Genomic DNA, 230686 nt, shown 5'->3' on the forward strand with positions numbered 1-230686 from the left:
CTGTCTACAAAAACCCTTGCACATAAATTCGCGATCAGAGCCCCAAAATCCTGGCCAGTAAACGACTTTCCGTTTGTTCAGCAGACCCTAATTACAGTTGCAGAAAAAAACAAGAGTAGTGCGTACTGCAATAGCTTATCTCTAGCATCGAGGTGTTTCTTCACAATAAATATACAAATAAGCCCTACCGCTAGGAGGATTACCGCGTTACGAGATGTTGACACTAGCGTGTCAACACAACCAATAATGAAATAAAGGAGGTCAGATTTCCCGAGCGACCGCTTCGAAATGTAATTAGAGTAAACAACAATCGACAGAATGGCACTCGCATCACCAAACGAGAAGGGATCCGTTAGGGTGGAGTCCGGTCTTATTATTGACCCAAAATTGACCACCCACATCGAGGTGTTCTCCCCCCACGTGAGGCCGAAGGCGCTCATGAATCGTATTGGCCCCAAGATCATCTCAAACAGAGCCGCAATGAACATAGTAACCAGCGCTAATCTCGATAATTTTTCGAATGCCACACAAAGATTGAGTACGGAAGTTATATCTAATAGATGCACAATTATAAACACAAGTGTAAAGAACGCAATGATGCGTAGTTCATTAAGCGCCATGTCAAACGGAATTCCCGTAAAGTGACCAACCAGCACAGCCATGACTAAGCTGAATAGCCACATCAAAATGCCGACCATAGAGACGTTTACCATAGCATGCCGGGTCCCCGAGCGTTTTCGACTTATATACCGCACAACAGTAAGAACAAAAGCAACGCTCAATAATACGACTTTGTAACTCCTAAGAGTAGAACTTTGTCCGATCACTAAGTTTATTACTCCGGTGAAAACGCTGAGATAAAGCAACCACTTGAGGGCTTTGGAAGCTATCATCTATGGTCTCCTAATCTGGCATTGTGGTGTAGTAATTCCTTTAACACGCCGAAAAACTGTCGTGTTGCAGTCCCCGCATCAGTAACCTGCCTTACATGAGTCGCGCCTCTGGCTCTTACCTTGGCTCGTACACTTGGGTCGTTGGCCACTCGGAGCATACCACCTCGTATACTGTCAATACTCGCAGGATTGACATACACACCGAAGTCACCAACAACCTCTCTGAAAACATCTAATTCTGAAACTACCACTGGAGTTCCCGATGCAATGGCCTCTAGTGGGGGAATGCCAAAACCCTCACAATAAGATGGATAAATTAGCCCAAGGGAATGTTTATAGAGATACAAAAGCTGTTCATCAGCAACGTAATTCAAATACATGACTCTACCAGACATATTAGCACACTCATTTATAGCCTGTTCTATCAGCGGGAGTCCCCATCGTTTTGGACCAACCATAACAAGCCCCACGGATTCATCTGGGTACCGGCTAAGTGCCCTGACTATGCCGTGGATGTTTTTTCTCGGTTCAATATTCCCTACGGCCAGAAAGTACCGCGCGGGAAGTTGCGGAACATCCAGCATTTCATCCCCAAAATAAATATCCTTAATGCTTGGCGGAAACGGTATAACGAATTTCTTTCTCATGTCGAAATAGCCTTTAATCTGGTTGGCTACGGCCTTTGAAGGAACAAGTACTACGTCACTCCTCGAAATAGACAGAGGCAACAAAGCGTTCATATACCACACGTGCATCCTTTGATGCATCTCAGGGAATTCATAAAAAGAGAAATCGTGCACGGTTGACACCATAACCTTGGCAATTCGTTGGGATGGAAGTAAAAAATTAGGTGATATAAAGACATCCGGTTTAAGTTTCTTCAATTTCTGTGGCAAATACAAATTCAACCACAGCGGAGAGGAAAACTTGCTATCACCCCCATCAACTATTAGTTGTTCCAATGATAGCCCTTGTCTATCAAGCGAAACAGCATGATTGGAGCACAGAATCAGTCGAACTTCTGGAACTTGTGACAGGTGTTTCACAAGGGTGTTAACATACATCCCAATCCCCGTGAGTTGGCCTACTAGTTTCCTTGCATCTACAGCTACTGTTATCACTCGATTACCCCCTCACCTGGACCGGCAGTATTACGGAGTATGATTAGTCTTGACAACCACGAGGCGGACTGAGTCCGCCTGTGTTTCTTCAAACACCAACAGGAGATCTACCTAATAGGTATATAAAAAGGTTTCGCGTTTCCCAAGGAGCTACACACCTTCCCGTCTACCCGTCAGTATTTCTCCCCAGCTGGCTAAGGCTGTGTCGAAACTGTAAAGGGCTTCGACAAGCTGCCTGGCGGCTCTTCCGATCGCTACCCTGCGTGATTCATCTGCCAAAAGGGCCAGAACACTGTTCGCAAAGCCTTCGTCATCATCCGCAACAACATAGTGTATTCCATCCACACCGGCTATCCCTTCTACTCCAATCGAGGTTGTCACTACCGGGAGGCCAAGGGCCATTGCCTCAAGGATCTTGGTCTTTATTCCACTTCCATACCAAATAGGTGCCACAAACACCTTACTTCCCTTCAATATGGGCACGAAGTCATCCACTTCTCCAATAAAGTCTATTCGTTGATGCTGCCTTGCCCTATTTTGAAGTCGTGCGCTAGGTGATCGTCCAACAATACGTAACACAACGTCGGGATCACGTTCCATTATGCGGGGCCAGATTTCATCAATGAACCGTGTAATACCGTCCACGTTATGAGGTACGTTCAACGCACCGAGAAAAGTTATGGCATGCAATGGCGGCCCGTCGACGTCTGCGGTTAGTAATCTGTGATCAACTGCAGGAGGGATGGAATATACTTTAGTACCGGGTGGGCAGCGATCCATCAAGCGCCCGACTTCAACCGGTGAAACCAATACGGAACAATCGCATTTAGTCGCGAGGACCGTCTCGTACCTTTTGGCAGTTATCGCTTCGAGCCAAACGACAGCCTTAATCAGACCGATATTGTGCAAAATCTTACTAACCACTTGTATTGTACGAGTAGAGCCTGCCTTCCCTACGGGATTAGTACTGATCTTACTCGTAATTTGCCGGAAATACCTCGTTGATATTAAGTCGTCAAGGTCCGCAACTTTTCTGTATATACTTCCGATATTCAACAAGTATTCTCCAGTTCTAATCATGTCGCCAATTACCACATCTACATTTTCCTCCGCAATGATCTTCTGAATCACCCGTTGATTACGTGCACTCCAAAATACCGCAGATTGAAGGGGGATTATTCTGCATTTAATAATATTTACTATCCAATTAAAAAACGCGTACACTAGGGATGGTAGGGGTAATACAACCAACCGATCGATAAATGACGGTACAGCAGTAGACTGAGATGATCCGAAAGAACCGAGAGCTACCACAATCAGACGGCACCCCAATTTTTCGTGCATGTACCTGCAGTAGTGGTACAAGACTATTTTTCGCCCATCCGTGGGGGGAAAGGGGAGCCTGCTGGTTATAAAAAGCACCGTGAGCTCGGACTTGTTCCCTAACAAGCAAAATGCCCCATTCCACGAAATATTACTCTGCACTCTATGCCTCTGAGTGACGGACAACTAAGTCGCAAGCCTGTAAGAATCCCTTACGACGACTGCTCCTTTTGTGCACTGAACGGGGATCCTATACCTATCAACTTTCACCCGGAACGCCTCGCTGCCTCTTCGTCAGACCAACGATCGCGGTTCATGTAAGATAAATGCCTCGTTACTCGGTACTGGCGGCCCGTGTCTATGACGCGGACATATAACATGGTAACCGAATACGTCCTATTGTACGTTGACACACCATTGATCCGCGTTTCAGGAATTTTACCCACAATTCTACAGCTATGACTCTTACATGTACACCGAGCACACCGGAGAAGCTATTCCACCAATGTAAGGTAGCCAATTAGACCTACCCTCAGAAGGTGTCGACAACATGAAATACCAAATCGCTAACGAAGCGGGATTGGCGAGCGGCACCCGCGTCCCACGCTCAACAACACAACTCCAGCCATCTTCATTTCATCCGGTTTCAGAACATTCCGGCCATCGAACACCACCGGGCAGCGCATGAAACGAGCCACGCGTCGCCAGTCAAGGGCCACGAACTCAGGCCATTCAGTCACAACCACCGCAGCATCCGCTCCAGCTAATACCAAATACGGATCGTTACATACGTCCAGAATTTTGGACGCACCCGAAATCCAACCCCTTACACGACGCACAACCGGGTCACACATACGGACCACGGCCCCCTCAGCCATAAGCGCCACATATAGATCAATGGCCGGCGACTCGCGCACATCATCCGTACCTGGTTTAAAAGCTACGCCCAGAAGAGTGATAACCCTACCTGCTAGTGTACCAAAGCTTTCCTTGAGACGTCGGACGGGTTCAAGACGCTGGCGTTGATTCACTTCGACCACCGCACGGAGCAATTGAAAGTCGTACCCCGCCTCGCCCGCAATGTTTACTAGTGCTCGCGTATCCTTGGGGAAACATGATCCACCGTACCCTAAACCCGCACGGAGGTATGACGGTCCGATACGAGGATCCAACCCCATCCCATACGCCACCTGGGTGACGTCGGCACCGACGCGATCGCAGATATTCGCGATTTCATTGATAAACGAGATCTTCGTCGCAAGGAAGGCGTTTGACGCGTACTTGATCATCTCGGCCGTCGCGGTGTCCGTCACGACGACCGGGGCGTCCAACCCCTCGTGCACAGTACGCAGCATTTGCTCCGTGGCCTCGTCCATTACGCCAAATATCATTCTATAGGGACGGAACACGTCCTGAATCGCTTGGCCTTCGCGTAAAAACTCCGGCACCGAGGCTACACGCAGGTCCGGCCGCCCTTGCGCTGCCAGCCGTTCTTTGAGTTTGCTCGCCGTTCCCACAGGCACCGTGCTTTTGATAGCCACCACGGCACCATGTGGCAGTGCCCTAGCCAATCCGTCCACCGCCATGAACACGGACGTGAGATCCGCGCTGCCCGTTGGTGTCGGGGGCGTCCCGACGGCCACAACCGCCATGGCGGCGTCTGTGGGCTCGGGAAAGGTCGTATGGAACGAGATTCGACCTTCTTGCACCTGCTCCCCAAGCAATTCGACCAAGCCGGGTTCGTAGAAAGGAACTTGGCCCTGACGCAGAGCTTTGATCTTGCTTTCATCCACATCAACACATGCAACCGAATGGCCCAGTTTAGCGAAACACAGTCCCGTCACCAATCCCACGTATCCCGCTCCGACGACAACTACGTTGATGGTCACCACCACCTTCCGTACAGCCCACTTGATCCCGGCACACTAGTTCGAGAAGATAAACGCGAGTGTCATCAAGGCAGGTCGTTTTTCACAGAGATATTCTACCAACCCTTTTCCTTCCTTGTCCATACCTACCGAAAGTTTGGATGCAGTGTATCTCAGAAATGGCACCTGGATGGAGGATTCTGCCCACTGTCGTCGAATGTTGTTATGACTCGTCATTGACATGAACGGGAGTGTCCAACTTGGCGCTTTCCAACCGAAACCCACAACCCATTACTATCGCACAACCGAAATCACCGGTCTCGGAAGCCTACCGTAACGTCCGCACCAACATTCAATTTTCCACCGCCGTCAACGGCGCTAGGACCTTGATGTTCACCAGCTCTGTGCCGGAAGAGGGTAAGACATCAACAGCGACGAATGTCGCTGTTGTGTCTGCACAGGCCGGGAAGCGAGTCCTCTTAGTGGATGCGGATCTTCGCAAGCCTCAGGTGCATCACCGGTTTCAGGTGTCCAACCTGGACGGGCTCAGCACCGTCCTCATTCGAGAACGCAGTCTGGAAGAGTGTGTAATCGCGTCCCGGGTACCCAACCTCTTCCTTGTGCCGAGCGGCCCCATCCCGCCGAACCCGTCGGAGATGCTCAGCAGCCGGATGTTTGTGGATTTTCTCCAGCACTGCGCTGACGAATATGACCTTGTGATGATTGACACGCCGCCGGTCTTATCCGTCACGGATGCACTCATCGTGTCGCGGCAAACTGACGGCGTGGTGTTTGTGGTGAATGCGCTGAAGACCAACCGCAACCTAGCCCGCCAGGCGGTGGCTGCGCTGGAGCAAGTGAACGCCCGCGTCCTCGGTGTGGTGTTGAACCGGGTGCAGCAGCGGGATCGGCAGTACGGATACGCGTATTCGTATTACTACGCATCGGAAGAAAAGCTGTCGATGTGACTAGAAGGAGATACCATGGAAGAACTGGAACTGAGAGAGTACTGGTATATCATCCGCAAGCGTCTCACGATGGTGCTGGCCATCCCGCTCATCGCCATGATCGCTAGCGGGGCCCTGTCGTTCTTCGTCCTGAAGCCCCAGTACGAGGCGGACACGACTCTGTTGGTCAACCAGAAGGCCAGCGACAACCCCTCCCTCGAGTACCAGATGATCCTGGCCAACCAGGCCTTGGTCAACACGTACAGCGACATCATCAAGAGCGCCACGATCGAGCGGGCTGTGATCCAGAACTTGCGGCTGCCGTACACGCTGGCTGAGTTCGACAAGATGGTTCAGGTCACCGCGCCCGACAAGTCGCAGGTCATCGACGTGAAGGTGACCGACCCGAGCCAGGTGGAAGCCGTGAAAATCGCCAACGCCCTGGCCACCGAATTTCAGCAGCGCGCCCAGCAGCTGATGAACGTCGAAAACGTCCAGATTATCGATCCTGCCGTCGTCAACCCGGACGCCAAGCCGGTCAAACCGAACAAGACACTGAACATCGCCGTCGCCCTGGTGCTTGGGCTGATGGTCTCCATCGGCTTGGCATTCTTGCTTGAATACCTCGACACGCGGTTGAAAAACGAGGAGGACGTGCGCAGGTACCTGAATCTTCCAGTGCTCGGGGTGATTGGGGATTATGAGGAGAAATGATGGGGTGAATTCAAGAATAGGGCCTTGTTCGCACGCGTCCGCCTTAGGACGCGTGATGTTTTTTATTCACCCACGCGATGCCTGGTGACCTTCCCCACGACTTGCATCCCCTGCCGAAGCCATGTCAGGACCTCGCTTGGGACCGGCAGCACCCTCGGGAAGGAGGTGCCGAGCCCCTTGCGAAACCCGATGATGACCGCCACCAACCGCGTCACGGACGATCCGATGACCGACAGCCCCGCACCGGCCAGCCCATATCGGGGAACGAGCAGCGCCATCCACAGCGCACCGCTGGCCACTCCGACGAACTGTACGATGGAGACATGCCCCGGATGATTGGATGCCAGAAAGGCGACGAGCAATACGTTGATGAGCGACGTGACGAGCGCCGCGACCAACAGCGGATAAAACGCCTCCAGGGCCGGGAGGTAGGAGCGGCCATACAAGATCCGCAGCAGCGTCGGCCCGAGAAGGGCGGCGAATAGGCAACAACACCCGACCAAGACGACCGCAAACCGAACCGCCTTGCCGACGTTTCGCGTGATCTCCTCCATCGACTTGCCGGCTGAAAGCGGAAAGAACACAGAGACCAACGCCGACGAAAACACTCCCAACGTATTGGCCATACTGACGGCCACCACATACAGCCCGACAGCACGCGCTGGCAGAAACGCCGCGACGACGATGCGGTCCAGCTGCCCGGACAGCGTGCCCAAAAGATCCGCCCAGTAGGAACGGATGCCATACGACAGAAGACGTTTGAGGTTCGTGAGCACTCCTGCAATGCGCGGCGGACATGCCTTCAGGATGCAAACCAGTCCCCAGATGAGAGTCAGTATGGTGACGAGCAAATAGGCGAGAGAGACGGTCAACACCGAGGCGTGATGGGTCGTCCACAGAACGAGCAGGCCCGCCGCCGTGAGCAGCGGCGGCAACCAACGGGCGATGTTATAGATCGTGAAAAGGCCCAGCGCCTGCAGCCCAGCGTTCACCGTACTTGTGAGATGAAACACAGGAGTCAGGACCAATGCCCGCTTGGCCATAGCCACGGTCGCTGGATCGTAATGGCCCAACCACACTGGGATGATGGCCAACCCGCACAGCGCTGCAACCGAACCCAGGACCAGACTGAACAGAAGCGCGACGCCCATCACCTCGCGCTGGGACTCCGGGGACCGGCGCAGAGCGTAGACGAGCGAGTTGGGCAGGGCGAGCGTGAGAAGAGACGCCAGAAGCGATGGCGCCATGACGATGACCGACTGTGCCCCTTTCGCTTCTGGACCGAGAAGCCTGGCACTGAGGACCCCCGTCACAACAGTGGTTAACGTGATGGCCAGATTGGTCCCCATGGTCTGGATGACATGGAATCGCGTCCTTGTTGGTTTTGCCGACATGGCTAGGCCCCCATGAGCGTGTAATCGGTGGTGGTAGGGATGAGCGGTTGCCGACGTTGGAACGACGTGACCCGGGGACCGAGCTCACGCGTACCGGGAAGGGTGTTCGTCATGCACTTCCATTTCTCCTGCAGAGCGGAAAATACCGCGTATCCGTACCGCTCGGTTGTAACCGATGGGCATATCCCTTATCTCAGGGGACAGTGCGTCATTGATACATGGGATACAACCAGTATAGAATACCCATCCCCTGCTTGGAATTGCAAGATTGCGAAATGATTTCCCGCCAGTGCCCAATATGCATCCCCGCGTGATGTCCCCCCCCATCCCTCGATTTGCGTGCTAACTTCACGCCCCGCCGCTGGGACCTTCCAATACGTCCGGAACCCTTGGTTCCTCAACATCGTCTTTCGCGGAAGTTGAAAGAGAATCAGGGCCACGCCAAGTACGTCTCCGGCCGAGCAGAAGGCGTTGACAAGAGCGCATGTTAAGACCAGGGATTGGTGGTGGATGGCGAACAGTTTCAAGAGAACGAGCGGAAGAACAGAGATGACAAGAAGAGGGGCCAGAAAAACGCCGATGAATCTGCGTCGTGTCAACACGCCGTCGTAGTGGGCGTAGAAAACGAACGCCTTCGGCCAAAAGCCGAACATCACGTGGTCAGACGCCAACCGCGCTGGGAACATGACGGCGTGCAGGAACTCGTGCACAGGGATGATGGCGACCAGGGCAAGCAGGTGATACAGGTGAATCACAATCGTATCGACTAGGTTCAAAAGCGCCACCAAGAAGCCCGTCAAAAAGACCAGAAAAATACCGATGGGAATGGCCACAAACTGCAAAAACCACATGTGGCGAGGTTCTTTCAGTGGCGTCCAGCCTTCCTGAATTAGGATGAAACGCTGGACTTTCCAGCGGCATGCCGACAATGATCCTCATGGCCATCCCCCATTGCGAACCATAGTCCGACAACCATAATTGCTCCGGCTCCAGTCCACCGACGTGCCACGGCTTGCGGGAAGCGCGCGGCCGGACCGCCATCAACCACCCGGAGATCCAACGTGAGGCTGAGCGGCAACCGCTGGACGCCCACGGAAGCCGTCTCGCCCCGGTGATACGTGGATCGGCGCGGTATGGGACGACGCATGAAATGACGGGCATGAAACGACGCTGCTGCTCATTCAGCGGCCTCCTGTGCGAGACGGTTCTCATTGAATCGTGGTCCCTGTGGGTTGGATTGTTCATCCCACCCCAACCCATAACTCGTTCCTCACTGTCTACGCAACCATGGAGGATTCCCGATTTTCAGATCGAAATAAGAAACATGCGGAAGTGGAAGACATCCTCACCTACTGGAATCTAAGGGTAAAACGGGGGCAGAAACCATGGAGGGGTTTTGGAAGGCGCAGGAGTGGCAGGTCGTCCACAGGCACGTGATCCCAGGCCGAGACGGCACCTGGGTCCCGTTCGAGGATTTGCCGTTGTCCAGGGAGGTACTGCGGTATCTCAGGAGCTCGTATCCGTCTGGCGTGTACCGACATCAAAGAGCCGGGATCGAGTCATTCCTCAAAGGGCATCACACCTGTCTGACCACCGGTACGTCCTCCGGCAAGACGCTGGCCTTTGTGATCGCCGCGCTGCAGGTGTTGAGCGAAGACCCTGATGCGAAGGTCATCGCGCTGTATCCGATGAAATCCCTTGGCACGGAACAGGAACAACGGTGGCGGAAGGCCTTGGCCGAATCTGGCCTGCCGTGCACCGTCGGGAGAATCGATGGGGACGTGGACACTCACGAACGAGAGAAGATCCTGGCGAATTCGAACGTGATCGCCATGACCCCGGACGTCATGCACGCCTGGCTGTTGGCCCACGTCGGAGATGCGGCCATCGCCAAGTTCATCAGGAAGCTGCGGCTCGTCATTGTTGATGAGGTGCACACCTACACCGGCGTGTTCGGCACCAACTCTGCATTCCTGTTTCGTCGGCTGTATCACGTCAACCGACGCCTCGGCGGACAGTACCGGTACTTCTGCGCCTCGGCCACCATGCGCGATCCCGCCGGCCACCTCGCCGCGCTTTTTGGAACCTCATTCGTGATCATCGGACCAGATTTCGATTCGTCCCCTAGGTTCGATCTGGAGGTTCAGATGGTGTCACCACCGCCCCAGATGGACCTCCTCACCGCGGTGGCGGAACTGCTACGTGCTATGTCAAACGAACACCAACGGTTCATCGCATTCGCCGACAGCCGCAAACAGACCGAGCAAATCGCCGCCATCCTGGCCCGACAAGGTTCGGCCGAACGCGACGAGGAGACATCGAGCATCCGGAAAATCCTTCGAACATTGGACATCCTGCCCTACCGGGCTGGATATGAGGACCAAGATCGCGCGGCGATACAAAGACGGCTCTCTCACGGGGAACTCAAGGGTGTGGTCAGCACCAGCGCACTGGAGTTGGGATTGGATATCCCGGGCGTCGATGCCGGGGTGCTGATTGGGGTCCCCTACTCCCACACCAGCTTTCTGCAGCGCATCGGCCGGGTCGGGCGGCACCAGCCCGGAACGGTGTATGTCGTCAAGGCCGGTAGCGTATTGGACGAGGTGGTGTTTCGCGAGCCAGAACTGTTGATGAGCCGGCCTCTGTCAGAGAGCGCTCTCTACCTGGAAAACCGGCAGCTGCAGTACATCCACGCCATGTGTCTGGCCCGGCCTGGAGGCGAGCATGATCAGATCAATGTGATAGATGATTACGAATCCTCCGGCGAACAGGTGGAACTCTGCTCCGAGGTGACCTGGCCTACAGGTTTCCGGGAGATGTGCCATGACGAACGCACGGGCGAGATCTCCGTGGAATTTCAGAACCTGAAGCTGTCGGCGGGGGATCGACCAAACGCGACGTTCCCGCTGCGGGACGTAGAGATGCAGTTTGACGTCGAGATCCCAAACGGCCCAGACATGAGACGTCTCGGATCGCTCTCCTACAGCCAGGTGATGCGGGAAGCCTATCCAGGGGCGGTGTACTATTACGCGACCAGACCCCATCGGATCACGAAAGTCGATCCCGTGAGCCGTACCATCACGGCGAGGCCCGAGAGACATTACACTACCAGCCCCAACCGGTTGCCGACCCGTATCTACCCCAACCTGACGACAGGCAACGTCTTCAGCCATGAGGCGTATGGTCCGCTGGTGGTCACCGAATGTCGCCTGCAGTTGCAGGACTCGGTGGCCGGATATAGGGAACGGCGTGGGCCGACGGAAATATCCGTACACTACCCGCTTCCTCTCCACACCGGAATCCACTTCCGTTCCAGTGTGTTCACGCGATACTACTTCTCTTCCGGCATCGTCATCACACACCCGGTGCTCAACGACCTCAACGGGCACCAGATGGACCAATTGACCGAGCTGCTTTACGAAGGTTTTCTCATCACCATCCCTTTCGAGCGTCAAGACATCGGATTCGGCCATGACAAGCACCGACGCGAACACCCATATATTCCAGTGGGCAGCCGGTTCATCTCCATTTTTGATCAAACCTACGGCAGTCTCCGACTCTCCGGACGCTTGGCGGAACCGAGTATCCTGCGGGCCGTTTTGGATCAGTCCCACAATATCCTACATGGCGGAGACTGGCGTTTCGAGCCCGCGCTCGGCCGAGTTGTACAAGCATTGTTGTCGGCGGCTCAACAAGGATCGGCGCCCATCCCCCTCGATGAAGCGGCCGCCACAGTGGAGTCATCGACGGACATCGTAGCCGTGATTCGGCCGGGCAGTGTCGGTTTGGCCGTGCGTCGCAACAACGAACACGTGACGATTGAGAATGTCTTCTACCATCCGGTCAAGGGCTTGTCCTATCGAGTGCGTTATTCGGATGGCACGCCCGGCGCCCCACCAAATGCGGACATCATATGGTCCATCGAAGAGGTTGTCCCACTGGAAGGCGAGTCGGAGATCGCGCGTTACAACCCGTCGACCGGGGAGCTGGTGTGACCGGCGGTACGGCGTCAGAGGGAGTGTGGTACACCGAGGGGATGGCCGAGGGCCGGTCGCCCCCCCCCCCCCCCCCCCCCCCCCCCCCCCCCCCCCCCCCCCCCCCCCCCCCCCCCCCCCCCCCCCCCCCCCCCCCCCCCCCCCCCCCGTCAGACGTCGTTACACATCATAGTCGGCAGGACTCAGGTTCCCTCAACAACCGCTCCAAATGTTTCACCGTGGGCGTCACGAGGGCGATGAAGAAGGCCTCGCGCAAGCGGCGCGACGCCGCGCTGGATTGCAGGTAGCCTGCGCCCCCGCAGTAGAGGACGGCGGCCGTCGCCACGTCCATGGCGAGATAGGCACTCTCGAGGCGCACCCGGGCAACCTCTGGGAAGGCGACGGCCTTGGTGTGGACCTGCTCCACCAGGGCAAAGGTGCGCTCTCGCAGACGTTCGTAGCGCTCGGCGAAGCCTTCCGGCCGCGCAGGCAGGAACCGGTTTGCCCCGGCCTGCGCCAATTGGATCATGCTGGCGATGGCCGATCCGCACAGGCCAAGCGCCATCCCGACCTGGCTGAGGACAAAGCCGGTCCGGACCCGCCGCACGAGCGCGTCCGCGTCCTCGCTCAGCACGTAGTCGTCCGGCACGAAAACCCGTTCGAAGTGGCAGTGGTACGTCGCCGTGCCGTTCAGTCCCATGAGCCCCCGGCGCTCGCGCAAGGTCAGTCCGTCCGCATCGCACGGGATGAACAGCATCACGCGGTGCCGGTCGTCCACCTGTGCAATCGCCCCAAACCACTGTCCCGGCGCGAGATTGGACACAAACGGCAGGATCCCGTCACACACGTACCCGCCGGAGACCCGCTCCGCCCTCAGCTTCAGGGGCTCCAAACCCACGTAATACTTCATCGCATTGGACAACCCCGTCCCGCACAGAATCTCCCCCGATTCCAGCCGGGGCAGCAGGTGCTCGAACAGGTACCGGCTCTCGCCGTGGGCGACGTAACTGAGCCCGGTGAGGTGGCACCACACCAGAAACGCCGTCGAATTGCAGGTCCGCGATACCGTCTCGATCAACCTCAGGTTCCGCTCGGTGACCCGCCATTCTGGCAGGTTTCGCACCTGATAGTAGCCCGCGGCCCCCAACGCTTGCAGGAAGGATTGCGGGTAGTGACCTTCGAGATCGATCACGGAGACCTCCGGCACCAACTGCTCCTCTATCAACGCTTGCAGTGAAACGTCCGCCGTCTTACTCATGGGACCCCCCTCACCCTCTCCGGTGTCGCGGCCGGGTACGGAGCCGGCAGATGCAGTGCCTCGTCGTCATGGGAGGCAGCGGGATCGTCGATGGCCCAGGGATACAGCGGGTACTTGCGGTGGAACCAGCGGACGCTGAGCACGCACAGGAGGACGCCGCAGGCGAACAAGGCCCATGGCAGCGGATCGAAAACCCCGTACACGCATCATTCCTCCTTCATTCATCAAACCCAGGTTCATGAGCGAATGGAAGCCAGCTGCCGCACCTTTGTCGAAGACCGCCGGTACAGGGCCGTCACCCGCGCGGGATCGGAGATGAAATGCAAGGTGAGACCGACCAGCACGGTGCCGCCGATGAAGTTGCCCATCAATGTGAACAGTTGATTGTGCGCCCACCCGTACCGGACGAACCCCCAGTGCAGGAGTGCCGCGGGCCCGGAGGCCGCAAGGGGGGTGTGGAGGACCTGCGTGTACAGGGGTTGCTCCAGGATCGGCAGCGCCAAGAACCCGATGTTGGCGATGCAGTGCTCTGTCATGCCGGCCACAAACGCAAGCGGCCCGTAGTAGGCCATGCCGATCTTTCCGATGTCCGTCCTCGCTTTGAAAAACAGAATGACGCCGGTCTGCAGCAGCCAGGTGCAGAAGCAGCCCATGGCGAAGGTCTGCAGGTCCGTCATCCCCGTCTTCGCGGCCGCGATCTGATGCGCGCGGAGCAGCCACGGCTCGGTGATGTAGTTGCTGCCTCCAATGTACACGAGGACACAGACGCTGAAGCACCCGACGGCGTTGCCGAGATAACTGACCAGGATGAACCAGCCGTACTGCCGCCACGTCAGGCGCCTGTGAAAGATGCCGATGATGCCGATGACCATGTCCGCCGTGATCAAGCTGTTCCCAGACACCAGGATGATGACGAGGGAAAAGCCGAACATCAGACCCATCAGGAGGTTTGCGATGCCGGGCCACGGCACCCCGGCGCTGACGGACAGCGCCAGGATGGCGCCGAAGCCCACCATGGCTCCCCCGATGAACGACTGCAGGAGGAACGCCCAGGGTCGTTCCACCAGGCGGCGGTACTTGTCGGCGCACTGGTTGGCCAATGTCACAACCAATTCCTCATTGCTGTGCGGGCTCAGATCCATGGGCGTCGCTCCTCATCATTACAAAGACTTACTTCTTGGGCGAAATCTGCACCGTCTCCGTGATGGCATCCACCGGAGCCGACACCGCCTTGCGCGCCGCGTACACCGTCTCCTCGTCCGGGCTATCGTAGAAGCACAGGCACTTGGTCATATCCTCGCACACGTAGGTCCGTTGGAACGTCACCTCGGGCACCTCCGCGTAGTGCACGGAGTTTTGCTTCTTCCGCTGCAGGTACGCGTCCATGGTCAACCCTTCCGGCAGGTTCCACTCGACGACGTAACGAACCTTGGCCGCGTTGGCCTTCACCTGATCCAGATCTGCCCCGACGAGCCGGACGGGCTTCACCAAGGTCACCGGGATGGCCTGGTCCGTGAACATCTGCCGGACCGTTCCCTGATTCTCGCTCTCCACGACGAAAAACGCGCGGGTGAAGTCACTGGCGACCTGCACCTCGATGAGCTCGCTCGCGCGCTGTGCCGCCAACCCCGCCAGCGTGTTCGCCGCATCTTCCAGCGCCGCCTGATCCCGCAGGCGCTTGGGCAACACCGATTCGACCAGATACAAGCCCATTCCGACCATCTCCTAATGTTTATTTTGTAGATGATTTTTATATGAATTTAAACCCATGGTAGTCGTATCGGAGTGCGTTTGTCAATCATGGCCTCGTCCAGCTTTCCCTGCGCCACCATGGCCTGGACATCGCGGGCAGGCTGCACCGGATCCGGGTGGTGGAGTGGTTTCGCGGAGGCGGGGGCGGGAGTGTGCGGGCATGTGTGTGCGGAGGACACCGGTCAATGCTGCCTCGATTTCGTGCGCCGAGCAACCACCAGGGCGCCGTCGTCTGGCAACCTCGGTAGGTGCGCTACCTTCTGTTAAGCGGGAAAATCGGATAAGGAATGAGCTGGACACGGAGGGAGCCCAACGTGCCATCGCGCCGGGTGAAAGGCGGGCTTCACGCGAGCCCACTTTCCAGCGCCTCCCTCGCCTCCTCCAGGGCGGGCAGCCAATCCTCCTCCCGCAGTTCGATACCCAGACCCTCTGCGAGCGGACGAAGCAGGGCGCCGACCTCCGGCCGCTGAATCAGGAACGCCTCCGGACAGCGCCCGGCGCGCAAGATTTCGACGAGCTTGTCCACAGACTCCTGCGCGTACGTCTGGTGGCCGGCGGCGTGGACTTGAAGGATCATGCCGGATGCGTGATCGACACACATCAGCATCTTGGAGAACATCGGCCGCTCTCCTTCTTGGATGACGAACGGCGCGTAGAAGATGTCGACCTCCCACTCCCCCTTCCGCGACGCCTGGCGCCGGATGCGCTTCAGAGTGACCTCGTCGACGCGGACCGTCGGGACTGCGGGCGCTGGGGGTGTGATTTGCGGCGTTTCGGTCCAGACGTCGATCCACTCGAAGGCCGCGCCGTCTTGCACCCGCCTGCGAGTCAGGATTTGGTTGGGCTGGGGTGGCTCGAGCAGGTCGGGCTGCTGGCGAACGCGGGAGGCGACCGTGGTGGCTTGGGACAGCGCGATCGACAGGAATTTCGCCTCGTCCCGCGTCAGATACCAGGGCACGTACCCGGGACGGTGGCTGCGAAACACGGGCCAGGCGTTTTCGCCCCGGAAGCGGAGGCCGAGTTGTTTCATGACAGCGCGGTCCTGTTCGGTCACGTCGCGGCTGCCCTCGAATGACGCGATCAACGCGAATTGCCCGTACACCCGCTCCTCCTCGGCGGCAGGCGATGGTTCATCGTCATCCATCAGCCGATGAAGGGACCTCCAGCCGGCCTCCCCAGGAAAGACCGCGAGCCCAAAGAACTCGCCTATGGCGCCCATGACGGAGCAGTAGCCAATCTGGCCGGTGTCAGGGTCCTCGACGGCGAACAGGGCGTCGTCGTACATCCATTGCCATGGCGCCAGGTTACGGAACGCGACGGCGGCGTCGTAGAGCGCTTTCCACTCGGACAGCGAAGGTGCGTTGGAAATGGGAATCGCCTCCTTGGATGGGATGTATCCTACCTGTCTGCCTTAACCGTCCTGCCCGGCCACGAGCGCGGACAGCGAGTCAGCGAACAGGGCGTGCAGGTGAGGATAGCGAGATCGAATGCGAGCAACCTCCTCCGCCACCCTCGCAGGGTTCCCCAGGGGCTCCTCGAGGAATGGCTCCAAGAGGGACAAGAGGTCAAGGTATTCGGCGCTGACCGATTCGGGGCGCCGGTCCACATACCAAACCAACATCCGCGCCCGCACGGGTACGGGCACGCGCTGGTCCCGGGAGACCCGGACCAACTCCTCGTACTCTGCGAGGATGTCGTGCCACGCGTGGATCTCACGGATGACATCCGATCCCGGTGGTGCCGCGGTACCCGCGAGATCGAGAAAGAAACGCGTAGCGCGTTCCTCGCCCGAGGACCACGCGATCTGTGTTCGCTGCAGATAGAAGCGGCTCAGCCGCTCCCGTTCCTCCTCCCCCGCCCGCCCGGCGTACCGCTTGACGAAGCGGCGCACCTCCGCGCACTCGTTCCACTTCCCCAGCTTTACCAACAGGAAAGGCCATGCTTGGGCCATCTGGTGGTCGGCGGGCACGACCGCGGCCTTGGACACTTTCACAATCCGCCGGATCTCTGCGTACGCGGCCTCAAAATCCCCCTGCTGCAGGTACAAGGTCACATACAACGGGGACACGGCATCACTTCGATGGCAAAGGCATACCTCAACAAGGGCCTGTCCAAACGCGCAAACGAAATTCTGGATCAGATTACGGCGCCCGCAGGAGTCAACGACGCGATGGAATTGGCGTTGTTGTATAAACGCGCCGGGGATATGCAAAAGGCGCACAACGTGTTTGCGAGCAACTACGATGTGCTCATGAATGATCCGAACCCAACTCGACAGGCCTGGTGCTGGATGGACCTGGCCAACACGCTCATCTGGCTGCGTGCGCCGGATTCGGACATCCGCCGCGCGTTTGAGAAGGCCATCGAGCTACTCCCGTCCGAACCCCGGTTCAAGGATGTGTACGCGCGTTGGCAAGGGCGGGCGCAGAGGAACAACCGAAAAACCTGATAAAACCAGCCGGTTGGGAGGGTGCAGCGGACGTTCAACCCTGTCTTTAAGCCGTATTTCCGTGGAAAATCGGCCACCCGGGCCCGGCGCATGCGGTACTTTGTCAGGTATTGTGGTTGCTCCTCCTCAGGTACAGGCACCGGCTCCGCCCGGCCGTCGCCTTCTTGTAACCGCCGCCACAACCACAGGCCCCTCCAACTCCGACCGGCAAACCGCATCCACGGACACCCCTCCGGGGCCGGCCCCGCCGCGCACCGCCCCCCGCCCTACGCCCGGGCCCGTGAGAGCAGCGTGCGGAGACCTTGATCCATCGGGATCGTCGCCTCCCACCGCAGTCGCTCCCGCGCCGCCGCCACGTCGAGGCAACTGCGGCGGATGTCCCCCGGGCGCTCCGGGCCGAAGGTGAGGCGCTCCGGCGCGTCCGCCTCGCGAATCATCACCTGCGCGATCTCCAACACCGTCGTCTCGGTGCCGGTCCCGATGTTGAACGTCCCCGCGACGGGGATGGTGGCCGCCACCAGGTTGGCGCGGGCGACGTCGGCGACGTGCACAAAGTCCCGCGTCTGGCGTCCATCCCCATGGATGTGGAGCGGCTCGCCGCGCGCGATGCGGTCCGCGAAGATCGCGATCACGCCGCCCTCTCCGCTCGCATCCTGCCTCGGCCCGTACACGTTCGCGTAGCGCAGGATGACGGGCCGGAGAGCTGTGCCCTGACAGAGGACCTCGATGTAGCGCTCACAGGTGCGTTTTGCGATCCCGTAGGGGGAGATGGGCTCCGTGGGGTGCGCTTCGTCGATCGGCACGTGCTGCGGCTCCCCGTACACGGCCGCGGACGACGCGAACACGAACTTCCCGGCGCCGCAAGCGAGGCTGCACTCGAGGACGTGCAGCGTCCCGAGGATGTTGGTGCGCGCATCCTCCGCGGGGTGCGCCACCGATTGGGCCACGCTGACCTGGGCCGCCTGGTGGATGACGGCCGCCGGCTGCTCCCGCTCAAAGACGTCGCGTAACGCCGCGGGATCGGTGACATCCACCCGGTAAAACGACGCCTTCGGATTCAGGTTGCGCGCGTGCCCCGTGCTCAGATTGTCCACGACGGCGACCTCGTGTCCGTGCTCTATCAACGCATCGACAATGTGGGAGCCGATGAACCCCGCGCCCCCGGTCACGAGAACCTTCAACGTCCCGCCCCTCTCTGATGGACCTGAATCGGATTGATCGTAACAGACCCCACCCCACCGCGCAACGGCATGCTGTCGCCCGCGTCTATCCCAAGTGCGAAATGATGGAAGTGACGATGTGCAAGGAGTCCCACTCACCGTCGGAAATGTAATAAATCGGGTACTTGTTTGGGAACAGCTGTTTGTCAATTTCACTGGCGGAGAATCCTTCTTCGTGAAGACGCATCACTTCACCGCAAAGACGCTCAAGATACTCCAGCTTTTGTTGCAACATCCCCTTTCCGTCCCGGATCAACCCGGCATGGGAGCAGAACATCGACTGGAAGTCACAGCGGACGAGGGTGCGAATGGAGTCCATGATCACAGGGATGGATTCGCTGGCCATGATGACCTTCGTCTTCGGAGACAAAAACAATTCCCCGGAAAACAATATCCCGGATTGTTCATCGAGGAGCGCAACAGGATCATCCGCATGACCGGGTGTGTAGATCACTTTCCACTCCCGGCTGCGGGATTGGATCGTTTCCTGAAGCGGTAAGGCTTGAAATTCTTTTCGTATCCCTCTACCAAACGGTCGTTTTATGAAAATATTGCTTCAAGTGTGCAGCCAAGCCCCTGCTGAAACGCGACACGCGCGTGGGCGCTTGCCGTGGCGCCCGGTGGGCGATCGCGTAAGATACCCCGGTCGAGCGTCATCCGACAGAGTGAGGAGGAATGCCGATGTACAAGCCGATCAAAGCGCGACCGCTGCCGGAACGGTTGCTGAGATTGAACGGGATCTCCGCCCGTACCATACGTGAACACTACAAACTTTACGAAGGGTACGTCAACAAAGCCAACGAAACGCGGGCGAAACTGGAGCAGATCGATGTGGCTCAAGGCAACACCACGTACAGCGAAATTCGCGCCCTCAAACGCGGGGAGAGTTTTGCGCTCGACGGCGTCAAACTGCACGAGCTGTACTTCGACGAACTCGGCGGCAAGGGGCGGCCGGAGGGAGAGATTGTCATGGCGATTGAAAGACAGTACGGGAACTTCAATCGTTTCCTCGCCGAGTTTCGGGGCGCCGGATTGTCCGGCCGCGGGTGGGCCATCCTCGCCTTCGACACGGAGCAGGAAGAACTCTTCATTTATATTACGGACGACCAGCACAACGGCCATGTCATCCAGTCGATTCCCATCCTGCCGATGGACGTGTTCGAGCACGCCTACTACATCGATTACGGCACATCCCGCGGCGAGTACATCAACGCCTTCTTCCGAAACCTCGACTGGTCCGTCGTCAACCGGCGTTACTTGGAAGCCAGGAGGTCCGTGCGGCCGCGGTTTCGGTTGTTCGGAAGCCGCGAAGTCAGTTCGTGAAGTGCGCCTGCAGAATGTCCTTCAATCCCTGCAGATCGGGGATCCAGTACCAGAGCTGCTGCTTGACCACCGGGTCCATCATCATGGCGCCGCGGCCGGGCACCTGGTAGTAGTGGACTTGTCCCGCCTCGAAGTCCTTGACCCCGAGCGCTAGGCTCAGCATGTCGGACTGGCTGAGGTTGGTCGTCACCAGGTACTGGGACAGGGTCCCGACCAAGGCCGGGATCTTGGTGACGTTGCCGGGCTGCAGCACCTGCTTGGCGATCCCGACGAGGGCCGCCTCCTGAAGCCGCTGGCGATCAAACTCGCCGTCCGGCAGCGAATACCGCTCGTGCACAATCTCCGTCACCATCTTCCCATCGAGGAAGTGCTCCCCCTTCGGGATGACCTTACCTTGGTCCTCGGGGTACCACGGGTGCGTCAGCTTGACGTCGACGGGCACGTCCATCGTGATGCCGCCGACGGCGTCGACGATGTCCTGCAGGCCCCAGTAGTCGGTCTCCGCGTAGTAGTTGATGGTCAGGCCGGTCAGATCGCTCACCGCCTGCAGCGTGGCCTGGATACCGGCTGCCTCTCCGCCCTTCAGTTCGGCGAGGTAGTTGGCGTGGGTGATCTTCGTCTCGCCGTACCCGGGCAGATTCACCCGCGTGTCGCGCGGGATGCTCAGAACCTCGTAGTCGTGCTTCGGGAGGTCCACGTGCACCAGCACGATGGAATCGGTGCGTGACGCCTCATCCTGAGCCCGCGCGTCGATGCCGAGCAAGAGCAGGTTGAAGGTGCCGTCGTGGGGGACGGGGGGAGCCGGCGGGATCGATCCGCTCGTATTCGCCGGCTTCGCCACCACGGGGACCGCGCCTTTTGTGAAATGGTGCGCGGGCTGCAGGCGCACGTAGGCGTACACGCCGGCCCCGACGACGCATGCCAGGGCGGCCGCTCCGCCAATCCACCAGGCCCGGCGGCGCCGGCGGCGGGTGCCAGGGATGGCAGGGCCGGCGGGGTCGGCGGAATTCGCGGAATCCGCCGGGTCCGCGGGGCCAACCGCGCCGGCCGGTCTCGCGGAGTCGGCCTGGCTGGCGACGCGCGCCTCCGCCCCCGCGGCATCGGATGGTGGGATGGGAACCGCGTGATCGTCCGGTGTATCGGGATGGTTCTTTGAATTCGTCATATGTCGCTCCTGCGGTCAGAATGATGGGCGTCCCGCTGTCCCGCTCTGGCGGCCCGCTCGATGTTATCCGCGCGACAGCCCGTCCCACACGGCCTGGTACCACAGCCGGTACCCTTCGGCGTTTGGATGGTACGTGTCGGCGAGAATGTTCGCCACGGTCTCGTGCTTCTCCTGCAGCGCCTTTCGGATGGCGCCCTCGACGTCGATGTACAGGTGCCCCTCGGCCTGCAGGTGGGACCGCTCGCGCTGCAGATAGTCCGCGTAGGTCAGGCCGATGCGGTTCCTGCTGTCCGCCTGGATGGGATTGGACGACAGGAATACCACCCGCACGTTCGGAAGGGAGCCGCGGAGAGTGTTGGCCAGTTGATCCAGGTTCTCGAGGTGCGTCGCCATCGGGACGCTCTGGGCCCAGTCGGCCATGGCGCAGGTCTCGACGAGGATCAGATCGGGGCGCTGTTGGATGGCTTCGTCGACGACGCTGGCCTGGAGCATGGCGGCGCTCGATCCGGCGGAGATGCCGAGATCATCCCCGGTGAGGCCGTGGAGACCGGGCTGCATGCTGAGCTGTGTGACCAACTGCGGGAACCAGGCATCGGCGGGGTTGGCGACGCCCACCCCCTTGGTGCCGCTGCTCCCAAAGGCGACGATGTGGACGGCGGCGGGGGCGGTGCCGTCGCTGCCTGTGGTACCGCTTCCATCCGAGGTACCGGTGGTGTTGGTGCCTCCTGCACCGCCCGCACCGCCGGCACCGCCCTGGTTCTCCGCCCGCGCCACGAGAAATCCGATCAGCGAATTGGCGGCGTGGCCAGCAGTGCCGCCGGCGGACGCGGTGCCGCTGCCGAACGGGGAGGTCGTGGTGCCGGATGGGGCAGCCGGGGAGGTCGTGCTCCCAGATGGGATGCCGTTCGATCCGTTCCCCGCCGGGCCCCCACCCGCACCTCCCGCGTTGGTGCCGTTGGCATTGGAGGACTCCAGATACTGCTTCGCCGCGCTCAACTGGGCCTGCTGCACCTGGCGCTGATGGATCTCGCCCGCGGCCAGCACGGCCAACAACACGGCACCGAGCCCCCCGACCGCCAGCCAGTCGCCCCATTTCGCCAACCGGATCACCCCTCCGATGGTCTCTCTGTCATTCCCGCCGCCTGCCCCCCACATGAGCTGGCAAGCCGTTCCTCCCTTTCTATGCTACTGGTTTTCACCCGGATTGGACAAGGGGGAAATCAGACGATGGAGGTGTGAAAAGGGGACTGCGACGGAGTCCGCCTCCATCCCTGGATCGCCCTGGATGTGAAGCGTAAGCCAAGTTTTCGTGATAAACCCCCGGCTTTGACGGTCTTCGCCCACGCGGAGGCTGGGGTTAGGGCGGATTTTCTTACAAAACCGCCTCCCTGGACCGCCTGGACACGCGAGTTAGTAAGGGAATTCCGGTCTCGCAACCGCTCGAAGACGGCGGAACGCGTCCAATCTGCAGATTTAACCGCAAGAATCGGACAATGCGAAGGCAAACAGGGCCTCGCGATCGCCGTTCTTAGCGTCCGGGACCCTCGGTACACGCTTCACCTCCCAGAACGAGAAAGGTTGTCCGACTCGTTCGGTGCGGGCAATGGTCGGCCCCGAGGACGATGCTGAGCGGCGGATCGAGAAACGCGTAGGTGCCCCGCAGTAGCTCGCGGTCAATCCTTCTGCGGGATGTTTATATCGCGCCGTTATCTCGTAAGATGCCAACATCGTCGTCCAATGAGAGTGGGCAGTCGATCAGGCCATGCAACGATTCCGCAGACAACCGAAGCTGACGAGCCAGGCTCTTGATACCATGACTGATCTTGGTGATTACCGTCCCTGCATCAACCGTATGACTTCCCGCCCTACACACGCCGAGAACGACGAGGGTCGGCTGGAGTGAACGACCCGGATGGTTGTCCGATTTTGCGGCTTAGATGCGCGATTCAGGAGCGGCCGGCGGCTTCAACACCCTCGTGAGAGCCAAATTTTCGTACTAAGGTGGGCCACCAGGGCGGGCCAAGGCGGCGATTTTATACGGGAACCCGGCTTAACCCCCTGCCCCAGCGCGGGTGGTGGTCGTTGAAGCCGGGGTTTTTGTACGAAAACCCAGGTTAAGGGGGCGGCCGAGGTTGGTCCCCTGCGCGAGCACCCGGACGTGAAACGCGATCACGCAACTGGCCAGCGTGTGAATGGGTCGGCTGAACCGGATTCGCCCGCCTTCCGGCTCGATGAGGCCTGGTGCATCCAGTGCAGCGAGGCGGGGCGTTGACAGTCGTCGATCCGGATCTTCGGTTAAGGAGAGTTCGGCACTCATTTCCAGAGAGCTCGGCTCCACAGTCCCAGCGCTCCGGGCACTCAGTTCCGGCGCCCCCGGCGCTCAGTTCCGGCGATTCAGGCACTCACTGCCGGCGACTTCGCCCCTCAGTTCGGTCGATCCACCCCTCAGTTTCGGCGATCCAGACGCCGGTTCGGATTCAGACGGTAGAGCCGAACCCGTTGTTTGCCACCCAGGGGATCGAGCCACCGTTTGCTCGCTAAGTTACGCAGGTGGCGGGAGGCGGTGTCACTCGAGACGTGGAGCAACTCCGCGATCCGCTTGGGCCCCATGAGGTCCGGCCACTTCGAGAAGATGCGGAGGATTTCGCGATCGAGCGAATTGAGTTCATGAAACGACTCGTTCTGCGTGCTGAACAGTCGCCCAAACAGTTGTTGAATGGTCTGTTGGCAGTGGCGCGGGTTGTTCGCGAGATCGTGCGTCGGAAACCGAAGCACGTACCACCCGTCAATCACGAGGGCATTCTGCCGCATCAGTTGGTCCGAGAAGTGCATCGCCGAGATCTCGCGGGCGTGGGTGGTGTAGCCGTCGAGTTCAATCGCGACGCGAAACCGAGGGTGCACGTACGCAAAGTCGATGAACCGCATGCCGTCCTTGAAGTCCTGCACCTCGTACTCGGGATACAGGCCGTCGAAGTGGCCGAAGGCGGGCCACCAAACGGCCTCCAGGAACAGCCGTTCCGAGTGGCCCAAGCCCTTCGCGAGGCGCTGACGGCGCGCGCTGGACATCGGTGTCTTCAGGTGGCGTCTGATAAATGCGCGATACGCCGCGGAGAAGTCCAACGCATCCACCTCCGTGATCGCATTCGGTGCCCCGTTCCTGCCTGCGCAGCGCTCGCCCGCCCGGCCATAAGGCCGTGCGTGCGGTCCCGTGTGGTCTTCCGAGCGGGGTCTGCTCCAGTCGTACCATTGCGATAGGTCCCTCGTCGATGATGTAAAGGAGAGAAGGTGATCCAAAGGTGGATGGAAAGAGAGGATTGGGCCGTAGCCTTGTGCGGAGGCCTCGAGGTGAGATCACGTCGGCGGGCGGAGCAGTTTTGGCCTGCGGGCCCGCAAGGGCCCGCCTTCTGACCTATCGGATGGGGTCATTGGATTTTCCCCCGGGCGTCGACCGGCCACTGATCGATGACCTCGTCACCCCTCGTCACGTACACGTGCTCCATCAGGTTGACCACGGGGCAGACATGGTTCGGGATGATGGTGACGCGTTGGCCGATTTCGCACGCCTCGCCGTTCAATTGCACGACGCCGTGCTCTTCGTAGAGGCGCTCCAGCACCGCCTTCGGCCACTCCTTGATGTAGCCAAATCCCGCACCGCCTCGTCGTGCCGGTTCGGACGTCAGCGTCTTGCTGCCCGCGTCGATCACGGCGCGATCGATCGCCGAATGGCTGACGACCGTCGCCAGGATGGACAGCGCGCAATTTTCCAGCGGGGTGCCCCGGGACAGTTCATTCACATCGTTGAACACGTAGGTGCCCGGACGCCATTCCGTGATACCGTCGATCACGATGCCCGACTTGCAAGCGGGCGTCGACCCGACGCTGACCTGTTCCACCTCGATCCCGCTTTCTCTCAACAACGCCGCGGTCGCCACCATGTCCCGCGCGGCCGCGGCCACCGCCGCCTTCAGCTCCTCCTCGTCACGCGCACGCCCCACGTGGCCTTCGTGGGTCATGATGCCCGCGAGGCGGACGTGCGGCAGCGCGGCGACCTTCTTGGCCAGCTGCAGCGCGGGCTCACCCGGGAGCACCCCGTCCCGGCGATTGCCGGTGTCCACAATCAGATACAGCGGCAGCACCAGGCCCGCGTCCCTGGCCGCTTCGTTCAACTTCCTCGCCGCGAATTCGCTGTCGAACGCCACGGTCACCTGAACGCGCCGAGCGAGGCGGACGATCCGCTCGATCTGCCAGTCGCCCACCACCGGATACGCAATCAAAATATCCCGTGCGCCGGATGCTGCCATCACTTCCGCCTCGCTGACCTTGGCGCAGGTCAGCCCGACGGCGCCGGCTTCCAGCTGCATCCGCGCAATCGCATGCATCTTGTGCGTCTTCACGTGCGGCCGCAGACGAACGCCCGCCCTCCGGGCCGCATCCGCCATGGACTGGATGTTCCTCTGCAGGATGTCGAGATCCACCAACGCCGCGGGCGTGGGCAGATCGTAAATGCGCATGTGGGGTCACCTCCATCATCACTGGCCGGGCGTGAGCCGCATTTTCGGACAATCTGCCCCGTTTTCCGCCCCCGAACCCTATCGTCGACCGGAATTTAAGCCGACTTCTCGGACAAACAAGGCCAATGCAGCCTTCGAAACGCGGGAGATTGTCCGAATACCTGGTTTAACAGGCTCCTTTTACACACGGCGCAGGCCGAAAACCGGGACTTTAAACAGTATTTTCGGACTAACCTAGCCGCCAGCCGGGGCCGTTGGATACCGAAGCGGCCTACCGCACGGCCCCCTCCGCCTGGCTCGCTAACCTTGAACCCCACTGTCCACATCTTCCTCGTCCCAATCCGGGTACTGCGGCCAAGGGTCTCCTACCGCTTCGATCACCAACGGAAAGATCGACTCCCCGTCGTCCGGGACCGCCCGCAGAAATTGCACGATGAAACGATGTTCTGCCCCGTAATCGTACAGAAAGAGCATCTTCTGCTTGGGCTCGCGGAACACGTTGGACACCTTGGTATCGCGAACGCTTAAAGCATCGTGCTTGAACCAGGAATCGGTCACGAGGTCGTCGTCCTCAAACCACTCGTATTTCTCGGCCGACGCAGGCCAGTTCTTCAAGTTGTCGTAGAAACCGTAGAGATGATCGTGCTCGAAGTCGAAGCTGTCCAGAATCGCCTCAGCCAACTCCGCCAGGGTCTGCCGTCCCAAGATTTCGATCACGCGGTAGGGATATCCCCGCACACGCGCCAGGAGATCGCTTTGCGTGACCTTCAGTTGCAGCACTGCGGCGGATCGGGTGGGCGACGCCGATCTGTGCGACACGGCACGCGCGGTGGTCCGTTTCACCATCTTCCATCACTCACCGTTTCTCGAAAACTGTATGCGAGACTGTGGTCAATGAATTCGCGAACAGCGAAACGGATTCCTCCCCCATAGGCAAGCGCGCCGCGCGGGATGAACGACCCGCCCCGGACCCACGCCGGCTCAGGCCCGGAGCAGCTCCGGACCAGCGCCGGCTCGGCCCCCGGACAAGCCCCCGCCTACACCTCCGTGGCCGCACTCCCCGTACCTACCACGCCAACGCCCGCGCGCTCTTCCCGCTCAATCTCCTCGAGGCTCTTCTTCTTGGTCTCCAGCCCCAGCCAGAGGATGCAGGCGGCCATCACGAGATACATGGCGAACGACGTCCAGAAGACCGCATACTGGCCGCCCTGCTGGAACAGATAAGCAATCATGTAGGGCGAGACGATGGTGCCCGCCCGGCCGAACGCGTTGGCGAGGGACGATCCCGCCATGCGCACGGAGGTCGGGAACATCTCCGGGATGTAGCTGGCGAGAATGATGGCGATGAGGATATTGCCGCCCGCGACGAACAAGAACCCGAGCGTCATGATGGCGGCAGGCGTGGTCGAGTAACCGTACAGCACGCCCAAGACCGCCAGGGTGATGGAGATGATGGCGAGGGTCCACTTGCGTCCGACCCGGTCGCTCAGCCAAGCCGCCAACGCGTTGCCAGGGATGGCGCCGAGCATGATGACGAAGGAGAACGTGAACGTCTTCACCTGGGAGATGCCCTGCTGGACGAAGAACGTCGGGATCCACGCCGTGAACGTGTACCAGGTGACCAGCGTGAGGACCGAAACGATGATGGAAAGGACGGTGATCTTGCGCACGCCGGGCGACCACAAGGACACCGCACGCGCCGGATGTCCGTCCGCCGCGCCCGCGGTGCCTTCGGACCCCGACGCAGGATCCCTGGCCGCACGCGCCGCAACCGCTGCCCCGGCCGGACCATCGGCAGTCTCTCCGTCCACAGCAGCCCTCGCACCTGCAGCGGCCTCCCCGTCTACACCAGCCCCCGCGTCTCCAGCGGCCAGCGGCGTCAGTCCCTCGACGCCCCGCTCGAACTGCCGGAGCACCGCCTCCGCCTCATGATGGCGGCCCTTGATCTCCAACCAGCGGGGCGATTCCGGCAGATAGAGCACTTGCAGCAGCCAGATGATGAGCGGCGGGATGCCCGCAATCCAGAAGAGGGATCGCCACCCGTAGTGCGGGATCAACAACAGCGCGGCCAACGCCGCCGCGGGTTGGGACAGGTTGATGATGAAGGACATCATGCCCGTCCAGAAGCCGCGGGATCGTTTCGGGACAAACTCCACCCACAACCCGTAGCTGGTGACAATCACGGCGCCAAGTCCCAGCCCCGCGACAAAGCGCGCTGCCAGAAGCCCTTGCAGCGACGGAACCACCGCGCAGGCCACGGTGGCCAAACCGTAGACCAGCAGCGAATAGCGCGAGGTGAAGCGGCGCCCGAAGCGATCCCCCAGGGCCGCCGCCCCCAACGCCCCCAGCAACAGGCCGAAGAACGTGGCGGAGATGAACTGGGCGTTCTGACCGACCGTTGAAAAGTGGGTCGCCACCATCGCCGCCAGCACAGAACCGGCGAGGTAGATGTCGAACCCGTCGAAAAACCCGCCGCCCGCCAGCAAGAACATGACGGAATAATGCCGTTTTGTCATCGGCAGCCGATCCAATCGTGCACCTGCCAGGGTCCCGGAAAACTGACCCATGTGTACCTCCCCCTGTCGAACAGAATCCAATTTTGTGTCTATTTTGCGCGTGCCGGGCGGCGGGCAGCGCCCTCACCCGCCTGTTGCAGCCGGCAGCCTCATATCACCCCATCCTCCTTCAGGCGCGCCAACACCTCCTCCGAATACCCGAGCAGCCCGCGGTACACGTCGTCGTTATGCTCGCCGGGCGCGCTCCCGCCGGGGAAGCGGATCTGCCCCGGGGTTCGGCTCAACTTCGGGACGATGCCCGGCATCGGGAAGGTGCCGTAGACCGGGTGCTGGACCGGGACAATCATCTCCCGCGCCTGGTACTGCGGATCCTCCACCATGTCCTTGGCGCTGTAGATGAGCCCGGAAGGAACGCCGTGCCGCTCGAGGACGGCGAGCGCGTCCTTGGCGTCGAGCGTCCGGGTCCACGCCTCGATCCGCTGGTCCAACTCCTCCATCCGTTCCCCGCGGGCATGATGCGTCGCGTAGCGCGGGTCCTCCGCCAGCTCAGGCTCGCCCATCGCCTGGCACAGCCGCCGGAACACATTGTCGGCGTTCGCGCCGATGACGATGTACTTGTCGTCCTTCGTGAGGTAGATGTTGGACGGCGCGATGCCGGGCAGGATGTTGCCCTGCCGCTCTCGGATGTACCCCGCCAAGAGGTAGTCCGGGATGACGCTCTCCATCACCGAGAAGACGGCTTCGTACAGCGCCGTGTCCACCACCTGGCCGCGACCCGAGCGGGATCGCTCGTGGAGGGCCATGAGGCAGCCGATGGTGGCGTGCAGGGCGGCCAGCGTGTCCCCGATGCTGACGCCCACGCGCGCCGGCGGCCGGTCGGGAAAGCCGGTGACGTACCGGATGCCGCCCATCGCCTCGCCGACGCTGCCGAACCCGGCCCGCTCCCGGTACGGGCCCGTCTGCCCGAAGCCGGAGGTGCGCACCATGATGAGGCCCGGGTTGACCTCGGCCAACCGTTCGTACCCGAGGTTCCACTTCTCCATCGTCCCCGGGCGGAAGTTTTCAATCACGATGTCCGCCTTCGACACGAGATCGAGAAACACCCGCTGTCCCTCGGGCACGCGCAGGTTGAGGGTGATCAGCTTCTTGTTGCGCGCAGCGATGGGCCAGTACAAGCCTTGCCCGTCCTTGACCTGCCCCCACCCGCGCAGGGGATCCGGTTTGTCCGGCGCCTCGATTTTGATGACCTCCGCCCCGAAGTCCCCCAGGAAACGGCCTGTCAACGGCCCGGCGAGCAGGGTGCCCAGTTCGAGGACGCGGATGCCGTCCAGCGGGATGGATCCCGCGGCCACCCCCTCCCCCTCGGGCCTCACGGCCCCGGATGCCGGTGTTGCGGTCGTACGCAGATTCGTGCTGTCAGTCGTGGAAGTCCGGATGGCGTCCGACATGCCCTCACCTCATCGCCGTCGTGTTCGTTGAAAACGCTGTACTTTCTGTTGATGATATCGTATTGTATACATTAGTCAATAGGGTTTGTGAACCCGCGCGACTCCAAAGCCGATGATAAGCGGAATTTCCGCGGTTCGATGCGGATCTTGGAGGCTCGCTCCCGAATCTCTTGAGAGTGTTTGTATACAATCCGGCAAGGAGGGGGACGGACTGGACGCCTACGAGTTCATCCGCAAGGCCATCATCCAGGGCGATTACGAGCCCGGCCAGCGCCTGACCGAGGAGTTTCTCGCCGGAGCGCTGAACCTCAGCCGCACCCCCATTCGAGAGGCCATCCGGCGGCTGGAGACGGAGGGGCTCGTCACCCCCCTCAAGCGAGGGGTGATGGTGCGGGCCTACACGCGCGAGGACGTGGAGCAGATCTACGATCTCCGCGCCCTCCTCGAGGCCCACGCCGCGGGACGCGCGGCGCATCACCGGACGCAGGCAGACATCGCCGCACTGCATGAGGCCCACGCCGCCTTCGAGGCGGCCGTCGTCCGTTACCGGCCCCGGCACCGGGAGGGTCTCGAGGACGTGGTGCACTGGAACGGCGTGTTCCACAATCACGTGGTCCGCGCGGCTGCCAACCCGCACGTCGGTTTTCTGCTCGAGAAGGTGGTAGCGTTGCCGCTGGTGTTCCAATCGTTCTACTGGTACGACGAGCGCGAGGTGCAACGGTCCCTGGAGACGCACGCCGCCATCCTGAAGGCGATTGAGCGTCAGGACGCCGACTGGGCCCGCGCGGCCATGGCACAGCACATCTACCAGGGCCGTGATCACGTCCTGGCGCACATTCCGGCCGCTCGCGCCTCGGAGCAAGAGGACGCCGGACCCGCCAGGGCGGCGGAACCTGGGGCGGCCGGTACATCCATCCACAGGGGAGGGGAAACCGAATGATTCACATCACGGAGGTGGGCCCGCGCGACGGGCTGCAGAATGAGCGCAAGCATCTGACGGTCGCCGGGAAGGTGGAGATGATCCAGCGCCTGGTCGACGCCGGGCTCCGGTACATCGAGGCGGTGTCCTTCGTCAACCCGAAGGTGGTGCCGCAGATGGCGGGCGCCGAAGACGTCATGGCCGCGGTCCCGCGCCGGGAAGGCGTGACCTACGCCGGTCTGGTGCTCAGCCGATCCGGGCTCGAGCGGGCGCTTCGCAGCGGGATCGATGTGATCCACATCGCCCTCGCCACGAGCGACACCTTCAACCTGCGCAACGCCCGGCGCACGGTGGAGCAGGGCTTGGAAGAGCTCGCGGCTGTGGCCCGGGACGCGGTGGCCGCGGGAACACCGGTGGTGGGGTACCTGGCGACGGCATTCGGATGCCCCTTCGAGGGCGAGGTGCCGCTGCATCGCGTGCTCTCCGCCGCCGACGTGCTGCTGGAGGCGGGCTGCCGCGGCATGGTCCTGTGCGACACGGTCGGGGTCGCCCATCCCCGCCAGGTGCAGGCCTTCGTCGAAGCCTTTCGATCCCGCTTCGGCCCCGACGACCAGGTCCCCTTGGGGCTGCACTTCCACAACACCCGCGGCCTCGGCCTGGCGAACGTGTACGCCGGGTACCTGGCGGGCGTGCGCCGCTTCGATGCGTCCGTCGGCGGCCTCGGCGGCTGCCCGTTCGCGCCGAAGGCGGTCGGCAACGTCTGCACGGAGGACATGGTCAACCTGTTTGACCAGATGGGCGAGCCCACGGGCGTCGACCTGTCCCGGTTGGTGGAAACGGCACGGTGGGTGGAGGCGCAGGTGGAGCGGCGCCTCGATGGCATGATGATGAAGGTGGGGGTGTGACAGCGAAGACGGTTCGTCCGGGGCGGTGACATCCGCCCGCCGCGCCGGCACCCGCTGGGGTGCCGGCATTCGTTTGCGGCCGTGCCCGCCCCGGCGATCCCCGGGGATCAGACGCGGAAGCGGGACAGCAGAGACTGAAGCTGCTCCGCCATCTGCGTCAACGATTGTGCCGAGGCCGCGATTTCCTCCATGGAGGCCAACTGCTCCTCGGTGGCGGCGGAAACGGTCTGCATGCCGGCGTTAGTCTGCTCCGTGACCTCGGAGACCTTGCCCATCACGTCACGCAGCTCCGCGGCGTGATCCGCCAAGCGCTGTGCCGACTCCGACACCTGCTGGATCTGCTGGGAGACCGTCGAAACCGCCCCGGCGATGGCATGGAACGACGCACCCGCGTCCTCGGTCGCCTGCAGCCCCGACGCCACCTCCTCGGTGCTCTCCCGCATGGATGCCACCGCCGCCTGGCTCTCGTCCTGAATCCGGGCAATCAGGTCCTGGATTTGCTGCGCCGACTGCCCGGCGTGATCCGCCAGCTTGCGCACCTCGTCTGCCACCACCGCGAAACTGCGGCCGTGCTCTCCGGCGCGCGCCGCCTCGATGGCCGCGTTGAGCGCCAGCAGATTCGTCTGTTCAGCGATGTCGGTGATGACCTCCACAATCTTGCCAATCTCCTCAGACCGCTGCTCTAAGCCGAGGACGACCGCCGCCAACTGGTCCATCTTCTCCTGAATCCCGGACATCCGCTGCTGCACCAATTCCAGGCATGCGGTTCCGTCCGCCGACGCCTGGGCGGCCGTGGCGGCGGATCGGCTGGCCTCTTCCGCGCTCCCCGCAATCTGATCCATCGCCGACGCCACCTGATTGACCGTCTGATGGCCGCCGTGCACCGCCGCCACCTGCCGGTCCGCACCAGCGGCCACCTCCTGAGCGGTCTGTGTGACCTGCTCGGTGGCACGCATGTTCTCCTCCGCGCTGGCGGAGAGCTCCTCCGCGGAGGCCGCCAACTGTTCGGCCGCTTCCCCGACGCTTCGGATCAGCGTCCGCAGGGCGTCCATCATGTTCGCGAACCCGCGCTGCAGGCGGGAAATCTCATCCCGTCCCGACGAGATCTCCGGCTCGACCGTCAGGTCCCCGGCCGCGACCCGTTCCACCTGGGCGGTCAAGCGGGACACCGGTTTTGAGATGCGGTGGGCGACCCACAGGCTCACCAGGGACCCGAGGATCACTTCGGCGACGATGACCCACAGGAGCGACGTCAACACCGCGTTCGCCGGAGCTTCGAAGTCGGACAGGTACGTGCCTGCCGCCACGTTCCAGCCCCACACCGGATCCTTCTGGACGTACACAATTTTCTTCGCCTGCACCTCGGAGTTGGGAAGCGGCCACATGTACGTGAGATAACCGCCGCCGTTCTGGGCCAGCTTGACCATCTCCCGGCCCGAGTACACCCCGTCCGCGGTCTTCTGATTCCAGTTGTCCTTTCCTTCCACGGTGGGATTCATGAGGCTCAGCGCGTGATCGTTGATGGCGATCACGTAGCCGTTCTTGCCGATGGCAAACCGTGGATTGATGGGCCGGTGGCCCTTCGAATCCTTCGGCCCGAGCACCTCCTGCTTGACCTTTTCCTGGGCGGCCTCAAGCGTCATCTGGCCCGCCTTCACCTGGCCGTTCACCTCGTCGATGAGGGCCAACACGTGCTGGACCGTCTGCCGCAACTGTTCCTTGCCCGCGGCCTCCAACTGATTTCGGGTCACGGTGTAACTGACCAAGCCGAGGACCAAAGTCGGAATCACCAGCAATGCCAGCGACAGGACCAACAACCTGAAACGCAACGACGAAAACCAATCCCGAAGAACTGTGCCCATGTCTTCCTCCTGCTCGATGAGATATCCCGTTCCAGGCGCTCCGTCCGCCCCATGGCTGCAGGTCAACAAAAAAAGGCGGCCCGGCCATGACGCAGGGCAGCCTCTTTCGAACGCAGAGACATCGACACGCAGAAACCATGATGGTGCTGCATGTGGCAACCCGGCGGTCATAGACGGACGTCCGTAGACCCGTGGCTTTGCGTCCCAGCGTTTCCACTGGTTTGCCCTGAGCACACGCCAGAATTCATATGCAGTTTCGGAATGACGAAACGGACCGCCTGTCCCAAGGAATCTGTAACTCGGTTACATTTATAGTAGTCAAATTGTCCCGGCATCTGCAACCCGGTTCACGGTTGCGCGGTTCCAACCTCCGCCTTGCCCGCGGCAGGCGACAACGCATCCTCTTCAGCGTAGGTGCGTTCCACCTTTCCGAGGATGAACACGTACGCGGCCGCGCCGAGCAGCGCCACCAGTCCGGTCAGGATGAGGGGGATCCTGAAACTGTGGAAGGCCTCGTAGAGCACCCCCGTGATCAACGGCGCAAACGAAGCACCCAAGTTGCCGCCAAAGTTCTGCAGCGAACTCACCGAGGAGACCACCCGCGGCGGAGCCAGATCCATCGGCAGGGAATTCACGCTGCCGGTGACCAGTCCCATGGCGGCCATGGTGAGGACGAGAAACACGACGGTCATCGCCGGAGACGTGCTGTACGCCGCAATCAGCACGAATACGGTGCTCAGCAACAGGCCGCCTCCGATGACGGTCTTGCGCACCATCGTCTTGTCGCCACCGCGGTTCACCCAGGCGTCCGCCAACCAGCCGCCGAGCAGGGTGGTGACGATGGAGACCACGAACGGCAGGGCGCTGAGCGACCCGCTCTGCCCGATGCTCAGATGTTCCTGCAGCACCAGGATGCCGGGCAGCCAGGTCAGAAACACGTAAAGCACGTACAGGTAGCCGAACTGGCCGATGATCATCGCCCAGGTATTCCGATACTGGAACAGTTTGCGCCAGGGAATGCGCACCTCACCCGCGGCCGCAGGCTCCTGCGCAATCCCGCGATCCCGCCGGTAGATCAACAACCAGACGACCACCCACACCACGCTCATCGCACCGGTGAGATAGAAGACCTCGCGCCAGCCGAGTGCCGTCAATATGGCGGCCGACAGCGGGAGGCCGATGGTCGGTCCCAGCTTGTTCCCGGTGAAATAGATGCTGATGGCTTTGCTCCGGTCCCGCGACGGGATGTTTTCCACCACCAGTTTCGGCGCGGACGGCAACAGGGTCGCCTCGCCGAACCCGAGCAACCCGCGGAACACGGCCAGCACCGGAATCTTGAGCGTCACCGCGGACAACCAGGTCGCCACAGTCCACAAGGTGAGGCCCAACGGCAGCACGCGGCGCGGATGCAGGCGATCAATCAGGGGGCCTGCAACCAACAGGGACAGGGTTAAGCACCAACTGAAGACGGATTGCAGGAGTCCCAGCTGTCCCGGGGTCATCAGGTGATGCTTCACCCAGTAGGAGCCAACGATGGAGATGTTGACTCGGTCAATGGCGGAGATCACCAGTGCGGCCAGCAACATGAGCACGATGGCCCACTGATACCAAGACCATCCGGACGCCCTTCGCTCTCCCATACATTCCTTCCTTTCATATCTGTTTTCGGATCATGAATTCGCCGGTCGGTGGCCGCAACCCCCGGATGACTTTCATCCGTCCTGCGGCTGAAACCTCCGGAAGCCCATCGTCAGTCTGGAAGCGGCTGTCCCTTCGTTTCCCTGCAGAACAGGGTGCACACGAACCCGAGAATGTAGATGAGCCCAATCCACGTGGCGGCCATGCTGTATCCGCCCAACACGCTGATGAGGTACCCGGCGCACAGCGGACCGAGAAACGCCACGAACCGGGCGGCGTTGAACACGAGGGACACGCCGGTGGCACGGAACGCCGTCGGGAAGAACTCGGGCAGCCACACCGGCATCCACGAGTACTGACCCAAAGTGAACAGACCGTTGACCGCCGTCAGGAACAACAGCCAGTTCAGATCATGGACCCACAGGAACAAGACCGGCGTCAGGACGAGCGACATGCCGAAATACAGCAGCGCGGTCGGCTTGCGGCCCCACGCGTCCGCAAGAAACCCGAGCAGGATGTACCCCACGATGGCGCCCACGTTGTACACCATGCCCGCCAGACTGGACCAGTGCGTGGCGGACAGCCCCTCGCGGCCGGCCACCGACGCCAGATAGGCGGGAACCCACGAGGAGATGGCCCACCAACCGACCGTCGTGGTCAGCGACATCAGCAGACCGAGCAACGTCTGGCGTCTGACAGAGGGCTCCAGAAAAAGCGCTTTCAGGGTGAACGTGGCGTATTTCTCTTCGTGGTCCGCCAGCCGCTCCCCCTGCCGCAGCCGGTGGCGCACCTGGCGGCGCAGGGCATTGGCCTGCTCCCAGCGCTGCGACTCATCCACACTGCGCCGCAGCCACAGCACCAACAGCGCCGGCAGCACCCCCAGCACGTACATGACACGCCACGCGTTCGGTCCCGTGCTCCCGAGGAAGAACCACACCAAGGACGCGATGAAAAAGCCAATGCCCAGACCGCACTGCATGATGCCTGCGGCCTTCGCACGCGTGTGTCTGGGGAAGACCTCGGCGACCATGGAGGTGCCCGTTCCCCACTCCGAGCCGATGCACACCCCGACCAGAAATCTCAGCACGATGAATGACGTCCAGGACCAAGCCACCGCGCTGACGCCTGTCATCAGGGCGTACGCCAGGATCGAGAGCATCATCACTTTTTTGCGACCCAGATAATCCGCCAAAATGCCGCCGACGATTCCGCCGATGCCCCATCCCAGCAGCGTCAAGCCGATGGTCAGGCCCGCGTAGAACGGGACCATCTTCACCTGCGCCGCGGGCAAGAGCTGTTTGAGCGCCACGGCGACGGTCAGAATCATGGCGTACGTCTCGTATCCGTCGAACAGCCACCCGAGGTTGGACGCCAGCAGCGCGTACCACTGCTTCGGACGGATGGACCGGTACCATGGTCCAGATTCGACGGCCATTTCAGCATTGACCGCGTGCATGACACATTCCTCCAATTCTGAATTCAAAAGGAACGGTTTCGCCCGACATCATCGAAGGGATCCCGTCGCCTCCAGTTCGGTGGGCATCCCGCCGCTCACAGCGGCAGGATGCTGCTCCACCGGCGCCTCACCTCCTCCCGGAGTTCCGGGCTCGCCTCCGCGACCGGCGGGAAATCCTGCAGGTGGTCGAATGGCCGGCACGCGTCGATGATGGCCCGCGAACTGTACATCGCCTTCGAGGTGTACGCCACGGACATCGGGTCGTTCTTCGAGCCCATGGCGTTGCGGATGATATCGATGTCTCGCTCCGGATCGGACCGGGTCGCGACGGCCCACATCACCTCAGACAAATTGGACGGGTCGATGTCGTCGTCCACGACGATGGTGTAGCGCCCCATGTAGGCCCCGACGCCGCACTGGCTGAGGATGTGTCCGCACTGGCGGGCGTGTCCGGCGTAGCGCTGCTGAATGCTGGCGACGGTCAGCATTCGTGCGCCGCCGATCTCGTGCGCCCAAACCGAGGTGACCCCGGGGACCCCGGCCGCCTCGAGCGCATCCAGCAGCAGCGCCGACCGCATCACCGCTTTCGAGTACGAGTAGTCGTTGGGCGGCTTTGCCGGGGGGCTGCCGACGATGATGGGATTGCGCCGGTGGTACACACGCTCCACCGTCACCACCGGTGCAGGTTTTGCACCCGCCTGGTAATACCCGTGGAACTCGCCGAACGGTCCCTCCAGCCGGGTGTCGCCGGGATGAATCCACCCCTCCAGCACAATCTCGGCAGCGGCCGGGAAAGGCAGCCCGGTCAACTCGCCGCGCACCACCTGAACCGGTTCGCCGAGCACCGCACCGATGTAGTTGAATTCACAGATGCCGTACGGCACCTCGATGCCCGAGATGAGGTAACACAGCGGATCGGCACCAATCACAATGCAGACCGGGAACGGCTTGCCGGCCGCCATGTACTTTTGGTACTGGATGTGGCCGTGCTTGCCGGAGACCATGTCCAATCCGACATGGTTCGCGTCGTGCACCATCACCCGGTAGGTGCCCACGTTGATCCAGTCGGAGTCGTAATCCTTGGTCACCACCGCGCAGCCGGTGCCGATGTACCGTCCGCCGTCCGCCTCGTGCCACAAGGGCGCCGGGAACTTCAGCACGTCGACGGCGTCTCCCGCGTCCACGTGCTCGAAGACGGGGCCGGTTTCCACGGCCACCGGATCGAACGCCTTGGCCTGAGACTCCCACGCTTTCGGTTTGCCACGCAACCAGCGCACCAGCTCGTGGTGGTCGTTCGTCAGCGGCCCGCGCAGGATGGAGGCCAGCCGGTACGGGCTGCTGGTGGTGCAGGTGAGCACCCGGTAGCCCGCGGGATAGTCGGGAATTTCGTCAAACAGGAGGGCGGAATGCCCCTCCCGCTTAACGTTCAATTCGCTGATGGCGCCCAGTTCAAACCGCCAATGGGCCCCGCGGATCCCCTGCAGGTTTCCGCTCTCCTCCATCTTCGCGAGCCACGCCCGGAGGTCCAACGGATTGCCTCCTGCCATGTCCACTCGCTCCTTTCCGCCCTGATGCCAGGGCCGCTCATCCAGCGACAGTCGCCGCCTGGTCCGCTTTGGCATCCGTCTCTTTCGACGCCCTCAATTTCTCTGCCGCGCGGTGCACCGCGGCGATGATCTCCGGATAGGCGGCGCACCGGCACAGGTTGCCGGACATGTAGTGCTTGATCTCCTCGTCCGTCGGGTTCGGGTTCTCCTGCAGCAGTTGCGTCGCCATCATGATCATGCCTGGCGTGCAGAACCCGCACTGGAAGCCCTCACATTCAATGAACGCCTCTTGCACCGGCGAGAGTTGTTGCAACGTGCCCAGTCCTTCGGCAGTCTGCACGTCACAACCATCGACCAGCGCCGCGAGATACAGGCATCCGGACACCGCCTTGCCATTGACGTATACCGTGCAGCAGCCGCACAACCCCTGACCGCAGCTCTCCCGCACGCTGTACATCTGGAACCCGCGCCGCAGCGCCTCCACCAGGTTTTCGTGCGGTTGCACCGCCAATTCGACGGGCCGCCCGTTCAACCGGAAACGAATCGTCCTGTATTCCGCCATGTCACGCATCCTCCCATCCTTGTCCTTGCTTCTCCCGCAGCGCCTTCAAGACCTTTTCCGGCGTGAGCGGGGTCTCATAGATGCGAACTCCGATGGCGTCATAGATGGCGTTGGCCACCGCCGGGGAGAGCCCGAGCGATCCGGTCTCACCGATGCCTTTGGCCCCGAACGGCCCGTTCCGGTGCGGTACTTCAACGATGCTGACCTCGTTGATATCGGGCAGATCCCAGAATCCCGGAATCTTGTAGTCCGCCATGCTGGCGTTCACCACCTGCCCCTCGTCGAAAACCATCTCCTCAAACAGCGTGAAGCCCATCTGCATGAAGGAAGCTCCCGACAGCTGCCGCCGGACGATGCCTGGATTGATGGCCTTGCCGCAGTCCCCGACCGTCACCAGGCGAGTGATGTGCACCTTGCCGGTTTCCATGTCCACTTCCACCTCGACACCCGTGCCGCCGACCATCCAGTACGGCGTGATGTGTTCGGACATCCCTGTCTCCGGATTCGGCTTTTCGTAGTAGGGGAAGTAGGAACCGACCCCGAGCACATTCCCCGCCTGCATCCCGTGCCGCTTGGCCAGGATGGCGCCGAAGGTGAAGAACGAGCCGTCCGGCGTCGCCACACCGCCGTCCCGCACCACCAACGCCGCCGGGTCAAAGCCGGTCTGCTCCGCACACATCGCGACGATCTTCTGCTTCGCGTCTTCCGCCGCCAGGCGCACCGCATTGCCCATGTGGAAGGTGGAGCGCGAGCCGAGGGTCGCCATGTCGTACGGGGTCACTTCGGTATCCGGGTGGATGATGCGCACATCTTCCGCGCGCAGCCCCAGGACGTCCGCCGCAATCTGGGCCATGGCGGTGTCCGACCCCTGGCCCATGTCCACCGTGCCGCAGTACACCCCGCAGCTGCCGTCGCTGTACAGGTTGACGAACGCCACGGAGGTGGTCGGCGATACCGCCGCCTTCACGCCGATGGCGATGCCGCGCCCGCGCCGGATGGTGCCCGATCCACGGTCAAACGGCTGATCCCAGTTCATCTTGCGCGCCAGCTCTTCGAGCACCTCGACGGTACCCGCGTCCTCCAGGATGGTGCCGGTGGCGTGCGGCCGGCCGTTTCGCAAGATGTTCTTGCGTCGGAATTCCAGCGGATCCATCCCGAGTTCACGCGCGATGATGTCCGCCTGGCTCTCGTACGCCCAGACCAATTGCGGAATGCCGAACCCGCGCAGGGCCCCTGCCGGGGGCAGGTTGGTGTACACCGCGTACGAGTCGAGGCTCACGGCCTCAATGTCGTACGGACCGGCGGCGGTGAAGCCGGACTTCTGGGTGACGCGCGGGCCAATGTCCGCGTACGCACCGCCATTCCACCAGGTCTTGCAGTCGCGCGCGACAATGCGCCCGTCCTTCGTGACGCCCGTCCGGATGGTGACCGTGGCTGCGTGGCGGGTGATGGTGTAGAACTGCTCCTCCATGGTCAGGCTGAGCCGCACCGGACGCTGCGTGATCAGCGCCAACGCGGCGACGAGCGCCTCCAGCTTGATGTACAGTTTGGCGCCGAAACCGCCGCCGAGGTACGCCGTGCGCACGCGCACCTTGTTCTCCGGCCACCCGAGCAACCGGGCCACTTCAATCCGCACGAACGACGGGCTCTGGGACGAGGTGTGGATCAGCAGGTTCCCCGTGTCGGTGAGCTGGGCCACGGTGACGGTCGGCTCCAGCGGCAGATGGTTGACCTGCTGGCTGCGGAACGTGTGTTCAAACACGTAATCCGCTTTCGCGAACGCCGCGTCCACGTCCCCGTTGCGCAGGTGGTATTCCATCGCCACATTCGTCTTGTTGCGCGGTTGCAAGGACTTCAAGTCGGCGAACGTCCCGGCGGGACGAATCACGTCGTGCACGATGGCGGTCTGCGACTTGTACGCCTCCACCTCGTGGAACACCGGTTCGAGCTCCTCGTACTCGACTTCCACCAAGTCGGTCGCCTGGTCGGCCACGTGCACGTCGGTCGCGAGCACGACCGCGACGGGCTCGCCCACATGACGCACCTTGTCGATGGCGAGAATCGGCTGATCATGAAACGCCGGTCCGTAATAAGGGTCCGGGATGACCTTCAGGATGTCCTCGGCCGTGATGACGTCGTACACGCCGGGCAATGCCTTGGCTGCCGACGTGTCGATCCCGCGGATCCGCGCATGCGCCACCGTGCTCCGCACGACCTTGGCGCGCAACATTCCAGGCAATTCCAAATTGTGAATGTATTCCGCGCGGCCGGTGACTTTTGCGGCGCTCTCCAGGCGCTTGACCGGCCGCCCGACCTGGCCGCTCGGCGCCGCGCTCTGGACGCCCGGTTCCATCACCTTGCTCATTGCGTCACCCCTCCATCCCCGTTGTGATCCGTCTGGGCAATCTGTTGCAGCGAACGACGGACGCACACCTTGACAATTTCCCGCTTGTAGCCGGACGACCCGCGGATGTCGGCCAACGGATGAATCTGTGTTCCCGCCAGTTCGCCCGCGTGGTGGAGCACCTCGTCCGTCGGACGTTGTCCCCGCAGGAACGATTCCACCTCGTGAAGACGCACCGGCCGCTCTGTCGCCGCGCTCACCGCCACGCGCGCGTCGGAAATCTGCCCGTCCTCCAGCCGCACAAACGCTGCCACGCCCGCCATCGGCCAATCGTCCGCCGACAATGCCGTGAACTTGACGTACGTCCCGCGCGTACCCTGCGGAAGCGGAGGCACGACCACCTCGGTGATCAGCTCGCCCGGCGCCAGCGCCGTGCTGTAGTACCCCGTGAGAAACTCCGAGAGCGGGATGTCCCGGTGCCCGGCCTCGCTGGATACCCGCACCTGGGCGTCGAGCGCCAGCAGGATGGGGGGCAGGTCCATGTGCGGATCGCCGTGGGCCAAGTGGCCGCCCAACGTCGCCACGTTCCGGACGCGCACGTTTGAGAGGGTGCGCAAGGCCTTCGGAATGACCGGGCTGAACTGCGCCACCACCGGGGAGAGCTCCAGTTCACGCAGCGTGGCGAGCGGTCCGAGGTGCAGACGCCCCGCTTCGTCCACCTTCACCTTGTCCAAGGACGGTTTCAAACGCTGCAGGCTCACCAGCCGCTCCGGCGCGTACAGCTTCGATTTCATCATCAGCATCAACGCCGTGCCACCCGCGAGCGGGCGGACCAGCGGATCGTCCGTATTCAGCAAAGACAGCGCTTCTTCCAACGTATCCGGCTGAATCAGATCAAATGCGTTCATGAGAGTGCCTCCTGCGGGTGCGTCAGCGCCGCCTTCAGATTTTCGGCGAACAGGCTCCCCATCTCCTCACACTTCGCCCGGAAGACGGACTGGCCGATTCCCCCCAACTTCCCCGTGATGGTCTGGTCCAGCACGTAGTGAATCCGGGTGGTCTGCTCGTCCACCGCACGGACCGTCAGGTCAACCGTCCCGGAGAGCTTCCCGGCCAGGGCCTTCGGTTTCCCGTCCACCACGGCCTTCAGGGAGGACGGCGCGTTCACCTCCGTCAAGCGCACCGTCACGTCAAACTTCAATTTCAGGAAAGCCACTTCGACCTCCAGGGTGGCACCGTAGTTTCCTTCCCCCAGGTCGGTCAGCTGGCTGCAACCGGGGATGCATTTCGCCAGCCGCTCCGGCGTACTGACGAACGCGAACACCTGCTCCTGCGGGCATTTCACTTCAAATTCGCTAGATACTTGCATGTCTCCAGGTCCTCCTCATCCAGTAGAATCGCGACGGCCCGAATCGGCCCGGCGGTCCCGCCGACGATCTTCAGCGGCAGCCCCATGTACCAGAACTGCCGCCCGGCCACTTCGCGCAAGTCTCCGAGATTCTCGGTGTTGAGAATCCCGCGCTCGCGGCAGACCGAGTGGGCGGGCTTCCACTCGTCCCCCTTGTGTGGTTCCACGTCCACGCTGGCGCAGTCGATCCCGATGTTGATCACACCGCGGTCCGCCAACCATTCGGTGGCTTTCCTGTCCAATCCCGGATGCTTGTTGCCATACGCTGGCTTGGGGAAGGTGCGGACGTAGTGCCCGGTGTACAGCAGAACCACTTTCGGGGAACGGGGCCCCGAAAAGTCCACCCCGGCCCGCCGGGCCGCCTCCTCCAACATGTCGGCGGTAATGAACTCTCCCGGTTCTGCCTGGCTGACGTCCAGGCAGACCGCCAAACCTTGGAACATGTCGAGCGGCAGTTCGTGAATCGCCTTCGCCTCCGGATTGGGATCCATATGTTGAAAAGAATCCGTATGGGTCGCGCAGTGGTCCGACAGGAACAGTCCGTTGATGGCGAACGTCCACTTCCCGTCGGGCAGCCTCTCCACCGACTTCAAACGATGCACGACCGTCGGTTGATGCCCCCGGTACACGGGAGAACCACTGAAAATCTCCTGCGACAGATCGATGATGCGCATCCGGTATGCCTCCTTCACCAGATTAGGGCCAGCCGCTCGGACAACTTCGACGCCGCCCGCAGGACTCCGGACTTCACCACTTCGATGCGTTCCTCCGTGGCTTCATACATCGGAATGGTCGCCACGACGGCAGCCCGCACCTGGCCGCGCCGGTCGCGCACCGGGGCGGCCAGGCCGAACACGGTGCGGTTGACCTCCTCCCGGGAGACCGCGTATCCTTGCTGCCTGACCACCGCCAATTCCCTGAGTAACCCGTCCAGGGTGGTGATGGTGTGCTCCGTGATGGCCCGCATGCCGCGCTCCTGCATCAGCGCCGCGACTTTCTCGTCCGGCAAGCTCGCCAGCCACACTTTCCCGGCCGCCGTCGCGTGCAGCGGGGCCATTTGCCCCAACATCGATGCGACCCGTAGGGGTTTGATGCCTTCCACCTTGTCGACGTAGATCAATTGCCGGTTCTGTTCGATGGCAAACTGCACGCTCTCGCCGATTTCCTGGACGAGCTCCACCAGTACCGGGTGAACGATGTCTTCCAGCTGGGTGTGATCTTTGTAGCGGAGCGCCATGGCGACGAACTTGAACGACACCGAGTACCGTCCGGTGTCCAGGTTGCGCAGCACATATCCCGCTTCTTCGAGCGTGGAGAGGATCCGCGAGACATCCGCCTTATGGATGTCCAACGCGGTCGCCAACTCCATCACGCCCATGCCATCGGGAGCACCGACCAGCGCCTCCAGCAACTGCATCGTGCGAGTCACCGCCAGCACACGACCATCTCCATCCACATGTAGGCTCAATATGGGCTGTCCCCGTCCACTGCGGGGGCGCCCCAGGCGCGTCTCTGCAGGGGTCACCTGGATTGCAGGATCTTCGCCTCTTCGTCGGTCAGGTCGCGCAGGCGCCGACCGACCTCGGCCAAGACCTCTGGCGGCACGAAGCAGACACCGCTGTCATCCGCCACCACGACGTCGCCCGGCCGCACTTGGACACCCGCCACGCGAACCGGCACGTTGATGCCGACCCCTTCCAACCGGCCGCGGCCCGTGACGGATGTCACCCCGCGCGACCACACCGGCAGTTGAAGCGCGGAGATCTGGTCCAGGTCGCGCACGGCACCGTCCACGATCACCCCGGCGATCCCGCACTCGACCGCGCGGTGCGCCGCCAAGCCGCCGAATACGGACCACAATCCAACCCCGTCGCCTTCCACCACCAGCACGTCGCCCCGGGCCGCGATCGCCATCGCGGACTTGTGGATCAACCCGTCCTCCGCATGCTCTCTCGACCGCCGTTCCGGCAGATAGCGTACGGTCACCGCCCGGCCCACCACACACCGCCCCGGCAGCCGGCCGGGCAAGTGGGTCGCCGCGACGGCCGTCGCGTATCCCAACTCGTCGAGAATGTCAGAGATGCTGGATGACAGACCGGGAATTCGCTGCCATCCATCGACGATGGCCAAATCGACCTCCGGCATCACCCCGACCTCACGGGGTTCACGCGTGCCGATTTTCGCCCGGGAACCTCCCTCACTTGGCGCCATGACCGTTCCCTCCTGTCGCGCTCGAGATTTCCACCAACAGTCCGGAGGGAAATCGCACAAACCCAACCTCCGCTCCCCAGGGCTGACGCTGAATCGGTTGAACGACCTGCGCCCCCCGCTGCAACACAGCCTCCAACGCCCGCGGACCCACCGCGCCGAGCGTGAGAATGGGCGCCTCCGGTTGAGGCAATCCCCACCGCCGCCAGGACGAGTCGGTCACCAACGCCAACTCCACCTGTGACTGTCGGTACAGGCCATCCTTTGACAGCCGCCACGGCCCGTTCAGGCGTTGGATCCAGTCCATCTCCTCGTCCGGGACCGGGATGGACACCCACATCTCAATCCCTCCTCCGCACCATCACTCCGGCGCCTCGTCCAGTTTCCACCGTTTGGTCAGCTCCGTCTGGATGCCAAATTGGTCCAGAACCCGCGCGACGGTGTGATTGACCAAGTCATCGACAGTCGCCGGCCGGGTGTAGAACGCCGGCATCGGAGGCACGATGGACACCCCCAACTCCGCCAGCCGGAGCATGTTCTCGAGATGGATGGCACTGAGCGGCGTCTCCCGCGGGACCAGCACGAGCCGGCGCCGCTCCTTCAAGGTGACATCGGCCGCCCGCGTGATCAGATTGTCCGCAAACCCGATGCGAATACTCGCAAGCGTCTTCATGCTGCACGGCACAACGACCATGCCGTCCACCGGAAACGATCCGCTCGACACCGCGGCCGCCTGGTCGGTCGATGCGTACACACGGGAAGCCAACCGCTTCACGTCCGCCAGGGACCAGTCGGTCTCCAGGTGAATCGTCGCCTCCGCCCATTTGCTGAGGATCAGATGGGTCTCGATGCCCAACTCGCGCAGGACCTCGAGTGTGCGAATCCCCAGAATGGCGCCGGTGGCACCGGTCATTCCGACGATTAAGCGCATACAATCGCTCCAGTCCGGATGAAGTGCGTGGCCAGATCGGCCCCCATGCGCCGTTCGGTACGACCTCAGGTCAATTCCGCAATGACATCGACCTCCACCAGAATGCCGCGCAGCGCAGCCCCAATGGTCGTGCGCGCTGGATAGGGCTCGCGAAAGAACTCCGCGTACACCGAATTGAAGGCGGCAAAATCCTTCAGGTCCGCCAGGTAGACGTTGACCTTCACGACGTCGTCCAGGGTGGCGCCGGCTGCCTGCAGAATGGCCTGGACGTTCTTCAGCACCTGTCGCGCCTGTCCCACAATATCCGCAGGCATCTCCCCCGTGTTCACATCTACGGGTCGCTGCCCAGACACGTAAATGCGATTCCCTGCCTTGACCGCCTGCGAATAGGGTCCGAAGGGCTGGGGTGCTTGAGTAGTGCGTATGGATTCCTTCAAACGGGATCCCTCTTTCACCCTCGAGGGCTTTTGATGTAACTCAGTTACACGAATCATATCAAATCCTTCCCGGAAGAAGCAATAGAGAGATAAAAATGACGCACAGATGTGCGTCAAATGGCAAGGTGACGAGTGGACACAGAGGCAGTGGGAAGCGGAGATTCAGCGCAGAGCGCCCCTCATTTCACAACTTCCGGTAAACAATCGTCAGGCGATCGTCCTCCCGCCTGATATCCACGATGCGAATTTTCGATGTCTCCACCATGGATTTCAGTTCCCTCAGGACGGCTGGCCACCGGACGAGGTCGTCCCGCAGCAAGGTGACGCGCTCGAACACATGGGGCTGCTCCATGCGGCTTCCCTCCGTATTGCACTGTTGCAAAGCCGGGATCGCGCATTTGTAATAAAACATAACACATTTTTATTGTAATCCAGAGATACTGGGTGAATCAATGATTTTTTGTTATATTAATTAACATATCGCAAATGTCTCGCGAACGAGGAGTGGGATGACAGGCGGCAACCTGATATATTGACGGTGATACGGGAGAGGGGGACGGCAGACTTGTTTCAGTTGCGCGGTCATCACCTGTTGTGTCTGCTCGGCTACCGGGGAATGGGCTACTCCGCGGAATACACGGAGAACATGACGCGGCTTCACACGACCCTGCGCATGCAGCCACAGACCCAGGTGGAGTTGGTGGCGGGACCGGACGATCTGTGCCGGCACTTCCCCGAGGATCAGCCCTGCCACTGCGACGAGCGGACCGTACACGAGCGAGACGCCGCGGTGTTGGAGAGGATGGGGTTGAAGCCGGGGGATCGACTCCCGTGGCGCACGCTCGAAGAGCGGTTGGCAGCGACCTTCATCCCGGGGGATATTCCTCGTCTGTGCAGCACCTGCCCATGGCTCGGCTATGGGGTGTGTGAGGACGGTGTTCGCCGGCTGCGCCGGGGCGAGGGACTGTATCCAGTGCAGGCGAGCGGTGGAGTGGGTGATGGGCTGACCGGAGAATGAGCCCGGGCAGGACGGGACGGGGGTGGGGCGGGGATCGCCACGGACGTGGAGGCGACTTCATGAGTGCGGCGGTGACGGTACACAGGCTTAGCAGCCAAATGGATCCTAATGTTAGGTATGCGCATCGGTTTGGTGCAAATGCGTCATTATCGCAGGAGTGGAGACCCGGGATAAAATCAGATCAGTTTCTACCTCGTCCGCTTTCTGGTGGATCGGCAGCTGCCACCCTCGCCTAAATACAAATCTGTTGCTATCGCCCCCGCGACACAAGACTTTGAGTATCAAACGGTTTTCATCTTCCTTGAAAACCTCCCGCATAGATGCAGATCGGTTGCTAACGCCTCTGCCCGGACCGCCCAATCCGATTCATCCACAACTTCACCTCGACCCATCGCCGCCCCGGCCCTCCCACGCCGGCCTTCACCGGCCACCGCCTCGACCGATTCGGTCGGATTCACCGCATTCTCTCCGGCTCCACCAGCAATCGGCACAAGATCTGCACGAACGAAGCGAGCCTCAATCCCCTTCGCCGACCACGCAGAGGTCAATCGCCGGATTCAGCGCCAAGCTCCGGGCAATCCCGCAGGAACGGCCGGACGGGGAACGGGAACCATGCCTCGATCCGACCCTGATTCAGGAAGCTCACGTGATCTCCTGCACATGATGGCGAGGAAACCGCACGGATGGTAGAGTAAGAGTGTCACAAAGGATCCATCCGACAAGGAGGCCCGCGTGCGCCATTCCGGACAGAAAGGGGGGGAGTACGGACGATGGATGCCGAGTTACGTGATTTTCTCATCGGTATGGAACAGCGGCTGATGCAGGGGATGAGCCTGCAGTTTGCCGAGATGGAACGGCGCCTCGACGAGAAAATCGACGCACGTTTCGCCGACATGGAACGGCGCTTCGACGAGAAGATGGACGCCCGCTTCGACGACTTGGAGCGGCGCCTCGACGAGAAGATGGACGCTCGCTTCGCTGACATGGAGCGGTGCCTCGACGAGAAGATGGACGCTCGCTTCGCTGACATGGAGCGGCGCCTCGACGAGAAGATGGACGCCCGCTTCGACGAGTTCCGCTTGGAGATCCGAGACATGCTCGCACGGTTTTCCAGGGACATCCTGCAACAAGTCGAAAACAAGTTGGCGCCACTCCTGCAGGAGGTGAACGAGATCCATCGCATTCTGCAGCCCTACCAAAAGGATTACCATGCTGTGGAAGGCCGCCTGTCCATCTGCGAGCGTCGCATCGACCGGCACGGGCAGAAAATCGCTGCCATCGAAGAGCGGCTCGATTTGGGTCTGGACGTAGCCACGAATCCGTGACGCCATCAGCCCATCTCCTCCCTGAAGGAACCATGTGATCCCGCCGTGCCTTCAGAACGACGCACAGTGGCGATCCCGCCGTGGACCCGAACGCCACTGGGGACCATGCCGCCGACGCGCAGGTGCCGTATCACCGACCCTGCATGACCACCACGCCCCTGCGCTAGTACAACACCTGCGACCTTGCACTGAACCTGCGTCATCGCGCCGCGGCTGCGCTGCGGCTGCACACGCGAGCGTTGTGTCACCTCGAATGCTACAGATGATTCTGCACATTCTTCTCAACGGATGGCATCCGTCGGGGAACCGCTCGACCAGAAGGCGTGGCACTCGCTGCACCGGGTGGTCTGCGACGACCGCGCGGTAATCGACAACACCTGGGACCAGACAGAGACCGGAGGTACGAGGACCGGGATCGATAAGGGAACAGCTACTTCTCGCCGATGCCGGGGGTCGACTTCAACAGGGGCAGCGCGGTAGGCGGCGCGGACGGGCACTTCTGGGTGCTGGGCTAGATGGAGGATGTCATCACTGTCTCCGGACACCGCATCGGCACGATGGAGATAGAGAACGCCTTGATCCAGCATCCGGCGGGGGTGGAGGCGTGGCTGGAGGATGCCGACATCATCGACAAGCTGTTGCCGACATCACGAACCGGTAAAGCGCGAGGAGGCCGGTGCGGACCAGCGCGGGTCGCGTCAGGCCTCCACTCGTTCCGATCCTGCCGTCCGCACAGCGCGCGCCGGCAGGTTGGGCACCGCGTCTCGGCGACGGACGCCTTCAGACGCCCGCAGACGCCTTCAGTGTTCCGTGACCTGGCGTTGCTGGGCCATCACCGCGCGGTGAGAGGGCATCAGCAGCGTGGCCGCCAGGGAGATGACGGCCGCCGCGACGACCAGGGTGAACACCGCGTGCAGACCACTCTCGAGAAACGCGTGCATCATCTGCACCACCTGCGCCGGCAGGTGCGCCAGGGCGTCCGCGTTGAGCAGCCCGTTGACATTGGTCGCCTGGGCCCGGTAAGCGGGCGGAATGTGCGCGGACGCGTAGGCAGCGAGCGCGTGGTTGAAGTACGTGCCGAAGATGGCGACGCCCACAGTCTGGCCGAGGGATCGCATGAACGTGTTCGAGGCCGTGGCAGCGCCGCGCAGGTTCCACCCCACCGCCGACTGGATGAGCACCGTCGTCGGCGTGGTCACGAGCCCCATGCCGAGGCCGACGAGGATCATCACGCAGGTGAACACCCAGGCCGGCGTCGACACGCCTGCGGTGACCAGGACCAGCGTCCCGCACAGGATGGAGACGGTGCCGGCGACGGCGGTGGTCTTCGATCCGATCTTGTACATCACCCGCCCGGCGACGGTCGATCCCACCGGCCACGCCAACGACATGGGCAGCAGCGTGATGCCCGAGTTGGTGGCGCTGAACCCGAGGATCCCCTGGATCCACATGGGCAGATACGCGCTGATGCCGATGAGGACGCAGGCGGTGAAAAATCCAATGAGATTTGACACCGCGATGACGCGCATGCCGAAGAGCTTGAGGGGCAGCATGGGCTCGGGCGCCCGGACCTCCACGAAGAGGAAGGCCGCCAGGCAGACCAGCGCGATCGCAAACAGGACCATCAACGTCACGGACGTCCAGGCGTACATGGTGCCGCCGTTCAGCAGCGCATACAGGAGGGCGGACATGCCGATGGTGAACAGCACGGCACCGGCGTAGTCGATGCGCGGTTGCTTCTGGCGATGGAACGTCTCGTGCAGGAACAGCCACACCAGCGCGATCGACACGATGCCGACCGGAACATTGATGTAGAAGATCCAGCGCCAAGAGACCTGATCGACGAAGAAGCCCCCGACCAACGGGCCGATGAGGCCGGCGATCCCCCAGATGGAACTGAACAAGCCCTGCATCTTGGCGCGCTGTTCGCCGGGGAACAGATCGCCGATAATGGTGAAGGTCACGGGCATCACGGCGCCGGCGCCCACCCCCTGGAACGCGCGGAACCAGATGAGCTGGGTCATGGACTGCGCGAGGCCGGACAGGGCGGAGCCGGCCAGGAACAGGATCACGCCGACGGTGAAGACGATCCGCCGGCCGAACAGGTCGGCCAACTTCCCATAGATGGGCGTCGTCACCGACGTGGTCAGGGTGTACACGGCGAACACCCAGCTGATGAGGTTGAGCCCGCCGAGATCGGCGACGATGCGGGGCATCGCGGTGCCGACGACGGTGACATCGAGGGCGGTGAGCAAGGTGGCGACCATCATGGCGACGGTAACGGCCACTCGGTTGGTCTGATTGTGCATGGCAATCCACTCCCGGACAGGTTGACCGCCGCGCTGCGCCCTGTGACGACATCAGGGAGGTCGGTCGACAGGACGCAGGCTGACAGCCCCATGATAGCAGACGGAGGGCGGAAGCGCATCGCGGGCCTCAGTCCCTTGTCGGCGGCAGTCCGCCGAGGAGGAGAGGATGCCTCATGGCTCGAAACCGGGAAACCATGTGGAAGCCATGTGATTAAAGGAATTTCGCCGCAGGCAGGCGATAGATATGGTAGGATCAGCCTCGGGATCAATCGCGGCAGACTTGGACGGAAAGGTGAACGAGATGGCCCTCATCACGGACATTCACACCCATGTGCTCCCGGGGATCGACGACGGCCCGAATGACCTGGAGGCGGCGCAGAACCTGTTGGCGGCGTTTCACGCAAGCGGGACGGATCGGGTGTTCTGCACGTCGCACCTGCTCAGCCCCCATTTCGACAGCAACCTGGACGGCCTCCGGGCGGCCTACCACCGCCTCACAGAGGGTCTGACCCGGCATGACGGCCCCGAACTGGCACTTGGCGCGGAGCTGCGCATGACCGCGTCGCTGGCGGACCTCTTGCGGATGGGCGAAGTGCCGGCACTGGGGGACTCGCATTATGTCCTGTGTGAATTCCGGAGCGATCACGTCTCCACCCGAGCCCTGGAGTTGGTGCACGAATTGGTGGTGCGCGGGTACCAGCCCATCATGGCCCACCCGGAGCGCAACCTGGAGCTGCAGAAGCATCCCGAACGGCTGGATGAGTTGGCGGCTTGCGGCCTTCTGTTCCAGGTGACGGCTCAGTGTTTCGAAGCCGGCCCTCACGACGGCCACCCGGGGCAGCGATTGGCGTGGCGAATGCTCGAGGAAGGCCGCGTGGCGGTCATCGCTTCGGACGCGCACGATCCCGCGGTCCGGCCACCGGGCCTCCTGCCGGCCTACGAGGCCATCTCGGCGCATGCCGGAGATGCGGTGGCGGAAGTCTTGATCATGAACGCGAACGCCATCTGGGCGGACGAACCCGTCCGGGAGCTAGTGCCCGCTCGCCCGAAGCGCAGCCTGTGGCGTCGCGTCTTCGGCTAGTGCCGGCCAAGATGCCGTCCGATGCCGACGGTCGAGCCAGTTGAACCAGTGCCCCCGGCCGAGCCGGTGTTCCCCATGGAGGCAGTGCCGCCGATGGGGCCGATGCGACCGATGGAGCCGGTGTCATCCATGGAGCCGGTGAAGCCGGTGTCCCTCACCGGTCGGACATCAACGCCTTCCCCAACGCTTCCTGGGGCGGCCTTCTCCCACCGGCTGCCCGCTGTTATGGTGGCTCCACTGCGCGCGCAACTCGGCTAAGCGGGACTGCAGTTCGGCCCGCTCACCGGGATCGCTCGCGGCACCCACAAGTTGGAAGTCCTTTCGGCCTGCGCGACAATAGGGGCACACCGCGGTGTGCTCGTAACTCGCTGTATCTCCCCCGCACGACTGGCAAAAGAAATAGAACACTTTCGTCGCCATCGTGTGTTCCCCTTTCCCTGCACCACAGCGTTTTTGATGGATTCATCGCTCTCTGTTCTTCTTCTCCTATGATATGACAATTCCGCTGTCGAAAGGTGTCGATTGCGAAAGATTCGTAGGCGTTTCCTCCAGGAGTACCCCTAACGGGGAAGTGTCGTTACAAAAGAGGTATTTCAGCAAGAGCCCTACACCGTGGCGAGGAATCCGGGACATTCGAACGAAAAATGGGTTGTCAATGGGGGATAAATGGGGTATGAATGGGTTGCAAATGGGTTGCAAATGGGTGAAATGGGGGCCTGCTGGCACCACCGTCCAAGTGGTTAATGAATGAATTGTGCTAAACCGACCGGAATCGTCTGCATACAACGTCATATTTGTATTTATCTGCGCAGGCCTGGGGGTTCATAGCAACTGTTTTGTATCTAAAGCGGTAAACGAGGGGCATCCCCACTGCTGATAAAGTCGATTGACCGCCTTATTGGTGCGACGAGGGTCTGGATTACATAAAAACGGTGTCTATTCCGCCGACACCCCCGCTCGATAACACCGAACACGTTTTAAATCGCCGCCGCGTACCTGAAACACACGTCGCCGCACGCCTGCCGCACCGGCCATCGTACCATGGCGCCAGTCCATGGCCCCACACCATCGCACCCGTCCATGTCCACCATTCCTCTTGAGGAGGGGCGCCGCCATGACCATCCTGCTCCGGTCTGTGGAGCTCAAATCCGAATTGCCTGCCTCCCGGGCGTACCCCTTCTCCCTGCCTGTGGTTCGCCACCTGGGCACGCTGACCTTCAGCGCACCCGTGACCCTGTTCGTCGGCGAAAATGGCAGCGGGAAGTCGACCATCCTGGAAGCCATCGCGGCGGCCGCGGGATCCATCACCGTCGGGGCGGAGAGCGTCGGGGCGGAGAGCGTCGGGGTGGATCCCGACCTTCAACCGGCGCGCAGACTGGCGGGCGCGATGCGGTTGATCTGGAGCAAACGCACGCGACGGGGGTTCTTCCTGAGGGCGGAGGACTTTTTGGGTTACGTGCGGCGGATGCAGTCCCTGCGCCGCGATCTGGCGCAGGACGCGGCCGAGATGGAACGGCGGTACGCCGGACGGGGACTCGCGGTGTCCCTCGGGAAGATGCCGATGGAGGGATCGCTGGCGGCGATGCGGGAGAAGTACGGAGAAGGGCTGGACACGAGATCGCACGGCGAGAGCTTCCTGGACCTCTTCCACGCCCGCCTCCAACCGGGCGGCCTGTACTTGCTCGACGAGCCGGAGACCCCCCTGTCGCCGCTGAAACAACTGTCGCTCCTCCGGATGTTCCACGACGCGGTGACGTCCGGCGCCCAATTCATCATCGCCACGCACTCCCCCATCCTCATGGCCTACCCAGGGGCGTGCATCCTCAACTTCGACACCGTCCCGCCGAGCCCGGCCGCGTACGACGATCTGGAGCACGTGCGAATCCTGCGGGACTTTCTCAACCACCGCGACGCTTTTCTCAAGCCACTGTTCGATCCGCAGGCGCCCTGAACCATCACTGCCGGGATCCACAGCCACCGTGATCCGCTGGCTCCGCGATCCGCTCGCTCCCGGAGCCGCTCGCTCCCATCTTCACCGCGCGCCACCGCGGCCCGTCACGCATCCCGGGCGCCCAGGGCGACCCGGCTGCGAATCCGGCTCTTCCGGCCCTGCTGCCCCTTCGAAGGCGACAGGATGTCCGGCATTGGGCGCGTGCGCTGGATGAAAAACGACAGGAGGAATGCGACGAACAGCAATCCGGTCGCGATCCAGAACGCGTCGTCGATCCCCATCACCGTCGCCTGCCGCATCATCCGGTCGAGCACGTCAGACGCGGCGGCCCCGTGTCCGTTCAGCACGGCGGCCTGCTGCCTCATCGAGAGCACCTGGAAGTGCACCTGGGTGCGGCTGGCCATGATGCTGACCAACAGCGCCATCCCCACCGCGCCGGAGACCATTCGCAAGGTGTTGGACATGGCCGTGCCGTGCGGATAGTACCGCTTCGGCAATTGGTTCAGGCCCGCCGTCATCACCGGCATCAGCAGGATGGACATGCCGACGGCGCGGAGGGTGTAGATCACGGTGACATGGAGGAAGCTGGTGTCCAGCTCCAGCCGGGTCAGCGCGTAGTTGGTCAACGTCGTGATGGCGAGGCCGGATACCGCGAGCCAGCGGGCGCCGATGCGATCGAACAGGCGACCCGTGACAGGCGACATGATGCCCATCACCACGCCGCCGGGCAGCAGCATCAGGCCCGAGAGCAGCGGCGAGAATCCGCGCACGTCCTGCATGTAGATGGGCATCAACAGCATGCCGGCGAACAGCGCCATCGTCACGACGACGAGGATCACCGTCGTCAGGGTGAACATCGGATACCGGAAGATCCGCACCTCCAGCAGCGGCCGCTCCGCGCCCCACTGCCGAAATACGAACCACAGCAGACTCACCCCGCCAATGACGAAGGCAGCCACCACCTCGGCCGATCCCCAGCCGCTGTTCCCGGCCGTGCTGAATCCGTACAGCACACCGCCGAACCCGAGCGTCGACAGGACGACGCTCCACGTGTCCAGCCGGGGACGACGCGTCTCCGTGACATTGCGCAAAAGGAGGAAGGAGATGAGCAGGTCCAACAGCGCGATCGGCAGCACGACGAAAAACAGCACCCGCCACGAGTGGTGCTCCACCAGCCAGCCGGACAAGGTGGGGCCGATGGCGGGCGCGAAGTTCAGCGCGATCCCGAAGATCCCCATCGCCCACCCGCGCCGCTCGACGGGAAACAGGATGAAGATGACGTTGGTCACCAGCGGCATCAGCACACCTGCCCCGGCGGCCTGAATGATGCGCCCGGCGAGCAGAACCCAGAACTGCGGGGCGAAAGCGCAGATGAGCGTGCCGACGCAGAACACCCCCATGGCGGACAGGTACAACTGACGCGTCGTGAACCGCTCCATCAGGTACGCGGTGATGGGGATAACGACGCCGTTGACCAGCATGTACCCGGTGGCCAACCAATCCCCCGTGGTGGCGCTGACGTGAAGGTGTTCCATGATCTGGGGCAGGGCCACGTTGATGAGCGACTGATTGAGAAATGCAACAAAGGCGCCCGCCATCATCAGCATGAAGATGGGCCTGACGGGTACGTCGCCCCTCCCGCCCGCCGCATTCGGCCGGCGATTCGTTGAGGAACCTTCATGCACCTCTTTCACGACGTGGCCTCCCTCCTCGTTTCCCTGTATTTTTATGATACAGAATTTCCGGTGTCCGAATCACCAGGCGGTCGACGCGCAGAACGCCGGCGCAGACGCGGCCGACGCGGCGGATTCAATTGTAGAATCGTTTCGCAAAACGGGCAGTGACAACGGTGGTCCGTTCTGCTATCGTCGGATCAAGACGTCCTCCGCAGCGCCCTCCTCATCGTATACTTTCCGCCGGCCTGCCACCGGCCCCGAAGGAGGTCCCCCCTTGGACGAGCAGACGCTTCGCGCGGTTCTGGTCGATGTATTATCGGAAGTTTTGCCGATCCATCTGAATCCGATTGAGCATCGGATGGACAAGTTGGAAAAGCGGTTGGGCGAGGTCGAGCATCGGCTCGACCAAATGGAGCAGCGGCTGGATCAGCTGGAACAGCGGTTCGATCAAGTGGAGCAGCGGTTGGTTGGGCTGGAACAGCGGCTCGACCAAGTGGAGCAACAGTTGCATAACCTGGAACAGCGGCTCGACCAAGTGGAGCAGCAGTTGCATAACCTGGAACAGCGGCTCGACCAAGTGGAGCAGCAGTTGCATAACCTGGAACAGCGGCTCGACCAAGTGGAGCAGCGGTTGCATAACCTGGAACAGCGGCTCGACCAAGTGGAGCAGCGACTCCTCAAGGTCGAACAACGCATCGACGAAGTCGAGCATCGACTCGCCCACGTGGCGCACGAGTTGGACAACGTCGACCGAGAGCTGGAAACGGTGAAGCATCGGCTCACCGAAATCGAAGACCGGTTGACGCGCGTGGAAACCCTCCTGGACAGCACCCAGTCGATGGTGACGCAGCTGATCACCGACGTCGGGCGGGTGAATGAGGTGATGCGCGGGACGAACCGGCGCATCGACGTCATGGACGGGCAACATCTGCGCCATGAACGCCGGCTAAACCGACATCGGAACCAGATCGGCCAGCTGGCGGAAGAGATGGCCCTGATCCGGGAGAAAACAGTGGGCGCCGCCGCGGAGCCGTTGCATTGGGTGGAAGACGTCACAGACACCTCGTACTGACGGCCGCCGTCGCTGCGTCCCTCAAATCAACAGCGCCTCCTGCTCCAGCGTGCCGCCCGCAGCCAGCAACGCCTCGAGCAGCGGCCGCGCCCATCCGTACCGTTCCTGCTCCAGCAGACGCGCCAACTTTTCGCGGTACGCATCGTCAAACGGCTCCAGTCGATCCCGGTGGCGGCTCAGCCACTCGGCTTCCATCCGCCAGGGCCTGGCCTCTGGCCAGCAGGTGTCGCGCAGATGCTGCAGGATGAGGATGCCTCCGTAGTCCAGATCGCCCCAGTGATCGAGGGGCGGAAGCGCACGGCCTTGGCGCGCGATCCATTGGCGCAGGGACCGGAGAAAACGGCGTTGGCCCGGACTCGCGAATCCCCCGAGGTAGACGACCAACTCGTCCGGGTGTCGCTCCCGCCGGACGTAGGCGCGGTAATTCGCCTTGTTCTCGATGGTGAGAATACGCGCGCAGCGCACCTCCTGCCAGACCAGGCCGTCCACGTCGGCCGCGTCGATGGCCACCCCGTGCGGCAGCGCACCCGCATTCACAGTGCCCGCGTCCACGGCCCCCGGTGCGGACCCGGCCGCAGAAGCAGCAAACGAGAACACCACCGGCCCGCAGAAGGTGATGAGGTCGTGGGTCACCTCCAGGCCCACCTCGCGCAGCAGGTCCGCCGGGTCGGAGAAGACGTCGGGATCGTCCACGCCCCAAGCGGGGAGGGCGTACCGCTGCAACAGGCCCAGCAGGCGGCTCTGGACCTGCCGCTCGAACGCTTTGCTGTCCCCCAGATAGCGGGTGGAGAAGAGCCGCATGGGCAGCACCTCGTCCCCCTTGTCCACCAAGCCGGCGAGGGTCCGCAACAGCGCGCGCCGGTCGGCCGGGTCCTGCGGCAGCAGTGGGCTGCCCACCCGGCCCCGCGCCCGCACGGCGGCCACGACGTCGTCCGCCCACTGGAGCATCCAGGCGGGCGCACCCTTGGCGGCCTGTCGCTCGCGCCACGCCGTGACCTCCTGCGCCACCGCCGCCATCTCGTCTCGCAGCGGCGTGCGGCCCGTCAGGGCGTACGCGCGCTCAACGCCGTGCCACTCCAGGTACACGCGGTCCAGAAGGTTGCCCTCCTCGAACCGCACCCAACGCAGGGCCACCACGCCCGCGTCCACCAGGCGCGCGAGATCCTGGTGTAGGGTGCGGCGGGCATCGGGATCGAGCGATCCGCTGGCGTACCCCGGCACCACGCCGTCCACCATCCGCACCTGCGGCCGGCGCGCCAAGGGGCCACTGGTGAGGGCGCGGCTGCGCTCGTACTTGTCGAGCAACACCGACAGCACCCGCGCCGCCTCCGGCCCCGGGCGCCAACCGTCCAAGTCCGTCCCGGCCCGTCCCGCGGCGACACCGGGCCACCCGTTCTCGAAACCGGTTCGCCCGTTTCCCGGATCCAGTCGGCTCATGAGCGCGTCCTCTCCAGGGCGAGCGGTTCAAACGGCGCCACCCGGGTCTCCGACTTGATGCGCTGGACAACGATGGTGCGGTCGACGCACGGGACGATGTCGGCGATCTTCTCCGTCGGCGCCGCGAGGATCACCTGCAGGTTCAGGTCGCGCACCAACTGGATGCTGTCGCGGATGCGCTGATGGTCCATCTTGTTGTACGCCTCGTCGAACGCAATCAGGCGCAGAGTATTGTCGAACCCGGGCTGGTTCACCCGGTACACCTGGGCGAACGACGCCAGGACCGCGATGTAGAACGGGGTCTGCGTCTCGCCGCCCGATTTCTTGGCGATCACGCGGGACAACCTCGACTCCCGGCCCTCCTCGTCCTTGACCAGGAGATCGAAGTCCAGGTAGGTGCGGTAGTCGGTGAACTTCTCCAGGTTTTTCTCGAGCTCCGCCTGCACCGCCGGATCGCGCTCGTCCACGTCGACGATGTGCCGGAACAGCTCCTCAATCGTGTCGCCGTGCTTGTCGAGGAATGCCTGGGAGAAGAGGCTCTTGCCCTCCAAAAGCAGGTCGTCCATGATCATTCGGTAAAACGGCTCGTACTGCGGATTGGGCGAGACCTTGAACTGATAGCGCTCGCGCCCGCCGAAGGACACCTCGCGCAGGGCCCGGTTGATCTCGTCGATCTGCTGCTGCACCGTCTCGATGTTGTTGCGCAGCTTGTTGATGAAGTCCTCCTGGAACTGGACCTGAGCCCGCTCCTTGGCCTCGCGGATGTGCGTCTCGTATTCCGTCAACTGGGTGTCGCGCAGCCAGGCCAATTCCTGGTCGTACACCGCGTTGTCCGGGCGTTGGATGTCGAAGCCGGCGCCGAACTGCCGGTTGTACATCTCTCGCTGTTGCACCAGAGTCGTCCACGCCTCCTGGGCGCGATTGCGCTCCACGTTCAACTGACGGCCGAAATTGGCCTGGATGGTCTCCGCCGATCCCAGGCGCTTCCACTCCTGCTCGAAGCGCGGTTCGCCGGTGTCGGCGCGAAACAGCGGATCGTAGCGGGTGGAGACGAGGTGCTTCTGATCCGCCACCGCCCGTTCGGCGGCGGGAATGTCCTCCTCCGCCAGCCGATCCCGCTGGGCCAACACCCGCCCGCGCCGATCGCGCAACCCCTCGATGTCCTGATGGATCCGCCGAAGCTCCGTCTCGCAACGGTCAATCTCCTCGCCGATGCGCAACAACCGCGACAGGTCGAGGCCGCCCAGGTCGTCGAGGACCTGCCGGTAGCTGGCGCGAATCTCGTCCAATCCGGCCACCGCCTCGGCGAACTCGGCCACCGCCGCCAGTTCGGACGGAGCGGGCACCGGCTGCGCGGCCCATTCCTGCACCCGGGTGAGGCGCGGACGGAAGGCGTCGAGCCAGGCCCGCACCCGCTCCAGGCGCCGGGTCTTTTGCTCCAGCTGCTGCTGGATGGCCCGCTTGCCGATGTAGAGGGTCTCCCAGCGACGCGGGTTGAGCTGGCGGGCGACGTAGTTCTGGTACAGCATGCCGTCCCGGGTGATGGCGGTCCGGTGCTGGCGCAGTTCGTCGACGTGATCGACCTTCATCACGCGGCCGAGCAGGAAGTCGGCGTACGCCCGGGCGTACGGGTTGTCGGTGACGATCTCTTCGGCCAGCGATCCCGCCAGCCGCTCCGGCCCGTCCTGCATCACCTTGGCGATGTCCACCAGGCCCACGTCGAACAGGTGCTTCTCGCGCTTGACCTGGTCATACAGCCGCAGGGCGGGCGTGAACGCCTCCGGCGCCACCAACAGGTAGAAGCGCTGCGTGTGGAGATATCCTTCGATGGCCGCCTGCCAGGCGGGATCGCGCACATCGAGGAGGTCGGCGAAGATCTCCACCTGCGCCGACAGCCCCTGGGCCGCGAGCCCCCTGCGCAGGGTGTCGCGCAACTCAATGACCTTCCGGTCGTACTGCTTCACGCCGCGGCGCAGCTCGGCAATGGCTCGTTCCAAATCGCCCGCTTCCTCACCCCAGAGACGCACGGTGGTGCGCATCACGGTGTGGGCCTCGCCGAGCAGGCGGGCGGCCTCCTGCAGATGCGCGCTGGCCTCCGCCACCGCGGCCGCGTCGGCGACGGCGAGGGGCGGATCGAGCAACCCATGCTTCGCCCACCCGGCGGGCCGGGGCCACGCCGCAAGCCCGGCGGCGAGGGCCTCGCGCGCCTGCCTGTACAGGGGCGCGCTCTTCCACAGCCGCCCCTCGGGGGTGTCCTCCCCGTCCAGCGCCGCCGGGGCGGTTCCGGAGAACCACTCGGACGCCTCGGTCAAATCGCTGACGACGGCGTTCCATCGGCCGCCGTGGTCCGTCAAAAACCGGTCCTGCCGCTCTCCGTCGCGGCGAATCTGCTGGAACTGGGTCTCGAGCAGCTGCTTTCGCTGCTCGAGCTGCTGCTTGCGCTGGTAGACGTCCGACTTGGCGCGCTCCTCCAGCAGGTCGTCCCTGCGGGCCTGCACCCGTTCGCGCGCCTCGGTCCGCTCAGCCAGGCGGGCCTCCACTTCGGCCGCCTCCCGCTCGCAGGCCTGCAGGCGCTGCTGCAGGCTCGCCAACTCCTGCTCGCGCTGGGCCAGTTGCGCCCGGTCCAGGAGGTACTCGTACAACTGGATCTTCTGCTCGGCGGCGGCGCGGCCCTGGAACGTCTTCTCCATCTCTTCGAGCGCCTGGATGCGCGCCTGCACGACGCGCAGCTCCTCCTCCATCCGCCGGTAGTGGCGGATGTTCTCGCGCATGTCGGCGATGTCGAGGTCCTTGTTGACATCGCAGACGAACTCCGAAATGAATCCGGCAATGTCCATGATGGGCTGGAACGGCACCGCCTTGCGGAAGAGGCGGAAGAATTTGTCCCGTAGGTTGCCCATGCGGGCGAGGAATACCTCCTGGTAGCGCTTGTTGCTCTCATACATCTCGAAGCGGCTCTTCCGCTGCTGGCCCCAGGTGCGCAGGCCCTTGATGTCGAGCGGCACGCCGTCGCGGATGAAGTGAAAGTCCGGCAGGGTGTCCGCCAGGGAGAAGAAGCGCCATTCGTAGGTGGCGTCGGGCATACAGTCGAACACCACGCCGAAGCACACCGGGTTGCGCCCGCGCTCCTCCGAAAACTCCAGGACGACATAGGACGAGAACTGGCCTTCGCGCAGGGTGATGGTCCGGCCCTCCTCCTCGGCAACCTCCCCGCGCAGATACCCGCGCAGGGTCCGTTTGGCGTTGTCGTTCGCCGCTTTGTTGAAATAGTGGCCGCTGGTGTCTCCGAGGATCACCAGTTGCAGGGCGTCGAGGATGGTCGACTTGCCGGCCGCGTTCTTGCCGGTGAGGAAGGTCACCGGCGCGAACTCAATCAACTCGTGCACCATGTAGTGCCAATTGATGAGCAGCATCCGCCTCAGGAGTTTCATTCGTCTTCCTCCTCCTCCGCGTCGTCCGCCCAGTCTTCTCTCGCGTCCGCTCCGGTGTCCCCGCCGTCGTCCGCCTCCGTGTCCTCCCCGGCGCCCGCAGCCTCTCCGAGCGGGCCGAACGCACCGGCCATCAGCCGCTGGTACAGGTGGTTGATCCGCTCGTCCGGTACCGCCACCTCGATGGTGGGGTAGATCATCCAGCGGCTCTCCAGCTCGTACGCAAAGCCCTCGATGCGGGCGAGGACGTGCAGGCGCCGCAACCGGTTGAGCGCACCGGTGAGGTGGGTGGCGGCAATCCGGCGGTCCATCAGTCCCAACGCCATCAGCTTCTCCAGGATGTTCTGGAGAGTGACCACCACCTCCCGGCGCATGGAGGCCCGCTCCATCTCCTCCTCATAGATGAGGCGCAGGACGTACAGCAGGTAAGTGGTGTACTTGTCCACCTTCATGCGGTTGCGGCCGTACCGGTTGTAGACCGCCATGACACCGCGCCGCCCGTCCGCCTGCAGTTCAAACCCGCCCGCCTGAAGATACGTGTGAAACAACTCCAGGTTCCGTTCGACGAACCGGTAATCCCGGTTGGTGACCAATCGCCCCTGCTTCGGGTCCCACTCGTCCCGGACGATGAAGGTGTGCTCGAACAACAGGCTGAGCACGCGCGCGAACTCCTCCTTGTCCGCGTCCGTCAACGCCGTGTACCGGCTCTGCCAGTCCATCGGTCCGCCTCCTTTCTGAGGAACGTCAGCGCCGGGATACGGTACGCCCCGACCACCACGGTCTGGGTTTCATCATCCCATTCAATCCCGTAGGGCATCTCCGGCTCGTCCCCGCGCACCACGGCGACGATGGCGCGGATGAAGTCGTCCCACTCGGGCAGGCGCAGGGCCGAAGCGGGCAGGCGGCCGTGCTCATCCATCTGCGACAGGATGAATTCGGCGATCCGCTGCTGCGAGAAGAGCGCATTCGCCCGCTCCAACAGCTCCTTGGCCTCTTCTTGAAACGCGGCGTCGTCCACCCCGCCGGGCCGCCGCAGGGGCTGCGGCTGGCCCCGCTGCCGGCGCTTGGGTTCCGTGTAGAGGGCATCGGGATCGAAATAGCGGACCTCATACAAGGGCAGCTCGGCCATAGCCGAGAGCAACGGCGACGGAGCGCGCGCGTGCACCGGCGGCAGAGCGCGTAGCAACTGCACCAGCTTGCCCTTGATGTCCCGGTCGCTGTTGAGCAGATACTGCAGCCGCTCGACGGACGCGCGGTTGTAGGCGGCGTTGCGGTGATCAATCTCGCGCAAGAGATCGTCCAATGACTCGAACGTGTCGCCGATGAATTGGATCAGGCGCACGATCTCGCCGCGGGCCGCGAGATCGTCCAGCTCCGGGCGCTGCTGTCGCAGGGTGGCGGACATCCGGTTCAGCAGGCTCGGCGCGGCCAGCCAGTCGCGCAGGATCTGAAGGATGCGCGGCCGGAACCGGTACACGCTGTCGAACGTCTTCAGGGGATGGTAGGTGGCGATGGCCACAGACAGTTGGTAACTGTCGAAGTGCTCGGCGAGCAGGTCGCGGATGTCTTGGCGCAGGTGCAGGTTCTGATAATAGGTATGAATGTTGTGCAAAAGGGCCCGCAGGTTCTCGCGCAGCGCGACGGTGGCGTCGTACGCCGACTGCAGCGCCTGCAGCATGAACTCGTCCCGCTCCTCGTTGGCCGTCCGGAGGTTGGAATACACGGAGTAGACGAAGGCGTTGTACCGCTGCTGCACCGGCTCGACGATGGCGTGCAGGGCGTCGAGCAGGACACTGGCGTATTGGGGCACAATCAGGGTCTCGTCGAAGCCGCTGCCGTCGGTCACCGACTGCAGCCACCCGGTCTGCACCAACCTGCGCACCAGGGCGTGCGCCCGCCCGGACAAGGTGGCGTCGTCGAATCCGCCGAAGCCGTCGGAGCCATCGGAGTCGCCAAGGCCATCGGGCCCCGGCGAGGTGCCCGCCGCGTTCGATCGATGCGCAACGGCCGCTTCCCTGTCGACCGGTGACTCGGGAACCACCGGTTGCACTGGGGCCGCCTCCACCGCCTTGGGCGATGCCGACGGAGCGCCCACGGGATCGACCCCGTCCGCATCCATCATCTCGTCCTCGGGGAGATCGGTGAGGTCCCGTTCCATCTGGCTGATCAGATACGCGACGAGATCCGCCCGGCGGAACGTGATCTCACGCTGGTAGCATTCCCGCAGCACCATGAGGGCGCGGAAATAGACCGCGCGATGGCGCGCCGCCAACAGCGAGAACAGGTTGTCCGGCACGACTTCAAACAGATTCCGCATTCCCGCGCATCCACCCCCGTGTGTCCTATCTATTCTACATCAAGGACGGGAGCGGCTCTACGAAACACGGGCTGGGGGCTTGTGGGAATGACGAGAGAGCAGAGCCGGAGGGGTTGTGCCTCCGGCCCCGAATGGTCAGAATGTGCGGCATCCATCCTTGGACCGGGTGCCTTTCGGCCGTTCTAGTACACGAACGGTGCTTAACGCATCGCGGCCGGGAGCCCATAGCGACCGTTTCGTATCTATCTCGGTTGACCAGGCGATGAATAGTGACCATCGTGTACGTAAGTGTTGCGGCGAAGCACAGGGTGGGAGCGGTTAAGTGGATTGGACCGCCTTATTCCGTCAACCGCAGGAGGAATAACACAAAAAGGGTTGCTATCCACCCGGCCCGCGCACCCTGTAAGGTGGAAAATGAATTTACCCCCCTCGCAACCCCATCGTGCGTCTCCTGTCCGTCCCCACCCGTCCCCTGGCGCTGCACCCGTCCGCTTCAGGCGGCTCCGCCAGGCCTCTCTGCACCGCTTTTACTCCACTCTTATCCGATGGCGACCATCCGCTCAATGGCCAACCGCGCCCGCGACGCAATGTCCTCCGGCACCGTGATCACATATCGGTTCTCGCGCAGCGCGTCGCGCACCTTGTCGAGCGTGATCCGCTTCATGAACGGGCAGATGGCATCCGGATTGGCCGCCACAAACCGCTTGCCCGGATTCCGCTTCTGCATCTGATAGAGGATCCCCGTCTCCGTCGCCACGATGAACTCCTCCGCCTCCGAGGACGACGCGTGCTTCAGCATCCCACCGGTCGAGAGGATCTTCGTACGATCCGCCGGCAGCACGCCCTCCGCCGCCAGGTACACGCTCGACGTCGAGCAGCCGCACTCCGGGTGCACCAAAAGCTCCGCCCGCGGGTGCTCCCGCAACACCGTCTTCACCTGCGACGGCTGAATCCCCGCGTGCACATGGCACTCGCCCATCCAGATGTGCATGTTCCGCCGCCCCGTCACCCGCTGGACGTACGCCCCCAGAAACATGTCCGGCAAGAACAGGATCTCGCGGTCTTCCGGGATGGAGCGGACCACTTCGATCGCGTTGGACGACGTACAACAGTAGTCGCTCTCCGCCTTCACCTCGGCCGACGTGTTGACGTACGCCACCACCACCGCCCCCGGGTGCTCCGCCTTCCATGCCCGCAGCTGATCGGCCGTGATGCTGTCGGCCAGCGAGCAGCCCGCCTCCAGGTCCGGCAGCAGCACCGTCTTCTCCGGATTGAGCATCGCCGCCGTCTCCGCCATGAAGTGCACGCCGCAGAAGACAATCACGTCCGCATCCGTCTTCGCCGCCGCCCGGGCCAGGGCGAGCGAGTCGCCGAGCACGTCCGCCAGCTCCTGCACCTCGGGCCGCTGGTAGTTGTGCGCCAAGATGACCGCGTTTTTCTCCCGCTTCAGCCGGTGGATCTCCTCTGTCAAGCCGGCCGCGGGACCGTCCGCCATCCGAACCGCCATCCTGCATCCCTCCCCAATCTTCACAGCCGCACCTTCAGAACCGCATCTACACAGCCGCATCGTCAGATCCGCACCGGCGCCGCACCGGCCGCGACCGCCTCTGCCGCCTGCAGCCGCGGCGGCTGGCCCAGGCGGCTTACGGTGTCGCAACCCGCCAGATGCGCCGCGGGCTGCGGAAAATCGCTGCGGTAATGCGCGCCCCGGCTCTCCTCCCGGACCAGCGCGGATTCCGCCATCAGGCGGGCCACCCGCACGGCCGCCGAGCCCGGGTGGTCCTCTTCCAGTGCCGCCAGCGCCGCGATGGCCGTCCTGAGCCCATCCGCGTGGCGCACCAATCCCACGTAAGTCCAGAGGATCTGCTGCACTTGCTCCAGCTCGCGGCCCTGCCCGCAGCTGACATCGGCGCCCTGCTCGCCGCGGACATCCACGCGCGATCCCGCTTCGCCGGCTGCCTCAGCGGCCGCTGCCCCGGCGGCGTCCACCGCTGAAGCCTCCACGTCCACCGCTACAGCCTCCCTCGCCGCAGCGTCCATCGCCGCAGCGTCCACCGTCCCGGCCCAATCCGGCGCCTCCGCGGCCGTGTCCACGCCACCGGCCCTGCCCGGGATGTCCGCATCCCCGCCATACCGGACGTGCTCATACAGCTCGTACGCCATCACGAGGCACTCCAAGAGCGAGTTGCTGGCCAGGCGGTTGGCGCCGTGGCAGCCGGTGTTGGCCACCTCGCCGATCGCGTACAGGCCCGGGACGTCCGTCTCCCCGGCCAGGGTGGCCGCGACGCCGCCCATCAGAAAGTGCGCGGCCGGGGTGACCGGGACCGGTTCGGCGGCGGGATTGAACCCGTATGAGCGGCAGCCCTCGTACACCGTCGGGAACCGCTCCGCGAGCTGCGCGATCCCGGTGCAATCCAGGTACACCCGCTCGCCCCGCTGCAAACGGGCGTACACCGCCCGGGCGACCACGTCGCGCGGGGCGAGATCGCCCTGCGGATGATCCCCCATGACCGGCGCGCCGCGCTCGTCGATGAGCGTCGCCCCTGCGCCGCGCAGCGCCTCGCTGAGGAGGAACCGGGGATTCCCGTCCGACGCCAGCGCCGTCGGGTGAAACTGCATGAACTCCAGATTGCGCAGGGTCGCCCCCGCGTCGTACGCCAACACCAAGCCTTCGCCCGCCGCGCCCCGCGGGTTGGTCGTCGCAGCGAACAGCTGGCCCGCCCCGCCGGTGGCGAGGACGACGCCCCGCCGTGCGCCGACGAACCGCAAGCCGCCCGGCCGCGTCACCCAGACACCGGTCACGCGGCCCCGCCTGTCCCGCGACGGCCGCCGCGCCAGGCGCACCGCCTGCGCGTCCAAGAGCACGTCCAGCGTCGGCCGCAGCGTGAGCGCCTGCCGCACGGCTGCCAGGATGTGCCGTCCGCTGGCGTCCCCGCCCGCGTGCAGGATGCGCGGCCGCCCGTGGGCGCCCTCCAGGCCGAGGCGGAGGGAGCCGTCGGCAGCACGATCGAAGCGGGCCCCCAACTCGACCAGCCACCGCACCAGCTGCGGCGCTCGGGCCGTCAAACGGGCCACCGCCTCCGGCCGGCACAGCCCGGCGCCCGCGGCGAGGGTGTCCTTAGCGTGCCACTCCGGCGAATCCCCGGCACCGACGGCCGCCGCCAGCCCGCCCTGTGCGTGATGGGAGTTGCTGTCCTCCGGCGGCACCTTGGAGAGGAGCGCCACCTCTCCCAGATGGCTCAGCCACCAGGCGGCAGCACAACCGGCGAGGCCGGCGCCGATGACGACGAAGTCGTATCGGTCCCGGGTCATGGCGCCGTCTCCCGGGTCCGGACGTCGGTCGGCACGGCCTCGGCGAGGGGGACGGATGGGGCCGCAAGGGCGAGATCGACATCCAGACTGACGTCGACGCTCGTCGCCGCGTGCGTCAGCGCGCCCATCGAGATGAAGTCGACCCCGGTGCGGGCCACGTCGGCGAGGCGATCCAGGGTCATGTTGCCGCTGGCCTCCAACGGGACCCGGCCGGCCGTACGGGACACCGCCTCGCGCAGGGTGGCGAGATCCATGTTGTCGAGGAGGATGAGGTCGGCCCCCGCCGCCAGGGCTTCGTCCAACTGAGAGAGCGTGTCGACCTCCACCTCCACCTTGACCGAGATGCCGACGTGCTTCCGCGCCCGGGCGACCGCCTCCGCGACGCCGCCCGCCAGGGCGACGTGGTTGTCCTTGATGAGCACCATGTCGTCGAGGCCGAAGCGGTGATTCATCCCGCCGCCCATGCGCACGGCGTACTTCTCCAGGTAACGCCAGCCGGGGGTCGTCTTGCGCGTGTCGAGGAGCCGCGCGTTTGTCCCGGCCAGGCGCGCGGTGGACTGCCGGGTCAAGGTGGCGATCCCGCTGAGCCGCGCCAAAAAGTTCAACGCCGTGCGCTCAGCCGACAGGATGGACGCGGCCGGTCCCCGCACCAGGCAGACCGGCGCCGGTTCGGCGATGTCCGCGCCGTCGTGCACCAAGGGGGTGACGGTGACCTGCGGATCGAGCCGGTGAAACACCGCAGCCAGCACGGGCAGACCCACCACCCGCGCCGGCTGCTTGATGAACACCTGAGCCGTCGCCGAAAGGCCCGGCGGGAGGACGGCCGCGGTGGTCACGTCCCCCCGGCCGACGTCTTCGTCGAGGGCCAGATCAATGAGGGTGAGAACCGAACGAGGCAGCATCGCTGCATCACCTCTCGGAATCTGTGTGCGGGAAACGAAGAGATACTGTATATACACCTGAATGTACACCAAGGCAGACAAAAATGCCAGCCTGCAGGATTGCGCAGGCTGGCGAGGATTTACAGACCCGCTGGCGCGCCCCCGGATGCCGCGGTCCCCTGTGGGCCACCGCCCGAGGCCAGTTGGCGTCTGCGGACGGGCTCCGGAGTGGACTGGAGCGCCACGTACGCCAGCGTCGCGAACAGGCAGGACACGATGGACACATGCAGGAGAAACGCGGGAAGCGCCAGCCGCGTATACACCAAGAGTCCGCCACTCAACGCTTGGGCCAACACCAGTGCGACCGAGAGCGCCGCGCCCCGCCGCAGATCGGGCCGATCCACCGGAAGCCGGCGCGCCTGCACCCACAGGGCGACGCACAGGATGACGAGCCCGAGCGCGATGGACCGGTGCAGGATGTCGAAATACAGGTTGCTGCCCGCTTGCGCGAATGACTCGGTGGGGAAGGGGAATCCTTGGAACCAGGCGCCGGCGTGAATGTTGGAGATGTACGCCCCGACGTACAGGGCGATGAACGTGTACACCATCGTGAAGAACGCCCAAAAGCGGAACCGCTTCGGCGGAACGCCCGGCCGCAGCGGCGCCGCCCCGCCGTCCACGGAGATGCCGACGCGCTGCACCTGGTTTAACACCGCGGTCAACAACGTGATCCCGACGAAGGCCATCAGCGACACGCCCAGGTGGGTCGCCAGCACCGCCGGCGGATCGCCGACCAGCACCCCGACGGCCCCGAGGAATGCCTCGAGGGCGACGAATCCGCAGGCGATCCCGATGGTCGCCTTCACCTCGACCCACTGGCCGTACCTGCGCCAGGCCAAAACGGCGGTGGTGACGAGCAGGATGGTCACCACCAGCACGATGCCCCGGTGCCCGAACTCGATGAGGGTCTGCAGACTCCATGCGCTTGGAATGACCGAGCCGTTGCACAGGGGCCATTCCCGGCCGCAGCCCAGCGCGGACCCGGTCGCCGTGTCGAGAAACCCGGCCATGTTCACGATGAACAGGCCGACCCACGTCGCCGCCGACAGCCACCAGACGCCGTCCCGGCCGTGGGCGTGCCGGGATGGAAGCGTCCGCACCTCTTCCTCGACCTTGCTCATGCGTCGCCCCCCCTTTGCCTACATTCCAGACGCGGCCACAGCGAGAAACACCACCGGCAGGTAACCCAGGGAACAAGCGAAGGTCCGCCGGGCCCACAGATAGCGGCCGTCTGGCTCGCGATACATGCGATAGACCGAGTACAAGAACGCCAAGCCGGCGACCGTCGAAATCCCCAGGTACAGCGGCCCCACGGGCGCCACCAGCGGGAGCGTGGCGGAGACCGCCAACAGCAGGCCAGCGTGGATCAAACTCTGGAACCGCGCGGCCCGCTCCCCGCGAACCACCGGCATCATCGGTACCCCGGCCCGGACGTAGTCCGCGTTCTTGAACAGGGCGAGGGCCCAAAAATGCGGCGGCGTCCAGAAGAAGATGATGAGAAACAACCAGACCGCACCGAGGCTCAGTTGCCCGGTGACCGCAGCCCACCCGACCAGCGGCGGGAAAGCGCCCGCACCGCCGCCGATGACGATGTTCTGCGGTGTGCGGCGCTTGAGCCATACGGTGTACACCAGCGCATAGTAGACGTACCCGGCGGCGGACAGCAGCGCCGCCAATCCGTTCACCCAGGATGCCAACACGAGGACGGACGCCCCGAGCAGCACGAGGCTGAGCGCCAGCGCGCCTGCCGGGCTCACCTGCCCGGCGGGCAGCGGCCGGTGGCGCGTACGACTCATGACGGCGTCGATGTCGCGGTCATACCACATGTTGAAGGCGGCCCCGCCCGCCGACGACAGTGCCAGACCGGCCAACGTCCCCAGGGTCAGGCGGGTGCCCGGCCATCCCTTGGCGGCCAACAGCATGGCGCACAACGCGGTGAACAGCAGCATCAGAAGGATGCGCGGCTTGGTCAGCGCCACGTACGCCTGCACTTTCCGCCATCCCTCCAGGAGATGCGGCCACCGGTCCGCGGCCGTCCACGCCCCGGCTCTGTCCCGGAACCACACGGCCGGCCCCCGTTGCCCCAGCGGGGTATGAGACTCTTGCCCGTACACATCCTCACCTCCCGGCCGCTCCCGAGGGTCTCCGCCAGCCCGGCATGGCCGCTGCGTCGCGGCCTCTTCCGTCCTCGCGGCGCCCCGTCAGGAAATCGGCGTGTTGAACGTCAGGATCCACATGGACGACACAACGAAGACGACGAAGAAGAACATGGCGACCGAGAACAGCCACAGATGGTATCTCGGCTTGCTGTCCTGCCCCACGTGCATGAAGAACACCAGTTGGACGAGGATCTGCAGGACGGCGAGCAACAGGATTCCGGCCAGCAGCGGCTTCGTCGGGAGCGCGTGCCCGAGGACCGCCCAGAAGGCCGCCAGCGTCAATACGATGGACAGGGCGTAGCCCGCGACGTGCGACCAGGGGAAGCGGGCTTGCCCGGGGGCCCGCTCGAGGGCGGGCGGCCGTACCATCGACATGTCACATCACCCCCGTCAGATACACGACCGTGAAGATCAACACCCACACGATGTCGAGGAAGTGCCAGTACAGGCCGACGATGTAAAACTTCCGCGCCGTGACGGCGTTCAGTCCGAAACGGACGAGTTGGTACAGGATGAGCGACATCCACAGGATGCCGAGCGTCACGTGCGCGCCGTGCGTGCCGACCAGGGTGTAGAACCCGGAGAGGAAAGCGCTCGTCTGCAGGGTGGCACCCTGGCTCACGAAATCGCGAAACTCCGTGATCTCCAGTCCGAGGAACGTCAATCCCAGCAACAAGGTGATGATCATCCAGAACTTGAGCCGTCCGGCACGCCCCTGATGCATCTCCCAGGTCGCCAGGCCGCAGGTGAAGCTGCTGGTCAACAGCGCCAGGGTCTCCGCCAGGAATCCGCTGACGTCGTGACCGAACAGTTCCGAGGCCGAGGGCCCGTTCGCGGTGTGGGTGTAGATCACAACGTAGGTGGCGAACAGGCTGGCGAACAGCAGCACGTCCGAGACGAGAAACATCCAGAATCCAAAGATCTTGGTGACCCCGTCCTCCGTGGAGAGCTCCAACCGGTGGCCGGGGTGATCCGTCGAAGACGGATCCCCGGTCCGCCGGGAAAGCACCTCCTCCATCCTCACCGCCATCGTCACAACCTCCCCAGCGCCGCTTCCGTGCGCCGAATTTCATCCGCCGGAATGTCATGGTCGGGGTGCTGGTCGAGGGACCGGTGCGCAAGGCACAGCAGGACGCCGACCAAGCCGGCCGCCCCCACCGCAATCCAACCAAACGTGAAACCGAACCCCGCGATGAAGAAGCACACGCCCATCAGGAAGGGCACACCCGAGTTCTTCGGCATGTGGATGTCGCGAATGTCCTCCGGCCGCGGTTTGAGCGCGTCCTGCTCACCGCGCCGTTTGCGCTCCCACCACTCGTCGCGGTCCGAGATCTGCGGAATGACGGCGAAGTTGTAGTGCGGAGCCGGCGAAGGCAGAGACCATTCCAGCGTGCGCCCGCCCCACGGATCGCCCGTCAGGTCCTTCTCCATGTGCACCAGGCTGTGGATGATCTGCGCCGCGATGCACAAGAACCCGATGCCCATCAGGTACGCGCCGATGGTGGAGACGAAGTTGAGCGCGGTCCAGTGCATGTCGGCCGTGTACGTGTACATGCGCCGCTGCATGCCCATCAGGCCGAGGATGTACTGTGGCGTGAAACACACGTAAAATCCGATGTTGAAGAACCAGAACGCCCACTTGCCGAACTTCTCCTTGAGCTTGAAGCCGAACATCTTGGGCCACCAGTAATACATGCCCGCCAACATGCCGAACACCACGCCGCCGATGAGCGCCTGGTGGAAATGGGCCACCATGAAGTAGGTGTTGTGGTACTGGTAGTCCGTCGGCGCCTCGGCCAGCCACACCCCGGTCGCGCCGGCCACGGCGAAGGCCGGAATGAACGCCAGCGCCCACAACATCGGCAGGCTCAGCGTGATGCGGCCGCGGTACATGGTCATCAGCCAGTTGAACACCTTCACGCCCGTCGGAATGGCCACCGCCATGGTCGAGATGGAGAAGAACGTGTTCACCGCCGGGCCTGCGCCCATGGTGAAGAAGTGGTGCACCCAGGTCAGGTTGCCGATGATGCTGATGGCCATGATGGAAGCCACCATCGACTTGTAACCGAAGATCTTTTTCTGGGAAAAGGTCGCCACCACTTCGGAGTAGATGCCGAATGCCGGCAGGACGGCGATGTACACCTCGGGGTGACCCCAGATCCAGAACAGGTTGACAAACTGCATCGGGTTGCCGCCGTACATCATCGTGAAGAAATGGGCACCGAACAACCGGTCAATCAGCAGAAGCGCCAGCGCCACCGACAGCACCGGGAACACGAACAGGATGATGATGCACGTGCCCAGGACGGCCCAGGTGAACAGCGGCATCTTCATCAGCGTCATGCCAGGTGCCCGCATCTTGATGATGGTGGCGAGGAAGTTGATGCCCGTGGCGATGGTCCCGATACCCGAGATGGACAGCCCCAGCAGGTAATAGTTCTCGCCCACGCCCGGATCGAACTGCAGCTCCGTCAACGGCGGGTAGCTGGTCCAACCGCCGTCGGGCGATCCCCCGATGACGAAGGAGATGTTGAACAGAAGCGCCCCGAAGAAAAACAGCCAGAAACTGATGGCGTTCAAGTATGGGAACGCCACGTCCCGCGCGCCGATCTGCAGCGGCACCACCGCATTGAACATGGCGAAGATAAACGGCATCGCCATGAACAAAATCATGATGGTCCCGTGGGTGGTGAAGATCTGGTCATAGTGTTCCGCGCTGAGCAGCCCCAGGTTCGGCAGCGCCAACTGGGTGCGCATCAGCAGCGCGTCCACCCCGCCGCGGAACAGCATCAGGATGGCCGAGATCAGGTACATGATGGCAATCTTCTTGTGGTCGACGGTGGTCAACCATTCACGCCACAACCACTTCCACTTTTTGAAGTAGGTCAGCGTGAAGACGATGCCCAGGGACACCAGGACGATGGCCACATCCGACGCGATGATCAGCGGATCGCCCGTGACGAAAAAGTGTCCTGCGGTGTTCGTCAGGCTGTCACCCATCAGAAACCCTCCTTTTCAAGGACGTTCCGGAACACCATCACGAGTGCGGCATCATGTTCCCGAGCATGGCCCGGTCGTGCTCCATGTACATGCCGCCCTCGTCCATCACGGTCTTTTCGAAGATCCCCTCCGGATACGACGAGAAGGACAGCTCACCCAAGTGGCCCGGTTGCGTGAGTTTGTCGTAGTCCGCCTGGGTCATGTCCGGCGCGGAGTTGACCACCTGCCGCACCCACGCGTCAAAGTCGCTCTGCGGCTTCGCGACCACGCGGAACTGCATCTGCGCGAATCCTGGCCCGGTGAAATTGCCGCCGTGGCCGTAATACTCGCCCGCTTTGTCAGCCTGCAGCCACAGGGCCGTCACCATCCCCGGCATGGTGTACTGCATGCCGCCGAGATTGGGCACCCAGAACGCGTTCATCGGCGCGTTGGCCGTCAGCAAAAACTCCACCGGGCGATCCGTGGGGATCTCGGCGTAGTTGACCGTCGCGATCTTTTGATCCGGATAGAAGAACAACCATTTCCAGTTCAGGGACATCACTTCAATCTTGAGCGGTTCCTTACTCGGACTGGGCGACTGAGCCAAGGCGTATGTCTTGTGCCAAGTGACCGTGCCCAGGATGCCGACGATCACGATGGGAATCGCCCACCAGATGATCTCCAACGTCCGGCTCTCCGCGAACTCCGGCTGGTACGGCGCCGGGTTGCCCGGCTTGTTCCGGTACCGAATCACAATCCAGGCCAACAGCAGGATCACCGGGAGGATGACGACGGCGGTGAGACCCATCTGGAGCCAGATGAGTTCCAGCTCACTTCGGGCAACGGGTCCCGCCGGCTGAAACACCCGGATCTCCTCGCCGCACCCGGACGTCAGCAGGGAGATTCCCGCACCGGCCGCCAGGGTGAAGGCGAGCTTCCACCACGAAGGACGCATCCCATAACCCACTCCTTTCACGTGTTGTTTCGTCTGGACTTGCAGCAGCGACGGACTGTGTGAGGTGCATCCGGCTTCGAGGCCATCATGCCGAAATGACGGAGACTGGAAAAGGCTCGAACTTCTTATTTTTGGCGGTAGTCTGGTTGGCCCCGCCATAGTCCGTTTGGACCGTTCCAGAGGGGTCTTGCGGGCGCATCGAGGCCAAATCTAGAATTGTCCCCGAAAGGGGTGGAATGGATGGCCCGGATGACCCGGCTGTCCGTCGTTCTAGGGCGTGTCAACTGCCCAAACCGCGGCAACATCGCGGTGGATATCTGCCTGTTCTGCGACCACCTGACAGCGGTCGATCTCGATCGCCCCTCCCCCGTGATCTTCTGCCGCCCTCCGCGCCCGCCCGGGGGCCAGAGGCAGCGCCGCACGGCGACGCTCCCGGTGCGCCGTCCGTCCGCCGGCGGTCCCGTCAGATCCCCCGTTGTCCCACCGGAACTGAAACAGGCGATTCTCGACGAAAGCCTGCGGCATCCCCGGTGGGGTGCCCAACGCATTGCGAACGCCCTGCGAGACCGGGGTGTCCTGGTCAGCGTCCGAAAGGTTCTGCAGGTATTCACCCAGGAGCGCCTGAACCACGCATGGCAGCGCTTGGAACGATTGGAATGGCAGGTCGTCTGCGGGGCCGTGACGCCGAATGAGGAACAGGTGCGGGCATTGGAAGCGCACGACCCCTGTTTTCGCGAACGGCAACTGTGCGGATCGCGTCCAGGAGAGCGCGTCCTCGTCTTTTCCGCCGGCCCGGTGGGGGCGGCCGCCCGTTCGATGGCGCGCGTTCCCATGCGCGTGCCCGTCCATGTCCACTTCGCCATCGACACGTTTTCCGGGTACGCCTTCGGGTTGGTGCAGGCCGGCGAGGCGTCGGTCGGCCGGGAGTTGCTGTGGCGGGCCGGGGTGGCCCCGTTTCTCGCCGAGCACGGGTTCACGCTGCAACACGTGCATCTCCTCGACGAAGAGACACAGTCGGGCTTTGCGATCCGTTTGCTCCAGGCGGTCCTGCCGAAGTGGCTGAGCAGGGTGCCGGGCGGGGACGAGGTGACCGTGGCCGGGCTGCAGCGGCGCCTGGATGCCGTGTTGTCCGCCTACAACCGAAACCCCGTGACGGGGTTCCCCAACATGGGACAGCCCCCCATTTGCCGATTGACCGGCGGAGGCGTAGACTGAAGGCAAGTGACGGGTCAGCGCCGGTGGGATTCGGTACGGGACGCAAGCGGGCCGGCGGATCGAGGAATCCTGGAGGGGATGGCATGAGCGAGTCGTATTTTGCGACCTCCGTCGCATGGGACGGCCGGGCGGACTACGACCCTGTTTTCACGCAATTGGAACAGCTCCAAGGCTTCACAGCGGCTGAAGGGGTCAAGCTGCATCCGCTGTTCACCCAAAACATGACCCTGAGCTACGCCACGTTGACGCCGGGATCGGTGGTGCCGATGCATCAGCACCCGGAGGAACAGTTGTCCATCGTGTTGCAAGGGCGATTGGTGTTTGAAGTGGGGCATCGCCGGGAGGAAGTCGGGCCGGGCGGCGTGGTGGCCATCCCGGGCAACGTCCCCCATCAGGTGACGGCCGGGCCGGAACCCTGCACGGTGGTGGATGTGTTCGCACCGCCCAGGGAAGGCTTCCGGGTTCTCCTGGCGCAGGCCGAGGCGCAGGCGGAAGCGTCGGCCGAAGGGCGGGACTGAAGGCAGGATCGAGCAGAAGGGGGCGCCTGGCCCCCGGCCTCTCCCGCCACCGTACGTGCGGGTCCACATGCGGGCGTACATGGAGCAGGGCGGGCCTCCCGGAGAGGCCCGCCCGCGAATTACCCTTCGAGGATGTCGTCCATGGTCGCCCGGAACTGCGGGCGGATCATCGTCGTGTAGCCCTGCGATTCCAAGGACATCGCATGGGACTCCGCGAACTCCTTCGTCATCGGGCGGCTCGGGCGCCACCCGTCGCCATTCGAGTACCAGACCACATACAGTTGCTTCATCTCCGGTGTCGTCCTTTCTGATTGTGTTCGACAATTTCGTCTACTTGTACAGTATAACCACCGGACGCACCTTCAATCAAGGGAGATTTGTCGAATTCAGTCGATTTTCACCGATAATTCACGCGACGTTCACAAATGGGCGGTGCGGGCGGCGGTCCGCCTGGGCGTGGCCGTGTCGCCCTTCCCCTGCCCGGGGATGGACCCGGCCCGGCCTCCGCCGGCTCACCCCGTCAACCCGAACACCTGTGCGACCAACTCGAAGCTGCGCAGCCGGTCCTCGAACCGCTCCGTCCGCGTGGTCAGCATCACTTCGTCGACCCCATACGCCTTCGCCAGGGCTTCCAACTGCTGCTTGACGCTCTCGGGGCCGCCCACCACCATCCGCTTGCGGTTCTCCAGAACCACCGCCCGCTCGTACTTGCTGTATGGATAGTTCAGCGCCATCTCGATGGTCGGCGTCCCCGCCGTCGGCTGGCCGTTGGCCAGCATCAACAACGACAGATCGAGGCTCGACGCAATCCGCTCCGCCTCCGCGTCCGCGTCAGCGCACACGCAGAACACCGCCACCCCCGCCACCGGTTCCGGCCACAGCGAAGACGGCCGGAAGCGCTCCCGGTAGGCGTGCACCGCCTCCACCCCGCCATCGCCGTTGATGAATTGGGCGAACATGAACGCCGTGCCCAGGTGGGCCGCCGCGTGCGCGCTCCAATCACTGGATCCCAGCAGCCACACCTCGGGGACCGTGTCTGTCACCGGCGTCGCGGTCAGGCCGCGGAAGCGGTGATCCTCCGGCAGCGTGTCCGTCAGGTAATACATGACGTCCTGCACCTGCTGCAGGTAGTCCGGTTCCCGCGGCCGCCCCTCCCGCAGGGCCATGGTGGATCGCGGCATGCCGCCCGGGGCGCGGCCGAGACCGAGATCGATCCGCCGGGGATACAGCGCCTCCAGCAGGCGGAAGTTCTCCGCGACCTTGTACGCGCTGTAGTGCGGCAGCATCACCCCGCCCGATCCGATGCGGATGCGCTCGGTGCGCGCGCCCAGGTGCGCCAGGAGCACCTCCGGGGACGATCCGGCCAGCGACCGGGTATCGTGGTGCTCCGACACCCAGAACCGGGTGTACCCGAGCCGCTCCACCCATTGCGCCAACCGCGCCGTCTCCTCCAGCGCCTGGTGCGCGGTGCCGCCGAGGGACATCGGAGATTGATCGAGCACGCTCAACCGCATTCGGCATTCCACCTTTCGACGTGAATGTTCACTTTGTTTATTGTACCGCTCCTGCGCTCCGACATCTGGTATCATGAGGACAGGCGCATCCTTCATACGCCGACAACCCAAAGGTTTCCTCGACGGGGTACTCCCGCCGGTCCCGGTTGCAGATGCTTCACGCGAGGTGAATGCGGATGTACACAGGTGATCTGGGCGTGACTTTCCTCGACTTCGACGGCACCTTGCGGGTGCAGGATCTCCAATTGCCGATTCCGTCGGAATGGGTGGATTGCACGGACATCGCCGGCACGAAAGGCCTGTGCGATCCGTTCGCCGCCCGGACCATCCAAAGCCGCCTGGCGCGCCGGCGTTCGCGCGGCGTCACCTTCATCGGCAGCGGCAACTACCACTACGTCTCGTATCTGCTCCTGTCCGAGATCCGCGAGCCCTTCACCCTGATCCTGTTTGATCACCACAGCGATCTGGCACCGACGCCCAACCCGCCACTCAGCTGCGGCTCCTGGGTGACCGTCGCGCTCGACCGTTTGCCGCAGCTCCGGCGGACCGTCATCGTGGGCTGCCGGGCGGACGCGCCCCGTCACGGTTCGGAGGGGGCCGGACCCCATCCGGGCGCGCCGCGCGTCCGTGTGTTGGACGAGGCCAGTGTCCGGCAGGGGACGCCGCGGTCGATCGCCGAACGCATCGACCGAGCCGCGGGTCCGTGGCCCCTCTACATCAGCGTGGACAAAGACGTCCTGCGGCCGGCCGACGCGGCGACCGACTGGGACGCGGGCAGCCTGAACCTCTCGCGGCTGTTGTACTGGCTCGTCTGGCTGCGGCGCCGCCACCGGGTCATCGGGATCGACATCTGTGGCGAGTGGCCGGCCCATCCGCTCGCGCTCCTCTCCGCGGACGCCATGCGCCAAATCCGCAAGAACCAGGCGGCCAACCGGGCCATCGTGCACGCGTTGCGCTGTGGCTGAGGCAACCGCAGACCAAAACGCCGCCCGCTTCCGTGCGGGCGGCGCTTCATCTCTGCCGGTCACCGGCCGGGGCCAGTCGGTTTGTGCCGCTGCGCTGGCCGCTCCATCCCATGAAAGACGGCCTGGCGGCCCGTCTGCTCCAGGCACAATCCCTCGAAGGCGCAACGGTTGCAGGCATGGGTAGGGTTGACGCAATGCCCCATCCGCCCGGCCGCACTTTCCGTGAGCCGGCCCATGCGCTTGAGCTGTTCAACCCCCGCGCGCACCATCTCCACCGAGACGCCCACGTGCGCCGCCAACTCATCCATCGTCCACACCTTGCGCGCCGCAAACGCCGCCTCAATCCGGCTCAGCATCCCGGATGCCTCCCTTCGCTCATCCGAAGAGCCACAACAGCCGCTCCAGCACCAGCCCCAGGCTGAACGCCACCCCGACGTTGACCGCCATGCCGGCCGCCGTCCACTTCCAACTGCCGCTCTCCCGGTGCATCTGGATGACCGTCGAAAGGCACGGGATGTACAGCATGTACACCACCAGGTAGGTGAACGCGACCAGGGGCGTCATCGACTGCGCCAGCAGATGGGGCAGCGAAGCCCCGTCGGCACCCGCGCCGTACAGGACGCCGAGGGTGGAAAGCGTCGTCTCCTTGGCGACAAAGCCGAAGACGATGGCAATCATCAACCGCCAGTCGAACCCGTACAGCTGCCCGACGGGAGCCAAAAGGTGCCCGAGGCGAGCGGCGTACGACTGGTCCACCGGTGCGCCCACCGGAAAATAGGTCAGCGCCCAGGTGGCCAGCGTCGCCCAGAGGAGGAACTTCCAGATGCGGCTGACGAACATCCACACCCGGTGCCAGGTGGGAATGGCGAGATTCCGCAGCGACGGGACGTGGTAATCCGGCAGCTCAATGAGCAGCGGCGCCGGATCCGTGGGCAGCACCGTCTTGCGGTACAGCACCGACGCCCCCGCGACCACACCGGCCGAGATGAGCAACAGCGCCATCATGACAAAGGCGCCGCGAGTGCCTGGGAAAAAGGCGGCCGTCATCACCGCCATCACGCCGAGCCGCGCGTTGCAGGGGATGAACGGGATGACCAGACACGCCAACAGTCGATCCCGGTGGTTCTCCATCACCCGCGTCGCGGCCATGGCGGGGACGTTGCACCCGTACGCCGAGACCAGCGCGAAAAATCCCTTCCCATGCAACCCGATGCTCTGCATCCAGCGGTCCACCAGCACCGACGCCCGCGCCATGTACCCGCTGTCCTGTAGCAGTTGGTAAATGGCAAAAAAGATGGTCATGTACGGAACGAAGGACAACACCGCCCCGACGCCGGCAAACACGCCGTCGACGACGAGGCTCTGCAGGAACGCCGGCGCCCCGAGGGCGGCCATGCCCCGGGCCGCCCACTGGCCCAGCCACGTGATGCCGTTGCTGACCCAGTCCGACAGCGGGGCGCTCACCACGAACGACAGCCAGAACGCCGCGAAAAAGACCGCCGCCATCGCCGGGTACCCCCAGAAGGGGTGCAACAGCACAGCGTCCAACCGTTCGGTGATGGTCTGCTTGGCGAGGGGTTGCCGCTGCACACACTCGTCCACCAGCCGGGAGATGTGGTTGTACTTGGCGTCCGCAATCTGGAGCTCAAACGCCTCGTACTGGGCCCGCACCTTCGCCAGGAGCGCCGGGTCCAGCGCAACGGCCTCATCCCCCAATTCCACGTCGATCCCGGCGGATTGCGCACAACAGGACAAGGCCAATCGCGCAGCCCGCTGCCCCTGCGGCACCACGCGCACCTCCCGCGTGATCTCCTCGTCGCCTTGGAGGAGCCGCAGCGCGACCCATTCCGGCCGAAACCGTCCAGCGCCCGCGGGCGTGCGTCCGCCGGGCGCACCCCGGTCCGCCGGACCGCCGCCGGAGCTGGCGGCCCCTGCGGCGGCGTTGAGCGTACCCGCGTTCCGCGCCGCCTCGGCCAACGCCGCCTCGGCCAACGCCGCCGCCAGGGGCTCCAGCACTTCGCGCAACTCCGCCGGGTACGGCACCACCCAGGTGTGCAGCGGGACCACACGGCGGCGACCGATCCGCCGCACCCACGCCACCAACTCCGCCAGTCCGGTGCCGTGGGACGCCACCGTCGGCACCACCGGCACGCCGAGCCGGCGGGAGAGCTCGTCGGCGTAGACCGTGATCCCCTGCTCCCGGGCCACGTCCACCATGTTCAGCGCCACCACCACGTGGGGCGTGAGTTCTAGAACTTCCAAGGCCAAGAACAGGTTTCGCTCCAGGCTGGAGGCGTTGACGACGACAATCACGGCGTCGTACGGTTCATACAAAAGAAAATTCCGCGTCACGCGCTCGTCCCGCGCGTACGCGGTCAGGGCATAGGTCCCCGGAAGATCGACCAATTCCAGGTCTTCCCCGGCCTCGCTCGTGCGGATCTTGCCGATGACATATTCGACCGTGGTCCCAGGCCAGTTGGCGACTTCTTGATGCGCGCCCGTCAGGGCGTTGAACAGCGTGGTCTTGCCGACATTCGGGTTTCCCACCAGTGCGATTCTCACGACAGCGGCCTCCGATGTGCACGGACTCACATGGAATCGCCGACGGAGACCCAGATCTGGTCGGCATCCTTGCGGCGGATGGCCAAACGCGTCCCGCGGACCTCGACTTCCAGCGGCCCTCCCATCGGCATCCGCCGCACCAGCACAATCTGGCTGTGCGGCGTGATGCCTAGGGAGATGAGGCGGTTGCGAAACAACGGATGGCCCGTCAATCCCTTGACCTGGGCCTCCACGCCCGCCTCCAGGTTCGTCAGCTTCAGCGTCCGCACGTGCTGGCCACTTCCTCTCACCGCCGCCTCTAGGTCCCGTTCCCGTCGGCGCTCACGAATTTCGTGATGTTGCACCTAGAATCATAGCGCAAAAGATGATACACGTGGTCATGTTTTTTCGTCGCAACTGTGTCCGTTTGCTCGACCGAATCACCGGGAGATGTCATGGGGGAGCCTCATGGGGTTGGATAGAGAAACGGGCGGTGCATGAACTGCGCACCGCCCATTCATGTGGAGGACGAGGATGGACTCAGACGTGGCTCGCGCGCTGCTGCCGCCGGTACCGGTACTGCGTCCATTGATAGTGGATGAAGCAGCCGACGCAGAAGCCGAGGATGGCGACGAAGGCCGCGACGGCGACCAACGCGCTGAACACCCAGAACACCGCCGTCCAGTGCAGCACGTGGGCGATGAGGGCCACGGCCAGGCAGACAATCGCGATGGTCTGACTGAACTCCTGCTGCCGGCGGTCCTCCGGGACGTACGCCGACGGCTCCTTTTTCAGGAAAAGGGCCGCCGCGCGCATGACCGGGTTCCATCCGAACAGCCGGCCCAGCAACCCGGCCACGAGGGGTACGGCGAGCCACCACACCCAGCCGGTGGCCCATGCCGCCAATACCGCAAGGACAATCACCCACTGATTCGCCCGGACCAAGGGCCGCGGGATCGAATCCGGCTTGCTCATCGAAAATCATCACCTTCCCGATGGGGTCTATAAAAATTATAAACCGATTGGTACAATGGGACTATACCCAAATCATCCGTTCCGGCGATGTGGATGATCCCGGCCCTGGGGTATCCTAGGGGCGGGAAATGCGTTCTCCACGCCGGCAGACGAAAGGAAGAGGTTTGATGTCCATCACATTTGGCACGTCCGCTCGCCCGAAGATCGCGCGGAACATCACGGAACTCATCGGACGCACGCCACTGATCCGCCTCAACCGCATCAGCGACGCCACTGGGGCGGAGGTCCTCGCCAAGCTCGAGTACTTCAACCCGCTCGGCAGCGTGAAGGACCGCATTGGATTCGCGATGATTGAGGCCGCTGAACAACAGGGGCTGATTGGAAAGGATACGGTGATTGTCGAGCCCACCAGCGGGAACACGGGCATTGCGCTCGCGTTCGTATGCGCCGCCAAGGGGTACCGGTGCATCCTCTGCATGCCGGAGACCATGAGCATCGAGCGCCGGAAATTGTTGAAGGCGCTCGGGGCCGAACTGGTGTTGACCGAGGGCGCCCTGGGGATGAAAGGGGCTATCGCCAAGGCGGAGGAACTGTTGAAGACGATTCCCAACGCGTTCATGCCGCAGCAGTTCAAAAACCCGGCCAATCCGGAGATCCACCGCAGGACCACCGCCGAGGAGATCTGGGCAGACACGGACGGTCAGGTGGACATTGTCATCAGCGGCGTGGGGACCGGCGGAACCATCACCGGGGTCGCCGAAGTCCTCAAGGCGCGCAAGCCCTCGTTCCGGGCGGTGGCCGTCGAGCCCGTGGATTCGCCCGTGCTGTCGGGGGGCAACCCGGGACCGCACAAAATCCAGGGCATTGGCGCCGGTTTCGTGCCGGACGTGCTCAACACCCAGATCTATGACGAGGTCGTCCAAGTCGCCCATGAGGACGCGTTTGCGGCCGCCCGCACCCTGGCCCGGACGGAAGGCATCCTCGTCGGCATCTCGTCCGGCGCGGCGGTGCACGCCGCCTCCGTGGTGGCGAGCCGGCCGGAGAACCGCGGCAAGGTGATCGTCGCCATCCTGCCCGACACGGGTGAGCGGTACCTGTCGACGCCGCTGTTCGGCGAAGAGTGATCTCTTTTGCCTGATCCCCGGGCCGCCAGACCCCTGGCGGCCCGTGCTCTTCATCACGCCGTCCGGCTGTGTGCACGCCCACGGCCATGCCGTGCGCGCCGCCATGCCGTCCGGCTGCCGTGCCTTCCCACGGTCATGCCGTCCGGCTGCCGTTCCACCGCCAACGTGCGCGCCGCCACACCGCGGCCCGTGCGCTGCGGCGCCGAGGCGTTCAGCGCCGGTTCTGGGGGGCGGCGAGCTTGGACGCCATCCAATCGACGAGGGTCAGTCCGTCCTGGCTGCGCAGATCGTCGATGTCCCGCACGTCCACGACCCGGCCATCCGCCATCAGCATCGCCGTGTCCAGCAGCGGCTCAATTTCGGCCACCTCGTGGGTGGACATGACAATCGTCTGACGACCGAGATCGACAAAGGATACCAGGCCCTTGAGGATGGATTGGCGCACCAGCGGATCGAGCCCGGACAGCGGTTCATCCATGAGAATCAGCGGCGCGTTCCGCGAGAGCGCGAGCACCATCTTCAACCGGCCGAGGTTCCCCTTCGACAGCTCGCCCGCCCGCTGTCGGGGCAGCAGTTGCATAAAATCGAGCATCTCCCGGGCTTTCGCCACGTCGAAATCGGGAAACACGGCCGCGTAAAACGAGATGAGTTCATCCGCCGTGTAGAACGGATAGAGCGCATCCTGATCCGACAGGTACGAGACCACGCGGCTGATCCGCCGGGTGACCTCCTGCCCGTAGACCCACACCCGTCCGCTGGTGGGGTTCGCGAGGCCCGCCATCAATTTCAGCGTCGTCGATTTGCCGCTGCCGTTGGCGCCAATCATCCCGATGATGCGGCCCGAGGGCAGCGAGAACGTCAGATCGCGGACCGCATACCGCAGACGGTACCGCTTGGACACCTGTTCAAACCGCACGATGGGGGTTTCCGTCACGACGCGCTCCTCCTTGGGAGAACCGACCTCAATCACCGTCATTCCCGCGTGCCTCCTTCCACGAACGCCTGAACGCCTCGGACAATTTCATCGCCTGTGAAGCCCATCTCCGCCATGTCCCGGACAAACGCCTCAATTCGCTCATGCATCAGGTCTTCCCGCAGCGCGCGCAGCCGTTCGGCGTCCTCCGTGACAAAGGTGCCCTGGCCACGGCGGGTGAGGACCACCTGCATGCGCTCCAGCTCCGTGTACACGCGCTGCACCGTGTTGGGATTCACCCCCGCCTGGACCGCCATGTCCCGCACGGACGGCAGCCTGTCGCCCGGTTTCCGGTCTCCCCGGACGATCTCGCGGCAGATGCGATCCACCAGTTGCAGATAGATGGGCTGTGCCGGGTGAAAGTCATCGCCCATGGCTCACACCTCGGCGCGCCGGTCGAGGAGCCAGGCACTCACCGAAAACAGCGCCACGATCAGCAGCAGATTGAACAGGAGGTCACCCGCATACAGGGTGAACGGCGACACGGTCGCCGGCCCGCCGGGACGTCCGAACAGGTGTGCCGGCAAGGTGAATGTGATGTGCCATGCCCCCCAGTGGAACAGGGTGTCGTAGATGGCGCTTTGCTGCAGACCGTCCATTCCCCAGGTGGCGAGCAGCACCAGGGCGAGCCCAATCAGCCAGCGCCACCGTCCCAACGCGTTTCTCACCGACCGCATCACCACCGAGATGAGCCCTCCCCACACCGCCATGTACAGGGCGAACCCAAACACCGCCGCCGTGAACCACCCGGCCACCTGGAGGTCAAACCGAAGCACCTGCGGATCGCCCAGACGGCTCAACACCGTGAGGTTCGGGTTGTCGACGGCCAGCAGCCACAACGTGAACAGGCCGGTCACAACAAACGACACCAGCATCTGCACCAGGCCACACACAAATTTCGATCCCAACAGCATCCACCCCGGCTGCGGCAGGTGCAGCCACAACGGCGAGGTCTTGCGCCACTCGCGGCCCAGACTCATGTACACGTACACCGGCAGCGCGAAAGCGTGCAATCCCAGCAGGAAGACACTGAGCACCGTCGCCGCCCCGGTGTGCGTGCGGTAGGCGACGTACAAAAGCAGGCTTTCGACGATGACAATGCCGATCAGCGACACCAGATCATGGGCCCGGGTCAAGCGCAGATCCTTGCGCACGATCGCGAGCCAAGAAGACATGGACATCCTCCTCTTCCGGTTCAGGCGGATGCGCGCACCGCCAGCGAACCGGCGAATTAGTGTACTAGTAATATAGTACATTCGATCACGCGGTGTCAATCCCCGCCCCCGCCCCGCCGGGCAGGTGCGGAATGGCTGACGGCCTGCACCCGGCTGTGCCGGGGACGGTAGCCGGAAACGGTATCCGATGGCGTTTTTGTGAGACACTGCTGGAGGATGATTCGGTGGGCACTTCGCGGGTGGCGCCTTGGGCCCGGAGGATACCCTGCCACGGCCCGGCAGGACGGCCCCCACGGGGCGGCCGGCCGAGGGGACCCGGCCGGCCGAGTGACATCACGGAAGGGGGACCTTCAACCACTCCTTGTAAAAGGTTTCAATGTCGGGCTCCCAGTTGTGAATGACCGGATACCACGGCGTGGGCGCTTCGACCTCCAACAAGGTCCCGCATCCCGGACAGTAATACTCCCGGTAGACCTGCCAGTTGGGATCGGGCGCCATGAGTTTCGGGTAGATTTCGGACAGCGCCTCTTCGGTATCCCGGACGTAAATCCGGGCATGCAGCTTCCAATTGTCCCGGTAGTCGCAGAATTCATGGCCGCAGTCGCATTTGATCACGCGCTCGCCGGTATCCTTTTTCTGGACGATGTACAGATGGTATTGATACGGCAACAGGATTCGGTCATCCCAAGGCACCCGTTCCTGAAGAATCTCCAGGTAGGCCTGGAATCGCTCCTCGTCTTTGGGCTCCGAAAGCATGCGGTGTTGGGTCTCCCAGTCGATGGTCCCGTCTATCAGCTCTTCAATTTTCTTTTTGTCATGTGCCATCTCCGTCAACCTCCTTATGCCCGTCGGACATGTTTCCTCTCACTCTTCCACCAGGACGAGCCGCTTGACGTCGGGCAGTTGTTCCACGCTCATGCGGTGATGCGCGCCAAACGTGGCCGCTTCGAGTTCGTCCTCGATGAGATTCCAGTCCTCCGGCAGATTCCAGAAGCGTTTGAATTCCTCGAGGAATTTGGGGCTAAGTTGGAAACTGGTCGCAAACATGTGACGCACCTGGACCGACGCCTCCTTGCGCAAGATGCGCTCGCGCTCTTCCTGCATCCACTCCCGCGTCGGTCTGCTTTTTTGAATCCGCTCCTGCCGGATGGCTTGGCGTCGCTCGCGCGTGGCCTCCCGGTCCACGTGCCAGCGGCCCTCCTCATCCTGGTAGATGACCGCCCCGTATACCTTCTCGGCATAGCGGGGAAGCAGGTAGTTCCCGTTGAGGTCGGCTTCGATTTTCTCCGGATCGCGCTCTATCGGATCCCCGAAACCAGGCCCACCGCGGAGGTAATTGAGGTACAGGTCGTAGTTCTCAAAAATAGTCTCGGTGGTCATGGTCTGCTTGTCGCGCCGGACGGATTGCGCCTGCATCTTCTGTTCGTATCCGGGATGATCCGGATCCGCGTCGGGGCCGAGCGGCAGTGGCAGTCCCTGCTCAATCCGTTGCTTCAGATCGGTCCCATGCGCCTCAAACCGGTACCCGGTGGCCGCGGGGTACCCTCCCATCAGGCCCCAATCGCTGGACATGTATCCGTTCCCCATGAAGAACATGGTCCAGTCCTTGGCGTTGTGCACCATGCGGAGGGTCTCGTAACCGCACCCGCCGCGGTACTTGCCGTAACCCCCGGAGTTGGCCTTCACGTTCCGGCTCAGGTAGATCAGCGGTTCGGCCAACTCCCAAATCTCCATGTCGCCCATGTCGCCCTCGGGGTTCCAGATGGCCGCCGCGTGATCCAGCCCGTCCTTGACCGCGGTGGCACCGGTCCCTTCGGAGGCCGCCTCGAAGCTGTTGACCGCGTGGATTTCGTTATACTGGTTGAATCCGCCGCCTTGCAGCCAGTTGGAGGTGTTGGCATTGCCGGCGTTGACCTCTTCGAGGTAACCGCGGGCGAAGTAGGCGGTGCTGAGACTGCGCCAGAGCGCGCTCCAGGCCGAGACCAGGAAGTGCCACGAGTACGAGTGCGCCGTGCGGCGGTCATCCGGGTTCTGCCAGGTGCCTTTCGGCAGACGGAATTGCGTCGCGTAGTATGCGCCGTCGTTGATGAGTTCCGTCGGGATGAGCGTCTGGGTCATCATCACCCAGATGCCGCTCGTGAACGAGACCGGTTGCGCGTTGAAGGAATGCCATCCCCAACGGCTGGACCCGTCGAAATCCAGCTTCCACGTCCCATCCGGCCGAATGGTGACCTCGTGCGGCGCATGCATGATGGTGTCCACTTTGGCGTAGGGCGGCACGTTCACGTCGGGATGCGCGTAGCCGACGTCGACGAACGCCACACCCCGGTATGTGCCCGGCACGGTCAACGACCGAATGCGCCGGATCAGGCCGCGGCGCCCATCCTCAATGACTTCATAGGCGAACCGCATATACCGGTCGATTCCCACCTCGGCGATGAGATCGAGCACCAGATCCCGAATCATGTGGCATCCCGCGATGCGCGTACGCTCATCCAACAGCCAATACCGGGTGGTTCGAATGGAACGCTGGCTCTCGTGGATCCAGTCGCGCAGCGGCCGGTCGTTTTCCCCGGTCTTCCGGCACGTCACCTGGTACCCGTCCCCGAATCGTTGCACCGGTCCCATGGTCATCGACCCGGGCCCCACGGCGCCGGTGTCGATCACGTGGGTGACGCCCCCGACCCATCCTACCAGTTGGTCCTCCCAGAAGATCGGCACGATGGTGTGCACATCGCAAGGGTGCACATTGCCCAACAGGCAGTCGTTGTTCGTGAAGATGTCTCCCGGACGAATCCCCGGGTTCTCCTCCCATCCATTCTCAATCATGTACTTGATGGCGGCCCCCATCGTTCCCACGTGGATGATGATGCCGGTCGAGGTCATCAAGGAGTCCCCCACGGGGTTGTACAGCGTGAAGCACAGCTCCCCTTCCTGTTCGACAATCGGAGACGCGGCAATCCGTTTCGCCGTCTCACGGGCATTCACCACGCCGGCCCGCAGACGGGAAAACACCTTGTTGTACAGAATCGGTTCCTTCTCCTTCAGATCCATTCGGATGAGGCCAGCGTAGTGACCGGTCTCACGCGAGGTATGGAGGACAGCGTCGCGATGCTGCTTCAGCACCTGTCCCCCGAGCTTGAGCGGACGGAAGTCCACACCACTGGCGACCTTGGCCATTTGTCGTGCCTCCTTTGATTACGAAACTTTTCATTCCACCCGCTTCAGGTGGAAGAGCCGGTGGGCATCCAGCGTGGTGACCCATCCGGGCGGGACCACAAACGTGGTCGCGGGCGCCTCGATGATGGCGGGACCCTGAATCTGATTGCCGGCGCGGAGCGTGTCCATGTCCCACACATCCGCTTTCACCCAACCCTTGCGAAAATAGAACGGCCTCTGCCCGCGATGCGCCTGCGGTGGCGGCGTGATTCCCCCGTACGCTTCCTCCGGGATGCGCGGCTTGACGCTGTCCACCAGACCGCGCATGATGGCGCCCGTGATGGTGAATCCGAGCTCCGGACTGCGGGCGGCCTTCGCGTACACACGCGCGTAGGTGTTCTCAAACGCGTCCGTCAGCACATTCCAATCCTCTGCCGTCTCCAACCGGCCGAGCGGCGATTCAATTTCGAGATCGTTGAGCTGTCCGCGGTACATCATCCGGTACCCCGGCAGAAGCGTCACCTGATCTGCCGCATAACCGTTCAGCCGAAACTCCTCTATCACCTTTTCCGCCAGCTCCATCCAGGCACTTTGCAGTTCTTCCACCGCCTCAAGCCGTTCGGCGGCATCCGCGTCCGGAGCCACATTGATATCCAGGCTCTTGTCGTAGCGGTACTCGAACTCCGCGGCGGCGCAGCCGAAGGCGGAAAATCCCGCGGCCCATGCCGGGACGATGATCTCCTGGAAGCCCAACCCGTCCGTGTACCCGTACGTGTGCACCGGACCCGCCCCGCCGTAGGAGAAACACACGAACTCGGAGGGGTGATACCCTTTTCCGCTGATCATGGCGCGCAGGTGATCCCGCAGCCGCGTGTCGAGCAATTCAATCACGCCAGCCGCCGCCTCCTCCACGCTGAGCCCCAGCGGACGCGCGATCTGCTCCTCAATCGCCGCTCGCGCCCGTTCGACGTCCAGCCGAATTTGCCCGCCCAAGAAATTGTCCGGATTGATGTACCCCAGCACCACGTGGCAATCCGATACGGTGACCGTCTCGACACCGCTTTCCCGCCAGCACACGCCGACGCGGTACCCTGCGCTGTCCGGACCGATGCGGATGGCGCGGGTGTAAGGATCGATCCGCACGTAACTCCCGGCACCGGATCCCACGCTGTCCATCTGCACGAGCGGCAACGACAAGACCAACCGGGCCATGTCCGGGTCGTGTTGGATGGTGAATTGCCCCTGCACGACCAGCGCCATATCAAAGCTGGTCCCGCCGATGTCGGTGGCGGCGATGTTGCGGTAACCCAGCTGTTCACCCAAGTATCGCGTCCCGATGACCCCTCCGATGGGACCCGATACGGCCGTCCGGGCCAATTCCTTGGCGGTCCAGCTGATGGTGCCGCCGTGGCTGGCCATCACCCGCAGGTCGAAGCGGGCCCCGTACTGCTTGAACCGTTCGTTGATCCGGACCAGCGTTTTGCGCGACGGCTCCGCCGCGTACGCCTCCAGAATGGTGGTGTTGGTCCGGTGGGACTCCTTGCGGACCGGATAGTAGTCCGAGGAAGCGAACACAGGGATGTTTTTCCCCGACGCGCGGACCACCTCGAGCACAATGTCCCGGACCCGCCGTTCATGTGCCGGGTTTTTGTACGCGTGCAGAAAACTGATGACAATCCCTTCCACATCGTGGGACACCAATTGCCGGGCCGCCTCGTATGCCTCCTGTTCCCGCAACGGAATGACCACTTGGCCGAACATGTCCACCCGTTCGGTCACACCGAAGGTCAGCTCGCGGGGCACGAGCGGCGGATCGTACCGGTGGGTATTGAGGTGAAGGCGGTCTTCATAGGAGTATCCGAGGTACGACTGAACGGACCGCCCCATCCGGTGGAAATCCTCCATTCCCCGGTTCACGATGAGCCCGACCCGCATGCCTTTTCTCTGGACGATGCGATTGAGCATCGCGGTGCCGGAGTAGACCGCGGTGACCAGTTGCGGAAAGACGTCTTCCACGGTGAGATGCCACTGCGCCAGCGCATCGACAGACGAATTGACCAGCCCGACCGACTCGTCCTGGGGTGTGCTCTGTGCCTTGCCGACGACGAAGTTCCCGTCTGTGTCCACAAAAAAGGTGTCCGTCATCGTCCCGCCAGCATCAATCCCGAGCACCTGAATGCGGCTCGTCATCTGCGAGGAACCTCCTTTGCCTTTGTGGGATACGCAAACGGCGTTCGTACACAGGGCGAGGCAAATTGCGTGCCAATCCGAAGGGCCGCCGCCAAAGCGGAAACGGCCGGTTCCGCGAGGCCGGCTCCCACGCACGGTGTCCGATTGTGATACACAGGTGTCGCATTTCTGATACAATATTCGATGGATTCCGATATTGATGTTTCCCCGAAATCGTGCGTATAATGGCATCCAAAGCTGCTCGCATCCTGAATCCACGACGGGAGATGTGGGAATATGGGAGAAGAGCTGGCGATTTTATCCCCCCAGGAGGTCTTCGAAAAGAAGCGGGTGCTCAAGAACGCGTGGGAGGCTTATGTAAGCGATCACAAGGTCGTCACCGGCGTGAGAGGGTCCGTGCTGGAATCGTGGAAACGAAGCCAATCGTTCGGGATTCAGCCAGGACAGCGGCAGGCGCGTTACGCACAAGGCGTGGATGAGGTCATCGAGTGGCGGAAGGAGTCGGAGTTTTTTGCCACCGCCATTCCAATCCTGGAACAGGTCTACAGCCAGATTGAAGAGACGAGGCACATCCTGACCTTGACGGAGGCTCACGGCCGCATCATCTACCTTCGCGGAAACCATCACATCCTCGAAAAAGCGGAGGCCATGCGCTTCACACTGGGCGCCGACTGGAGTGAACAGTCCGCCGGTACCAATGCCATCGGAACATCCGTGTACCTGAAGAAGCCGATTCAGATTTTTTCCTATGAACACTTTGCTCAGGGCGCGCATGACTGGGTGTGTTCAGCCTCACCGGTGTATGATGAACACTCCGGTAAGCTGCTCGGCATCGTCGACTTGACCGCTCCCCACGAATACGCCCAACCGCACACGCTCAGCATGGCGAAGATGATTGCGACGCAGATTCAGGCGGAGTATCTCCGGATATCCAACGACATCCGGCGCTGTCTGCATGAGGAGTACGTCAAGGCTCGAAACCGCTGGCCGCATGAACCGATGTTGCTGTTCGATGGCGTCTTTCAAGTCATCGCCGAAAACGCGGAAGCCCAGGCCTGGCTGCGCACGGTACAACCGTCGCTCCCGGATCAATCCGTGTACGCCGTCATTCGCGACGCCCTGCTGACGTGTGCCGGGTCCGAGTGCACCTTCGAGTTGCTGCAGACCGGGTACAAGGTGACGGCCACCGCAATCGTCCGAAGGAACGAGCGCATTGGTTTTCTCGTCTTGCTTCACCCGAGGTCCCGCCCGCGGCTGGGTGTCTCCCGCGGTTCGTTCGAGGGAGCCGCAACCGGCCCATGGGTGCAGATCACCGGCAGGTCGCCCGCCATTCAAACCGCCATCCAGCGGGCGAAAGTGGTGGCGGCCACCAATGTGCCCATTCTCATCACCGGGGAGAGCGGCACCGGGAAAGAGCTGTTCGCCCGCGCCGTGCATGAGGCCAGCCCGCGGCGTCACCACCCGTTCATCGCAGTCAACATCGCCGCACTGCCCCGCGAACTGATGGCCAGTGAACTGTTCGGATATGAACCCGGAGCCTTCACGGGCGCGCATCCAAGAGGGAAGAAAGGAAAGTTCGAGGAAGCGCACGGAGGCACCCTGTTTCTGGACGAGATTGGCGACATGCCGTTGGATCTCCAGGTCTACCTGCTCCGCGTACTGCAGGAAAAGAAGGTCACCCGGTTGGGCGCGTCTCACGCGGAACCCGTCGACGTGCGCATCATTGCCGCCACCCACCAACACCTCGCCGAACGAATCGTCCGCGGAGCGTTCCGTCAAGACCTGTTCTATCGGATCAACGTCGTGGAATTGGCCTTGCCGCCTTTGCGGGAGCGCGCAGGGGACATCGTCCTCATCGCCAACCACTTCTTGGCGAAGTTTGCAAGGCAATACGGGCGTCCTGTGACTTCCTTTGCGGAAGAGACACTCCGATTGTTCACCCAGTACGACTGGCCAGGCAACGTCCGGGAACTGCAAAACGCCGTGGAACATGCCGTCATCTTCTCCCAGACGGACACCATCACGCGGAAGGACCTGCCCTCGTACCTGCAGGTCATGGATGAAAGGGCCAAGGCGCCACACCATGCGGGCGCCCCGGTGGAGCATCCGGACCCGTGGGCGGAGGAAGAGAGGAAACTGATTGCCTACTGGCTCGAAAAACTGGATGGCAACGTCAGTGAGGTGGCGCGCCGGCTCCGCCGTTCGCGATCGACCATCTACCGGAAGATGAAACAATACGGGATCGACAGCGTCCGGTTTCCCCTCATCGATTGACCCAACCCGCCACACCGAGCCCAGCGCCCGCAGGGCCTTTCGTCGCCGACCAGCCGCTCAACAATGTCGGCAACGATCCACCGCGGACCTCCACCACGCGACGGCAGAGGTCCAGTTCATGCCGCCGGCCTGCCTGTCCAGATGGTGTTTCATCGCTCTGAAGACCGCACCGGCCGCCGCGCTTCGCTGAAGGACGACGATATTCCTGTTGGTTTGTGCACGTCTCAACCCGTCCACCATCAGCGGGCTGTTGACGAGCACCCCGCCTGACACCACCACGTTTGGCGCGATGCGATCCGCAAGTTGCGCGAACACGGCATCCACCATCGCGGACAGGTCTCGAATCGCGTCGTAAATGATGGCCCGTGCCACGTCATCGGCGGGCGCACACTGAAGAACCCACTTGGAAAAGCTGGCAATCACGCTGACCGGGTGTGGCGATCGGTAGACGCGTGGAATCAAGTCGGCAGGATGCGAGACGCCGAAGGCCTCTTGGGCCGCCTCCCACAATTGGGTAGACGGTCCCCGTCCCTCACACGACTGAATGGCTGCCGTCAGGCCGCGCTGCCCGATGGCGAATCCGCTCCCCTCGTCACCGAGCAAGTAGCCGAATCCGCCAGCGCGGGCAATTCTGCCGTCCTCGTCTTCTCCGACGGCGATGGACCCGGTTCCTGCAATCAACGCGACGCCTGAGCGGCCCTCCGTACCCGCGGAGAGGACCGGAAGGGCGTCGTTCACCACCTCAATCGCCGCGGAGGGAAAGCCGTCGCGCAACGCCAGGGACCATTGTTCCCTGTCGTTCGGGCGGTCGACGCCGGCCATTCCCGCACAGATGGCGACGAGGTCCTTCGGAGCCGCCTGCATTTCGCGCAGTCCCGTTTGGAGGAGTTCCAGCACCGTCTCGACCGCCCGCTGCCAACCGACCGTGTTGGGGTTTGCAGGGGGCCCGCTCAACGTGACACCCTGAGCGGAATCGGCGTCCACCATCATCAACTGCGTCTTCGTCCCGCCACCGTCGACGCCCGCGTAGATCCGCACGTTGTCCTCCCCCTCACCGCCACGGTACGTCTCGAATCGCTGCAGCGACCAGATTGTGAAGCCGGGGACGCAGGCGTCTGATCCCCCTGCGGTCTCTGCCATAGTGGACGTCATTCGTGAGCAGGACGAACCACAAACGCGACATCGGATCGAAGGCGACGCTGGTCCCCGTGAACCCGGTGTGCCCGACGGCGGTGGTTGGCCACAAATCGCCCATATGATCGAAACCGTCTCCGCGACCAACCCATCCCAGCCCGCGTACCCCGTTCAAGCCCCGGGTCTGACAGCGGACGGCTACAACCCGAACGGATGGCGACAGCACGCCGGCGTTCGGATCCAACCACGCTTGCACGTATCGCACGACATCCGACAGTGTGCTGAACAGGCCGGCGTGGCCCGAGACGCCGCCCATCGCCTCGGCATTCTCGTCGTGGACAATCCCCACTTTGGGACCACGGCCATCCTGAGCTTCCGTGGCGGCAATTCGGTCATGCCACGAAGCGTCCGGAAGATAGGTCGTTTGGCACATTCCGATAGGGGAAAATATCCGTCGCCTCGCATAGGCGTCCAACCGCTCCCCAGTGACCACGCGGACCAATTCTCCCAGCAAGATGAACCCGAGGTCGCTGTACGTCACGCGGCTTCCCGGTTCCGCTTCCAGGGGTTCGTTCAATACGGCCGAAACCACGTCAGACGGGGTTTGGCACATCCGATAGTATGGCCGATGAGCGGGAAGTCCCGACGTGTGGGTGAGTAGATGGAAGACGGTGACGCGCTCCTTCCTCGGGTCCCCTGCGGCGAAGTCCGGAAGAAACTCAACCAGTGGTTGAGACAGGTGAATCACCCCGTCATCCACCAGGCTGAGAACGCTCGGCAACGTCGCCACCACCTTCGTCAACGACGCCAGGTCAAACAGCGTCCCGTGCTCCACGAGCCGGACCACACCCTGGTGATGTTCCGCGTATCCCATGGCGTCCTGAAGCACCATGTCCTGTCCGATCCCGACCGCGAACGCGGCTCCCGGGAGATGTCCTTCCTCCACCTCGCGCCGTACCGTCTGACGGATGACATCCAATTTGTCGGTGTCAAACTTCATGGCCGTTGCCCTCCGGGTGATCTGCCAGATCCACCGGACTCGACTGCGCACCGTCCATCTGCGCACTGTCCATCCGCGGGCTGTCCAGTTGCGCAAGCCCCTCCAAGGCGGTGCGAAGGAAGCCCCTCGACCTCTCCAACAACGCCTCCGCGGAGGCCCGGTCCACCTGCCCGGCGGCCATCAGAATGGCGACCTTGACCTGCCCGTCCGATTTCGCCAACAGCTCCTCCGCCCTCTCATACGATACACCGGTGGCCAGCATGATGATGCGCTTGGAACGTTCCACCAGCTTCTCATTCGTGGCTCGGAGATCGACCATCAGGTTGCGATAGACCTTTCCCAGACGGACCATGGTGGCCGTACTGATCATGTTGAGGACAAGTTTTTGAGCCGTACCGGCCTTGAGCCTCGTCGAACCCATCACGATCTCGTTGCCCGTCGGCACCTCGATGGGCAAGTCCGCGTACTGGCTGACCATCGCGGGCGTGTTGCAACTGATGGATATCGTGAACGCTCCAATCCCGCGCGCATACGAGATGGCCCCCAGCACGTACGGCGTTCGTCCGCTGGCGGTGATCCCAATCAGCACATCCTTCGCGGAGAACCCTCGGCGCCGGAGGTCGTCCTCTGCAAAATCCCAGTGGTCTTCGGCCTCCTCAACCGCTTCAAACATCGCTTTCGATCCGCCCGCAATCACCGCCTGCACCAGATCGGGCGGCGTGTTGAAGGTGGGCGGGCATTCGGCCGCGTCCAACACGCCCAGCCGGCCGCTCGTGCCCGCGCCGGCGTAAAAGAGGCGCCCGCCATCCCGCAGTCGCTGGACGACCACCTCCACCGCCCGGGTGATCTGAGGGATCGCCGATGCCACGAGATCAGGCACCAATTTGTCCGCAGCGTTCATGGCGACGAGAATCTCTCTCACAGACCATGTATCCAGATGATCGTACTCGGCGTTTGGCTGTTCCGTGGTGAGCTGGGTCCAAATCGAATCCAATGCCTTCAGCACGTCCTTTCACTCGCGTCGGAGGGATCGCCGCTATCCAGACCTCACGAATAGAGGAGTACATCCCTCACCTGTTGATGGAAGACCTCCACTTCAGACGCGGCCTCTTCCAAATACCGGTCGGCCTCCCCCGTCAGGATCCATCGCCGGAGTCGGTCGGTGCCCGCCAACAGGTCGAACGCGAGCCGACCGTCTTTGTGCCGTGCCTGGAACGCGAACGATTCCGGGTACATCTCCGCGATCAATTGCAAGAGCAAGATCCCCGTGCGCACCGGCTGCAACGATTGCCTGTCCACCACGTGGAGTTGCACACCCTGACACAGTTCACCGTTGTATTTTTGATAGGTGGGGACAAAGTAGACCGGGCGGGCCACCACACCAGGAAGGCGGAGCGCGTTGAAACGCGCGGCGACCCGATGTCCGTCGATGAACGGAGCCCCGATGAATTCGAACGGATGCGCCGTGCCGCGCCCCTCGCTGAGATTGGTCCCTTCAAACAAACACGTCCCCGGATACAGCAGGGCCATGTCCAGACGGGTCGTGTTCATGGAAACCGGAATAAACGGCAACCCTGTGTCCGGGAGCAAGTCGCGTCGCCGCCATCCTTCCATCCGGACGACGGTCAAGGGACACGATGGCGTGAGCGTCGAGTGGTAGAGAACGGCGAGCTCTCCCATGGTGAGGCCGTGCCGGTTCGGCAACGGAAAACAACCGACGAACGACAGATAGCCGGGCTCCTGCAAGTTCCCCTCCCGGACCATGCCGCCGATGGGATTTGGGCGATCCAGCACCACACACGGGATGCCCACCTCCGCACAAGCCTCCAAGCAGTACACCATCGTGCTGATGTTTGTGTAGTAGCGCGACCCGATGTCCGGGAGATCGATGACCAGCACATCGATGCCCTCCAACATGTCGGCCGTCGGCTTGTACTGGGGCCCGTACAGGCTGTACGCGACCAAGCCCGTATGCTCGTCGATCTGTGTGAAGATCTCCTCGCCCTCTCTGCCGCAGTTGAGCAGGCCGTGCTCAGGGCCGAACAACTTCACGACCGTCCATGCCGGATCGTTGACGAGAATGTCCACGGTGCACCGGAAGTTTCGGTCCACCATGGCGTAGTGCGTGACGAGCCCCACCCGTTTTCCGGACAATATATGCCTTTCCTCGGTCACCAAGCGTTCAATGCCAAGCCTCACCATGCGATGGCGCACCTCTCTCATGACACGGTGTGTCACGTCAGATCAAATGCAGGACGAGTGCCGTCTTGTCGTCCGGCCGGATGCCCAGGTCGCGTTCCTGAGACACCACGTGCGCAATGTAAGACGCCATTCCGTGCTGTCGGATGAATCGTGCCGTCGAGTTCCAGTCCGCCCTCGGACCGCGACGTGCCGGGTAAAACAGGCCATCCGAGACGATGCCGAGTTGTTCCAGTCCAACGGGATCGATCACGCCGACCTGCACCCCCTCCTTCACCTCGGGCGTGCCGTTGGCGACCGTGTAGCCATGCGGCGTGTTGGCCAGGGTGCGGTTGTACAGGGCGGCCCGCACAGGATCGACGTAGGCCTCCAGGTCCATCGCCTCTCCTGCCTTGACGCGTTCCAACCTGTGACGACGCGCCCGCTCCGATATCCCTTCCACCGTGTCCTTCGTGTAGACTTGGTGCGATCCGTCGTCTCTCAAGCCGAGGATCATACAGTCCCCCAACTGCGCGAACGCCAACTGTCCCGGTTGGACGCACACCACCGCTGCACACGTGCACCACAGCTTCGTCTTGTCCGCGACATCCACCTGAGCGGCGACCATCGCTTGGCGCAGCGCATCGTTCGCGGTCAGGATTTCACACCTGAGGTCTGCCGGTTGCGTCAGTTCCTCGAAGTGTTTGCGAAAGAGATGGGCAGCCAAATATCCACCGGTTCTGCCCTGTGCGTCATGCCAGTCCGTGACGGAAGTCGCGCCATCAAACACCCCGTAGATGCGCGCCACCGGGTTCACGGCAAAGGCATCCTCGTTGAGCGGCTTGGCCCCCTGGAGGCTGTATACCTCCACGCGGCGGACCTGTACCATCGGGTTCATCTCCAACCACGTTCTATGTCCTGGAAGTTGGGGAGTGGCGCCCTCCTCCACTCCCCGTGCTGCAAGCGCTCATTTCTTGAAATACCAGGACACCAGATCCTGCAGCTTCTTGGCCGTCTGTTCAGGGGTGAGTTCCTTCGTGAGCATCTGAACGATGACTTGTTGCTTTGCACTGTAGATGCCCATGTCCGTATTCGCTGCATTGGTGGTCTGGTTGATGGGCGTCGGCGGTGGAATGTCCAGCGGACTGCGGATCCCGATGGGCGGATTGATGGGAACCGTCTGGTACCACTGATAGGCCTGAAGGGACAGCGGGAACTTGGAGGGGATTTCCACCCCGGCAATCGGCGAGATCTCGCCCGCGATGTTGGAGAACGCCTGCCCGAATTCCTTTGTGGCGGTGTACTTGATAATCTCCTGGGCCGCTTTTTGCACCTTCGGATCCGATATTTTGCTGTTCACCGAAATCGCGCCGTCGTCGTACCACTCAATCTGGGCATGCTGTTTCGACGGATCCACCGGCGGGATGAGGAAGGCCCCGATATTCAGGTTGGGATTGAACTTCAACATTTTCGGCACGTTGAAAATCCCGTCGAGGACCATCGCCGCCTTGCCGAGCGCAAACATCTGATCCGCTTCATCACCGGAAGAACCGACGGCTTTGAAGTTCGGCTCGAAGTAATCGGCGAGCTGCTGGAAGTGGGCCAGGGCATCGATGTACTCTGGCGATTCCAGCGTCACCTGTTTCTGAACGAGTTTTTGTGCAAAGTCGTTGCCGAGCAGGGTGGCCGTCACTTCATCAGACGCCAGCGCCAACGTCCACGGCTGAATGCCCATCGCAGCGATTGGCGTCACACCGTTCGACTTGAGCGTCTGACAGATCTTGATGAAATCGTCCCACGTCTTGGGCTCCGACAGGTGGTATTTCGCAAAGATGTCCTTGTTATAGAACACCTCCATGGTCTGAATGGCGAACGGGACGCCATATGTCTTCCCCTGATACTGCGCTTCCGACAGAGCCCCTTTGTTCACCTGTGAAAAGTCCACGAGACCATCCAATGGCATCAACATGTTGGCCGCGGCATACTGTTGAACGCCCAGGCCAGCGCGCATATACATGAGGTCAGGCCCCTTGCCGCCGTCCATGGCCGTTTGCAGAACCGAGTTGTAACTGGTCGGCTGTATCGCGCGGAAATCGATCTTCACGTTTGCCCCGTTCTTATTCAGCGCATCTTGGACTTGCTGCCACAGCGGGGCATCCTGGGAACGCCACGACCAGATGGTGACCGTCGTCTGCGAGCCCGAATTCGAATTCGAACCGTTGTCCGTGGCATTGGAGTTGCCACCACACCCAGCGAGCACAAAAACACTCATACAGACGCTCGCGATGGAAGCCATCCACTTCTTCAGCTTCGACATTCGACTCCCCTCCTGTTCTGACGACTGCATGCGGAATCACGGATGACCATCCGGTTACAAGCCCCTCACCTCCCGTAGCCGCAACACGGAGAGCGGTGGCCCCGCGGTTTGAAAGCCATGTCCGCCCTCCACCCCGGTGTTCCGTCCTCCACCACGGTCGGCGGCCTCAAATTTTTATCGCACCGGCAGTCATGTTTCGAATGAACTGTCGGGAAGCGATGACAAAGACGATGATCGTCGGCAACATGACAATCACCAGTGCGGGGAGCAGGAGATTCCACTGTGTCGCGTATTCCCCGATGAAAGACAGGACCCCGACGGCCACGGTCATGTGTTCAGGGTTGGACAGAAGGATCAGCGGGAAGAAGAAGCCGTTCCACGAGTGAATGAAGTTGAGCAGTCCCACCGTGGTGAGCGATGGGCGAATCAAGGGCAGGATCACGCGGATGTATACCTGCCAGTGATTGGCGCCATCCAGAAAGGCGGCCTCTTCCAAATCCCTCGGAACGCTGCGAATGAAATTGACCAGCAGAAACACGCTGAAGGACAGTCCGCTCGCTGAATAGACCAAGACCACGGAAAGCAGGTGATCCAACAGATTCAAATGCTTCATCAAGATGAACAGCGGGATCGCAATCATCTGAATCGGCAACGCAAGCCCAGCCAGGAACGTGAGATAAATGAGTTGGTTGCCGCGAAACTCAAAACGGGCAAGGACGTACGCCGCCGCCGATGAAAACAGGAGGATGATGAACACGGACAACACGGATACAATCGCCGTATTGACCAGGTACGTGAGCAGGTTCCCGTCCGTCCAGGCCTGCGCGTAATTGGACCAGTGCCATGTGGCGGGCGGACCGAACGGATGCTGCGCGATGCCCGCCAAATCTTTGAATGAGAGGAAGACCAGGTTGAGCAGTGGAAGAATGACGATGAGTGCGTAGATGACGAGTATGACGTACTGAATCCATGGCCGCTTTGCCTGCATCCATATCCCTTCTTCTTACAGGTTGACCGCTGCACGCTTTTGCAGAAACACGAGGATCGCGGAAGCGATCATCACGATGAGGAAACCCAGCACCGCCAGCGCTGTCGCCAAACCCACCCCTTGCGCGGTGGTCCCAAACCCCCCGAAGGCGGTCCGGTAGAACAGGGTACCGAGCACATCCGTGGCGTAGTCCGGTCCCGCTTGTGTGCCTTCCATGATGTAGATGTAGTCAAACGTCCCGAATGCGCCGACGAAATTCAGTGTCATCACGGAGAGAAATGTCGGCCGAATGACGGGGAACACCACGGAGAAGAAGGTGCGCCACCGCCCGGCGCCATCGACCTTGGCGGCGTCAAACAACTCTTCCGGCACGCTGATGAATGCTGCCAAGAAGATTAGGATGGGGAATCCCATGCCCGCCCACGCGCTGATCACCGCGATGGTCGGCAACGCCAAGGCGTGACTGCCCAAGTACGGGACATCCAAAGCGTTTAGGTGCAAGGCCCTGAGGATGGTGGGAATCGCTCCGAAGTTCGGTTCCAGGTACATGCTCCACAAATAGGCGATCACGATGGGCGGCACGACCATTGGAATAAAATAGATCACCTGAAACCAACGCGATGGGCGTTCATGAATGGACATCAGTACGTAAGCGAGCCCCAGACCCGCGATGGTCGTGAGAACCATGGACAGCACGAAGAAATAGAGATTGTGGACCACCGCGTTCCAAAACTGGGGTGAGAAGTCGCGAGAAAACAGGATATACGAAAAGTTCTTCAGACCAATGAAATTGGTTAAGGGGCCTACCCCGTTCCAGTTGTACAAGCTGTATCGCAGACTGGATAAAAAGGGGTAGACGATGAATGTGACATACAGGATAACCGCCGGGCCGAGGAACCCAATCATGACCAGCCGGTTACGCCGCTTCACCCGCCACCACTCCCGTCCACAACAACTCGAGCCTGAAAACGGTTACTGCGTGCGCCGAAATACGACTCGATGAAACCATCCCTCAGTTAAGACGATTGTATCATGATCGACATGTATTTTCGATATAGATCCGAGTTAATATGAAAAAAATTTTTACCCGTGTTGCGCTATTCCATGGTATGACGAGAACTTGTACGTCTCACGGGTCTGGAAGCCGGCGGTTGGCGAAATTCTTCGTTTCATATACTATGTTTAAAACGCGAAAAAAATTATCGAATCCCTCGTTCTGGAAAGGGTGCGGTACATGACATACATGCCTGGCGGCGGGCTGGTGCGCCTGCGCGAAGTCATCGCCGAACTGTCAGATTCGGAAGCGAGAATCGGGAATTACATCCTCCAACATCCCGCAGAGTTCGTGCATTTGACCGTAAAGGAGTTGGCGGAACGCAGTGGCGGCAGTCCGGCAGCCGTCGTTCGGTTATGGCGATCGCTCGGATTCGACAGCTACCAAGACTTCAAACTCCGGGTGGCGAGTGACCTTCAATCCGACATCAACGGGCAATATACGGAACTTCAGTTTGGAAGCTCATTCGGGGACATTCTCCGGTCCGTGGAGGAAAGCAACCAGAAGTCGATTCAAAATACGCTCCGGTTGTTAAAGAAAGCGGACGTCCAAGAAGCGGTGTCGGTGCTCCGGAACGCAAAGAGGACATTGACGTTTGGCGTGGGTGCCTCCGCCATCGTCGCGGAAGATTTTGCGCAGAAGCTGCTCCGCATCGGCTTTCCTGTGTACCATGCGAGCGATTTTCACCAGGGGGCGGTCATCGCAACCCAACTCGAACCCGAGGACGTGCTCGTGGCGGTTTCCTACTCTGGAACGACCTCCGAGGTCTATGAGGTCGCGGACATCGCAAAGAGGAACAACGCCCACGTGATTGCCATCACGCGGTTCAGTGACTCCCCCCTCAGCCGTCTTGCGACCATTCGGCTGTATGTGAGTGCCGTGGAACCGCAGGTTCGGGTGGCTGCGACTGCGTCGCGCGTGGCCGCGCTCGTCATTGTCGACGCGTTGTTCATCTACCTCGCCAGCCAAGACAAAACAGTTTACGAAACCCTGGATGCGACCCGGCGAGTGGTCCAAAGCCACAAACTCGGGGAGTAGCGCCAGGCGGACATCTCCCCGCGGTAGGTTGTGGGTTGCCCGCGGCTCTGGACGACATCATGTAGGAAGGAGCACCCAGCCTCTATTCCTACAAACCTTCTAGACTAACCAAACTCAGTATTCTCTCGGCGGAGGTTACTATATCGGTATTCTTCTCTCCCTTTTGACGGTCATGTGATGAACAGGCTCCCGCATATCATGCGACCTGTCATACAGAACTTGCTCGGCCATCAATTTGTCAAGGCACCATTCTTGAACCGACATCAGCCCCCGTCTTGAAACCATATTTTACGATGTCCTCATTCGACCTCCACCTCACCCGGGACGGTTGAAGGAACTACATTTGCCCATTTCATGTGCCGGTCGTTCTCCAAGGAGTTCTTTCCCATTTCTCTCATCACGGCTACTTGATTGGTGGCATCAGTATGTGCTGAGCAAACTGTTCAGCATTCGGCGCACCAGTCTGACGGATGCGTTCTGCTGCTTCCTCAAAGTCATACATCGTCTGGCGCAGGCGCACATCAGGTCCAAGCAGTGCCCAACACGCTCCTCGGGCACCAATCTGCAACCCGACACTCCCCGGATTCACAATACGTTTGCCACAAACCGTACGGTCAAACTGAACATGGGTGTGCCCGCAAACAACCAAATCCTCCACAACACCCTCGAGCATCGGAACAAGCTCCAATTCCGGTGTGTCTTGACGAATGGCCCCGTCGTCTCTCCTTGGTGAACCATGAACGAACAGCGTTGGCCCCAATCCGTAAATTTCAATAGATATGCTATCAGAAAAATTTTTTATAAACTCACGCTGTGTGTCGTCAATCTCATCAGCGCACCACCGGTTGATTTTTGCATCCCATGGATCAAGCCCTTCCACGACACCGTATCTCTCGGCCACATAACGATCTGTATTGCCCCGAATAAATCAAACATCCCCCGATAAATTCATAAGACAAGTGAGCACACCAACCGGATCGGGTCCCCATGCCACGTCACCGCCAACAACAATACAGTCAACATGTTCTCGTTCAATTTCGCTAAGTACCGCTTCGAGCGCTGGTAAGTTTCCATGGATGTCATAGATGGCCGCCACTTTCCACATGGGTTGCACCTACCTATTCACTTCAAAATATCTGCGATAACTTTTCACACAGGAGATCCTGAGTCGCAACTCAGTTCATGGGGCGATTCTCCCATGAATTTAGAGTCCCTACAGTCCCTACGACCGAACGCTCTCAATCGTTCTGTATCGCTGTGATCACTCCGCCAGATATCACCTCGTGCGGCAACCAACGGGTAGCGCTCCTATTTCGTAATATAACCCAGAATTATTTAACGATATAGACGGTCGCCGGCACCTTGTGGCGACTTAGAGTGCAAATGCGCCGTACTCGCAAGGTATATGGAGCAGGCTCCACGTTTTCCTAGACCGTCTGGAGATTTCGTCCGCTTTCCGGCAAGTCGTTGATACCGAGCACCATGACCGAGAAATTCGCACAATCGAATGGTCGACTTGAGGGACAACTGCTAAATCGCTTTCTTGAATGATGGAGATGCCTTCAACCATCATCTCCGCCACTTCACCTCCGCATCGTCCAACTCGAATTAATGGAGACGTCTGATCCAGTTCCTGTTATGCATGGTACAGAAGCCGTGTGCAAAAACGCCTTTCGCCAGTAAGGCGGCATCCGATCTTCGTTGCCGCGTGCTTTACTTTCGTACTAAACTGAGTTCAAGGCAAAGGAAACCACCATGAAGGAGAGCGTCTGGTGACACTGACCTTTCGGTTGGCCACCCCGTCAGAGGCCGAACTCATCCACGCGATCACTCAGGACGCCTGGGAAGAATATCGACACGTGGCGGGTTCATCCAGCGCTTTTGACGAAACGCCCGAACAGATTGAAAAGGCATTGACGAATGGAACATTCATGGCCGTTCTCGGCCTTCTTGACGGGGAGACACCGGTCCTTTCCGTGCGTTTTACACTCACGGATCATCTCTACTTCTCACGCCTCGGCGTCCGTTCCGCACATCAAGGCCGGGGCTACGCCCGGATGGCGCTCGCGTGGATGGAGGATTTCGCACAGAAACGTGGGGTTCGTGAGATCCATTGCACCGTTCGAGCGTCGGTTCCGCGAAATGTTTACTTATATGAATCCATGGGTTATCGGAAAATCGACGAGCAGACCGTGGTCAAGAGTCCGGATGTACAGTTGATTGTCTGGACGATGGCGAAGTCCATATGAGGCCGTTTTGAACCAAAGCAAACGGGTTCGATGAGCTGTATGAGTTCGGGATTGCATGAACGTCACGTGGGTGACCCGACGATGATAGTCAGGTGCCCAGATATGCGCCGTCGGCGTATCCTCCTGCCTGCCAGCAACCCACCAGAGGCTTGTCGTTGAATTCGATTCGGTTCACCTCCAACAACTACAGTGGAAGACGGTCGCCTATGGGTTAATTGGCTTCGCGATCGCGTTTGCGCTCATCAACGTCCTCCTCTTTGGCCTGTTGGTGAGAAAATCCATCGTTGTTGCCGTGATTGAGCACTGCAAGAACCACACACAGACGTGGCATGTCGACGATGTGTCCAGGGTCCGGACCGCGGTCGTGTTGGCCATCAAGAACCTGTTGGTCATCCCCATCAGTGTCATCCACCTGTTCCACATCCTGAACCTGATCGGATCATCGTGACAGGACCGGTCCCTCTACATCTTCCACATACAGGATGCTCGTTTCCGTCCATCGTTCCCCCGGGCTCAACATCAGCAGCCCCGATGCATCGGGAGGAACCGGTGCGTTCGGCGCATTGACCAGGTTCGTTTGCGGTTCAGGGCAAAAAAACCGCCCTTCCGCGTTGTTGTTCCAGATCATCCAGTGGCGATACCGGAGACCTGCATCGTATACCAGGCGCAGGTTGAATCGCTTATCCGTCACGGTCACGTAGTTCCTTCCGTTTTGCGGGGACGCTGTGTAGTGGTTGTCCATCGGTTCAAAGAATGGATAGATTCCCTCCCCCGAAATACGAGCTTCACCTCCATTCAACGTCTGACAGGCTCCCGTAGGAAGCATCCGGTGGTTCAGCTCCCAACGTCGTCCGATGGTTGCCGTAAACACGTAATCCCGTTCCGTGCTCAACGGAGAAAACGGTATCCGAATTGCGGTGTGGAAACCCAGCATGAAGGGCATGGGCCAGTGTCCGAGGTTCACCACGTCGGCCGTTTGCCGAAGCCCCGTACAGGTCACGCGATACTCCAGCGTAAATTGAAACGGATGCGGAAAGATCTGATAGGCTGGATGTGTTTCGTCGACATGCACGGCCAATCGCACAAATGCTTCTCCCTCGAGCCGTCCGCTGTCTTCCACCGTCCAGGGGGTATTGTGCAGGAAACCGTGCAGGTGATTTTGACGCGACTCCTCGTTGATTGGAAAATGATAGGTCATGTTTCCTATGGTGAACGTCCCGTCTTCTATGCGGTTTGGGGGAAACAGCACAGGAATTCCCCACGTGGTTGGTGTTGTCAGAAAAACAGGCATCTCGTCCGGAGTGGGTTCCCTGAGAAAGGAAAGCCCCCGGTCGATGTCCCGGAAAGAGATCAAATTGGCTCCTATGTCCGGGAGCACGACGGCCTGATAGGATCCTGCTGTCAGACGAATGGCACGCAGGCCAAGATATCCGCACTCTTCCACATTGGCCATCATCCTCGCTCCTCGATGACTGTGCTCAGGAAGACCATGATGATGAAAGCGAAGACTCCATTCAACCGGCCTGCCAACCGGTCTCCCAACCGCCTCCCGACCGGACCTCCCGGTCCGGTGGAATGGGCCTCAATCCAATCGCGTGATCGTAACCGGTGTGGAGAAGACTTTCTCACGCTCCACATCGGCAATGCTGCCATGAATGCGAAATGCTCCGGTGAGTCGAATGTCCTCCGACGAACTGCCCACCAACACCTGAATGGTGCCCGGCTCTACCACAAAGCGTAAGTCCCGGTCGTAGAAGGCCAACTGATGCGCCGATAGACGGAACGTCACCCGCGCCCGCTCGCCGGGGGCCAGAGAAACCCGCGCGAATCCCTTCAGCTCCTTGACCGGTCTGGTCACGCTGGCCTCCCCGTCGCGGATGTACAGTTGCACGACCTCGTCGCCGGGATAGCGCCCGGCGTTTTCAATCACACAGGAAATCTGTACTGTCCCGTGGACTTCGATCTCCTCCGGCGCAATGGCGAGATCGGTATAAACGAATTTCGTATAGGACAGACCGTGGCCAAAGGGATACAGCGGAGTGGTCAGCTCGTCGACGTAGTTGCCCTTCCAATGTGACCGGCCTCCGGACGGCTTGTGACGGTAGTAGACGGGCAACTGTCCGACCGAACGTGGCATGCTGATGGGCAGTTTGCCGCCAGGCACCGCGTCCCCAAAGAGGACGTCGGCGACGGCATCGGCCCCTTCTTCTCCGGGCAGCCACGCCATGAGCACGCCGGGAACGTGCTGTGCAATCCAAGGTAAGGCCAGCGGCCGTCCGCTGACGACCACGACGACGGTCGGAGTGCCGGTTTCCACGACAGCGCGCACCAACGCTTCCTGGTGCCCGAGCAATCCCAGGGTTGCCCGATCCCTCGCTTCACCCGTCGTGCATTCGTCCGTAACGCCGGCCCGATCTCCCACCACCACGACGGCCACATCCGCCCGGCGGGCAGCGTCCGTCGCAGCTTCGAAGTCGGCACGCTGACCCAGAATGTCACACCCCTCGGCATAGACAATCCGGTCCGCTCCAAGCCGCTCTCGCATCGCTGACAGGATGGATCGCATGGGCACAAACTGCTCCACCGCCTCGACGTCCTCAGGAAGCGGCGTGTCAAAGACATTGGCTTGCCGGCGCATTTCGACAAGGGACTCGATGTGGCACGGATACGCGTAGTCGCCGACGAGATTGCGTGTGCTGTCCGCGTTGGGTCCGATGACGGCCACCCGGAGGTCCTTCCGAAGGGGAAGCAGGTCATCTTCATTTTTCAGAAGCACCAACGACTTCCGAGCTGCCTCGCGGGCCAGCGCACGCTGTTCGGCATTGTCAAAGACCATCTCGATCTGCTCGACGTCCACATATGGATGTTCAAATAATCCGAGCCGGAACTTGGCGAGCAGAATGCGCGTGACCAGCGCATCGATTTCTTCCATGCGAATGCGTCCCGCACGCACGGCTTCCAGAAGCGGGCCTCCATACACGTCTCGGCTCGGCAACTCCACGTCCACACCGGCCTGTACGGCAAACACCGCCGCATCCACCTTGCTTTGAGCCACGCGATGATATTCGAAGAGCTGATTGACCGCGAAGTAATCGGAGACCACAATGCCGTCAAATCCCCAGCGTTCCCGGAGCGTTCTTTGCAGCAACTCACTGGACCAATGACACGGGACGCCGTCCAACTCGTGATACCCGGGCATGATGGCAGCGAGCCGGGCTTCCTTGATGGCTGCTTCGAAGGGATACATGTAGACCTCGCGCAATTCACGCTCGGGGAGATGTGCCGGTGCCCAGTTCATTCCACCTTCTGACGCACCGTAACCCACGAAATGCTTGCCCGTCGCCAGGACACCCCTGGCCCCATCCTCCCCTTGCAGACCCTTGATATAGGCGATCCCGAGCTCTGCCACGAGCTGAGGGTCCTCCCCGAATGTCTCTTCGACACGCCCCCAGCGGGGGTCACGCGTGACATCCAGCAGCGGTGCCAGCGCCTGGTGCCCGCCGGCAGCACGAATTTGCGTTCGAATCACCTCAGCGATACGCTGAATCAGGTGTCTGTCCCACGTGCTCGCCAATCCAATCGCTTGCGGAAAACAGGTCGCCCCCCGCGCCATGAAGCCACTGCACGATTCCTCATGGACGATGGCCGGGATACCGAGGCGAGTCCGGGTAATGAGATACCTCTGCAACGCGTTGGCGAACTGCGCGACTCCCCTGGGTGGCAAGTTGGTAGCCCCAGCGATACGCGTGACCTGGCCAATGCCGTCAGACAACACGTGAGCAGCGCGTTGCTCGTCAAATCCGCCGTTCGCGAGCACCTCGTAAGCCCAAATGGAGGAGAGTTGTGCCACCTTCTCCTCCAAGCTCATCCGTGGAAGCAAATCCGCAACCCGCTCATGCTCCGGCCGATAGGCATCCCGGTACGTTTCCGTCATGTCGGACCCTCCTGCCTGTCTTTCTCACTGTCCCGAACACGATTCACTTGCTGAATCCAGCCAGCATGCCTTGCAGCAGATATCTCCGGCCAAACACGTAGGCGAGAATCAGTGGCAGCGCAGAAAGCGTGACAGCTGCCATGATGACAGGTACGTTGATGGTGTATTGACCCCGGAAATTCACCAGCGCCAGCGGCAACACGCGTACCGAATCTTGTTGCGTCAAAACGAGCGGGAAAAGGAAATTATTCCACGACTGCACAAAGTTGTAGATCCCAACCGACAAAAGGGCCGGCTTCGACAACGGCAGCACGAGCCGCAGCAGAACCGCCCGGTCCCCCGCCCCTTCGATGGCCATGGCCTCGTACAGGTCTTTGGGAATGTCCCGCACAAAGTTCACCAAGATGAGGACGGTGAGGGGCAGTCCGAACGCGACTCCAGGCAAGATCAGTCCGGCCAAGGTATCGTACAGGTGGAACTTCGACACCAGAATATAGACGGGAATGATGGCCGCCTGAATGGGGAGAGCCAGTCCCACCAACAGAACGTTGAACAGTCCCTGGACCCACAGCCGCCGCGTACGCACGACGGCATACGCAAAGGGAAGCGCACACACGAGAATCAGGAGAACGGTGATCACGGAGACGATCACGCTGTTCAAGAAGTAGCGCGCAAACCCGGCGTTCCACACCGTCGCGTAATTGGACAGTGTCGGGGTCTGCGTTGGCAGCCAGGGATTGCCCATCAAGAAGCCCTGTTGCGAGCGAAGGCTCGTCAAGAGGATGTACAGGATGGGGTAAAACGCGATGAACAACCACACGACCCCGGCGATGATGCCGATCCATCGCCAAACGGACTGAGCCGCTGTTGCACGTGTCATGCCCGGCATCCGCTCACACCCCCTCCAACTGGCTGTCCATGCGGTTGTAGCCGGTCAACCGCAACATCACCAGGGACAGCCCCACACCGACCACGGCCAAGATGACGGCCAACACGCTGCCGTAACCGACGTTTTGGTTCACAAATGCTTGCTTGTACATGTCCATGGCGAGAACGTTCGTGGCATCACCGGGTCCGCCGCCGGTCAAGACGTAGATGAGATCGAAATACGTCAACGACCCCGTCAGGATGAGCACCGTCGATGTAATCACCGTGTATTTCAGTTGAGGCAAGGTAATGGAGAAGAACATCCGCCACGGACCCGCCCCGTCGATTTTCGCAGCCTCGTAAAGCGTCTCCGGAATCTGCCGGGAACCCGACTGATAGAGCAAGGAATGAAACGGAATGAACTGCCAGGACACGACGCAGGCGACCGTGAAAAGCGCCCAGCGTGGATTGCCGAGGATGTTGGCGGAGTCCGCCGGGAAGCCCAGTGCCTTGAGCAAACTCAGGACCAGGCCAAAATTCGGGTTCAAGATGTACGACCACGTGATACCGATGGCGGCAGCAGAAAACAGCAGCGGCGTGAAGTACAAGATCCCGAACACATTCTTGTAGCGTTGCCTGCCGGCGAGGAAGACACCAATCCAGAGACTCAACGGCGTCTGAATGACCCACGACAGCACCGTGATCGCCAGCGTCAACCACATCGCGTGCAGTGCCTGCGGATCATGAAAGACCATGGCCCAATTCGCACCGCCGGTCCACTGCGGCTGCCCGATGCCATTCCAACGCAAGAAACTGTAATAGACAGCCATTGCCATCGGGATGACGACGAAAGCCGCAAAAAACACGAGCGTGGGTAACATCATCACCGTTCGCGGCCAAGGTGTGCGCCTCTCCATCGATTCGTCACTCCCTGCGCGCCGCCCGCCCCCGAACAGCAGTTCAGGGGCGGGCAGCGGGGGCTGCATGGCCAGCCCCCGTCGTTCTCACTGCTTCTGCAGGTATTTGTTCATATCGTCCGAGAACTGTTGCGGCGTCATTTGCTTCAGGAACACTTTGTCGAGGTCCGTCAACAATTGCTGCGCCTCTGCCGGCGGCAACGCCTGGTCCCACGAAAGCTGGAAGTGCGGCGCGTTCTTCACCAGATCGTACTGGAACGTCATGTAGTCCCCGTACTTGGCTTGCTTGAGCTGGTCTTCAATCCCCTGAACCGGCGGAACCTGCCCCAGATCAATCAGCCGTTTGACCGTGTTGTCAGACAGAACGGCGTCGTGCAGGAAAGTCAGCGCCGCATCCTTGTTCTTGGAGTCCATCGAGATGGAATAGAAGTTCGACGGATTGCCCGCTACGTCGGCTGGATTTCCGGCACCGCTGGGCACGGACGGGAACGGGAACCAGCCCAACTGCCCGTTGTCGACCATGGACTTCGCGTTGGTGAGCACGCTGGAGAAATCCCAGCTCCCCATCAGTTGCATCGCGGCCTTGTCCGTATAGACGAGCGCTGTCGCTTCACCGTCGCCATAGCCGACGGACGCGTAGCCAGGCTCAAAGGCCCCCATGTCGACGAGTTGCTGGATCATCTCGTTGGCCTTCAGCACGGCAGGATCAGACCACGCATCGGGCTTGCCAGCGACGATATTGTCGAACACCTGCGGCCCGCCGATCCGATCCACGAGGTACTCCTCATACATCAGATCCGGCCACTTGTCCTTGCCAGCGAGCGCGATCGGGATCACCCCGTGCTGCTTCAACACCTGAACGCAGTGGAGCAGATCATCCCAGGTCTTCGGCGGTTGTAACCCGTACTGGTCGAAGAGCTTCTTGTTGTAGAAGAAGAACACCGGTTGCACGTAGTTGTTGGGGATTCCGTAAATGTGACCGTCAAACGTCACGGCGCTCATGACGGACGGCAGAAACTTGTTTTTCCACTGCGGGTCCTTGTTCAGAGCGTCGGTCAAGTCGTAGACGTCTCTCGCATCGATGTAGGACTTCAGGATTCCGCCGCCCCAACCGAAGAAGATATCGGGCGCGCTGTGCGACCCCATCGCGACTTGCAGCTTCTGCTTGTACGGGTCGTTCTCGAAGAATTGTACCGTCGCATGAATGTTGGACTGCGATTGGTTGAAATCGTCCACCATGCTCTGGATCGCTTTCTGCAGATCACCCGTCTGAATGTCCCAGAGCGTGATGTTTTGCTGTCCGGCCGCAGTACCGTTCCCGCTCGTGCCGGCGTTCCCGGTCTGCCCGCCGTTCCCGCATCCGGCCACCCCTGCAGCAAGCCCCCCCAGCGTGATGGCTGCCGCCGCTGCCTTGCGCAACCTGTGCTGCATCGAACCCCCTCCTTGGCATCCTCCGTCGGTCGGAGTGCAGATACCTTCGGCTGTTGTTGCGGCGGTGGTTCGCGACCGCCGCGGTCTGCTGTCAACGCACGCCCAGCAACAACTCCACGACCAGTTGATCCAGCTTTTCGTACGGATAGGCCTTCTCGCCGAGTGACACGCGGTCAAACGTGCGGTCCTTCAACGCTGCCGCAGCATCGGCCGAGTACACCAGCGGCTCATCCCCTCCTTCCGCGCGAAGCTCTTGCAGTATCGCCTGGATCTCCGGATCCTCGTTGAACTGGTGCACCTTCTCGCGCAGGATGAGGTAGTTCCGGATGCATCCTTCAGCGAACGCCTTCACGCCTTCCTCGTCCTCCGTTCGGTACGCGTGCGCGTCGAAGTGGCGCATGCCTTGCCACCCCGCGTCTTCCAGCAGCTTGACGAGGAAGAATGCGCCCTTGAGGCTCTCGGACCCGAACCGCAGGTCCTGGTCAAAGCGGCCGATTTTCTGGTCATTCAGGTCGATGTGAAAGAGTTTGCCGGCCTCCAGGGCCTGGGCCACCTGATGGTACATGTTCAAACCGGCCATGGTTTCATGTGCGAATTCCGGGTTCACGCCGACCATGTCCGGGTGTGCAAGCGTTTCAATGAACGCCAGCATCGAGCCGGTCGTCGGGAGATACAAGTCGCCCCGCGGCTCGTTCGGTTTGGCCTCTAACGCAAACTTGAGCGGATACTGATGGTCAATCACGTATTCGCAGAGAAAGTCGATGCACTCGCGGTAACGCTTCAGCGCGTCGCGGGGGTCCTTGGACGCGTCCACTTCCGTCCCCTCGCGGCCGCCCCACAGGACGAAGATTTCGGCGCCGAGTTCGGCCGCGAGATCGATGGACTCAATCGTCTTGCGCAACGCGTACTCGCGGATGCTTCGTACATTCGAGGTGAATGCGCCGTCGCGGAACACCGGGTCCGAGAACAGATTGACCGTGACCATCGGCACCCGCATGTTGCAGTCATTCACCGCCTGCTTGAATTCCGCGACGATGGCGTCGCGTTCCTGCGGCGTCGCATCGATGGGAATCAAGTCGTTGTCGTGGAAGTTGACCCCGTAGGCGCCGACCTCCGACAGCAGTTGCACCAAGCGCACCGGCGGCACGGCCGGCCGAACCTCATGACCGAACGGATCGCGCCCCCGGTTGCCGACCGTCCAGAGACCAAATGTGAAGTGATCTTCAGGTTTCGGAACAAAGCGGCTCATTCCTCAGACCTCCTCTCGAATATGGACCCGCATCACGCGCGTCGCCGCCTGCTGACGCCGCATGCAGGCCGCGAGTCGCGGCACGCGGTCCTTGTCGCCGATCCCCTGCGGCGGATCACGGCGCGTCATCGGCGAGTGCGGGAAACAGGTCGCGCAGACGGCGATACGTCTCGGCATACAATGCGTGACGCTTGGCGTAAACCGTCTCCCAATCTTTCACGGGAGAAACCGACGTCCCGCCGCCCCACCACGCATCGTCGATCGTCTGGCCTGTGCCCAGTGCGGCCAGGACTGCCGCACCGAAGGCCGGTCCGTGCGAGGCATGCACGACCTCCAGAGAACGCCCCAACACCGATGCAAAGATCCGCATCCACAACTCGCTCCTGGCCCCTCCGCCGGATACGCGAAAGACACGGGCCGGCACGCCCAGCGTCTCCATGACCCGCCAGGCGTCGTACAGGCTGAAGGCCACGCCCTCGATCACGGATCGGGCCAAATGCCCCGGCCCGTGACGCCAATCCATTCCAATCCACACCCCGCGTGCGTAAGGGTCCAAATGCGGCGTTCGTTCCCCCATCAGATACGGGAGAAACGTCAACCCCTCGGCGCCGGGTGAAACGCCTGCAGCGCGCTCCATCAGGCTGTCGTACGACTCGTCCGGAAACAGTCGATCCCGCAACCACTGCAAAGACCCGCCGGCGGACTGCGTCACGCCCATGACGAACCAACGATTCGGGAGACCGTGGCAGAACGTGTGCAGACATCCGGCGGCATCGCGTACCGGAACATCGGTCGGCGCGAGCACGACACCGGAAGTGCCGAATATGACCGACACGACCCCCGGGTCATGCACGCCCAGCCCGACCGCGCCGGCTGCTTGATCGCCCGCCCCGGCCACCACGGGCACCCCGGCCGGCAGCCCGACGGCATCCGCCGCCTCCGCCGTCAACCGGCCCACGACGTCGGTGGACTCCGTGAGCGGCGGCAACCAAGCTTCCGGGACGCCGACCGCTTTACACAGCTCGCTGGACCACCGGCGCTTCTCCACGTCGAGCAGCAATGTGCCGGAAGCATCCGAGTATTCGGCACATAAGGTGCCCGTCAATCGGAAGCGAACATAGTCTTTCGGATTCAGAATCACCTGCGTGCGACGGTACGCCTCCGGCTCGTGCGAGCGCACCCACATCAGTTTGGTCAGCGTGAAGTTGGGGAGTGGCGGGTTTTGTGTCCAACGGATGATCGCGTCTTTCCCAATCTCCCGCTCCAACTGCCGGGCTTCGTCCGCCGTCCGGACGTCGCACCACAGGATGGCCGGCCGGATGACCGCGCCGTCGGCATCCAGCAAGACCAGACCGTGCATCTGTCCGGTCAAGGCGATGCCGGTGACGTCCAGGGCCGTCCCGTCGCGTTGCAGACGTTGCAACAGATCACGCAGGGCCTGTACGGTCGCCTGCCACCAGTCCTCCGGGTCCTGCTCCGCCCAACCCGAACGGGGCGACGACAGAGGGAAGCCCACGGAAGCCGAACCGAGCACGCGTCCGTTGTACGCCACCGCGACCGTCTTGACGGCGGACGTGCCAACGTCAATGCCGATCACGGCGGATGTTGTCACCGTCATGCCACCCGCCCCCTTTCGCTCATGTGCCGCAAGTGGCTGTGAATGCGGCGGCGATCCGCCCCGTACCCCGCCCGGATGTCGGGTGCCTTCTGTCCGGTTTAGTTTATTGGTTCAACCAATATTTCTGAGACTAAGTGTAGTATAACGCTTTCAAAAGCGCAATAGCCAAGTCGGCTCAACCACCGCTAGTACAAGCATACCTGGGCGTTTTACGTTGAGGATTGCGGAATCCTGTCACCGAGGCGATAATGAGGGAGAATCTTTTGGTTTCCCAACCAAACCATGACGGAATATCAACGAGGCGAGCGATGACACGAACAGGTGATCAGGCCTTCATCAAGGCGCTCAACCGGTCCATCGTATTGAATTTGATTCGGACTCAGTCCCCTATCTCGCGTACCCAGATTGCCAAGATCACCGGTCTGAACAAAGCGACCGTGTCGGCACTGGTCGATGAGCTGATTCAGGACAACTTGGTCCAGGAAGTCGGGCACGGCCACGCCCGCGTCGGACGCCGGCCCGTTCTGCTCCTGTTCAATGCAGACGCGGGACATGTCATCGGCATGGATCTCGGCGTCAACTACATCCGCGTCCTTGCCACCGACCTTGCTGCACGGGCGCGTCATGCGTACGAGTCGCCCCTGGATCCCTCGGCGTCGGTGGAAACCAACCTGCGTCTGGTCGTGGACATGGTGCGGAAAGCGGCAGAGGCACTGCCGCCGTCCAGCCTCGGGATCGTCGGCATCGGCATTGGCGTGCCCGGCCTGGTCGACTATGACACGGGTACCGTGATCAACGCACCGAACCTGCGCTGGAGCGACCTCCCGTTACGGGAACGCCTGGAGCGAGAACTGCAGATGCCGGTCTTCGTCGACAACGAGGCGAACGCCGGCGCACTCGGTGAAAAGCTCTTCGGAAGCGGTAAAGACGTCTCGGACCTCGTCTATGTGAGCGTCGGTATCGGGATCGGCACCGGTATCATTGTCGGCGGTGAGTTGATGCGAGGCCGTCGCGGCCTCGCCGGGGAGTTCGGACACATGACGGTGGAAACTGCCGGCGCGCGTTGCTCCTGCGGCAACACCGGTTGTCTTGAACTGTACGCATCGGAAGCCGCCGTGGAACAGATGTATCTGCGCGAGTCCGGCCGGCCCGCCAAGTTGGCGGAGATCCAAGAACGGTTGGCGGAAAATGACGCCGCGGCCATCTCGGCCGTCCAAGCCGCAGGGTATTACCTGGGCGTCGGCGTCGCCAACATCATCAACGGCTTGAATCCGTCGATGGTCGTGATTGGTAACCGCGTGGCCCAGTTTGGCGATTGGCTGCTGCGACCGGTCGAACAGGCGGTGCAAAACCGGTCCTTCGTCGCACGCAATTCCGCGACCCCCATTCGCATCTCCTCGCTGGGCCGGGACGCCATCGCCGTCGGCGCCGCCGCATTGGTGTTGCACCACTACTTCAGCGGGCCGTGACGCAGAAGCCGTGCGTGGACAAGCGCAAGCGGCCCGGCGCGTCACCGTGCCTGGTGCGTCGCCGTGCGACGTGCCTTGGCGTCGATGCCCGCTTCGGGATCACCGCTGGGCGCACGCACCAGACCCGAAGTGCCGGCGGCCTCCCCTTGCACGGCCGAGAACGTCGGGAATCGAGGGGTGATTACAAAACCCCGCATCCCTGCGTTGAAGGAAGCGGGACATGAGTGAATCACGGCTCTACGCGCCAGCAACATTCTCTGCAAGAATGCAGAAAGGGTTCCCAGGCCGGTTTCCCCAGGAACCCTTGCAACACAAGGCTTGTGGTGTCGAGAGCGGGACTTGAACCCGCACGGGTTTCCCCACACGCCCCTCAAACGTGCGCGTCTGCCGATTCCGCCATCTCGACAAGTGGAGGTCGGCTGTTTTCGCTTGTTCAGCCAAAGCAACCGACGTCATGAATTATACGGACGTGCGCGGACAGTGTCAACCTGCGTCGAATCGTCACATCCTGCCATTCATCCATGGACCGCAAAATCGGCGGGATCGTTTGACTCAGCGCAGGACGGTGTGACTTCGGGATACGGCGGGTGGCTTCACCACCGGAGGGTGGGCTTGGCGTGCGGGATCGAAATCATAATATGCATTTTGAGCGAATCGGTGTCCACAGGTGTGGTGATAAAAACGATATTCACGTTATCGTCACTCAGCCGGATCAGAATAAGAAAACCTGTTGTCTTATCGAGGGCGGAGATAGGGGCCCTCAGCCCGGGTAAATTCAAATCGGTCGCTATCAGAGGGTGGGATGGTGAACAAAAGCACGAATTTGACACAAACGATGCGCCGGCCGCCTCATTAACGACGATTCGTTTGCTAGCGCCCTCGCCTTGCGTCGGGAGCCGCCTGAAACGGTGTTCGCGATACCATCGCGCTGCGTTCGCAACCCGCCCGGGGCGTTCGCGTCCCCGTGCCCTCCCGGGGCGTTCGCAGCCACCTCCGATGGCGTCCACACCCCCTCGCATTGCGCCCGCAGCCCCTCACGCGCCATCCTCGATACCCGGACGGCCTCCGCGCCCCCGCGCATCAGCATTCCCGACCGCCCTCCGGCACCCCGCCGGCAGCGTCCGCGGCCTCTCCCGGCCCGGACGGGGCAATGCCCGCGCCACCCGGTCTCACTTTACCGCTTCGCCCGCCGCTGGAGGTTTGCGCCACAGGGGATCGTTGCCGTAGATGCGTTGGTACAGGTCGTAGTTGTAGAACACGCGCCCGACGAAGTGGCGTGTCTCTCCCACAGGAATGTCGTTGAGCGTCTTCAACTGCCCGTTCCAGGTTCCGTCCGCGAGCCACTCGGAGACCCGTTTGGGACCGGAGTTGTACGCCGCGATGGCCGCCACCTGGTTGCCGTGGAACAGATCCACGAGATAGCGAATGTACCACGTGCCGAGACGGATGTTGACGTCCGGGTCCGCCAACCGCGCGGTGTCCACCGGCGATCCCGCCGCGTTCGATCCGCTCGCGGCCGCACCCCCAGCGTTCCCAGCACCTCCAACGTTCCCAGCGCTCCCCTCGGCCCCCGCATGCGCCCGTGAGCCGGACGCTCCGTTCATCTGATTGGCCAACCACTGGGCTGTATCCGGCATGAGCTGCATCAGGCCGATGGCACCGGCATGCGAGACGTCCTCGCTGTGAAACTGGCTCTCGACGCGGATGACGCTGGCGACGAGGAGCGGATCAATGTGGGCCTCCGACGCCGCCCGCCGGATCTCCGGTTGGTATCCGATGGGATACATCCAACGCCAGAACGTGTTGGAGGTGATGAGAAACACGACAGCAATCAGGAGAATGAGCGCAGCCAGTGCGCGCTTTCGGACCACCACCACCATCAGGCTGGCCCCGTCCGCCGCGCCTGCGCGCATAAGCGCTCCCACAGGGTGACCACCTGCGCCCGGGTCTCCTCCAGGCTGCCCCCGTTGTCGATCACACAGTCGGCCATCCGCCGCTTCTCCTCCATCGGCATCTGCGCCCGGATGCGTGCCATCGCCTCCGCCTCGTCGAGGCCGTTGCGCGCCATCAACCGCCGCAGCTGCGTCGCTTCGTCGCACCACACCAGCACCGTCACATCCACTAAAAACCGCGTCTCGCCCTCGAACAGCAGGGGCACGTCCCAGACGATGGGCTTGTCCGGATGCGCTGCCAGGTACCGCTCCGTCTCTTCCTTCATCCCGGCCCGCACGCGGGGGTGCGTGATGGCGTTGAGCCGCTGGCGGGCCGCCTCGTCGTGGAACACGATGGCGCCGAGCCGCCCGCGGTTCAACGTCCCGTCCGGGTTCAGCACCTCCGGCCCGAAAGCCGCCGCGATCTCGTGCAGTCCCGGCGTCCCTGGTTCCACCACGCGGCGCGCCCAAACATCCGCGTCCACCACGTACGCCCCCAGGTCCCGGAGCATCTGCGTCACCGTGCTCTTGCCTGTGGCGATCCCGCCGGTCAGTCCGACAATCACCCGGCTCACCTCCCGTACCTCATGCTCTGCGGCCGCTCCGGATCCTCCGCCGCGGCGCCGGCTGGCAGACCGGACACACATGCGTCCCCCGTCCGGCCACGCGCAGCTTCTCAATCGGCGTGCCGCACCTGCGGCAGGGCTCCCCCGCGCGGGCGTACACGTTCAACTGCATCTGGAACCCGCCGTGCCGCCCGTACCCGTTGACGTAGCTCCGCACGGACGATCCGCCCGCGTCGATGGCCCGCGTCAGAATCTCCCGGATGGCGTCGAGCAACGCCGCGCACTGGGCGCGCGTCAGGGCCGAGGCCGGCCGCTCCGGGTGGATGCCCGCGAGAAACAAGGACTCGTCCACATAGATATTCCCGAGGCCGGCGACGCATGTCTGATCGAGCAGCACCGCCTTGATGGGCGCCCGCCGATGATGCAGGCGGGCGCGGAAGGTGGTGGGATCGAGCGCGGGATCGAACGGTTCCGGCCCCAGTTCCGCCAACCCCGCGGGATACGGCCCCTCCGCCGGCACCAGGTCCATCGTCCCGAACTGGCGCACGTCCCGGTAGCGCAACTGTGTCCCGTCCGTGAAGTGAAACACCACGTGGGTGTGCGGCGCCTCCGGATCGTGTGCCGCGGCGAGGCCGTACCGTCCTTCCATCCGCAGGTGGGACACCAGGCAATAGGGCGGCACGTCGAAAAGAAGGTATTTCCCGCGCCGCCGGACCCCCGTCACCGTGCACCCGGCCAGCCGCAGCGCGAATTCCCTGGCGTCGTCCGGCGTTCGGACGATCCGCGCCAACCGCACGTCCACCCGTTCGACCGTCCGCCCCACCACCAGGGTCTCCAGGTCCCGACGCACATTCTCCACCTCAGGCAACTCCGGCACGTCCTCCCCTCCTTCCTTCTCCTGGGCAGGGCGGCGCCCCGCCGTGCGGCCGGCTGCGGGATCCGGCCGCACGGCCTGCTATTTCGCGTCATACCACGTCTTCCCTGTATGAATGTCCACCTTCAAAGGTACATTTAAGGTCAGGGCATTTTCCATGTTTTCTTGTACCAGTTCAGCCAGCCGGTCCGCCTCGGCCTCCGGGCACTCGAAAATGAGTTCATCATGCACCTGCAGAAGCATCCTCGCCTGCAGCCCGGATTCCGCAAGCGCCCGGTCTATCCGGACCATCGCCAGCTTGATGATGTCTGCCGCCGATCCCTGGATGGGCGTGTTCATCGCCGTGCGCTCGGCGAAACTGCGCTGGTTGAAGTTGCGGCTGTGGATGTCGGGCAGATAGCGGCGGCGATTGAGCAGGGTGGTCACGTACCCCTGTTTGCGCGCCGTCTCCACAATCTCCTGCATGTACCGGGCGACGCCCGGGAACTTGCGGAAATACTCCTCGATGAACTGGGCCGCCTGCTTGCGCGGGATGTTGAGGTTCTGCGACAGTCCGTAGTCGCTGATCCCGTACACGATCCCGAAGTTGACCGCCTTCGCTTGGCGGCGCTGGGCGGGTGTCACCTGATCCATCGGCACCTCAAACACCGTCGCCGCCGTGCTGGCGTGGATGTCCGCACCGCTGCGGAAGGCGTCCAGCAACGCCTCGTCCCCCGACAGATGCGCCAGGACGCGCAGCTCAATCTGCGAGTAGTCGGCCGAGAGGATCACCCAATCCTCGTACGTCGGTTCGAACGCCTTTCTCAGCTCGCGCCCTTCCTCCATGCGGATGGGGATATTCTGCAGGTTCGGCTCCGAACTCGACAGCCGCCCCGTCGCGGTCAGTGCCTGGTGGAACCGGGTGTGCACGCGCCCCGTCTCCGGCCGGATGACCTTGAGCAGACCCTCGACGTACGTCGACAACAGCTTGCCAATCATCCGGTACTCCAGGATGTCCTGGACGATCTCGTTGTACGGCGCCAGCTTCTCCAACACGTCGGCGCTGGTGGAGTACCCGGTCTTCGTCTTCTTGAGCGCCGGGAGGCCGAGCTTGTCGAACAGGACCTCGCCGAGCTGCTTTGGCGAATTGATGTTGAATTCCATCCCCGCGCGCTCATGGATCCGCTTGGTCAACTCCGCCAACTTGCGCTCCAACTCGGCCCCGAACGCACGGAGCTTGTCCTGATTGACGCGAAAGCCGATGACCTCCATGCGGGCGAGGACGAACTCCAAGGGCAGCTCGATGTCCCCGTACAGGTGGTCCACTTCCTGCGCCTCCAGCGCCGGAAACAGGTGGCTTCTCAGAGCCGGCAGACACGCGGCCAGGTGGGCCTGGGCCTCGGCGTATCCGGGTTCCCCCGGCTTGGCGGGCGCGACCTGCCGATGGGTTTCCCGCTCGACGATGTCGGACAGGCTGACCTCCCCGTCCGACGGGTTGAGCAGGTAGCTGCCGAGCATCACGTCAAACCAGGTGCCGTCGTTCTCCAGCGTGATCCCGTGGCCATCGAGCAGCACCGCCAACGACTTTAAGTCGAAAACCACCTTGTCGCGTTCCGATTGCCACAGGTCCATCAAATCGGTCGGTCCCAGCTCCGATTCGAACGATACCAACCACGCCTGATCTCCGCAGCCGACGGCCACCCCGAGGAGTCGGGCGGTCTGATAATCCTCCCGGTCATACACCGGTAGGATGCCGATGGGGCTGGTCAGGCGGCGGACCCATTGGCGGTACGCGTCGAGGGTTTCGATCCGCTGCACCTGCGGCTGGAAGCGTTTGCCGTCGGACGTCGTTGAAGGTTGTCCTGGGGTGTCGATTTCCCGGGGAATCTTGTCGAGAAGGGAACGAAAACCCAGCCGCTGAAACACACGACGTACTTCGGACGGGTTGTAGCCGGTGTAGGCGAGATCGTCCACTCCCCAATCGACGGGCGCGTCCCGGTGGATGGTGGCGAGTTGCTTCGACAACAACGCCTGATCCCGGTATGTCTCCAAGCGTTCCCGCAGTTTCACCCCCGAGACGTCGCCGGTGTGCGCCAGCACCTCTTCCACGCTGCCGTGGGCTTGGAGCAGCTTGACGGCGGTCTTCTCCCCCACCCCGGGCACGCCGGGGATGTTGTCGGAGGCGTCGCCCATCAGGCCCTTGAGATCGATGATCTGTGCCGGCGTCAGGCCGAAGCGGTCGAAGACGGCCTGGGGATCGTACCGGTCCATCTCCGTGATGCCCTTGCGGGTCAGGGCGGCGTGCACCCGCTCGCTGACCAGTTGCAGAAGGTCCTTGTCGCCCGAGACGATGAGGGTGTCCATCCCCGCCTCTTCCGCCCGTTTGGACAAGGTGCCGATGATGTCATCCGCTTCGTAATTGGGCACTTCCAGTGCCGGAATGGAGAAAGCCTGCAGCACCTCCCGCAACAAGGGAAACTGCTCGCTCAGCTCCCCCGGGGTCTTTTCCCGAGTACCCTTGTATGCCTCGTACAGGCCGTGGCGAAACGTCTCCTTCCCTGCGTCGAACGCCACCGCAATGTGGGTGGGCGATTCATCCTGCAACAGTTTCAGTAGCATCTGCGTGAAGCCGAACACGGCGTTCGTAAATTGCCCCTCCGCGTTGGAAAGCGCGGGCAAGGCGAAGAACGCGCGGTAGGCGATACTGTTTCCGTCAATCAGAATCAGCTTGGGGCGGCGGCCAGCCATATCATCCCTCGCTCTCTGTCTCTGAACCATTCCGTACCATTGTAGCACAGCGGCAGGGAGTATATCCGACCGCCCTTGCGGGAGATCCATGAACACTGAGTTCCCCATCCGCCCATGTCCGTATTGCGGATTCTATATAGAAGTCGAAATGTTATTATATGAACGATAAGGAATATCCACGTTGCGAGCAGATCGACCTCAGGAATGACTTACCGATCCTTCATCCATCCGTTTGAAATCTCCGTTTACGCCGCGGCTGTGAGATACCAGCAGATATCAGGAGAGATGTCTGATGATCGACGTTCAATCCCTGACCATGACGTATAGACGTCGAATACAGTGTGGCCAGCGATGGGGAATTCCCCGGTATCGCTGGGAGATGGTACACGCTCTCCATGAGGTCAGTTTTCAGTGCCTTCCCGGAACGGTCACAGCATACTTGGGTCACAATGGCGCGGGGAAATCGACAACCATTAAGGCGCTCTGCGGAATTCTTCGACCAACGAGCGGGCAGGTATGTGTGAATGGTTTTGTTCCTTCCCGTCGCGAACACGACTTCCTGCAATCCATCGGTGTCATGTTTGGCCAGAGGAATCAACTGATGTGGGAACTCCCGCTCATGGATTCCTTGGACGTCATTCGAGTTCAATATGGACTGAACAAGGGGGAGTTCCTTGACACCCTCGCTGAGTTGGACTCCCTTTTTCGGTTCGGAGAAATCCTGCACACGCCGGTGCGGAACCTCTCCCTCGGTCAACGGATGTTGGGCAATCTCGCCGCAACTCTTCTGCATCGCCCTCGTGTTTTGCTGCTCGATGAACCCACCATTGGGCTCGACGTTGAGTCAAAAGCAAGTTTGCGCAGGGTGATTTCCGCATTCCGTCAAAAGAGCTGTACCATCTTGCTGGCCACGCACGACCTTCAAGAAGCTGAGATGCTTGCCGACCAAATTCTCATTCTGGACCATGGGCGACTGCTGTTTGGTGGCAGTATCGCCGAGTTTCGACGGTTACACCGAAATTCGGTCGTCATACAGGCACGCTTGGAGACGCCTGTATCCGAACTGGACATGGCGGATGCAGAGCTGTCTCAAGACGGTCGCATCATCACCATACACACCGATCCCGAACGTGTCGCGACTCGAGTGGCTGAACTCTTAAGGATGTATCGTATCCGCGACTTAAAGATTGGAGAGACACCGTTGGAAACACTTCTGCGCGAAGAGTTGAAGGCCTTCGTCTCAGCCGATTGATTCAGAATGGATAGGGTGATGCGAGGACGTGATGGAGACGGTGCTTCGCATGATGAGAGTCTTCATTGTTCATATGAAGGTTGCGGCACGAAGCATGATCTTGCTTCGTGGACGTTCTTTCATGTACGTTGTCTCCCTATGGATCCAGATATTGGTCCCCCTGTCGATCTGGACAAGTGCCAGAGACTTGGCCGACCCAGGGCTCACGACCCGTGAGCTTGTGACGTACACCCTCATCGCCGGACTCGTTCAGGAGTTTCAGATGGGTGTTCTCCTGGAGGACGTCATTCGTGAGACCTTTGATGGCTCCATCTTGTGGTCCGCTATCAGACCCATCTTTGGATTGGCCTATTACTTAACTCGCGACTTGGCCTCCCTGGCCGCATACGGGATCCCTTCGGTGGTGGCCTTCTCATTCCTCGCCGTGCTGTTTCATCCACTGCCTCCGGCGAGCCCAAGCGCTCTAATCCTGGCCGTTGTTTCCTGTATGCTCGCGATCATCATTCGGCGCTGCCTCGATATCCTCTTGGCCTGCATCTTCCTGAACGGAAGGAATCTATATGGTTTTCTGGGTTTGTCCAATCTGCTGCTTTCCGCTCTCGGGGGAGGACTCGTTCCCCTCGTACTCCTGCCACCTGCCGTATATCAGTTGCTGGCATGGACGCCATTCCCGTATTTGGCTAACCTGCCGGCCGTCGTCTATCTCGGCGTGTTTCAGAGTCCGGTCAGGTTGCTTGGCCAACAGTTCGTTTGGGCTGTCCTTCTTTGCATCTTGTCTCTCTTCGTATGGCGATCGTCATATCGCAGGATGGTCATTCACGGGGGATGAGACGGGATGCACAGCTTGAAAATCTATCTATGGAAAATGTGGATATCGATCCGTGCGTCCGCCAGAAAACCCTTCGACGCAGGCGCCATTTTTCTCAGCATCGTTGTACGGGAATCTATCCCTGTACTCGTTGTTTGGGTCTTGATTTCCAAGATCGGTGTGATGGGTGGCATGTCGGGGAGGAGCGTTCTCCTCATGCTGTTCATTCGCACCTGTGCGATTGGCCTGAAGGATTCTCTGTGCTCAGGCGTCAGGAATCTCGCAAATGCCATCTGGAATGGTACCATCGACCAACACTTGACTCAGCCAGGAAATGTACTTTCCAAAAATCTGGTGGATGAGAATGTGCAAGTGTTACCAGTCATCCTGGCCTGGGGAGTCGTGACGGGAACCCTGTGGACCCTGCTGAGACCGCACGCCCCTGCATGGCTCATCGTCACGTTTGGAGTGTCGGGAGGTCTCATTCTTTTTTCCATGGAACTGATCCTCATGTCTCTGACATTCTGGAACATTCACCCTGGGCAACTGCATTGGATGCTGTTTTTCGTGGAAGAGCAATATGCGCAATATCCCTTGACCATATTTCACCCCGTCATTCAAGCTGCGTTGACCTTTCTCATCCCAATCGGATTCGTGGCCTTCTATCCCGTGGCAAGTCTGTACCCTGTGCAGGTGCCGATGGGCATCTCTCCTCCCGCATGGGTTCCGTACCTGGTGGCTGTCGTTCTGTTGACTCTTGCGCTTGTGATATGGAAGGCGGGATTGGACAGATATACCTCAACCGGAACGTGACGTGAAGCGCATGCTTGCCCCAGCATCCCTCCGGACAGGAAGATATTCGCAACCACAGGGGACTCCAAGGACATCGAAGCCCGCAGGCACATGCCTGCGGGCTCTCCATACGACATCGCTTGAACCGCAACCGTCTGGCTGCCCCAACCGTCCGGGAGTCCATCTCGACGGCAAGACACGGACGCCCGGACGACGCGTCACTTGCCGACGGCGACGCGGATGGCGTTGCGGACGGACTCCGCGGACTTGTCCAGCGCTTCCTTCTCGTCCGGCAGCAGGTCGATCTCCACGATCCGCTCGATCCCGTTGCCGCCGAGGACGCACGGCACCCCGAGGAAGAGATCGTTGTAGCCAAACTCGCCCTCCAGGTAGGCGATGGCCGGAAGCAGGCGGCGCTTGTCCTTCAGGATGGCCTCCGCCATCTGCACGAGCGACGCGGCCGGAGCGTAGTACGCCGAACCGTTGCCGAGGAGGTTGACGATCTCGCCGCCGCCCTTGCGGGTCCGTTCGACGATGGCGTCGATGCGATCCTTCGGCAGCAGCTTCTCGAGCGGAATGCCGCCGACGTAGGAATAACGGACGAGCGGCACCATGTCGTCGCCGTGCACGCCGAGCACGAAGCCGGAGACATCCTCCACGGACACGCTCAACTCCTCCGCGACGAACGTGCGGAAGCGGGCGGTGTCGAGCACGCCGGCCTGTCCGATGACCCGGTTCTTCGGGAAGCCGGACGCCTTGTAGGCGACGTACGTCATGGCGTCCACGGGATTGCTCAGCACGAGCAGGATGGCGTTCGGCGAGAACTTGACGACCTGCTCGGTGACGGAGCGGACGATGTTCGCGTTGGTGGTGACGAGATCGTCTCGGCTCATCCCGGGTTTCCGCGCCATTCCGGCGGTGATGATGACGAGATCCGAGTTGGCGGTGTCCTCGTAGCTGGAGGTGCCGATGATATGCACGTCCGATCCGACGACGGGCGTGGCCTCCAGCATGTCGAGGGCCTTGCCCTTGGTCGGGTTCTCCAACTGCGGGATGTCGAGCAACACCACGTCGCCCAGTTCCTTCAGAGCGAGCATGAACGCGGTGGTCGATCCGGTGAAACCAGCGCCGATGACCGAGATCTTCTTCCGCTTGAGCATCTTGGGTCCCTCCATCGGATTACAGGTTGGCGATGATAGCGTCTGCGAACTCAGAGGTCTTCACTTCCTTGGCGCCTTCCATGAGACGGGCGAAGTCGTATGTCACAACCTTGTCCGCGATGGTCCGCTCCAACGCGCGGGTGATGGCATCCGCCGCCTCCTGCCAGCCCATGTACTCAAACATCATGACGCCGGAGAGGATGACGGAACCGGGGTTGACCTTGTCGAGCCCGGCGTACTTCGGCGCGGTCCCGTGCGTGGCCTCGAACACGGCATGGCCGGTGACATAGTTGATGTTCGCGCCCGGCGCGATGCCGATGCCGCCCACCTGGGCTGCCAGCGCGTCGGAGATGTAGTCGCCGTTGAGGTTCATGGTGGCAATCACGTCGTACTCCGCAGGCCGCGTCAACACCTGTTGCAGGAACGCGTCGGCGATGACGTCCTTGATGATCAACTTGCCGGCCGCGACGGCCTCTTTCTGCGCGGCGTCGGCAGCCTCCTGGCCGCGCTCCGCCTTGATGCGGTCGTACTGGGCCCAGGTGAAGGTCTTGTCCGCGTACTCACGCTCAGCGAGCTCGTAGCCCCAGTTCTTGAAGGCACCCTCGGTGAACTTCATGATGTTGCCCTTGTGCACGAGGGTCACGCTCTTGCGCTTGTGGCGCAGCGCGTATTCGATCGCGGCGCGCACCAGCCGCTCCGTGCCCTCCCGCGACACCGGTTTGATGCCGATGCCGGACGTCTCCGGGAAGCGGATCTTCTTCACGCCCATTTCCTTCTGCAAGAACTCGATGACCTTCTTGACCTCCGGCGTGCCTTCAGCCCACTCGACGCCGGCGTAGATGTCCTCGGAATTCTCGCGGAAGATGACCATGTCGACCAGCTCGGGGTGTTTCACCGGGGAAGGGACGCCTTGGAAGTAGCGCACCGGGCGCTGGCACACGTACAGATCCAGCTCTTGCCGCAGGGCCACGTTGAGAGAGCGGATGCCGCCGCCCACGGGGGTCGTCAGCGGGCCCTTGATGCTCACGATGTACTCGGTCAGCGCGGTCAGGGTATCCTCAGGCAGCCACTCCTGGAAGAGATTGAACGCCTTCTCACCGGCGTACACCTCGTACCAGGCAATCTTGCGGCGCCCGCCATACACCTTCTCCACCGCGGCGTCAAACACGCGCTGCGATGCCCGCCAGATGTCCGGACCGGTCCCGTCGCCCTCGATGAACGGAATGATGGGGTGATCGGGGACATTCAATTTGCCGTCGACCAGCCGAATCGGTTCCCCCTGTGCCGGAGGGTTGAACTGTTTGAATTGCGGCATGCCACTGCCTCCCTCACGTGGTGAGTATACGGGTGAGACGGAGTCCGTATCGCGTGGAAAAGCTCCATAAAGCCCGTGCACGATCATATCACACTTGCAGAATGCAACAAAGAAGAAAAGGCTTTCACGCCGTAATCACGGAATGTTCATAAAATGTTCGCAATCTCAGCAAGAAGATACCATGAGGCCCGCCGGACGCCCCCCTTCCCCCTTCGAGGGGCACCGGAACGGGCCTCCGTCCCTGGTCACACCAGAAACCCGAACTTCTCCTTCACGGCGCGCAGGGTGGCATTCGCCCGCTCGGCTGCCGCCTCGGCGCCCCGGCGCAGGATCTCCTCCAGATGACCGGAGTCGAGCAGTTCGCGATACCGCGCCTGGATGGGGGTGAGCGCAGAGACGACGACCTCCGCCAGGTCGCGCTTGAAATCGCCGTATCCCTTGCCCTCGTACATCGCCTCCACCTCAGCCACCGTCTTGTCCGCGCACAGCGCGTAGATGGTGATGAGGTTGCTGACCGCAGGTTTGGCATCGGGATCGAACCGGACTTCCCGGCCCGAGTCGGTCACGGCGCGCATGATCTTCTTGCGGATGACGTCCGGCTCGTCCAGCATCGCGATGTAGGCGTTCGGGCTGGCGTCGCTCTTGCTCATCTTCTTCGATGGGTCTTCCAGGCTCATGATGCGCCCGCCGATCTTCGGGATGTACGGCTCGGGAAGGGTGAACGTCTCCCCGAAGCGGTGGTTGAAGCGCTCCGCGAGATCGCGAGTCAGCTCGAGATGCTGCTTCTGATCCTCGCCGACGGGGACCAGGTTGGCCTGGTAGAGCAGGATGTCGGCCGCCATCAAGGCAGGGTAGGTGAACAGCCCCGCGGTCACCACCTCGTGCCGGGCGGATTTGTCCTTGAACTGGGTCATGCGGGAAAGCTCGCCGTAGTACGCGACACACTGCAGGAGCCAGCCGAACTCGGCGTGGGCGGGGACGTGCGATTGAACGAAGAGGGTGGATTTCTCCGGATCGATCCCGCAGGCCAAATACAACGCGGCCAAGCTCAGCGTATTGCGGCGCAGGTCCGCGGGGTCCTGGGGAACGGTGACGGCATGGAGATCGACGATGCAAAACAGGCAATCGGCCTCGTCCTGCAGCCGGACGAAATTCTTCATCGCCCCGAGATAGTTTCCGATGGTCATGGTCCCGCTCGGTTGAATGCCGGACAGGACACGCGGACGGGTGCTCATGGAAATGGCCTCCTTTTTGGTTTGGTTTGGATGCGGCTTTCGATGCGGTGATGTTTTATCAAGGTGCACGAAAAAACGCCCATCCCTTGCTGGGACGGACGTATGCCGCGGTACCACCCAGGTTCGCGCCGCCACACCGCGACGCGCCCTCGCCCTGCCTGGTTCACATCACACACCAGACAGCCACCCGCTAACGGGGGTGATCCGAACCCTCCTACGGCTCCCGAATGCGGCGCCGTTCGGAAGGTTGGCTCCGAGGCCCACTCCGCGCATCGCGCTTGCCGGGCTTCCACCTCGCCCCGGCTCTCTGGAAAGGCGAACCGCGCGTACTCTCCTCTTCGCCGCCGATCTCGTGCTCAAGTTTGGGATTCATTATATCGGCCGCCTGCGGAGAACGCAAATGGATTCGCCGGAGTGAGAACAGTCGGCCGTCGGGCCGGCACGCGAACAAGGTGCGCGAACAGTTCGTGACTCCGTGCCCGCAACGGCATCGTCTGAGTTCACCGCAATCAGCCACGGGCGATCTTCCCGGCCGACACCGAGATCGGGCCCCATCTCCTTAAACGCGCGGCTGCTCAGCTCTCCCGCCGCCGAAGCGTTCCAACTGTCGCACCGACACCCAGCGTCCATCACGGCCCTACAGATGCACCCGGACGTCAAAAGGGCGGTCCCGTGTCACGCGGACCCATCCGCCCGAGGAAACCGAACCTTGTCCCGGCACGGTCAATGCGCACGGCCCACACGCATGGTTCAGGCGCCTGATCAACACGCGGCCCACCGACACAGCCAACCCTATCATCCGCGCCGCTGCCACGCCGCGTGAAGCGCCTCATAGAACGCACGCCAGGCCGGAGAGACGCCGTCCGGCATCGGGATCGCGGCCTTCACTGCCACCTCCCGCCGTGGCCGCCCGCGACGCCTCGGCTCCGCGACCCGTGTGTCCTTCGCGGCCCGCCTACCCCCTGCGACCCGCCCGCCGGCTGCATCCCCGCCGTTCCCTTGCGCCGATCCCCTCCGCCTCGGCATCCACCATCCCTCCCGTCATCGCGGCCCGACAGCCGCCCGCCGCTACTCCGTCACCCAGCTGCGCCGCAGCGCGAACAGATCGCGCAGTTCGTCCGTCGACAGCTCCGTGATCCACTGCTCACCCGCGCCGATGATCCCCTCGCCGAGGGCCAGTTTGCGTTCGATGAGCTGATCGATCCGCTCCTCCAACGTCCCCAACGTGATGAACTTGTGAACCTGCACGTGGCGATGCTGCCCGATACGGTACGCCCGGTCGGTCGCTTGGTTCTCCACCGCCGGGTTCCACCACCGGTCGAAGTGGAACACGTGGGTCGCCGCTGTCAGGTTGAGCCCCACGCCGCCCGCCCTGAGCGACAGCAGGAACACCCCCGCCCGCGACGCCGGGTCTTGGAACGTTGCGACCATGCGATCGCGATCGCCCGGCCGCACCCCACCGTGCAAAAACAGCACCGGCTCGCCCAGCGCGTCCTCCAGTGCCCGCCGCAACAGCTCGCCCGTCTCGACGAACTGCGTGAACACCAGGCACCGCTCGCCCGCCGCCCGGACCTCCTCGACCATCTCCAGCAGGCGCTCCAGCTTCTCCGAGCGGCCCCGCAGCCGCACCACCCGGCCCCCAAGCACAGAACCGGCCGCGACCGACGCACCGTCAATCGAACGCCGACCCGCACCGTCGACCGCACCATTCGTACCGTCGCCCGTACCGCCAGCCCCGCCGACCCAACGACCGCCCACACCGTCCCCCGCGCGGCCACGCCCGCCTCGAGGGCCGGCGGGATCGGCCTTCAAGAACGCCAGCGGATGGTTGCAGATCTGCTTCAGCTTCGTCAGGGTCGCCAGCACCAGCCCCCGCCGCTCCATGCCGTCCACGGCCTCCAGGCGCGCGAGCATGTCCTGCAGCACGCCCTCGTACAACGCCGCCTGCTCCTTCGTCAGCGGAACGTACACCTTCGCCTCCGCCTTCTCCGGGAGGTCGGCCGCGACCTCTGGATCGGTCTTCATCCGCCGCAGCAGGAACGGCCGCACCAGGCGCTGGAGGACGCGCGTCCGTGCCGCGTCCCCCGACTTCTCAATCGGTGCCGCAAAACGGCTGCGAAACACCCGTTCGCTGCCCAGATACCCCGGGTTGAGGAACGCGAACAGGGCCCACAGCTCCGTCAACCGGTTCTCCACCGGCGTCCCCGTCAAGGCCACGCGGTGGCGGGCCTGCAGGCGGCGCACCGCCTGTGCCTGCTTCGTGTGCGGGTTCTTGATGTTCTGCGCCTCGTCCAGGCAGACCGTGTCCCATACGACGCCTTCGAGCAGATCCTTGTCCAGGTGCGCCAACGTGTACGACGTCACCACCACGTCCGCCTCCCGGCACGCCTCCGCGAACGCCTCGTCCTTCGCGCGGCCTGCTCCGTAGTGCACGTACACGCGCAGCCCCGGCGCGAACCGTTCCAACTCCTTCTGCCAGTTGCCCACCACCGACGTCGGGCAGACGATGAGCGCTGGGCCGAGCGCCGCTCCCTCGCTCCGCACATGGAGCTGATATGCGATGAACTGCACCGTCTTCCCGAGGCCCATGTCGTCCGCCAAGCACGCGCCCAGGCCGAAACGGCGCAGGAACACGAACCAGGAGAAGCCGATCCGCTGGTACGCGCGCAGCTCCCCCCGGAACCCGGGTGGCGTGGGCAGGATCGGCATCTGCAGGATGTCCCGCAGGCCGCCCACCAACGCCCGCAACGGCTCGTTGAGCGCCACCTCAAACGGCGCTTCCGCGATGGCAGCGTCCCCGGGATCCACCGCCATCGCGCCGTCCCGGCCGGGCTCCGCGCGCTCCCTGACGGCACCGTCCCCACTGGACTCCGGGCGCTCCGCCCGGGCGTCGCCCGTACCAAGCCCCCCGGCGGGGTCCCCCTCCGTCCCCTCGGCGTCGTCGTCGCCGAGCAGGGCCCGCTCCAACACGTCCGCCAGGGTGAGCGCCTCCCCGCGCCGTTTCATCGTCGTGAGCAGGCGATGCGCCCAGACCGGATCGACGACGCGCCACGCGCCGTGGAACCAGATCAGGCGGCGCTTTTGGGCGACCAGGCGCTCGAACGCCGCCGGGTCCATCTCCTCGCCGCCCAGCGCGACGCGCCAGTCGAATTGGACCGTCTGATCGATCCCGAACATGCCATGCACGCCGCTCGCCGGACGCACCCGCGCCCGCAGGCGCGGCCGCTGCCGCATCGCCCGCTCCCACCAAGCCGGCACCATCACCCAGCATCCCGCCACCCGCAACGGCGCGATGGCCTCGGTGAGAAAGCGCCACGCGTCCGACTCAGACAAGTGGCCGCGGGGGAGCCAGCCGCCCGCGGGATCGGCCAACCACGGCACCGCCGCCAACCAACGCTCCACCGCCTGCCGCAGGCGTTCCTCGTGCACCGCCCAGTCCGATGGCGCGGGCGGCAGGTCCGGGTCGAGCGCCACCCCGGCCTCCGGGGTGCCCCCCACCGCGCGTGATCCCGGACCGGTCTCCAGCTCCGACTGCTCCGCCCGGGCCACGTCTGGCCACAGGCCGTACACCAGGTCCGGCTGGACCTTGTCGCGCAGAACCACCTCCAGCCGCCAGCCCGCCGCTCCCGCTCCGCCGGCGGCATCATCCGAACCCACCGCGCCGTCCGCGGCATCACCCGAACCCGCGCCGCCGTCAAAGCCGTCAAGGCCGACGACACCGGCGAGGCCCATCACCGGCTCACACAGCCGCAGGCCCGGTGTGAACGGGCACGGGTCCGGGCGCCAACCGATGGCCTCGTGCCACTGCGCCTCCTCCAGCCACAGGCCGCCATCCGGGTCCTCCGCCAGCACGGGGTGCGCGTCCAACACCCCCTGCCACGCCCGCGCCAGGTCCACGTCGGACACGACCAGCTCCCAGACGGCCTCATTCGCCCACTCCCGCACCCAGTCCGGGAGATCGCCCAGCGCGTCCGCGCCGTCCTCCGACAGAAGCCGCCAAGCGGGCCGCCCGGGCTTGGCGCCGTCGAGGGAGGGCGCCAGGCGGGCTTCCGCGACGGCCGCCGCCATGCGCTGGGCGGCCTGACGCCAGACCGGGAGATCGTCCGGCCAACCCCAGTCCACCATCCGGTTGGGCGCCAGTTGGGCGAAAAACGTCACCGCCTGGAGGGGGGTGAGCAGGATGCCCCACCGGTCTTCCTCCATGTCCGTCACCAGCACCACGTCCGTGCCGTAGAACGTGTCGGGATGGTGCGCCAGGACGAGGTGGGACAAGTGCTTCAGCAGGTCCGCGTCGGCGAGGGGCACGTCCGGGTCCCGGATCAACACTCCCCGCCCCGGCTGCCAGCGAAACACCAGGCGGATGGACATCACCCGGCTCATTCCACCACCCCCTTGCGCTGCAGCTCCTCCTGCAGGGCGCGCAGGCGCTGATGCCGCTGAACGAAGCGCGCGATGAACGCCTCCCAGCGGTCGGGCCGCTTCACCTTGTGATACAGCTTCCGCAGGCGGACGAGCACCCGCACGGCCTCGCGGTACGCGTCGCGCTGGCGCTGATCGACCAGGCGCTGGACCAGGTGGTGGTAGACCGGAATCAGCGCCTCCGGCTTCCTGCGCGCCACCAGGTCCACCTCGTCCTTGGCCAGGAAAGGAACGTTCCAGAGGGCCATCATGACCACGTCCGCCCATTCCTCATACCGATCCCGTTGCAGCAGATACAACCGGTATTCTCGCCCGCCAAGGCGCATGTCCGCCCGCAGCATCTCCTCGTACTCCGTGCGCGTCGCCTCGTGCCGGTCCGCCAGGATGCGCCACACCGGGGCGACGTAGTGCTCGTGCACCGCACTCTGCGTCCCCAGGGTGTCCCGCAGCCACCGCAGCCACGTGAGCAGCGCGTCCAGGTTCTGCGTGCGCATCACCGCCACCAGGGTGTGGGCCACCAGCACACCTTCCGGCACGCCCACCGGCTTGACCTCCGCCAGCGCCTCATCCGGCCGGCCCGCGGCCGCCAGCAGATAGGCCGTCATGTGGCGCAGATACGGCCTTCGATCCGCCGGACACCCCGGCTCCTGCGCCCGCAGCCAAACGATCTCGCGATCGCACAGGGCGGGCTGCCCCCGGAGCAGGCGGTCCCATACGGACTGCGCCACCAGGACCGTGTCCGCTCGGAGCAGGGATGGCAGGAGGCAACGGGCTCGAAGGAAGTTGGCCCACGCCTCGGGGGCGTCCACATGCGCGGGGAGGCGATCCTCGACCTCAGACAGCCAGGCGTGAAAATCGTTGACGGATAGGCGAGCGGCCCGCTCCGCCTCCGCGACCACGAACCAGGGGGATCCCTCGAGGCGGTGCACGTGCAGCCAGAGGGCGTGGATCACGCACAGGTGCACGACGATCCGCGCCAGCAGCCCGTTTTGGCCACCCCGGGACACGGACGCCAACAGGCGATCCTGCAGCCCCCGGATCTCCTGCGCCAACGAGTGCGCAGGCGTCCGCTGGCGCAATGACGCCAGTTGCCCGTCGACGGCACGGACCACCTGAGCCAGTTCCTCCGGCAACCGGGAGATCGGCTCTTCGAGCGTGCGCGTCCCCGGCGGCTCGGTTCGGGCGGCACCAGCCACCCACACCGCCGGGGCCGAACTCGGCGTTGCCGCCTCCCCCGTCGCCGCGGACTCGTCCGCTCCTTCCAGGCCCTCGAGGCCGGTGCCGAGGCCGTACACGAAGGCCAGCGGATCGCCTCCCACGGCATCGATCAACGTCAGGTAGACGGCGACGATGTGTTCGCAGAACGCCTGGTCAGCGGGACACGTGCAGTAGCCGCGGACACGCCCGCTGACCCAGTCCAGTTGGATGGCATACATCCGCGCCCCGGAGACGGTGGCGTGGGCGCCCGTCGCTTGGAAGGTCAATGACCGAACGCGCCCCCGCTGCCAATGATCATGGCCTCGTTGGCGCGTGAGGGAAGTGGTCGACACGCACAGCGCCTCGCCGAGGCGCGCGATCTCGCTGATTTGAAACGGCACGTCCATCCGCCCGGTCCCGCTCCTGTCCGGCAGAAATTCGGCGCGCGCACGGCGGTCCGCACGCGCACCTCCCTGTCTTTCCATCATTCTAGCGGATCACGGGTCGGAGGGACGCCAGGACGACCTCATCGCCAACCGGTCAGCCGGTACACCCTGCACTCGTATGGCCGCAGACGGAACCGGTGGGGCGGATTCTCGTCCGCGACGCCCTCCCCGTGGGGTTCGACCGGGTAATTGGCCAGCAGCAATTCCCCCCCTTGACACGGGACCGCCGGCGGCAGTTCGAACAACGGGCTGCCATCAAAGAAGTTGGCGACGACGAGCCAGCGTTCGTCCATGAAGGTACGCGTATACGCCCAGATCTCCTCATCCTCCGGCAGGAGGAGTTCGTACTTGCCGTAGACCACCACCGGATGCTGCTTGCGCAATTGAATGAGGCGCCGGTAATGGTGGAAGATGGAGTTCGGATCCGCCATGGCCTGCCGCACGTTGATCTCCGGGTAATTGGGATTGACCCGGATCCAGGGCGTCCCCGTCGTAAAACCGGCATTGGGGGAGTCATCCCATTGCATGGGGGTGCGTGCGTTATCCCTGCCCTTCAGGTGAATCACCCGCAAGATGGCGGCCGGATCCTCGCCCCCTTTGAGCACGCGTTCCTGCCAGAGGTTATGGATCTCCACGTCCCGATAGTCCTCGATGCGGTCGAACGCACAGTTGGTCATCCCGATTTCCTCGCCCTGGTAGATGTACGGCGTGCCCTGCATCATGTGCAGGACGGTCGCCAGCATTTTCGCCGACTCCACCCGGTAGGGACCGTCATTTCCAAACCGGGAGACCACCCGTGGCTGATCGTGGTTGCTCCAGTAGAGGCTGTTCCACGCCTTTCCGTACAGTTCGTCTTGCCACCGGCTCATGACGGCCTTCAACTCGGTCAGGCGCCACGGCCTCGGCCGCCACTTGTCACCGTCCGTGGCGTCGATGCTCATGTGCTCGAATTGGAACACCATGTTGAGCTCGTGCCGATCCTCGCCAGCGAACAGGAGGGCATGTTCCGTCGTGACGCCGCCCGTTTCTCCAACGGTCATGATGTCGTATTTGGAAAGGATTTTCTCGTGCATTTCCCGCAGATAATCGTGCACCTTGGGTTGGTTCAGGAAATACTGGCCCCCCCAGGCGTACCGCTGGCCAGGCTGGGCCGGTGCGTCGGGCAAGCCCTCCGCTTTGGCAATGGCATTGATGACGTCCATGCGAAATCCGTCGATCCCCTTGTCGAGCCAGAACCGCATGATATCGAAGATGGCCTCGCGCACCTTCGGGTTTTCCCAATTCAAGTCCGGTTGACGGCGGCTGAACAGGTGCAGGTAGTACTGACCGGTCCGTTCGTCCCATGTCCAGGCCGGAACGCTGAAGTGAGAGAGCCAGTTGTTGGGTTCCCGTCCGTCCTTCCCGTCCCGCCAGATGTACCAGTCGCGGTACGGATTGTCCCTGGAGGATCTTGACGCCACGAACCACGGGTGTTCGTCGGAGGTGTGGTTTGCCACCAGGTCCATCACCAGTTTCATCCCGCGCGCGTGCACCTGGCGCAACAGCTCGTCAAAATCGTCCAGGGTGCCAAACTCAGCCATAATCTTGCGGTAGTCGCGGATGTCATAGCCCATGTCGTCATTGGGCGAATCATAGATGGGGTTCAGCCACAACACGTCGACGCCAAGGGTTTGCAGGTAATCTAGCCTGGCAATGATGCCGCGGAGGTCACCGATCCCGTCGCCATTGGTGTCCATGAACGATCTCGGGTAAATCTGGTACACCACGACTTCCTTCCACCATGCCGGCCGGCAGGACTGCGGCTGAGCATTCGTCGATGTTGCCAAAGAGGTAGACACGGACTTCACGACCTCCTCAACCGTTCTTGAGACCACTTCGAGATGACCTTCAACCCTTCACTGCACCGGCGGTGAGACCGGAGACGATCCATTTCCGGAACGCCGCGACCAACACCACAATGGGCAGAATGGATAGGACAGACCCGGCAAAGATGTCCCCGTAAGGAACGTTGTACTGATCGCTGAACAACCCGATACCGACAGGGATGGTCCGCATGGTTTTCGACGCGTTGAACACCAGCGCCATGAAAAACTCGGTCCAAGCGGCGACGAACGTGAACACCGCGGTGGTGAAGATGCCCGGCGTCGTCAGGGGCAAAAAGATTCGCAGGAACGTCTGCCACACGGATGCCCCGTCCATTTTTGCCGCCTCCAACAACACCCCTGGCACCTGCAGGAAGTAGTTGCGCATGATCCAGATCGCGAAGGGCAGGTTGAACGCGGTATACGGGACAATCAGCGCCTGATACGAGTTCAGCCAGCCGAGTGCCCGCATGAACATGTACAGGGGCGTCACGATGGCGATGGCCGGGAACATGGAGATGATCAGCAGGAAGATCAGCACCGGTGTCTTTCCGCGGACGGGAAGACGGGCGATCGCAAAACCGGCCATGCTGGACAACATCACGACGAACAGCGTGGTCAAACAGGTGACAATGACGCTGTTCCGCAAGTATACGCCGAAGCCATACCGGAGGAATGCGTTTCGGTAGTGCTCAAGCGTCCAGTGCACCGGCCACGCCGTGGGCGGATACGCTGCCACTTCGCCCGTGGGCTTGAACGAGGTGACCACCATCCAATAGAAGGGCAACAAGATCAACACCAAGAACAACACCAGCACTGCGTAGCCGAGTCCTGTGCGCCAACGGCTTTCCACCATGTCACGCGCCCTCCTCGACCAATGCTCGAAATGCAGACAAGAAAATCAACGACAAGGTGAGCACCATGAGCACGGTGCTGACTGCCACCGCGGCCCCCACGCCGAAGTGCAGGTTCTGGAACAGCGCCTGCTCCCCCAATACCGCCAGGGAAGTCGTGGCGTTCCCCGGTCCACCGCCGGTCAACACAAACGGCAGGTCAAATACGCCAAAGGCCTGGAGGATGCGAAACACCGCCGCCAGCGCGATTGACGACCGGAGCAGAGGAAAGGTGACCTTCCAAAAAACTGTCCATGGCCCTGCGCCGTCCATGACCGCCGCCTCATGGTACTCGGCGGGGATCATCTGCAGGCCTCCCAGCAGGATGATGACGACGAAAGGCGTGGTCTTCCAGATGTCCGCCACCATCATCGACAAGACGGCGCCTGTCGAGGTCCCCGGCCAAGTCACCGGAGCCTGTATCAGATGCAAGGCCTGGAGAATCGCATTGAGCACACCATAGACGCCGTTGTAGATGTACGACCACATCTGGGCCGAAACGACCGTGATCAACGACCAAGGGATGAGCATGACCACCAGCGACAGGTTCTTCAGCCGCTGTACCCGGTAAATGGCCAGAGCGATGAGCATTCCCAGAATCAATTCGGCAAAAACGGTCACCACCGCGTAATAGGTCGTGAACCATGCACTGTGCCAGAATGCGCTGCTGTGCACCAGCGTCCCGTAGTTCGCCAGCCCTGTGAAACGCATGTCGTAACCGTTGACCGTCAGATGGACGTCATGGAAGCTCATCCAAACCGAGTAGAGGATGGGGAACACGGTCACTCCGGCCACCACCACAGCGGAGGGCAGCAGCATGAGATAACCCGCCCTGCGGTCCCCGTCCTGGTGTGTCCGGTGCCGTCGAACCCTGATCCTTCCAGAAACATCTGGTTGTCCCTCCGCCCCGGCCGCGTACGGCATGATCCTCACCTCCAAAACAGGACGGCGGAGTCCATGGATCTCCGCCGCTCCTCCTGCCTGCCTCCCCGAGTGCAACGGACGGGATGGTTTGACTTACAATCCACTGCCGCTGACCGCGGACTGCACCTGCTGCTGAGCCTTCTTCAAGGCGTCGTCCACAGACACACTGCCCGTCAGGGCCTGGTTGACGTTCGTGTAAATTGCCTGCGACACCTGCGGATAATTGGGCGTCTGTGCTGGACGCGGTACGAATTTCACCTTCGGAATCACGGAGAACACCGGGCTCAGCTGTGCGAGGGACGGATCCTGGGCCACCTGTTTGTTGGTTGGGATCTCACCGAAACGTTTCGCCAGGATGGACTGGGCGTCTGGACCGGTCATCCAGTCCACGAAGGCCAACGCCGCCGCAAGGTTCTTGGTGTGCGGATTGACCATCAGGTCCCATCCTCCGACACAACTGTAACCTTCGCTGCCGCCGAATGTCGGCAAGGCGACGACCCCCACCTTGCCGACGACCTTGGACTGCCCTGGTGTCTGCGAATTGTTCCACGCATACGTCCAGTTGCGAAGGAACGCCGCGTCCCCCTGATTGAACGCGTCCATCGTATCGTTCTCTTTGAAGGTGACCTCGCTCTTGGGGGAAACCCCCGATTGCACCAAATCCCTCAAAAACGACAGGGCCTTTTTCGCCGCGTCGGAGTCCAGGACAGGCTTGCCGCTGTCGTCCAACACACGGCCGCCCGCGTCCGCCAGGAACTCCGTGAAGTCACAGGTGAGTCCCTCGTAAGATGCTCCCTGCCAGACAAACCCGTATTTGACCAAGCCCTTTTGCTGCAGCGTCTTTGCCTCCTGTTCCACCTGCTCCCAACTTGTAGGAACCGGGAGATTGGCCTTTTCCAGCAGGTCCTTGCGGTAGAACAGGAATGCGGTATCCGCAAAGAAAGGCGCCGCGTAAATGTGGCCTTGGTACGTCGCACCTTCTACCAACCCGTCGGAGAATCGATCCCAGAAGTCCTTTGGCAATTTGTCATCCAACGGGAGTGCCAATTGCGCGTTTGCGAATTGCGCCGGCCAGATGACATCCGCCAGGTAAACGTCCGGTGTGGCCGAACCTCCGCCGATGGTGGTGGTCAAACTCGCCCGGTTCGTATCCGTGTCGCTGTTCTGGTCCTGCAATTCAACGTGGATATTCGGGTGAGATTTTTCAAACGCGTCAATGAGTGCCTTCCGCAAACCCGTGTGCGTGATCGGGGGAGCTGCCCATACCACGGTTCCGCTCGCGTGACTCAGGTCGATGCTCCCGGCAGGGTTGGCATTCGTCGAATTCCCCGGCGTGTTCGCCGTCGTCTGCGCACTCCCGCAACCGGCCAGCAACATGCCTGCTGCAGCGGCCGACGACACCAATGCCAAGACAGGTTTCATAGGTCACCCTCCTCATGGTCGACTGTCCAGACCATCCAGAATGGGCCGCACCGACTCCCGTTCCACGATGTGGTGCGGCAGGTAGTGCACCCCGTGCTCCGCGCTGCTCAGATGGGGATGTTCGGTCAATTCGACCAAACGTTCCACCGCCCGGGCACCGATCTCCCGAAACGGCTGCGCCACGGTGGTCAAGCGCGGTGTCAGCATCGAGGCGATCTGAAGATTGTCGAATCCCATGACGGACATGTCGTCCGGCACTCGGAAACCGCGGTCGTTCAGGCAGCGAATCGCACCCAGGGCCATTTCGTCGCTCGCTGCCGCAACCGCCGTCAAACGAAGCTCACTCTGCCGTTCCAACAACCGCTGCATCGAGGTATAACCGCTTTCCATCCTGTAATCGCCAAACTCCACACAGGCCTCTCCGCTTTCGAGTCCGAAATGGCGCACAGCCTGCAGGAACCCTTCGTAGCGCTGCTGGCCGGTGATATCGTGCGGCATCTGCCCACCCAAAAATCCGATCCGCCGGTGTCCGCGTGTGACCAGGTAGGCCACCGCGTCGAAGACGGCTCTCCGCTCATCCACCTTGTAAGCGGACAGCGGCGTTTTCGCGAGGGACTCGGTGAGCGCCAGAACCACCGGGATGCCGATGCGTTGCAGCAACGGATCGGCATTTTCATCCAAGGTTTCACTGGTGTAGAGAATGCCGTCCACCTCGTGTTGCCGCATGAATGAAAACGCATCCAGAACGCGGTGTGCCGAATTTTCGGTGTTGAACATGAGAACCTTCCGACCGTGACGGGATGCCGCTTGTTCAATCCCGGCGTACAGTTCATTGAAGAACAGGTTGGTGATGCCGGGCACAATCAACCCAATCGTGTCCGTCCTCCGCACGCTCAGGCCGCGCGCGGCCGCACTCGGTTGAAAGTCCAACTCGTCCATCGACCGCCGAACCTTCTCGCGCGTGGCTGGATCCACCAATTCGGGTCGATTGAGGACGCGCGACACGGTTGCCGGTGACACCCCGGCATGCTTTGCCACGTCACGGATGGTCACCCGCATTCCGCTCTCACCCCCATTTTGGCGATCTGCGTGCCGCCCCTCCGCCCCTGGCCGTCTCTTCACCGAAAAGCCACATCGTCCAGCGGAAACCCATGAAACGCGGCACTGAAACCACGGATGAAACAGTTTCATAAATCGGTTTCATCCCGATTTCGATTTCATGGTATAGCGCTTTCATGGCGTCGTCAAGAGATGGGAGAAACCAAAAAGCCTTGGCCGAAGAGGCCAAGGCGGAGTGGGGGCGGAGGCCATTGACAGCCAGTGCCTTTTGAATTACCGCTTGATGTACTGCGACAGGTTCAAGAGATCGACCACGATGATCAACAGTGCGGCCAGGTAGTACCAAATCAGGATCAAGAAGTGCGTCGGGTCGAGGGTCGTCAACCCGGCCAGCAGGATGAGCGGCAAGATGTGGTACAGCAGCGGATGGGTCGCGGCGTTCGCCATCTCCTGCCAGCTACCCCGGCCCGTGAGCCCCTTGATGACCTGAACCACCAGGTTCACGCCCGTGAGGATGAGAACGCTCCAGAGGGCCACCAGCATCCCCAGATGGTGTGCAATCAGGGTCAACATGCGGCATGCCTCCTTCGCATGAACGTGGAAGATGAATTCACTTCCACCCTATGCACAGGCTCCGGACATGCCACGGCGTTCCCCCATGTTCCACCGCGGGGCAGGCTGGGGCCGGCAGGGACAGCCTGCGGTCAGCAAGCCAATGGCTCCCCCCCGCGCGGCCGACCGCCTCACAACACCTGGGCCCGGCCTTTGTACACCAGCCCGCGCTGCGGATCGACCGTGATGAGCGCCCCATCTTCCACCTTCGCCAAGGCCCCTTGCGCCGACACGATGACCGGCTTGCCCAGGTTCAGGCCGACGATGGCCGCGTGAGAGGTCAGCCCGCCCTCCTCGGTGATGATGGCGGCCGCCCGCTCCATCGCCGGCACCAGATCCGCGTCGGTGCTGGTCGTGACGAGGATGCTCCCTTCCTTCGTCCGGGCCAGGATGTCCTCCGCGTTTCGCGAGACGACAGCCCGGCCGCTGACCGCCCTTTGGCCGATCCCGATGCCTTGTACCAACACCTCGCCGATGGTGTGGACCTTGATGAGGTTCGTCGTGCCGCGCTGACCGACGGGCACCCCGGCGATGATCAACACCAGGTCGCCGTGCTGGACCAGGCCTGCGTCGAGCGCGCCGTCGACGGCCGTCTCCAGGACCTCGTCGGTGGTCGACGCCTCCCGCACCACCACCGGGTACACGCCCCAGGTCACCGTCAGCCGTCGGGCCACCTCCGGCCGCGGCGTCGCCGCGACGATGGGCGCAGCGGGCCGGTGTTTGGCCATCATCCGGGCGCTGTAGCCGGAGGTCGTCGCCGTCAGGATGGCTTTCACGCCCAGATCGGATGCCATCGTCTGCGCCGCGTGGCCGATGACATCCGTGATGGCCCGCTCCACGCCCGTCTTGTGCCGGCCGGCGACCTCGTGCTCGGCGAGCGCCCGCTCGGCCCGCTCCGCAATCTGCGCCATCGTCCGGACCGCCTCCAGCGGGTAGCGGCCCGCCGCCGTCTCGCCGCTGAGCATGATGGCGTCCGTGCCGTCGAAGATGGCGTTCGCCACGTCGCTTGCCTCCGCCCGCGTCGGCCGCGGGTTGCGCTGCATCGAGTCGAGCATCTGCGTCGCCGTGATGACCGGCTTGCCCGCCGCATTGCACAGGGCAATCATCCGCTTTTGCGCCAGCGGCACCTCTTCCGTCGGGACCTCCACGCCGAGATCGCCGCGGGCCACCATGATGCCGTCCGCCACCTCGACAATCTCCGCGAGGCGGTCGAGGCCCTCCTGCGTCTCAATCTTCGCGATGATGTCCGCGTGGTAGTCCTGCTCCTCCAGCAGGCGCCGGACCTCGAGCACGTCAGCCGCCTTGCGCACGAACGAGGCCGCGATGAAATCCACGCCCTGCTCAATGCCAAATCGGATGTCCGCCGCGTCCTTCTCCGTCACACCAGGGATGCGAAGCGTCACGCCGGGGACGTTGATGCCCTTTCGGTCGCGCAGGATCCCGCCGTTGGTCACGCGGCAGACGATGTCCCGGCCCTCGACCCGCTCCACCACCAGGCCAATCAGGCCGTCGTCGATGCGGATGGGCGCGCCGGGGTACACATCTTCGACGAGCCCCTCGTACGAGATGGACACCCGCTCGGCCGTCCCATACTCCAGCGGATCGACCGTCAGGACGATGGTCGCTCCGTCCTTCAGCTCGGCCTGCCCGCCCTGGATCTTGCCGGTGCGGATCTTCGGCCCCTTGATGTCGAGCATGATGCCCACGTGCTTGCCCACCCGCCGGGCCGCCTCGCGAATGCGGTCGATGCGCTGCTTATGCTCGTCATACGTGCCATGCGAAAAGTTCAGGCGCGCCACGTCCATGCCGGCGCGGATGAGCGCCTCCAACATCTCGGGCGACTCGCTGGCCGGCCCGATGGTGCATACGATCTTCGTTCTCCTCATGCCCATTCACCCTTCATCCAAAGTCCAACGCGCGAGCGCCGCCAAGACCCTTGCCCCGCCCGGGCACAACCTGCCGTCCGCGCGGCCACCCGCGCCGCCGCGTCTCAGATGGACAGCATGTTCACCAGCTCGTACAGCCGCATGTCCGGCTTCCTGGCCGTCGTGAACACCGTCTCAAAGTCCACCGCGGCCAGCGCCCCGTTTTGCGTCGCCGCCATTTTACCGCTCGCCCCCTGGCGCAGCAAATCCACCGCGTAGGCGCCCAGTTGGCTGGCCAGCACGCGATCCCGCGCGGACGGCGCCCCGCCGCGCTGAATGTGGCCGAGCACCGTCACGCGCACCTCGAAACCGGTGTGCGTCGCCAGGTGTTTGCCGATCTCAATCCCGCTGCCCGCCCCCTCCGCGACGAGGATGATGGAGTGCTTTTTGCCGCGCGCGACACCGCGCTCCAAGCGGCGGATCACCTCGTCCAGCGAAAAGGGCGCCTCCGGGATCAGCACCGATTCGGCCCCGCCCGCCAAGGCCACGTGCAGCGCGATGTCGCCGGCGTTGCGGCCCATCACCTCGACCACGTAGGTGCGCTCGTGGGAAGTCGCCGTGTCGCGGATCTTGTCGATGGCCTCGATGGCCGTGTTGACCGCCGTGTCGAATCCGATGGTGGCGTCGCAGCAGGGGATGTCATTGTCGATGGTGCCCGGGATGCCGATGGTCGGCATGCCGAGCTCCGCCAGTTTCTGAGCCCCGCGAAAGGAGCCGTCTCCGCCGATGACGACCAGCCCGTCGATGCCGTGCTTGCGCAACACCTCGTACCCCTGCCGCTGGCCCTCGGGCGATTTGAACGGCTCGCACCGCGCCGTGTACAGCACGGTGCCGCCGCGCTGAATCACATCGGCTACCGAGCCAAGGGTCATCGGCATCAGCTCTTCGTGCAACAACCCGCTGTACCCGCGCTGAATGCCGATGACCTCCAGGCCGTGATAAATGCCTGTCCGCACCACCGCACGCACCGCCGCGTTCATTCCCGGCGCATCGCCGCCGCTGGTCAACACCGCGATCCGCTTCACACCCGTTTCCTCCCCTCTGGCCTCCTCTCCGCCCGGTCAGCGGATGTCGCGGAGGCTTCTGCTGGGTCTTGGTATACAGTTTGTACCCTTCTTCCGGCCTGGCCTCGCGGGAACACATTTTGCCCGCCTGGACATTTTTTGTCCCGTTTGATCCAGAAGGGGGTGCCCGCCGTCAGACGGGCACCAAATCCGTTCACCGTTCCGCAAAACTTCCCATAGCCCTGTACTTATCGTAACGCGCCTGCAGCAGTTGGGCAATAGGGACCCGGGAGAGCTCCTCGAGCGCTTGGACAGCCTTCTCCTTGACCCGCGCCACCATCGCCGCGGGGTCCTTTTGGGCGCCTCCGGGCGGCTCCGGCAGGACCTCGTCGGCGATGCCGAAAGCCAGGAGATCGGACGCGGTGATGCGCATCGTCTCAGCGGCCCGGGGGGCCTGGCTGGCGTCCTTCCACAGGATGGCCGCCGCCGACTCGGGGGCAATGACCGAGTACCAGGCGTATTCAAGCACGTAGACGCGGTCCGTCACCCCGAGTCCCAGGGCACCGCCGCTGCCCCCTTCGCCAGTGACGAAGCACACCGTCGGCGTGCGAAGGCCGGCCATCTCGCGCAGGTTGCGGGCGATGGCCTCGCTCTGGCCGCGCTCCTCCGCGGACATGCCCGGATACGCGCCGGCCGTGTCGATGAACAGGATCACCGGCCGCCCGAATTTCTCCGCCTGTTTCATCAGCCGCAGGGCCTTCCGGTAGCCCTCCGGATGGGCCATGCCGAAGTTGCGGTAGATGTTCTCCTTGGTGTCGCGGCCTTTCTGCGTCCCGATGACCGTCACCGGCCGCCCCTCGAGGAGGCCGATCCCGCCGACGACGGCGGGATCGTCCCGGAAATTCCGGTCCCCGTGCAATTCGACAAAATCGGTGCACAGGCCGCGTATGTAATCCAGCGTCGTGGGCCGGCCCGGCTGGCGCGCCAACTGCACCCGCTGCCAGGCGGTGAGCCCCTGGTAGACGCTCTGCGAGAGCTCCGCCAGCCGCTCCTCCAGCTTGGCGACCTCCTCGGTGAGGTCGATGCCGGTGGTCTCCATCAGCTGGCGCAGTTCGTCGACCTTTTGCCGCAGCTCCAGGATGGGCTTCTCGAACTCCAGCTCATTGGGCATTCGCCCACCCCCTCGCCGCGTGGATGCGCAGGATGGCCGCCAGGGTGTCGCGCATCTGCTTGCGGTCCACCACTTTGTCCACCATCCCGTGCTTCAGGTTGAACTCGGCGGTCTGAAAGTCGTCCGGCAGCTTCTGGCGGATGGTCTGCTCAATCACCCGCCGGCCGGCGAACCCGAAGAGAGCGCCGGGCTCGGCGAGGATGATGTCGCCGAGGCTCGCGAAGCTGGCGCTGACACCCCCGGTGGTCGGGTGGGTGATGACGGACACGAACAGCACACCCTTCTCGTGCAACTGCTCCAGGGCGACGCTGGTCTTCGCCATCTGCATCAGCGACAGGATGCCCTCTTGCATGCGCGCCCCGCCCGAGGCCGTGAACAGGATGAGCGGATAGCGTTTTTGCGCCGCGCGTTCCATGGCGCGCGCCAGCTTCTCGCCCATCGCGGAGCCCATGCTGCCCATGATGAATCGGGAATCCATGACGCCGATGACCACCGGGTGCCCGTCGAGGGTCCCTTCGCCGGTGACCGCCCCCTCCAGCAGGCCCGTGGCCTCCTGTGCCTTGCGCAGCTTCTCGGGATAGCCGGGGAACGACAGTGGATCGACGGAGGTGATCCCGGGGTCGTATTCAAAGAAGCTGTCGGGGTCGAGGGTAATGTCGATCCGCATGCGGGCGTCGACTGGAAAATGGTAACCGCAGTGGGGGCAGGTGTTGAGATGCTTTTGCAGTTCCTTCGAGATCAAGAGCGCACCGCAGGACTGGCACTTGTTCACCAGGCCCTGCGGGATGTTGTCCCTCGGCGCCGCGGCAGGCCCCTTCGCCCGATCCTCCGCCTTCGTGGCGAGGGTCGCGTACTGGCGCTTTTTATGAAACAGGTCCTTGAGCACCTTGTCACCTCGCGTGCACGCCGCGTGCTTATTCGTACGACGAGTGCAGCACGTCGTTCAACACTTCCTGGACCTCGTCCAACTCGCTCTCCGGGACGAGGATCTCGTATTGCTGTTTGGAGACGTGCGTCTTCCGAACCTTGACCAAGAACCCTTCGTCCGCCAGCCGGCGTCGAATCTGCTCCGCCTGCTTGTCCGACTGCGCGATGTAGATGACGGTCCACATGGCAGGTGATTCTCCCCTGTCCGGGAACCCGCGGCCCCGCCCCGGGCCTGCCCGGGCCACCCCTGGTCACGGATATGATGACGTGTCGTCCATGATTCTATCACACGCGCCGGAGGACTCACAAACCAAAGGGGTGCCGCGCGGCGCGCCCATCCCCTGGCGCGCCGTCCCCGGGCACCCCCTCGCCGCGGACCGGCAGCGTCACCTGTCGGTCAATGAATGCTCGCCATGCGCCGCGTGCGCTCGGCCACCTCCGCGGGATCCACCTTCACGCGGGCGACCCCGCCCTCGATGGCCGCCTGCGCCACCGCCGCCGCGACGGCTGGGGCGACGCGCGGATCGAACGGCTTCGGGATGACATAGTCCGGCCGCAATTCCTCGTCGCTGACCAAACCCGCGATGGCATAGGCGGCCGCCATCTTCATCTCCTCAGTGATGTGCTTGGCCCGGGTGTCGAGCGCACCGCGGAACAGGCCCGGGAAGGCGAGCACGTTGTTGATCTGGTTCGGATAGTCGCTGCGCCCCGTGCCGACCACCCGCGCCCCCAGCGCCAGCGCCTCCTCCGGGTGGATCTCCGGTACCGGATTGGCCATCGCGAAAATGACGGGATCCTCGTTCATGGTCCGCATCATTTCGCCGGTCAACGCCCCCGCGACGGAGACGCCGATGAACACGTCCGCCCCGGCGATCACGTCGGCCAGCGTCCCCTGTCTCCCCTCGGGGTTGGTGTTCTCCGCCACCAACCGCTTGACCTCGTTCATGCCGGCGGTCCGCCCGCGGTAGATGGCGCCCTTCGTGTCGCACAGGATGATGTGCCGGACCCCGGCGGACAACAGGAGCTTCACGGTGGCGATGCCCGCCGCCCCGGCGCCGTTGACGACGACGCGGATGTCCTGCATCCGCTTCCCGACCACCTTCAGGGCGTTGATGAGGCCGGCGAGGGTGACAATCGCAGTGCCGTGTTGATCATCGTGGAAGATGGGGATGTCCGTCTCCCGCTTCAAGCGCTCCTCAATCTCAAAGCAGGCCGGCGCCGCGATATCCTCCAGGTTGACCCCGCCGAACTGGGGTTCCAGCATCTTCACCGCCCGCACCAACTCGTCGGTATCCTCTGTGTCCAGGCAGATGGGGAAGGCGTCGACGCCTGCGAAAGCCTTGAACAGCACGGCCTTGCCTTCCATGACCGGCAAGGCGGCCGCCGCGCCGATGTTCCCAAGCCCCAGCACCGCCGTCCCGTTGGTGACGATGGCCACCGTGTTGCCCTTCGCAGTGTACTCGTACGCTTTCGACTTGTCGAGGTGAATCTCCTTGCAGGGCTCCGCGACCCCCGGCGAGTATGCCAGGCTCAGGTCGCGCGCGTTCTCCACCTGCACCTTCGGCTGCACCGCCAGCTTGCCGCGGTTGAGCCGGTGCAACTCCAGCGCGTCCTCCCGCAACGCCACGCAAAACATCCCCTTTGCGGATTGGTGCCACTTCTCAGACGGCTTGCTCCATGATGCGACGCCGGCGTGCGGCGCCAGCGTGCGATGCCCGCGTCGCATGCCGGCGGCCCGCTCCCCGGTTCCGCAGCGAATGCGCGCAGCCGCCGTTGTCAGACATTATAGCACGTTTCGAACATTGATCATCCCCGGAGATCCCGGGCGTGTCCCCAAGATGTCAGCGGCGCGCCACTTGTGGCGCCCCGGCGTTTCACGCGTGCGTCCCCGGCGAGTCGCCCGGATCCCCGGATCCCCGGATCCCCGGATCCCCGGATCCCCGGATCCCCGGATCCCCGGGTCCCCGGCGCATCACCGGCGCGGCATCCAACCGACCTTCGCGTTCCCGATGCCCACCACTTCTTCCAGGGCCCCGATGAGCTCCGGCGTCAGCGCCACCGACCAGCGCGGCTGCAGCAGCCGCGCGCGGCGCCGCGCCTGGTCGTAGAGGGCGACCCGGACCGGGCCCGGCTGTCGGACCAACAGTTCTTTCACCCGCTCGAGCACGTCCTCGGGCCCCCGCCGCGGGTCGTAACGGATGTACAGCACCCGCTCCTGGACTGGACGCCCCTCGTCCCACGACAGGCCGAGGCCCTGCGACTGGCGGCCCTCCTCCGCCAGTTGATACGCCTCCTCGAGGATGTCCAGGGCGGCCTGGCGGCCCGCGCCCTTCGGCAGAAACGAGGACAGGGCCCCCGCCGCGAGGAGGCTCTCGACCGCCTTCCGGTTGCACGCCCTCGGATTGACCCGCTGCAAAAAGTCCACCAGCGACCGAAACGGCCCTTGCGCCCGCGCCTCCAGGATGGCCTCGACCGCACCGCGTCCGACGTTGCGGATGGCGAGCAGCCCGGTGCGGATGGCGTCGTCCGCCTCCACCGTGTACCCGGCGCCGCTCTCGAGGACGCTCGGCGGCAGGACGCGGATGCCGTGCTGCCGCGCGTCGCGCACATACTCCCGCGTCTTGGTTTCGTCCCCCATCGCCATCGTCAGGAGCGCCGCCAGGAAATCGGCCGTGTGGTGCGCCCGCAGGTAGGCGGTGCGAAACGCGAGCACCGCATATGCCGCCGCGTGGCTGCGGTTGAAACCGTAATCGGCGAAGCGGACGATGAGGTCGTAGACGCTGTGGGCCAGGGCCTCGTCATACCCCGACCGGACGCACCCCTCGACGAAGCGCGACCGCTCCGCGTCGAGCACCTCCCGCTTCTTCTTGCCCACCGCCCGCCGCAACAGGTCGGCCTGGCCGAGCGAAAACCCGGCCATCCGCGAGGCAATTTGCATGATCTGCTCCTGGTACACGATGACCCCGTAGGTGTCCCGCAGGATGGGCTCCAGGTCCGGATGCGGATAGGTCACCGGCGCCCGGCCGTGTTTGCCGTCGATGAAGGCCGGGATGTTCTCCATCGGCCCCGGCCGGTACAGCGAGATGACGGCGATGAGGTCCTCCAGCCCCGTCGGGCGCAGATCGCGCAGCACCCGCCGCACCCCCGCCGACTCCAACTGGAAGCAGCCGTTGGTCTCGCCGCGGGAGAGCATCGCGTACGTCCGCGGATCGTCCTCCGGGATCCGGCGCCAGTCCAGCTTCTGTCCGGTGCGCGCCTCAACGCTGGCGGTGCAGCGGTCTATCAACGTGAGCGTGCGCAGCCCGAGAAAGTCCATCTTGATGAGTCCTAGGGCCTCGATGTCCTCCATCGCGTACTGCGTCACCGGCACGCCGTCGGCCCCGGGCTGCACCGGGACCAGATCGCTCAAGGGCACCGGCGAGATCACCACCCCGGCGGCGTGGACGGAGGTGTGGCGCGGAAAGCCCTCGATGCCCCGGGCCGTCTCCCAGACCCTGCGCGCCTCGGGGTTCTCCGCCAGCATCTGGCCGATGGCCGGCGCCTCCTCCAGCGCCTTGGCCAGGGTCATGCCGGGGTGGGACGGAATCAACCGGGCCAGCCGGTCGATGACCCCGGCATCCGCCTGCAGCGCCCGCCCGGCATCCCGGATGGCCGCCCGCGCCGCGAGGGTGCCGAAGGTGCCGATCTGGGCCACGTGATCGACCCCGTACCGTTCCACCACATACCGGATGACCTCGTTGCGGCGCTCATACTCGAAGTCGGTGTCGATGTCCGGCCACGACACGCGTTCCGGATTGAGGAAGCGTTCGAACAGCAGCTTGTGCCGTAGCGGGTCCACGTCGGTGATGCGCAGCGCGTACGCCACCAGGCTCCCCGCGGCCGACCCGCGCCCGGGGCCGGTGGAGATGCCGTTCTTGTGAGCGAAGCGGATAAAATCCGCCACCACCAGAAAGTAATCGGAAAACCCCATCCGCTCAATGACGCCCAGCTCGTAGTCCAGGCGATCCCGCACCGCGTCCGTCAGCTCGCCGTACCGCTGGCGCGCCCCGGCCTCCGCCGCCCGCCGCAGCACCACGGCCGCAGGCTCCCCTTGCGTCGGATAGCGGGGCAACAGCGTCTGTCCGACGGGCAGCGTGAGCTCGCACCGTTCGGCGATGGCCAGGGTGCCCGCGAGCGCCTCCGGCAGCTTGGCGAACCGGCGCGCCATCTCCTCCGGGCTCGCGAAGTGGTAGAGATCTCCCTGCAGCATCTGCGCCCCGGGACCGGCCTCAATCTGGGCCAGCACCCGCTGCACGGGGGCGTCCTCGCGGCGGGCGTAGTGGACATCGTTGGTCGCCACCAGCGGCAGGCCGAGTTGGCGCGCCGCCCGCACCAGGCCCGGCAAGCCGCGGCGCTCCTCGGGCAACTGGTGGTCCTGCACATCGATGTACAGGTCACCCGCTGGCCACACGTCCGCCCACCGCTGCAACCAGGCCATCGCCTCCTCCTCGCGCCCGGCCGAAAACCAGCGCAAAGGCAGCGACTCCCCCCCGCCCACCAGGGCGATGAGGCCCGCCGAATGGGAGGCCAACTCCGAGAACGTCACAAACGGCTGACGATCCCGCCGGTGCGCCCGCGTGACGAGCCGCACGAGGTTTTGGTAGCCCTCGTAGCCGGTGGCGAGGAGGACGGCGTGATCGAGCGGCGGACCGTTCGGCCGGCCTTCCGCCAACGTCTCCGCGTCCTGGTCGGCGCCCACGGCCAACTGCGCGCCCACGATGGGCTTCACGCCCGCCTGTTTCGCCATCTGGTAGAAAGCGACGGCGCCGTACAGGGCATTGGTGTCCGTCACCGCCACCGCGGGCATTTCCATCTCGGCCGCCAGACGCACCAGGTCCGCCAGGCGAAGGGCCCCTTCGCGCAGCGAATACTCGCTGTGCACGTGCAGGTGAACGAATTCCATCCTCCATCCCTCCTCCCGGCGCTTATCGCTCCAACACCTGGGTCGTCAGCATGGCCTTCGCGCTGAAGTCCTGCCCCGCGTACACTTCGACGTCCACCTTGGCGAAGCGGCGCCCGAAGTCGAGGATGCGGGCGCGCACCTCCAGCCGCGCGTCCACAGGGACTGGTTTCATGAAGTACAGCGTGACATTCTCCACCACCATGTCCACCTTGCGGTTGCGCTGCAGGCAGGCGAGCGCGCAGTTCTCAATCAGCACCATCAGCGGCCCCGTCGCCAGGGTCCCCGTGGCGCCCGTCATCTGCGCCGTGACTTCGCCCACCACGGAGAGGGTCCGGTCGTCGTGGTGAACCTCCTCGAACCCGCGCAGGACGATGCCTTCCACCGTCTCGCTCATCTGCGGCTGCCGGCTGGTCAGCTGCAGCGCGCGGATGACGTCCTGGCGGCTCAGCACGCCGACCAGGCGCTTGTTCTGCACCACCGGCATTAGCTCGATGTCCTCCCACACCATCTGGTGCGCGGCCGACGCGATGGGGGTCTTCAAGGAAACGGTGTGCGGGTTGCGCGACATCACCTGCTCCACCGGCGTGTCCGGCGCGGACTCCGCCACGTCGCGGGCGGTGACGATACCGACCACCCGGCCCGCGTCGTCCACCACCGGGAAACGGCTGTGCCCGCTCTTCTCGGCGATGTCCAGGTAATCGCGCACCGTGGCGCGCCGGGGCAGGACCGCCAACTGCTGGTTGCTAAGGACGTCCTCGACGAAGACGATGTCTTTTTTGATGAGCCGGTCATAGATGGCGCGGTTGATGAGCGTGGCCGTGGTGAAGGTGTCGTAGGTACAGGAGATGATCGGCAGTTGCCGCTCGTTGGCGAGCCGCTGCACCTCCTCCGACGCGGTGAAGCCACCCGTGATGAGCACCGCCGCACCGTGTTCCAGCGACATGCGCTGCACCTGTTCCCGGTTGCCAACAATCATCAGGCTCCCCGGTTCGATGTAACGCACCGCCGCCTCGAGCTGCATGGCGCCGATGACGAACTTGTTCAGCGTTTTGTACAACCCGTCGCGCCCGCCGAGCACCGTGCCGTCGACGATGCCGACCACCTCGGCAAACGTCAGGCGCTCGATGTGCTTCTTCTGCGGCCGCTCGATGCGCACCGTTCCGATCCGATCGATGGCGCTGACCAACCCTTGCAGCTCGGCCTCCTTGATGGCCCGGTACGCGGTGCCCTCGCTAACCCGCAGGGTGCGCGCGACCCCGCGCACGCTGATGCGCGCGCCAATCGGCAAGGATTCGATGTAGGACAAGATCTGCTCGTGTTTGGTGCCCATGCCGTCCTCCGTCCCCGCGCCGTACGCGGCCGGCGCGGCGGAAGTGTCCACTTCCCTTCCCATTATACATCGCACCCGCGGCGCCCGCCGAACGGGGCACAGACGGAGCACCGGAGAGGTAACCGTGAATTTGATGTGATTGGAACAGATAGGCAGGACAATACGAAACCATTTCAACGTATTTTCGTTCATGACATCAGAATACAGTGAAAAATTTCATTTATTGCCGGCCGTCGAAAGCCAATCAGCGCCTCCGTGGGCCCCGATAAGTCGAAAACCGTTCCTACATGTGTCCCGAGGCGTTCGCATAAGTGCGAATCGGTTGCAAATCTCTGTGAGCCTGGTCAATTGAACACCATTTTGTTCACAACCGCGTTGGGCGCGGCGCCCGCGGGCCCGTCCACACGCCCCATGACACCCAGAAAACACCGTGCGAACGCGACATGCGTCCGGCCCCTGTTCCTGTTACACTAAGGTCGATCCCGGGGTCTCCCCGGACTGCTGTCAAGGAGGGAAACGGGTGCAGTCGCCTCGCCTGCCGCGCATCGACGTCAATGACGTGTTCCACCCGAAAGGGCACTGGTTGTTCGTCTATTCCGTGCGCATCGTGATCATCCTCGCCGGTTGCCTCATCGGCGCCGTCGCGGTCAACAGCTTCCTCGCCCCCGCCCGCATCTTGCCCGGCGGCGTGACGGGCATCGCGCAGCTGCTGTATTATTTCCTGCACGTGCCCATCGGGGCCGTCTACTTTCTGCTCAACATCCCGCTGTTCGTCCTGGGGTACCGGTTTCTCGGGAAGCGGTTCGTGCTGCTCACCGGGATCGCGGTGGTGGCCTTCTCGGCCTTCACCGACCTGGTGCACCTCGGGTTCCATCTGCCCACCACCGATCCGCTGCTCATCAGCCTTTACGGCGGCGTCCTGCTCGGCATCTCGTCCGGGCTCATCATCCGGGTCGGGGGATCGTCCGGGGGCACGGATATCCTCAGCCTCGCCATCAACCGGGTGACGGGCCGCAGCGTCGGCGGCGTGTCGTTTGGCATCAATCTGCTGATTGTGCTCGCGTCGATGTCCGTCTTCGGCGTCCAGGCGGGCCTGTATTCCCTGGTGTCGATGTTCGCCACCTCGCGCGTCATCAACACCCTGATGAACTTCCAGAACCGCAAGACCGCGCTGATTGTCAGCCCGCGCGCCCCGGAGATCGCCCGCGCCATCGGCACGCGGCTGGGGCGGGGCAGCACGCTCATCCAGGCGTCCGGCACCTACACCAACGCCGCCACCGGCGTGCTGATGTGCGCCCTGACCCACTTCGAGCTGTCGGAGCTGCGGGCCATCTGCACCGAGATCGATCCGCACGTCTTCATCTCCGTCCTCGAGACGACGGAGATTGTGGGTCACTTCCGCCGCCTGCCGGATTGAGCGCCCCCGTCCCCGTCCCCGTCCCCGTCCCCGCCTCCGTCTCGCGGCCCGCCGCCCGCGGGACGCCGCACAGAGCCACGGCCGCTACGGCCACCACGCCCGCCGGAAGGGGCTGCTGGACCGCCTCGTCCGGCCGGTTGGCGGGCGTTTAACGCCTCTCATTTTTGTCTATAACGAGACTGTAAAGACCAACCAGAACTCGTACTGGAATGCGAAGGAGGGTCTCGCGATGAGGCAGATCCCGTCGACCGTCGTGGCGTGCGCACTGCTCATCATCTTCGCGTCCTGGCCGACCGTGCGGACGTGGGCGGAATTAGGAATGATTCAACACTACCTGACCCACGCCCTGTACGGTCTGGCCGGGGTGCTGTTCGGTCTGCAGACGGCATGGTGGGCCCACGCCAGCGACGTGATCGCCCAACCCGAGGAGAGGGGGATCAGCTCGTGAAGCGAACGGTGGGACAGGCCACCCTGTGTGCCTACATCGGGGTGGTGCTGCTGTTGGCCGGTTTCTTCCCGGGGCTGCCGGACACGCTGCCCGACTACCGGTTGGTGCACGCCGTCTGGCACGTGATGGTGTTCGTCGGCGCCGCGCTGTTGGTGTACGGGCTGGAAACCCTGCGCCTGCTGGCGCGCCGCCACCGCCGGATGACGTCGTGACCTCCGGCGCAGGACCCGCAGGGCCGGACGGGGGACACCCCGGCCGGCAGCCCTTGACTCGTGCCCTCTCTTCCCTCGCTCCCGCGCGGGTGTCGCACACGCGACCCCGCGCATTTGCTTTTCTCCCCCAGGCCCCCACCCTCACAACGCCCCGTGCCCTGGCGAAGCTATGAGTGTCTCGCGCGAGACGGACGAAATTCAGGAGGATATAACCGTGAAGCGATGGAAGCCAAACTCAGCCGCCAAGGGCTGGACCCTGGCCATCGCCGCGGTGATGGCAGCCACCCTCTGGGGCTGCGGAGGATCCCACACGGGAGCGGGCAAGGCGGACGCGCCCGGTTCGGGGACGGCGCCGGCCAGCAACGCCGCCGGAGCTGCGGCGAACGCCGCCGCGTCCACCACCATCACCCAGGCGGAGAGCAACCTGGCGGCGGGCGGATCAGGCAAAGTCCCCGCTCAGCAGCAGCAAAAGGCCCAAAATTCTATCAACCAGTTGGTGTCTGCCATCAATCAGATTCACGATTAAGGTCTGAAGGAGGAGAATGCAAAGCATGAAATCCCGGTTGACCCTGACCGCGACGGCCTTGATGGCCCTGTCCAGCGCCGCTGCCTTCACGGTGCCCGGCGTCGCCTTCGCGAACGAGCGCACCGCCCACTACACGACTACGGACGGCAATGTGACCCTGTACAGCCTTCTCGACGGCCACCTGTCCTCTGGTTCGGCGCAGGGTTGCGATCAGGATCACCAGAACACCAGCGGCAAACACGACAAGACGGACGCCTCGTCGGCGAAAGCCGCCAAGACGTCCGACGCCCACGGCAAGGATGCGAACAAACAGAAGGACGAGAAGGCCCCGGTTCACCAGGATCACGGATGGCACCTGGGCGCGCTGTGGGGCGGGCTCCTGGGCGCCGCCGCAGGCGCGCACGGAAACGTCACGGTCAGCGTGAGCAACACCGTGAGCAATACCGCCGGCAACGACGCGGGCAACACGGAAGGCAACACGCAGAACGCGAGCACGGGGACGTCCAACCAGACCGGTACGGATTCGTCCGACGCCACCCGCCGGGCGGCGGTCCAGGCGCTGCAACAGGCGCTGGCGGCCCTGCACCGGGATCAAAAGGCGGAACAGGCGGCGCATCAACAGTTGGTCGCGTCCGCGCGCCAGTTCATCCAGGCGATGCAGCTCGCCGTGGCCGCCGGCGACACGAACGCCGTGGACACGGGCATGAACCAGATGACGTCCATCCTGAAAAGCCTCAACGATGCGCTCAAAGCCCAATCGGACGCTGACGCGAACGCCCAGACGGGCGACCAGGCGCAGGCCAAAGGCGACCTGCAGAAGGCGCTCGCGGCCATCGCCGCCGCCGATCAACGCGTGCAAGCCAAGACCAAGGCCATGCAGCAAGCGGCGCAGCAGCTCGCCGCGTTGGCGCAACAGGTCCGCCAGTCGGCCTGGAATACCCTGCAAGCGAGCGGTACCGCCGCTGGCAACACGTCGGCCAGCGTGAGCACTTCTGCGGGCGGCAACACGGTCTCCGGCAACACGTCTGCGAGCGGGAGCGCCGCGGGCAACGGCACTGGCGGCAACGTGACCATCACGGCGGTCGGATCCACCTCGTCCGGGAGCTGACCCGGGCGTTAGGGAGCCACGCGGAAACGCACAAAAATCCCCGGTCTATGCCGGGGATTTTTGTGTGCAAAGCCGCTCGTCAGCTTCTCTCGGCGTCCACGCGGGATCGCAGGGCCCGCGCCGCTGCCTCCGGATCGGGGGCGCTCATCACGGCCGACACCACCGCGATCCCGCTGGCGCCACAGCGCATCGGCTCCCCAGCATTGGCCAGGCCGATGCCCCCGATGGCCACCACCGGGATGCGGACGCTGCGCACGATCTCCGTCAGGCCGTCCAGGCCGGTGAATCCCGCATCCGGCTTCGACTGGGTCGGATACACCGCGCCCACGCCCAGGTAATCGGCCCCGTCCAGCTCGGCGGCGACGGCCTCTTCCACCGTCTCCGCCGATACGCCGATGACCTTCTCCGGACCCAACAATCGCCGTGCGTCCCGGCAGGAGATGTCGTCCTGGCCGACGTGCACCCCGTCGGCGTCGACGATGGCCGCGACGTCCACGCGATCGTTGATGAAAAACAACACCCCCGCCCGGCGCGTCAGCTCGCGCAGCGCCCGGCCCAGTTCCACGAACCGGCGCCCCAGCTCCTGCTTCCGTCGCAGCTGCACCGCCGTCGCGCCGCCTGCGATGGCCCGTTCCACGATGGGCAACAGCGCCTCCCCGTCCGGGCGCTCATCCGTCACCACGTACAGCTTGAGCGCCTGCTGAAGCCGGGCCGGGTCGCGCCACCCCGCACCCACGGTGCCGGCACGCCCCGTCATGCCGGGAGCACCTCGATCTTCGCCACCTCGCTAACGTACGCGCCGTCCAGGTGGTACAGGGCATCGAACAAAGCCGCCTGGAAGGTGCCCGGCCCCTGTGCCTTGTCGGCCGCCAGTTCGCCGGCGACGTTGTAGCACGTCAGCGCGGCCACCGCCGCCTCCGCGTACGCCGCCGCGTCCTGCCCGCGGCCGGCCGCCGCCGCGAAGGCGCCGAGAATGGCCGTGGCCACGCACCCGGAACCCGTGATGGCCGCCATCAGCGGGTGGCCGTTGGAGAGGGCCCACACCCGCTCGCCGTCCGTGACGTAATCCGTCGGCCCTGTGGCGATCACGCAGCACCCGTGCGCGCTGGCGTACCGGCGCATGGCCTCCGGCAACCCGGACGCCGCCCCCTGGCTGTCGACCCCTTTGACCTCGCCGCCCGCGCCGAGGAGCACCCCGATCTCCCCCGCGTTGCCGCGCAGGATCGCGAGCTGCAGCTCCCCGGTGAGGCGTTCGGCCACCTCGTTGCGGTAAGGCGTGGCGCCGACGCCGACCGGATCGAACACCACCGGCACCCCGGCCGCATTGGCCGCCTGGCCAGCGATCCGCATTGCCTCCACCACATCCTCGTCGAGGGTGCCCATGTTCAGCGCAAGCGCCCCGGCGATGCGCGCCATGTCGGCCACCTCCTGCTTGGCGTACGCCATCACCGGCGACGCCCCGATGGCCAGCAGGCCGTTGGCCGCCACGTTGGTCACCACCAGGTTGGTGATGTTGTGCACCAGCGGGCGCTCCCGGCGCACTTTGTCCAGCCACGCCGCCACATCCACGGTCGTCATTTAACATCCTCCCTCCAGGCGTTCCCACTGCCCGTCCACCAGGCGATAGGCGCCGCCCGCTTGAATGCCCGCGGCCAGCGTGGGCCGTACGGAGTGATCCGTGGGCCCGTGCCCGGCGCCCACATCCCAATCGGCGGCCGACGCGATGGCCGCGTAGATAAACGCTTTCGCGGAGGCGATGGCCTCGGCGTCGCTCCACCCCAACGCCAGGCCCGCCGCCGTGGCCGAACTGAACGTGCAGCCCGTGCCGTGGGTCTTGCGGCTGGAGACCCGCGGAGTCGCCAGGTACGTGAATCGGTCGCCGTCGTATACGATGTCCACCGCGTGCCCCTGAGTTTCCAGGCTGTCCCACGGCGCGTCTTTGAGCCAAGCGGCCTGGCTGTGGCCGCCCTTGATGACGACCACCTTTGGCCCGAGCCGGTGCAACGCCTCCGCCGCCCGGTGACACGCCGACCACGAATCCACGGGGAACCCGGCCAGCACCTCCGCTTCCGGGATGTTCGGCGTCACCACGCGCGCCAGCGGCAGGAGCCGCTGCCGCAGGGTCGCCACCGCGTCGCCGTCGATGAGCGCCTCGCCGCCTTTGGCGACCATCACCGGATCGACGACCAACCGATCCACGCCAGCCACCGCCAGACGGCCCGCGACGACGGAGATGATCTCGGCGCTGCCGAGCATGCCCGTCTTGACGGCGTCCGCCCCGATGTCGCCGAGGACGCTGTCCAACTGCTGTTGGACGAACGCGGGATCGACGTACTGCACGCCCTGCACCCCGAGCGTGTTCTGCGCCGTGAGCCCGGCGATGACCGACGCCCCGTACACCTCATACGCGGCGAAGGTCTTCAGGTCCGCTTGGATGCCGGCGCCCCCGCCGGAGTCCGACCCCGCGATGGTCAACGCCCGCACCACATGCCCCGATGCGGTGATCCGCATGTCTGCCCCTCCTGTCCCTGACACCTGTGCACAGCCGAAATGTACCGCACCCACCGCGCGGTTGCAATGACGTGCGGGTGGGGTGCATCGCTCCGCTTCTGCTCCGCAAGCCGCTGCGCGATGCACCCCACCCCCTTAGCCGTTGCGTGGGCGGTTCATCACCGCTTCGCGCTGTGCCCCACTCCCTCGCAGGCGGCGTGGGCGTTTCGCTTCGTTTGTGCTGCGCAAGACACTTCGCGAAACGCCCACGCAGCACAGATGGAGTCGCCTTCGCCGCCTCAGCAGACGCCATCCCCTTCGGCAAGGGTGGGGCGCGGCGCTCCGCTTGTGCTGCGCAAGCCGCTCCGCGCCGCGCCCCATCCGCAGAAAAAAAATCACCTACCACACGGTAGGTGTGCGAAAGACACGCAATACAGGGGTTAGGTACAGTGCTACGAGAGACAGTATAGCGAGGACGCCCGCCATGCGCATGGGACCTTGGGCCCATCTTTCCTTAAGTTTCGATTGATTGTACTGGACTTGATAAAGTAATTTTCTTCCTCACCGAACCACAACCCGCGTCGTCCCCGCCATCCCAGACGGGCTTTGCGCGCGGCGCAGCCCGGCACGGTGCCGACGCGGCCGGTTGCCGCGCCGGTGCCGCAAGGAGAAAGCGGAGCAGGGGTTAGGCACTCGGGAACAGGTCCGAGGACAGGTACCGCTCGCCGGTATCGGGCGCCAGCCACAGCACGCGCTTGTCGCGCGGGAGCCCGGCCGCGATGCGCACTGCGTGGAACGCCGCCGCGGCCGCCGACGCGCCGACCAGGATGCCCTCTTCCGCCGCCAGGCGGCGCGCCATCCGCTGGGCGTCGTCGTCCTCAATCAACAGGACCTCGTCGTAGATCTCCCGGTTCAAGATGGCCGGGATGAATCCCGGGCCCGTCCCCGGGATTTTGTGCGGTCCCGGCTGACCCCCGGACAATACGGGCGATCCCGCCGGCTCCACCACGTAGATCTTGAGCCCGGGGATCTTCTCCTTCAACACCTCGCCGGTGCCCGTGACCGTCCCGCCGGTGCCCGCCGTCAAGACGAACACGTCCAGTTTCCCGTCAAACGCCTTGAGGATCTCGAGGGCGGTGGTGTTCCGGTGCGCATCCGGGTTGGCCGGGTTCTCGAACTGCATCGGGATGAAACTGTCCGGGATCTCGGCGGCCAGGCGGTTGGCCTCCTCGATGGCGCCCGTCATCCGCTTCGACGCGGGCGTCAGCACCACCTTCGCCCCGTAGGCCTTGAGCAGTTTCACCCGTTCCTCGGTGGCGTTGTCGGGCATCGTGATGATGCACGGATAGCCTTTGGCGGCGCACACCATCGCCAGGCCGATGCCGGTGTTGCCGGATGTCGGCTCGACGATGGTCGTCTTGCCCGGGGTGATCTTGCCCTCCTGCTCGGCGCGCAGGATCATGTTGAGCGCCGCCCGATCCTTCACGCTCCCGCCCGGGTTGAACGACTCCAGTTTGGCGAACACCTGGGCGCCGTTCGGATCCGGGATCCGATTCAGCCGGACGACGGGCGTGTTGCCCACGAGATCGAGCACGGAATCGTACAGTTTTTGTTCCATCGATACACGCTCCCATCCAATGACGGTGACGGGGCTATCATACCACTTCCTGCCTCGGCGAATCACACCGGTCCCCCGGCGGACGCCGGACAGATCCCAGCGCTCACGAACCGAATCGTTTGCCAGGAGAAGTCCGAAGATTCCCCCTTGCCAACCGTCTTGATTCATTGTAGATTATACCTGTAAGTCCACCCGGAAAATAGATTATTCTCACGGGCATCCTGCGAAACGCAAGGAGGGGATTCTCTTGTCCAACACCTTCCAGGACGCACTCGTCTCCACCGACTGGGTCGCGGCCCACAAGGACGACCCGAATGTCCGCCTCGTCGAGGTCGACGTGGACACCAGCGCCTACGACTCCGGCCATATCGAAGGCGCCATCGCGTGGAACTGGACGACGCAATTGAACGACCAGGTGCGCCGCGACATCCTCAGCCGCGACCAACTGGAGGCGTTGCTCGGCCAGTCGGGCATCACGCGCGACACGCTCATCGTGCTGTACGGGGACAACAACAACTGGTTCGCCGCGTACGCTTACTGGCAATTGAAGATCTTCGGCCACGAACCGGTCAAACTGATGAACGGCGGCCGCAAGAAGTGGGAACTGGAAGGCCGGCCGTTCGTCAAGGACGTCCCCCAGGTGCAGCCCGTCACCTACCAGGCCAAGGAGCCCGACTTCGCCATCCGGGCGAAACAGCCGGACGTGGCCGCGACCATCGGCCAGAGCGGGTACGCGCTGGTCGACGTGCGCAGCCCGCAGGAATTCACCGGCGAGGTCATCGCCCCGCCGGGCATGACGGAGACGGCCCAGCGCGGCGGCCACATCCCCGGCGCCATCAACATCCCGTGGGCGCAGGCGGTCAACGAGGACGGTACCTTCAAGTCTCCGGATGAACTGCGCGCGCTCTACGAGAGCAAGGGCGTCACGCCGGACAAGGATGTCATCACCTACTGCCGCATCGGCGAGCGGTCGGCGCACACCTGGTTCGTTTTGCGGGAGCTGCTCGGGTATCCGAAGGTGCGCAACTACGACGGGTCCTGGACCGAGTGGGGCAGCATGGTCGGCACGCCTATTGAGAAGTGAGCGGTATGCCAAATTACGCACGCGTCTCGGACCTCCCCATCGCAGCGCAGTTGTACGCGCAGGTCGCATCCGGGGAGAAACCGGAGAAGGCGCAGGTCTTCTTCGACGCCGCGGTCTTGAACAAGTACCGCGAGGCCGGCGGATACCGCATCATCCGCACGAACACCTCAGGGCGCATCAGCAAACCCGGCGGCTGGAGCCTGGATTTCGGCATCAGCGGTGAAGGAGACAGCATCCTGCACATCCCGGTGGAGTCGCTGGTTCACCGCATTCCGGAGGCGGAGAAATCCCACTGGTTGGCGCACCTCATCACGCTGCCCGTCAGCGCCAACTTCCTCAAAGGGCTCATCCGCCCCGGCTGCCTGGACGACGGTGACATCCGGACGTGGTGATCCCACGCCGGCCGCCCCTGCCCGCATCGCGCGCAGGGGCGAGCCCGGCAGCGGATCGATGGCATCCATCGTGGAACTGCCGGATGACAGCGGATCGTTGGCGTCCATTGTGGAGCTGCCGAAATGCGGCCGGCCCTGTGATGTGCGCAGTGAAGGATGAAGGACCCCAACGCGTGAAATGGATGTAGACAGGCCAGCCCCTCCCCAATGGGGCGGGCTGGCCTCTTTGTCTTCCGGCCGTTTCCCTTTGGCGTGATCCACTCGCCGCCGATCCAGTCGCGGGTCTGCGTCATGTGTCCCTCGACGATATACGTCATGCTCGCGCGATCTCACGTCAACGGTGCGGGATTGAACAGGCACAAGTCATTCTGCAAGCCCCATCGCTCCGCCCATGTCCGCCTCTTCCCACTCGCGACTTCCAAAATGAAGTTGAAAATCTCCCACCCGACGTCCTCTATGGATCGTTCGCCCGTGGCGATGGTCCCCGCATTCACATCAATCAAATCGCTCCAGTGATCGGCCAACGCGGTGCGCGTAGAGACCTTCACGACTGGGGCCATCGCCAAACCGTACGGTGTACCCCTGCCGGTGGTGAATACGTGCACATTCATGCCGGCTGCCAACTGCAGTGTGCCACAGACGAAATCGCTCGCCGGAGTGGCCGCGAAGATGAGTCCGCTTCGCGTCGCTTTTTCCCCTGGCGCAAGCACGTCCACGATAGCCGTCGTTCCCGACTTCGCAATCGATCCGAGCGACTTCTCCACGACGTTCACCAGTCCGCCCCGTTTGTTCCCGGGCGATGGATTTGCACTGCGGTCGGCACCGCCTTGGCGCAGATACTCGTCATACCATTTCATTTCTCGAATCAACTTTCGTCCGACTTCCACATTCGCCACCCGCGGCGTGAGCAAGTGGACCGCGTCCCGTACCTCCGTGACCTCGGAAAAGAGCACGGTCGCTCCGGCACGTACCAACAGGTCGGCCGCGTAGCCCACCGCAGGATTCGCCGTGACACCCGAAAATGCGTCACTTCCCCCGCACTGGAGTCCGACCACCAACCCCGACGCTGGACAGGCCACACGGCGTCTGCGATTGAGGCGCGTCAGCCGTTCTTCGGCCATGTTCATGATCTGCTCTATCATGCCTGAAAAACCCTTGTGATCCTGAAGCGACACGATATTGGATGGAACGCCGGGTGTCACCCGTTCGGGCAACAGTTTCTCGCACCCCAGACCAACTGTCATGATCTCTCCGCCGAAATTTGGGTGAGTCGCGAGGTTCGCAAGCGTCCGTATGGGAATGATGGCATCTGGCGCATCGATGGCGACACCGCATCCGTACGCATGGGTGATCGCCACCACGTCGTCCACATTCGGGTACTTTGGCAACAGTTCCTGTCGAATCCGTCGGACGGCGTACTCCAAGACCCCCGTGACGCATTGCACACTTGTGATGATCCCCAAGAGATTCCGGGTGCCGACACGCCCGTCCGGGTTCCTGTATCCTTCGAACGTGTACCCCTCCAACGGAGGCATTGGTTCGGGCACACGCGTGGCCAACGGTAACTCATCCAGCTCGGGAGGCATCGGTGTCCTCACCGCGGATACGTCAACCCAGCTGCCCCGTGGAAGCGAACGCGTTGCGTATCCAATGATCTCACCGTAGCGGACAATCGGCTCATGCTCTTCGATGTCGGTCAAAGCCACCTTATGCCCTTGAGGTACGTGGCTGAGCAACCGCAACCCGGAGGGGAACACCGTTCCCTCCGGCAATCCACCCGTATTGACGACAATGGCGACGTTGTCGCTCGGATGCACCTGAATATATCTGGGTTCATCTATTGCTGATGGAACGCGGATTGTCACTGAGGTACACTCCCTCTAGTCGGAACGAGGCTGCTGAAGCAGCTTTTGACGAACGAAATTGAGATGTCGGTACATCTGCCGGAAGGACTCGTACGGGTCGTGCTTGCACAACGCCTCGTAAATCGCCTCGTGGTGCTGTACCGTGCGCTCCCGTTCGCGAATCCGGATCAAGCTGTCCGTTTTTGCATGCGCGATCAACAGCGAATCAATCATTCCCTGCACAACGGGATTGTCAGCGCTCTGCGCAATGATCCGATGGAACTCCCGGTCATACTCTCCATAGTTGTTGTCTTTGCTGTCCGCGATCTTTTGAATCGTCTCCTTCAATCGATTCAACTCTTCATCACTGATCTTCTCCGCGGCAATGGTAATCAACCCCAACTCGAGGGCCATGCGCGCCTCCACGAGCGCCGGAAGATTGTCAACAGACAACGCCAACATCACCGAGAAAGGGTGACTACCAATCTTGTCGTTAAAATAGGTGCCTCCACGAGGTCTGCGGGTGATAATGCCGAGTGTCTCGAGCGCACTCAAAGCCTCTCGGAGCACCGGACGGCTGACCTCCAGCTTCTCCATCAGTTCCATCTCGGTCGGCAATTTGTCACCCGGTTTCAACTGGCCGCTGCTCAGCAGCTGAATGATGCGATCCACCACTTGCCTGGATAGGGTGCGTCGGTGAACGGACTTGACCACAATATCAGCAGCGTCCCCCAATGAGATCCCTCATTCCGGTCGCGATATTCGGTTTTAATGTAAGACAAATCCCGACCGGTTACAAGTTACCGCACGAGAGCGGGTCTCTTGGGGTCAAAACGCCAGTTCGGAATGAGATACTGCATGGCCACTGAGTCATCCCTTGAACCAAGTCCCGCTTTCCTGTACAACTGGTGCGCTTTTTCAACCTGTTGCATATCCATCTCGATGCCCAGTCCCGGCCGATCGGGGACAGTCACAAATCCGTTCACAATCTGCAGCGGCTCCTTGGTCAAGCGCTGCCCGTCCTGCCAAATCCAGTGCGTGTCGATCGCCGTGATGGAGCCGGGGGCCGCTGCGGCCACGTGGGTAAACATTGCCAACGAAACGTCAAAGTGATTATTCGAATGCGATCCCCAAGTCAACCGCCACGCCTGACACAGCTGCGCGACACGCACAGAACCCTGCATGGTCCAGAAGTGCGGATCCGCGAGCGGAATGTCAATTGCACTCAATTGCACGGCGTGGCCGAGTTGCCGCCAGTCGGTCGCCACCATGTTCGTGGCTGTGGGCAACCCCGTGGCACGTTTGAATTCGGCCATCATTTCCCGCGCTGAGTATCCGTCTTCGGCACCACACGGGTCCTCCACGTAGGCCAAAATATCGTGCCGGTTGCGGCAGAGTTCAATCGCTTCCTGCAAGGACCAGGCACCGTTCGGGTCCAGCGTAATACGCGCATGGGGAAAGCGCCTGGCGAGCGACTCGATTGCTTCCATCTCACGATGACCTTCAAACACGCCCCCTTTCAACTTGAAGTGACGGAACCCGTATCGCGCCGCCGCCGCTTCCGCCAGGCGGACAATGTCCTCCGCCGTCAGAGCGGGTTCACGTCGCAAACGGAACCATTCGTCTTGTGCGTCCTGTTCGCTCAGATAAGGTAGATCCGTCTTGTTGCGATCGCCGACGTAAAACAGGTATCCCAAGACCTCGACCTGATCACGTTGTTTGCCCTCGCCCAACAGCGACGCGACCGGAACCTCCAGATACTGCCCCAATAAGTCGAGCATCGCCGCCTCGACCGCGGTCATGGCGTGGATGGTGGCGCGTTGATCAAACGTCTGTAGCCCGCGTCCCGCGGAGTCACGATGGCCAAAACGACGCTGGATTTCCTTCAAAACCTCAAGATACTTTCCGACAGACTGACCGATGACCAGTGGTTTTGCGTCCTCCAATGTCTGTCGGATGTGCTCCCCACCGGGAACTTCTCCAACGCCAGTGTGTCCAGCGGAATCCTTTAAAAGGACAAGATTACGTGTAAAGAACGGACCATGCGCACCGCTTAAATTCAGGAGCATGCTGTCATAGCCCGCCACCGGGATCACGTTCATGAGTGTGATGACGGGTGTCCGTTCCTTGTGTGTGTCGACTTCATGAAAGTCCGTCCGTTCCAACAACCTTATCCCCACCCAATCGTGTAGAATTTAACTTGATGTCAAGTAGGGTACTGTAAGGATGTGAGGGGACGCTTGTCAGCTCCCCACGTGCACAGGATTCGAACCGAGAGGCGACTCTTCGGGAACTTCCAATCGTTCCACAGGACGCACGACGAACAGGTAACACAGCGCGGCGACAATGACGACCACCGCGATGAAGATAAACACCCCGTTGAAAGAGTGCGTCGTGTTCAGGATATACCCGACCAACAACGGGATGACGATCCCGGCGAGGTTCCCGGCGGTGTTAAACAGACCCCCGCTAAAGCCGATGAGTTTCTTCGGAGCCATGTCACCCACCAAGCTCCAGGTCAACCCCGCCATACCTTTGGCAAACACTGACGTCGCCATAATCAACACGACTGCGATCGTAGAGTTGACGAAGTTTGCCAGAACGATGACGCTGGACAGCAGAAAGCCGATGATGATCGGGGTTTTGCGCGCAACACCGAGGGATTTTCCGCTTTTCAGCAGCAGGTCGGAGATATAACCACCCACAATTCCACCCACGAATGCGGCCAAGTACGTAATGGACGTCATAAATCCGGCCTTCAGGATGGACATATGACGTGTTTGTACCAGATAAGTCGGGAACCAGGTTAAAAAGAAGTAGACGATTGTATTCAGCGCGAATTGCGCGATATAGATGCCGATCATCTGTCGATTAGTCAACAGGAACCGCACGTGCGCCCATGTCACCTTTTCCTGCCCTTGAACATTGGCCAGGCCGCCGCCTTCCACGATATGATCAATCTCCGCTTGATTCACTCGCGGGTGATCCTGTGGATCTCGAACGAAGATGAACCAAATCACGGCCAGCACGATACCCGCAATCCCGGCGACACTGAACATCGAGTGCCAACCGAACTTTGTGAGAATCCAAGCCATCACGGGTGTGAACAGCGCCAATCCAAAATATTGGGCCGAGTTATAGATCATCACGGCGCGTCCACGTTCTTGTTGAGGGAACCACATGGTCGTCAGACGGCTGTTGCCTGGAAATGATGGCGCTTCCGCGAGGCCCAGCAAGACACGCAGAATGAGCAACACGAGAAAGCTGGTGGCAAACCCTTGGAGCAAAGTGCACACCGACCACACCAGCAATCCGACCCCGTAAACCCTGCGGGTACCGAACCTGTCCAACAACCACCCGCCCGGGATTTGCATCACCACATAGGCCCAGCTGAACCCAGACAGAATGACCCCCATCAAAACCGAGTCAATGACGAGTTCCTTTTTTAATGTGGGCACGGCCAAACTGATAATGGAACGGTCAATGTAGTTGACAGCGGTTACAATGAACAGAATCGTTAAGATCACATAACGGACATTCGTCCTCTTCTGGATCTCGCGCACCGCGGCTCCCATTTGCATACCTCCTATCGCTGAGATGCGGGTCAGATCCCGATCTCCGTCATCGCCAGAAGCAAGGCCTTGATATAACCGACCGAGTATGCGTATCCGATATTTCCGTAACTCCAGTGAACACACGTGTTTGGCCAACCAGGACGGGTGTGATATTCTACGCCCTCAAGAATCGGAACGTGGTCCGGATTGAGACAACCGTCAAATCCCACCTTGCGCAGCTCGAGCAGAACCTTGAACATGTTTAGATCGCCGTCATCCAAGAGGGCTTCCTCAAACGCTTTCGCGGTGGGCAGGCTACCCCTAATATTCCGAAAGTGGACGAGGAATATCTTCCCTTTCCGTCCAAAGTTACGAATCTCGTCGAAAACAAGAGCGCTTCCGCCTTCCTCCGCACGGGTGCCTACGCAATACACATACCCCACATGCTTGCTGGGGAAGGCATCGATCACCCGGCGGTATCCCAGACCCCCGAATAACGTTCCGGGCAAGGGGACGTCGGATGGGTGGATGCCAAGCAACACACCGTGGTCCTCTGCCTCCGGTACCAACTGAGCATAGGCCCGACAGAAACGTTCCCAATATTTCCAGTATTCCTCCAACAACAACTCGGCGGAGGCCTCTTGCGCGATCATCTCCCCTCTCGCAATCATGCCGCCGCGTTGAACGGCGCGGTATTGTACAACGCGCTGCGGATGGGTATCCCCCGCAAAACGTTGCCTGGCAATCGGTATGCCCGCTTCCCCAAAGACCTTTAGAGCCATCACCGAGTTTTCGAGCTCGCGCTCAGACTCTGGTTCATTCTGCATATAGCCGAGAGACAAGTCCGGCAAGGTCACACGGTTGATGTCCATCCCGAAGGAGCGGATCCGGCGTTTCAACCGCAGCAGAGCATCTAGATCCGGATACCCCTGTTCCTTTACCCCCGGAAATGCGGAGCCATCCCCAAAATCAATGCAATCGACACCCAATTGACTCAGTTGCCTCAGATCCTTATCGGGCAAATCCGTGCTGTAACAAGTGATGGATACTTTCATGGCATGCGTCACCTCAAATCAGTCGAAGATGCTGTCCCTGGGATACTTCGTCATCGCATGTTCAATGATGCGAGCCAATTCCCGGTAATGCTCCTCCTCCACGGACGTTAACGGTGCTCGCACACTCCGCCCCACCGGCAGGCCCACAATCTCCATGCCCGCCTTAATGAGCGCCACCGCATACCCTTTGCGTTGCTTCCGAATTCTGTGGATCGGCAAGATCACCTCCCGGTAAAGTTCATCCAACAAGTTTTGGTTCCCTGTCGACAAAGATTGATAGAACAACCTAGATATATGTGGTAAATAGTTTGACAGGGCAGATGAGTAAGAACGGTAGCCAATGGCATAATAGAAGGGCATCGTGACCTCCGCGAACGGCATCCCGTTGAACCACTCAAACCGATCCCCAACGACCTTGGTAAACTCAATATTTAGTTCCATATTTCCGTACCCGTCTTTGAACCCGACAATCTGCGGAATCTTCGCCAGTTCACATACGGTATTGAGTGTAAAAATGGCATTATCCCTCTGGTAAATGATTGCGTTCAAATCCGTACTTTCCGCTATCGTTCGATAATAATGGGCCAGCCCAGGTTGTTCGGCCTGAACAAGATAGGGAGGAAGAATAAGGTAACCATCCACCCCGACCTGTTCGGCAATTGCAGTCAGCTCAAGTGCATGGGAGATATTTCCCCCTACTCCGGCATAAACGGGAACCCTTCCTGCAGCAACCGATACAGCAGTTTCCAACATGACCCGGTACTCGTCCCGGCTCAACGCGTGAAACTCACCAGAGCCGCAGGCGATAAAAATCGATTTTAATCGATGGTCAATCAGAAACTGGATGTTGGATGCCAAAGCGTCGATGTCCAATTTCCCCGTGGCATCAAAGGGGGCGACGGGAAAGCCGTGAATGCCCTGCGGAAATGCACGTCGCTTTTCTATCACTCCGGTCCTCTCCTTTGAGCATTTCCATCAAGCGAGAATCTGCCAACCACTATGAGCATATGTTTCTTGTCATATTGTAATACAATATTCTTGTCTGCACAATATGAGCGAAGTAACCTTCCGCCAATTCAATCACAGGATTCCAGTCAATGGGACACCTATCGGCCATGCTGCGCCATTGGACTCGATGAAATGAAGGGGCAGGATTCCAAGATGCATGAATGGGGAATGAGAGGAGCATCTGATCAGTAAAGCCCGCGCGATCGACTGCCATGATGTACAACCGCACGCCTGATATTCCAACAGTACCCTTTCATCACTCCGTATAACGGACGGCCGCACCCTCTTTCCTTCTGAAACTAACCGCCATCCAAGGGCCAGATAGCCCGAACCATGCGGCCTATCCCCGAATCATTGGCCGCAGAATTTGGCCCATCGCCGTCCACGCTGTCGATCCCGCCGGGGCCCCCGGGCCCCAGCCAGCCGGGGCCACCCGCCCACACTCGCGCCAACCTCCCGCGTCCGCACCTCCACCACGCACGCCTGCCGCTCAACCGCCCGACAGCAGGCGTTCAATCTCCTTCGCCGCCGGCTCGTCTGCCGCGATCAGCAGCAACGTGTCGTCCCCCGCGATGGTGCCGAGGAGCCCCTCGACTTCCAGCCCGTCAATCAGACTGGCGACGGAGTGGGCGTTGCCCGGCAGAACCTTGAGCACGAGCAGGTTGCCCGCCCGGGCCAGCGAGACGAACACCTCCGTCAGCCGGCGGCGCAGGGTGTCGAGCGAAGCTACGCTGGCGGTGATGGGGATGGCGTACTTGTAGCGCCCGTTGGCCCCGACCACCTTGATGAGCTGCAGCTCCTTGATGTCGCGCGAGATGGTCGCCTGCGTGACGGTGAACCCGGCTTCCTCCAGGGCCTGGACGAGCTCCTCCTGCGTTTCGATCTCGTTTTGGCTGACGATCTCCTTGATCTTCATGTGCCGCTTTTCTTTCAGTGAAATCCCTGCGGTCACCAAGATCCCTCCATGGCCGGCCAGGCCAGTGTCACTGAATGCGATGCGCCGCGCCGAGCGGCCAGAGCACGAATTCAGCCTTCCCGATGATGTACGACCTCGGCACGTAGGTGTTCTGCCAGTACCGGCTGTCCTCCGAGACGGTCCGGTTGTCGCCCAGCATGAAGTATTCCCCGTCCGGGACATGGTACGGTCCCCAATTGCCGCTCGTCGGCTGGTCCAGATACGGTTCCTTCAACGGTTGATTGTTCACGAACACCTTTCCGTCGTGGATGGTCACGGTATCGCCCGGCATGCCGATGATGCGTTTCACGAAGATCTTCGACGGATCGTCGGGGAAGTGGAACACCACCACCTCGCCGCGGTAGGGCTGTCCGAATTCCGTCGCCAAGTGATTGGTGAGGATCAGGCATGGGTCCATGATGGTCGGACGCATGGACGAGCTGGGGACACGGTTGAGATCCACCACCCAGTGCCGGATGCCGAGGGCGATGAGCACCCCGAGCGCGATCGGCCACACCCAGTCCCACAATTCTTTCCAGACCGAGCGTTTGGCCTGTGTTTCAGCCATGTCTCCACCTCGCCTCATTGACTTGCATCCAGGATACCGGCACACCGGCCGGCCGCGCACCGTTATGCACCCGGTGCACCCACAGCGTCTGCAGCGCGGGGGCGATGTACGAGACCGCCACCCCGAGTGCTGCCCCTGCGACGTCGTCCATCCCGTAATGGAAACGGAGGTACAGCGTCGCGAATACAATCGACACCCCGAGCGGCGCGTACAAGAGGCACCAGATCCTGCAGTGGCGCCACACGTACATGAACATGACGACGGTCAACGCCGTGTGCAGGCTCGGGAAACAATCCCGGGGGATGGCAAACCGGTCGAGGGTGAAGACAGGCGCGATGTCCCCCACCGGGATTGAAAAATGCAGGGTGTATCCCGGCCCGATGACCGGGACCAGCAGATAGCAGGCGTACCCGGAGTAAAACGCCAGCAGCGACGCCAGCAGATACTCGGAAGCCGCCTCCCGGCTGCGCCACACCAACAGGAGGATGGTGAAAAACAACAGCCAGAACCAGGAGATGTACGCCCCGGTCAGCAGGTGGGTCAACCACGGCCGCACCAAGGGCTCGAGCCAGTCGGCGACCTGCCGTCCGAACAGGGTGGCGTCCATGCGCTGAATCGCCGGGTCGCGCAGGCCGGAGTGAATCACCGGTACGTAAAAGTTTACCACACGAAACACCAGCAACAAGGCACAGTAGGAAAGAAACACGCGGACGGCGAAACCAAAACGGTGCCATCCCGCCCGGCGACGGTCGCGCATCCACCGCACGGCACCGGCGAACACCAGCAATCCAAACAAGAGGGCAACGGGGATGAACCGCCCGTAGATGCCGGCGATGATCCCCACGACCCGCCAGTGATAGCCAGGGATGCCGGACGCCTCATCGAGGCGATGGGCGAAGGCGAAAAATATCCACAGGGCGGCACCGGTCGCGGCCAGGCCCAGCCATTCGAACGGTTCAAGGCGCGAGAGCGCCTGTCGGAACGAATCCATGGCTCCCTCCCATCGGGTCGTGCGAACCGGGCCGAGCCCTGACGACCCGGCTCATGTCCATGATACCATGACGAGTGGAAAGGAGGCCAAAACGGTGGAGTTCCTCAACGGCGCGCTCAATCCGGTGGTCACCATCGCCCTGTGCGCCCTCTTCGCGTGGCGCATCGTGCGGCGGGAAGATGGCGGATCGAATGGCGGAGCGAAGTGAAAAACGCACTCCGCCTCAGCCCAGGCTGCGGCGGAGGCCCTGCCGGGCAGGTTCGTCCGGAGCGGGCAAGATCTCCATCTCCTCCAGCATGCGGCTGCGTTCCTTGTCCGCGCCGACCAAGAAGTACAGGTTGGCCGACAGGACGAGCGCGGTGACGAGGATCCACAGCACCGTGAAGGTGCCGCCGAGCCCCGGCCGCAACGCCGGCAGGCGCGGCAACGCATACACGGCCAACCCCACCAGCGCGCAACTGTACACCATCGCCCGGTGTTTCGTGTACGGGACCTCTTTCATTTTCCGTTTCACGATCATCCCTCCCCAGTGCATCCCTGTACATGCTATGCCCGGCCACGGCTGGCCATACCTATGTATATCCCCATCCCCGCTGCGGCACCTTAGTGACCGGAGGCCAACTTTCGTGAGGAGGGAAACGCATGAGCGTTTTGGAGAACTGGGAACGGTGGCAAGAGTTCCTGGGCGAACAGGTGGACAAGGCCCAGGCGATGGGCGTATCCAACGACAAGATCACCGAGGTCGCGCACCGGATGGGTTCGTTCTTGGCCGAAAAGGTCGACCCGAAAAACCCGCAGGAGCGCCTGTTGAAACAGATGTGGGACGCCAGCAACGAGGACGAACAACACACGTTGGCTTCCATCATGGTCAAAATGGCGGATCGGGCGCACTGAGCGGTCTTGCGCGGACATGCCGGCGCGTTTCGCGGATGGCCGGCTTTGTGCCACAGGGGTTGGCCACTGGCTAACCCCTGTCGTCTTTCATCATCGGGTGCGGGAACAGGCCATCTTCGAGGCCTTTGCCCAACAGTTGATAGATGTCCATCAGCACCGCCATCACGTGACGTTCCAGTGCCAGGTACTCGGCGATGTCCCGATTGAGCGACACCACCTGGCCCAATTGCTCGAACCGGCGGCGCTCCTCTTCCGACGGCGTCTTCCCCTCCATCGCCTGGGCCTGCATCTCCCATTCGCGCGCGCGAAAGTCCTGGAGCATGCGCAGGGTGGCCTCATCGGCAGCGATGCGGTCGTGCACCTCTTTCAGTCGCTGAAACTCCGGCGTGGACCGGATGTCCTTCAACAGCGCGTTCGCCGTGTCGTAAGGATTCATCGCCCCACCTCCCGAATCATCCGGCTCGTTTTATCTGGACTTCAGTATATCAAACCGTCAGCCTCCGTTTGCCGATGTCCGTCTGAAAACCGGTATAATGAGGGATTGAGGAGGATTTGGTATGGCTGACGTTCGAACGCTGTACGACTGGGCGGGCGGGGATGAGACCATCCGCCGGCTGGTCGAGGTGTTTTACAGCAAGGTCCCGCAGGACGAGGACCTCGCCCCCTTGTTCCCCGAAGACTTGTCGGAGGTCCGCCACAAGCAGCATCTGTTTCTGACCCAGTTTTTCGGCGGACCGCCTCTTTTCTCGCAAGCGTATGGCGCCCCGATGCTGCGCGCCCGCCATCTCAAGGTGCGCATCACCCGCCGGCACGCCCGCGCCTGGCTGCGCCGCATGGGCGAATCGCTGCAAGAAGTGGGCATTCAAGGCCCGCTGTACGATGTCATGATGGAGCGCCTGACGCGCACGGCCATACACATGGTCAATTCGGAGGAAGACGAGCATCCGGCCGCTCCCTGAGGAGGGATGGTATGTCCACTGGATCGCGCATCGCGCACCTGCGCCGGGCGCGCGGCCTGACCCAGGCGCAACTGGCGTCGGCCGCTGGCGTGAGCGCAAGCACCATCGCCATGTATGAAACCGGCCGGCGAACCCCGGATCCGGAGCATTTGGACAAGCTGGCCGCTGCCCTCGGCGTGCCGCCGGACCAGCTCAAGCCCGGCCCGGCAGACGCGGAGGAGGCCCGGCCCGTGCACGACGGCCCCGCGTCCGCCGGTCCAGTGCCGGCGGGTACCGCATATGCAGGCGAGCAGAACGCCGGCGCGGCCGGGGCAGGCCTCGGCCCCGATGCGGCGGGGGATGGACCGGAGTCGGCCGACGAGCAGCGCCAGGAGAAATCAGCGCAGGACCCGGCCGAGCCGGCTCACGACTCGCCATCCCAGGAGGGCCCCGCCGGCCAGCCAAGCCCATCGTATCCAGCCATCCCGCTCGACCGCTTCGAGGCGCGCCTGATCCTGTTTCTGCGATTGAACCCGCAGGCGCGCGCCTTCATCGAGGCCTACCTGGCGGCCGACGAGCGGCGCCGCCAGCAGATCCACAAGACCTGGCGCCTCATCCACGAACTGCAGCCCTGATCTCCGCCACGACCCATCGCGCTCGTCGTTCCGTCCCGGTCTGGAGTCACCCGGTGCCGTTCCCCGCACCGCCGGCCGGTCCGCCGCCCGGCCCCGTACCGGAACCTCCGGTCCCGGTCGATCCGCCGGCCCCGACGGTTCCGCCGGTCCCTGTTCCCTCCCCGCCGGTTCCTGTCCCGGAACCGGAACCGGACGTGCCGCCGGAGCCCGGCGTTCCGGATCCGGGGCCCGTCGTGCCCGAACCGGAACCCGATCCGGGTGCCCCGGAGGTGCCGCCCTCGCCAGGCGGCGCGGTGCCACCGGTGTCCCCGGTCGGCGTGTTGCCCGGGCCCGTATCGGTCCCGTTGCCGAAGCCACCCGTGCCCCCGCTGGTGTTCGCGCCGTCAGCAGGCGTCCCGCCCGTCGACCCGGGTCCCGCACCGGAAGCGGTGTCGAGGGTCACCGTGATGGACACCGGCGATCCCACCGGCTGCTGCGTCGTCAGATCCAGCGCCTGCACGGTGTAGGTGTACGACTCGCCCGGCTGGACCGCTGCGTCCTCGTAGAAAGGCTGTGTCGTCTGGCCGATGACGTCCGGGCTGCCGGACGTGGCCGCGGGCCCGTTGTCCTGGCGGCTGATCTGGAACACCACGCGGCCGGACAGGTCGGTCTTCCACGTGACTTGCACCGCCTGGGCGACCGGGTCCCAGGTCGCGTTCAGGCCGTACACCGCCTGGGTGCTCTGTGGCTGGGTGTCCGATGTCTGCCCGAACTGCTGCGGCGGCATCCCCTGTGTGGCGAGCTTCACGATATCGCCGAAGATCTTGGCCGCGTTGTACGACGGCGAGTGCGGAATGTCGGTCAGGTGGTGCTCCGGGCTCGGCACGTCGTAGCCGAGGTAGATGGAGCCCACCATCGTCGGCGTGTAGCCGTCGAACCAACCGGCGTTGATCCAGTTCTGATGCTCTCCCGACTGTGTTGCGTCGTACTGGACGGTACCGGTCTTTCCGGCGACCCCCCAACCGGGTACCTGTGCCGCCGTTCCGGTGCCGTACTGGACCACGCCCTGCAGCAGGTCCGTCATCACCGCGGCGGTGTGCGCAGACATCACCCGCTTGGCTGCCGGCTCGAAGGTGTACAGCGTATCCCCTGCGTCGTTGACCACCTTGTCAATCAGGTGTGCCTGCGGCTCGATGCCCTGGTTGGCGAAGGCGCTGTACGCCTGCGCCATGATGAACGGGGACACGCCCTTCTCCAGGCCGCCGAGGGCGATGTTCAGGTGCTGCCGGTCCCCGTCGGTGATGGGGATGCCCGCGTTCGCCGCGAAGTCTGCGCCCGTCTGAATGCCGATCTGCTGCAGCGTCCACACCGCGGCCACGTTCTGCGACGTCGCCAGCGCATAGCGCAACGTGACCTGGGCCGGGGCGTTCTGGTTGTCGTTGCGCGGCGCGTACCCCCCGCCGAAGTCGTGCGGCTGGTTGTTGAGCACGCTGTCCGGGCCGAATTTGCCGCTCTCAATCGCCGGCCCGTACACCACCAACGGCTTGATGGACGACCCGGGCGACCGGTACGCCTGCAGGGCCCGGTCCATCCCGAGCGGCACGAATCCTTGCTTCCTCGATCCCGCCGCCCCGAGCACCCCTCCAGTCTTCGGATCGATGAAGATGGCCGCGCCCTGCGCCACCGTGCCGCTGGTCGGCCCCGGAAAGTCGCCGTTGTAGTTGGTGCTCCAGAAGACGGTGTCGATGGCCTTCTGCACCTTCGGATCGACGGTGGTGTACACCTTCAGGCCGCCCTGCAACAGCTCCTCCTGCGGAATGCCCGCCTGTTCCGCGTAGTGGAACAGAAAATTGGTAAAGAGCGGGTGGTTGTCCCACGCGTCGTCCGGCACGTTGTGAAAGGCCACGCCCATGTCCCGGATGGTCTGGGCCTTGGCGGCGTTGGCCTCGGCCTCCGTGATGTACCCGTACTTGACCATGTTGTCGAGCACCTGGTTGCGCCGCTTGATGGCGGCGTCCGGATGCTGAATCGGATCGTACGCGCTCGGCGCCTGCAGCAAGCCGGCCAGCAGGGCGGCCTGGCTGAGGGTGAGATTCTGCTGTTTGCGCAGATCGACGCCGAAGTAGCGGTACGCGGCCTGCCCGACCCCGACGGCGTTCTCGCCGAAGAAGGAACGGTTGAGGTACATCGCCAGGATCTCCTGCTTGGTGAAGTGGCGGTTGATCTGCACCCCGAGCACAATCTGGCTGAACTTGCGCGACAGCGTCTTCTTGTCGTTCAGGTACACGATCTTCGCCAACTGCTCCTGGATGGTGCTGGCGCCCTGGGCATAGCTCTGCGTCCAGAGATCGATGAACGCGGCGCGCAGGATACCCTTGAAGTCGATGCTCGACGAGTCCCAGAAGTTGTGGTCCTCCGTCGCCACGACGGCGTTGACCAGGTCTTTCGGCAGTTGGTCGTACGTGAGGTCATATGCGCCCTGGCCCGCGATGGTCATGTACTGCTGGCCGTTCTTGTCGTACACGACCGTCGGCTCGTGATGCTCGGTCAGCTTGCTGGCGTCAAACGGATACAGCTCCACCAACGCGAAGAAGCCGACGGTGAAGGCGACGACGGCAGCGATCAGCCACGCGAAGAGGCGCGCGAAGATTCGCCCGGTGCCCCCCGGCGGGCGTCCGCCGGGAGGCCGCCCGCCCGGGGTCCTGCTGCCCGTCATCCTGCCGCCCGAGGGCCGGCTCGAAGCGCGGGCCGTGCGGCCGGCTTGGCGGCCAGAGCTGCGGCCGGTGGCGGATCGCCCGGAGATCCCCGAGCGCCCGGAGATACCGCGGTAGGAACGGCCGTCTCGGCCGAAGGATTGTCCATTCGTCACAAACGCCAAGGCCATCCCCTCTTCCCGTCTGCCGGTGGCGCCTGCCGGGTGTAGCCACCTCGGCGGGTCGCGCCGGCACATTCTTGTGGTTGGGCCATACACGCGTCGAGCTGGGGTCCACCCAGCCTATTCACAATACTACGCGTATCCTCTAGGGAGTGGTAGGGCCGTTCGGCGACAGTTTGCCGACAATTCGCCGGGCAGAGGAGGCGCAGGCCGTAGGCGCGGCGGGCGGGTGCGGGCTGGAGTGAGATAAGAGCGGTGAGAGGACCGGGAGGGGGTTCGGTGGGGCGGGCACGCGGTTGGACCGCGCAACCGGGCGGAGCGTGCAGCCGGGCAGGCCGTATCCCCGGGCAGGCCGGGGCGACGCGTGGCAAGGAACCCGGCTTAGCCCGAGGACCGGCAGACGGTCACCGGATCGACCCCGCTGTACGGCGACGGGTCGCCCGTCTCGCAGAACGGCGCTGTCTCGATCGCCGTCCTGCGGGGGCGGCGTTGGGGTGTGTCGTCCCGTCCTGGAGCACCTCGTCGATCCGCTGCCGCCACCGCAACAACTCGTCCCGCAACTGTGCGTCGCCGGTCCCGCGGATGGCCCGCTCCAGGCGAGGCCACAGGAAACGCGAGAATTCGCCCAGCACCCTGCGCTCCACGCCCCCCACCCGCTGCAGGACGTCGTCGATGGCGTCGCGGGCCGACGTCACCAGGCGGTCTTGCAAGGCCGACGATGGCGGGGATGGGGCCGACTGAGGGACTGGGTTGGCCTGAGGCGACGGGTGAGGCTGGGTCACCTGCGGAGACGGACTGAGCGGAGTAACCTGCGGGGAGGGCACCGTCGGGGAAGCCGAGGCCGCAGGTGCAGGGGCGGGCGACGGGATCGCAGAGATCGGTGCGTTCGTGTGCGCGCGGTTCACGGGGCAGACCTCCTCACGTGCAAGGTGTGCGCAGGTTGCCCCAGTCTATGCGGGCCTGGACGTATAACGGTACGGCGCCCTCCTCGATAACACAAGTTTTGCGTTTCACGCACGGCCGGTGCCGCGTACGCCCCGCCCAGCTTCCCGCCGATCCCGCCGGCGCCCGACAGCGAGGCCCAGAACCGAGCATCTCATCAGGGCGGAGTGGCCTCCTGCGGGACGTTTGCGCCACCCGCCCCGCCATGCGGCCCGACACCCGCCTGCGCGGCCCGGTACTGCCGGAAGGCAGGGAGGACCAGCCCGACCACCCCCACCGCCGCCACGCTGAACAGTCCGCCGATGACGAGCGCCACCCCCACGGGGAGCACCGTCCCCATCAGGCCCGCCCGAAGATTGCCGAGCTGCGGCCCGGCCGCCCCGACCAGGTAGTCGATCCCGCTGACACGCCCCCGGTACGCATCGGGGGTGTTCACCTGGACGATGGTCGTGCGCAGCACCACCAGCATCGTATCCGCCGCCCCGGCGACAAACAGGCAGGCGAGGGCCAGCCACAGCGCGCCGCTCCCGCCGAGCAGTGCGATGCAACCGCCCCACAACGCGCCGACGGCCAGGACGGCCAATCCCTCCCGCGACACCCGCCGCAGCGGTCCCGAGAAGATGGAGCCGGCGAGTCCCCCGACACCCGTGGCGCCCATGAGCAGACCGAGCGTCTGCGGGTTCCCGCCAAAGCGCGCGGCGTTGAGCGCCGGCAGCAGCGCCGTCGACACCCCGAGCAGGGTGACGCTCAGGTCGGCCAAAAACGCCCCCATCAACACCGGCTGCTGAATGAGAAAACGGAGCCCTTCGGCGGCGGCGCGCAAGGTCGGGCGGGACGGCCCGCCCTCGGGCGGCATCGCCGGCAGGCGCCCGACGCCGTACAGCGCCGCGGTGAAACTGATGGCATCAAGGGTGTAACACGCCTTCAAGCCCCAAACGGACGCAATCACGCCCGCCATCGCAGGCCCGGCCATCTCGGCAAAGCGCATCACCACCATGTTCAACGTGTTGCCTGCCCGGATCTGGTCCTTCGGCAACAGCCGCGGCAAGAAAGTGCGCCGGGCCGGCGCATTGATGGCCGTGAGGAGGGATTGCAGGATGAGCAGCCCGTACAGCAACGCCGGGAGGCGTAGCCCGGCGAACGCCTGCAGGGCGAACAGGATGGAGACGCCCATCTGCCCGCTGGTGGCGAACAGCACCAGGACGCGCCGATCCACCGCGTCCCCGATGCTGCCGCCCAAGAGCACGAACGCCATCGCCGGCAGTGCGCTGCACAGCCCGGCCGCCCCCACCGCCAGGGAGCTGTGCGTCAGGTCGTACAACTGCAGGGTGACGGCGAACGTGGTCATGTAACCGCCGAGCAGGGACAGGCCCTGGCCGAGCCAGAGCCGCCGGAATGCCGGAGAGTCGCGCAACGGAGTGGTATCCAGGAACACGCCCAAGCGATTCACAGCTCCTCTACGTAACCCGACAGGTGGGCATCCAAACTCCAGATCTTGACGACGATGCCCGACACCGATGGCCCAATTCGTTCCACGTACCGTGTGAACTCGCGAATGATCGACAGATCCCCCATCCCCACCCCTCTCACGGCATAATCTGGGAAATGGGAAGCATAGAACTCCAGATCCTTGCGGTCCATCGACAGCTTGTCCATAGTCCATGGGAACTCACCGCGCGCAATCTTCTTCAACAATTCCGTAAAACGCTCGGCCGCCTGCCGCCGTTGAAAACCATCCGCGAGGTGCGCAATATGATTACCTGTTTCAATGATAGAAGAGAGTGGAAGAATGAACGTGTCTCCTTGCGATTCCGCTAGCTCTCGAAGGACGTGATCCCGGTCCTGATTGCGCCCGGGGACGTTCAACATATTCAAGACAATGGATGTATCCACATATCGAACCGTCCGCTTCTTGGCATTCTGGACACGTCTCTTGGTCATAGTGATCTCAACCACTCCAACGCTTCACGATTGACCTGTGTGTCCTCCCCAAGAACCGCACGCGTGATCTCTCCGGACTCCATCGCATCTCCAATCCGTTCATGGGCAGCAATCCGGAAATACGCATCAAGATTCACCAATGGCACAAATCGGCTGTCACCTTCCGTGCGATCCCGGTAACACACCACCACTCCAACGGCCTCTTCCCCTGTCACAGCGTTTAACAACGCAGGGTTGTGCGTGGTGACCAGTAGGTGAATGTCCCGCTCTCCACACAATTCACCCAGCAACGATAGAATGGCCCGCGCCCTGCTGGGATGAACACCGTTATCCACCTCCTCGATCACCACGAGCGAGCCCGGTTGCTCGGATAGCAGTGCCGTCACGATGGCAAGTGACCGAAGGGTGCCGTCTGATAGTCCCCTTGCGTCGATCCAATAAGTGTCGCGACCCGCTCTTTCTTGTACCCGGAGCATGACGTCACCCAGCGGTGTTCGAACCACACCAACATCCGTGATCTCTTGATCGGGGAGTTGTCGCAGGAAGTTCACGACGCGAACCTTGTGAGCCGGATCTTCCTGCATCAACTTGTCCAAGGCGGCCGACATGTTCCAGGCTGAAGGAGACAATTCTACACTAGTGTGAGGAACGTAGTCTCTCATCTCATGGGGAATCGGATCCAGGAACAGAACACTTTGAAGCTGTTCCATGACCTTGTCCGCCATTTCATGAATCCTCGTCTCCGCTGCAGTCTTTTTCGGCAAACGGCTAGCAACCTGGCTAAGGACAGATTGAAACTTCAAACATTGAAACTGCGGATTGGGTCCGCGCTTCTGATTGTTGTATTCCACCGTGATGTCGCCGGGAGATTGATTGTCTGAAACGGTTTGGTACAACATACGTTTTTGTGAATTACCCCTACGGGTCTGCACAATTTCGGACAGAGACTCGGCCTGTACATATATCCTGTCACCTACCGTCACAGATAGTTCGTAATACAACGATCTGCCCTCTTCGCCTGAGTCGACGGTCGCACCCAGGGTGAATGTATCGCTTCCGAAACGGGGGCAGGATTTGCTGCCGCCCCGGACACCGCTCGACTCCTTCCCTCTGTATCCGTCGAGCACAACGGCCAAGTCCGTTCCGGTCGAGCTTTCGGACAGGATTCGCAACCCGTCCAGTGCGTTGCTCTTGCCGCTTGCGTTCGAGCCGATCACAATGGTCAGGGGTTCAAGCTTTATCTCCGCATCGTAAAAACTCTTGAAATTCCGGAAATGAAGTGACCGAATCAAATGGCATTCACTCCTCCGGCTCCTGCGATGGTATGGATATTGTAACACGTGACCCGCCCGGGCTCCATTCAGATCCGCGCCCGGAACCGCGCCCGCTATTGAGAACGATGTCGATTTTTGCTAAACTCGATGGTACCACATCGCGCGTGAGACGCGCGGCCATAGCACGCCGAGGACGAGGACGAGTAGTCCCCGATCCCGCGTTCCAGAGAGCGGGGACACGGTGGGAGCCCCGCACGCGGCCGGAGACGAACATCCCCTCTGAGGCATCCGCTGAAACCACGGCAACGGGCAACGCGTGGGAGTAAGGCGGATCGGCACCCGCCCGTTATCCGCGGGGCAGAACCCGGACGATTCGCCGGCTGGTGAATGCACGGCCGACGGCCGGACCGGCCGCAACTCCGGTCCGTGCCACATGCGCCAGGGTTCTGGCAGATGGAGCGCCGCTGCATCGGCGATCCGCCCGGCCCGCAGCGACGAGTGCGACGCGCGGCCGGTAAGGTCACGGTCCCCGTGGCACCGTGCGGACACGGCGCTAAGTAGGGTGGTACAGCGGGAAACCCTCCCGTCCCTTCGCGGGACGGGTTTTTTATTGGTCATACCTGATTTGCCATATCGACGCACAGGAGGATGCACCATGCCACGCAAGGTCGACGCCAAGGAACCCGCCAAAGCCCGCGAGTTGCGGGTGCTGGAATTCTGGAAGCAGCACGACGTGTTCAAGGAGAGCGAACGCATCCGCGAAGGAGGGCCCGAGTGGGTCTTCTACGAAGGGCCGCCGACGGCCAACGGCCGGCCGCACCCCGGGCACGTGCTGACGCGCGTGATGAAGGACGTCTACCCGCGCTACCGGGTGATGAAAGGCTACCACGTCCTGCGCAAGGCCGGCTGGGACACGCACGGTCTGCCAGTGGAGATCGAGGTCGAGAAAAAGCACGGCATCAGCGGGAAGAAGCAGATTCAGGCGTTCGGGATCGAGCGGTTCATCCAAGAGTGCCGCAACAGTGTGTTCACCTACGAGGCCACCTGGCGCGAGATGTCCGAGCGGCTCGGCTACTGGGTGGACATGGACCACCCGTATATGACCCTGACCGACGACTACATCGAGTCGGTCTGGCACCTGCTCAAGACCATTTACGACAAAGGCCTGCTCTACCAGGGGCACCGCGTCAGCCCGTACTGCCCGCACTGCGAGACCACCCTGTCCAGCCACGAGGTGGCCCAGGGATACAAGGACGTCAAGGACCTGTCCGTGACCGCCAAGTTCCGACTCAAGCAGGACGTGGACGGGGTGCCCACGTACGTGCTCGCCTGGACGACAACGCCGTGGACCCTGCCGAGCAACGTGGCGCTGGCCGTGCACCCGGACCTGGAGTATGTGCTCATCCACGCCGCCGAGCGCAACGAGAACTACTGGGTCACCGCAGGGCTGAAGGCGCACTTTTTGCGTGAGGGCGACCGCGTCCTGGACACGAAAAAAGGAGCCGATCTCGCCGGCCTCCCGTACGAACCGCTGTTCCCGTACGTCACGCAGGAGGGGCGCAAGCACATCATCGTCACCTCGACCCACGTGACCGACGAGTCGGGCACCGGCGTCGTCCACATGGCCCCGGCACACGGCGAGGACGACTACCGCGTCTGTCAGGAGCACAGCGTGGTCTTCGTCAACTTCGTCGATCTCTCCGGCTGCTTCACGGACGCCGTGACGGATTTCGCCGGCCGCTTCGTCAAGGACGAGGATCTCAACGTCGACATCGTCAAACACCTGGCGGCGCGCGGCCTGGTGTACGACAAGCACAAGCACGAGCACGCCTATCCGCACTGCTGGCGCTGCGACACGCCGCTGATCTACTACGCCATCGACAGCTGGTTCATCCGCACCACCGCGGTGAAACAGCAGCTCATCGACAACTCCAACGGCGTCAACTGGATGCCGGAACACATTCGCGGCGGGCGGATGGGCAACTTCCTCGAGAACGTGGTCGACTGGAACCTGTCGCGCAGCCGCTACTGGGGAACGCCCCTGCCCATCTGGGTGTGCGATCACTGCGGCCAAACCCACTGCGTCGGCTCCAAGGCGGAGCTGGAGCAGCTCTCCGGCCGGCTGCCGTCCGAGTTGCACAAGCCGTACATCGACGAGATCACCTGGACCTGCTCCTGCGGCGGCACCATGACGCGCGTGCCGGAAGTGATTGACGTGTGGTTCGACTCCGGCAGCATGCCGTTCGCCCAACTGCACTACCCGTTTGAGAACCAGGAGGCCTTCCGCCGCCTGTACCCGGCCGACTACATCTGCGAGGCCATCGACCAGACGCGGGGCTGGTTCTACAGCCTCCTGGCCATCTCGACGCTCGTCACGGGCCAGGCGCCGTACAAGAACGTGCTCGTGCTGGGCCACGTAGTAGACGAGAACGGGAAGAAGATGTCGAAGTCGAAGGGCAACGTGATCGATCCGTTCGAAGCCTTCGACCTCCACGGCGCGGACGCGCTGCGCTTCTACTTCCTTTCCAACACGCAGCCGTGGAACTCCCAGCGCTTCTACCACAAGGCGGTGGCGGAAGCGAAGGCGAAGTTCATCGATCTGCTGCAGAACGTGCACGCCTTCTACGCCCTGTACGCCGGGATCGACGGCTTCAACCCGAGCCGCCATCAGGTGCCGGTGGCGGACCGGCCGCTGATGGACCGCTGGATCCTGGCGCGGCTGCACGATACCATCCAGCGGGCGGACGCGGCGTACGACCGGTACGACGCGACGGCGGCCGCACGCATGCTGCAAGACCTGGTGACGGACCTGTCGACCTGGTACGTGCGGCGCAACCGGGATCGCTTCTGGGCGTCGGGGATGGAACAGGACAAGGTGGCGGCGTTCCTCACCCTCTACGAGGTGCTGGCGGACATCAGCAAGCTGATTGCGCCGCTGACGCCGTTCATCGCGGAGGAGCTGTACCAGAACGTGGTGCGCGACGCCTTCCCGGATGCGCCGGTGAGCGTACACCTGTGCGATTTCCCGGCGGCGGATGAGGCGTTGATTGATCGCGATCTCCTGGCGGAGATGGACGAGGTGCTGGCGGTGGTGGAGGCGGGCCGGTACCTGCGCAACGAGAGCAAGATCAAGACGCGCCAGCCGCTGTCGGCCCTGTTCGTGCCGGCGTCCAAGCGGGCGGTGCTCGAGAAGTTCCAGGACGTCATTCTGGACGAGCTGAACGTCAAGCAGATGGTGTTCGTGGAACTCGGCGAGATCGCCAAGCCGGAGCTGTACCTGAACCTGCGCGAGGTCGGCCGCTCTTACGGCAAGCTGGTCCCAGTCCTGAACCAGGCGGCCAAACAGGCGACGCCGGAGCAGATTCGCCAGTTCCAGAAGACTGGCGAGGTGGTGCTGGAAGGCCAGGTCATCTCGCGCGCGGAGGGTCACGCGGAGGTGCGCTACCACGCCAACTTCCCGGGCCTCGTCACGGTCTCGCCGCGCGGGTTTGCCGGCCTGAACACGGAACTGACGCCGGAGCTGGTCGAGGAAGGGTATGTGCGCGAGCTCATCTCGAAGATGCAGATGATGCGCAAGGAAGTGAACTACAACGTCACCGACCACGTCGTCTTCAGCGCCGTCGGCGACGCCGAGGTGATGGACATCCTGCGCCGCAACGAGGACCACATCCGCAAGACGGTGTTGGTGCGGGAGTTCGTGTTCGCTCCGATGGAAGGCGACCTGACGAAGGAGTGGGACGTCAACGGCAAGCCGTTGACGTTGACGGTGAAAGGGTGACGGAGGCGCCGCCGGGGCCGGCTCGTACAGCGTGGGCGGTTGAGGCCACGGGGCCGGCCTGCTCGGCATGAGCTGTCGGGGCCGGCCCTCCGCGGTCCTTCGCCGCTGTGGTGGCAGGGAGGATGGCTGGCCGACGCGCCACCCGATGGTTCATTGCCCCTGCGGGCGGTATAATATGGACATGGAAGACGAATCCGACACTGTACCTCCGGGGAAGGAGACTCGCCATGGCAGGGAAGTTCATCGGCAACGCCATCGTACTGGTCATCGGATTCTTGATGGTCGTGTTGGTCAAGCAGCCCGCGTGGCTGAAGTTCGTCGGCCTCGTCATCATGCTGCTGCCGCTCTTGACGAGCGCGCTTCAGTCGCTGCAAGAGGGCCAGTCCGATCATCGCTGACAGACGGCAAGGGCCGCGGCAATGCGCCGCGGCCCTTGCATGTGCCGCACACACGGGATCATCTCACCGCCTGGGACCCCACGTAACAGCAAAACCTGCTTTACCGTCCCGATGCCCGATACGATAACACCGATTCGGTAGCTATCACGCGTTCGGGCACCCGCGCCCACCTGGCGCGAAAGATGGCCATCGCGGGATGCGGGCTCATCCCCCATTCAGCCGAGCTGCCGGGCAAGGTTCGCCATCTCAATGGCGCTGACCGCCGCTTCCCAGCCCTTGTTGCCCGCCTTGGTGCCGGCGCGCTCCACCGCCTGCTCGATGGTGTCGGTCGTCAGCACGCCGAAGATGGTCGGCGTGCCGGAGTGCAGGGCCACATGGGCCACGCCCTTGGCCACCTCGCTCGACACGTAGTCGAAATGCGGCGTCGCGCCGCGGATGACGGCGCCCAGGGCAATCACGGCGTCATACCGGCCCGACTCCGCCATCTTGCGCGCCGCAAACGGAATCTCGAACGCCCCCGGCACCCAGGCCACCGTGACGTCCTCCTCCGCCGTGCCATGCCGCTTCAACGCGTCCAAGGCCCCCGACAGCAGCTTCGACGTGATGAACTCGTTGAACCGGCTGACGACGATGCCGACCTTCAATCCTTGGCCAATCAGATGTCCTTCGAGATACCGCACGCTCATGTCCTCATCCTCCACTCACAGGTGCAGCAGATGCCCCATCTTCATCTTTTTGGTCTGCAGGTAGTGCTCGTTGTACGGGTTGCGGTCCACCTCCAGCGGCACCCGCTCGACGACCGTCAACCCGTGTCCCTCGATGCCCTTGACCTTGCGCGGGTTGTTGGTCAACAGGCGCATCTGGCGCACGCCGAGATCATACAGGATCTGCGCCCCGATGCCGTAGTCGCGCAGGTCGGCCGGAAACCCCAGCTTGTGGTTCGCCTCCACCGTGTCCGCGCCCTGGTCCTGCAGGGCGTAGGCCTTGATCTTGTTCAGCAGGCCAATGCCACGGCCCTCCTGGCGCAGGTACAACAGCACCCCTTTGCCCGCCTCGCTGATCTGGCGCAGCGCCGCGTGCAGTTGCGGGCCGCAGTCGCACCGCAGCGATCCGAACGCGTCCCCCGTCAGGCACTCGGAGTGCACCCGCACCAGCGTCGGCGAGCCGTCAATCTCCCCTTTGACCAGCGCGATGTGCTCCTTGTCGTCGATCCGGTTGGAATAGATGACCGCCCGAAAATCCCCGTACGCCGTCGGCAAGAACGCCTCCGCCTGCCGCTCCACCAACTTCTCCGAGCGCTTGCGGTAGGCGATGAGGTCCGCGATGGAGATGAGCTTGAGGCCGTGCCGCTTCGCAATCTCGTGCAATTGCGGCAGCCGCGCCATCGTCCCGTCCTCGTTCAGGATTTCGCAGATCACCCCGACCGGCGGCGCCCCGCACAGCCGCGCGAGATCGACCGCCGCCTCCGTGTGGCCAGCCCTTCGCAGGACGCCGCCCGACTTCGCTACGAGTGGAAACACGTGCCCCGGCTTGCGGAAATCCTCCGGGCGGCTGTCGTCGCGGACAATCGCGGCGATGGTCTGCGCCCGCTCGAAGGCCGAGATGCCGGTGTGGGTGGCCGCGTGATCGACCGAGACCGTGAAGGCCGTCCCGTACGAATCCTGGTTGCGTTCCACCATCGCCGAAAACCCGAGCCGCGCCGCCCGGTCTTCCGTCAGCGGCACGCACAGCAGCCCGCGCCCGTGCGTGATCATGAAGTTGACCACCGACGCGTCCGCGTGCACCCCGAGGGCCACGAAATCCCCCTCGTTCTCGCGGTCCTCGTCGTCCACCACAATCACGATGCGCCCCTGGCGCAGGTCCGCCAAGGCGTCCTCAATGCGATCCAACACGTTCATCGACCTCTTTTCCGTATCTCGCCGTCCATGCCCGCGACCTATCCGTCGGTCGATCACGCGCCCACCCGTCCGCGGGTCCGTCACGCAAATCCGTTCGCCCGCAGGGCATCCAGGCTCAGGCCGCCGCCGCCCAGCCCCGCGCCATGCGCCGGCCTCTCGAGGCCCGCGCCTCCGCGGCCCGCCTCCGCCGGCGCGGCGCCGCCCGGCCCCGCGCCGAGACCCCGGCGCTCCAGCAGGGCCTCCACGTACTTGGCGAGCAGGTCCGCCTCCAGGTTGACCTCGCGGCCCACGTCCGCCTGCAGCAGGGTCGTCCGCTCCCCCGTGTGCGGGATGATGGACACCCTGAAGGCGCCATCCGTCACGTCCATCACCGTCAGGCTCACCCCGTCGACACAGATGGACCCTTTTTCCACCACATACCGCATCACCTCGGGCGGCGCCGCGATGGTCAACACCGTCGCGATGCCATCGCGCGCCTTCGCCCGCACCACGCCGACCCCGTCCACATGGCCTGAGACCAGGTGGCCGCCCAGGCGGTCCCCCAGCGCCAGTGCCCGCTCCAAGTTGACCGCGTCGCCCGGCGCCAGCCGGCCCAGATTCGTCCGGCGCAAGGTCTCCGGCACCGCGTCCGCCGTGAACCCGTCCGCGGAGAACGCCACCACCGTCAGGCAGGCGCCGTTGACCGAGATGCTGTCGCCGATGCGCACCCCCTCAAGAACCCGCCGGGCGCCGATGTGGATGTGCGCGCTGTGCTGCCGGTGCTCGATGCGGCGCACCTGGCCCACCTCTTCCACCAGTCCGGTGAACACCCGGATCGCCTCCTTACCTTCATGCGTAGCGCGGATAACCGGTGATGACGAGGTCCGCCCCCGCGGCGGACACCTCCACGTCCGCCAGGGTGACGGCCTCCCCCATGTGCGCCGGCGCCAGCCCGCCGACGGCGGGGATGCCGCCGCCGAGGATCTTCGGGGCCGCGAACCACACCACCTTGTCCACCAGCCGCCGGCCGAGCAGTCCGCCCGCCAGCGCGCCGCCTCCCTCGACCAGAACGCTGTCGATCCCGCGGGTGAACAGGTCCGCCAGGGCGGCGGCGGGATCGACCCGGCCTTCCGCGTCCGCCGCCACCGCCACGACCTCCGCCCGCGCTGCCAGCGCCTCGTCCCGTCCCTCCACCGACGCGAGGCCTGCCTGGGTGGTGTAGATGACCGTCTTCCCCGGTTCACGCAGCATCGCGGCATCCGGGGACAGGCGCAGGCGGCTGTCGAACACCACCCGCAGCGGCTGGCGCACCGCCTCGGCCGGGACACCGGCCGGCCGCACCGTCAGGCGCGGATCGTCCGCCAGCGCGGTGCCGATGCCGACGGCCACGGCACTGTACCGCCGCCGGAGCGCCTGCACCTGCTCCCGCGCCGCGGGGCCCGTCACCCACTGGCTGTGGCCGGTCGCCGCGGCGATCCGGCCGTCGAGCGTCGATGCCAGCTTCAGGACGACGAACGGCCGCCGCAGCCGGGCCGCGTGCAGGAACGCCTCGTTCTGCCGCCGGGCCGCGTCCGCCAGGACACCGACCGTGACCTCGACGTCCGCCGCCCGGAGGCGCCGGATGCCCGATCCTTGCACGCGCGGATCCGGGTCCTCGACGGCCACGACCACCCGGCGCACCCCGGCCGCGAGGAGCGCCTCCGTGCAGGGCGGCGTGCGGCCGTGGTGGTTGCAGGGTTCCAGCGTCACGTACGCCGTGGCGCCGCGCGCCCGCTCCCCCGCCATCCGCAGGGCGTGGACTTCGGCGTGCGGCCCGCCCGCCTTCAGATGCGCGCCCTGCCCGACCACCTCGCCATCCCGGACAATCACCGCGCCGACCAGGGGATTCGGGGAGGTCTGGCCGCGCCCCAGTTCGGCCACCTGGATGGCCAACTGCATGTAGCGTTCGTCCTCTGTCACGCGAACCTCCAAAAACAACATGCCCCTTCACATCCGTGAAGGGGCAGGGTCGTCCGAACCAAGCGCACTCCCGCAGACGGAAACCTCCAGAGCCCGCGGCATCCACCGTGACGGCGAAAACCATGTGATGGCGAAACCATCCCGGACCCTGAAGTGGCGAACGCTACCACCGTGCACCAAAGACCCCGGCTGTTCCCGGAAGGCCTCCCACGGACGGCCTCGCGAAGGCCGCCACGCACGGTCTGCACGCCCGCCGCCGGGCGCACCTGACACGTCATCCTTCTCCCATCCGGACTGTACCGTCGGTACTGGACTCTCACCAGTTCCTGCCCAACCACGCGGTTTAGGCTCGTGGACTTCGCTTGCGCGTCACCACCGGTCGGGAATTGGCGCTCGTCACAACGCCTCACCCTGCCCCGAAGGATGTTAGGTATGTGGATTGGCTATGGGATCATCATAGGGCATGTGCGGGTGGATGATCAAGGTTTTTCCGCAATCTGTCGGCCGCCCCCGGAGACGCCCGACGGCGCCAGCGCGCGGCCGCCGGATTGCCGCTGAGCGCGGAGGTCCGCGTTCGTGCGCCAATCCTGCAGGCTGCACGTGTATGCGGTTGCATGGCGGATTTCGGGCATTGCAAGGTCCACAGGGTTGCAGTACATTCGACGCGTCCTGCAGCCGCAGGACCCGTGACCACAGACATCCGGAACGGAGAGAATCGGACTCATGATGGATACCCTCCTCACCCTCAAGCGCTGGCTCGTCGGCCGGCCGCTGAAGACGCGCGAACAGGCGCATGTGAAAATCGGGGTCCTCAAAGGCATGGCCCTGATGACCCCCGACGCCCTCTCGAGCGTCGCCTACGCCACCGACCAGATGGAGCTCATCCTGGCCGTCCTCATCGGCGCAGGCATGGCCGAGCAACGCATCACCGACGTGCTCGGCTTCTCCATGCTCGGCACCGCGCTCATCGTCTGCCTGGCGTTCCTGCTGTACCTGGCCTACCGCAACATCATCGCGCACTACCCGATGGGCGGCGGGGCGTACTCCATCGGGCTCAACGACCTGGGCCGCGTCTGGGGGCTGTCGGCGGCCGCGACGTTGATTGTCGGATACACCTTGACCGTGGCCGTGTCCGTCGCCGCCGGGGTCGACGCCGTCGCCCCCGTAATCCCGTTCGTCGGCGCGCACAAACTGTTGTTCAACGTCCTTTTGACGCTCGTCATCATGTTTGTCAACCTGCGCGGCACGGGCGAATCGGCGGCCGTGTTCGTGCCGTTCACGTACTTGTTCATCGGCTGCATCCTCCTGCTCGGGGTGGGCGCCGGGATTCAGGCCCTCCGCCACCCGGAGGAGATCCATCTTCCCACGGCCGCCGGGATGCACGCGGTGCAGGGGATGTCGCTGTTCCTGTTCCTGAAGATGTTCGCCAACGGGTGCAGCGCCCTGACCGGCGTGGAGGCGGTGTCCAATTCCGTGCCCGTCTTCAAGGACCCGTCCGTGAAACGGGCGCAGCGCACCCTTCTCGCCTTGATTGTGACCTTGTCGGGGCTCTTTTTCATCGTCTCCACCGTGGCCACCGTCCACGGCCTGCGCTACGATCCGGACGTGCCCCTCATTCACCAGGAGGCCCTTGAGGTCTTTGGCGATCACGGGATCGGGTACGCCATCACGGTGCTCATCTCGCTGGCGACCATGTGCATCCTCGTGATCGCCGCCAACACCGCCTTCACCGGGTGCCCGGCGCTGTGGTCGACCATGGCCCGCGACGGATACATGCCGCGCTGGATGCTGCACAAGGGCGACCGGTTGGTGTACAGCAACGGCATCGTGTTCCTGACGTTCATCTCGCTGCTTCTGACCATCGGATTCGAGGCCAACGTCAGCCGCCTCATCCCGCTGTACGGGGTGAGCGTGTTTTATACCTTCACCATCTCGCAACTCGGGATGCTGGCGCGCCTGCTGCGCGAGCGGGAGCGGGGATGGAAGACGCGCCTGGTGCTCACCGCCTTCGGCGTCCTGATGAGCGGGCTCGCCTGCGCGACCTTCCTGGTGACGCGGTTCCTGGACGGGGCGTGGCTGGTGTTGGTGTGCGTGCCCCTGATGGTCGTGATGTTCATCAAAATGGCGGGCCACTACAAGCAGATTCGGGAGGATCTGCGGTACGACTTCAGCCAGCCGTTCTGCGCGTCCGATACGGGCATCACCATCGTGCCCATCGCCTCGGTCAACAAGGCGTCCGTGAACGCGCTGCGGTACGCCGTCACCAACTTCAAGAACGTCATTGCCGTGCACGTGGTGACCGGGGACACCGAGGAGGAGATGGAGCACAAGACCAAGAAGATTGAGGAAGAGTGGGAACGGCTGAACTCCGGGGTGCGTCTCATCGTCATTCACTCCCAGTACCGGGCGGTGGCCAAGCGGCTGCAACGGTTCGTGGAGTTCGAGCTGCAGAAGTATTCGCCGGAGAACATCACCATCGTGCTGCCGCAGTTCATCACGCGCCGATGGTGGCACAAGCTGCTGCACAACAAGACCGGCGGAGTGCTCTTGGCCTGGCTCATCCTGAACAAGTCGGTGAAGGTTGTCACCGTCCCGTTCCGGCTGTCCAAATAAAGGAGGAGTGGGGCGTGGCACTCCGCTTCTGCTTCGCAAGCCGCTTCGTGCCGCGCCCCACTCCCTCCCCAGCTGCATGGCGGAGCGAAACTCCTATGCCGGGCGCACCAAAAAAAGGGCCACCCGGACACCGGGTGGCAAACAACCTCCGCACAGGCCAACAGTTGGCACAGGGCAGGAAACGGTACGAACCACGCATGCGCGCTGCTCGCACCAAGGGGTTAAGGGTTGATATTACAGTAGCACAACCCCGCCTGTCCGCCATGGGCCTTTTGCCCTCACCGACATGGGACTTTTGCCCCGTCCCCGGTCAGCGCGCCGGGGACGCCCCCACCTTCACGACGCTCTCCGTCTGGTACAGCACCTTCGAATACGGCGGTACGCTCTCCGTGATCCAGGCGTTGCTGCCGATCACGCTGTGATGCCCAATCACCGTCTCCCCGCCGAGGACCGTCGCGTTGGCGTAGATGACGACCCCATCCTCCACCGTCGGATGGCGCTTGGTCTTGCGCACCATGAAGCCTTCCTCGTCGCGCGGGAAGTACAGCGCGCCGATGGTGACCCCTTGGTACAGCTTCACATGGTTGCCGACCACCGCCGTCTCCCCGATGACGATGCCGGTGCCGTGGTCAATCATGATGCCCCGCCCGAGGGTCGCTCCGGGGTGGATGTCGATTCCGGTGACGCTGTGCGCATACTCGGTCATCATCCGCGGCAGCAGCGGGATCTCCAGGCGGTGCATGACGTTCGCGACCCGGTAGACCAACAGGGCGAACAGACCGGGATAGGTGAGGATCACCTCGTCGTAGCCGGTCGCCGCCGGGTCGCTGTTGTACGTCTCGACGACGTCTTCGTACAGCATCTCCTGAACCTGCGGCAGTGCCGCCAACACCTGATCCGCCTTGTCCTCAGCAAACGCCCGCGTCTCGGACGTACCATCCTGGTCAAGGCACTTTTGGAAGACGGCACGGTGAATCTGCCCAGCCATCCCCCGGTGGAGGAGGTCCATGTACGCCTCCAGGCTATGCCCCTGCGACGGCCAGAAATAATTGGGCAGCAGCACACAGCGGAGACGTTCAATCATCGCCTGAATGGCGTCCGGCTCCGGATGGCACACCCTGCCTTTGAACCACTGGCAGCTCTGTTCCTGCAACCGACGCGCGATCTCCGCTCGCTTGGACATCTCATTCCCTCCCGTCCCGCACCGTTTCCCCGCCGGCCCGCCCGGACGGACGTTCGAGAGGCCCGCCGGCGAAGTCGCCGCCGGCCCCCCGAGATTGACACCGTCCGGCCCGCGGTGTAGATTGCACTTGAGCGCCGCAAAGGGGATTTCGTCATGGAAAAACGCGATATCGTCCAACTGTTGCATCGCCAAAATTTCCGCCTGACCCGGGAACGGGAAGCCCTGCTGGAGCTGTTGATGCGCACCGAAAAGATGTTCACCGCCGCCGAGTGGCATGCGCTGGCGCAGCAGCAACACGTTCGGGTCGGATTAACCACAGTATACAGGTTGCTCGAGGTCCTGACAAAGGTGGGATTGGCCACCCCATTTCTGGTCGAGGGCAGCGTGTACTACGCGTTTTGCGCTGGCCAACACCATCACCACTTCGTCTGCCTGGCCTGCCACCATGTCGAAGACCTGTACGAATGCCCGGTCTTTCACCATCTGCCCAAGGGCTGCCAGGTGCATCACCACAAGGTCGATCTCTTCGGTATCTGTCCCGCCTGCCAAGAACAAAGCGAGGCGGGCCAGGTCACGCCCGGCCCGCCAATGTGAGTCCCAGATACACCCCGTTGAGAGTGAGCACCACCAGGGAGATGACCAACGCCACTCCCGTGACCCAGGGCCTGTTGACGAGTGGCCCCATCAGCTTTCGGTTGCGCGTGAACCACACCAAGGTCAACAGCGGCGCTGGCAGGGCGAGGCTCAACACCACCTGGCTGAGCACCAGGGCGTGCATCGGATCAATCCCCGCGCCGATGATGACCAGGGTCGGCAGCATGGTGACCACCCGCCGCACCCAGACGGGGATGTGAAACCCGACGAACCCCTGCATGATCACCTGTCCCGCCATCGTCCCCACAGCGGAACTGGACAACCCCGACGCCAACAGCGAGATGAGGAACACCCATGCCGCCGCGGGACCGAGCAGCGGCTGCAAGGTCCGGTACGCCTCGTCAATGCTGGCGATCCCGGTGTACCCCGCGCCGTGAAACGTCGCCGCGGACATGTACATCATCGCCATGTTGACCAAGCCCGCGACAATCATCGCCGACAAGACGTCGACGCGCTGGAAACGGTAGATGCGCACCGCCTCCTCCGGGTTTCTCGGCACAATGCGCCGTTGTGTCAACCCGGAATGCAGGTAGACCGCATGGGGCATGACGGTCGCGCCGATGATGCCGACCGCGAGCATGACGCTCTCCTGGTTGCCCATCCACGGGGTCACCGCATGATGGACGACGAGCCCCCAGTCCGGCCTCGAGAGCACCGTCTCGGCCAGGTAGCACAGGGCAATCACGCCGAGCAGCGCCCCGATGAACAGCTCGAGCGGCCGAAAGCCCAGGTGATCGAGCATCAAGATGAGATAGGTCACGACGCCCGTGATCAGCGCCGCCGTGAACAGCGGGATGTGGATCATCAGGTGCAGCGCCAGGCTCGCGCCGAGGAACTCCGCCACGTCGGTGGCCATGGCGGCGACTTCGGCCACGACCCACAATACCGCCGAGAGCCACGCGGGGAGGTGCTCCCGGCACAACTCCGGCAGGTTCTTGCCCGTCGCGAGCCCCAGTTTGGCCGACAGGTTTTGAATCACCATCGCCATCAGGTTGGCCGCCAGCACCACCCACAACAGGTTGTACCCAAACTCCGAACCGCTCTCGATGTTGGTGGCGAAGTTGCCGGGGTCGACGTACGCGATGGCCGCGATCATCGACGGACCCAAAAACGGCAGCACCGCCCGCAGCCCGCGCCGCTTCCCCGCCAGGGCCTGGCGTCCCGCCAAAACCGCCCGGCTGTCTCCCCGGCCGGCCTGTTGCCGCTGCGAAACCACTAATCCTTCCATCATCTCCACGTCCTCTCTGTGTCCGACCGCAGGCGCGCCGCTGGGCGCCCGCCCGAAAAAAGTTTCGTCCGCGACAAGATGTTTCCCAAGGGAAACTTTCTGACTATGATTATATGCAGTCGAGCGGGAATTGTGAAGTACCGATTCCGGGCAGCTTTGCCGCCGTTCCCCTCCCCTTGCCGGGGTGGCGTGCCTGCCGTATCATTACGAGGAGATTTGGCCATGCCGGCGCGCCTGCCTGTGCGGGGCGTCCAGGCTCTCCAGGAACCCGGGGCGGCGCGCTACACGTCCGGAGGTGGAGGATGAACGCATTCGACAAGACGGTGTTTCACGCGCTGAATCAGTATGCCGGCCATTCCGCACTGGACCCGGTGATGAAGTTCTTCGCCCAGTATTCCCTCGAGATGTACGCCATCATCTTCGTCGTGGCGTGGTTTGCGCTCCCGCGCCAGGACGAAGATCGGCGGCATGCGCTGGTGGTGGCCGCGACGGGCGGCGTGTTGGCGCTGCTGATCAACGCCGTCATCGGCGCCATCTGGTACCGGCCGAGGCCCTTCGTGGCGATGCCGGACCAGGTGCACCGCCTCATCCCGCACGCGGTGGACGCCTCCTTCCCCAGCGACCATGTGTCGGGCGGCTTCGGCTTCACCAGCGGCGCATGGGGAGCCGCCCCTTCCTGGGTGAGCGGGTCGTTTCTCGTCGTCTCGCTGATCACCATGGTGGCCCGGGTGTACGTGGGCGTCCACTGGCCCACCGACGTGTTGGGCGGCCTGGTCGTCGGCGTGATCGCCGGCCGCATCGCCCACCTGTTGTCCGGCCCGCTGCATCTGTTGACGAACGGACTGTTGCGGCTGTTCCGCATGGGCCACTACGCACGCCGCCGCTATGGCCGCTGACGCCGGAGGCGGTCGCTGCAGCCGCGCAACCAGACCACAGCGCGCCGGGGTCTTCAGACCGCCGGCCCCGTCGCATCCAGGCCGTCGGCCGCGGGAGGCATGCCCCCCGCGGCCGCGGTGCTATAATGTCCCTGACGTGTCACCGAGAAAGGAGCGCATGGGGATTGTCCAACTTTGACCAGTACCTGTCTGAACACCGCGAGCAACATCTGGAAGAGCTGCGGGAGTTCCTGCGCATTCCCAGCATCAGCACCCTCTCCACTCACAAGGCGGACGTGCGGCGAGCGGCGGAGTTCCTCGCCGAGCAGGCCAGAGCCATCGGCTTCGAGCACGTCGAGTTGCTGGAAACGCCTCGCCACCCGGTGCTGTACGCCGACTGGCTGCACGCTCCCGGGCGGCCGACCGTCCTCGTCTACGGCCATTACGACGTCCAGCCGGTCGATCCGCTCCACCTCTGGACATCTCCTCCGTTTGAACCCGAGATCCGCGACGGCAAGCTGTATGCCCGCGGCGCCAGCGACGACAAGGGCCCGGTGTTCATGCACCTGAAGTCGTTCGAGGCGCTGTTGCGCACGGCGGGATCGCTGCCCGTCAACGTCAAGCTGTGCATCGAGGGCGAGGAGGAGATCGGCAGCCCGCACCTGCCTCAGGTGCTCGCCGACCATCAGGAACGGTTCCAGGCGGACGTCATCGTCATCTCCGACACGCCGATGCTCGCCCCCGGCCGGCCCGCCGTCTGCTACGGCCTGCGCGGCCTGGCGGCCCTGGAGGTCCACGTCTACGGCGCGAACAGCGACCTGCACTCCGGCCTGTACGGCGGCATGGTGCAAAACGCGGTGCACGCCCTCGTCGAGGTCCTCGCCTCCATGCGCGGTCCCGACGGGCGCGTCCAGGTGGCCGGCTTTTATGACGGCGTCCAATCGCTCAGCGCCGAGGAGCGCCAGGCGTTCGCCGATCTTGCGTACGACGAGGTGGCCACGGCCCAGACCCTCGGCGTGGACACCCTGTTCGGGGAAGCCGGATACACCGCCCTGGAGCGGGTGTGGGCCCGGCCGACCCTCGAGGTCAACGGCATTTACGGCGGCTTCCAAGGCGAGGGGACGAAGACGGTCATCCCGAACGAGGCCCACGCCAAGATCACCTGCCGCCTGGTGCCTGATCAGGACCCGGTGCGCATCCAGCAGCTCATCCGGCAGCACGTGCTGACCCACCTGCCGCCGGGCGCCCGCGCCGAGGTGACCCTGCAGGATACCGGCCGTCCCTACGTGACGCCGTTCCACCACCCGGCCATCCAACTGGCCGCGAAGGCCTACGAGGAAGCCTACGGGGTGCCCGCGTCGTTCATCCGGATGGGCGGCTCCATCCCGGTGGTCGAGGTGTTTGACCGCCTCGTCGGCGCCCCAGTCGTCCTGATGGGCTTCGGCCTGCCGGACGAGAACTTCCACGCCCCGAACGAACACTTCTCGCTGGACAACTTCGACAAGGGGCTGCGCACCCTGTGCCGGTACTGGACGGGCCTGCCGGACGCCCTGCGCGAGTGACCCGGGAAGCGAAAAGCCCGCCTTGGCGCACCGTGCGCCGGGGCGGGCCTTTTCGTTGCACCCGTGCCTCTCTGTCGCGGCTCGTCCCGGCGGGCTGCCGGTCCGGACAGCGGGAGAAGCGAGGCGGGCGTTGAATCCGTCAGCGGTCGAACTGCCGGTTGATCTCCTCTTCCACGTACGGGTTGAGGATGCGCACGTGGGTTCCCTTCATGCCGAGAGACCGGCTCTCGATGGTCCCCGCGCTCTCCAGCTTGCGGATGCTGTTGACGATGACCGAGCGCGTCACGCCGTGCTCATCCGCGATCTGCGAGCTGACGACGATGCCGTCCGCGGACTCGTGAATCGCGTCCATCAGGTACTTGGCCGCCTGCAGCTCTGAGTAGCTGAGGGACTCCACCGCGAGGTGCGCCAGGGCGCGCTGGCGGCTCTCCTCTTCCTTGTGCTGCTGGCGCGCGTGCACAATCTCCAGGGCGACAATGGTGGCACTGTACTCGGCCAGGACCATGTCCTCGTCGTCAAACGGGCTGGAGGAAAGGGCGAACACCAGGGTGCCCTGCCGTTCACGCGCCGCGATGACCGGAGCGATGCTGATGTACTTGGAGCGGAACGACTCATTCTCCTCCTCGGAGAACACGTAAAACGGCTCCTTGTCCTGCAGGTTGGCCACGGTCTGCTCGATGCGCAGGAGATGTTTGTTGAAATCGCCGGGGAACCGCTTCTCCTCGGTCATGATGTGCACCCACTCCTCGGTGAGCGCATGCTCGTACACGCCGTACCCGAGGATCTTGCCCTTGCGCCCGACGATGTACACGTTGCAGGACATCACGCGGCTGAGAAACTCCGCGACTTCGTGAAAATCCACCTGAACACTGGAGGAACGCAACAATTGTCCGAGCTCTTGAACCTTCTGCAGCAGTTTCACACACCATTCTCCTAACCTTGCGATTTGGTGACGACGCGCGGCCGCCAGGGACCCGATGGGCACCAGGAAATACTGTACCACATAACATTCTGATTACTGGACAGCCGCTTTAAACATTTTTGGTACAGATATGCGAACAACTTGTGTCAACGACGCGACTCGCAGCCGCATGGGGGAGATACACCTCCGTCTGTTGATGGACCACCCGGGACACGACCGCGAGCCCGTCTGTCAGGAGCATCGACGACTCCACGCGACCCCCGCACGCCAGGGCCATGCGCTGGAGCGACTCCAGGTCCAGCGCCGGCCGCCTGGCCGCGGCGGTCGCCCAGGAGAGGAAGCTGTCGCGATCGAAGTCGACCAAACGATGTCGATCACAGTAGGCCTGCGCCGCCCACGGGTTCATCTGGCGGGTCGGGTTGAGCACAATCACCTGGCCGCCCGGGCGGCACACGCGGAGCATCTCCGCCAGGGCCCTCGCCGGATCGTCAAGCAGATGGAACACGTCGATGCACGTGACCCAGTCGAAGCTCGCAGCCGGCAGCGGGATGTCACGCGCGTCCCCGACGACGAAGGACACGTTGTCGAGGCGGTAGTCCTGTGCATTCAGCTCGGCACGGCGGACCATCTCCGGTGAAATGTCCAATCCCGTGACCCACTGGCAACGCGGCGACACCTGCATAGCGAACCATCCGGCCGCGCAGCCCACGTCCAGGAGGCGGTGCGAATCGTGCACCCCCATCCAGTGGATGAGCGTCCGCTGCATCGCCCGGTGCCAATCCGTCTGACCCACCATGTCGAAGAAATCGACCGGATCTTGGATCCTCCTCACAGGCTCTCCGTCCCCTTTCACCGGCGCGTACCGCGCCCCGCCCGCACACGGACATGGGAGCGGCGCCGGATCCATCGTCTTCTCGACGAGGCTCGTCCAAGTCCCGCGGCTGCGTGTGCCAATGGCGGTCAGCGGGCGACGGCGTCCTCCTGTTCCTCTCTGGTCTGGAAGCGAATTCCTAACTCATGCAGACGAGGGCATGGCAAGCCAGCCGCGTCCATCCCATGCGCCGCGGCGTCCGTGTTCTGCGTCACCCGGTGGGCCAGCTTCGCGCCGTCGTGGCTCCTGTGCCAGATCTTTGGCGAAATGGCCCGTCCCTGGCTGTTGACCTTGTTGTTCGCGACCACCTCGCTGGGCGCCATTCCGCCCGCGCTCGGCGGGGCGGATGACGAGGCGGATCTTCTCCACAGCGAATACGGTCAGGTGTTGCGTTGTGCGCCATCGCCGACTTCACCGGCGCGGAGTCCACCGTCGGCCATGGTGCCGCCGGCATCGTGGTCTCCGCACGGCCGTTCGCTCTCGAGTGCGGGAGGATTGCATCCTGCCACACCCTCGGCTACGGCTTCTCATCCCGGTGTCCTTCATCCCGGCCGGCTTGCGGTTCCAGCCTGCCGTCCTCAGCGAAGGCAACGCCTGGACTTCACTACCGGTGCTGTCGGCGATGGCGTAAGCGGTCAAGCTGATCCCAGCCTGCCAGCTGCGTGGCGCCTTCGCGCGCCGACGGGCCGTCGCCACGGGATTCCGGTGATCCGGTCATCCTCCCGGCTGAGCCTGGTGATAGCCGTCGCGCAGCCCGGTGTGCGCATCGGGGCACGGCTCGCATGCCTGTCACACGCCATCGTGCGGGTCTCCGTCACCGGTCTGTTGATCCCGGTGCAGATGCTGGCGCTGTTGCAGGCGCTCGAGCACGATGTGATAACCGTCCGCACCGTACTGCAGACAGCGTTTCACCCGGCTGATGGTCGCCGTGCTCGCCCCCGTCTCTGCCTCAATCTGGTGGTACGTGCAGCCGGTCCGCAACATCCTGGCCACCTCGAGGCGCTGTGCCAGCGACTTCACCTCGCCCACGGTGCACAGGTCGTCGAAGAACCGGTAGCACTCCTCCACCGTCTCCAAAGACAGCACGGCTTCAAACAGTTGGTCGAGCACGCGATCGCGCAATTTGTCCAACTGCAACACCGTCACCCTTTTCAAGGTGGTCCATAGCGACATGCTACCACAACAGACACGCCGCTACCACCTATGGAACGGCTGTGCCGGCGGGATCGGCAAAAAGCGAACGCTTACAAGCGCCGCCGCCGTCATTTCATCTCCAACATCAGCAGTTCCGGATGCTCCACCAAGTTCTTGATGTGGTTGAGAAAGCGGACCGCCGTGACGCCGTCAATCACCCGGTGATCGAAGGAGAGGGAAAAGCCAATCATGTCCCGGATCACCACCTCGTCCCCGCGCGCCACGGGCTTGCGCTGGATCTGGTGGATCCCGAGGATCCCCACCTCCGGATAGTGGATGATGGGCGTCGCGAACAAGCCGCCGCCGATGGGGCCCATGTTGGTGATGGTGAAGGTGCTGCCGTGCAGGTCCTGCTGGCCCAGCGTGCGCTCGCGGGCGGCCTGGCGCAGGCGGAAGATCTCCTCGCCGATCTCGCGCACTGTCAGCCGATCCGCGTGCCGGATGACGGGCACGTACAGCCCTTCCGGCGTTTCCACCGCGATGCCGATGTGGTAATTGGCGATGAGCTCAATCTCCTGGGCCGCTTCGTCGAGCCGCGCGTTCATGTAAGGGACGGCCTTGAGCGCGGACACGGTCGCCTTGACCAGGAAGGGCAGATAGCTCAGCCGCTGCCCCTCCCGTTCCAGCACGCGATTCCACCGCTGGCGAAGCGCCACCAACTCGGTGGCCTCGCATTCGTCGAACACGGTCACGTGCGGCGCCGTGAAGGCGGATCGCGTCACGTGCTCGGCGGTCGCCCGGCGAACGCCGCGGAACGGCACCCGCGTGGACGCGCGGTCCGCCTGCTCGGCGGCCTGCGGTTTCGCCGCCGGATAATACGGCCGCAGCACGGCGTCGTCCTCCGGGTTGCTCTCCCAGCGCTTGCGCTGGTGGTTCCGCTGCGCGGCGCGTTCGACGTTGCGGACCATGCGCCACAAAAGCGAGTCCGTCGGCGGCTCCACCCACGGCGCGACGGGCACGGACTCCGGCCCCCGGGGCTCCGAGGGGCGCGTCGATTCCGTCCCACGGGTCTCCGCGGCGCGCGCCGGTTCCCGCTCGGCCCCTCCTGCACCGTCGGGCGCCGCTTCCGCCTCGGGCCCGTCGCCCTCCGCCGCCTCGCCGTCCGGCGCCTGGCGGCTCGCCGCACCCGTCCGCGCCGGCCCTTCCTCGTCTGTCGGCGCCTGCGCCTGTCCGCCTTCCGCCTCCGGCACGCGTTCCGCATCCCGCGGGCGCTCCGGCGACGGCGAACCGTCTTTGGCCTCCGCCGCTTCTCCGTCCTCTTCCGCCAGGTCCACGCTGTGCGACGGCGACGGATACACCGGGCGGCCGTCCATCCATAACACGGGGGTCGCCGGCTCCAGCACCGCGAGGACGTCGCCGGTGCGCGCGATGGATCCCGCGGCCGCCACGATGTCCCGGATGCGGCCCGTGATGGGCGCAGGCAGTTCAATCACCGCCTTGTCCGTCTGCACCTCGACAATCGGCTCCATCTCCCGGACATACTCGCCTTCCTCCACCAACCACTTCACCACTTCCGCCTCATGCTCGTCATCTCCGTGACTCGGGAGCCGAAACTCGACGGTCTGCACCCGTACCCCTCCTTCACGCCGCCAAACTTCGGGCGGTGGCGACGCACCGTTTGTATGCGCTTTCATACCGGTTTATTCGCTTACGGCACCTGCGGGAACGCGCGGCGGATGCCATGGACGGCCACCACCCGCCTTCACACGGGGTTCGCGCGACAGGGCTTTACCGCCGCAGGGACTCCACCACGCGAACCATGTGCTCCACTTCCGACATGCGTACCCGAAGCTCCTCTGCCCGTTTGTCATCCGCACCATCCAACGCCTCCTGCAACGCTTTGAGGCGCCGCTCCAGACTCCGATGCACCTGGCGGATGGCGTCTCGATAGCCGATCTCCTCGCCGGTGGCCCCCATACGTTCACCTCACGCGTCCAGGATCGCGTCCACAAAGACATCCAGGATAATGAGATTATACGGGATTCTCGTCCGCCCTGCCAGAACCCGCGCCGCCTTTCGCCCGCTGCCGGGGAGATCCCCCCTGGCGGCGGAGGCGCGCCATCCGGTCCCTCCCCCGCTCGCGCCACCACCGGGCGGCCTCCTCGCGCCCGAGCCGCGCGCACACCTCCGCCTGCGCCAACGCGGCCACGGCCATGGCCCGCACCCTGTCCTGCTTCCGCCACGCCGCCTCGTGTCCGTGTTCCGGCTGCTTGGCGGGAGACCCGCCCTCCGGCGAGCCCGGCCGGGCGTAGGCGGTGCGCGCCTGGGCGATATCCGGTTGCAAGCGCCACGCTTGCCACAGCAGGCGCTCCGCGCCGTCCGCATCTCCCGCCGCCGCGCGGACCCAAGCCTCGTACACGAACCGCTCGAACGGGCTCAGCAGACTCGCGCCGCACGCCAGCGCATCCTCGGCCTGCAGCCGGTTCCCCGCCATCACGGCAGCCCACAACTGCTCCCGCGTGCGATCCCGCTGCCGCCATCCTTCCCACTCGTCCAACCAACTCGCATCGGTCACCCCCAGGCGCCCGAGCAGCGCCTCCAGCGTCCGGCGGGCAGGCACCACGCGCCCCCGCTCCAGCTGGCTGACCAGGCTCTGCGTCACGAGGCCGGCGGCCAGCGCGCGCTGGGACAGCCCGCGCGCCCGGCGAAGCCGCGCAAACCGGACCCAAGGCGGTTCACCGCTCCTCGGGACCATGCTCCGTCTCCCCCCGGGCGGAATCCTGCTCGAACTCGCCCCACAACTGGCTCAGCGGCACCCCCAGCGCGTTGGCGATGCGCTGCAGCTTGACCAGGTTGTGCCCGCGCAATCCCGCTTCAATCGCGTACACGTAGCTCACCGACACGCCCGCGCGCTCCGCCAACGCACGCACGGACAGATTGCTTTGCCGGCGCAACGCCTGCAGCCGGGTTCCGAGTCCCTCCATCTCCTGCACCCCCGCGAACAAATTCCTCTATTGTGAAATCATAGCACAAAGAGGGACGAGTTTCTGCATTCAATTTTTCAATAGGGGAAATTGTGCCGGAGAACAGCGGAGACATGCCCCCGCATGGTGTATGCTGTTCGGTGAGATGCCATGACGAAGGAGATGGGGCGATGCACATCCGTCTCGCGCGGCCCGCGGGCCCGGCGAAGCGGGCGCTGTGGCGTGCGGCCGAAGGGGATCCGGCCTGGCCGCTGGAGGACGCGTCCTGGACGGCATGGCGGCGTTTCGTGTCGGAAGGGCAGGCGATGGCCCTCCTCGACGAAGGGCGGCTGTGGCTGATCCGGGCGCGCCAGGATGTGCGCTGGGAGACGGCCGGTTTCGCCCTGGTGCACCGCATTCCTGACGACTTGCGGCCAGGTGAACCGGAGGCGTGGGAGATGGGCACCTACCTGCTGCCCGCCTGGCGGGGGACCTTCGCCAATCCCGCGGTCAAGTGGCTCGCGGCCCGCTGGGTGTTCCGCCACACCGGCGCCGCGGCCCTGCTCTTCACGGTGGCTGCCGGTCACGCGCAGGCCCGGCGAGCGCTGGACAAGCTCGGCTGGCCGCTCGATACCCCGCCCCCGGACGGCGGGCCGTACGCCCGCTACCTCCGCTGGCGATCCTGGTCCGAACGCCGGGAGATGGTCCTCTACGTGCTGCGCCGCGAACGGGCGCACGCTCTCCCGAAGCCGGTCATCGGCGCAGGTCAGACGCTTCCGAAATGAACTGCAGACCCATGCGCCCATACCGTCCGCCGGCGACTTCCGGCGGTCAAAACCCGGTGAAGCCGGTCAGGCGCTGGATCCACAGAGCGAGGACGGACAACTGCCCGGTGAGCAGGAGCACGCCCATGACTGTCAGCAGGACACCGCCGACGCGGGCCGCCGCCTCGGTGTAGCGCAGGAGGGGCCGGACGGAGGCCAGCGTGACGGCGAACACCAGGAAGGGCAGTGAGAACCCCGCCGCGTACGCGAACATGTACCCGGCGCCCGCGGCCGGATGGGCGATGATCATCGCCAGCACGGACCCGACGATGGGGCCGATGCAAGGGGTCCAACCGGCCGCGAACGCCACGCCCACCAGCACGGATCCCAGGTATCCCAGGGGCCGCCGGGCCGGGAGTTGAAACCGCCGTTCGCGCATCAACCATTCGCTCCGCAGGACCCCCGCCATGAACAGGCCGAAGAGGATGACCAACACCCCGCCGATGACGCGCACCGTCTGCTTGTACTGGATGAGGAACCGGCCGGCGGCGCTGGCCCCCCATCCCAGCATGATGAACAGCACGGACAGGCCGGCGCAGAAGCACAGGGCGTGCAAGAACGCCCGCCGCCGCAGCCCCGCCGGCCTGTCCCCGGCAGGGCCGGTGGCAGGGCCCCTGGCAGGGCCGGTGAACGAAACCCCGGTGATGTACCCGAGATAGGACGGGAACAGCGGCAGCGTGCAGGGAGAGACGAAGGACAGAAGCCCCGCCGCGAACGCCAGCCACCAGGAGATGTCCGCCGTCATACCGCTCCCTCCCCGTGCGTGACCTGCCCATCGCGCCTCGCCAGCCAGCGGACGATGGGCGGCCCGAAGAACACGATGGTGAACATCCGCACAGTCTGCAACGAGACCACCAGGGCGAGGTTCGCGCCGCCACCGATGGCCATCAGGCTCACCGAATCCAATCCGCCCGGGCTGGTCGCCAGGATCCCGGTCAACAGCGTCTCCCCGGTCCAGCGCGCCATCCCCCATCCGATGCCGGCGCACAGCAAGATCAACGCTACCGTCGACGCGAAGATGTATGGCAGCAGGAGGCCGGCGTGCTTGAGCGAAACGCGATCGAACATCAGCCCCACATAGACCCCGAGGACGGCGTAGGCTGCCGCCGAGACCCACCCGGGGATGGTCAGCGGCACCCACCCGGTCAGGTTGGCCACCGTGCCGGCCAGAATGGCGCCGAGCAGTTGTCCGGCGGGCAGGCGCGCCGTCAACCCGAGCCACGCGCCCGCCAGTCCCACCGCCAGTGTCTCCAGGCTGTGCAGCACGTAACCCCCCTGTGTGGACGCCGGCATCTGAATGTGCGCCGCTCCCGAGCCCGCCAACCAACGGGTCATGGCGGAAGCGGTGAGGACGACGGAGATCACCCGCACGTACTGCATGACCGCCACCAGCTTCGGATCCGCCTGCAGCGAGACGCTCATCGCCACCATTCCCGACGCCCCGCCCGGCATCGCCCCCAACACGGCCGTCATCCGATCCACGTGCGCAAACCGCCCGATGGCCCAGCCGATGACCAGGCTCACCACCAGCGAGCCCGCCGCGACCAGCACCACCGCCGGCAGGTGGTGGATGATCACGGGCAGGTCGGAGGCCCGGAACATGCTGGCGACAATCACCCCGACGACGGCCTGCGAGGCGGCGAACAGCGGCCGCCGCACGCGCGGCCTCCGGCCCGTGGCCAATCCAAACAGGATGGCGGCCACCATCGGCCCGACCATCCACGCGGCCGGCACCCCCAGGTGGTTGAACACCCAGCCGGCCATCGCGCTGGCCCCGGCCAGCACCCACCAATCCCTCATCGTGTCCCCACCTCCACGGGCCGCTGGCGTACGATGCGCACGCGCGCGCATCCCTCGTCCGCGGCCTCGGCCACGACCGTCACCCAGACAGGCCGCGACGCCAGCCAATCCAGCAGCGCCCGATGCACCACGTGGTGCGCATGCTGGCACAGGGCGAGCGCCTCCCCGTGCACGGTCTCATCGTCCACCTCGGTGATGATCTCCGCCGTCACGGCCTCGCCGAACCGCTCCACCGCCAGGTGGCTGCGCGTGCTCGGACGGGTGTGCCGGACGTACGTGAGCGATCCATTGGTGAGCTGGACGGGGAAACGGTCGGGCTCGAACGCGTGCCCCCAGCGGCGGAACGTCTCCAGATAGGCGGCGTTTGCCGCGGAGACCGCCGGATCGGACGCCAGGGCCGCCGTCACCGCCTCGCGGAGCGCTCCGTACGCGGCACGCCAGGCCGGGGACGCCTCGACCCCCTCATACCAGATGGTGTACATCTTCGCAATCGGCAGCCAGTACGACACCGGGAAGCGGGGCGGGCTGCCGTATCCGCTGAACGGCTGAATCCATTCGTGGGAGGGGACACCGTGATCGTCCACCAGAATGTCCGGGCACCAGCGCCGCCACACCCGCGCGTACACGCGGCTCTCCCCGAACGGGGCGTCCGGGCGGAAGTGGTCATACGCGAACTCCACGCCACAGGCGTTGTAGCGGGCCGCGTGGTGCTTCCAGCGCGGGTGCTCGGACGCCATCTGCTGGTGGAGCGCCGCACCGTCCGCGTTCTCCAACGGCACCATGACCACATTCACACGGGCCAACCAGGCGGGGTCCGCCCGGAGCGCCTCGGCGAGCTGGAGAACGGCGTTGGTGCTCGACACCTCGTTCGCGTGGTGCCGTGCGTTGATGAACAGGGTCGGCTTGTACAGCCGGTGTTTGACCGGGGAGGTGACGAGGCCGCAACGTTCAAATGCCTCCAGGACCCAGATGGGCCGGCCCTGGAACGATCGATCATACGCCCGCACCGCCCCAGGAAACCCGCCCCGGTGACGCGCCACCCAAGCGTCCACCGCCTCCGGGCCGAGCACGGTGGGCGTTCCGCCGTCCGCCGGCACCGTATGGTGCGCCAACGCCTCACGATCCGCCACCCATCCACCGTCCGCCGGAGCCGTACGGTCCGCCTGCGCCGCCGCACCCTCCTCCGGCACGGGGCCGGGCGCTTCGGCGTCCGCCGGCCCGAGTCCTGCCGCCTCCACCCAGGCCGCGACGGCCGCCGCGACAGCCGGATCCGCCACGCCTGCCAGCGTGCAGCGCATCCGACGCCGCTCGCCAGCCGTATCGCCTGCCGATGTCTCGCTCATCTCGCTCGCGACCGCCACCACCCGCGCGCCGGCGAGGGCGGTGGCATCCAGGGGCTTCACCAGCTCGGTACCACCATCCGTCCGGGTCACCCAGGCCCCTTCGCCCATCGTCATCGGGTACACGCGCACCGTCGCCGACGGCGGCGCGCCCGGCGCCCGGTGGACGAAGGGGAGGATGGCGCCCGGGGCGTCCCAAGCGGGATCGCCCGTTCGCTTCCCATACGCGTGGAACCAGTGCAGCGCGTAGAAGTAGATGTCTTCGTGCAGCGCCTCCAGTGCGGAGATCACCTCTTCCCCGACGGGCAGCGGCTCGTCTTTCGCATCCATCCAGACATCGCACGTCATGCGCAAAAACTTTGGCACGGTGCGGGCGTCCTTCGTCCACTCGGCGGTCGCGGGCAGCACCTCGCGCTGAAACCAGTCCCAAAACCGCAAGGGATCCGATGCCACCCGCGCCTCCCGGACCACCCGATCCCCCTGTCTCAGGCGGAACCCGCACATGGGCACGCAGACCGAACCCAACTCCGGATGCTCCGGCATGTACACCCGGCTCTCCCACAGGCCGTCCCACGACCACGACGCCAGCATGCGGCCCGCCTCGTCTTCCGCCACCACGCGCCACATCGGCGCGTCACCATCGGCCAGCTCGAGCGCCACGTCTTGCCGGGACAGATTCAATGCGTTCGCGACGATGGCGTCGAACGGATACAACTCCTGCAAAAAGCGATGCGCCATGTCGAGATGCGGGATGTCGGGATCGAACCGGCGCGCGCACAGCCGAACCCGGCGGACGCCAGGCAGGGCGGACAACGCAGGCAGCACGTCCGTCAGGGCCCAGTGCAGCCCCGCCTTGTGCGCGTTCCGGTAGATAGCGCGCACCGCGCCACCGTCCTGCCCGCGCGAGCGCAGCTCCGCCTGCACGCCCTGCCACCACGCCGCAAACGACGCCTCCGGGACGGTGGTGAACACCTCCAGGATGAGGCCGTCAGCCGGCTCACCCGCGCTAGCCCCTTCCCCTTGCCGCGCGCTCCCCGCCCCGTGGAGCGCATCCAAGACCAGCCGCCGCAGTTCCGCCAACTCCCCGGGATCCGACCAGGTGAACGTCCGCAAGGGGGACAGCGGCTTCTCCCGCCAGTCGATCCCGCCGGCATCCCCCTCCACCTGCCTTCTCCACCAGGCGAGCGGACGGCCCAGCGGCTCCGGCAGCTGGATGGAGGCCACACCGCCCTGGCGGACGCGGGCGTGCAGTGCGGCGGCCAGCCGGGCGCGCAAGGAGACATCCGGATGCGTCGACGTGATGGCGGCGAATCGGCTGCGCCAGTCGTCCATGGCGGGCGACGCCGGATCCTCCACCCAGTCCCGGCCGATGCGGGCCGCCAGGGCCGGCAGGCCGGCGGACGGGGCCTCGATGACCAACTCGTCTCCCTCCAGGCGCACGGCCCCGCCGGATCCCGTCGATTCGCTGGACGCTATCCAGATGGACAGCGCGCTGGAACGGCGCGGATCACCGCCGAGGTGCGTGACGGGGAAGACGACTTCCGCGGCGGCGATGGCCAGCCGGGCTGCCAATTCCACGCCCGCTCGCGCAACGGCAGGATCGGGAGACAACGTGATGGCGACGTCGAGCACCGGATGAAGGCCGTCCGGGACGGCCAGAGCGCCCTCTGTGGTGAGGACGTTGTGAAGGGAGCGAGGAGAGGTCTCATGTGCTGTCGCCATAGGCGCCGTCCCTCTGGCGCCGGATGCGAGGGCACTGTCGTCAGAACACGTCCGCGCCATTTTGAACGGCACGGGGATGACATCGCCGGGGGTGATCCCGCGGCCAAAACCGTCGCTCGCCAGGTACCGCGTGGCGACCAGCACCCCGGCCGGGGTGGTGCCGGTGATCACAAAGCGGCCGTCCGGGAGCCGGTACAGCAAGCCGGTGTCTGGAGACAGGGCGTCAAGCTGCTTGAGAAGCGGACGGACGGCGTCCCCCAGCCGGGCCGACAGCCAATCCGCATCGGCGCTGAGGTACGCGCACGGCGGGACGGGCGGCTCAGCGCCGGTGGCCGCCTCCCAGAACAGCGCGTCGAAGAGTGGCTCGTTCAAGGCCAACGCCTGCAGCCCGATGCGGGCCGCCAACTCCACCATCGCGGCCGATTCCTCCACCGGTCGCGCCGGCGGGACCGCGATGGGCCCGTTCAGCCCCGTCGGCGCCCACGCGCCCGGGCGCGGGGATGGGCATGAAAAGACCCCCTGTGGGGTCCAAAACGTCTGCCACGACAACGTCCGATCCCTCCCTCACGCCGTGCCGGACCATCCGTGCGATGGCCCCTTCGACACCGTCGCCACGATGCCTCCTATGATAAAGTTTTCGAGCCCGAATTGCAGGATTCCACATTTGTAGACATATCCACTATAATGTGGGCGGGGAGGGGACAAGCGTGGCGCCGATTGGGGAGAAGGTCGCATACCTGCGCGAGCAGCGGGGCTGGACGTTGAAGGAACTGTCCGAGCGGTCCGGCGTATCGGTGAGTCATATCAGCGCGATTGAAAACGGCACGCGGCCGAACCCGTCCATCGACCGGGTGAAGCGCCTCGCGCACGCGTTCGGGGTGTCGCTCGCCTACTTCGACGACGACGCGCCCGCCCCCGACGCGGAGGCGGACGGGCTTCCGCCGTCCGCCTCGTCCGGATCATCCTCCGTGAACGGCCACGCCGAAGCGAGTGGCCATCCCGCCGGCAGCCCGGCCGGCAACCGCCCGATCCGCGATGCTGCCGGCGGGCAGAAAGGCGACCTCACGGACGCACAAGGCGGCCATCCGGCCATCGCTCCCGATGTCATGGACCTGGCCAGGCGCATCCAGGCCTTGTATGATCACGACACCGCCCGCTTCATCGCCTCGGAATCCTCACGTCCGTACGTGGCGCTGGCCAGGCAGTTGGCGGAGCAAGACCTGCTGCACGACGCCTCCCATCTGCTCCAGGTGATTGCCCAATTCATCCGGGACCGGGCGGCGGATTACAGGTCAACGGAGGATTGACGCCACCACATCCCGTCACCCGATGGCCACGTCCGGATTCACGTCCGCCTCGTAATCGACCCCGTCCATCTCGAATCCGAACAGGCGCAGGAAGTCTCGCCGGTATCCTGCGATGTCGGTGAGCTGTGCCAGGTTGTCGGTCGTCACCTGTTCCCAGCCGGACATCACCGCGGCCTGGACGTCCTCCCGCAACTCCAGTTCATCCAACCGAATCCGGCCCTGGTCGTCCACAGGCACCTCACCGCCCGTGTACAGGCGATGGGCGAGCAGCCGGTACATCTGCTGGATGCAATCCTCGTGCAGGCCCTTTTCCTTCATCACCTTGAACAGCAAGGAGATGTACAGCGGGACCACCGGGATGGCGGAGCTGGACTGCGTGACCACCGCCTTGTTGACGGACACGAACGCCCGCCCGCCACGCGCCCGCAGCCGCTCGTTCAGCCGCAGGGCGGTCGCTTCGAGATCATCCTTCGCCTTGCCGATGGTCCCGTCGCGGTAGATGGCGCGCGTCAGTTCGGGCCCGATGTACGAGTACGCCACGGTGGTGGCCCCGTCCGCCAAGACGCCCGCCTCCTCCAGGGCATCCATCCACATCTGCCAGTCCTCCCCGCCCATGACGGCGATGGTGTCGCGGATCTCCTCCTCGGTGGCCGGCTGGACGGTGACCTCGGTGACCTTGCCGGTGTGCACGTCCACCGTCTTGCTCGTGAACGGCTGGCCGATGGTCTTCAGGACCGACGAGAAGGTCTCCCCCGTGCGCGGGTGGCGGCGGCGAGGCGAGGCCAGGCTGTACACGACGAGATCGACCTGGCCGAAGTGGGTGCGGATGAGATCGATGACCTCCTGCTTCACCTCGTCCGAGAAGGCGTCGCCATTGACCGTCTTGGCGAACCGGCCCGCCTGGCGGGCGGCCTGCTCAAACGCCGCCGTGTTATACCACCCCGCCGTCGCGGTGCGGTTGTCGGAGGCCGGCTTCTCGAAGCACACCCCGATGGTGTCGGCGCCACAGGCGAAGGCGGCGGCGATCCGCGTCGCCAGCCCGTACCCGGTGGAGCTGCCGATGATCAGCGCCTTCTTGGGCCCGTCGACACGCGGCTGCGATTGTATGTAGTCGATCTGCTCCTGCACGTGCGCGGCGCATCCCACCGGATGGGCCGTGGTGCAGATAAATCCCCTGACTTTCGGCTTGATGACCATCTGTCCCCGTCCTTTCAAAGTGCGTTGTCTCAGTCCAACACCTGGATCCCGGCGGCGCGCAAAGCGGCCACCGCCTCGTGCAATTGGCCCTCGTCCCGGCACTCCACCGTGTGCAGGTGAAACCCTTCGGTCAGCGACGACAGCAGGAGCGCCTTGGTCTCCGCGACGCGTTGCAGGAACAGGGCCACGTCACGCCGGGAAGAAAGGTGCAAGGCGCCCCGCAGCTCCCCGTAGACCGGGTGCTCCACCACCACATCCACCACGTGAAGGCCGTGATCCACCATGGTGTACAGCTCCGTCTCCGTCCGCTCCGGCGGATGGCACACGGAGAGCACGAACGGACGGCGCGCCGCCTCCCCGGGGCGCAGCCAATATCCGCGCGGCGTCGACAGGATGGGCTCGCCGGCAGCGCGCAGAAGCGCGATGTCATGCACGACCACCTGCCGCGTCACGCCGCACAGGGCGGCCAACTGCGCCCCCGGAATCGGTTCTCGGCTGGCCCGAAGCGCTTCGAGCAGCACCTGTTGACGTTCGCCGCGCTCCCTCACCGCCACGGACATCCCTCCTGCTCACATCCGCTGCACCACGCTGTCCCCATTGTAGAGAATCGCGAAGGAATTTCCCAGCGGTGCGGGCGCCGTCACGCACCCCCGGATGGCGCCCCCGCTGCCCCTGCCGTCCCGGCCGCCTCCGCCCGCAACCGGGCATCCGACGGCAGCGTCGCGCACAGGAGGGCGGCGACCAACGGCAGCACCGTGATGAGGGTGAACACCACCCCCACTCCCCAGACGTCCGAGATGTGCCCGAACAGGGTGGCGCCGATGCCGCCGGCCCCGACGCTGAACCCGATGTTGAGCCCCGATGCCAGCGCGATGTTGCGCGGCAGGAGCATCTGCGCGTACACCACGGACACGGCGAACGACCCGAGCACGGTGAAGCCGAACAAGAACAGCACGATGGCCGCCCACACGCCACTCACGCGCGGCAGGAGCCACGCGAATGGCACGGCGAGGGCGAGGGAGCCGACCAAAATGCGCTTGCGGCCCAGGCGGTCGGACAGCAGCCCGCCGACGAAGGTGCCCACAGCGCCCGCCCCGAGGAACAGAAAGGTCAGCAGCTCCGCCTTCCCCAACGCCATGTGCTGGTGCACGTAAAAGAACGGCAGGAACCCCGCGACGCCGATCTGGCACCAGGACCGCAAGATGATGGCGGCGCTGAACACCGCCAGGGCGCCGATGCGGTTGCGGCCCGCCACCTGGCGTTTGGCCAACCGCTCCTCCTCCACCCGTGCCCGGTACCAAGGCAAAAGCCGCCAGGTGAGCAGAAACGCCACCACCCCGAGGGCGAAGAACACCGTCAGCCCGCGCACCCCGGTGCCGAGGAGGAACAGGGGGACCAACAGCGGCCCCAGGGCCTGCCCCGCGTTGCCCCCCACCTGGAAGATGGCCTGGGCGAGCCCCTTCGCCCGCCCGGCCGCAAGATGGGTGCCGCGGGACGCCTCCGGGTGGAAGATCCCGGATCCTAGCCCCGACAGGGAGATGAACACAATCACCCATGCGAACGACGGAGCGATGCCGGTCATCGCCAACCCGAAGCACGTCAACGTGACCCCCGCCGGGAGGAACCACACCCGGGGGCGCCGGTCCGTGATCCAACCGAACACCGGCTGCATGACCGACGACATCAAGTAGGAGAACAGGACGATGAGACCCGTCTGCGTGTAACTCAGATGAAACGCCGACTTGTACAACGGCAAGAGGGCCGGCACCAGCCCGACCGTCATCAGGTCATTGATGAGGTGCGCCCCGCTGAAGGTCCACACTGCCTCTTTCTTGATGGCCTGCCCCGGCAACGGAGCCGGCATGGCCGCCATTTCAGCCATTCCACTCTCTCCTTTCTCCTCTCCGCAACGCTCGGCAGTCCGGTTTCATCCGGTTCCTCCGCCCATCCACCGGACAATTTCGCTGTACAACTCGCCCACCGGTGCCTGCCCGTCGGCGAGCCCCGCCTCCGCCACCACCCGTGGCATCCCGTAGACCACGGCGGACGACGCAGCCTCCGCGACCACGCGCCCGCCTTTCGACTTGACGGCCCGGCAACCGGCCAAGCCGTCCTTTCCCATGCCGGTCAGGATCACCGCGAGCACGCGACCCCCGAACACCTCAGCGGCCGAGGCCAGCGTGATGTCGATGCACGGCTTGTACAACGGGGCCAGGGCCTCGTCCGACGCATATTCCAACGGCGCGCGCTCTTCCGGCCAGACCCGCAGCGCAACCCCGCCGGCCGTGCCGGCCAGGGTGGTCTGCAGACCGGAAGGCGCGACGTAGGCCGTCCCCGGGCGGAGAATCTCGCCATCCTCCCCCTCTTTCACCATGAGGGCGCACAACCGGTTGAGCCGCTCCGCCAACGGGCGCGTGAACCCCGCCGGCATGTGCTGCAAGACCACCACCGGCACCGGAAAGTCGGCCGGAAAATCCGGCAACAGCCGGGCGAGGGCGGCGGGGCCGCCCGTCGAGCAGCCGATGACCACCACGCCGGGCGCCCACCGAGCCGGCTGGCCCCCCTGATGCACCCGATGCGCTTTGGCCTGCCGACTTGCCAATCCTTTCACCGCCCTGCACAAAGTGTCGACACATAGGCGCTGTTTCGCAAAAATTGGGGCTCCAGTGCAAAGGGGCTGTGGTATTCTGATCATATCTTCACGCCCCGCCTGCCGGGGCGGCTAGGCAAGGAAGTGTGTGCACCGTGCCGCAAACCCTGTGGAAACTGCGTGCGTTCTACTTCTTGACCGGCCTCTCCGGAGGGCTCTTCGTCCCCTACCTGTCGATGCTGCTGGTGCAAAACGGCCTGAACAGCGGCGAGGTCGGCCAGGTGATGGCCACCGGCACCGTGGTCGCCATCCTGGCGCAGCCCTTGTGGGGACTGGTGGTCGACCGCTTCCATGTGACCCGGCTCACCCTCGCCCTCAGCGCCGTGATGCCCGGCCTCGTCGCCGTCCTGTACAACATCCCGTGGCTGTGGCTGGTCGCCCTCGCGAACGCCGTCAGCAACCTGTTCTCCGCCCCGCAGGCCCCCATCGCCGACGCGTACGCGGTCGCCACCGCGAGGGCTTTGCGAACATCTTACGGCACCATCCGCTGTTTGGCCAGCCTGGGCTTCGCGGTCGGCGGCTACGCGGGCGGCCTCTTTCTCGCGCACCTGCCGCTGCAGTGGCTGTGGATCCCGTACGCCGTGACAGGCTTGTGCGGGGCGCTGATCACCCTGACATTCCCGCGGGAGACGCACGGCGTGGGCCTCGGGGGATCGTTTCAGGAAGGGTTGATGCAACTGCTGCGGGATCGGCGATTTCTGGTGTTCCTGGCGGGCGGCTTTCTGGTAAGCCAGACCCTGACCGCCTTCAACACGTATTTCGCCCTCACCTTCCGGGACATGGGCGGATCCATCGCCCTCACCGGCCTGGCGTTCCTGCTCGCCTCCGGGACCAACGTGCCGTCCATGCTGATTGCGGCCCGCCTCAACCACCGCCTCGGGCGGGAGCGGATGATGGCCATCGCCGCCATCGCCTACATCCTGCGCTGGAGCATCCAGGCCCTCGTGCCCATCCCTTGGGTGGCCATCGCCATCCAGGTGCTGCACGGCATCTCGTTCGGCTTCTACTACGTGGCCGCGGTCGATTTCGTCTTCTCCTCCGCCCCGCCGCAGCTGCAGGCCACGGCCCAGAGCATCTTCGGGATGATCTGTGGCGGCCTCGCCGGAATCGTGGGCAACCTGCTCAACGGCATCTTGCTCCACAGCGGCGGCGCGGCCGCCATGTACTGGGCCTGCACCGTCAGCTCCGCTCTCGGCGCCGCCTGCTTCTGGTACGTGGCGAAGGTCCGGCGGCCCGCCGGTCCCCGCGTCGGCCTCCGGCGTCCGGTGCTGCCCTGGGTGAGCCGCTGACGGTATACACACCCGCCTCTGTGGCCATCCTACCCATTCAGGGGGAATGTCGGATGACCTTGCAGCAGGCCAAGGAGATTGTGAACTCGCCCGAGAACGTGGTGGTCTTGTTCGAGGGCAAGCCGGTGTGGATCGACGAACTGGACGATGCCACCGGAACCGCGCTGGTGCACGTGGAGACCGACGGTAAGCCGATGCGCGTCCACGTGAACCGCTTGCACGCGCAGTGAACCCGGCGGCGTGAATCCGATGGGTTGGCTGTGTGCGCTGTACGTCGCCCATGCATTGACCTTGGTGGCCATCGCTTGGCGCCATGTGAGGCGACCGGCGGAGGCCTTGACCTGGTTGTTGTTGGGCCTCGTCCTGCCCGGGCTCGGCCCCGCCCTGTACGCATGGATGGCCCGGCCGCTGCGCACCGGCCGCGGCCCTGCCAGCGCCCAGGGGACGGGTCACGTCCCTCGCGGCAACCGCGCACCGCAGGCATCCTCCGCAGGGGCGGCCGAGCGAGGGGAAAAGCAGCCGTCGGCGGGGGCCGCGGAGACGGCGAAAAGCACGGGCTCGGCAGCCACGGACGCGCCGCCCCTGGGTCGGGCGGCCCGGGCGGTCGCGACCGCGATCGAACGCCTCACCGGCGCGCCGCCCCTGCCCGCCCAGGTGCAGGTACTCTGTAACGGGACGGAGACGTACGACCATCTCCTCCGCGCCCTGCGCAGCGCCGAACGCACCATTGATCTGGACTACTATATCTACCGGGACGATCACGTGGGCCGCCTGATCTCGGACGTTCTCATCGCCCGCGCCGAGGCGGGGGTGCGGATCCGCTTCCTCCGCGACGGCGTTGGAAGCCGCAGCTATCCGCGCGCCGCGGCCGAGCGGCTGGCGGCCGCCGGGATCGCCTGCCGCGTGTTCTTTCCGCTGCGCTTCCCATGGGTCGACGCGCGCCTGAATCACCGGGACCACTGCAAGATCGCCATCATCGACGGGCAGGAGGCGTTCGTCGGAGGCATCAATGTGGGCGACGAGTACACCGGGCGGAAGCCGGGCGTCGGGTGGTGGCGGGACACGCACCTGCGCCTGCGCGGCGAGGCCGTCTCGCAACTGCAGGCGGCCTTCGAGGCCAACTGGGCGCTCGCGGACCCGGATCGGGCCGCGCGGGCACACGGTTGGCGAAACCCCGCCGACGCCGCCGCGGAGTGCGATGGCCCTCGCGGCGCGGACTCCGCCACCGGCGGCGCAACCGGGCGGCGCGCACGCCCGCGGCCGTGGCGCCCGGCGATGAGCCCGGCGGGACGGATGTGGAACGTGGAATTCGGCCCCGATCCGCTCGACGACGCCGACGTCTCCGAACCGCCCCTGCCCGCCCGCGCGCAGACGGTCGCCGGACGCCCGGATGCGCCCGTTCAGGCGGTGCGGGACCTGTACTTTCTCTGCATCACCCAGGCGGAGCGGCGCGTCGACATCACGACGCCCTACTTCGTGCCCGACTCGGACATCCTGGCCGCATTAAAGACTGCCGCCATGCGCGGCGTCCGGGTGCGCCTCCTCGTGCCCCGGCGGTGCGATCACGTCGTCGTCGGCATGGCCAGCCGCACCTTCTACCGCGACCTGCTGCAGGCCGGCGTTGAGATCTACCTGTACGAACCCGGCGTTCTGCACGCGAAGGTGATGCAGGTGGACGACGAGATCGGCATCGTCGGCGCGGCCAACTACGACTTGCGCAGCTTCCGCCTCAGCTACGAGGTCTGCCAGGTGATGTACAGCCGTCCCGTCGCTGCGGAGCTGACGCGCCAGTTCGAGCGCGACCTCCAGCACAGCACCCGCCTGGTCATCGCCGAGCTGGACGCACAGCCCCGCTGGCAGGCGGCCCTCCATCAAGCCGCGCGCCTGCTCGCCCCGCTGCTTTGACACTCCACACGGCTAAAGCCGTGGGATTCTTGGGAGCACTCCCGCACCCGGGAGTTCTGCCTTGCGGCACCAAGCGATCTCCGTGTGTCCCACGGTTGAGTCCGCTCAAGCGGACAGAAAACGCAAGCCTTCCCGCAAGATATTCCTTGCGGCGTTGACATCTCGATCATGCGTCTCCCCGCACACCGGGCACGTCCACTGCCGGACAGATAGATCCTTCGTCCCGGTGTTTCGGTGTCCGCAGCAGGAGCAAAGCTGGCTGGACGGAAAAACTGGAGACACGATCATCACTTGCCGTCCGTACCATTTCGCTTTGTACGTGAGCTGCCGCCGGAATTCCGACCAACCGGCGTCGGCGATGCTTCCCGCCAGTTTGTGATTCTGCTGCATGTTCTGCACACGCAACTCCTCCAGGCAGATCACTTGGTTCTCGCGAATCAGCCTGGTGGATAGCTTGTGCAGGAAGTCCATCCGGGCGTTACGCACCTTCTCGTGCAGCCGGGCCACTTTCAACCGTGCCTTCTCCCGGTTCTTCCCGCCCGGTTGCCGGCGAGAAAGAATCTGCTGCCAGCGTTTCAGTTTCTCTTCGTGCTTCCGGAGGTGTCGGAGATTGGGTATTCTCTCTCCGGTACTCAGGACTGCGAAATCGATCAGCCCAAGGTCGATGCCGAGTGTGTTTGTCCTTAGTTCCAGGGGCTGAACCTCCGTGTCCACCAACACCGACACGAAAACCTTGCCCGAAGGTGCCAAACGAACTGTGGCTGAGACAATGCGCCCCTGCACTTCTCTATTTGGCGAACTTCACCCATCCCACCTTTGGGAGCCGAATCCGGCTTCCCTCGATACGGATGGTTGCCTTGTCATTCTCTTTACCGTTGCGTTTGGACGTGTAGGACTGCTTCAGGTGCTTCTTGCTCTTGAAGTGCAGATAGCCTTTTTTCTCTCGGAAGAATCGCTGGAATGCGTCATTCAACTCTTCCAACGTCCGTTGCAAAGCTGTGGAATCTACTTCCCGAAGCCAAGGATACCGCTGTTTTAACGCAGGCAGTTCCCGCATACAGGCGTATTGGTTCAAGGTGGTGCCGTCCCGCTCATAGACTTCTTTCCGACGGGCGAGGAAGTGATTGTACACAAACCGGCAGCACCCGATCGTTCGCCGAAATTGTCGCTCCTGCTTTTTGGTTGGATAGAGGCGAAAGGAATAGGCTCTGTGCACCTTATTCACCCGCGCTTCTTCTGGGCTTCGACGTACCGGCGGATGGTATCTCTGGATACGTTTCCCGCCGTGCTCACAAAAAATGAACGTGTCCATAGACTAGGGAGGTGTCTTAGATGCGCGAATTCTTCACGCCCGGCCCGTCAGGCCCCGCCCTTGCGACCCTCGACGAGGGCCGCCTTCAGGCAGAACGATACCGGCTGTCCCGCCTCGTCGAGCGCGATTCGGAACTCCGCCCGCCAGTCGGGCGGCGCTTCCGCCAGCCGACGCGCCAGGTGGGCGCGGGCTTCCGGCGGCGTGCCGGCGCGATCCACCCAATTGGCAAAATCAATCACCAGGTCCCAGCGCCGCCGCACCGAGAACGCGAGCCCCGCCGCCGCGAAGGCGGCCTCCCACTGGGAAAGCCGCCACTCGCGCACGTGGGACGGGTCGCGCATGCGGTCGATCTCGTTGATGAACCCGTCCATCGCCTCATCCTCGGGCGCGTAGTGGTCAATCGCCAGCACGCGCCCGCCGGGCGCGAGGACCCGGCCCATCTCCCGAACCGCCTGGTGAAAGTCCGCGAAGTGGTGGGCGGCGAAGCGGCACACGACGAGATGAAACGCCCCGTCCGGGAACGGCAGCCGCTCGGCCGCCCCCACGGTAAAGGTGACATTCTCCACGCCCCGCGCCCGCGCCAGGCCGTCCGCCACCCGGACCATGGATTCCGTCACATCGATCCCGGTGCACCATCCCGCCGAAGACGCCAACGCGAGAGCCGTATGGCCGGCGCCGGTGCCCACGTCGAGCACGCGCTCCTCGCCCTGGAGGGCCGCCGCCTCGACGAGCCAGGCGAGGTCCTCCCCTTCCGCAAACAGCCGTTCGTCCCGGTACTTCTCCGCCCGATTGCCGAACTGCGCCACGACGCGCCGGTGATTCGCGTCCTGCATGTCTTCCTTCACCTCCTCCGGCGGCGGCGCGCCACCCAGTCGCGCACGGCATTGACCCACACCAATACGAGAAAGACAAAACCAATGGCCAGGGCGCCGTCCCCCGCCGCGTACGCGTCGTGGAACCGCAGCCACAGCCCGGCGAAGCCGCTGACGCACAGCAGCAACACCCAGATGGCGCGCATCAGCAACCGCTCCTGGCGATCCAGCCGCTCCATCACCTCGTCCCAGTCGACCTGGACGCGGATGCCATCGTCCGCGACCTGCCGCAGCACCCGGTCCACCTGCCCGGGCATCCGTGCCATCGCGGCGGCCGACTCGCGCACGGCGTCCATCACCAGGTCCGCGCCGGCCGCCCCCGCCTCGCCGAAGGCGAGGCGCGCCAATCTCCGGGCCAGACGGCGAAAGCGCGTCTGTGGTGCGGTGGCACCGGGATCGTCCGCCTGCGCCGCCAACACCGGCAGGGCGCGGGTGCGCAGGATCTGCATCCAGTCGATGTCCGGCTCCAAATCGGTGATGAGCCCGGTGAGAATGCCGACGGCGCGGCCGAGGAACAGGTACTCGGCCCGCACAATGATGGGTCCCTGCTGCAGAAAGGCCTGCAGCTCCTCGACGAAGGCGTCCAGCTCGGGTCCGCGCTCGAGCCGGATGCCCTGCAGGCGGTCCAGGATGAAGCCGACGGCACGGCGCAGCACGGCGCGATCCGCATGGGGTTGCAGGAATCCGAGATCGGCGATGGCCTGCACGACGCCATCCAGGTCCTGGGTCAGGGCGGCGCGCACCAGGCGGGCGAACGTCCGCCGATCCGCCTGCGGGATGTCGCTCATCATGCCGAAATCGAGGAAGCACAGTTGCCCCGCGGGGGTGACGAGGAGGTTGCCGGGGTGCGGATCGACATGGACGAATCCGTGGGTGACGACCTGGTGCAGGTAGCTGTCGATGAGCGTGTCGACGACGTCCCGCACACGCACACCCCAGCGGGTGTAGCGGGCGCTGTCCGTCACCTTGGCGCCTTCGACGAATTCCATCACAATCACGCGCCGGGCTGAATACGCGTCGTACACCCGGGGGACGGCGATGCGCGGGTCTCCGGCGTGCAGTTGCTGGAAGCGCCGCAGGTGATTGGCCTCGCGGCGGTAGTCGAGCTCCCGCTCGACCATGGCGGCGAACTCGCGGTACAGGCCTTCGGCGTTGATGTGCCGGCCGATGCGGGTGTGGCGGTCGAGAAATCGCACGACCTTGCGCAGGGCCTGAAGGTCGGTGCGGGCGAGCCGTTCGATGCCCGGCCGCTGAACCTTCACGGCGACGGGCGTCCCGTCGGCGAGCACGGCCTGGTGCACCTGGCCGAGGGAGGCAGCGGCGATGGGGGTCTCGTCGAACGCGGAGAAGACCGCCTCCAGGGGGGCGCCGAGCTCTGCTTCCACCAGCGCCCGCACCTCGGGAAACGGCGCGCCGGGGACGGTATCCTGCAGTTGGGTCAGCTCGCGCGTGAACGCGGCGGGCAGCACGTCCGCGCGGGCGCTGAGAAACTGGCCGACCTTGACAATCAGCCCCTGCAGGCGGAGCGCGGTGATGCGAAAGCGCGCTCCGGCGCGCTGGTACAGGCGAACGGTTGAATCGGCGGCCTGGGCGCCTGGAGAGGCTGGCCCGGCATGGGCGGTTCCACCAGCATAGGCGGAGGCGGTCTGACCCACCGCGCCGGCTCGAACCGCCGCGCCGGAAGCGGCTCGGTCCGCGGCGGCCCGGGTGCTGCCCCGTTGCCTCAGCCGCTGCGCCCGCCACGCGTCGAACAACAGGCGGGCCGCCAGCCAGAAGATGGCCAGGGATCGGATCAGTTGCGAGCGCATCCACCGGGGCCCGCCATTGGCTGTGGTCCGCGAACCGCCTGCCGCGGGCCGGGCGATGGCCGATGATTGGTGATCGTCTCGTGCTTCACGCCATGATGTTCGCATATTTCGAACTTAAACCGGCCCGTGGGGGATGTCAATGCAGAGCAGCTCGGTTTCATACCACGACAAACCATATGCATAATAGCGTTAGGAACAACGGCAGGAACACATGGTCCGGCCGGGGTCTTCTCGGGGGCTGGGGGAATCGCATCGGCCGGGGGTGTCGCAGGGCGTCGATGAGCCGCACGCCAAGCCCTCCCTTCGCATTGTGATTTTTGTCACAATTCTATGGATAAATTTCGACGATTATGTGAAATCCCCTTCCCCTCGGCCGCCTTCGCGCGCACGCTCAAGAAAGCAGGTGATCTCATGCAGGAACGCCGCACCGCGGCAGGTTCCACAGGCGAGGTCTTTCGCGTGGCCCTGCGGCTGGGCCTCACTTCGTTCGGTGGGCCCATCGCCCACCTGGGCTACTTTCGCGACGAATACGTGGAGCGGCGCCGCTGGCTGGACGACGCCACCTACACCGATCTCGTCGCCCTCTGCCAATTCCTCCCTGGCCCCGCCAGCAGCCAGGTGGGCATCGCCATCGGCCTGCTGCGCGCCGGCTGGCCGGGGGCCCTCGCCGCTTGGCTGGGTTTCACGCTGCCGAGCGCCTTGGCGCTGGCCCTCTTCGCCGCTGCCCTCCAGCGATGGCACATCCAACAGGCAGGATGGCTGCACGGGCTCATGATCGTCGCCGTCGCCGTGGTGGCGCAGGCGGTGTGGGGCATGGCCAGGTCATTCGCGGCTGGCCGTACCCGCGCCGCGGTGGCCGTGCTGGCCGCCGTCGTCACCCTGCTCTGGCCCACCCCGTGGACGCAGGTCGGGGTGATATTGGCCAGCGGGATCGCGGGGTGGGTAGGGATGAAAGCGGACGCCGCCCGGCCTTCATCGCCGCTTCCCATCCCGCTGTCGCGGCGGTTCGCCATCGGGATGTGGATCGCGTTTTTCACCCTCCTGCTCGGGCTGCCCGTGCTGCGCGCGGCTTGGCCGGCGCAAGGCCTGGCGCTGTTTGACACGTTCTACCGCGCCGGGGCGCTGGTCTTCGGCGGCGGGCACGTGGTGCTGCCGCTGCTGCAGAGCGCGGTCGTCCCGCCCGGGTGGGTGACGAACGACGAGTTCCTCGCCGGGTACGGTGCGGCGCAGGCGGTGCCAGGCCCGCTGTTCACGTTCGCCGCCTATCTGGGTGCGGTCATGCATCCGTCTCCAAACGGGTGGTTGGGCGCGTCCATCGCACTCGCCGGCATGTTCCTCCCCGCCTTCCTCCTGGTGTTCGGCGCGCTCCCCTTCTGGAACGCACTGCGCGCGCGGCCGGGTTTCCAGTCGGCCCTCGCAGGCATTCAGGCGGGCGTCGTCGGCATCCTGCTCGCGGCCCTCTACGACCCGGTCTGGACGAGCACGATTCACACGCCGCTCGACTTCGCGCTGGCCCTCGTCGCCTTCGTGTTGCTCAGTGTGTGGAAGCTTCTGCTGTGGGTGGTGGTCGTCGTGTGCGCCCTGGCGGGATGGGCGGTGTTTGGGGGGTGACGCGGGGTACGCAACCAGGACAAGAACAGTTGGACTTTCAAGAGGGTGCTGCCGCCCGTCGGCGGGATCCATCAATCAATAGAAACCGGTTGCTATCGGTGCCGTGCACGAGTCGTGTACATGCGAATGGGTCGCTATCCTTGCAACGGGGGGTTATAACAGTTCATGAAATTCCCGCATGAAGGCGCAGGGCTCCTCTGGCAATATCCCGAATACGGCAAGCGCTGGATTGGCAGTGTGGTCTCGGGACTCGGCAACCAGGTCGGTTGGATGGGCCTGGTCTGGCTCGCCATGGATCTGTCGGGGAGCGCGGCGTCCGTCGGGATCGTCACGCTGCTCTACCAGCTTCCTCAGGCGCTGCTGGCACCGGTGGCGGGTGCCCTGCTCGATCGCTACCCGCGCGCCCGCGCCATGGCGCTCGCCAATCTGGCGCTGGCCGCGGTCTTCACGCTCATCCCGATACTGGCGCACGCGTCCGGCCGTTCCGCTCTGTGGGCCGTCTTCGCGTTGACCGCGTTGGCCGGTGCCATTCTGCCACTCGACACCACCGGCGCCGGACCGCTCGTGGCCGAGCTCGTCCCGCGGGATCGCCTCTCTCAAGCGAATTTCTTGAACCAGACCGTCATGGCGGTCGTCTATTTGGCGGGTCCGGCCCTGGGCGGGGTGTGGGTCGCCGGGTTCGGCCCCGTCGCGCCGCTCTACTTTGACGCCGCGACGTTCCTGTTCCTCGCCCTGCTGATGTGGTCCATCGGACCCATTCCACCGCGGCCGGCGGACGGGCGCGGGGGATTCTGGATGGATCTCGCCGACGGCACGACCTACCTCCTCCGCCACCGCCCGCTGCTGGCCATGGCCTTCCTGTCGCTGATGTTCAACCTCTTTTACGGCCCCTACATGGTGCTCATCCCGGCGCTCGCTCAAGCCCACCTCGGCGGGCCGGCGGCGCAGGGCCTGGTGTGGATGGCTTTTTCCTTGGGCGCGCTCGCCGGGGGCGCGGTCTTCTCGTCCCGCCGGTGGCCATTCCGGCCATCGACTTCCCTGGCCGCCATCATCGTCCTGTGGGGTGTCGTCACGTTGGCGCTCTCCGGCGTGTGCACCCGGGTGGTGCCCACCTGCTTGGTCATGTTCCTCGGCGGGTTGGTGTTTTCGCCCTGGGGAGCGATTGTGACGACCATCCGGCAACACCTCGTCCCGCCCGCGCTGCACGGCCGGGTATTCGGCACTTGCGCCCTCCTGACGGCCGCCGGCACACCGATTGGGGCGTGGCTGACCGGCCTCGTGCTTCCCGCCCTGTCCCCCTCCAGCATCCTGGCGTTGGCGGGCGCGTTCACCGTTGCGGTGGGCCTGGCGGGCGGTTGGTGGCCAGCCATCCGCCAACTGGACCCAAAGGAAGCCGAAGCAGGGTCGAAGGGAGTATCGGTGTAAACGCCCGCCGCCTGGCCGACGTCGACCCGGCTCGTGCGGGCGGCACATGCGAAGGCGTGTGGTACACTGAAGCGGATGGGGCACAGCGGGGATGCCCATTTTTGCTGGGAGGTGGCACAGATGAGCCGGCTGGACGAGATTCTCGCATTCAACCGGCGGTTCGTCGAGAACCGCGCGTACGAACCCTATCAGACCTCGAAGTTCCCGGACAAGAAGCTGGTCGTGCTGTCCTGCATGGACACGCGCTTGACGGATCTGCTGCCGCGCGCGATGAACCTCAAGAACGGTGACGCGAAGTTCATCAAGAACGCGGGCGCCGTGGTGTCGCACCCGTTTGGGAGCGTCATGCGCAGCATTCTGGTTGCGGTGTACGACCTCGGCGCCGAAGAAATCCTCGTCATCGGCCACTACGGCTGCGGCATGACCAGCCTGAACGCGGACGCCACCCTGCAGAAAATGGTCGATCGCGGCATCTCCCCCGACACCATCGACACCCTGGTCCACGCAGGGGTGGATTTGCGGGCGTGGTTGAAGCGGATCGAATCCATTCCGGACAGCGTCCGCGAGAGCGTGGAGATGATCCGGCGCCACCCGCTCCTGCCGAAATCGGTGAGCGTGCACGGACTGGTGATTGATCCGGATACAGGAAAACTTGACCTGGTGGTCAACGGGTACGAGGCGCGCTGACCGGCGGAGAGTCGAGGGGTTTCCCTGCGTTTTCACCGAAAGATGACGCTGGCCGCTGGCGTCAACCGCGAGGCGGCGGCCAGGCGGCGGTTAGAGGTTTATGTACGTTTTCACCTTACGATCGCTGTGGCGCAGCGACATAATGTACAATTCCACTTTATTGGCGGCGCCGCCGCCGTTCCGCAACCCACCGCCCTCACCCCCGCGCCACCGCTGTACCGGCCGTGGCCATCCCCGTCACCATCCCAATGACCACCACCGCCAGCGCCATCATCCGCCGGGTCAGCGTGCCCTCCCGGCCGGGCAGGCCGGCGATGGACGCCGCCAGGGCGACACGCGACGGGGATGCCATCGTCAGGTTCGACGCCGCCACATTCTGCAAGACGGCGTACAGGGCCGGAGACTGGTGCAGCGCATGCGCCATCGTGGTCTGGAACGGCGCGAACATGGCGTTGGCCGCCGAGTTGCTGCCGGTGATGAAGCCGCCGAGGCCGCCCAGCAGCGGCGAGACGAAGACGAATCCCGGGCCCAGCCAGGCCGCCAACGCGTGGGAAACCCCGTCGATCATCCCCGCCCGCTGCATCACCGTCGACATGGCGACAAACCCCGCCGTCGACACCGCCACCGGCCAGACCTGCACCAGCGTCCGGCACACGCACCGCCACGCCTGCCGCCCCGTCAAGCGAAACAGCGCCATGCCCGCCAGGGACGCCAGGAGCAGGGCGAAACCCGGGCTCGTCAGCAGCGGCAATTCGAACTGAAGGGCGGGGGCGCGGAGGACCAGCGGGATCGACAGCGCGTGCGAAACGTCCGGCCACAGATTGACCGCCAAGCTGAAGCCCACCAGCACCCCGTACGGCGCCAGGCACCGCCACAGCGGCAGGGCGGCACCAGCCTCCGCCACTACCTTGGCCGCATCCCTCTCCGCCGCCGTCTCGTGCACGGCCAGTCCCGCCGGCTGCCCCACCACACGCAGATACAGCACGAAGGCCCCGGCCGCGACACCGCCTGCCATCACGCCGGCCAGCGGCACCGCCACATACGCGTTGACCGCCCACGTCACGGCGCTGAGCGCGGCCCACACCACGAGGATGGCCGGCGTGTGGCGCCAGGCGGATCGCCATCCGCCCGCGAGCCCCGCAATCACCGCCGCATAGAGAAGATAGAGCGGCACCGTCATCCAGGCGCTGCCCACACCGATGGTGCGCAGCGGTACCCCCGACAGCTCGGCGTTGAGGACGGTGCCCACGGCCAGGGCGCCCCACGGCACCGCGGATTGCGTGAGCAGCGCGAGCACCGCCGCCCGTTCCGGAGCGAAACCCAGCGCCAGGAGCAGCGGTGCCGCAATCACCGGCGACACGGCCAACCACTCGTCCCACCCCACGCGCGCAAGCACCTCCGCACAGACTCGCCGGGCCACTCACTCCAGCACAAACACCTTGCCCGGGTTGAGGATGTCACGTGGATCGAACGCCCGCTTCACCGCGCGCATCAGCGGCAGCACGCTCGCACGCTCCTCGGCGACGTAGCGCATCTTGCCCGTGCCGACACCGTGTTCGCCGGTGCAGGTGCCGCCCCGCTCCAGGGCGAACCGGACGATCTCGTCGTTGATCCGCTCTGCCACCGCCACCTCGTCGGGGTCATCGGGATCGACCATGAACTCCACGTGATAGTTTCCGTCGCCGACATGGCCGAGGATGGCCCCGTAGACGCCGTACCGATCGATGGTTTCGCGCGCCCGGCGGATGGCCTCGGGCATGTCGGAGAGGGGCACGCACACATCCGTCACCTTCATCCGCTTGCCGGGAGCGGTGGCGGCAATGGCCAGTGCCGCGTCGTGGCGGGCCTCCCAAAGTTCGTGGCGGGCGGCGCTGTCCGTCTCGAAGCGGAACGCCACCGCCCCCTCCTCCCGGCAGATCTCCTGCGCCAGCGCCACGTCCGCCTCGACCGCCGCCTTCGTGCCCTGGAACTCGAGGAACAGGGTCGGCGTCTCCGTGTAGTGCGTGCCGCGGAACCGGTTGACCGCCGCGACCGTGTGCTCGTCCACCAGCTCCACCCGCGCCACCGGGATGCCCGATCCGATGATGCCGTACGCCGCCTGGCACGCCGCATGGATGTCCGGGAACTCCGCCCGCGCCGCGACGATGTGTTCCGGGATGCCGTACACCTTCAAGGTCAGCTCGGTGATGACCCCCAGCGTCCCTTCCGATCCGATGAAGAGCCCCGTCAGGTTGTAGCCCGCCGAGGACTTGCGCGCCATGCTGCCCGTTCGCACAATCGATCCGTCCGCCAGCACCACCTCGAGATCCACCACCTGGTCCCGCATCACCCCGTAGCGCACGGCCGTCGTGCCGCTCGCGTTGGTCGCCGCCATGCCGCCGATGGTCGCGTCGGCGCCGGGATCGAGCGGGAAATGCAGCCCGTGCGGCGTCAGGTGCTTGTTCAACTGCGTGCGCGTGATGCCCGGCTGAACGCGCACCAGAAAATCCTTCGGCCGCACCTCCAGCACCTGGTTCATGCGCGTCATGTCGAGGCTGATGCCGCCCCGCTCCGGGATGACGTGCCCCTCCAGGCTGGTGCCGACGCCAAACGGCACCACCGGGACGCGGCGCTCGTGGGCGAACGCCAGGATGCGGCTCACCTCGTCCGTTGTCACCGGAAATACCACCACGTCCGGGCGACGCGGGATGTGGTAGGACAGGTCGCGCCCGTGCTGATCGAGGGCCGATTCGCCGCTCGTCACCCGTTCCGCGTCGGGGATAATGGTCAGCAGCGCCTCCCGCAGATCCACCGCCATCCCCCTCACCGCCCCTTCCACTGGGGCTTGCGCTTCTCCAGGTATGCCCGCACGCCCTCGGCGAAATCGGCGCTGCCGTACACCCGGCGGATGACCTCCTCATACGCCTGCTCGCCGTCCGGCCGGCCGAGGTACTTGCCCGCCACCTTCGCCGACCACACCGTCAACGGCGCGTTAGCAGCGATGCGCTGGGCCACCTCCTCCACGTGATCGTACAGCGCGTCGTCCTCCACAATCGCCGTCAAAAACCCGCACGACAGCGCCTCCTCCGCCGGCATCATGCGGGCCGTGAACAGCAGCTCCTTGGCGCGCATGAAGCCCATCGCGTGGCCGACGCGGCGCAGATTGTCCAGGCTCAAGCAGTTGCCGAGGGTGCGCGCCATCGGTGCGGCGAAGCGCGATCCCGGCGTCGCAAACCGCAGATCGCACGCGGTCGCGAGGATCAGCCCCCCGCCCACCGCGTACCCCTGGATGGCCGCGATGGTCGGCATCGGCAGCTCCTCGAGCATCTGCACGACGCGGTCGATCCGCTTCTCATACGCCACCCCGTCCTCCCCGGTGAAGGTGACGAACTGCCCGATGTCGGTCCCGGCCGCGAACGCCTTGCCGCCGTCCCCGCGCACCACCACCGCGCGCACCGTCTCGTCCTGGTGCAGCGCCGCAAGATGCTGCTCCAACTGCTCGTACATCGTCCAGGTCAAGGCGTTGAGCGCCTCCGGCCGGGACAGGGTCAGCCACACCACATCGTCCCGTCGTTCCCACAACACCGCCCCTTCGCCGTGGCGATTTTCCGTCTCCTGCGTCTGCGTGGACACCCTGCGCTCACTCCTCGTATTGTCCTTGTTGATCAGTGTACAGCAGGCTGATGGTTCCGAACAGTAAGCGCGATAGATTGACCATCCAGCATCCACCCCTCGTCGGCATCGATTGGAGCAGGCGGGGCTCATCGCAATCGGATGGTGTCCTGTTTGAAAGTTCCATCCGTATTGCTAGCACACCGATGTTCCCCTGCTCCCCCCGTTGACACACGGACGACTTTTGTCTATGTTGTTCTACATATATTGAATTCAATTTTTATTGAACAACGAAGCCGAACCAAGAAGAGGTGACCCCCATGAACCCGCACCTCCCGCATGCGCTTGGGTCTGGCCAGCGGATCGACATCGGCGCCGCGGCACCGTACACCGTCCGCTTCAGCGCGTCACCCGTCTATGAATGTGCGCTCGACATCGCGGCCTTCACGTACCCCGAGATCCACGACAAACTGGAACGCGGCCTGCCGTCCTTGCAGCGCATGCGTCAGCGGATGTCGGCTGCGCTCGCGCGCGAGGTTCAACTCGCCGGCCAGGTCCACACCTGGCGCAGCCTGCTGCTTCTGGCGCACCGTTGGGACGCGTTGGACAACACCCCATGGCCCGAGCACGTGCCACGGCTGTGCGCCTGGATGGAAACCCGCGAGGCGGATCTGCCGCATCTGGCGGCCCCGTATCTCGGCGAAGGCGACGCGCCGCTGCTGGTGGCGGCCCTCTGCGGGGACCCGGCGGCCCAAGCGGACCTGATGGCCCGGCACCAGGACAACCGCTTGGTCGCACCGCACCTGTCCTATCTCTTTCGCACCTCGCCAAAGGCCCTGCGCGCGCACCTGACGGAGCTGCTCACCCGTTGGTACGACGAGATGATGCCGGTGACCCGCGGATCCGCCGAAGACGGTGCCCCAGGGCGGGCGGCCTGGATGGAAGCGCTGCATCGCGAAGCCGAACGGATGCGCGGGATCGCCGCCCGCACCCCCGCCGCGTCCGTCGTCCACCTCGCCACGCGCGGGCTCGACGTGCCGCCGCAGCCCGGGATCCACACCGTCTGGCTTGTCCCGCAGATCGCATACCGGCCCTTCACCATTGTGAACCACCTGCCGGGCGGCACCGTGTACTACTACCCCCTGCCGGAAGACCAGCTGCCGGGACACGCGGCCGACGCGTTGCTCGTCCGCGCCGCCACCCTGTACAAGGCGCTCGGCGATGTCCAGCGGCTGCGCCTGCTGCGATGGCTCAGCGCAGGGCCGCAGTCGCTCGCCCAATTGACGGATTGCCTCGGGGCGACCAAGTCCAACGTCCACCATCACCTGTCCCTTCTGCGCGCCGCCGGGCTCGTCCGCGTCGCCGGGGGCGTCTATACGCTGGACGAGGCCGCCTTGGACCAGGTGGGCACCGCGTTGAGGGCCGTGCTCGGCGGACCCGGGGGAGACGGCGTGTGAACGGGTGGCGAATTGTTCCGCGCCGCTCCGCCGCCGACCGCCTGCGCTCGCCGGACAGCCTGTGGGTCAACCGGGACTTCGTCTGGTTCATCAGCGGGCGCACCATTTCCCAGTTCGGCACCGCCATGACCACGTTCGCCATCCCGTGGCTGCTGCTCGAACGCACCGGATCGGCTGCACAGACGGGGCTCGCCTTCGCCGTCGGCTTCATC

The 230686-nt window shown here is 63.8% G+C and carries 199 protein-coding genes, 1 tRNA gene, 3 pseudogenes and 2 riboswitches (1 of these 205 cut by a window edge); of the genes and pseudogenes, 49 read left to right on the forward strand and 154 right to left on the reverse strand.

Annotated elements, in window-relative coordinates; all coding sequences use genetic code 11:
• Positions 1-77: 77 nt before the first annotated feature.
• The 4 genes from BM357_RS02420 to BM357_RS02435 all read right to left on the reverse strand — a co-directional run bounded on the left by BM357_RS02420 (position 78) and on the right by BM357_RS02435 (position 5232).
• Positions 78-893, reverse strand: coding sequence for a hypothetical protein (locus BM357_RS02420; RefSeq protein WP_074949308.1), 816 nt, complete (start codon positions 891-893; stop codon positions 78-80).
• Positions 890-2014, reverse strand: a complete 1125-nt coding sequence (locus BM357_RS02425; RefSeq protein WP_074949310.1) for a glycosyltransferase family 4 protein — start codon at positions 2012-2014, stop codon at positions 890-892. Before BM357_RS02425 ends, BM357_RS02420 begins: the two co-directional genes overlap by 4 nt.
• Positions 2015-2164: 150 nt before the next feature.
• Complete coding sequence (locus tag BM357_RS02430; protein ID WP_083430102.1) at positions 2165-3463, reverse strand: glycosyltransferase family 4 protein; 1299 nt, start codon at positions 3461-3463, stop codon at positions 2165-2167.
• 440 nt (positions 3464-3903) lie between these two features.
• Entirely contained in the window at positions 3904-5232 is a 1329-nt protein-coding gene (locus BM357_RS02435) for a UDP-glucose dehydrogenase family protein (RefSeq protein WP_074949314.1), read from the reverse strand.
• Positions 5233-5465: 233 nt separating this feature from the next.
• Here BM357_RS02435 and BM357_RS02440 point away from each other — a divergent pair, with 233 nt between their 5' ends.
• Both BM357_RS02440 and BM357_RS02445 read left to right on the forward strand, forming a co-directional pair.
• A complete protein-coding gene (locus BM357_RS02440; protein ID WP_083430103.1) occupies positions 5466-6173 on the forward strand; it encodes a CpsD/CapB family tyrosine-protein kinase in 708 nt (235 codons plus the stop codon).
• A 15-nt stretch (positions 6174-6188) separates the two neighbouring features.
• On the forward strand, positions 6189-6866 hold the full coding sequence (locus BM357_RS02445) for a YveK family protein (RefSeq protein ID WP_074949318.1): 678 nt from the start codon (positions 6189-6191) through the stop codon (positions 6864-6866).
• A 62-nt stretch (positions 6867-6928) separates the two neighbouring features.
• Here the strand turns inward: BM357_RS02445 and BM357_RS02450 are convergent, their stop codons facing one another.
• Positions 6929-8260: an oligosaccharide flippase family protein gene (locus BM357_RS02450; RefSeq protein WP_074949320.1), complete on the reverse strand. Its 1332-nt coding sequence runs from the start codon at positions 8258-8260 to the stop codon at positions 6929-6931.
• Positions 8261-8448: 188 nt separating this feature from the next.
• Complete coding sequence (locus BM357_RS02455) at positions 8449-9111, reverse strand: DUF3267 domain-containing protein (RefSeq protein ID WP_074949322.1); 663 nt, start codon at positions 9109-9111, stop codon at positions 8449-8451.
• A gap of 534 nt (positions 9112-9645) precedes the next feature.
• Here BM357_RS02455 and BM357_RS02460 point away from each other — a divergent pair.
• A complete protein-coding gene (locus tag BM357_RS02460; protein WP_074949324.1) occupies positions 9646-12255 on the forward strand; it encodes a DEAD/DEAH box helicase in 2610 nt (869 codons plus the stop codon).
• A 166-nt stretch (positions 12256-12421) separates the two neighbouring features.
• On the opposite strand, the gene BM357_RS19665 is transcribed toward BM357_RS02460, so the two are convergent.
• From BM357_RS19665 to BM357_RS02490, 6 genes are all read right to left on the reverse strand, one after another.
• Positions 12422-13492 (reverse strand): acyl-CoA dehydrogenase family protein, encoded by a 1071-nt coding sequence (locus tag BM357_RS19665; protein WP_074949327.1) that lies wholly within the window; start codon positions 13490-13492, stop codon positions 12422-12424.
• The gene (locus BM357_RS02470) at positions 13489-13695 is read right to left on the reverse strand and encodes a hypothetical protein (RefSeq protein WP_074949329.1); all 207 of its coding nucleotides are present in this window, start codon (positions 13693-13695) and stop codon (positions 13489-13491) included. Before BM357_RS02470 ends, BM357_RS19665 begins: the two co-directional genes overlap by 4 nt.
• A gap of 33 nt (positions 13696-13728) precedes the next feature.
• A complete protein-coding gene (locus BM357_RS02475) occupies positions 13729-14634 on the reverse strand; it encodes a formate/nitrite transporter family protein (protein WP_074949331.1) in 906 nt (301 codons plus the stop codon).
• 28 nt (positions 14635-14662) lie between these two features.
• Positions 14663-15205 (reverse strand): DUF4242 domain-containing protein, encoded by a 543-nt coding sequence (locus tag BM357_RS02480; protein ID WP_074949334.1) that lies wholly within the window; start codon positions 15203-15205, stop codon positions 14663-14665.
• 382 nt (positions 15206-15587) lie between these two features.
• Entirely contained in the window at positions 15588-16637 is a 1050-nt protein-coding gene (locus tag BM357_RS02485) for a DUF7309 domain-containing protein (protein WP_074949336.1), read from the reverse strand.
• Between the two features lie 18 nt (positions 16638-16655).
• A complete protein-coding gene (locus tag BM357_RS02490) occupies positions 16656-17312 on the reverse strand; it encodes a hypothetical protein (protein ID WP_074949338.1) in 657 nt (218 codons plus the stop codon).
• Positions 17313-17324: 12 nt separating this feature from the next.
• Here BM357_RS02490 and BM357_RS02495 point away from each other — a divergent pair, with 12 nt between their 5' ends.
• Positions 17325-17693 (forward strand): hypothetical protein, encoded by a 369-nt coding sequence (locus tag BM357_RS02495; RefSeq protein WP_074949340.1) that lies wholly within the window; start codon positions 17325-17327, stop codon positions 17691-17693.
• A 266-nt stretch (positions 17694-17959) separates the two neighbouring features.
• On the opposite strand, the gene BM357_RS02500 is transcribed toward BM357_RS02495, so the two are convergent.
• Both BM357_RS02500 and BM357_RS02505 read right to left on the reverse strand, forming a co-directional pair.
• Positions 17960-18874: an NAD-dependent epimerase/dehydratase family protein gene (locus tag BM357_RS02500; protein ID WP_074949342.1), complete on the reverse strand. Its 915-nt coding sequence runs from the start codon at positions 18872-18874 to the stop codon at positions 17960-17962.
• A gap of 85 nt (positions 18875-18959) precedes the next feature.
• Positions 18960-19367 (reverse strand): MBL fold metallo-hydrolase, encoded by a 408-nt coding sequence (locus BM357_RS02505; RefSeq protein ID WP_074949344.1) that lies wholly within the window; start codon positions 19365-19367, stop codon positions 18960-18962.
• Positions 19368-19594: 227 nt separating this feature from the next.
• On the opposite strand from BM357_RS02505, the gene BM357_RS02510 reads away from it, so the two are divergent.
• Positions 19595-20236 carry a superoxide dismutase gene (locus tag BM357_RS02510; protein WP_074949346.1) on the forward strand — a complete coding sequence of 214 codons (642 nt, stop codon included), beginning with the start codon at positions 19595-19597 and terminating at the stop codon, positions 20234-20236.
• Here the strand turns inward: BM357_RS02510 and BM357_RS02515 are convergent.
• From BM357_RS02515 to BM357_RS02545, 7 genes are all read right to left on the reverse strand, one after another.
• Entirely contained in the window at positions 20226-21401 is a 1176-nt protein-coding gene (locus BM357_RS02515) for an LCP family protein (RefSeq protein WP_074949348.1), read from the reverse strand. The genes BM357_RS02510 and BM357_RS02515 overlap by 11 nt on opposite strands.
• Before the next feature lie 63 nt (positions 21402-21464).
• Complete coding sequence (locus BM357_RS02520) at positions 21465-22502, reverse strand: SGNH/GDSL hydrolase family protein (RefSeq protein WP_175511418.1); 1038 nt, start codon at positions 22500-22502, stop codon at positions 21465-21467.
• Between the two features lie 1344 nt (positions 22503-23846).
• The gene (locus BM357_RS02525) at positions 23847-24521 is read right to left on the reverse strand and encodes a DUF559 domain-containing protein (RefSeq protein ID WP_074949352.1); all 675 of its coding nucleotides are present in this window, start codon (positions 24519-24521) and stop codon (positions 23847-23849) included.
• A gap of 302 nt (positions 24522-24823) precedes the next feature.
• Complete coding sequence (locus BM357_RS02530; RefSeq protein ID WP_074949354.1) at positions 24824-25912, reverse strand: alanine racemase; 1089 nt, start codon at positions 25910-25912, stop codon at positions 24824-24826.
• Positions 25913-26212: 300 nt separating this feature from the next.
• Entirely contained in the window at positions 26213-26758 is a 546-nt protein-coding gene (locus BM357_RS02535; RefSeq protein WP_074949356.1) for an IS1096 element passenger TnpR family protein, read from the reverse strand.
• A 191-nt stretch (positions 26759-26949) separates the two neighbouring features.
• The gene (locus tag BM357_RS02540) at positions 26950-28479 is read right to left on the reverse strand and encodes an MFS transporter (RefSeq protein WP_074949358.1); all 1530 of its coding nucleotides are present in this window, start codon (positions 28477-28479) and stop codon (positions 26950-26952) included.
• A 98-nt stretch (positions 28480-28577) separates the two neighbouring features.
• A complete protein-coding gene (locus tag BM357_RS02545) occupies positions 28578-29876 on the reverse strand; it encodes a CaiB/BaiF CoA transferase family protein (protein WP_139234529.1) in 1299 nt (432 codons plus the stop codon).
• A 112-nt stretch (positions 29877-29988) separates the two neighbouring features.
• On the opposite strand from BM357_RS02545, the gene BM357_RS02550 reads away from it, so the two are divergent.
• The gene (locus BM357_RS02550; RefSeq protein ID WP_074949360.1) at positions 29989-30816 is read left to right on the forward strand and encodes a GntR family transcriptional regulator; all 828 of its coding nucleotides are present in this window, start codon (positions 29989-29991) and stop codon (positions 30814-30816) included.
• Positions 30813-31700 (forward strand): hydroxymethylglutaryl-CoA lyase, encoded by an 888-nt coding sequence (locus BM357_RS02555; RefSeq protein ID WP_074949361.1) that lies wholly within the window; start codon positions 30813-30815, stop codon positions 31698-31700. Before BM357_RS02550 ends, BM357_RS02555 begins: the two co-directional genes overlap by 4 nt.
• A gap of 107 nt (positions 31701-31807) precedes the next feature.
• Here BM357_RS02555 and BM357_RS02560 read toward each other — a convergent pair whose 3' ends face one another.
• From BM357_RS02560 to BM357_RS19670, 15 genes are all read right to left on the reverse strand, one after another.
• On the reverse strand, positions 31808-33562 hold the full coding sequence (locus BM357_RS02560) for a methyl-accepting chemotaxis protein (RefSeq protein WP_074949363.1): 1755 nt from the start codon (positions 33560-33562) through the stop codon (positions 31808-31810).
• A 151-nt stretch (positions 33563-33713) separates the two neighbouring features.
• A riboswitch (cyclic di-GMP riboswitch) is annotated at positions 33714-33798 on the reverse strand.
• A gap of 111 nt (positions 33799-33909) precedes the next feature.
• Positions 33910-35202: an MFS transporter gene (locus tag BM357_RS02565; protein ID WP_074949365.1), complete on the reverse strand. Its 1293-nt coding sequence runs from the start codon at positions 35200-35202 to the stop codon at positions 33910-33912.
• 110 nt (positions 35203-35312) lie between these two features.
• Positions 35313-36656 carry an MFS transporter gene (locus BM357_RS02570; RefSeq protein ID WP_074949367.1) on the reverse strand — a complete coding sequence of 448 codons (1344 nt, stop codon included), beginning with the start codon at positions 36654-36656 and terminating at the stop codon, positions 35313-35315.
• A 95-nt stretch (positions 36657-36751) separates the two neighbouring features.
• Positions 36752-38185 (reverse strand): UbiD family decarboxylase, encoded by a 1434-nt coding sequence (locus tag BM357_RS02575; RefSeq protein ID WP_217647655.1) that lies wholly within the window; start codon positions 38183-38185, stop codon positions 36752-36754.
• 55 nt (positions 38186-38240) lie between these two features.
• Positions 38241-38765, reverse strand: a complete 525-nt coding sequence (locus BM357_RS02580; protein WP_074949371.1) for a (2Fe-2S)-binding protein — start codon at positions 38763-38765, stop codon at positions 38241-38243.
• A 1-nt stretch (position 38766) separates the two neighbouring features.
• Positions 38767-41130: a xanthine dehydrogenase family protein molybdopterin-binding subunit gene (locus tag BM357_RS02585; protein ID WP_083430104.1), complete on the reverse strand. Its 2364-nt coding sequence runs from the start codon at positions 41128-41130 to the stop codon at positions 38767-38769.
• A complete protein-coding gene (locus tag BM357_RS02590; protein ID WP_074949373.1) occupies positions 41127-42017 on the reverse strand; it encodes an FAD binding domain-containing protein in 891 nt (296 codons plus the stop codon). Before BM357_RS02590 ends, BM357_RS02585 begins: the two co-directional genes overlap by 4 nt.
• Positions 42014-42478, reverse strand: coding sequence for an SRPBCC family protein (locus tag BM357_RS02595; RefSeq protein WP_083430105.1), 465 nt, complete (start codon positions 42476-42478; stop codon positions 42014-42016). The genes BM357_RS02590 and BM357_RS02595 overlap by 4 nt, the downstream gene beginning before the upstream one ends.
• Entirely contained in the window at positions 42451-43191 is a 741-nt protein-coding gene (locus tag BM357_RS02600) for a cyclase family protein (RefSeq protein WP_074949377.1), read from the reverse strand. Before BM357_RS02600 ends, BM357_RS02595 begins: the two co-directional genes overlap by 28 nt.
• 14 nt (positions 43192-43205) lie before the next feature.
• Positions 43206-43955: an IclR family transcriptional regulator gene (locus BM357_RS02605; protein WP_074949379.1), complete on the reverse strand. Its 750-nt coding sequence runs from the start codon at positions 43953-43955 to the stop codon at positions 43206-43208.
• Between the two features lie 83 nt (positions 43956-44038).
• Entirely contained in the window at positions 44039-44728 is a 690-nt protein-coding gene (locus tag BM357_RS02610; protein ID WP_074949381.1) for an RraA family protein, read from the reverse strand.
• On the reverse strand, positions 44715-45065 hold the full coding sequence (locus tag BM357_RS02615; RefSeq protein ID WP_074949383.1) for a VOC family protein: 351 nt from the start codon (positions 45063-45065) through the stop codon (positions 44715-44717). The genes BM357_RS02610 and BM357_RS02615 overlap by 14 nt, the downstream gene beginning before the upstream one ends.
• A 21-nt stretch (positions 45066-45086) precedes the next feature.
• Complete coding sequence (locus BM357_RS02620) at positions 45087-45656, reverse strand: UbiX family flavin prenyltransferase (protein ID WP_074949385.1); 570 nt, start codon at positions 45654-45656, stop codon at positions 45087-45089.
• Between the two features lie 65 nt (positions 45657-45721).
• Complete coding sequence (locus tag BM357_RS02625; protein ID WP_175511419.1) at positions 45722-46150, reverse strand: RidA family protein; 429 nt, start codon at positions 46148-46150, stop codon at positions 45722-45724.
• 127 nt (positions 46151-46277) lie between these two features.
• Positions 46278-46445, reverse strand: a complete 168-nt coding sequence (locus tag BM357_RS19670; RefSeq protein ID WP_175511417.1) for a hypothetical protein — start codon at positions 46443-46445, stop codon at positions 46278-46280.
• Positions 46446-46658: 213 nt separating this feature from the next.
• On the opposite strand from BM357_RS19670, the gene BM357_RS02630 reads away from it, so the two are divergent.
• On the forward strand, positions 46659-47111 hold the full coding sequence (locus tag BM357_RS02630; protein WP_074949390.1) for a DUF1284 domain-containing protein: 453 nt from the start codon (positions 46659-46661) through the stop codon (positions 47109-47111).
• Positions 47112-47881: 770 nt separating this feature from the next.
• Positions 47882-48436, forward strand: coding sequence for a hypothetical protein (locus BM357_RS02635; protein WP_074949392.1), 555 nt, complete (start codon positions 47882-47884; stop codon positions 48434-48436).
• A gap of 800 nt (positions 48437-49236) precedes the next feature.
• On the opposite strand, the gene BM357_RS02640 is transcribed toward BM357_RS02635, so the two are convergent.
• Positions 49237-50745 carry an MDR family MFS transporter gene (locus BM357_RS02640; RefSeq protein WP_074949394.1) on the reverse strand — a complete coding sequence of 503 codons (1509 nt, stop codon included), beginning with the start codon at positions 50743-50745 and terminating at the stop codon, positions 49237-49239.
• 301 nt (positions 50746-51046) lie between these two features.
• Here BM357_RS02640 and BM357_RS02645 point away from each other — a divergent pair, with 301 nt between their 5' ends.
• Complete coding sequence (locus BM357_RS02645; RefSeq protein WP_074949396.1) at positions 51047-51826, forward strand: tyrosine-protein phosphatase; 780 nt, start codon at positions 51047-51049, stop codon at positions 51824-51826.
• Positions 51827-52940: 1114 nt separating this feature from the next.
• Positions 52941-53777 carry an AAA family ATPase gene (locus BM357_RS02650; RefSeq protein ID WP_175511420.1) on the forward strand — a complete coding sequence of 279 codons (837 nt, stop codon included), beginning with the start codon at positions 52941-52943 and terminating at the stop codon, positions 53775-53777.
• A gap of 104 nt (positions 53778-53881) precedes the next feature.
• Here BM357_RS02650 and BM357_RS02655 read toward each other — a convergent pair whose 3' ends face one another.
• Entirely contained in the window at positions 53882-55384 is a 1503-nt protein-coding gene (locus BM357_RS02655; RefSeq protein ID WP_074949686.1) for a DHA2 family efflux MFS transporter permease subunit, read from the reverse strand.
• A gap of 343 nt (positions 55385-55727) precedes the next feature.
• Between BM357_RS02655 and BM357_RS02660 the strand changes: the two genes are divergently transcribed.
• A complete protein-coding gene (locus tag BM357_RS02660; RefSeq protein WP_074949398.1) occupies positions 55728-56525 on the forward strand; it encodes a tropomyosin in 798 nt (265 codons plus the stop codon).
• Positions 56526-56546: 21 nt separating this feature from the next.
• On the opposite strand, the gene BM357_RS02665 is transcribed toward BM357_RS02660, so the two are convergent.
• From BM357_RS02665 to BM357_RS02725, 13 genes are all read right to left on the reverse strand, one after another.
• Entirely contained in the window at positions 56547-57962 is a 1416-nt protein-coding gene (locus BM357_RS02665) for a Wadjet anti-phage system protein JetD domain-containing protein (RefSeq protein ID WP_074949400.1), read from the reverse strand.
• Positions 57959-61393 carry an ATP-binding protein gene (locus BM357_RS02670; protein WP_074949403.1) on the reverse strand — a complete coding sequence of 1145 codons (3435 nt, stop codon included), beginning with the start codon at positions 61391-61393 and terminating at the stop codon, positions 57959-57961. Before BM357_RS02670 ends, BM357_RS02665 begins: the two co-directional genes overlap by 4 nt.
• A complete protein-coding gene (locus BM357_RS02675; protein ID WP_074949405.1) occupies positions 61390-62109 on the reverse strand; it encodes a DUF4194 domain-containing protein in 720 nt (239 codons plus the stop codon). Before BM357_RS02675 ends, BM357_RS02670 begins: the two co-directional genes overlap by 4 nt.
• Complete coding sequence (locus BM357_RS02680; protein ID WP_074949407.1) at positions 62079-63707, reverse strand: Wadjet anti-phage system protein JetA family protein; 1629 nt, start codon at positions 63705-63707, stop codon at positions 62079-62081. Before BM357_RS02680 ends, BM357_RS02675 begins: the two co-directional genes overlap by 31 nt.
• Positions 63708-64245: 538 nt before the next feature.
• Positions 64246-65214, reverse strand: a complete 969-nt coding sequence (gene nadA, locus BM357_RS02685; protein ID WP_074949409.1) for a quinolinate synthase NadA — start codon at positions 65212-65214, stop codon at positions 64246-64248.
• A gap of 62 nt (positions 65215-65276) precedes the next feature.
• Complete coding sequence (nadB, locus tag BM357_RS02690; protein ID WP_074949411.1) at positions 65277-67019, reverse strand: L-aspartate oxidase; 1743 nt, start codon at positions 67017-67019, stop codon at positions 65277-65279.
• Positions 67016-67921, reverse strand: a complete 906-nt coding sequence (gene nadC, locus BM357_RS02695; protein WP_074949413.1) for a carboxylating nicotinate-nucleotide diphosphorylase — start codon at positions 67919-67921, stop codon at positions 67016-67018. Before nadC ends, nadB begins: the two co-directional genes overlap by 4 nt.
• A gap of 119 nt (positions 67922-68040) precedes the next feature.
• Positions 68041-69081, reverse strand: coding sequence for a COX15/CtaA family protein (locus BM357_RS02700; RefSeq protein WP_074949414.1), 1041 nt, complete (start codon positions 69079-69081; stop codon positions 68041-68043).
• 18 nt (positions 69082-69099) lie between these two features.
• On the reverse strand, positions 69100-70074 hold the full coding sequence (locus BM357_RS02705) for a heme o synthase (protein WP_245783804.1): 975 nt from the start codon (positions 70072-70074) through the stop codon (positions 69100-69102).
• Positions 70075-70161: 87 nt separating this feature from the next.
• The gene (locus BM357_RS02710) at positions 70162-70494 is read right to left on the reverse strand and encodes a cytochrome o ubiquinol oxidase subunit IV (RefSeq protein ID WP_083430107.1); all 333 of its coding nucleotides are present in this window, start codon (positions 70492-70494) and stop codon (positions 70162-70164) included.
• Position 70495: 1 nt separating this feature from the next.
• Complete coding sequence (locus tag BM357_RS02715; protein WP_245783805.1) at positions 70496-71149, reverse strand: cytochrome c oxidase subunit 3; 654 nt, start codon at positions 71147-71149, stop codon at positions 70496-70498.
• Between the two features lie 2 nt (positions 71150-71151).
• A complete protein-coding gene (locus BM357_RS02720; RefSeq protein ID WP_074949416.1) occupies positions 71152-73119 on the reverse strand; it encodes a cbb3-type cytochrome c oxidase subunit I in 1968 nt (655 codons plus the stop codon).
• Positions 73120-73156: 37 nt separating this feature from the next.
• Positions 73157-74053, reverse strand: coding sequence for a cytochrome c oxidase subunit II (locus tag BM357_RS02725; protein WP_074949418.1), 897 nt, complete (start codon positions 74051-74053; stop codon positions 73157-73159).
• 240 nt (positions 74054-74293) lie between these two features.
• On the opposite strand from BM357_RS02725, the gene BM357_RS02730 reads away from it, so the two are divergent.
• Entirely contained in the window at positions 74294-75268 is a 975-nt protein-coding gene (locus BM357_RS02730; protein ID WP_139234532.1) for a helix-turn-helix domain-containing protein, read from the forward strand.
• Positions 75269-75351: 83 nt separating this feature from the next.
• Entirely contained in the window at positions 75352-75786 is a 435-nt protein-coding gene (locus BM357_RS02735) for a cupin domain-containing protein (protein ID WP_083430109.1), read from the forward strand.
• A gap of 119 nt (positions 75787-75905) precedes the next feature.
• Here the strand turns inward: BM357_RS02735 and BM357_RS19675 are convergent, their stop codons facing one another.
• Together BM357_RS19675 and BM357_RS02740 are read right to left on the reverse strand one after the other, a co-directional pair.
• Positions 75906-76076, reverse strand: coding sequence for a hypothetical protein (locus tag BM357_RS19675; protein ID WP_175511421.1), 171 nt, complete (start codon positions 76074-76076; stop codon positions 75906-75908).
• Positions 76077-76298: 222 nt separating this feature from the next.
• The gene (locus tag BM357_RS02740) at positions 76299-77300 is read right to left on the reverse strand and encodes an LLM class flavin-dependent oxidoreductase (protein WP_074949422.1); all 1002 of its coding nucleotides are present in this window, start codon (positions 77298-77300) and stop codon (positions 76299-76301) included.
• 176 nt (positions 77301-77476) lie between these two features.
• Here BM357_RS02740 and BM357_RS02745 point away from each other — a divergent pair, with 176 nt between their 5' ends.
• On the forward strand, positions 77477-78265 hold the full coding sequence (locus BM357_RS02745) for an arginase family protein (RefSeq protein WP_074949423.1): 789 nt from the start codon (positions 77477-77479) through the stop codon (positions 78263-78265).
• A gap of 59 nt (positions 78266-78324) precedes the next feature.
• Here BM357_RS02745 and BM357_RS02750 read toward each other — a convergent pair whose 3' ends face one another.
• The 4 genes from BM357_RS02750 to BM357_RS02765 all read right to left on the reverse strand — a co-directional run bounded on the left by BM357_RS02750 (position 78325) and on the right by BM357_RS02765 (position 81781).
• Complete coding sequence (locus BM357_RS02750) at positions 78325-78621, reverse strand: FeoC-like transcriptional regulator (protein WP_074949424.1); 297 nt, start codon at positions 78619-78621, stop codon at positions 78325-78327.
• 19 nt (positions 78622-78640) lie between these two features.
• Positions 78641-80827, reverse strand: coding sequence for a ferrous iron transport protein B (gene feoB / locus BM357_RS02755; protein ID WP_074949425.1), 2187 nt, complete (start codon positions 80825-80827; stop codon positions 78641-78643).
• A 26-nt stretch (positions 80828-80853) separates the two neighbouring features.
• A complete protein-coding gene (locus BM357_RS02760; protein ID WP_175511422.1) occupies positions 80854-81096 on the reverse strand; it encodes a FeoA family protein in 243 nt (80 codons plus the stop codon).
• A gap of 250 nt (positions 81097-81346) precedes the next feature.
• A complete protein-coding gene (locus BM357_RS02765) occupies positions 81347-81781 on the reverse strand; it encodes a DUF4395 domain-containing protein (protein WP_074949426.1) in 435 nt (144 codons plus the stop codon).
• 167 nt (positions 81782-81948) lie between these two features.
• Here BM357_RS02765 and cysK (BM357_RS02770) point away from each other — a divergent pair, with 167 nt between their 5' ends.
• A complete protein-coding gene (gene cysK, locus BM357_RS02770; RefSeq protein ID WP_074949427.1) occupies positions 81949-82905 on the forward strand; it encodes a cysteine synthase A in 957 nt (318 codons plus the stop codon).
• A 211-nt stretch (positions 82906-83116) separates the two neighbouring features.
• Here cysK (BM357_RS02770) and BM357_RS02775 read toward each other — a convergent pair whose 3' ends face one another.
• From BM357_RS02775 to BM357_RS02800, 6 genes are all read right to left on the reverse strand, one after another.
• Positions 83117-83881 (reverse strand): ABC transporter ATP-binding protein, encoded by a 765-nt coding sequence (locus BM357_RS02775; protein ID WP_245783806.1) that lies wholly within the window; start codon positions 83879-83881, stop codon positions 83117-83119.
• A complete protein-coding gene (locus BM357_RS02780) occupies positions 83878-84252 on the reverse strand; it encodes a GntR family transcriptional regulator (protein ID WP_074949429.1) in 375 nt (124 codons plus the stop codon). Before BM357_RS02780 ends, BM357_RS02775 begins: the two co-directional genes overlap by 4 nt.
• A 3-nt stretch (positions 84253-84255) precedes the next feature.
• Complete coding sequence (locus tag BM357_RS02785) at positions 84256-85053, reverse strand: hypothetical protein (RefSeq protein ID WP_074949431.1); 798 nt, start codon at positions 85051-85053, stop codon at positions 84256-84258.
• A 333-nt stretch (positions 85054-85386) separates the two neighbouring features.
• A complete protein-coding gene (locus BM357_RS02790; protein WP_074949433.1) occupies positions 85387-85878 on the reverse strand; it encodes an acetone carboxylase subunit gamma in 492 nt (163 codons plus the stop codon).
• 39 nt (positions 85879-85917) lie between these two features.
• Complete coding sequence (locus tag BM357_RS02795) at positions 85918-88233, reverse strand: hydantoinase B/oxoprolinase family protein (protein WP_074949435.1); 2316 nt, start codon at positions 88231-88233, stop codon at positions 85918-85920.
• 30 nt (positions 88234-88263) lie between these two features.
• Positions 88264-90402, reverse strand: a complete 2139-nt coding sequence (locus BM357_RS02800) for a hydantoinase/oxoprolinase family protein (RefSeq protein ID WP_074949437.1) — start codon at positions 90400-90402, stop codon at positions 88264-88266.
• A 276-nt stretch (positions 90403-90678) separates the two neighbouring features.
• Between BM357_RS02800 and BM357_RS02805 the strand changes: the two genes are divergently transcribed.
• Positions 90679-92676 carry a sigma-54-dependent Fis family transcriptional regulator gene (locus BM357_RS02805; protein ID WP_074949439.1) on the forward strand — a complete coding sequence of 666 codons (1998 nt, stop codon included), beginning with the start codon at positions 90679-90681 and terminating at the stop codon, positions 92674-92676.
• Between the two features lie 57 nt (positions 92677-92733).
• Here the strand turns inward: BM357_RS02805 and BM357_RS02810 are convergent, their stop codons facing one another.
• The 8 genes and pseudogenes from BM357_RS02810 to BM357_RS02845 form a co-directional block, all read right to left on the reverse strand.
• Complete coding sequence (locus tag BM357_RS02810) at positions 92734-93714, reverse strand: N-acetylglucosamine kinase (protein ID WP_074949441.1); 981 nt, start codon at positions 93712-93714, stop codon at positions 92734-92736.
• A gap of 13 nt (positions 93715-93727) precedes the next feature.
• Entirely contained in the window at positions 93728-94810 is a 1083-nt protein-coding gene (locus tag BM357_RS02815) for a serine hydrolase domain-containing protein (RefSeq protein ID WP_074949443.1), read from the reverse strand.
• A gap of 103 nt (positions 94811-94913) precedes the next feature.
• Positions 94914-95795, reverse strand: a pseudogene (murQ, locus tag BM357_RS02820) (N-acetylmuramic acid 6-phosphate etherase); the annotation flags it as partial.
• Positions 95796-95857: 62 nt separating this feature from the next.
• Entirely contained in the window at positions 95858-97012 is a 1155-nt protein-coding gene (locus tag BM357_RS02825) for an exo-beta-N-acetylmuramidase NamZ family protein (RefSeq protein ID WP_074949447.1), read from the reverse strand.
• 37 nt (positions 97013-97049) lie between these two features.
• Complete coding sequence (locus BM357_RS02830; RefSeq protein ID WP_074949449.1) at positions 97050-97877, reverse strand: protein phosphatase 2C domain-containing protein; 828 nt, start codon at positions 97875-97877, stop codon at positions 97050-97052.
• 78 nt (positions 97878-97955) lie between these two features.
• Positions 97956-99305 carry an ABC transporter substrate-binding protein gene (locus BM357_RS02835; protein ID WP_217647657.1) on the reverse strand — a complete coding sequence of 450 codons (1350 nt, stop codon included), beginning with the start codon at positions 99303-99305 and terminating at the stop codon, positions 97956-97958.
• A 166-nt stretch (positions 99306-99471) separates the two neighbouring features.
• Entirely contained in the window at positions 99472-100293 is an 822-nt protein-coding gene (locus tag BM357_RS02840; RefSeq protein ID WP_074949451.1) for a carbohydrate ABC transporter permease, read from the reverse strand.
• A 15-nt stretch (positions 100294-100308) separates the two neighbouring features.
• Positions 100309-101223: a carbohydrate ABC transporter permease gene (locus BM357_RS02845; protein ID WP_083430114.1), complete on the reverse strand. Its 915-nt coding sequence runs from the start codon at positions 101221-101223 to the stop codon at positions 100309-100311.
• Positions 101224-101527: 304 nt separating this feature from the next.
• Between BM357_RS02845 and BM357_RS02850 the strand changes: the two genes are divergently transcribed.
• Positions 101528-102385, forward strand: coding sequence for a MurR/RpiR family transcriptional regulator (locus BM357_RS02850; RefSeq protein ID WP_074949453.1), 858 nt, complete (start codon positions 101528-101530; stop codon positions 102383-102385).
• Between the two features lie 403 nt (positions 102386-102788).
• On the opposite strand, the gene BM357_RS02855 is transcribed toward BM357_RS02850, so the two are convergent.
• Both BM357_RS02855 and BM357_RS20560 read right to left on the reverse strand, forming a co-directional pair.
• The gene (locus BM357_RS02855; RefSeq protein WP_281245556.1) at positions 102789-103310 is read right to left on the reverse strand and encodes a metallophosphoesterase family protein; all 522 of its coding nucleotides are present in this window, start codon (positions 103308-103310) and stop codon (positions 102789-102791) included.
• Positions 103311-103313: 3 nt separating this feature from the next.
• On the reverse strand, positions 103314-103490 hold the full coding sequence (locus BM357_RS20560) for a metallophosphoesterase family protein (protein ID WP_342741590.1): 177 nt from the start codon (positions 103488-103490) through the stop codon (positions 103314-103316).
• A 667-nt stretch (positions 103491-104157) separates the two neighbouring features.
• Here BM357_RS20560 and BM357_RS02860 point away from each other — a divergent pair.
• Positions 104158-104634, forward strand: a complete 477-nt coding sequence (locus tag BM357_RS02860) for a GNAT family N-acetyltransferase (protein WP_175511423.1) — start codon at positions 104158-104160, stop codon at positions 104632-104634.
• Between the two features lie 211 nt (positions 104635-104845).
• Here BM357_RS02860 and BM357_RS19185 read toward each other — a convergent pair whose 3' ends face one another.
• From BM357_RS19185 to xylB, 8 genes are all read right to left on the reverse strand, one after another.
• The gene (locus BM357_RS19185) at positions 104846-105046 is read right to left on the reverse strand and encodes a hypothetical protein (RefSeq protein ID WP_139234533.1); all 201 of its coding nucleotides are present in this window, start codon (positions 105044-105046) and stop codon (positions 104846-104848) included.
• A gap of 27 nt (positions 105047-105073) precedes the next feature.
• Entirely contained in the window at positions 105074-106087 is a 1014-nt protein-coding gene (locus BM357_RS02865) for an aldose 1-epimerase (RefSeq protein ID WP_139234534.1), read from the reverse strand.
• Between the two features lie 129 nt (positions 106088-106216).
• On the reverse strand, positions 106217-108568 hold the full coding sequence (locus tag BM357_RS02870) for a glycoside hydrolase family 3 N-terminal domain-containing protein (RefSeq protein ID WP_074949457.1): 2352 nt from the start codon (positions 108566-108568) through the stop codon (positions 106217-106219).
• A gap of 43 nt (positions 108569-108611) precedes the next feature.
• The gene (locus tag BM357_RS02875; RefSeq protein ID WP_083430116.1) at positions 108612-109457 is read right to left on the reverse strand and encodes a carbohydrate ABC transporter permease; all 846 of its coding nucleotides are present in this window, start codon (positions 109455-109457) and stop codon (positions 108612-108614) included.
• Between the two features lie 4 nt (positions 109458-109461).
• Positions 109462-110352, reverse strand: a complete 891-nt coding sequence (locus BM357_RS02880; protein WP_074949707.1) for a carbohydrate ABC transporter permease — start codon at positions 110350-110352, stop codon at positions 109462-109464.
• Positions 110353-110439: 87 nt separating this feature from the next.
• The gene (locus BM357_RS02885; RefSeq protein ID WP_074949459.1) at positions 110440-111783 is read right to left on the reverse strand and encodes an extracellular solute-binding protein; all 1344 of its coding nucleotides are present in this window, start codon (positions 111781-111783) and stop codon (positions 110440-110442) included.
• 91 nt (positions 111784-111874) lie between these two features.
• Positions 111875-113032: a xylose isomerase gene (xylA, locus tag BM357_RS02890; protein ID WP_074949461.1), complete on the reverse strand. Its 1158-nt coding sequence runs from the start codon at positions 113030-113032 to the stop codon at positions 111875-111877.
• Between the two features lie 115 nt (positions 113033-113147).
• A complete protein-coding gene (xylB, locus tag BM357_RS02895) occupies positions 113148-114650 on the reverse strand; it encodes a xylulokinase (RefSeq protein ID WP_074949463.1) in 1503 nt (500 codons plus the stop codon).
• A 308-nt stretch (positions 114651-114958) separates the two neighbouring features.
• Between xylB and BM357_RS02900 the strand changes: the two genes are divergently transcribed.
• A complete protein-coding gene (locus tag BM357_RS02900) occupies positions 114959-116119 on the forward strand; it encodes an ROK family transcriptional regulator (protein ID WP_074949465.1) in 1161 nt (386 codons plus the stop codon).
• A gap of 321 nt (positions 116120-116440) precedes the next feature.
• Here BM357_RS02900 and BM357_RS02905 read toward each other — a convergent pair.
• The 5 genes from BM357_RS02905 to polA form a co-directional block, all read right to left on the reverse strand.
• Positions 116441-116525, reverse strand: a tRNA-Leu gene (locus BM357_RS02905).
• 763 nt (positions 116526-117288) lie between these two features.
• On the reverse strand, positions 117289-118044 hold the full coding sequence (locus tag BM357_RS02910; RefSeq protein WP_245783808.1) for a lytic transglycosylase domain-containing protein: 756 nt from the start codon (positions 118042-118044) through the stop codon (positions 117289-117291).
• On the reverse strand, positions 117999-118616 hold the full coding sequence (coaE, locus tag BM357_RS02915) for a dephospho-CoA kinase (protein ID WP_074949469.1): 618 nt from the start codon (positions 118614-118616) through the stop codon (positions 117999-118001). Before coaE ends, BM357_RS02910 begins: the two co-directional genes overlap by 46 nt.
• Before the next feature lie 19 nt (positions 118617-118635).
• Positions 118636-119493, reverse strand: coding sequence for a DNA-formamidopyrimidine glycosylase (gene mutM / locus BM357_RS02920; RefSeq protein WP_074949471.1), 858 nt, complete (start codon positions 119491-119493; stop codon positions 118636-118638).
• A gap of 78 nt (positions 119494-119571) precedes the next feature.
• On the reverse strand, positions 119572-122217 hold the full coding sequence (gene polA / locus BM357_RS02925; protein WP_074949473.1) for a DNA polymerase I: 2646 nt from the start codon (positions 122215-122217) through the stop codon (positions 119572-119574).
• Positions 122218-122509: 292 nt separating this feature from the next.
• On the opposite strand from polA, the gene BM357_RS02930 reads away from it, so the two are divergent.
• Genes BM357_RS02930 through BM357_RS02940 form a run of 3 tightly spaced genes read left to right on the forward strand, consistent with a single transcriptional unit; the run spans position 122510 to position 125090 of the window.
• A complete protein-coding gene (locus tag BM357_RS02930) occupies positions 122510-123469 on the forward strand; it encodes an ABC transporter ATP-binding protein (RefSeq protein ID WP_083430118.1) in 960 nt (319 codons plus the stop codon).
• A 31-nt stretch (positions 123470-123500) separates the two neighbouring features.
• Positions 123501-124298, forward strand: a complete 798-nt coding sequence (locus tag BM357_RS02935) for an ABC-2 family transporter protein (protein WP_245783818.1) — start codon at positions 123501-123503, stop codon at positions 124296-124298.
• 6 nt (positions 124299-124304) lie between these two features.
• The gene (locus BM357_RS02940; RefSeq protein ID WP_074949477.1) at positions 124305-125090 is read left to right on the forward strand and encodes an ABC-2 family transporter protein; all 786 of its coding nucleotides are present in this window, start codon (positions 124305-124307) and stop codon (positions 125088-125090) included.
• 197 nt (positions 125091-125287) lie between these two features.
• Here BM357_RS02940 and mdh read toward each other — a convergent pair whose 3' ends face one another.
• From mdh to BM357_RS03035, 20 genes are all read right to left on the reverse strand, one after another.
• The gene (mdh, locus tag BM357_RS02945) at positions 125288-126229 is read right to left on the reverse strand and encodes a malate dehydrogenase (protein ID WP_074949479.1); all 942 of its coding nucleotides are present in this window, start codon (positions 126227-126229) and stop codon (positions 125288-125290) included.
• Positions 126230-126248: 19 nt separating this feature from the next.
• Positions 126249-127544 (reverse strand): NADP-dependent isocitrate dehydrogenase, encoded by a 1296-nt coding sequence (gene icd, locus BM357_RS02950; RefSeq protein ID WP_074949481.1) that lies wholly within the window; start codon positions 127542-127544, stop codon positions 126249-126251.
• Positions 127545-127789: 245 nt separating this feature from the next.
• Complete coding sequence (gene trpS, locus BM357_RS02955; protein WP_074949484.1) at positions 127790-128779, reverse strand: tryptophan--tRNA ligase; 990 nt, start codon at positions 128777-128779, stop codon at positions 127790-127792.
• A 795-nt stretch (positions 128780-129574) separates the two neighbouring features.
• Positions 129575-129805 carry a hypothetical protein gene (locus BM357_RS19190; RefSeq protein ID WP_139234535.1) on the reverse strand — a complete coding sequence of 77 codons (231 nt, stop codon included), beginning with the start codon at positions 129803-129805 and terminating at the stop codon, positions 129575-129577.
• Between the two features lie 42 nt (positions 129806-129847).
• A complete protein-coding gene (locus BM357_RS20060) occupies positions 129848-133159 on the reverse strand; it encodes a DEAD/DEAH box helicase (RefSeq protein WP_074949486.1) in 3312 nt (1103 codons plus the stop codon).
• Positions 133156-134802 carry an SWIM zinc finger family protein gene (locus BM357_RS02965; protein WP_074949488.1) on the reverse strand — a complete coding sequence of 549 codons (1647 nt, stop codon included), beginning with the start codon at positions 134800-134802 and terminating at the stop codon, positions 133156-133158. Before BM357_RS02965 ends, BM357_RS20060 begins: the two co-directional genes overlap by 4 nt.
• Before the next feature lie 119 nt (positions 134803-134921).
• On the reverse strand, positions 134922-136667 hold the full coding sequence (locus BM357_RS02970; protein ID WP_074949490.1) for a glycoside hydrolase family 13 protein: 1746 nt from the start codon (positions 136665-136667) through the stop codon (positions 134922-134924).
• A 61-nt stretch (positions 136668-136728) separates the two neighbouring features.
• Complete coding sequence (locus BM357_RS02975; protein ID WP_074949491.1) at positions 136729-137559, reverse strand: carbohydrate ABC transporter permease; 831 nt, start codon at positions 137557-137559, stop codon at positions 136729-136731.
• 1 nt (position 137560) lies between these two features.
• Positions 137561-138415, reverse strand: coding sequence for a carbohydrate ABC transporter permease (locus BM357_RS02980; RefSeq protein WP_074949711.1), 855 nt, complete (start codon positions 138413-138415; stop codon positions 137561-137563).
• A gap of 198 nt (positions 138416-138613) precedes the next feature.
• On the reverse strand, positions 138614-139942 hold the full coding sequence (locus BM357_RS02985; protein WP_074949493.1) for an ABC transporter substrate-binding protein: 1329 nt from the start codon (positions 139940-139942) through the stop codon (positions 138614-138616).
• 12 nt (positions 139943-139954) lie between these two features.
• Positions 139955-141001: a LacI family DNA-binding transcriptional regulator gene (locus tag BM357_RS02990; protein WP_074949495.1), complete on the reverse strand. Its 1047-nt coding sequence runs from the start codon at positions 140999-141001 to the stop codon at positions 139955-139957.
• Between the two features lie 273 nt (positions 141002-141274).
• The gene (locus tag BM357_RS02995) at positions 141275-141574 is read right to left on the reverse strand and encodes a hypothetical protein (RefSeq protein WP_074949496.1); all 300 of its coding nucleotides are present in this window, start codon (positions 141572-141574) and stop codon (positions 141275-141277) included.
• Positions 141575-141744: 170 nt separating this feature from the next.
• Positions 141745-143499 (reverse strand): pyruvate kinase, encoded by a 1755-nt coding sequence (pyk, locus tag BM357_RS03000; protein ID WP_074949713.1) that lies wholly within the window; start codon positions 143497-143499, stop codon positions 141745-141747.
• Between the two features lie 104 nt (positions 143500-143603).
• Complete coding sequence (gene pfkA, locus BM357_RS03005) at positions 143604-144563, reverse strand: 6-phosphofructokinase (protein ID WP_074949498.1); 960 nt, start codon at positions 144561-144563, stop codon at positions 143604-143606.
• Between the two features lie 193 nt (positions 144564-144756).
• A complete protein-coding gene (locus tag BM357_RS03010; RefSeq protein WP_074949500.1) occupies positions 144757-145713 on the reverse strand; it encodes an acetyl-CoA carboxylase carboxyltransferase subunit alpha in 957 nt (318 codons plus the stop codon).
• Positions 145703-146599 carry an acetyl-CoA carboxylase, carboxyltransferase subunit beta gene (gene accD / locus BM357_RS03015; protein ID WP_074949502.1) on the reverse strand — a complete coding sequence of 299 codons (897 nt, stop codon included), beginning with the start codon at positions 146597-146599 and terminating at the stop codon, positions 145703-145705. Before accD ends, BM357_RS03010 begins: the two co-directional genes overlap by 11 nt.
• A gap of 28 nt (positions 146600-146627) precedes the next feature.
• Positions 146628-146825, reverse strand: coding sequence for a glutamate decarboxylase (locus tag BM357_RS03020; protein WP_074949504.1), 198 nt, complete (start codon positions 146823-146825; stop codon positions 146628-146630).
• A gap of 212 nt (positions 146826-147037) precedes the next feature.
• On the reverse strand, positions 147038-148267 hold the full coding sequence (ystJ, locus tag BM357_RS03025) for an NADP-dependent malic enzyme (protein WP_074949506.1): 1230 nt from the start codon (positions 148265-148267) through the stop codon (positions 147038-147040).
• A gap of 345 nt (positions 148268-148612) precedes the next feature.
• A complete protein-coding gene (gene dnaE / locus BM357_RS03030) occupies positions 148613-151582 on the reverse strand; it encodes a DNA polymerase III subunit alpha (RefSeq protein WP_074949508.1) in 2970 nt (989 codons plus the stop codon).
• 22 nt (positions 151583-151604) lie between these two features.
• Positions 151605-152912, reverse strand: coding sequence for a DRTGG domain-containing protein (locus tag BM357_RS03035; RefSeq protein WP_074949715.1), 1308 nt, complete (start codon positions 152910-152912; stop codon positions 151605-151607).
• A 520-nt stretch (positions 152913-153432) separates the two neighbouring features.
• Here BM357_RS03035 and BM357_RS03040 point away from each other — a divergent pair.
• The 5 genes from BM357_RS03040 to BM357_RS03060 all read left to right on the forward strand — a co-directional run bounded on the left by BM357_RS03040 (position 153433) and on the right by BM357_RS03060 (position 156623).
• On the forward strand, positions 153433-154329 hold the full coding sequence (locus tag BM357_RS03040) for a YitT family protein (protein ID WP_245783809.1): 897 nt from the start codon (positions 153433-153435) through the stop codon (positions 154327-154329).
• 229 nt (positions 154330-154558) lie between these two features.
• Positions 154559-154777 carry a hypothetical protein gene (locus BM357_RS03045; protein WP_074949510.1) on the forward strand — a complete coding sequence of 73 codons (219 nt, stop codon included), beginning with the start codon at positions 154559-154561 and terminating at the stop codon, positions 154775-154777.
• The gene (locus tag BM357_RS03050) at positions 154774-154989 is read left to right on the forward strand and encodes a hypothetical protein (RefSeq protein ID WP_074949512.1); all 216 of its coding nucleotides are present in this window, start codon (positions 154774-154776) and stop codon (positions 154987-154989) included. The genes BM357_RS03045 and BM357_RS03050 overlap by 4 nt, the downstream gene beginning before the upstream one ends.
• Positions 154990-155203: 214 nt before the next feature.
• Positions 155204-155515 (forward strand): hypothetical protein, encoded by a 312-nt coding sequence (locus BM357_RS03055; RefSeq protein WP_074949514.1) that lies wholly within the window; start codon positions 155204-155206, stop codon positions 155513-155515.
• Between the two features lie 25 nt (positions 155516-155540).
• A complete protein-coding gene (locus BM357_RS03060) occupies positions 155541-156623 on the forward strand; it encodes a hypothetical protein (RefSeq protein ID WP_074949516.1) in 1083 nt (360 codons plus the stop codon).
• 79 nt (positions 156624-156702) lie between these two features.
• On the opposite strand, the gene thiE is transcribed toward BM357_RS03060, so the two are convergent.
• The 4 genes from thiE to cysK (BM357_RS03080) form a co-directional block, all read right to left on the reverse strand.
• Complete coding sequence (thiE, locus tag BM357_RS03065) at positions 156703-157380, reverse strand: thiamine phosphate synthase (protein ID WP_083430121.1); 678 nt, start codon at positions 157378-157380, stop codon at positions 156703-156705.
• Entirely contained in the window at positions 157377-158201 is an 825-nt protein-coding gene (gene thiM, locus BM357_RS03070) for a hydroxyethylthiazole kinase (RefSeq protein ID WP_074949518.1), read from the reverse strand. The genes thiE and thiM overlap by 4 nt, the downstream gene beginning before the upstream one ends.
• Positions 158202-159134 (reverse strand): bifunctional hydroxymethylpyrimidine kinase/phosphomethylpyrimidine kinase, encoded by a 933-nt coding sequence (thiD, locus tag BM357_RS03075; RefSeq protein ID WP_074949520.1) that lies wholly within the window; start codon positions 159132-159134, stop codon positions 158202-158204.
• Positions 159135-159798: 664 nt separating this feature from the next.
• Positions 159799-160731 carry a cysteine synthase A gene (cysK, locus tag BM357_RS03080; RefSeq protein ID WP_074949522.1) on the reverse strand — a complete coding sequence of 311 codons (933 nt, stop codon included), beginning with the start codon at positions 160729-160731 and terminating at the stop codon, positions 159799-159801.
• Between the two features lie 247 nt (positions 160732-160978).
• On the opposite strand from cysK (BM357_RS03080), the gene BM357_RS03085 reads away from it, so the two are divergent.
• Positions 160979-161815 (forward strand): sulfurtransferase, encoded by an 837-nt coding sequence (locus BM357_RS03085; RefSeq protein WP_175511424.1) that lies wholly within the window; start codon positions 160979-160981, stop codon positions 161813-161815.
• Between the two features lie 5 nt (positions 161816-161820).
• A complete protein-coding gene (locus BM357_RS03090; protein WP_074949526.1) occupies positions 161821-162207 on the forward strand; it encodes a hypothetical protein in 387 nt (128 codons plus the stop codon).
• A gap of 329 nt (positions 162208-162536) precedes the next feature.
• Here BM357_RS03090 and garD read toward each other — a convergent pair whose 3' ends face one another.
• From garD to BM357_RS03140, 10 genes are all read right to left on the reverse strand, one after another.
• Entirely contained in the window at positions 162537-164066 is a 1530-nt protein-coding gene (gene garD / locus BM357_RS03095) for a galactarate dehydratase (protein WP_074949721.1), read from the reverse strand.
• A gap of 21 nt (positions 164067-164087) precedes the next feature.
• Entirely contained in the window at positions 164088-164786 is a 699-nt protein-coding gene (locus tag BM357_RS03100; protein WP_074949528.1) for a FadR/GntR family transcriptional regulator, read from the reverse strand.
• Between the two features lie 65 nt (positions 164787-164851).
• The gene (locus BM357_RS03105; protein WP_074949723.1) at positions 164852-166153 is read right to left on the reverse strand and encodes an enolase C-terminal domain-like protein; all 1302 of its coding nucleotides are present in this window, start codon (positions 166151-166153) and stop codon (positions 164852-164854) included.
• A gap of 141 nt (positions 166154-166294) precedes the next feature.
• Positions 166295-167626: an MFS transporter gene (locus tag BM357_RS03110; RefSeq protein ID WP_074949530.1), complete on the reverse strand. Its 1332-nt coding sequence runs from the start codon at positions 167624-167626 to the stop codon at positions 166295-166297.
• Between the two features lie 29 nt (positions 167627-167655).
• On the reverse strand, positions 167656-168660 hold the full coding sequence (locus BM357_RS03115; protein WP_074949532.1) for a mannonate dehydratase: 1005 nt from the start codon (positions 168658-168660) through the stop codon (positions 167656-167658).
• A gap of 18 nt (positions 168661-168678) precedes the next feature.
• Positions 168679-169605, reverse strand: a complete 927-nt coding sequence (gene kdgD / locus BM357_RS03120) for a 5-dehydro-4-deoxyglucarate dehydratase (RefSeq protein WP_074949725.1) — start codon at positions 169603-169605, stop codon at positions 168679-168681.
• Between the two features lie 553 nt (positions 169606-170158).
• Positions 170159-170620 carry an arginine repressor gene (gene argR / locus BM357_RS03125; RefSeq protein ID WP_425426505.1) on the reverse strand — a complete coding sequence of 154 codons (462 nt, stop codon included), beginning with the start codon at positions 170618-170620 and terminating at the stop codon, positions 170159-170161.
• Positions 170621-170651: 31 nt separating this feature from the next.
• Positions 170652-171191 (reverse strand): signal peptidase I, encoded by a 540-nt coding sequence (lepB, locus tag BM357_RS03130; RefSeq protein ID WP_074949534.1) that lies wholly within the window; start codon positions 171189-171191, stop codon positions 170652-170654.
• A complete protein-coding gene (locus BM357_RS03135; protein WP_074949536.1) occupies positions 171184-172182 on the reverse strand; it encodes a phosphatase PAP2 family protein in 999 nt (332 codons plus the stop codon). The genes lepB and BM357_RS03135 overlap by 8 nt, the downstream gene beginning before the upstream one ends.
• Positions 172183-172405: 223 nt before the next feature.
• Positions 172406-172696: a hypothetical protein gene (locus BM357_RS03140; protein ID WP_074949728.1), complete on the reverse strand. Its 291-nt coding sequence runs from the start codon at positions 172694-172696 to the stop codon at positions 172406-172408.
• Between the two features lie 128 nt (positions 172697-172824).
• Between BM357_RS03140 and BM357_RS03145 the strand changes: the two genes are divergently transcribed.
• The gene (locus BM357_RS03145; protein ID WP_074949538.1) at positions 172825-173076 is read left to right on the forward strand and encodes a DUF3243 domain-containing protein; all 252 of its coding nucleotides are present in this window, start codon (positions 172825-172827) and stop codon (positions 173074-173076) included.
• 70 nt (positions 173077-173146) lie between these two features.
• On the opposite strand, the gene BM357_RS03150 is transcribed toward BM357_RS03145, so the two are convergent.
• Positions 173147-173512, reverse strand: a complete 366-nt coding sequence (locus tag BM357_RS03150) for a YlbF family regulator (protein WP_074949540.1) — start codon at positions 173510-173512, stop codon at positions 173147-173149.
• A gap of 121 nt (positions 173513-173633) precedes the next feature.
• On the opposite strand from BM357_RS03150, the gene BM357_RS03155 reads away from it, so the two are divergent.
• Both BM357_RS03155 and BM357_RS03160 read left to right on the forward strand, forming a co-directional pair.
• The gene (locus BM357_RS03155) at positions 173634-174035 is read left to right on the forward strand and encodes a globin domain-containing protein (protein ID WP_074949542.1); all 402 of its coding nucleotides are present in this window, start codon (positions 173634-173636) and stop codon (positions 174033-174035) included.
• An 11-nt stretch (positions 174036-174046) separates the two neighbouring features.
• The gene (locus BM357_RS03160; protein WP_074949543.1) at positions 174047-174649 is read left to right on the forward strand and encodes a helix-turn-helix domain-containing protein; all 603 of its coding nucleotides are present in this window, start codon (positions 174047-174049) and stop codon (positions 174647-174649) included.
• A gap of 46 nt (positions 174650-174695) precedes the next feature.
• On the opposite strand, the gene BM357_RS20435 is transcribed toward BM357_RS03160, so the two are convergent.
• The 5 genes from BM357_RS20435 to BM357_RS03185 form a co-directional block, all read right to left on the reverse strand.
• Positions 174696-177497 (reverse strand): transglycosylase domain-containing protein, encoded by a 2802-nt coding sequence (locus BM357_RS20435; RefSeq protein ID WP_281245558.1) that lies wholly within the window; start codon positions 177495-177497, stop codon positions 174696-174698.
• 410 nt (positions 177498-177907) lie between these two features.
• Entirely contained in the window at positions 177908-178408 is a 501-nt protein-coding gene (locus BM357_RS19205) for a hypothetical protein (protein ID WP_139234537.1), read from the reverse strand.
• 194 nt (positions 178409-178602) lie between these two features.
• On the reverse strand, positions 178603-179880 hold the full coding sequence (locus tag BM357_RS03175) for an MFS transporter (RefSeq protein WP_245783820.1): 1278 nt from the start codon (positions 179878-179880) through the stop codon (positions 178603-178605).
• A gap of 11 nt (positions 179881-179891) precedes the next feature.
• Positions 179892-180386: a hypothetical protein gene (locus tag BM357_RS20155; RefSeq protein ID WP_074949732.1), complete on the reverse strand. Its 495-nt coding sequence runs from the start codon at positions 180384-180386 to the stop codon at positions 179892-179894.
• Positions 180383-181678: an AAA family ATPase gene (locus tag BM357_RS03185; protein WP_074949548.1), complete on the reverse strand. Its 1296-nt coding sequence runs from the start codon at positions 181676-181678 to the stop codon at positions 180383-180385. Before BM357_RS03185 ends, BM357_RS20155 begins: the two co-directional genes overlap by 4 nt.
• A 637-nt stretch (positions 181679-182315) precedes the next feature.
• Here BM357_RS03185 and ileS point away from each other — a divergent pair.
• Both ileS and BM357_RS19680 read left to right on the forward strand, forming a co-directional pair.
• Positions 182316-185438: an isoleucine--tRNA ligase gene (gene ileS, locus BM357_RS03190; protein WP_074949550.1), complete on the forward strand. Its 3123-nt coding sequence runs from the start codon at positions 182316-182318 to the stop codon at positions 185436-185438.
• A 227-nt stretch (positions 185439-185665) separates the two neighbouring features.
• Entirely contained in the window at positions 185666-185836 is a 171-nt protein-coding gene (locus tag BM357_RS19680) for a hypothetical protein (RefSeq protein ID WP_175511425.1), read from the forward strand.
• Positions 185837-186051: 215 nt separating this feature from the next.
• Here BM357_RS19680 and ribH read toward each other — a convergent pair whose 3' ends face one another.
• The 4 genes from ribH to ribD all read right to left on the reverse strand — a co-directional run bounded on the left by ribH (position 186052) and on the right by ribD (position 189693).
• Positions 186052-186522, reverse strand: a complete 471-nt coding sequence (gene ribH, locus BM357_RS03195; RefSeq protein ID WP_029421528.1) for a 6,7-dimethyl-8-ribityllumazine synthase — start codon at positions 186520-186522, stop codon at positions 186052-186054.
• Positions 186523-186537: 15 nt separating this feature from the next.
• On the reverse strand, positions 186538-187734 hold the full coding sequence (locus tag BM357_RS03200) for a bifunctional 3,4-dihydroxy-2-butanone-4-phosphate synthase/GTP cyclohydrolase II (RefSeq protein ID WP_074949552.1): 1197 nt from the start codon (positions 187732-187734) through the stop codon (positions 186538-186540).
• An 80-nt stretch (positions 187735-187814) separates the two neighbouring features.
• On the reverse strand, positions 187815-188543 hold the full coding sequence (locus BM357_RS03205; RefSeq protein ID WP_074949554.1) for a riboflavin synthase: 729 nt from the start codon (positions 188541-188543) through the stop codon (positions 187815-187817).
• A gap of 19 nt (positions 188544-188562) precedes the next feature.
• Entirely contained in the window at positions 188563-189693 is a 1131-nt protein-coding gene (gene ribD, locus BM357_RS03210) for a bifunctional diaminohydroxyphosphoribosylaminopyrimidine deaminase/5-amino-6-(5-phosphoribosylamino)uracil reductase RibD (protein WP_139234538.1), read from the reverse strand.
• Positions 189694-189945: 252 nt separating this feature from the next.
• Positions 189946-190100: riboswitch (FMN riboswitch) on the reverse strand.
• A gap of 295 nt (positions 190101-190395) precedes the next feature.
• Between ribD and BM357_RS03215 the strand changes: the two genes are divergently transcribed.
• The gene (locus BM357_RS03215; RefSeq protein ID WP_083430125.1) at positions 190396-192285 is read left to right on the forward strand and encodes an APC family permease; all 1890 of its coding nucleotides are present in this window, start codon (positions 190396-190398) and stop codon (positions 192283-192285) included.
• A 310-nt stretch (positions 192286-192595) separates the two neighbouring features.
• On the opposite strand, the gene epsC is transcribed toward BM357_RS03215, so the two are convergent.
• Positions 192596-193468 (reverse strand): serine O-acetyltransferase EpsC, encoded by an 873-nt coding sequence (gene epsC, locus BM357_RS03220; RefSeq protein WP_074949556.1) that lies wholly within the window; start codon positions 193466-193468, stop codon positions 192596-192598.
• A gap of 153 nt (positions 193469-193621) precedes the next feature.
• Here epsC and BM357_RS03225 point away from each other — a divergent pair, with 153 nt between their 5' ends.
• Entirely contained in the window at positions 193622-194062 is a 441-nt protein-coding gene (locus tag BM357_RS03225; RefSeq protein WP_074949558.1) for a Fur family transcriptional regulator, read from the forward strand.
• On the opposite strand, the gene BM357_RS03230 is transcribed toward BM357_RS03225, so the two are convergent.
• Positions 194040-195353 carry an Nramp family divalent metal transporter gene (locus tag BM357_RS03230; protein WP_083430126.1) on the reverse strand — a complete coding sequence of 438 codons (1314 nt, stop codon included), beginning with the start codon at positions 195351-195353 and terminating at the stop codon, positions 194040-194042. The two genes, BM357_RS03225 and BM357_RS03230, sit on opposite strands and share 23 nt — an antisense overlap.
• A gap of 299 nt (positions 195354-195652) precedes the next feature.
• Here BM357_RS03230 and BM357_RS03235 point away from each other — a divergent pair, with 299 nt between their 5' ends.
• Both BM357_RS03235 and BM357_RS03240 read left to right on the forward strand, forming a co-directional pair.
• Positions 195653-196246, forward strand: a complete 594-nt coding sequence (locus BM357_RS03235; RefSeq protein ID WP_074949561.1) for a phosphatase PAP2 family protein — start codon at positions 195653-195655, stop codon at positions 196244-196246.
• A gap of 164 nt (positions 196247-196410) precedes the next feature.
• Positions 196411-197787: a dipeptidase gene (locus tag BM357_RS03240; protein WP_245783810.1), complete on the forward strand. Its 1377-nt coding sequence runs from the start codon at positions 196411-196413 to the stop codon at positions 197785-197787.
• Between the two features lie 139 nt (positions 197788-197926).
• Here the strand turns inward: BM357_RS03240 and codY are convergent, their stop codons facing one another.
• The 8 genes from codY to BM357_RS03280 all read right to left on the reverse strand — a co-directional run bounded on the left by codY (position 197927) and on the right by BM357_RS03280 (position 203698).
• Positions 197927-198709: a GTP-sensing pleiotropic transcriptional regulator CodY gene (codY, locus tag BM357_RS03245; protein WP_074949565.1), complete on the reverse strand. Its 783-nt coding sequence runs from the start codon at positions 198707-198709 to the stop codon at positions 197927-197929.
• Positions 198710-198818: 109 nt separating this feature from the next.
• Positions 198819-199541, reverse strand: a complete 723-nt coding sequence (locus BM357_RS03250; protein WP_175511427.1) for a class I SAM-dependent methyltransferase — start codon at positions 199539-199541, stop codon at positions 198819-198821.
• Between the two features lie 128 nt (positions 199542-199669).
• Positions 199670-199903 carry a hypothetical protein gene (locus BM357_RS03255; RefSeq protein ID WP_074949569.1) on the reverse strand — a complete coding sequence of 78 codons (234 nt, stop codon included), beginning with the start codon at positions 199901-199903 and terminating at the stop codon, positions 199670-199672.
• 466 nt (positions 199904-200369) lie between these two features.
• Entirely contained in the window at positions 200370-200717 is a 348-nt protein-coding gene (locus BM357_RS03260) for a YerC/YecD family TrpR-related protein (protein ID WP_074949742.1), read from the reverse strand.
• 125 nt (positions 200718-200842) lie between these two features.
• Positions 200843-202342 (reverse strand): dihydrolipoamide acetyltransferase family protein, encoded by a 1500-nt coding sequence (locus BM357_RS03265; protein WP_074949571.1) that lies wholly within the window; start codon positions 202340-202342, stop codon positions 200843-200845.
• 160 nt (positions 202343-202502) lie between these two features.
• Entirely contained in the window at positions 202503-202691 is a 189-nt protein-coding gene (locus BM357_RS03270; RefSeq protein ID WP_074949573.1) for a hypothetical protein, read from the reverse strand.
• A 55-nt stretch (positions 202692-202746) separates the two neighbouring features.
• Complete coding sequence (locus BM357_RS20065; RefSeq protein WP_074949575.1) at positions 202747-203469, reverse strand: helix-turn-helix domain-containing protein; 723 nt, start codon at positions 203467-203469, stop codon at positions 202747-202749.
• Positions 203450-203698, reverse strand: coding sequence for a helix-turn-helix domain-containing protein (locus tag BM357_RS03280; protein WP_074949744.1), 249 nt, complete (start codon positions 203696-203698; stop codon positions 203450-203452). Before BM357_RS03280 ends, BM357_RS20065 begins: the two co-directional genes overlap by 20 nt.
• Positions 203699-203868: 170 nt before the next feature.
• Between BM357_RS03280 and BM357_RS03285 the strand changes: the two genes are divergently transcribed.
• Positions 203869-204462, forward strand: a complete 594-nt coding sequence (locus BM357_RS03285) for a GNAT family N-acetyltransferase (RefSeq protein ID WP_074949577.1) — start codon at positions 203869-203871, stop codon at positions 204460-204462.
• Positions 204463-204508: 46 nt separating this feature from the next.
• On the opposite strand, the gene BM357_RS03290 is transcribed toward BM357_RS03285, so the two are convergent.
• Genes BM357_RS03290 through BM357_RS20440 form a run of 3 tightly spaced genes read right to left on the reverse strand, consistent with a single transcriptional unit; the run spans position 204509 to position 209912 of the window.
• A complete protein-coding gene (locus tag BM357_RS03290) occupies positions 204509-205246 on the reverse strand; it encodes a cytochrome c biogenesis CcdA family protein (protein ID WP_074949579.1) in 738 nt (245 codons plus the stop codon).
• Positions 205243-206301 (reverse strand): AbrB family transcriptional regulator, encoded by a 1059-nt coding sequence (locus BM357_RS03295; protein ID WP_074949581.1) that lies wholly within the window; start codon positions 206299-206301, stop codon positions 205243-205245. Before BM357_RS03295 ends, BM357_RS03290 begins: the two co-directional genes overlap by 4 nt.
• Positions 206298-209912, reverse strand: coding sequence for a M14 family metallopeptidase (locus BM357_RS20440; protein ID WP_074949583.1), 3615 nt, complete (start codon positions 209910-209912; stop codon positions 206298-206300). The genes BM357_RS03295 and BM357_RS20440 overlap by 4 nt, the downstream gene beginning before the upstream one ends.
• A gap of 158 nt (positions 209913-210070) precedes the next feature.
• Between BM357_RS20440 and BM357_RS03305 the strand changes: the two genes are divergently transcribed.
• Positions 210071-210670 carry a helix-turn-helix domain-containing protein gene (locus BM357_RS03305; protein WP_074949585.1) on the forward strand — a complete coding sequence of 200 codons (600 nt, stop codon included), beginning with the start codon at positions 210071-210073 and terminating at the stop codon, positions 210668-210670.
• 15 nt (positions 210671-210685) lie between these two features.
• On the opposite strand, the gene fabV is transcribed toward BM357_RS03305, so the two are convergent.
• The 4 genes from fabV to BM357_RS03325 all read right to left on the reverse strand — a co-directional run bounded on the left by fabV (position 210686) and on the right by BM357_RS03325 (position 214469).
• On the reverse strand, positions 210686-211867 hold the full coding sequence (gene fabV / locus BM357_RS03310; RefSeq protein WP_074949587.1) for an enoyl-ACP reductase FabV: 1182 nt from the start codon (positions 211865-211867) through the stop codon (positions 210686-210688).
• A gap of 29 nt (positions 211868-211896) precedes the next feature.
• Positions 211897-212421: a transcription repressor NadR gene (locus tag BM357_RS03315; protein ID WP_245783811.1), complete on the reverse strand. Its 525-nt coding sequence runs from the start codon at positions 212419-212421 to the stop codon at positions 211897-211899.
• Between the two features lie 86 nt (positions 212422-212507).
• A complete protein-coding gene (locus tag BM357_RS03320; RefSeq protein ID WP_245783812.1) occupies positions 212508-213749 on the reverse strand; it encodes an MFS transporter in 1242 nt (413 codons plus the stop codon).
• Between the two features lie 45 nt (positions 213750-213794).
• Complete coding sequence (locus BM357_RS03325) at positions 213795-214469, reverse strand: CheB methylesterase domain-containing protein (protein ID WP_175511429.1); 675 nt, start codon at positions 214467-214469, stop codon at positions 213795-213797.
• 143 nt (positions 214470-214612) lie between these two features.
• Between BM357_RS03325 and BM357_RS03330 the strand changes: the two genes are divergently transcribed.
• Genes BM357_RS03330 through BM357_RS03340 form a run of 3 tightly spaced genes read left to right on the forward strand, consistent with a single transcriptional unit; the run spans position 214613 to position 217711 of the window.
• Entirely contained in the window at positions 214613-215806 is a 1194-nt protein-coding gene (locus BM357_RS03330) for an MFS transporter (RefSeq protein WP_074949591.1), read from the forward strand.
• A 53-nt stretch (positions 215807-215859) separates the two neighbouring features.
• Entirely contained in the window at positions 215860-216036 is a 177-nt protein-coding gene (locus BM357_RS03335; protein ID WP_083430131.1) for an H-type small acid-soluble spore protein, read from the forward strand.
• Between the two features lie 19 nt (positions 216037-216055).
• Positions 216056-217711, forward strand: a complete 1656-nt coding sequence (locus tag BM357_RS03340; protein WP_074949594.1) for a phospholipase D-like domain-containing protein — start codon at positions 216056-216058, stop codon at positions 217709-217711.
• 105 nt (positions 217712-217816) lie between these two features.
• On the opposite strand, the pseudogene tnpB reads toward BM357_RS03340, so the two are convergent.
• The 4 genes and pseudogenes from tnpB to BM357_RS03360 all read right to left on the reverse strand — a co-directional run bounded on the left by tnpB (position 217817) and on the right by BM357_RS03360 (position 221703).
• A pseudogene (gene tnpB, locus BM357_RS03345) lies at positions 217817-218927 on the reverse strand (IS200/IS605 family element RNA-guided endonuclease TnpB).
• Between the two features lie 5 nt (positions 218928-218932).
• Positions 218933-219061 (reverse strand): annotated as a pseudogene (locus BM357_RS03350) (transposase); the annotation flags it as partial.
• 9 nt (positions 219062-219070) lie between these two features.
• Positions 219071-219856 carry a class I SAM-dependent methyltransferase gene (locus BM357_RS03355; RefSeq protein ID WP_074949596.1) on the reverse strand — a complete coding sequence of 262 codons (786 nt, stop codon included), beginning with the start codon at positions 219854-219856 and terminating at the stop codon, positions 219071-219073.
• Between the two features lie 8 nt (positions 219857-219864).
• Complete coding sequence (locus BM357_RS03360) at positions 219865-221703, reverse strand: ABC1 kinase family protein (RefSeq protein ID WP_074949598.1); 1839 nt, start codon at positions 221701-221703, stop codon at positions 219865-219867.
• A gap of 411 nt (positions 221704-222114) precedes the next feature.
• On the opposite strand from BM357_RS03360, the gene chrA reads away from it, so the two are divergent.
• From chrA to BM357_RS03375, 3 genes are all read left to right on the forward strand, one after another.
• Positions 222115-223314 (forward strand): chromate efflux transporter, encoded by a 1200-nt coding sequence (gene chrA, locus BM357_RS03365; protein WP_074949600.1) that lies wholly within the window; start codon positions 222115-222117, stop codon positions 223312-223314.
• Between the two features lie 165 nt (positions 223315-223479).
• The gene (locus BM357_RS03370) at positions 223480-224739 is read left to right on the forward strand and encodes an MFS transporter (RefSeq protein ID WP_074949602.1); all 1260 of its coding nucleotides are present in this window, start codon (positions 223480-223482) and stop codon (positions 224737-224739) included.
• Between the two features lie 120 nt (positions 224740-224859).
• The gene (locus BM357_RS03375) at positions 224860-225426 is read left to right on the forward strand and encodes a beta-class carbonic anhydrase (protein ID WP_074949604.1); all 567 of its coding nucleotides are present in this window, start codon (positions 224860-224862) and stop codon (positions 225424-225426) included.
• Positions 225427-225622: 196 nt separating this feature from the next.
• Here BM357_RS03375 and BM357_RS03380 read toward each other — a convergent pair whose 3' ends face one another.
• From BM357_RS03380 to BM357_RS03390, 3 genes are read right to left on the reverse strand one after another with little or no spacing between them, the layout of a single operon-like run.
• The gene (locus BM357_RS03380) at positions 225623-226822 is read right to left on the reverse strand and encodes an L-lactate permease (protein ID WP_175511430.1); all 1200 of its coding nucleotides are present in this window, start codon (positions 226820-226822) and stop codon (positions 225623-225625) included.
• 24 nt (positions 226823-226846) lie between these two features.
• Positions 226847-228217: an FAD-binding oxidoreductase gene (locus BM357_RS03385; RefSeq protein WP_074949750.1), complete on the reverse strand. Its 1371-nt coding sequence runs from the start codon at positions 228215-228217 to the stop codon at positions 226847-226849.
• An 11-nt stretch (positions 228218-228228) separates the two neighbouring features.
• The gene (locus BM357_RS03390) at positions 228229-229038 is read right to left on the reverse strand and encodes an enoyl-CoA hydratase/isomerase family protein (RefSeq protein WP_217647659.1); all 810 of its coding nucleotides are present in this window, start codon (positions 229036-229038) and stop codon (positions 228229-228231) included.
• 299 nt (positions 229039-229337) lie between these two features.
• On the opposite strand from BM357_RS03390, the gene BM357_RS03395 reads away from it, so the two are divergent.
• Together BM357_RS03395 and BM357_RS03400 are read left to right on the forward strand one after the other, a co-directional pair.
• Positions 229338-230474, forward strand: a complete 1137-nt coding sequence (locus tag BM357_RS03395; protein ID WP_074949608.1) for an ArsR/SmtB family transcription factor — start codon at positions 229338-229340, stop codon at positions 230472-230474.
• A protein-coding gene (locus BM357_RS03400) for an MFS transporter (protein WP_074949610.1) crosses the window boundary here: on the forward strand, positions 230471-230686 show its 5' portion. It continues 1086 nt past the right edge of the window; 216 of the gene's 1302 nt are visible here — the first part of the coding sequence; it begins with the start codon at positions 230471-230473; the stop codon falls past the right edge of the window. The genes BM357_RS03395 and BM357_RS03400 overlap by 4 nt, the downstream gene beginning before the upstream one ends.

The organism is Paenalicyclobacillus macrosporangiidus (genome assembly GCF_900116805.1).
Classification (GTDB): Bacteria; Bacillota; Bacilli; order Alicyclobacillales; family Alicyclobacillaceae; genus Alicyclobacillus_H; species Alicyclobacillus_H macrosporangiidus.

Coding starts and splice junctions, on each gene's coding strand:
- fabV (WP_074949587.1), bottom strand. CDS start 211,867: ATGGTCATCAAGCCGAAAGTCAGGGGATTTATCTGCACCACGGCCCAT.
- BM357_RS02560 (WP_074949363.1), bottom strand. CDS start 33,562: ATGGGCACAGTTCTTCGGGATTGGTTTTCGTCGTTGCGTTTCAGGTTG.
- BM357_RS02655 (WP_074949686.1), bottom strand. CDS start 55,384: ATGCTGATGATGGCGGGCGCCTTTGTTGCATTTCTCAATCAGTCGCTC.
- BM357_RS02460 (WP_074949324.1), top strand. CDS start 9,646: ATGGAGGGGTTTTGGAAGGCGCAGGAGTGGCAGGTCGTCCACAGGCAC.
- BM357_RS02535 (WP_074949356.1), bottom strand. CDS start 26,758: ATGGTGAAACGGACCACCGCGCGTGCCGTGTCGCACAGATCGGCGTCG.
- BM357_RS02670 (WP_074949403.1), bottom strand. CDS start 61,393: ATGAAACTCCTGAGGCGGATGCTGCTCATCAATTGGCACTACATGGTG.
- BM357_RS02665 (WP_074949400.1), bottom strand. CDS start 57,962: ATGAGCCGACTGGATCCGGGAAACGGGCGAACCGGTTTCGAGAACGGG.
- BM357_RS02730 (WP_139234532.1), top strand. CDS start 74,294: ATGGCCCGGATGACCCGGCTGTCCGTCGTTCTAGGGCGTGTCAACTGC.
- BM357_RS02625 (WP_175511419.1), bottom strand. CDS start 46,150: ATGATTCGTGTAACTGAGTTACATCAAAAGCCCTCGAGGGTGAAAGAG.
- BM357_RS02595 (WP_083430105.1), bottom strand. CDS start 42,478: ATGCAAGTATCTAGCGAATTTGAAGTGAAATGCCCGCAGGAGCAGGTG.
- BM357_RS02540 (WP_074949358.1), bottom strand. CDS start 28,479: ATGGGTCAGTTTTCCGGGACCCTGGCAGGTGCACGATTGGATCGGCTG.
- BM357_RS02420 (WP_074949308.1), bottom strand. CDS start 893: ATGATAGCTTCCAAAGCCCTCAAGTGGTTGCTTTATCTCAGCGTTTTC.
- BM357_RS02780 (WP_074949429.1), bottom strand. CDS start 84,252: ATGGGCGATGACTTTCACCCGGCACAGCCCATCTATCTGCAACTGGTG.
- trpS (WP_074949484.1), bottom strand. CDS start 128,779: ATGAGCACCCGTCCGCGTGTCCTGTCCGGCATTCAACCGAGCGGGACC.
- BM357_RS19670 (WP_175511417.1), bottom strand. CDS start 46,445: ATGGAGCAGCCCCATGTGTTCGAGCGCGTCACCTTGCTGCGGGACGAC.
- BM357_RS02965 (WP_074949488.1), bottom strand. CDS start 134,802: ATGGACGTGCCGTTTCAAATCAGCGAGATCGCGCGCCTCGGCGAGGCG.
- BM357_RS20560 (WP_342741590.1), bottom strand. CDS start 103,490: ATGTGGAAAGTGGCGGCCATCTATGACATCCATGGAAACTTACCAGCG.
- BM357_RS02805 (WP_074949439.1), top strand. CDS start 90,679: ATGGGAGAAGAGCTGGCGATTTTATCCCCCCAGGAGGTCTTCGAAAAG.
- BM357_RS02445 (WP_074949318.1), top strand. CDS start 6,189: ATGGAAGAACTGGAACTGAGAGAGTACTGGTATATCATCCGCAAGCGT.
- chrA (WP_074949600.1), top strand. CDS start 222,115: ATGCAGGAACGCCGCACCGCGGCAGGTTCCACAGGCGAGGTCTTTCGC.
- BM357_RS03235 (WP_074949561.1), top strand. CDS start 195,653: ATGAACGCATTCGACAAGACGGTGTTTCACGCGCTGAATCAGTATGCC.
- BM357_RS03355 (WP_074949596.1), bottom strand. CDS start 219,856: ATGCAGGACGCGAATCACCGGCGCGTCGTGGCGCAGTTCGGCAATCGG.
- BM357_RS03215 (WP_083430125.1), top strand. CDS start 190,396: ATGATGGATACCCTCCTCACCCTCAAGCGCTGGCTCGTCGGCCGGCCG.
- nadC (WP_074949413.1), bottom strand. CDS start 67,921: ATGCTGCCTCGTTCGGTTCTCACCCTCATTGATCTGGCCCTCGACGAA.
- cysK (WP_074949522.1), bottom strand. CDS start 160,731: ATGGAACAAAAACTGTACGATTCCGTGCTCGATCTCGTGGGCAACACG.
- BM357_RS03035 (WP_074949715.1), bottom strand. CDS start 152,912: ATGGGCACCAAACACGAGCAGATCTTGTCCTACATCGAATCCTTGCCG.
- BM357_RS19680 (WP_175511425.1), top strand. CDS start 185,666: ATGGCAGGGAAGTTCATCGGCAACGCCATCGTACTGGTCATCGGATTC.
- BM357_RS02610 (WP_074949381.1), bottom strand. CDS start 44,728: ATGGCGCCAAGTGAGGGAGGTTCCCGGGCGAAAATCGGCACGCGTGAA.
- BM357_RS19665 (WP_074949327.1), bottom strand. CDS start 13,492: ATGAGTAAGACGGCGGACGTTTCACTGCAAGCGTTGATAGAGGAGCAG.
- thiM (WP_074949518.1), bottom strand. CDS start 158,201: ATGACGACCGTGGATGTGGCGGCGTGGCTGGACAAAGTGCGCCGGGAG.
- BM357_RS02710 (WP_083430107.1), bottom strand. CDS start 70,494: ATGTCGATGGTACGGCCGCCCGCCCTCGAGCGGGCCCCCGGGCAAGCC.
- BM357_RS02975 (WP_074949491.1), bottom strand. CDS start 137,559: ATGGTGGAAAGCCGTTGGCGCACAGGACTCGGCTACGCAGTGCTGGTG.
- BM357_RS02720 (WP_074949416.1), bottom strand. CDS start 73,119: ATGGGTGACAGCCTGACGAACACCGCAGGACACTTTTTCGTCACGGGC.
- BM357_RS03135 (WP_074949536.1), bottom strand. CDS start 172,182: ATGGATTCGTTCCGACAGGCGCTCTCGCGCCTTGAACCGTTCGAATGG.
- BM357_RS03375 (WP_074949604.1), top strand. CDS start 224,860: ATGAGCCGGCTGGACGAGATTCTCGCATTCAACCGGCGGTTCGTCGAG.
- BM357_RS03150 (WP_074949540.1), bottom strand. CDS start 173,512: ATGAATCCTTACGACACGGCGAACGCGCTGTTGAAGGACATCCGGTCC.
- BM357_RS02765 (WP_074949426.1), bottom strand. CDS start 81,781: ATGAGCAAGCCGGATTCGATCCCGCGGCCCTTGGTCCGGGCGAATCAG.
- xylA (WP_074949461.1), bottom strand. CDS start 113,032: ATGAGCCGCTTTGTTCCGAAACCTGAAGATCACTTCACATTTGGTCTC.
- cysK (WP_074949427.1), top strand. CDS start 81,949: ATGTCCATCACATTTGGCACGTCCGCTCGCCCGAAGATCGCGCGGAAC.
- BM357_RS02830 (WP_074949449.1), bottom strand. CDS start 97,877: ATGGTACAGGTCCGCCGCGTGGAGGTATACAGCCTCCAGGGGGCCAAG.
- BM357_RS03160 (WP_074949543.1), top strand. CDS start 174,047: ATGTCCACTGGATCGCGCATCGCGCACCTGCGCCGGGCGCGCGGCCTG.
- BM357_RS02850 (WP_074949453.1), top strand. CDS start 101,528: ATGACATACATGCCTGGCGGCGGGCTGGTGCGCCTGCGCGAAGTCATC.
- BM357_RS03155 (WP_074949542.1), top strand. CDS start 173,634: ATGGCTGACGTTCGAACGCTGTACGACTGGGCGGGCGGGGATGAGACC.
- BM357_RS03060 (WP_074949516.1), top strand. CDS start 155,541: ATGAAATCCCGGTTGACCCTGACCGCGACGGCCTTGATGGCCCTGTCC.
- BM357_RS02790 (WP_074949433.1), bottom strand. CDS start 85,878: ATGGCACATGACAAAAAGAAAATTGAAGAGCTGATAGACGGGACCATC.
- mdh (WP_074949479.1), bottom strand. CDS start 126,229: ATGCTCAAGCGGAAGAAGATCTCGGTCATCGGCGCTGGTTTCACCGGA.
- nadA (WP_074949409.1), bottom strand. CDS start 65,214: ATGGCGGTTCGGATGGCGGACGGTCCCGCGGCCGGCTTGACAGAGGAG.
- BM357_RS02880 (WP_074949707.1), bottom strand. CDS start 110,352: ATGGAGAGGCGCACACCTTGGCCGCGAACGGTGATGATGTTACCCACG.
- BM357_RS02750 (WP_074949424.1), bottom strand. CDS start 78,621: ATGCTGAGCCGGATTGAGGCGGCGTTTGCGGCGCGCAAGGTGTGGACG.
- BM357_RS03255 (WP_074949569.1), bottom strand. CDS start 199,903: ATGGCGCCCAGCGAGGTGGTCGCGAACAACAAGGTCAACAGCCAGGGA.
- BM357_RS02510 (WP_074949346.1), top strand. CDS start 19,595: ATGTACAAGCCGATCAAAGCGCGACCGCTGCCGGAACGGTTGCTGAGA.
- BM357_RS02555 (WP_074949361.1), top strand. CDS start 30,813: ATGATTCACATCACGGAGGTGGGCCCGCGCGACGGGCTGCAGAATGAG.
- BM357_RS03090 (WP_074949526.1), top strand. CDS start 161,821: ATGCCAAATTACGCACGCGTCTCGGACCTCCCCATCGCAGCGCAGTTG.
- BM357_RS03225 (WP_074949558.1), top strand. CDS start 193,622: ATGGAAAAACGCGATATCGTCCAACTGTTGCATCGCCAAAATTTCCGC.
- BM357_RS02650 (WP_175511420.1), top strand. CDS start 52,941: ATGACCATCCTGCTCCGGTCTGTGGAGCTCAAATCCGAATTGCCTGCC.
- BM357_RS02840 (WP_074949451.1), bottom strand. CDS start 100,293: ATGCAGGCAAAGCGGCCATGGATTCAGTACGTCATACTCGTCATCTAC.
- BM357_RS02640 (WP_074949394.1), bottom strand. CDS start 50,745: ATGCACAATCAGACCAACCGAGTGGCCGTTACCGTCGCCATGATGGTC.
- BM357_RS02940 (WP_074949477.1), top strand. CDS start 124,305: ATGCACAGCTTGAAAATCTATCTATGGAAAATGTGGATATCGATCCGT.
- BM357_RS03280 (WP_074949744.1), bottom strand. CDS start 203,698: ATGGAGGGACTCGGAACCCGGCTGCAGGCGTTGCGCCGGCAAAGCAAT.
- BM357_RS02495 (WP_074949340.1), top strand. CDS start 17,325: ATGGCAAAGGCATACCTCAACAAGGGCCTGTCCAAACGCGCAAACGAA.
- BM357_RS03200 (WP_074949552.1), bottom strand. CDS start 187,734: ATGAACGTGTTGGATCGCATTGAGGACGCCTTGGCGGACCTGCGCCAG.
- BM357_RS20065 (WP_074949575.1), bottom strand. CDS start 203,469: ATGGTCCCGAGGAGCGGTGAACCGCCTTGGGTCCGGTTTGCGCGGCTT.
- BM357_RS02620 (WP_074949385.1), bottom strand. CDS start 45,656: ATGCGCTTAATCGTCGGAATGACCGGTGCCACCGGCGCCATTCTGGGG.
- BM357_RS03020 (WP_074949504.1), bottom strand. CDS start 146,825: ATGTGGACCGTCATCTACATCGCGCAGTCGGACAAGCAGGCGGAGCAG.
- BM357_RS02615 (WP_074949383.1), bottom strand. CDS start 45,065: ATGTGGGTGTCCATCCCGGTCCCGGACGAGGAGATGGACTGGATCCAA.
- BM357_RS03320 (WP_245783812.1), bottom strand. CDS start 213,749: ATGGCTGAAATGGCGGCCATGCCGGCTCCGTTGCCGGGGCAGGCCATC.
- BM357_RS02825 (WP_074949447.1), bottom strand. CDS start 97,012: ATGGTGAGGCTTGGCATTGAACGCTTGGTGACCGAGGAAAGGCATATA.
- ileS (WP_074949550.1), top strand. CDS start 182,316: ATGCCACGCAAGGTCGACGCCAAGGAACCCGCCAAAGCCCGCGAGTTG.
- BM357_RS02875 (WP_083430116.1), bottom strand. CDS start 109,457: ATGCCGGGCATGACACGTGCAACAGCGGCTCAGTCCGTTTGGCGATGG.
- dnaE (WP_074949508.1), bottom strand. CDS start 151,582: ATGGAATTCGTTCACCTGCACGTGCACAGCGAGTATTCGCTGCGCGAA.
- BM357_RS02480 (WP_074949334.1), bottom strand. CDS start 15,205: ATGGGCTTGTATCTGGTCGAATCGGTGTTGCCCAAGCGCCTGCGGGAT.
- BM357_RS02885 (WP_074949459.1), bottom strand. CDS start 111,783: ATGCAGCACAGGTTGCGCAAGGCAGCGGCGGCAGCCATCACGCTGGGG.
- BM357_RS03370 (WP_074949602.1), top strand. CDS start 223,480: ATGAAATTCCCGCATGAAGGCGCAGGGCTCCTCTGGCAATATCCCGAA.
- BM357_RS02795 (WP_074949435.1), bottom strand. CDS start 88,233: ATGGCCAAGGTCGCCAGTGGTGTGGACTTCCGTCCGCTCAAGCTCGGG.
- BM357_RS02565 (WP_074949365.1), bottom strand. CDS start 35,202: ATGGGAGAGCGAAGGGCGTCCGGATGGTCTTGGTATCAGTGGGCCATC.
- BM357_RS02715 (WP_245783805.1), bottom strand. CDS start 71,149: ATGGCGGTGAGGATGGAGGAGGTGCTTTCCCGGCGGACCGGGGATCCG.
- BM357_RS02900 (WP_074949465.1), top strand. CDS start 114,959: ATGACACGAACAGGTGATCAGGCCTTCATCAAGGCGCTCAACCGGTCC.
- BM357_RS02990 (WP_074949495.1), bottom strand. CDS start 141,001: ATGCGGGTGACCATCCGTGACGTGGCAAAGCATGCCGGGGTGTCACCG.
- BM357_RS02735 (WP_083430109.1), top strand. CDS start 75,352: ATGAGCGAGTCGTATTTTGCGACCTCCGTCGCATGGGACGGCCGGGCG.
- BM357_RS19675 (WP_175511421.1), bottom strand. CDS start 76,076: ATGAAGCAACTGTATGTGGTCTGGTACTCGAATGGCGACGGGTGGCGC.
- BM357_RS03340 (WP_074949594.1), top strand. CDS start 216,056: ATGGGTTGGCTGTGTGCGCTGTACGTCGCCCATGCATTGACCTTGGTG.
- BM357_RS02580 (WP_074949371.1), bottom strand. CDS start 38,765: ATGGCGGAATACAGGACGATTCGTTTCCGGTTGAACGGGCGGCCCGTC.
- BM357_RS02455 (WP_074949322.1), bottom strand. CDS start 9,111: ATGTGGTTTTTGCAGTTTGTGGCCATTCCCATCGGTATTTTTCTGGTC.
- BM357_RS02775 (WP_245783806.1), bottom strand. CDS start 83,881: ATGACGGTGATTGAGGTCGGTTCTCCCAAGGAGGAGCGCGTCGTGACG.
- BM357_RS03285 (WP_074949577.1), top strand. CDS start 203,869: ATGCACATCCGTCTCGCGCGGCCCGCGGGCCCGGCGAAGCGGGCGCTG.
- icd (WP_074949481.1), bottom strand. CDS start 127,544: ATGCCGCAATTCAAACAGTTCAACCCTCCGGCACAGGGGGAACCGATT.
- BM357_RS20060 (WP_074949486.1), bottom strand. CDS start 133,159: ATGAGCCGGGTGATGTCCATCCGCCTGGTGTTTCGCTGGCAGCCGGGG.
- BM357_RS03115 (WP_074949532.1), bottom strand. CDS start 168,660: ATGAAAGTATCCATCACTTGTTACAGCACGGATTTGCCCGATAAGGAT.
- BM357_RS02680 (WP_074949407.1), bottom strand. CDS start 63,707: ATGCGGAATCTGTTTGAAGTCGTGCCGGACAACCTGTTCTCGCTGTTG.
- BM357_RS02930 (WP_083430118.1), top strand. CDS start 122,510: ATGATCGACGTTCAATCCCTGACCATGACGTATAGACGTCGAATACAG.
- polA (WP_074949473.1), bottom strand. CDS start 122,217: ATGGCTGGCCGCCGCCCCAAGCTGATTCTGATTGACGGAAACAGTATC.
- BM357_RS03110 (WP_074949530.1), bottom strand. CDS start 167,626: ATGGGAGCCGCGGTGCGCGAGATCCAGAAGAGGACGAATGTCCGTTAT.
- BM357_RS02635 (WP_074949392.1), top strand. CDS start 47,882: ATGGATGCCGAGTTACGTGATTTTCTCATCGGTATGGAACAGCGGCTG.
- BM357_RS02740 (WP_074949422.1), bottom strand. CDS start 77,300: ATGCGGTTGAGCGTGCTCGATCAATCTCCGATGTCCCTCGGCGGCACC.
- BM357_RS20155 (WP_074949732.1), bottom strand. CDS start 180,386: ATGACCAAGAGACGTGTCCAGAATGCCAAGAAGCGGACGGTTCGATAT.
- thiE (WP_083430121.1), bottom strand. CDS start 157,380: ATGACGGGGCGTGCCGGCACCGTGGGTGCGGGGTGGCGCGACCCGGCC.
- BM357_RS02515 (WP_074949348.1), bottom strand. CDS start 21,401: ATGACGAATTCAAAGAACCATCCCGATACACCGGACGATCACGCGGTT.
- BM357_RS02985 (WP_074949493.1), bottom strand. CDS start 139,942: ATGAAACCTGTCTTGGCATTGGTGTCGTCGGCCGCTGCAGCAGGCATG.
- BM357_RS02530 (WP_074949354.1), bottom strand. CDS start 25,912: ATGCGCATTTACGATCTGCCCACGCCCGCGGCGTTGGTGGATCTCGAC.
- BM357_RS03145 (WP_074949538.1), top strand. CDS start 172,825: ATGAGCGTTTTGGAGAACTGGGAACGGTGGCAAGAGTTCCTGGGCGAA.
- BM357_RS02785 (WP_074949431.1), bottom strand. CDS start 85,053: ATGTCTTCTTGGCTCGCGATCGTGCGCAAGGATCTGCGCTTGACCCGG.
- BM357_RS03045 (WP_074949510.1), top strand. CDS start 154,559: ATGAGGCAGATCCCGTCGACCGTCGTGGCGTGCGCACTGCTCATCATC.
- BM357_RS02570 (WP_074949367.1), bottom strand. CDS start 36,656: ATGCACGCGGTCAATGCTGAAATGGCCGTCGAATCTGGACCATGGTAC.
- BM357_RS02590 (WP_074949373.1), bottom strand. CDS start 42,017: ATGAACGCATTTGATCTGATTCAGCCGGATACGTTGGAAGAAGCGCTG.
- BM357_RS02545 (WP_139234529.1), bottom strand. CDS start 29,876: ATGTCGGACGCCATCCGGACTTCCACGACTGACAGCACGAATCTGCGT.
- BM357_RS02450 (WP_074949320.1), bottom strand. CDS start 8,260: ATGTCGGCAAAACCAACAAGGACGCGATTCCATGTCATCCAGACCATG.
- BM357_RS02995 (WP_074949496.1), bottom strand. CDS start 141,574: ATGTTGACCCTGATTGCACACCATCTGGGGATGCTGGTGGCCCTCTGG.
- thiD (WP_074949520.1), bottom strand. CDS start 159,134: ATGCGGATCACCGCATCGGGGCATGTGGTGCGGGCGTTGACCATCGCG.
- BM357_RS02725 (WP_074949418.1), bottom strand. CDS start 74,053: ATGCGTCCTTCGTGGTGGAAGCTCGCCTTCACCCTGGCGGCCGGTGCG.
- BM357_RS03395 (WP_074949608.1), top strand. CDS start 229,338: ATGAACCCGCACCTCCCGCATGCGCTTGGGTCTGGCCAGCGGATCGAC.
- epsC (WP_074949556.1), bottom strand. CDS start 193,468: ATGTCCAAGCGAGCGGAGATCGCGCGTCGGTTGCAGGAACAGAGCTGC.
- xylB (WP_074949463.1), bottom strand. CDS start 114,650: ATGACGGTGACAACATCCGCCGTGATCGGCATTGACGTTGGCACGTCC.
- BM357_RS19190 (WP_139234535.1), bottom strand. CDS start 129,805: ATGCCGAGGCGGAGGGGATCGGCGCAAGGGAACGGCGGGGATGCAGCC.
- BM357_RS02745 (WP_074949423.1), top strand. CDS start 77,477: ATGTACACAGGTGATCTGGGCGTGACTTTCCTCGACTTCGACGGCACC.
- BM357_RS02815 (WP_074949443.1), bottom strand. CDS start 94,810: ATGAAGTTTGACACCGACAAATTGGATGTCATCCGTCAGACGGTACGG.
- lepB (WP_074949534.1), bottom strand. CDS start 171,191: ATGGCTGAAACACAGGCCAAACGCTCGGTCTGGAAAGAATTGTGGGAC.
- BM357_RS02675 (WP_074949405.1), bottom strand. CDS start 62,109: ATGGACTGGCAGAGCCGGTACACGGCGTTGACGGACGCGGACAAGGAG.
- BM357_RS02600 (WP_074949377.1), bottom strand. CDS start 43,191: ATGCGCATCATCGATCTGTCGCAGGAGATTTTCAGTGGTTCTCCCGTG.
- ribH (WP_029421528.1), bottom strand. CDS start 186,522: ATGAGCGTGCGGTATCTCGAAGGACATCTGATTGGCCAAGGATTGAAG.
- BM357_RS02935 (WP_245783818.1), top strand. CDS start 123,501: ATGGAGACGGTGCTTCGCATGATGAGAGTCTTCATTGTTCATATGAAG.
- BM357_RS03105 (WP_074949723.1), bottom strand. CDS start 166,153: ATGAACGTGATCCCGGTGGCGGGCTATGACAGCATGCTCCTGAATTTA.
- nadB (WP_074949411.1), bottom strand. CDS start 67,019: ATGACCCGGGACCGATACGACTTCGTCGTCATCGGCGCCGGCCTCGCC.
- BM357_RS02835 (WP_217647657.1), bottom strand. CDS start 99,305: ATGTCGAAGCTGAAGAAGTGGATGGCTTCCATCGCGAGCGTCTGTATG.
- BM357_RS03270 (WP_074949573.1), bottom strand. CDS start 202,691: ATGGGGGCCACCGGCGAGGAGATCGGCTATCGAGACGCCATCCGCCAG.
- BM357_RS03010 (WP_074949500.1), bottom strand. CDS start 145,713: ATGCCCAATGAGCTGGAGTTCGAGAAGCCCATCCTGGAGCTGCGGCAA.
- BM357_RS02980 (WP_074949711.1), bottom strand. CDS start 138,415: ATGCTGCTGCCCTCCGCTGTGGTGGTGGCCGGAGTGACCGTGTTCCCC.
- BM357_RS02870 (WP_074949457.1), bottom strand. CDS start 108,568: ATGACGGAAACGTACCGGGATGCCTATCGGCCGGAGCATGAGCGGGTT.
- BM357_RS02645 (WP_074949396.1), top strand. CDS start 51,047: ATGGCCCTCATCACGGACATTCACACCCATGTGCTCCCGGGGATCGAC.
- BM357_RS02550 (WP_074949360.1), top strand. CDS start 29,989: ATGATAAGCGGAATTTCCGCGGTTCGATGCGGATCTTGGAGGCTCGCT.
- BM357_RS03360 (WP_074949598.1), bottom strand. CDS start 221,703: ATGCGCTCGCAACTGATCCGATCCCTGGCCATCTTCTGGCTGGCGGCC.
- BM357_RS02800 (WP_074949437.1), bottom strand. CDS start 90,402: ATGACGAGCCGCATTCAGGTGCTCGGGATTGATGCTGGCGGGACGATG.
- pyk (WP_074949713.1), bottom strand. CDS start 143,499: ATGAGGAGAACGAAGATCGTATGCACCATCGGGCCGGCCAGCGAGTCG.
- BM357_RS03230 (WP_083430126.1), bottom strand. CDS start 195,353: ATGATGGAAGGATTAGTGGTTTCGCAGCGGCAACAGGCCGGCCGGGGA.
- BM357_RS03290 (WP_074949579.1), bottom strand. CDS start 205,246: ATGACGGCGGACATCTCCTGGTGGCTGGCGTTCGCGGCGGGGCTTCTG.
- BM357_RS03335 (WP_083430131.1), top strand. CDS start 215,860: ATGACCTTGCAGCAGGCCAAGGAGATTGTGAACTCGCCCGAGAACGTG.
- BM357_RS02475 (WP_074949331.1), bottom strand. CDS start 14,634: ATGGATCTGAGCCCGCACAGCAATGAGGAATTGGTTGTGACATTGGCC.
- BM357_RS02585 (WP_083430104.1), bottom strand. CDS start 41,130: ATGAGCAAGGTGATGGAACCGGGCGTCCAGAGCGCGGCGCCGAGCGGC.
- BM357_RS02700 (WP_074949414.1), bottom strand. CDS start 69,081: ATGAGCAAGGTCGAGGAAGAGGTGCGGACGCTTCCATCCCGGCACGCC.
- BM357_RS02865 (WP_139234534.1), bottom strand. CDS start 106,087: ATGGCCAATGTGGAAGAGTGCGGATATCTTGGCCTGCGTGCCATTCGT.
- ribD (WP_139234538.1), bottom strand. CDS start 189,693: ATGTTGTTTTTGGAGGTTCGCGTGACAGAGGACGAACGCTACATGCAG.
- BM357_RS03295 (WP_074949581.1), bottom strand. CDS start 206,301: ATGAGGGATTGGTGGGTGCTGGCCGGGGCCAGCGCGATGGCCGGCTGG.